The sequence below is a fragment of the Paenibacillus sp. ALE3 genome, assembly GCF_054113405.1.
Genome location: NZ_CM134214.1, coordinates 4,350,001 through 4,530,000 on the forward strand (window position 1 = coordinate 4,350,001; position 180,000 = coordinate 4,530,000).

The window sequence follows — 180,000 nt, forward strand, 5'->3', positions numbered from 1 at the left end:
AGGCACAACCAGAGCCAGCGGCGCAATAAAGAGGGCCAACAAGAACAGAACGCCTGTCGTTACAGCAGTGAGACCTGTACGTCCACCTTCTTCTACCCCTGCAGAGCTTTCTACAAATGCTGTAATTGTACTTGTACCCAATACTGCACCAGTACTTACGCCAACAGCATCTACCAGCATCGCTTTACCGATAATTTTCTCGCCTTTTTTCTTATCTTTCATTATGCCTGCGCGTGTAGCTGTACCTACCAGCGTACCGAAGGTATCAAACAACTCTACAAATGTGAAGATGAAAATAATATCAAACAGACCAATATGCAAAGCTGCTTTCAGGTCTAACTGACCTACTGCCAAATTGCTGAAATTTGGAATCCAGTGCCCTGTTGTCAAGCTACTCAGATCCGTTACACCCATCGGAATACCGATTAATGTAGTAGCTACGATTCCAATCAGCAATGCGCCTTTGACCCGAACGACCATCAACGCTGCGATAATGAGCAACCCGATTAGCGCCAACAACGCATCCTTTTGATGTACCAGACTACCCAGAACCAAATTAAAAGCATGACCCGGAACCGGTTGACCAACATCTGTCCCTGGAACAATACTCACCATAACCAGATTACAAAGCTTGAAACCAACAATTGTGATAAACAAGCCAATACCAACTGTAATAGCAGTTTTTAAATTTTCCGGAACTGCAACAAGCAGCATCTGTCTTACCCGGGTAACGGTTAAAATCAGAAAGACGATACCGGATATAAATACAGCGCCAAGTGCCGCTTGCCAAGTAATCATCCCATTAGAACTCAAGACTACAGTCATAAAGTAAGCATTCAAGCCCATCCCTGGCGCCATACCGATTGGCACATTTACAAACAAGCCCATCAGAATGGTAACTAAACCTGCACCTACTGCTGTTGCAAAGAAAACAGCTTCACTAGGCATCCCCGCTCCAGTTGGTCCCAAAAAGGTATTGTTGACCACCAGGATATAAGCCATGGTCATAAAAGTAGTAATCCCCGCAATAATCTCGGTGCGGACGTTTGTGCCATGTTCCTTTAATTTAAAGAAACGCTCCATGAGTCGTAATTCCTCCTACGCAAAGCATACTCGTATTGTTGTCGTTCACTTGCTGTAATATTCGCCTTTATATACGCTATATTACATCCGTTATTTTAGGCTCTCGCCTACGGCTTGTCAACAGAAAAAACGAATGTTACAAATTAAACACATATGTATTGTTCGGAAAACAGATAACCCGCGAGCTATTATACAGCTGGCGGGTTATCATTTAGAATAATCAGATATTTTTGTACTTATCAAAAGCATCAGCTGTATCCGGTATATTTTCCAGATAAACGATCTTCCCTTCTGCATTCAGTCGGGCTTTGTCCACTCCAGTAAGTGTATAAACTTCGCCTGTTGCCTTTTTACCGCACACTGCCCATCTGGTTTGATAGGTATCAGCTTCTTCAGCTGATTAATCGTTCTCTACTTACTTGATATTATCTTTTGCTAAATCGTAGCAATAAAAATATTCTTCTAAAATCTTCATCGAGTGGCCTCCAAAATCATTTGTCCTCGCACATTTCACATATTCTTCACATTGCTAGACATACGCTGTAGTGCATCTGTTAAAGCCACAATTTCCTCATCTGCAAACTTATAGAGGAGCTTTTCCTGAAAGGCTTGTCTTTGCTCTGTCAAAACTTTCAGCTCTTGAATTCCTAATTCGGTTAAACGTATATAGGTTACACGCTTATCCTGCTCTTTTTTACTTCGTAAAATCAGACCTTCCTCCTCCAGCCTTTTCAGATGCCGGGTCACTGCTGCACCATCCAGAACGAGCAGATGTTGAAGCTCCAGCTGACTTAGTTCCTGACGATGATTAATATGATACAAAATTTCGACCTTGGTGAAGCTGGTTTTTAGCTGTGCTTCAAAAGCGTTATTCATTTCTTTACACAAAAGATGCATTCGATAAAATAGCTGGCTTTTTTCAGAGCAATGTTTGATGACAAATCCTCCTCCTAATACTTGACCCATCAATTGATTCATCAAGCATTATACACCCTCACTAAAAATAAACAAGTCCTGAGACAAGTCTATATACAAATCCTACATTCACAAAAAAATGCTCAAGCTAAACGAATAGATTGAGCATTCCAGAATTTGTAGTTAAGGTCATTCGATGTCTTTCCTACTCTATTAGATCGTATTATTGATTTCGATAAATTTATGTTCAATTGCTGTCATTTCGTGATTGGGACGGGATATTAAATATGTATCCATGTAGCCAAAAATTGAAGGAACCGGTAAATAAGACGTTACTTTAAATTGTCGCGCCAGCTTTTTGGACATAAGGGTAATCCCCATTCCCATCAGAGCGAATTCTACCATCGTATCAAATATTCCAACCTCGACAACCTCCCCATGGGTCAATTGCATGCCCTGATACATCTTCTCTAAATGCGTGAGGTACAGGCAGCTATCCGACAATATGATAATAGAAGCTCCTTGCAATACCTGTTGGAGATCCGAGCCCTCGTGTATACCTTTCCCCACCAGCACAAGCTCTTCACGGCATATTTTTTGATAATGAATATATGGGTTGGTAGGATATCCTGTAACAAAAGCAATATCAAGCTCGCCGTCGAGGATGAATTGCTCCATTTCCGTGGTAGTTCCGGTTTTTAATGTCACCGAAGCCTGCGGGTACATCTCATATACCTTCGTTAGCGCCCTTGTTGTTTCGCCTGCTACAATGGACTGCATTGTGCCGACACGCAATTTTTCCTCCTGGGGTCTCATTTTCATCTCCGTGTCTTGCCATAGCAGTAAAATTTGCTTGTACTGAGCATATAGAATTTCGCCTGCGGGTGTCAGTTCCATACCACGAGGCTTTCGGTAAAATAACGCTGTGCCGTAATAGGCCTCCAGCTTCTTTATTTTAGCTGTCATATTCGATTGCAGATGATTCAGCTTCTGGGCAGCTTCTGTTAGACTTCTAAGTTCCGCCACTGAAACGAATGCCTGCATATTTTGAATATCCACCTCTTTCCCTCCCATCAAATAAAATGATATCTATATCATTAACAAACATTATTCTTTATGAGTTAAGTGTATTATATTGGGCTTGAGCGGTATTTACTACCCACATTTTAAAAACAGGAGGGATGTCATATGGTTCAACAGAAGATTCGTGCAGGTATCATAGGTGGTTCAATGAATAACAAATGGGCCAGCCAAACTCATATTCCGGCTTTGCTCAAGCACCCGAGCTTGGATATTACAGCCATCGGCACTTCCCGTATGGAGAGTGCACGAAAAAGTGCAAAAGGCGTGGGGGCGTCATTAGCTTTTGACGATGCGAAAAAGCTCGCAGCTTCAAAGGAAGTGGACATGGTCGTGGTGAGCGTAAAAGTTCTCCATCATAACGAGGCCGTAATGGCGGCTATTCAAGAGGGGAAGCATATTTTTTGTGAGTGGCCTCTGGGAGCCAACACTGTTGAAGCTGCTGAAATGGCTAAGGCGGCGGAACTGGCGGGCATTCATCATACCGTCGGCTTGCAGGCACGGCAGGATTTTGAGGTTCAAACGATGAAAAAGCTGGTGGAAGACGGGACAATTGGTGAAATTGTATCCTGTCATATGCAAGTAGCTACTTCTGGCAAAGGAGGACGAACAGATCAGGATACGGCATACTTGCTGAATAGAGCCAGTGGTGCCAACCTACTAACCATTAACGGGGGACATTCTTTGGATGCACTGCAATACATCGTTGGTGAATTCCGCGAGCTGTCGGCTGTCACAGCATCCCGTTATAACGAAGCCATTATTCAGGAAACGGGTGAAATCATTGCCAAGGATACAGCCGATCAAATTCTGATTCACGGGCTGTTGGAAAAAGGAACTCCGGTATCGGTTCACATTCAGGGCGGGGTGAATTCTAAGTTTGAGCTAGAGATTCAGGGGAAAAAGGGCAGTTTGCGTTTGAGTCAGAATCCTTCGCTTGGACATGTTCAATTTGGGAATCTGACGCTTGAAAAACTTGTATATGATCAGGGAAGTCATCAAAGTTATATTCCTAATGGCTTTTTTGAACCCATACGCATAGCTGCTGAACCTGATGGCTGCTTAGACTTTCCCAAAGAAGGAGTAACCCTGAATGTAGCCAAGGTTCATCATGTATTTGCCGAGGATATTTTGACGGGCACCCGTCTCGCCCCCGATTTCAACCATGCACTAAAGCTGCATCAGCTACTGGACCGCATTGAGGAATCGGCTGCAACCGGCAAAAAGATTATATGGTAAGGTAGATTTATAAAAAAAGAACCTTCAATATCAAGATAGATGTGGAATTGAAGGTTCTTTATAATATTAATCAGTTGAAATTCTCCTTTATTTAATAAAGTCATGCATTCTCGACTTTTATACTATTACCTTCAACCAAAATAAATTCCGCGTTGCTGATTGGATATAAATTTAATTGGCTGCCATATTCCTCAATGATGTTCTCCACCGCTTTTTTAAACGGGATGTTCGTATGGTGGGGGACTGGATAGAATTCAATTATTCCGAGCGCGGCAAAAGAATCCAAAGCAGGCGCCTCCTGCACATTGTCCATAAGTCGGACATACTCGATATTCGATGATAAAATCATCGAACCTGCCGATTCGCCTATATACAACTTCCCTGCATTAACTTCTTCAGCAATGATTTTGTCAGCCCCGCTTCTTCTTAACTCTTGAAGTAAATAAAATGTGTTGCCTCCGGTAATATAAATATAGTCATTTTCTCTAATTTTACTTTCTATTTCATTCAATGTTGCTGTGCTGATTTCGATTTCATCCACGACTAATCCTAAATTCTCTAATGCTTTTTTCCCTGTATTCACATAAAACTTAACTTTCTCTGGAATACTTGCGGTTGGGATGAAAGTGACTTTTTTTCCTTCCAAGTTTTCATCGGCGAAATGGACTAAGCATGGTGCGACATCCTTAAATGAGGACGACAAAAATAATTTTCTCATGTCTTTATTCTCCTTAGAATAGCGTTTAATGAAATGGGATATGTAACACTCTAATCTAGATAAATTATAAAATATATTAGTATCAAAACATGACACCATTAAAGGATGACATGAAAAAATAAACGTTTAATTCCATACTTGCTTTAAGCTATCTATAGCTTAAGGCAAATAAAATCATATAAAAAAAGGAGACATTACCATTGAATAATATCTCTTTTTTTCAGTCTTCATATTCCGTTTTGTAACAACAAATGAATTTATATCTTCGTAGCATGAGGCAATACTATTCGCCTTTAGCTAAAACCCAATTGAGGTTGCCGTGTAGTAAACTTTCCCGAGCAAAGGTTCGACCTTGCCCCCGTAAAAAAGACTCCAACCGCATAGCGATAGTTCGCCGATGCGGAGGAGCCTGATGTTGTATTGGTGAATCTCAAAGGGTTCGTGGTTAAGATGCGGGAGTCTCCACGCTTATTCCCACTCGATTGTTGCTGGTGGTTTGGACGTTACGTCGTACACGATACGATTGACGTTGTCCACTTCGTTGACGATACGAACAGAGATTTTCTCCAATACGTCCCAAGGGATACGTGCCCAGTCAGCGGTCATGCCGTCGATCGAGGTTACTGCGCGAATACCTACAGTGTAGGAATACGTACGGGCATCGCCCATAACGCCAACGCTCTTCATATTCGGCAGAGCGGTGAAGTATTGCCAAATTTCCCGATCCAGACCCGCTTTGGCAATCTCCTCGCGCAAAATAAAGTCAGAATCACGTACAATCTTGAGCTTGTCCTCTGTTACTTCGCCCAATACACGGATGGCAAGACCCGGACCTGGGAATGGCTGACGCCATACAATTTCGGCCGGAAGTCCGCATTCTTCGCCGACTTTACGCACTTCATCCTTGAACAAAGCATTCAGTGGCTCGATCAATTTGAATTTCATGTCTTCCGGTAAACCGCCTACGTTATGGTGCGACTTGATGGTTTGCGCCGTTGCTGTTCCGCTCTCTACAATATCTGTGTACAACGTGCCTTGTGCCAGGAAGTCAAAATCATCGAATTTAGCTGATTCTTCTTCAAAGACGTAAATAAACTCGTTACCGATGATTTTACGTTTTTGTTCCGGATCATCCACTCCTGCCAGTTTGGACAGGAAACGTTCACGTGCATCAATTTTGATAACTTTCATATCAAATTTACCAACGAACGTCTCCATTACACTTTCGGCTTCACCCTTGCGCAGCAGTCCATGATCAATGAACATACATGTCAGTTGGTCTCCGATCGCTCTGTGAATAAGCATGGCTACAACGGAAGAATCTACGCCGCCACTTAAAGCGCACAGTACTTTCTTGTCGCCTACTTGCTGACGGATTTCACGAATTTGCTCTTCAATGAACGATTCCATGGTCCAGTTGCCTTCACAGCCGCACACTTCATACAGGAAGTTGCTAATCATCTCATTACCTTGAACAGAATGACGTACCTCTGGATGGAATTGTACTGCATACAGATTCCGTTCCAGATTACTCATCGCAGCAATCGGCGCACTCTCTGTTCCCGCATCCAGTGTAAAGCCGGTTGGCAGATCTGTAACGTGATCGCCATGGCTCATCCACACGGTTTGACGGGAATCCAGTCCTTTAGTCAACCGAGCGCCCTCATTAAATTGCACGTCTGCTTTGCCATATTCACGCTTGCCCGCACGTTCTACCTTACCGTCCAGTTGATGAGCCATCAGTTGCATGCCATAACAAATACCAAAGATAGGGATGCCAAGATCATAAATTGCCCGATCCACCTGAGGAGCATTGTCTGTATATACGCTGGAAGGTCCGCCTGAGAAAACAATCCCTTTCGGCGCCAGCTCTCTCAGCTTCTCCGCAGGCGTATTGTATGGAAGGAGCTCGCTATATACGCCGAGATCCCGAATTCTTCTTGCAATTAACTGGTTGTATTGTCCTCCAAAATCGAGAACTACAACGATTTCATTAGGCTTATTCATTACCGTGCCTCCCTCAATTGTTCGTTTCATTATACGCAACGATAAAACAACACGTCAAGAAATCAACCATAGTTGAGTGGTCATGAAAAGATTGATAAAATAAATTGATTCTAAATTACTTAATCTGTCCGTAGGAGTGTACACAATGGATGTGCTGAAGTGGATCGCGCAATTGTTCGAAGAATATGGATACGGCGTCCTTTTTTTCGGCTTGCTGCTGGAATTTATTGCCTTGCCTTTTCCCGGGGAAACCACGATGGCTTATGCGGGATATCTCTCCTATGCCGGTACCCTGGATTTCAGCAAGTTGGTGCTGCTAGCATTTTTGGGCACAACCATCGGTATGACCATTACCTACTTTATCGGAAAATGGGCTGGACTCCCCTTTATTCAGAAGTACGGCAAATGGGTTTTGTTATCGCCGGACAAGCTTCAGAAAACACAAAAGTGGTTTCAACGTTATGGATACTGGCTTATTTTCCTTGGATATTTCATTCCAGGTGTCCGGCATTTTACAGGCTATTTTGCTGGAATTATAGCTCTTTCTTTTCGTAAATTTGTCTTGTATGCTTACAGCGGTGCTTTATTCTGGGTCGTCCTCTTTCTAAGCATTGGCAAGCTGTTTGGTCCGCAATGGGATGCCATGTTCCATTTGGTTGAGCTATACGCACTACGAATCGCAGCTGTCGTTGGGTTCATCATCCTGCTGTATTTTATATATCGGTGGAGAAGCTTCCTGTTTGGATCGCTATACAAATCCAAAAAATCGGTAAAAACCAGCAACAAGGATGACACGGAATAGTCACACTCCTGCCGCCTTATGACTACAGGCCCTTGCATAATATATCGAAATCACGAAAGGTATTACTACATCCCCCGCTCTTCCAGCCGAGCCCACCATTCGCGGCTCCATCATTTCGGGCGCTCCCCTTACTCCAAACATAGACAATCCGATGATACCTTGGCTCTACGTCGTCAGCATACCCAACAATCGACCCTGTAAATACAATGGGGTCAAGCATAAATTCATATTTTCAGAGCATACTAAGCCAACAAACTCCAATATCGGAGGATTTTACGTATGCCGAATCCGAATAAAAGTTGTCCACTTACTCATGTATCCTCTAACTTGAAAGATAATGTAAATCATATCGAGAGCTCCTTTGGAAACAGCGGAGATGTAATCATTAAAGAGCTACTATGGATGCAGAAATGGCCAGCAGCTCTGTTTTATATCGATGGTCTGGTCAACACTCAATTACTTCATGATTCCGTCCTGCGTTCATTAATGCGCGTAAACGAACATCATGTACCGGAGGGCACAGAACCATTCGACTATTTGAAGGATCAAATTTTGATCGCAGGTAACTCGGGTAGTGTGGATGAAATGGATGCCTTATTCAACCAGATGCTATCCGGCGGTATTATCATTTTGCTGGATGGATACGCAAAGGGCATATGGATTGATGCGGTCGGTTGGGAGGATCGCAATGTCAGCGAACCCCAATCCCAAACCGTTGTACGGGGTTCCATGGAGGGTTTTACTGAAAATTTACGTACCAATACAGCTCTAATTCGTAGGCGAATCCGCGATCCGCGGCTGTGGATGGAAACAAGACAGATCGGTCAAGTGACTCATACCAATGTAGCCGTGATGTATGTCAAAGGAATTGCTGACGAAGGGGTTATTCAGGAACTGAGAGAACGTTTGGACCGAATTGATATTGACGGAATTTTGGAAGGGGGTTACATCGAGGAGGAAATTCAGGATGAAACCTATACCCTGTTTCCCACCATTTATAACAGCGAGCGTCCGGATTCGGTCGCTGCCAGCCTGCTGGAAGGGCGAATTGCTATTTTGGTGGACGGAACACCATTTGTTCTGCTGATACCTGCATTGTTCGTTCAATTTTTCCAGTCGGCAGAGGATTATTACCAGCGTGCTGACATCAGTACGTTGCTGCGTATGCTGCGTTTCTTTTCCTTTTTTATCGCTATGCTTGCGCCAGCAGTATATATTGCGGTAACTACCTTTCATCAAGAGATGATTCCTACAAACTTATTGGTCAGTCTCGCTGCACAAAGAGAAGGCGTACCGTTTCCGGCTTTTGTCGAGGCGATGCTCATGGAAATAACTTATGAAATTTTGCGTGAAGCAGGAGTTCGAATTCCGAAGACCGTCGGGCAAGCCGTATCCATTGTAGGTACACTGGTCATTGGACAAGCAGCCGTGGATGCAGGAGTGGTCTCGGCGGCTATGGTTATTGTTGTATCAATCACAGCGATCTCCAGCTATGTTATTCCGGAAAACGGTCTTTCCATTGCGGTTCGTATTGTTCGCTTCGCCTTAATGATGCTAGCGGCAGCCTTTGGACTTCTGGGAATATTGATGGGGTTAATCGTACTTTTGTTGCACTTAACCAGTCTGCGATCGTTCGGAGTATCTTATATGAGCCCGTTCGGTCCCTATGTGGAAAGCGATATAAAAGATACGCTGTTTCGCCTACCTTGGCCTCGCATGAAGACACGGCCTCAATCCATCTCTATCCAAAATACAATTCGTCAAAAAACGAAAAAAAGACGGATTGGCAATAAATCGAAAACCAGAAGGGATCAGCCATGAAACAGACCATACATTTGTTCTTCGTCTGGGGACTGATTGCATTACTATTAGGTGGTTGCTGGGATCGTAAAGAATTAAACGAGCTGGGCATCGCTATTGGGATCGGAGTGGATATGGAAGGTGACCAGTATCAGGTGACGGCTCAGGTGGTCATTCCTTCGGCAGTAGCTTCCAAATCTTCACCAAGTGCAGGCTCGCCCGTCGTTACTTATGAGGCTACTGCGCCCACAATTCAAGAGGCTATTCAAAAAATGACGGATACAAGCCCGCGAATCATCTATTTATCTCATATTCGTATGCTGATTTTAGGTGAAGAGTATGCGAGAAGAGGAATTTCTGATGCGATTGAAGCCTTGATGCGGGAGCCTTTTACCAGAAGTGACTTTTATATTGCGATAGCCAAAAATAACAAGGCTTCCACGATGTTAAAGATCCCCACTCCACTGGAAAAGTTACCGGCCAATAAAATGTTTGCTTCATTGGATACGTTAACTAAAACATGGGCTCCTGCCACCAAAGTAACCATGGATCAACTGCTGAGCGACTTGGCTAATCCTGACATCCAGCCCACTCTGCCCGCATTGGAAGCTTTGGGAGATACAGAATCGTCCAATGAAAAAGGTGTGGATGACATTAAAAGCATATCTCCTGGAACCACACTGAGGTTCTCCGGTATCGGTGTATTAAAAAAAGACCGCTTGCTGGGCTGGATCAATGAACAAGACAGCAAAGGGTTCAATTACATTCGAAATACAGTGGAATCAACTACAGGACACGTCGACTGTCAGGGAGGAGGTAATATCGCCTTATTAACCTTGAACAGCGAAACCCAAAGAAAAGTGATCATTCGCGATGGAGAACCTGTTATCTCCATATCCGTTACCAACGACAGCACAATACGAGAGGTCAACTGCCAGCATATGAAGTTAAGCAGTATGGCTGACATCAAAGAAATTGAAGCTGCAAGCAATGAAAAAATCGTTGAAATTTTGAGGCATTCTGTAGAGACTGTCCGACGTGAGTTTAAGTCAGACATTTTCGGCTTTGGTCAGCTGATCCACCAGTCCAAACCTGAACTTTGGAAACGACTAAAAGAAGAAAAAGAAAATCCATTTATGGACTTACAAATTGAATATAAAGCAAAGACCACGATCAAAAAAATTGGTTCCTTGTTTGAATCGTTCCAAAAAGAAATGAAGGAGTGAGCTTGGTGGAGGAGAAAGGGCGTATCAGCATTACAAATATAGCCGTACTCGTATTTTTGAGTATTATCGGAGACTGTGTATTGGTATATCCCTCCCTCATTACTAGCATATCCAAACAGGATGCCTGGATCAGCTCATTCCTAAGCATCCCTGCAGGACTGGCTGTATTACTGCTATTCCTGCGGGTACATCAGCTATACCCTGATCTCACCTTTGTTCAGCTATGCGAGCGAATTTTGGGTCCGTGGCTAGGCGCCCTCATTTCAATATGGTATTTGTTCCATTTAATGATGAATTCAGCGATTTATTTAAGAGAAGTCGGAGATTTTATGAACAGCCAAACCTATGTGATGACGCCTCTTCCCGTGATCAATTTACTTTTAATCCTTGTGCTAATGTGGGGCATGTATATGGGATTGGAACCAATTGCGCGTACGGCTCAAATCTTATTTCCATTTTGCTTGGCTTTTGCTTTGTTTTTAATCCTATGCTTGCTTCCCCAATGTGACAGTCAGCAGCTTAAGCCCATTATGGAGCAAGGTATTCCTAAAATTATGGAGGGCAGCCTATTTGCGCTCTCTTACCCATTCGGTGAACTAGCTTTTTTACTCATGATTTTTCCCCATGTGAACAAACAACCGGGTCTAAAAAAATCGGTTTTACTTTCCGGACTTGCTGCCAGCATTCTGTTAAGCGTACTACTCCTAGTTTCTCTCCTGGTGCTAGGCCCTTTTGTAACCGAACATAGCGTGTACACCTCTTATATGCTATCTAAAAAGATCAATATAGGAAATTTCTTACAGAGAATTGAATCCATGATGAGTACTGCCTGGATTATCACTACCTTTGTTAAAACCATTTTACACTTCTATGCCTTTACCTTAGGAATGACTCAGCTACTGCGATTAAATAATGTTCGGACCTTTCTTGGTCCTAGCTTCATGATCCTGTTTGGTCTGATTATCGTGTCGGCGCCTAATATTACTTATTATCTGGATACGATCGTCCACGCCTGGATTTATTGGGATTTGACGGATTCCATTGTCCTTCCTTCGCTGCTGCTTATCGTATACAAGTTAAGATCGAAAGGCCGCCACAGCCTGGGACCCAGTTGATCCACACCCTTAACGGAAGGAGCCTTCACTGTGCTGATCACCACTGTTATTATCTGTATCGGTCTAGCCATTGCTGCCAAAGATTTGCCAGGCTTGTATCGAAAACATCGCTTTAAAGATATGTTCGTGTACATCATTATGCTCGGAATAGGCACATGGCTTAGTGTCCTTGCCGCCAAGTCAGAGGTTACGCCAAGCCCGTTGGTACTGATTGAAATCATCTACAACCCTGTTAACGCTTTTGTGTCACATATATTTGGTTTTTAGAAAGGAGACAGCCACATGTCAAAAAAAGCACGTATTAGCGTTCGGCAAGTGACTGTCCTGATGTTTATGAGCTTAATCGGGGATATGCTCTTAATCTATCCGACTATGATTACACATATTGCTCTTCAGGATGCCTGGATCAGCTCCATACTGTCCATCCCGCTGGGCTTAATTATTATTTACGTGCTTATTCGCGTTCATGAACTCCACCCGAATCTTACACTTATTGAAGCGATTCGCAAAATTATGGGACCCGTGTTAGGAACCGTTGTCTCCTGCTGGTATCTGTTTTATTTTTTAATAAACACCGCTCTTATTGCGAGAGAGGTAGGCGATTTTCTGACTACACAGTTATTAGTACACACCCCTCTGCGTGTTCTACTCGCTATGGGAATATTCTTAATGGTGCTTACTGCGCTAATGGGAATTGAAGCTTTCGGTCGGGTTAGCGAGATGCTTTTACCAGCATATATATTAATTTTCTCTGGTCTGATCCTTGCACTCCTACCACAAGTTCAGCTTTCTAATATACGGCCTGTTTTGGAAAATGGGCTGGCTCCTGTTGCTAAAGGAATGGTTCCAGGCGTGGCAATGCCTTTTGCCGGAATGTCCATTATGCTTATGGTTTTTCCTTATGTAAACAAGAAAGCCCATTTTAAAAAGGACATGTTGCTCGCTTCCCTTATAGGCGGAATCGTGATTAGTCTGTTTCTGCTGCTCTCCCTTCTTGTGATTGGACCCTTTGTGACTAATTACAGTCCATACATTTCTTCTGTACTCACGACAAAAATTAATGAACTGAATTATATTACACGCGTTGAATCGCTTGTTGCTTTAACCTGGGCACTGGCTGCCTATTTCAAGGGAGTTCTTTTCTTCTACGCCTTCACTTTTGGAACCCCCCAGTTGTTCCGAATTTCTAATAGTCGTCCATTCGTCATACCCGCAGGAGCGATTGTGTTTGGTATGACCATTTTGATAACCCCAAATGTGTTTTATTATGTAAGAACTCTTGTTTATCCGATGGCTGCCTGGCATTATACGAACGGCTTGTTCATTCCGCTTCTTTTATGGGTTGTTTACCTCTGTCGGCGAAAGTGGAAGCAGCGGCAAAACATATCTACACATTAACAAAAAACCTTTTGAAACCGAGCTTAAAAAGCATAGCCCGATTCCAAAAGGTTTTTTTCATAACTTATGCCATGTCCTGAATGTATGCCAGTGCTGCATCAATATGCCCTTTTACTCTTAAACCGCGCCATTCATGAACTAAAATGCCATTCTCATCAATAAGGAACGTAGAGCGAACAATGCCCATGTACTGCTTGCCGTACATCTGTTTTTGCTGCCATACACCATATGTTTCAGCCACCAGATGCTCTTCATCAGATAACAACTGAAAAGGTAGACCGTACTTGGCAATAAACTTGTCATGCTGCTTAAGTGGATCGGGGCTTATGCCCAGAATCACGGTGTTCAAACCTTCAAACTCCGCATGTTTATCCCGAAAATCACAAGCCTGGGTCGAGCAGCTAGAGGTTAAGTCCTTGGGATAAAAATACAACAATACTCTACTGCCGCGATAATCCGACAGCTTGACACTCTTGCCCTCACTACCAGGCAATTCAAAGTCTGGTGCAGCTTGTCCAATAACGGTCAATGTCGTGGACATCTTATCATCTCCTATCTTGTAGGGGTTCTTCTATCATCCACCCTATGAGCCAGCCCCCCGGTAACGCCGAATCCCCCAGTTCCAAGCCAGTAAGCCCAATGTCAGAAAAACAATTCCCATCACAGGAGTTAAGAGCGCCATATGGCGCATGTCCTCTCGTTGAAGGAACAGAGAAGCCGGATATACGCCAACAAAAGCAAATGGCAGTATCCAAGTCAGCACAACCTGAATAGCACGGTTATAGATCGTCACCGGATAACGTCCGTAGCCCTGAATATTGTACATGAGCGGAATAATTCCTGTGGGCGCATCCGAAAAGAATGAAAGAGAAGTCAATATGGTGTATATACCCGTATAGATCGCCACGGCACTTAGACTCAAAACGATCAGCGCTGGTACGAACCACCACTCCATAGCCAAATCCATCTGTGCGCCGCTGATCCCCATAATAATCAGGCCGATCACTGAGCCGACCAGCGCGGGCGGGTCCACATTTTCAAGGAAAATCTGGAACAGATTATACGCAGGACGGGTCATTACCCGGTCGAGTTCACCTTTTACAATATAACGCTCGCTAAAGTTCCAGAGGTTAACGAAACAACTGAACAGTCCATAAGGAACCATAAAAAATCCGTAAACGAACACAACTTCGCTTTCACTCCAGCCACCCAAGCTGTTCGTATGCATAAAAATAACTAAAATAAAAATAAGATTCGTGGCCTGAAAGAGCAGATCCGAAATGACTTCTACCCAAAAATCGGCACGATAGGTGAGCCGTGATTTCATGTAATTTTTCAAATATTCGCTAATGAGACCCAAATAGTACATCATCGGCTTACCCTCCCTGCACGAACAGACGTCTGCGCGCCAGCCGCCAAATGATGATCATCGGCACGAGCAGAACGACCAGCCAAATGATTTGGATACCCAGCACATTCCATATGCCAACGCCTTTTACACGTCCCGTAAATACAGAGCCCGGCAAATAAGTAATTGCCTGAAACGGCATCCATTGGGAAACTGTCGCCAGCCAGCCCGGAAACAAACTGATTGGCAAGATCAACCCCGAGAACAGGTCTACGACTACGCGCTTCATGCGCATCATGCCCTCATTATTTTCAATAAAAAAGGCCGTCAATCCTGTAATAATATTAATCTGAGTATTAATCAGAAAGCTGAAAAACAGCATGACCAGAAAACCAATCCAGGCTACCGGGTCACTAGGAAGCTGCACGGGAAACAGCAGCATCGCAATCGCCATGCCCGGAATCATAAACAAGAGGAAGCGAAACATCCCCTCGCCGAGCCCCTGCATAAACTTAACAAGTACATAGTTATAAGGTCGGATCATCTGAATAGCAATGCTTCCATCCCGAATATCCGTCGATATTTCGCGATCCAGATTGTTAAAATAAAAGGCTCTCGCCATCCACGATACGGCTACATAGGTTGTCATCTGAGCAGCAGTAAAGCCTCCAATACTACCCGCATCGCCATATATCGCTTTGTATGTGAAATAATACACGCCGATATTCATGGAGTAAATAAGTATGCCTGAATAATAGTTCACACGATAAGCAAGCATGGTGAGAAATCGAATACGAATAAAATCGGTATATACGCTAAGCATGAACTTTGGCCTCCACTATCGGATTGCCCTGGCGTTCTGCCGAGCCAGACTGATAGATACTGCGGACGATATCATCCGTGTTGGTTTCAATGATTTTGATATCTGTAATGTCCGTGCGGCCAACTACGTTAGCCAGCACATCCGATACATTAATATGAAGAGGAATCCACACCTTGGCAGCCAAATCGTTATCCATGGTCCACGTCAGCGGCATATCGGCTGTCCATGCCTGCAATTGCTCCAGCTGTGTCGTCGTACCAAATTGAAACCGTACTTCTCGTCCTGTCCCCCAACGATCCTTGAGATCATCCAATCCACCATCATAAATGATATTCCCATCATCCAACATAATGACGCGCGAGCACAGCGCTTCAATATCCTGCAAATCATGGGTTGTCAGCAAAATAGTGGTCCCGTGTTCACGGTTCATGTCCTTCAAAAACTCGCGAATTTCGGACTTCACCATAATATCAAGTCCAATGGTCGGCTCGTCCAGAAAAACAATGGACGGATTGTGCAGCAAAGCAGCTACCAACTCACAACGCATCCGTTGTCCAAGGCTAAGCTTGCGTACCGGGCGACTTAGCAGATCCTGCAATTGCAGCCTCTCTACCAGCTCATCCAGCCTACGTTTGAAGTCTGTGGCCGGAACCTGATATACTTTGCGCAGCAGTTGAAAAGACTCGATCACACCGATGTCCCACCAAAGCTGGCTGCGCTGACCGAAAACAACGCCAATGTTACCTACAAATTTCTCGCGGTCCTCATAAGGGACATATCCCCCCACCTTGAGATGTCCCGAGGTTGGCACGAGAATACCTGTCAACATCTTAATCGTGGTGGACTTTCCGGCCCCGTTCTCACCAATATAACCGCATATTTCCCCTTGCGGAATACGGAAGGATATATCTTTGACCGCAGCCACCTCGTTGTATTCGCGGGCGAATAAATCAAGGAAGGCACCTTTTAAGCCCTCGCGGTTTTTTTGAACCTTAAATGTTTTGCGCAGATCCTGCACATCAATTGCTAGCATGCTATACCTCTCAATCAGGATTTGTAAAATCCATAGTTAAATTGATTGTGCTCCAAAAAGAAATTATAATGTAATGAACTGAAAAGCGAAAGGGAGAGCATCCATGACAAGCAGAACCAAAAGGACGATATGGTCGGTTCTAGCCGTGGTAATCATCGCGATTGTCGGCTTTGCCGTGTACTATTTTACATCCATTTATAATCAGCTGGATAATCTGCATAAAGAGGGTGCTAACTCCCCCTTCAAAAATGTAAAGCAGGTCGATCAGGTTCGTACACCAGAACCGCCCAAGTGGGAAGGTACCGATATGGTCAACATTTTGCTGATGGGTGTCGATGGCCGTGGCATCCAGAAAGGGGAAGTCCCCCGATCGGATAGCATGATGGTCGTATCACTGGACCCCGTGAAGAAAAAAATCCACTTGTTCTCTATTTTGCGTGATACGTACGTGGATATTCCCGGCTACGGAAAAAATCGAATCAATACTGCCATTACTCATGGCCCCAATACGGCCATGAAGACGGCTGGCGATCTATTGGGCATCCCAGTGCAATATTATGTGTATACGGATTTCCAAGGCTTTATCAAACTGGTAGACGCTGTAGGCGGCATTGATTTTGAAGTGGAAAAGGATATGCATTATACAAGTAATGCGGATAAGCATGAATACGATATTGATTTGAAAAAGGGTATGCAGCATCTGGACGGCAACACGGCGCTTCAATATGTGCGGTTCCGCCATGATGCCATGTCCGACTTCTCCCGTTCCGGACGGCAACGGGCATTTTTGGAGGCCGTAGCCCAGAAAATGCAGACCACAACTTCCATTGCTAATCTGCCAAGCATTTTAGAGCAGGTTAACCCGTACATTGATACGAATCTCAGTGTTAACGATATGTGGAAGCTGGCGAATGTAGGGTACCAAAGCAGCTTTGCAGGCAGCGAACAGGTTCCACCGATGAAGCTGCTTGGAGAAGAAAATGTGGGCGGCGCGGCAGTTCTTACCGTCCGCGATCCCGAAGAACTGAAATCATATGTGCAGGATATATTTAATAATCCTCCCACACAAACACAGGAACTAAATAAAGATCAGAACGAAACGAAACAGCCAGATAGTGCATCGTCTTCCAAGACGGATAAAGCTTCCTTTACAGGGGGCAGTAAAACCAGTAATGAGGATGCTTCCACACAATCAACAACAAAGACAGGACAAAAAGAGCTATAATGATGTATGCAGGGGCAGCCGTGAACGCTGCCCTTTGGCGTGTGTATACCCTATTTTAATGAACGGAAAGGAAGTTTTGATGATGAAACGGGATAACTCCGAAGCATTATATAAAGAAGCCCTGGAGCATATTGTCGGGGGCGTTAACAGCCCTTCACGCTCCTTTAAAGCTGTAGGCGGCGGCGCTCCAGTATTCATGAAACGCGCCCAAGGCGCTCATTTCTGGGACGAGGATGGCAATAAGTATATCGACTATTTGGCGGCCTACGGCCCTATTATTACCGGACATGCTCATCCCCATATTACCAAGGCCATCAGCGAAGCGGCTGCGAATGGCGTATTGTATGGAACCTCGACGGCATTGGAAATCAAACTGGCCAAGATGCTAAAAGAGGCCATTCCTTCTATGGATAAAGTTCGGTTTGTGAATTCCGGCACAGAAGCGGTCATGACGACGATTCGTGTGGCACGGGCCTATACTGGGCGGAACAAGATCATCAAATTTGCCGGCTGCTACCACGGTCACTCGGATCTGGTACTTGTAGCCGCAGGCTCCGGCCCTTCTACACTGGGCATACCTGACAGCGCAGGCATTACAACCAACATTGCCAGCGAGGTCATTACTGTGCCATTCAATGACCTTGACGCGTTGCGCCAAGCTTTGGAGCGCTGGAGCGACGATGTTGCGGCAGTCATGGTAGAGCCGATTGTCGGTAATTTCGGCATGGTGATGCCGCAGCCGGGTTATCTGGAAGGGCTGTGCTCGATGGCGCGGGCGAATGGCTCCCTCGTCATTTATGACGAGGTCATTACCGCCTTCCGTTTCCACTACGGCTCAACCCAAACGTATGCAGGTTTGGACAACCATGATGCGATTCAGCCGGATTTGACCGCACTGGGCAAAATCATGGGCGGCGGTCTGCCGATTGGTGCATACGGCGGCAGCAAGCAGATCATGGAGCAGGTTGCCCCACTCGGCCCAGCCTATCAGGCAGGTACAATGGCGGGCAACCCGGCTTCGATCTCGTCAGGCATCGCCTGCCTTGAAGTTCTTCAAGGGGAAGGCGTGTATGAAGAGATGGAACGTCTCGCTGTAAGACTGACAGACGGTATTCAGTCTTCCGCTGATCGCTACGGCGTGCCATTGACGATCAACCGCATTCGTGGAGCGTTCTCGACGCATTTCTGTGATCATCCGATCACGAATTACGCACAAGCGCAGGATACAGATAGCGAAGCGTTTGCTTCCTTCTTCCGTCACATGCTGGATCGCGGTATTCATCTGGCTCCATCCAAGTTCGAAGCGTGGTTCCTCACAACAGCGCATACGGATGAAGATGTGGATGCTACGCTGGAAGCGGCGGACGATTCGTTCCGGGCGATGTCACAAGGTAAATAAGCAGAGCAGTAAGCGATAGAAGGAATCAATGATAAGCTGGAAGCAGTCTGGAGATATGGGTACCTGACCAACGGGTATCTGACCTTTGGGGCTGCATTCCAGCTTTTTTAACCCTCAACTGTACCGGTACAGTTGTATGTTTTTTGGATTGTATCAAGTTATGCCATCCGGTTATATTGAGATAACAACAGGTTAAGGTCATGATTACGGAGGTTTATTATGCACAGTCGTTCCAGAAATGGAGCCGCCTATCTGGCAGCTCTGAGCTATGCAGCTATACTTGGATTTTCATTTTTATTTGTAAAATTGACGGTGACGGAGGCGAGCCCGCTGGATGTTATCGCCCACCGCTTTGCGCTGTCTTTTATCGCTTTGACCGTTCCAGTGCTGCTCGGTTGGATTAAGCTCAACATCAAGTTGCGTGACATTTTGCGCATTTTACCACTAGCATTGCTCTCCCCTCTGGTGTATTTTCCACTGCAAGCCTTCGGGCTGATGAGTACTTCTTCTTCGGAAGGCGGAATTATTCAAGCTACCGTTCCCATCTTTACACTTCTGTTAGCCTCCTATTTTCTTAAAGAGCGCATAACGGTGGTCCAAAAGATTTCCTTGCTGCTCTCTGTCTTTGGCGTCGTTTTTATATTTGTGATGAAAAGCGGGGCACCGCTAGCATCCAGTAGCTATGGTGGTATTCTTCTGCTCGTGCTCTCTGCTATATGCCTATCTGGCTATAACGTGCTGGCTCGTCCATTAACACAAAAGTACAGTCCAATGGAGCTGACCTACGTTACCTCCATTTTGGGATGTATCGTTTTTAATCTGGCGGCCTTAGGCTATCATGCCATGGACAGTTCCATGAGCGCCTATACTGCTCCACTGGTGAAGCCTGGTTACTGGATGGCACTAGTTTATCTAGGCATTCTGTCTACCCTCGTTACCTCGCTGTTATCGAGCTTTGCCTTGAAGTGGATCGAAGCCTCCAAAATGAGTGTGATCGGTAATTTATCCACCCTCATTTCCATGATTGCGGGTGCTTACATTTTGAAGGAACAGCTTGCCTACTATCACATTATTGGGGCTATAGTGATCATTATTGGCGTGGTGGGCACCAATTTCGGAGGACGAAAAAGCTTCACGCAGATCAAAACAACTTCGGCAAAATCGCAATAATGGATTAAGAGCAGACGCTAGACTGTCTAAAAAAAAGAAATCCCCAAGCTGGGCAATTCCAGCCTGGAGATTTCTTTTTTAACTTCATCGTTTTCGTGGACTAGATTGGATACGCCATGACACTCATTAATGCCAGCTCGGGCTGTGTCGTGTCCAGTCTGCTATATTGTACAATGATAGGCACATCGCTAGTGACCGTAATTGCGTAAGGAATACCTGTCGGAATCCGTTCGCCGGACTTTTCCAGCGAGGCTGTTCGGATATGGCGGGTTCGTCTTCCTTCCACCACCTCGATCAATCGCTCTAACGGCTCGCGGTCTTCAAAATAAATGTCTATGCTCAGCTTTGCCGCACGGTTTCCACAGTTCAGCACACATATACTCTCATGACTGAGCAGCTCTCCCCGGCTTTCCGGTGGAATATATCCATCGGGGATGACCCAGAATAAACTTCCTCGCGGCTGGTTAGCCGCCTTTTCCTGAGACTGTTCAGGTTCTCCCATGCCAATGGCCTCCTTTCAGCTATGAATACCTTCACACCTCTAAACCTTTTTTACCCGTATGGGTTCTCTTTGGTACGCAGCAGTTGAGCCAGAAAAGCAAGCGTCAATCCCTGGCCCCATCCCTGAATGCGTTTGTAGGGTACGTTGCGATAGCCATCTATATCGTTCATTACAGCAGTTCCAGCGGATACGCCAGTCACTGTGCCATCCTCTTTAATGCGGGAAAGGATACCGTCGATCGCCTTTTGCGTATATTTGTTAAACAATCGGCCCTGCATAAGCAAAGCAGTCGCAATCCCTGCCGAGCCGGAGGTTTCCAGATAAGAGGTATCATCATTCAGCACTGTATGCCATAGTCCTTCTGGGGATTGCAGCTGCACTAGTGCATTGAGCTGGTCACGCAGCGAGCCGTCGATGATCATATAAGATGGATGCTGGACCTCCACACATTTCAGCGCCTTGGCCATCGTGAGGGCTGCCCATGAATTGCCGCGCGCCCAGTATATTCCCGACATGCGGCTTTGGTTCGCATGATCCCAGCCGTGATAATACAAATTCGTATCCGGGTCCTGCAAAAATTCTTCATGCCCGTGATATTGCCGGATTCCATCCTCCCAATATGTCTTGTTGCCCAGCAAATGCCCAATCCGCAGCAGATAATAACCGGCCATAAACATCGTATCCACCCATGCTTGCTGCGGAAATACATCATGTAGTGAATTCACGGTATGCTGGAAAATGCCGTTGGCAAACCGCTCAGCCTTTTTGACCAAAAATTCTGCCATCTCGATGGCGATATCCAGGTATTTTTGCTCACCTGTAGCCTGATGTAGTGTCAACAAACAATGTCCAACAGAAACGCCGTTTACCGACAGAGGCGGAAGTCCATCCTCGATATTCTCGTCAACCCATTCTTTCAGCTTGGTCAAATACTTTCCATTGCCTGTTGCTTCATAGGCCTCGCATACTCCATAAAAGGCTACTCCACCCGGCCAATCCCAGCTATAGTGCATTTGAAACGTGCGTTCCACTACCCGGTCAATCACCTGTTTAATCTGTTCCTCATCAAAACTCAATGCGGGCATTGCTACGTCTCCTCCTTTGGTAAGCTTCACGTTAGTTGCCCTCCTTGCCACCTGTTCCAAAAAAGGTCATCCGTCAACGTAAGTACATGCGCAGCGGTTGCAAATCCAGTTCCTTCACAGCCGCCGCCACCATATTTGCAATCCGGATCGCACCATTCTCATGAAAATGCGTATTATCCTCCAGGCCGCCGGAAAAGTTCATGTATTCCCCAGGCAGCAGCCACATAAAAAACTCCTTGCTTTCTTCAGGGCCCAGCTCTTCATATAACTCCTGCGTGCGGGCAGACAAATCAATGAGCGGCACGTTCGCTTCTTCTGCCAACTCGCGAACCGCCGTTATATAGTCGCCATGTGTATCAGACAGCGTACCATCCTCGTTAAAATAGCGACGATGTACAGGCGTAATCAGCACCGGGGTTCCGCCCTTGCTTCTCGCTCCGTCGATATATAGGCGCAAATGCTCCGTGTAGGTCGTAAAAGGCTCCGTGGCCCGTTCGGGATCAGGCTTCTGATCATTATGACCGAACTGGATGAACAGGAAGTCTCCTGTCTTCATTTCTCCCAAAATAGCATCCAGACGTCCCTCGTCCACGAAGCTTTTGGAGCTTCGTCCCGATACAGCGTGATTATCCACGCAGACATCATGCTTGAACAGGGCTGGCAAAGCCTGACCCCAGCCTGTATAAGGATAGCCGGACAGCCCTTGATCCGTAACCGTAGAGTCTCCGGCTAGGAATAGTCGGAGACTCTGCAGTGCGGGTGCAATTTCCAGAGCATTGAGCCGTGGCGCAGTGCCAGATACGGTGAGGCGCAGTCTGCCGCCTCGGACAGGCACCGTAAACATCGCCTCCGTGAACTGGCCTGGCAGCGTGTGGACGGGAGGCAGCATATGTTTGCCCTCGCCAGCCCGTAGCCGCGTGAGCGTTTCTGCCAGTGGATCGCCGAGCAATACGGTGACCAAAACTATTCCGTCCGGTACATCTGCAACAAACGAAGCGTTCAGTGGAATACAAAAGCTGCTGCGCAGCCGTGTATGTGCATCCTTGGCTGGATTCTGCCTTTGTCGCCCGTACACATGCTCTGTAGTCTCGAAGCCATAGCCCTGTTCAGCTGTATATATGCAATCCGGGGACACGGCCTTGTAGCCATCCGCAGGCTCTCCCGGACCAAAGTCAAACTTCCACATTTTACTCACTCCTCGGTCTTAACCCTTCAGGCCACTCGTGCTCATTCCTTCTACAATTTGTTTTTGGAAAGCGAAGAATACAGCGATAACAGGTAGCAGGCTTAAGATGGACATCGCGAACATTCCTCCCCAGTTGGAGGCTGACTCGCTATCGAGGAACATTTTGAGTGCAATCGATACGGTATATTTCTCTGGAGAGTTCAGATACAATACCGGACCTAACAGATCCTCCCACTTCCAGTAGAATGAGAAGATGGCCGCCGTTGCCAGCGAGGATTTGAGCAAGGGTAAAATAATCCGAAAATACAACCGGAACTTGCCACATCCATCAATCGTCGCCGCTTCATCCAACTCTGCTGGAATCGTGCGTATAAACTGCACCATCAGAAAGATGAAGAACGGCATCCCGAAAAAGGATGGTACTACCAACGGTAAGATTGTATTGATCCATCCAAGCTTGGTGAAAATGATATATTGCGGTACCAGCACTACATCTCCTGGCAGCATCAGCGTCACCATCATCAGAGCAAACCACAAGTTACGCCCTTTGAATTTCAAGCGTGCGAAGCCAAATGCGATCAATGAGGAGGAAAGCACAGCGCCAATCGTGGAAATCACTACGATCGTAAGCGAATTTAGAATATATGTGCCGAAGTTATAACCCGTCGTGCCTTTCCAGCCTGTTACATAGTTTTGCCAAATCCATTCTGTAGGGAAAAGTGAGGAGGCTGTGACGAATATCGTCCGACTTTCTTTAAATGAGCTGAACAGCATCCAAAACACGGGATACAGCATTAGGAGCGCTAGTGCAGCAACCAGAATGTGATAAATTGGCCATTTGAACGTTTTCCATGCCATTGGTATCAGCGCCCCTTTTCCGTTTCATAAAATACCCAAAATTTGGATGTTATAAATAAAATCGCAGTCAGTATCGCAATCATAATAAGCATGACCCAAGCCATAGCCGCCGCATATCCCATATTGCTGAACATAAACGCCTGCCGGAACAGATACAGTGAATGCAGCATCGTTCCATCCATTGGACCACCCTCACCCTTGGAGATAACATAGGCCGGGACGAAGGTCATAAACGCACTGATCGTCTGCATAATCAGGTTAAATAAAATAATCGGACTTAGCAGCGGCAGCGTAATACTGAAAAATTTTCGTACTGGCGTAGCTCCATCTACACTGGATGCCTCGTACATCTCATGCGGAATATTCTTCAACCCTGCCAGAAAAATAAGCATGGATGAACCAAATTGCCATACAGACAAGGTGATCAGCATCATTAGCGAAGCATCTGGATCACCAAACCATTTCACCGGGGTTGCCCCCAAGGCCGTAAGCAAGCTGTTAACAATGCCCTCATTACTGAAAATATTGCGCCACATGATGGACACTGCCACGCTCCCCCCGATAATAGAAGGCAGATAGTACATCGTCCGATAGGTGCCAACCATGCGTGACTTGGTATTCAAAATCATAGCCACAAACAAAGCGAAAATCAGCCGCAACGGTACGCCGACCAATACATACGTAAACGTGACCCTGATCGAATTCCAGTATTTCGGGTCGCCTGTGAACATTTTTTCGAAGTTACCCAGACCAATCCATTTGGGCGGGGTGAACAGATTGTAGCTGGTAAAGGACAGATACAGCGAAATAAACATTGGAATTAACGTAAATGCCAGAAAGCCCACAATAAACGGGCTGATAAACGCATATCCGGTCATATTGGCTTTCAAGCTCTGATGATTTCGCAAGATCATCAAGCCTCCCCTCTGTTGCATTTTAAGAATTTGCGTACGTGCAAGTATAAACTATACGTTGTTATATGAATTATCCTGTGATATCTACAAAGGTTGCCTCTACGATGGGTTCGTCGGATCAACCGTGCGCAATCATGCTTGGCCCTACGCACGGTTAACCTAACGAAACGTTCCTTCAACCCTGCATTATTACTGCTTGTTATTCGCAAGGATAGTATTCGCATCAGCCCGGAATTTGACCGCTGCGTCTTCAGGCGTCATCTGTCCAAAATTGACTTGCTCAATATAATCGGTCAGAGTAGCAATCACTTCCGGCGATCCAACCGGCGGCGGCGGGCTCATTGGAGAAGCTTTTGGCTCCATGGAAGCCACAAATTCAAACACCTGCTTCGTTGCCTCGCTCAATTCCGGCGCTACAGCTTCTTTTATTTTGGTAGAAATCGGTACGCCACGTTCGCCTTTAATCAATTTATTCGCTTCTACATCATTCATCCAGAAATCAATAAATTTTGCGGCCTCATCCTTCACCTGTGAACGGGAAGCCACTGCCCAGTACATGGTAGGCTGCATATACACGCCTTTTTCCATATTCGGTCCAAACATCGGAGCAAGCGCCATTGGGCGATTAACGACCTGTTGTAAGCCCACATATTGATTGGACCACTGCCAAATGCCGATGCCTGTTCCTTTAACGATATCCGATTCCTCAAGAATTCCCTTGGTTTGGTTCATGACTTCAGGAGTTGGTGTCGCTCCCTTTTTAATTAGCTCAGCTAAAACGCCGAAGAAATCAACAAACAGCTTATCGTCGTCATACCCCAATCCTGTTCCTTCGGTATTGTAGAGAGATTTTCCATGTGTCCGCAAATAGTAGTGGAAGAAAATATCCGCAGCCATTGAGCTGTCAAAGTAAACTTTATTAGAGGCTGCCTTCAAAGCAAGCTCTTTGTATTGATCCCATGTCCAGTCGTCAGGAATTTTGTCTATGCCCGCTTTTTTGAGCAATGCCGGATCATATTGGAAGCCCAGCACATTGACACCTGTTGGAATACCATATTGCTTTCCGGCAATGATCCCGGTTTTGAGTACATTTTCGTTCACATCAGCGACTTGGATTTTCTGATTCAAGTAAGGCGCCATATCCTCCAGTTGGCCGTTCTTCGCATATTGGCTAATATACGAAATGTCCATCTGTACGATATCCGGCAGTTGGTTTGCTGCCGCCTGCGGGGCGAGCTTCTTCCAGTAGTCATCAAAAGAGGCATATTCCACATCAATCGTCACATTCGGATTTTTTTGCTTATACAAATCGATAACCTTCTGCGTATATTCGTGGCGCGTATCCGATCCCCACCAAGCGATCCGCAACTTTACTTTCCCGTCTGCACTTGTGCCCGAATTGCCTCCACCGTCTGCTCCACTACATGCCGTCGTCAAAACGAGCAGCATCGCTATGATCAGAAACCATCCCTTTTTGCCCACCTATCTCTCCCCTTTTCGCTGTTCTAGAAAGGAGCCCTATTACAAGTAACAATGTACTTACGCAAATTTGATAGCGTTTACATTTGCTCCTGTAGTTATTTTCCCAAATGCAGAGAAACATTGGAATACACAAATCCGATTTCAAAGGTTTAAAAAACAGAGGGACTCAGCAGCTCATCCCCGTTCGTGTGATTTAATGTACTCGGACGGTGTCATACCTGCCCATTTTTTGAACACCTGGCTAAAATATTGCGCATTCCCGCCGAAGCCGAACCATTCTGCCAGCTCAAACACCTTTACGTCTCCCGTCTCCCGAATATGCTCAGCCGCACGTTCGATCCGGTAACGATTGACGTAGTGCGAAAAGTTTTCGCCCGTCACTTTTTTGAAAATTTTCCCTAAGTAATCGGAATTCATATAGAGCATTTGCCCCGCCACTCCGTTCAGTGAAAGATCGGATTTTCTATAGTTTTGCTCAATAATTGTGATCATTTTATCCACCGTGGAAGATTGGCGGTATACATTGCTTTTATAATAAATTGCGGTCATTCGTTCGGCAGCTTCCTGTACAAAAGATTTGAGACATGCCAGTGTTTTTTGCTCTGCCAGCACGACCATTCGGCTCGTGAACGCCGCACGCTCTTCTTCAGGGCATATACGGATCATGGCCGCATAGAGCTGTAGCACATAAGAACGGGTTACGGAGATTTCTAGCTTCATACGGGACAGGATGCCAAACAGCCGATCCACTTCCTGCGCAACCTCCTCCCTATTTCCAGCCTTGATCAGCAGGCCGAACTTCTCCTCGTCCAGCTCCAAATCTGCCATCTCCCGGGTGTCCTCAGCCGCCAAATCCTCCTTCGTAATGAGACTCCCCTCTCCGGTGTAAAAGCGGTGATTCATACAATGCAAAGTCTCCCGGTACATCCCCCGCGAATGCTGCATGCTATCCGAGTCGCTAACTGCGACGGTCACCTCCAGCTTATAAAAGCGGTGAAATGTCGTACGTACCGCTTCAATCTGTTTCATAAATCGTGACGTGTCATCCTCACTTTCCAGCACAATTAGCAGCTGCCCTTGCATAGTCGTACTGAGCAAGACATGATCCATTAAATCCCCTGCTATATTTTGCAAAGCAAACAAATGCTCCGGCTCGTGGGACTCCTCCACCCGCAGCAGCAGCATTCGAACCTGCTTATCTTGCAACTCCAGACCGAACAAACGCTCATAAAAAGCGATATCACGGCTGCCGTAAGTTTTATAGGAAATAAACTCCTTCAAAAAATGCTCCTTTACATGCGGCAACATACGCTGAAAATCAAGCTTCATCCGGTTCACAAACTGCTTGCGTTCTTCCTGTTCCTCTCGCTCCTGTCCCAACTCTGTCAGAGCGTCATGAATTTGCCGCTCGTTGCAGGGCTTCAACAAGTAGTGCTTCACCCCGTATTGCATAGCCCGACAGGCATAGTCAAAATCTTTGTAACCTGACAACAGAATAAACCGAACGTCTGGAAAATGCTCCGTCGTTTTGGCAACGAGTCCGATACCGTCCAGTCCTGGCATAGAAATATCGCTGATCACAAAATCAGGCGGACTCGCCTGGATCTGATCGTATGCCTCAATTCCATTACGCGCCGTACCTACCAGCCTTGTTCCTGCCTTGCCCCAATCGACCACCTGTGATATGCCTTCCAAAATCATACGCTCATCATCAACCAGTAGCACCTTGTACACGACCCTGATCCCCTTTCACATATGGAATACAGACATGAATTGACGTTCCTGCTCCTGACTCGCTATGCAGCTCTATCCCCCAAGGTGTACCAAATGTCAGGTTAATCCGTTCTTGAATATTCGCAAGTCCAATACCCCGCCCACGGGTGGTGATCTGTCCGCTCCGCAGCTTTTCCAAGAAATCCGGGGTCATTCCAGGTCCGTCATCTTCAACCCGCAGGAACAGCGTCCCCTCGTTTTCTCTGACCACAATTGTGATCCGACACGGTTCAATACGCGGCTCCAGCGCATAATGAATCGCATTCTCCACCAAGGGCTGAAGCGTTAGCTTCGGAATTTGCGCGTCCATCAATTCTTCCGGGACATCGAGCTGGAAAACGAGACGTTCATCAAAACGTGTTTTTTGGATCGTTACGTAGCTTCTCACGATATCCAGCTCTTTTTGAAGCGGAATCAGCTGTTCTTCAAAACTGACCGCGCTGCGTAGTAGAAACGCAAGGGCTTCCACCATTTCTGAAATCCGGTCCTGCTTGTTGGCCTTGGCGAGCCAGTTCACAGACTCTAATGTATTGTATAAAAAATGTGGATTTATCTGTGCCTGAAGCGCCTTTAGCTCTGTTTCCCGCAGCAGTAGCTGCTTGGCAACATTCTCATTAATAAGCTCACGGATACGGCGGATCATCTTCTTATACGTCCGATGTAGTAAGCCTACCTCATCCTGTGTGGAAAGGGGGACCGCTCCAAGCGCTTCCTCTTCCAGACGGTCGAGATCACCTTTTTCTATTTTACGCATGTTCTGGATCAACTGAACGATCGGTTGGGTAATGCTGCCCGATAACCTAGCGCCCAGCGCCAGTGCAACAAGCAGCATAATTACAAAAATTGCGCTTACAATTTCTTTGATTATCGTAATACTGCGAAACATATCATCAAAGGGAGTCATATGTAAATACGTCCAGCCCGTATAAGAGGATTTGATTTGAGCAGCAAAAAAGGTCCCGCCTGTATAGGTCGCGATCCCGTAAGGCTGCTTCCTCCCAAGCTCTGCCTGAATATCGCTCTCACTCAAAAGCGGTGTTTCGGGATAAATCATCCGTCTTCCGTCTGTAATCATCAACTGTCCGTCACGGCCGGAGGTCTGCACACGATCCGCTACAATCCGGTCAATTCGCACACGAATCGCAAGCGTTCCAAGCCCGTTCAGCGTAAAATTGGAATCGGTAAAAGATTTGAATTGCCGTGCTGCCAGCAAGGAGGAATGGCCTGCCGCATACCATGCATGGGAGCCGTCATATTTGTCTGCCAACTCCGACAGGGTGGATCGAAGCTCTTGGGGGATACCTTCGCGGTTGCCCGCACTCATCACCTGTCCCTCTTTGTCGATTACCATCATAGAATAGACATAGGTTTCAGAGCCGGCAAAGGCAATAAGCCTATTCGTTATTTTTTTGCGCAGTACCATTTTGACATAAGGTGACGTTTCCTTTTCCAACTGGAGCAAATAACGCTGAAGCTGCTCGTCCGTTATTACCTTAAAAGTAACCTTTTCAACATCCTTCAGTTCATTTTCAATGCCAATTGAAGAAATATTTAGTACCTCGGATGTCTTTTTGTACATTTGATTATCATAAATATGAAATACGTATTTAAGTATGACTGCAACAACCGCAAAATTAACCAGCATGAGCACCGTAATCAACAGTACCATCTTATGATGGATTCCAGCATTTTTGTAAGCGCTCTTAAAATAGGTAATCAGTACATGTCGCCTCCTTCGCTCATCCTGCACGGTCCAGCTCAAAATGGAGAAAACTCAATATATTATACAAAATACCCCATGCCTTGGTCATTCGGCAAGAGGTATTTGGGTTTGCTTAGCGTTGATCGTTTGCTTTCGATTTGTCCGCCTTGCTCATATATTCGTCATATCGGTCATCAAGTTCACGTGCCATACTCCGGTATTTTCGCGTCTCTTCGACAATAGGGTCTATTTGAGTCTGAACCCGCACCTCATATTTGGGGCTGAGTCGTTCCCGTTTTTTGGCCTCATTCTCACGAATTTCGCCTTCCGTCAGCAGTTCACTGAGCTGGCGTTCCAATTCTTCGGATTGGCTCATCGCGATTTCCTCCTTCAGGATGATGGTTACGTAGTATTATAACCCGGTTGCGTCCGCTTCTTTCAGCACTTGAATAAGTTGAGAATGAATAGCTGTATTCGTAGCTACAACATGCCGTACACTCAGGTCATAAGGTTGGCCTAATGTGTTCGTAATGGTGCCTCCTGATTCCTGTACCAACAAAGCACCCGCGGCCACATCCCAAGCATTCAAACCGATTTCGCAATAAGCGGACAAACGTCCCGACGCCACATAAGCCAAATGCAAGGCTGCCGAGCCGAGCGCCCGAATGCCCCGTACTTGAGGTGTAAGAACCTGCGTAATTTTCATATTCAACGGTTGTGCATACGTACGATCCGGCGGGAAGCCGATGCACACCAGACTATCTCCCAGCGTTTCTTCTTTCGATGCTTGCATACGATTTCCGTGGACGTATGCGCCTTTTCCCTTTTCCGCTACAAACATTTCATCGCGGGACGGATCATAAATTACACCGACAATTACCTCTCCACGATGAGCCAAGGCAATAGACACACTGTAGTACGGCAGACTGTGCACGAAATTGGTAGTGCCGTCTACCGGATCAATGATCCATAAATATTCCTCTTCACGGGCAGCCTCTAATGCTCGGGCTGAAGCTTCAGCTCCCGGCTCTACCCCTTCTTCACCCAAAATGGCATGATCGGGAAAATGGGTGAGGATGAGTCTGCGAATCATCTGTTCTGCACCTTTATCTACCTCGGTTACTAGATCGGTCGAAGATTGCTTGGTATTCAATTGTTCAACAGTGCCCAGTCTGCTCTTAATCCATTCCCCGGCTTTGGATGCCGCATTAATAGCCACGGCCGTATAGCTTTTTCCTGATACGATATAGGGAACCTTTTCGTTTTCATGTTCGTTCAACGTGTTCACTCTACTTTCTATATCATTGTTACGTGGTTTACGAATCTGCCCTGCAGACAGTCTCTTAACCATCTCTGTTTCAGTACAAGTTTGCTAGTTTACACATTCTAGTATACACAATAAGCTTCATAAAGTTTCTCCATATGGAAGCTTTATCCGCAAAATACTACTTTTTAAGGCGTAATTTCTATGGAAGCCCCATCCAACACTTTGACCCCGTTATCTTCCTGAAGACGCAGTTCATTCATTAATCCGAACAATGCTTCATCCTTAAGTTTGGCTTCAAGCATGACATCAATCCGATCCGTATATCCAGAAATATTACGCAGAAAGGTCAGCAACGGCTCCACCAGAACACCGTCTGCATGACCACGAGGGTCTTTTTCACTTTTAGGACTGGAGGCATGAATTTTGGGCGGCAATGGATGATCAGTAGAAGATCCGGCTTGAGCCAATTCCCCTTTCCAGGTCTCCAATATATCCGGCCATAGCTCCCACGGCTTTTCCCCCTCGTTATTGACCCATTGATGATGAATATCGAGAACCATCGGCAAGCCCGTTATTTTGCAAGCTTCCAGTGTTTCCACCGCATTGAACGTTTTGTCATCATTTTCCAATGTTAACCGTTGTCTTAATGAAAGATCCAGGGCATTCACTTGCTCTACAAAACGCTGACCTGAGGTCACCTTATCTCCGTAGGCACCACCAATATGAATGTTGTTCTTGGCTTCAGCACCAAGTCCCATGGCCTCCAGCATCGCCACGTGGTACTTCAGATCATTAATGGAGCTCTGTAACACTTCAGGACGGGGAGTGCTGAGCACTGTAAAATGATCGGGGTGAAACGATACTCTCATCTTATTCGCCTTGACATAGTCCCCCACCTCTGCAAAATCAGCGGCAAGCGCCTCAAACGGGTCCCAGTCCCGCAGATCCTGATGGGTCGCAAGCGGAATCAGCTTGGATGAGAAACGATAGACCTGAATATCACTCGCACGATTATGACGCAGCAGCCTCAATGTATTATGGAGATTTTCGGCTGCAATCCGTTCTAGCTTGCGGATCGCCGCTTCTCGGTCTCCGATCTTGTTAAAGCTGGCCATGGTCATGGTTTTAGAAGGGGATGCATTTTGCACGGTGACTGACATGGCAACATATCCGAACCTTACGATCATAGATGTCCTTCCTTTCAGCAGTTCGCAGTAGATGGCAAGGCCGCTTTCATTCTGTGACCTAAACCCCTTTTCTACTGATCATACCCGGAAAAGCACCTGCTGATTCGGTGTATTGCACAAAACTGTAAGAAACAAACAGCTAGGATTGCTGCTGTGCTCCAAAAAACATTTCATCCGCCAATGCGGTCTGAATTCTTGATTCCTCTTCATTCAGCTTACGAATGAGAGTCATTTCTACCTCGGTCACTTCGTCACCTTGGAAATTGATTTCGGCGATACAGCCCACAATCTGAACGATGGCTACTGCCACGTTGTCCACGCTATATGCGATGACCTTCTGTCCTGTCGGAAAAACGCGCAGTCCGGATTTAACCATTTTGCCACGTCCATATTCCAGCAGTTCATAAAGTTCTTGTTCGCTCTTGAATTTGCACACCGAGTTAAATTCAGTTTGAAAGCCCATGTCTAGCCGCCACCTTTCATATTTTAGGGTTTGGTAAAATGCTCAAGTACATCAATATATATGAACAAAAAGGAGAGTGATCAGCTCCCCTTCATTTTTTTCGTTTATGAGTTCTCATAGTGCAGTGCCGACCGGCGCTCATAACGCTCCAGTGCAAGAGCAATCATGCGATCCAGTAGACTTACATAGGATACGCCGGTTTCTCTCCACAACAATGGATACATGCTGAACGGTGTAAAGCCAGGCATCGTATTCACTTCATTAATAAGGATATGTCCATCTGAGCGTCTGACGAAGAAATCTGCACGGGAAATCCCACAACCTTCCAGAGCGCGGAAAGCTTGCAATGCGGCTTCACGGATACGATCTGCCACTTCCTCGTCCAGTGGTGCCGGAATGAGCATTTCCGATTGACCATCGGTATATTTGGCAGCATAGTCGTAGTAATCACTCGACGACACAATTTCACCGGGTACCGAGGCAATCGGCTCATCATTGCCAAGTACGCTGACCTCAATCTCACGGGCATCGACGTACTCTTCCACGATCACCTTCAGATCAAATTGCAAAGCCAGATCTACAGCCTTTTCCAGTTCTTCTCGGTTACTCGCTTTGGAAATACCGACACTTGATCCCAGATTAGCTGGTTTGACAAAGCAAGGATAACCTAACTCAGTTTCTATGTTACGCACCAAGTCATGACCGGTTTGTGCCCACTGTGTACTATTAAAATAGCAGTATTTCACTTGCGGCAATCCTGCATGCTCAAACAGCTTCTTCATGACGCCTTTATCCATACCTGCTGCCGAAGCCAGCACTCCTGCCCCGACATAGGGCATATCCGCCATTTCGAACAGACCCTGAATCGTTCCGTCCTCGCCAAAGGTGCCGTGCAGCAGCGGAAACAGTACATCCAGTGTCTGCTCTCCATACAGCTTGCCGAACAACGTATCTAATGCCGCCTTGGTGCCGCCCTCAGCATGCTCCAGCTTCAATTGCTCTACAGTAGTCAGAGGCGCATTTAACAGCGTCCCTCTACGCCAATCGCCAGCCTTCGTAATATAAAAAGGAATAATCTCGTATTTCTCATAGTTAAAAGCGTTCATTACCGCATACGCCGTTTGCAGCGATACCTCATGTTCGCCCGATTTACCACCGTACACCAGCCCTACGGACAATTTTTGATTTGCCATGCCTATCCTCCGCTTTCTTGCTTTCGTCATTGTGCCTGATTTGCTTCACTGTACCTGTTATCCATCATCTCATTTAAAAATAGTCGGCGATGTGATAAAAGCGATATACCGTATTGTCCGTCCACGCATACGAATTTTTATAGTCCCAATAACGATGTCTGGAGCTTACCGTATGTGCATTGACTAGCGGCATGCCGCCAGCATCAAAGGCCGTTACCACCGTGCTGTGCTGGAAAGTTCCGTCACCATCCCAATCATAAAAAATGACGTCCCCCAGCATGAGCTGCTCCGGTCGACTCACCTGCTCTGCGGTCAAACCCCAGGAACTGGAACCCAAATACCGTTCCAGACTGTTGGAAACCGCCCAGCTATAGCTCCACAGCTCACGTCCGGCGACCCGTCCTTTATACCACCAGCCCGATTCTCTTTTACCAGTATAGTGGATCGGTGCACCACCTGCAAAGAGGCACTGCGAGATATAATTGGTGCAATCCACATCAAAAGCCTCAAACTCCGGGTTAAAACTATCCCACCACTGATCTGCATAGGCCGCTGCTTCTTCACGGCGATATCGACTGGGGCGTGCTGATGAACCGAAGCCCAGCACACCACGATTTAGCAGCGGCAGACTTCCTCCCTGATTAAACGACGCTTGTTCGAAAGGAACCTCTCCTCCCGCTGGCTTTCTTTCTGCCGGGTCACGCTCAATCCTCGTCACCTGCCAGGCTTCACCCTCGCGTGTAAACGTCAGGCGCTCCCGTTCAATCCGATCCTCCCGGTGAGTCATTCCGCCCTTCTCATAAAAGAGCCGCACATGCAGTTGTACATCGACCACTGCCTCATCCGGAGTATCCTGCACTATTCGTATCGGCTTGGCGCGTGTCTCGCTGCGTAGGGGAACAGCGTCCCGTTCGCTGTACCACTGCTCCAACCTGGCCGCACGTGCTGCCCGATCCATTCGCTGGCCCACCTCCAGGTACTCATCCGGCTGTGGTACACCATTTACCTCACTGCGATTGTACTGATTCACGTAAGCAAAAAGGGCCTGTTTCCATTCCCGCTCCCCCATCCCTATCCCTCCATTTTTCGTCTCGCTATCCTTATTCGGGGATAACCACGCCGATATATAACTTCCTTTCTTTCCTCTCTGGTCTGATATGCTCTCTATCTATAAGTATGAATCTCTAAAGCTTGGTATGAACATCGAAAAACGCGGGGGAACGGAACGTTTTATTTTCCAGTCTGACACGCATAATTTAGGTCAAAAAAACTTTACGGAACCGTCTGAAAACGGTATACTTAATCCAAAAGCAATCATTTTGAAATCATGTTTCACCTAATGAAACGAATTACAATCATCTTAACCTCTTAACTTACGATGAACCACTGAAGATGAAATTGAGAACTCAGCCAATTAAAACCAAATGTGCAAGACGTCGAAAAAAGACATCCCTATTTTCCCGCAAGCATCCACTTCAAGGAGGTAATACTTATGTCAGGAAAAGATCAATTCTCCATTGCCCGTAGCTTGGAAGTTAACGGGAAGCCTTATCGCTACTACAGTCTTAAGGCACTGGAGGAACAAGGAAAAAGCGGTGTTGCCAAGCTGCCTTTCTCCATTAAAGTGTTGCTGGAAGCTGCGGTTCGCCAGTTTGACGGACGCGCCATTACTGAGGAACATGTGCAGCAGCTGACAGGCTGGGCTGAGGATCGTGACACCAACAAGGAAATCCCGTTCATTCCTGCACGTATCGTGCTTCAGGATTTTACAGGCGTCCCGGTGGTTGTCGATTTGGCGGCCATGCGTGATACGGTGAAAAAAGCGGGCGGCGATCCGAAACAAATCAACCCGCTCGTTCCCGTCGATCTCGTAATCGACCACTCGGTTATGGTTGATGCTTTCGGTACTAGTGACGCGCTGGACTACAATATTAATGTAGAGTTTGAACGCAACGAAGAACGGTATCGTTTTCTGCGATGGGCGCAAACGGCATTCAATAACTTCCGTGCGGTGCCGCCGTCCACTGGTATCGTTCATCAGGTTAATCTAGAGTATCTCGCCTCCGTAGCCGCGACCAAAACCATCGACGGCGAAACCGTGGTCTTCCCAGATTCCCTCGTGGGAACGGACTCCCATACGACGATGATTAACGGGCTGGGTGTTGTGGGCTGGGGTGTCGGCGGGATTGAGGCAGAGGCCGGTATGCTGGGGCAGCCGTTGTATTTTGTCACTCCCGATGTGATCGGCTTCAAACTGACAGGCAGTCTGTCAGAAGGTGCTACCGCTACGGACCTGGCGCTAACAGTTACGCAAATGCTGCGTAAAAAAGGCGTGGTCGGGAAATTCGTAGAATTTTTCGGTCCAGGTCTGGCCAACATCAGCTTGGCTGACCGTGCGACTGTGGCCAACATGGCACCGGAATACGGCGCAACGATCGGCTTTTTCCCGGTTGATGCCGAAACGCTGGCTTACCTGCGCAGCACCGGACGTTCCGATGAGCAAGTCAGCCTCGTAGAGGAATATTACAAAGCTCAAGGCATGTTCCGCACAGCCGATACCCCAGACCCTGTGTTCAGCGATACGATTGAGCTGGATCTGGCTTCGGTTGTACCGAGTCTCGCCGGACCCAAACGTCCGCAGGACCGTGTTGAGCTCAGCCGCATGAAAGAAACCTTCGAAGGCATTATCCGTACCCCGGTAGACAAAGGCGGCTATGGACTGAGCGATGAAAAGATTGCACAGAAGGTTCCACTGACCCATCCGGACGGCTCCACCAGTGAACTGGGTACTGGCTCAGTCGTGATTGCAGCGATTACAAGCTGCACGAACACCTCCAACCCAAGCGTTATGCTAGGCGCGGGCTTGCTCGCCAAAAAGGCAGTACAACGCGGGCTCAAAAAGCCAGGCTATGTTAAAACAAGCTTGACACCAGGTTCCCTTGTTGTAACGGAATACCTGCAAAAAGCCGGGCTGATCGAACCACTCGAAGCCCTCGGCTTCCATGTGGCAGGCTACGGCTGCGCGACCTGTATCGGTAACTCCGGTCCACTTCCCGACGAAGTGAGCCAGGCCATTACAGACCATGATCTGACCGTCGGCGCAGTCATTTCCGGTAACCGGAACTTTGAAGGACGTGTGCATGCGCAGGTCAAAGCCAACTATCTTGGTTCGCCGCCACTGGTTGTCGCTTACGCGCTGGCAGGTACGGTGAACATTGATTTGACGAATGACCCGCTTGGTTATGATCAGGACAATCAGCCTGTCTACCTGAAAGATATCTGGCCTTCTTCCGAAGAAATCAAAGAAGCGATCAGCCTGTCTCTCAGCCCGGATATGTTCCGCCGCAAATACGAAAATGTATTTACAGCCAACGAGAAATGGAATTCCATTCCGGTTCCTGAAGGCGAATTGTATGAGTGGGATGAAAACTCAACTTATATTCAAAATCCGCCGTTCTTTGAAGGACTTCAAGATGGTGTGCAGGATATCAAGGAAATCCGTAATGCCCGTGTACTTGCCCTGCTGAATGATTCGGTCACGACTGACCACATCTCGCCAGCAGGCAACATCGCCCCTTCCAGCCCGGCAGGACTGTACTTGAAGGAGCATGGTGTAGAGCGTAAGGACTTCAACTCCTACGGCTCTCGTCGCGGTAATCATGAAGTCATGATGCGCGGTACATTTGCCAACATCCGTATCCGCAATAATGTAGCTCCAGGCACCGAAGGCGGTGTGACCAAGTACTTGCCAACAGATGAGGAAATGTCCATCTATGATGCGTCCATGAAATATCAGGCAGCCGATCAGAACCTGATCGTCATTGCCGGCAAGGAATACGGTACAGGTAGCTCCCGTGACTGGGCGGCCAAAGGTACACTGTTGTTAGGTGTTAAAGCCGTCATTGCTGAAAGCTTCGAGCGGATTCACCGCAGCAACCTGGTCGGCATGGGTGTACTGCCGCTGCAATTCCAGGAAGGCTATGGCTGGTCCAGCTTGGGTCTCAATGGTCGCGAAACCTTCGATATTCTCGGCATTGACAATGACGTGAAACCAGGTCAAGAACTTACGGTTGTAGCCAAACGCGAGGATGGCACCAAGTTCGAATTCCCGGTCACTGCCCGTCTGGATAGCACCGTCGACATCGATTACTACCACAACGGTGGTATTTTGCAAACCGTATTGCGTCAAATGATTCAAGCGTAATGATCGATTGAATCATGAAAATCCCCTCCCAAATGCGGTGTAAACTGCAATTGAGAGGGGATTTTTTACATTCTTCAAGCCTCTAAAAGGAAACGTATGCCAAGGATTGAGAACACAAGGGTTATAAGAAGCGTGAAGAGACCAGGCAGGCTTTCCATGATTGCAGAACTTTCTTCGCTCTTGAACTGACGTCTGAGAAAAGGCTGGAGAAAAAGCATAATCACAAAAGCTATGAAGCTAAGTGCACACAACAACCATACCTCAGGGGAGGATTTGTCAACAAAACGATCAGCCACATCATTGAAATTGTAGTGGATTGCCACATTTCTTGGCATTGTCGGGTAGATAAACAAGTAGATGCTGAAGGGCACAATAGAAAGAAGAAAGGAAAATAAATTTAAAATATTTAATCTACTTCGCATGAAAATCCTCCTTCTTGAGCTAAACGATTTATATGATACACAGATCAGCCGTCTATATTTTTACTTCCCCGGCTTAGTAAGAGAGAAATAATAAAACTAATCATCGTGGGCAAAAAAGAGGCGAGTACCATATACACATTAACTTCTTGTCCTAATCCTATGGAAATCCCTATTAAGCCAAAGGCTATCCAAATATAAGCAGAAATGCGATGTGTCTTCTTCCATGCCTTTTCATCCGAAAGCAGCCAAGGAAACTTTAATCCGATTAGACGATTGGGTGTTATTGTAGCAAAAGATATTCCTATTGCTAAATGCAAAATAGCCGATAAAAATAAAGCTAATTTTAATGTGCTGAATAGAAATCCACCCGAATATTTGAACATGAGTGCAAGGAAAATCAAATCAAGTACAATAAACACACTTGCACAAATCTTACGATAAGAAGCGAGCATACGTTCAGATAAGGTGTTTCTATGCTTTGAATACCTTGGATTCAGTACTACGATAGCCAGTGTTAAAACCATAGTAACTAATGGAAAATACAACAATGCTATACGATCCTTAGCGGAATGAAACGAGGAGGAAAACAAAGAAAAATTTATAACATGCAGCACAATAAAGAAAATAGACACATGCATCCACGGCTTCTTGAATTCTTCTTTTACATCATAGTTGCTTTTACTCTCCATCCCGCTTACCCCCTCCATATAACAGAAATTGAGTGACTCCACTTTATTATGCATATTTTCCAATACTAAAAATGAAATAAACATCACAACAGCAAAAAAAGCCGACCCACTCAGGACCGGCTTCCAACTGTATTCTCTTATTCTCTTACCTTCGCATTGCTAAACTACTTCGAAATATCCAAAAAGCCCTCTCCAAATACGTCCCGTACGTCATGAATGGTGATAAATGCTGCTGTATCGATAGCTTTTACAATCTTTTTAAGCGCCGACACCTCTTGTTTGCTAATGACGATATATAGGACCTCTTTTGGATTTTTGGTGTAATATCCGTGGCCTGACAGGACGGTAACTCCACGGTCCATCTGCGTAATGACCATCTCAGCAATTTTGTCTTGATGCTCCGAAATAATCATGACCGCTTTTTTCGGATTCAATCCTTCAATCATGAAATCCATAACTTTCGTACCGACGTACAAAATAACGATAGTTAGCATTAATTTTTCCGGGCCAATAATAAAGTAGGAAGAGAAGGCGACAATCAGATCAAAAAACAACAAGGCATAGCTGATATTCCAATCCAGATACTTGTTGGCAATCCGGGCTAAAATGACCGTTCCTGCCGTTGTACCACCGACCCGTACAATTAAGCCAATGCCGACCCCTACCAAAACTCCGGCAAATACGGCATTAATCGTCGGCTCATGCGAATCAATCCGCCAGTTGACTGTTAAATGTAAAAACAGCGAGTTAAAAGCGACCGCAATTATAGTATACAGAGTCGTTCTCTTGTCCAAAAATTTATATCCGACAATCAGCAGCAAGCCATTAATCACCAGATTGACGATCGAGGGAGACCACTGAAACAGGTAGTACAAGATGATCGTGACCCCTGTAACGCCCCCCTCGCCAAATTCATTCGGGATCACATACAGATTAACAGCCAGCGCGAAAAAAAACGCACCCAGAATAATAAATACGATATCTGCAATACTTTTTTTCATATATGCTCTAATCCTCTCTCTAACATTTCAACGGATGAATTGCCAGATGGATTGGCTGACTCTTCTTGCCAAAATACGCTGACAACCAGTTCATGGTATCTACTACCCAACATAAAGTCAATACAACTTTGACACTTTAATTCGCCACCAGACTGCCTTAGTCCAACCTTAGAATTCCGCAAAATTCCGCTAATACAAGGTTATTCGACAAAAAAACACAATCCCGACTACTAAACTGAGAAAACGGGCCTCTAGCCCTTGTTTAGGCCCTAGGCACATTTTCCCCTAAAATGACCATCCTCCTAATACACATTTTGGACACATACGACCATCTTCCTGTTTTATGTCAAAAGCGTTTTACTTTGGATAAATGCGGGTATAATGATTGAAACATTACCAAGCAACCTACACGGCATTACGACATCAAGTACATATACATAGTCCTATACAGACGTCCTAAGCAACTCAATCTGAATTTGACAAAATGGAATTGGAGGAATGACCACATGAATACAATGAACTTAACTGTCCACACCCTGATGCCTTTTCACCACCAATACCAACGTGCCAACGCGGTGAGTATGCAGAAGAAAGAAGACAGCTCGGAGAAGAAGCTCAGCTTTCAGGACATTTTGAATGAAAAAATGGGTAAAAAATAAAGCTCCGTTAATCCGGTAGCATGATCCCGCTTTACATAAGCTGAAAAGCCGTAGTTTTCTACATCGACTGTAGAGAACCACGGCTTTTTGTTACTCACGCGTTTCTAAACCTAAACTCATACGTTTATGGAAATAAACCTCTGACGAGCTTAACTGTACTTTTCGTTGAGGCTTCCCAGTTGATTGACTTTTGTATCGCTACCGATTTTTACTGCCCAGCTTCCCGATACTGCTCTGCCTTCTCTCGCATCCCGGCGGCAACGGCTTCCTCAGTATTCAGTCCCTTATCGGCCGCATAGGCACGAATGTCCTGCGTGATACGCATACTGCAAAACTTGGGACCGCACATCGAGCAAAAGTGGGCTTCCTTGGCCCCCTCTGCTGGTAGCGTTTCATCATGGTAGGACAATGCCCGCTCAGGGTCAAGCGAGAGATTGAACTGATCGCGCCAGCGGAATTCAAAACGCGCCTTGGACAAAGCATCGTCCCGCTGCTGTGCCCGCGGATGACCCTTCGCCAGATCGGCAGCATGTGCGGCAATTTTGTAGGTAATAACTCCTTCGCGGACATCATCCTTGTTCGGCAGACCCAAGTGCTCCTTCGGCGTAACGTAGCACAGCATGGACGTCCCGAACCAACCGATCATGGCTGCCCCGATAGCTGAGGTAATATGATCATATCCTGGTGCGATATCCGTCGTCAGCGGCCCTAAAGTATAAAAGGGGGCTTCCTTACAAATCTCCATTTGTAAATCCACATTCTCCTTGATTTTGTGCATAGGGACATGTCCTGGCCCTTCAATCATGACCTGGACATCACGCTTCCATGCAATTTGCGTGAGCTCGCCCAACGTCTCTAGCTCTGCAAATTGTGCTTCATCATTCGCATCATAGATACTCCCTGGACGCAGACCATCCCCGAGAGAAAAGGCCACATCGTAGGCTTTCATAATTTCACAGATTTCTTCAAAATGCGTATACAAAAAATTCTCCTGATGGTGTGCAAGGCACCAGGCTGCCATGATCGACCCGCCCCGGGATACAATTCCCGTCATTCTGTTCGCCGTCATCGGGATATATCGCAGCAATACACCCGCATGGATCGTAAAATAGTCCACTCCCTGCTCCGCCTGCTCAATCAGCGTGTCTCGATACAGCTCCCACGTCAGCTTCTCAGCTTCGCCGTTCACCTTTTCCAGTGCCTGATATAGCGGCACCGTTCCAATCGGTACGGGAGAATTCCTGATGATCCATTCGCGCGTTGTATGAATATTCCGGCCTGTAGACAGGTCCATGACGGTGTCTGAGCCCCAGCGCACAGCCCAGGTCATCTTCTCCACTTCTTCCTCGATGGAGGACGTAACTGCGGAATTCCCAATGTTCGCATTGATCTTTACGTGAAAATGGCGTCCAATGACCATGGGCTCGCTTTCCGGGTGATTGATATTTGAAGGTAAAATAGCTCGTCCAGCCGCCAGCTCCTGTCGTACAAACTCGGGCTCTACGCCTTCGCGGATCGCCGCAAATTCCATTTCAGGCGTAATGATCCCTTGCCGCGCATAGTGCATTTGCGTCACAGTACGCCCTTGCGAAGCCCGTAGCGGACGGTTGGTCACGCCGGGAAATTCCACTGTCTCCCGTTTGGAACCAGGCTTCAGCCCGTTATCCTCCGACTTGACGGCGCGGCCCTCATAAGCCTCCACATCTCCCCGTTCCAGTGCCCAAGCTCGCCGTAATGGTGGCAAGCCCTGACGAATATCCACCTGATAGGCTTCATCTGTCATCGGACCGCTGGTATCGTACACACGCAGTGGCTCATGATACTCTATCCCCTGCGGCGTATGTGTGGGGTGCAGCGCGATTTCACGCTCTGGCACGGCAATGTCCGGCCGAGAACCTTGAATATACACCTTGCGGCTCCCCGGGAAAGAATTAACCCTACTGGCTTGCTCAACACTTGCCTTCTCTACTGCTGTTGATTTCATTCCTGTTTCTTTTGTTCCTTCTGTTTCTGTCGGTTTCATGATCCATTCCTCCCGTATCGTTGAAATGACACACCGATCCGGAACCATTCCCAGGGTGGCGCTGATCTATGCAAAAAAGCCGGTTCCCTAGGGAACCGGCTAATCAAACGAGGCAGCTATCCAGACAGCACGCACATGGAATAAAACCCTATGCGTCACCGCAGACAGCAGCTGCGTATACATTTCAATGGCCGATTACTTCCCTACGCTGGTATGATCCAGATCAGGTGCAAAGGGTCCGGAATCTTGCCCGATTCCATCTCAGCCCGCATTACAGGCTCCCCCAGTAACTGTGATACTTTCTATTCACATGAATTGGCGGCTATAACAGACATCCGCCATCTCTATCAGACTACTTTAAATTTATAGCTTTGGCAACCCTTGTATGATTTCCTTTTGTATTGATTACTGTTACGGGAGCATAAGCCCCATTTCCTTAGCTGCTTCGATCAAAACCGGAGCAAAATCATGCAGCGTCTCGGGTGCAAGTCGACTGACCGGGCCGGATACAGATAAAGCCGCCGCGACCTGTCCCTTTCGGTTCACAATAGGCGCGGCCACAGCCGCAGCCCCTGGCTCACGTTCTTCATAGCTAGTCGCATACCCCTTCTCACGAATGTCCTGCAGCTGGGCTTTATATACCTCAGGATCTACCGAGGGAGGCCATTCTTCACTGCTTAGCAGTACCTCCAGCTCCTGTGGCGGCATAAAGGCCGCCAGCACCTTGCTGGAGGCTCCCACAGCCAGCGGCATACGCGCACCCACAGGCGCAACCCTGCGGATCGCCTGATTGCTCTGCACGGCTTGTATGCGAATACGCATGCTTCCATCCCGCAGGTACAAGCTGACCGTTTCCCCTAAGCGATCACGCAGTCCTTCCATTGCAGGCTGTAACAACACCGCCGGCTCATCGCTTTGGGACAGATGCGTGGACAGCTCCCATATGCGAAAACCAAGCCGATATTTTTCCGTTTCGGCATTCCGAACGACAAATCCCCGATCCTCTAGCGTAGTCAAAAGACGATGAACGGTGCTTTTATGTAGACCAATTTGGGAGGCAATCTCCGTTAGACCAAGATCAGATTCTGCGGTAAAACACAGCAGTATATCAAGTGCACGCTCTACAGCGCGGACGGTTAATTTACGGTCTTCCATCGTGAACCGCTCCTCTTGTATCCATATTCGTTTCACACTATGAAACATGGTTACATAAATTATATAGAATAGTCGCAGCTACTGTAAACCGATGTTTTTGTGACAACCATATTACAGAACAAGAACAAACATCGACAATTCTTTGCATCATTTTTACTTTTCCGGTTCAGACGTTGACTTTGGATAATACCCATCATACGATAATAGGTATCTATACGGACATACCCTACTATTTTCAAGTGGAATTATACCTAAATTTTATGATTCGAAGATCAATTCTATATAAGGAGGCTCTTACATGATTTCCACATCCCAGCGCAACGCTCAGCTACAGACCGCTGTTCAGGAGCCGTCCACCCCACTCTTTAATCCCCGTATGCTGCGGTTCAAGCACGTTGTGATTGCTCTGCTGCTGTCGGTCGTATTTTTTCTGTTGTTTTGTTTTATTGCCTTGCATGCTTACATCGCCTGGGTGCTTACGAATCCCACCGTCGCACCATTATACTCTAATCCGATGCAGGCCAAAGGTATGCCTTATGAGGAAGTCAGCTTCCCAGCCAAGGATGGTAGCCGTATGGTACAAGGCTGGTATATCCCGGCAGATCAATCGCGGAAAACCATAATTTTCAGTCATGGCTATGGAGCCAACCGCGAAGAAAGCTGGATTCCCATGTATGATCTGGCGCATTATGCCCATAGCTTGAACTTTAATGTGGTCATGTTCGATTACGGATTTGCGTCACAAAACAGCAAGGCCGTCGCAACCGGAGGCAAGGCAGAATCCCAACAGCTCCTTGGAGCCATCCAGCTGGCAAAACAACGCGGCTCGTCGGAAATTATTGTATGGGGCTTCTCTATGGGAGCAGGAACCGCTCTTCAGGCGGGTTTGCAAACCAAAGATGTGGACGCGATGATTTTGGACAGCACCTTCCTACTGGAACCGGATACGCTATACCATAACATTCACAATCAAATTAATTTGCCGAGACATCCATCTTTGGAAATACTGGAGTTGCTGTTTCCAGTTTTGAACGGCACCAGTTTGCATCAGATTCCATATCAGGAAGTAAAAAAGGAGGACTATCCGTTTCCAATCATGTTTGTGCATGGTACACAGGATGAAAAGGCTCCTTACCCCATTGCGGAAAAGCTCGCTGCCAATCAGACCAACCCACTTTCCAGTGTATGGATTGTAAAAAACGGGATACATGAGCTTATTTTCAGAGAGCATCCTCGTGAATATTTACGACGGGTATCGACATTTTTAAGCAGTGTACAGGAGCTGGAGGACAAGAAAACCACGGCTGCTGCCCATAAACAAACGACTACGAAGTAAAGAATTATTTTCGAATAAGCATTCATCGCCTTGAAGAAGCCTACCTATGGACACTTAACCCGTGCCGTAGACAGGCTTCTTTTTTTATTTTCCACGATTAATTATTGTTCTGTGCAACAGATATAACCTGATGAAGGAAGTTCATAGACATATTCCCGATGGGACGGCGAATATACTGGGTACATATGCATCCAGGACAGATCTGCTAGATCTGCTGGATAGCCATAGTGGGATACGGGAGGTAAAAACGATGCTGAGTACTTATGGGTCTTTCCTGCCCTTACGTGTGCTGGAGGAAATCCGTCATTGGAAGCAGCAGGAAAGTTGGCATGTGGAAGTGATTAAATCCGCTACTGAAGGGCTAGAACCTGCTTATGTGCGGCTGCTGGATGATTGGCGAACCGTATTTGAACAAACGGAACGCACCGCCATAGAGTTGCTTGAAGAGCAACGGAGCGCGCTTGATCCGGTAGAACAGGCATGGCAACATCAGGAGAAAAAAGCGTCGTCTGCCCCCCAAGCTCATACACACCAGCTGGATAAACCATCAGCACATTCAAGGGGATCAGACGCATCAGCAACTGGAGAGAAACCGTTGTCCGAATCAGGCTTGAATTCACAGCCTGCCTCTCAAGAATTAAATCGTCGACTGGACGATTTGCTGCAAACTGCGAACCGTCAATCACAAGAATATGTACGGCAGCTAGGTTTGCTGACCGAGCACAGTCATGCATTGCGTCAACAGCCAAAATCCGCCGGAGTTGTAATACACGCAGCACATGAAAGCCAATATTTCCTGATTTCGACAACTCCCTTTCAAGAGCCCGGCTCCATCGCACGAGCCGCTGGGTTGTATCATGTAGCGGCAGAGGGTGAGGATTACCCGGAGCAAGCGTTTCGAGAGAGACATGCCAGCATGAGAGGAGAAGGTTCTGGGGCTACTAAAGGCGTCCAGTCCGGTCAGACGCAACCTTCAGCAGCGGAAAAATCCTTAGTCGGTCGCCCGGTCCCTATTGGGGGACATCGGCTCCCTCCGCTTCCTTACCCTTATAATGCGCTTGAACCGTACATTGATGAAAAAACGATGCGTATTCACCATAACAAGCATCATTTGAGCTATGTGAATGATCTGAATAAAGCGGAAAAGAAACTGGAAGAAGCCCGAAAAACAGGTGATTTTGACCTCGTAAAGCATTGGGAACGTGAACTGGCATTTAACGGGGCAGGTCATTATCTGCATACTCTTTTTTGGACGATCATGAGCCCTCAAGGCGGTGGAAACCCAAGCGGACCGCTGGCTGAACAGATTAAAAAGGATTTTGGCAGCTACGATGCCTTCAAAAAGCAATTTAGTTCGGCAGCCGAAAAGGTCGAGGGCGGCGGCTGGGCTATCCTGGTATGGAGCCCGCGCTCCGGGCGGCTTGAAATTTTGCAGGCCGAAAAGCACCAGAACCTGACTCAATGGGAGTCTATTCCGCTGCTGGCGATCGATGTGTGGGAACATGCATATTACTTAAAGCATCAGGCTGAACGCAATAAATACATCGAAGATTGGTGGCATGTCGTCAACTGGCCTGAAGTGGAAGCGCGCTACGCTCAAGCCTCCAAGCTGAGATGGCAACCATTCTAAGCTAGAATAAACTACACCTGCAAATCGTACCGCTCTCTGAGCGCTTCTATTTGTCCAGTCAATTCTTCCGGTTGCACCAGCGAGCCATCGGCAGGCAAAATGGCCGCCCGACTCTCGACTACACGGCGTAGCGATGCTGTGTACGCCTCGACAGACGGCACTCCGGCCAGCTCTGCCAGGCTGCCCATCGTTGCCGGATTAACCCGGGGATAATCCGGCTGCTGCACGCCTGCCGGTGTATCCCCGGCTGCCTCCCTATAAAACTGCTGCACCGCCTGTGCGCGCTCTGCTCCGTGGCCCTCAATCATCACAAAGGCCGTGATGATATACGCCTTGGCTTGACGCCGTTGCGCAATGCCGCAAAACTTGCGTCCTCGGACGCTCACATCGTAATCCCCGGGACAGAAGGACCCGATGATTTCTCCAGTCTGCGCCTCGGCAGACCACGGGGCCAGCGCATCGGCAATCAGCCCTGCCATGAGCCGAAAATCCTCATGCAGGCTGATGGCCCGCTGCGGATTCGGCAGGATCAAGGACAGGTTCAGTACCCCCCTGTCCAGCATGACGGCTGCTCCGCCTGAAGGGCGCACGCATACCGACGTTCCTGAGCTGCGCACCCGCTCCATCGCCTGTGGGGCGTTGGGAAGCCTGCGGTCCCGGTGACCAATCACAAGCGCCCCCGGATGCCGCCATAAATGCAAAATGGGCGCAGCTCCTTTCCCTACTTGCCGACAAGCTAGCTCCTCCCAAGCCAGCGGAAACAATACGTCTTCCTGCGTAGTCGTCAGTGGCGCTTCCAACCATTGCAACGCAGGCAATGCTGTTGTTATTTCTGTTGAGCTATGTATATGATCCATACGTTATCCCCTATCTTAAAAATAACTGTTATCCATAGGCTAATCGTAACTTTCAAGCAGCTATGCTGCCATTTTTTTATTTCATTCTTCACAGCAACGATCTATTTTCTCTATTTCTGATGTTAACAAAAAAAGGCGGCTACGCCTATGCGTAGACCACCCTTTTTTTCATCCTATCACGCCGTGTTCAATCATTCCTTAATCAGGGACAAGAACTCTGCGCGTTGTGCTGCATTATCACGGAACGTGCCGCGCACTGCAGACGTTACCGTTTTGCTGCCAGGCTTTTTGACGCCTCTGGCACACATGCATAAGTGCTCGCCTTCCACGACCACCATAACTCCGTGAGCGGAGACCGCTTCATTTAGAATATCAGCGATCTGCGATGTAATACGCTCCTGTACTTGTAATCGGCGAGTCACCGCCTCCACCAAGCGGGCAAGCTTGCTTAGTCCTACAATTTTACCGCTGGGTACATAGCCGATATGCACTTTTCCGAAGAAAGGAGCCATATGGTGTTCACACTGACTGTAATAGACAATATCCTTCACGATTACAAGCTCCTCGTGATTCTCGTCAAATGTCACACCCAGCGCATCCCGTGGATCAACCTCATAACCCGCAAATATTTCCTCATACATGCGCGCAACGCGTGCCGGTGTTTCCAACAAACCTTCACGCTTGGGGTCCTCACCGATCAGTTTTAAAATCTGCTCCACATGGTACTCTATTTTATCCCGGTTATCCGCAGCTTTGCGGTTAATATAATCTTTTACGCCAGCCACAGTAATCCTCCTCTATGCAGCAACCTCATGCGGCATCCGTGCTCACGTTGCTCATTATTTCCGACGGCCCTGATTTTTACGCGCACCAGGCTGATTTTTGGAGAACTGTTGGTTCTTCATCATCTGCTGGGCTTTTTGCATCTGTTTCCCATTCAGGTTGTAGCCCATCTGTTTGGCCATTTTTTGCAGCGTTTCAGGGTCGTTTTGCATCTTTTCAAGCTGTTTGCGAAGATAATAAGCACCGATGAAAAATCCCCCGACCAAGCCAACAATCAGGGTAATAATCGGAATGACAATATTCCACACCACGAAGTCGTCACCTCTGTATATTTATATGAAACATCTTGAATTACACGAACCTATCATAGCAAAACATGGGACAGCTAGCAAATTACTTTTTGCAAACATATGTCCTTATTCCTTCTCCAATTCCAGCAGCTTCATCTTGACTGGCAAGCCTCCGGCATAGCCGACCAAACTTCCATTTGCACCTGATGCCCTGTGACACGGAAACAGGATTGGCAATGGATTTTTGTTATTGGCTCCGCCGACAGCACGTACCGCCTTGGCTCGTCCGATCGATTCTGCAATATCTTGATAGGACACACTTTGTCCGTACGGAATATTTTGCAGTGCGCGCCATACCTGCTCTTGAAAAGGAGTGCCTCTCAAATCATAGGCTATACTGAATTCCCGTCGTTCTCCCGCAAAATATTCACGCAGTTGTTCTGCAGCTTCGCACAGCTTTTCCGGCTCCTGTACATAGACATATTCCCCGACCCATGTCCGGGCCCATTGCTGAAGCAATGCTTCCTTCGCATAAAAAGAGCCATAGTCAATTCGACATAGCCCACGATCCGTAGCACACAGCGTCAGAGTGCCCACAGGTGTCTCCATCTCATCATAATAAATCGTAGTTGGACCCTGTGAATCCTCCGCTTTTAATTCAGCAGAAGTTTGCTGCTCTACCTGCTCTTGTTCCTCTAGCTTGGAATGCGCCTGTGCGATCATTTCGCGTACTTGCTCATGTTGTTCTTTCTCTGATGCTTGCTTGATCGCTGTCATAGCGTTTTCCCCTCCTATTCGACTCAAAGCCCACGCCGCCGTGCCTCTCAGCTCGGGACGCGGATCATCCAATAAAACCTCCGTCAATTTGGGCACCGCGCTAACATCCTTAAAATTGCCAAGACCAATGACTGCATTGCGTTGAATCGGCTTCTTCCCCCGCCAGGCCGCCGCACTTTGACCAAATCGGTCTTTGAATTCACGATTGCTCAAATCCAGTAACGGTAACAGCAACGGCTTCACAATTTCAGGATCGGGTGTAAGCTCGGGATGATGATCCCAGTTAAGGCCTCGATTTTTGGGACATACGATTTGGCACGTATCACATCCATACAGCCGATTCCCTATTTTCAGCATAAACTCCTCGTCCAAAAAGCCCTTGGTTTGGGTCAAAAAGGACACACACCGCTGGGCATTCAGCTGTCCCGGACCTACAAGCGCGCCGGTAGGACATGCATCCAAACATTTGGTGCACTCTCCGCAACCATCCGTAACCGGTTCATCTGGCTGGAAAGGAATGTTCGTCAACAGCTCCCCCAGATAAATCCATGATCCCAGTGTCGGTGAAATCATCATCGTATTTTTGCCGCTAAAGCCAATCCCTGCGCGTTCCGCAACAGCTCGATCCGACAGCTCTCCGGTATCCACCATGTTTTTTAAAATTGCATCAGGTACCCGCTCACTTATAAAAGCCTCAAGCTTTTCCATCGCTTCGCGCAATACCAGATGATAATCTTTGCCCCAGGCTGAGCGCGCCAAAATACCACGGTACTTGCCCTTGTCCGACTTCGGCGGGTCCTTCATTTTGGAAGGATACGCCACCGCAATGGCAATCAGGGATGCAGGCTGCGAGCCATACAGCTCCGGATAGATGCGCTTATCAATATCGGGCTCCTCAAAACCGGATTCATAGCCTTTAGCACGATGCTCTTCCAATATTGCTTTCAGAGACAGAAAGGGATCGGCGGATGCGAACCCGATGGAGTCGATACCCAGCCCTGGAGCTGCCTCAATAATTTCCTGCTTGAGCGAAGCCCAAGTCGAAGCCGTTCCGGTAGCCGTCCGAGTTAATTCGCGTTGCATCCGATACTCACCTCTCTTCTACTTTTATCATTACGGATATGAGAATGTTGCAACATTCTCATATCTCAAATTTCAACAGAAAACAGCAACAGATGCTACCGTAAATTTTTAACAGCACTTGTCGCCAGAAAATCACAGCGATTATTCAGTTCGTTGTCACTGTGACCTTTCACCTTCACATATTCAACCTCATGCTTACCCATCAGTTCCCACAGTTCTTCCCATAGTTCCTTGTTCTCCACCGGCTGATTTTTACTGTTTCGCCAGCCATTACGGATCCAATTTTTAATCCAGCCTTGTTTGAAGCAATTGACGACATAGGCAGAGTCACTGTGTACTTTTACACGGCACGGCTCCTTGAGCAGCTTCAGCGCTTCAATCACCGACTTGATCTCCATACGGTTGTTTGTCGTCATCTTTTCGGCACCCGACAGCTCCTTACGATGCTCTCCATACAGCAAAACGATCCCCCAGCCCCCTGGGCCCGGGTTCCCCGAACAAGCACCGTCGGTATAAACCATCACTTCTTTCATCGTTCTCTTCCTTTCCTGATTGGGAACCGCTGACCGTTATAACTCTGATCGGTTCGCACGTATTCCGCATTGATTTCAGACTATCGTTGCTCATAGCCACTTCCACTCCGAGATCGGCCAAAATATAAACTCTGCACGTCCCAGTAAATCTTCAGACTTAACGCTGCCAAAATACCGGCTATCCTTGCTTGCAGCCGTATGGCGATTATCGCCCATGACAAAAAAGTGTTCCGGCTCCACTGTAAAAGGACCGTAATCACCATCCTCCACGTCCGAGTTGGTGTACGGCTCATTTAGCAGCTCACCGTTTACATACAAATGATTATGCTCAATCCGAATGACATCTCCGGGAATACCTATGACTCTTTTCACTAAAAATCTTGGGCTGGACAGTTTGGAATCGGGATCTTTTAAAATCACAATGTCCCCTCTCCCCGGATCATGAAAATTATAAACCAGCTTATTAACGAACAAATGCTGGCTTTCCGTTAGCGTCGGTTGCATCGAATGTCCTCTGACCGTGGACAAGTTAAATACAAACAGGTTCAGAAGCAACAAGACGACCATTGCAATCAGCAGAGTAACTAACCAATCGCGTATGTAACCAGAGCGACCTGCCTGTTTGGACGTTTCCGGTGAAGGTAGCAGGTCTGACGAAGGAGTCAAAGCATCCATAATTAACCTCCTCAACCCTGTTATAAATAGAAAAGCATATCCCGTACCCGATTGCAACGGTTACTCAGATATGCTCTAAATGTAAATATTATACTTCATTTCTGTATATCGATTGCCGATTAATGAGGTGCCAAAATACTCAGCTTCTGAAACGCCTGTAAAATCTGGCTTGCTCCGTAGCCCATAGCTTCGTACAACGGCATGGCCGCACTGTTATGCTTGTCCCCGGCTACCCAAATACGGCTAACCTTACGTTGCTGAAAACGTTGCTCCATGGACTCCACAAGCGATTTCCCAATTCCCATCCGACGATGATCCGGGTGAATAGCAATACGATAGTAACAACCATGATTCTGATCAATCGTGCCAATCAGGGCACCAACGATCTCTCCCTCTTCTTCGGCAACGACGATCAAACCGGAATCCCACGAAAGCTGACGGGCAAAAGCACCCACCGTCTCTTTGTAGCACTCCTCTGACAAGGCAATTTGCATGAGTTCCGTAACTGAATTCACATCACTTAATTGAAAGGAACGAACGTGCATAAGTAATATCTCCCTTTTCGTAAGCATAATAAAAAAATTGAGACAGCACCGTCATTTTTACATAAATCCATAAAGCGCTTATCATGGTGTTAATCACAAGGCATTATGATAAAAATGCATACGATCTGCTATATATGAAATGAAGAACAGGAAAAGGGTGTATGCCCTCAAGTTCGTCATGTCATAGACATGACAGCTTATAGCAGACGACAAAAAAGCCGAAAATTCTGCTTCCTTGACCATTAAACCATACTTTTTGACGGAATACATCCCTTTTTCTCATGTAAGCGCTATATATAAAGCGTTTACATTTTTGGAGGTCAAATTTACCTCTTTTTACCTATGTATTACGTATTCCAATCGGGTTTTTGGACATGCTATCTACCAGGCCCTATTGCTCAGTTTGGTATTTTACAAACAAAAATGTTGAAAAAATAGGCTGGATGCGGTTTAATATAACTATCGAGGGTATTATTACATAGGAACACTTACCCAACCATATAACCAGGAGGGATTTTATTATGGCATTTCAATTACCAGAACTTCCTTACGCAAAAGACGCACTGGAACCACACTTTGATGCACTGACAATGGAAATTCACCATGATCGTCACCATAACACATATGTTACGAACTTAAATGCAGCTCTGGAGAGCGCTCCTGAACTGCAAAGCAAAAGCTTGGAGGATCTGATCTCGAATCTGGACAGCGTTCCTGAAAGCATCCGCACTGCGGTTCGCAATAACGGTGGTGGACACCACAACCACAGTTTGTTCTGGGAAGTTATCGGTCCTAACGGCGGTGGACAGCCAACAGGTGCAATTGCTGAAGCAATCAACAACGAACTGGGCGGCTATGACAAATTTAAAGAAGACTTCACTAAAGCAGCTACAACTCGTTTTGGTAGCGGCTGGGCTTGGCTGGTTGTCGGCAAAGACGGCAAACTGGCAATCACTAGCACTCCAAACCAAGATAGCCCGCTGTTCGAAGGTCTGACTCCGGTACTTGGACTGGACGTTTGGGAGCATGCTTACTACCTGAAATATCAAAACAAACGCCCAGATTACATTGCAGCTTTCTACAATGTAATTATCTGGGATGAAGTTAACAAACGTTACGCGGCTGCAAAGAAATAAGCCAGTAGCAACATTCTTATCCTAAATCATGAAGGGCTGTCTCAAAAGTAGATTTTCTACGAATGAGACAGCCCTTTTGGCATTCTGTGGTAAACTGGTGGAAATCATTCTTTATTACAGTCCCAGGAGGGTAATGGATGCAGACTTTTTTTCGTTATAACTGGATGGTTCGAGAACAATGGTATCGCTGGTGTGAAGAGGTGCCGCAGGAGGAACTGCTGAAAGAACGTATTGGCGGGGCTGGCGGCATTCTAAAAACGCTCTTTCATATCGTTGATGTAGAATGGAGCTGGGTTCAAATCATTCAAGGCAAACCTGATTTCCAGGAGGACTTCTCTCAGTATAATACGCTGGATAAAGTCCGCGAGCTGGACGCGAAGTTTCGACTCGATGTGGAGCCGTTCGTCCTCGCCTGGCATGAAGGTCTGGAACGAAAAAGGTTTGAAGATCACCTCCCGGACGGCAGAATTGCGATCGATGCCTGGGGCGAGGTGATGCGCCATGTCATTGCCCACCAAATTCATCATATCGGACAGTTGTCCGTATGGTCGCGTGAGCTCGGCAAGGCCCCGGTTTCAGCCAATGTAATTGGCAAAGGACTGATTGAGAGCGATCCATCCATATAGGTCATTTCTTAAAGTATTGCTTTTGATCTCTTGCTCTTGATAACACCATAAGCCAATGTAAATAATGCTCCACATATCAGGGCAATAAGATGAGCGACAAGATAATTGATATGACCGTGGTTATCTGACGCTGCAATTGCAAAGCCAGGAAGAGCCGTGGTTCCGAATCCTATGGCTGTCAGCTTGCTTAAATATACATATGCTCCGGCAACCATTCCTCCGAGACATCCAGCAACCAGAGGGAACTTATACTTCAAAGTGACCCCGAAGATCGCGGGTTCCGAGATTCCAAAAAGTACAGACCCGAATGCAGAGTAACCCAGTTCTTTAACCTTGGTGTCTTTGCGATTCAAAAGAATATACCCCAATACGGCGCCCCCTTGAGCCATCAAAGCTACCGATGCCAATGGATTGATAAAATTTCTGCCTGTGTCAGTTAACAGCTGTGCTTCTACCGCGCCCATAACATGGTGCAAACCTGTAATAACGATGATCTGCTGAATACCTGCAAAAAACATAAAGCCGAATATTCCTAGGTTTTGCGTCATCCAAAGCAACGAAACAGTCACCAGACTGGCTAGCTCCCGCCCAAGAGGGCCGATAATCGTAAACAATAGCAGAGAAGAAACAAAGACCGTCAGCAAAGGAGCCAGAAATAGTTTAATCATGTCTGGAACCTTTTTGTTAAAAAACTGATCCAACTTGGCTACCACATATCCCATCATCAGAGCAATAATAATACCGCCCTGAAAGCCTACCAACTGTACGGGAAGGCCGAAAAGACTGATCGATTCCGGATTTTGGCTCCCTTTAGCTACCTCAAAGGCGTCCGCCAAGGCTGGATGAAGCATAATCGCACCCAGCACAAGCCCCAGAATCGGACGGCCGCCATATCTCTTGGTTGCAGAATAAACAACAAGCAGCGGCAGGATGGTGAAAATACCTGTGGAAACGATTTGAACAAAGCGATTGATCCCTTGGAAAATTGGATACATCTCCACAATCGATTTAGGGCCGAATAGCCCCTTCTGGCCTAATAGACCGGTGATCCCCATTAACAATGCGGCGGCAAGAATTCCAGGCATGATCTCAATGAAGACATCTGACAGCGATTTAATGGCTTTTTGAAAAGGATTTTGCTTTTGTGCGGACTTCGATTTGACATCACTTAATGACATATCTTCTGTTCCGGTCAGTTTGGAGAACACGGCATAGATATTATTGACCAACCCAGCTCCAAAAATGATCTGCAGTTGATCCCCCGCTATGAACACACCTTTAACCAGATCAACTTCTTCAATCTTTTTTAATTCTGCTTTTTCATTGTCCTCAAGTACAATTCTTAATCTTGTGGCACAATGGGCCACACCGATAATGTTCTCTTCACCGCCGATATATTTTAAAATTTCTTGAGAAATGTGCTTATACTGCTTTTCTTTTGCTTCCATCTAGTAAAACCTCCTCTAGCTGAATCAGATGATGTCTTCTTTAACAAATCTCCAGAACAGACCTAAAAAGTCCTGCTTCACCCTGGTCAGCGTTATGCCTACATGCATTAATTCATCACCGCCAAACAGCTCACCAGTTTCTATATTTCTGTAAATGTAGTCTGGATTCAGACCTTTGAATTTTAACGTTTTAATCGCGGCAGCGGGTTGGGATAAAACCTTGAAATAGCTCGCCGCCATTTCCGTTTGATCCTCTGACACAAAGCTCCATGCGGCTTCATTTTCATCAAACGGATTAATGATTCTGTAAAAGTTTCCAAACTGAATGAGCGATCTCATTTCCTTATATAGAGCTATCTGCTTTTTCACAACTTCTTTTTCTTCAACAGTTAATGTCGTCAAATCCAGCTCATAACCTAAATTCCCGGCCATAGCGACATAACCTCTGGTCTCCAATGGTGTTATTCTGCCCACTTGATGGTTGGGTACGGTGGAGACGTGTGCGCCCATCGTAATCGGAGGATAGACAAGACTTGTCCCCCATTGAATTTTCAGTCGGCAAATGGCATCTGTATTGTCACTCGTCCAGGTCTGAGGCATGTAATAGAGCATACCGGCATCAAAACGGCCTCCTCCACTAGAACAGCTTTCGAATAAGACATGAGGAAACTGCGATGTAAGCTCTTCCATAATACTGTAGAGTCCCAGGATATAACGATGCGCCGTCTCCCTTTGTCTCTCAGGTGGCAAGGCGGCCGAACCCACATCTGTCATGTGACGATTCATGTCCCATTTTACATAAGTAATGGGAACATCCGATAAAATGTCGGAAACCGACTTAACGATGTACTCACACACTTCCTTCCTTGATAAATCCAACATAAGCTGATTTCTTCCCAGCGTATACGGACGATCAGGGACATGGATACACCAATCGGGATGCCTTCTGTATAAATCACTGTCTATGGATACCATCTCAGGTTCAAACCACAAACCAAACTCCATACCCAGATTTCGAATGCGATTGGCAAGATCCGGCAATCCATCTGGAAGTTTGCGACGGTCCACCACCCAATCGCCTAATGAAGTATTGTCATCATCTCGTTTCCCAAACCACCCATCATCCAATACAAACAGCTCCACTCCTACACTTTGAGCTTCCTTCGCCAACTGCTCAATCTTGTCGGCATCAAAGTTAAAGTAGGTGGCTTCCCAGTTATTAATCAGGATCGGTCGTTCCTTGTCACGAAATGGTCCACGACATAATCTGTTCCTGTATAGATCATGATAAATTCTCGACATGCCGCCCAAGCCATTTTCGGTGTATACCATAACCACTTCTGGCGTTTGGAACGACTCCTCCGGTCCAAGCAGCCATGTGAAATCAAAAGGATTAATCCCCATCGTGACTCTAGTGTTCCGATAGGAATCTACCTGCGTCTGGGCCGTAAAGTTCCCGCTGTACACCAGATTAAAGGCGTATACTTCGCCCTGATCTTCATCTGTCCCTTCTCTTACAAGTGCCATAAAGGGTGCCTGATGAGGGCTGCTAGCGCCACGGCAGCTGTCTACCATTTGAATTCCGGGTAAAATTTTTCTCCTTGCTATATTTTTTTCATTGTTATGCGCACCGTACAAGGTAATGAGTTCATATTCATCATCTCGAAAATCCACACTGGCACTTAACGCTCTAAGCAGTTTTAGCTGCTGCTGACCTTCATTATCAAAACGGACATAACGGGTAATGACATCCCGCTTTGGATATAGGCTATAGGATAGTACAATCTTTACATCAATTAATGGATCTTCAAGGATGATTTCCAGTGTTTCTACTTCGCCATCATCCTCCGCATACGTAGAAGGAAGCCCTTTCAATTTTGCTTTGCCTTGGTAAACCCGATGTTCTTTATACCGAAAATCTGTCACTGTAGAACCATTCTCCAATTGAAGCTGATACGTAGGAATCCTGAAATCACTATTTCCAAATGACGGATATTCTTGCGGGATGGTATCCAGTGAAAAAGCTCGATCCGCCCCATCCGGATTGGGTGAAAATCCTCTATCCATAAAGATGATTTTATTGCTTCCCCGATAGTTCTGAATTTTCTTTCCCCAATACAGATGGACTAAATAACCATCTTGTATAACCTGCATGACATAACTGGTATTGCTGCCCCGTAAATGGAATAAAAGCTTCTCTTTATCGATGATTATAGCCATAGTGACCCCCTTGTAGCGCCAATAGTAATATTTTCAAAAAGTATAAATTATGTTGTTTCCTTGTTTCTTACACCCTAATCATAATGGAATAGTTTTAATAATTATATGGAATAATGTAGACTCTATATGAAACGGTGTGATAATATGCAGAGATGAATTAAGAGGTGAAAACAAATGAGTTCGCATTTTTCCAATCATTCCTATAACAACTTGGATCTCAATCTATACACATGTGGCAAAGAGAGCTGTACGAGCAAACACTCTTATGGTCCAGCCATTCGAAGCGGGTATATGGTGCATTTTATTTTAAAAGGAAAAGGGATCTTTAAAGTCAACGATAAAATCTATCATTTGAAGAAAAACGATGCTTTCTTTATTGAGCCGAAGGTTCTAATTTACTACGAAGCGGATGAAGTCGACCCATGGGAATATGCCTGGATCGGTTTTAATGGGGTGCAAGCAAAAGAATATCTAAGCCGGACCTGTATCCATAGGGACAATCCCATTTTCCGGTTTGAAGCAGAGGGCAATCTTGCTCGCTGTATGGAAAGTATCGTCGTTTCTTCTACGCTGAAATCCAACAAAGACCTGTTGCTTACATCCAAGCTGTATGAATTCCTGTATCTGATGTTTGAACTTTATCCTAATCAGGAAGTCAACAATGAGGTAAGACAGCAGCGTTATATTAAAGAAGCGCTTCTCTTTATTCAACAAAACTATTCACACTTCATTACCGTAAGTGACATTGCCAAGTACATTTCAATTGACCGTTCGTATTTGCATCGTTTATTTAAACAGCAACTCAATAAGTCACCACAGGAATTTTTATTGCATTTAAGGATTGAAAAATCTTGCTCCCTCTTAAAAAATACTTCCCTGAAAATCGGAGATATCGCTCGATCAGTAGGGTATAAAGATGTATTGCTGTTTTCCAGAATGTTCAAAACAGTCAACAAGATGACTCCATCCGAATACCGAAAAAATCACCAAAAATAACACTTGCATCCCCTAGTCCCGCTTGTAGTGTCATAGCTTCGCTTGTTATTCGAGATCATTGTCTCGACCAGTCTCAAATATGTTTCTACAAGTAGGGGGTGAACAATTTAGCACACGGGGTCAAGCCCCACGGGCAGAGACGTTCTACCCCGGCTACCCGTAATAAACCTCTTATGAACAAAGAGGTCAACCAGTAAAAACTGGCTGACCTCATAATATGAACGGACAGGATAGCTTGGTTGTTCGAGAAAAATAATAACTCCTTTAATTCCGGAGAGCCAGAGCGGCCGCAACAGCAGCTGGATCTCCACCGTACGTCTCAAGCTGGTCGATTACGATTTATCATTAGGCCGCGTCTGCGATGTCTGCCTTTAAAATCATGGAATTTCTATGAAAATAAAAGTATTTTCCTCTTAATTCACTTCATTCTCATTTAATCATCCATGTAAAAAAGTGTTTTATTTATATAAGCTTATACGAAAGCGAAAGCTTTTTTAAGCGGCAAAAAAATAACAAAGGAGGTTTTTTCGTGAACTCAAACACTGCTATTATAAGAAAAGACGGCACAAATGTGTCGTCTTCCAAACGTCTTCCGTGGGTCGGGCTACTGGCCTTAGCCATGGCGGGATTCATCTGCATTCTTACGGAAAGCCTGCCCGCTGGATTACTGCCGCAAATTGCACAGGGTCTTGGGGTCACAGAAGCTCTTGCCGGACAGTTGGTCACTCTCTATGCGGTTGGATCTCTTCTGGCCGCCATTCCTTTGACAACGGCTACCCGCGGGTGGAGACGACGGCCGCTCCTGCTGCTGTGCATCATCGGCTTTCTTGTATTTAACACCATCACCGCGTTATCTTCCGTTTATGTGCTGACGCTTGTCGCGCGTTTCTTAGCAGGTGTCTCGGCAGGTGTTCTGTGGGGGATGACGGCCGGTTATGCGCGGCGCATGGTGCCTGATTCGCTGAAAGGAAGAGCGATGGCCGTAGCCATGGTTGGCACCCCGCTGGCATTGGCGCTGGGCGTTCCGCTTGGCACTTTTTTCGGTGCATATACAGGGTGGCGTCTCATTTTCGGAGCTGTATCATTACTGACTGTAGTCCTTATTGGCTGGGTGCTTTGGAAGGTGCCGGATTATGCCGGTGAGCCTGCCGGTGATCAGCTCCCTTTTCACAAGGTTTTCCTGATTCCCGGTGTACGGCCGATTCTGTTCGTCGTTTTGGCATGGGTGCTGGCTCATAATATTTTGTACACTTATATTGCACCGTATCTTGCGAAAACCGCGTTTGCTCAGCGAGTGGATTTGGTTCTTCTTATTTTCGGAATTACCTCGGTAGTCGGCATTTGGGTGATAGGCATGCTGATTGACCGTTTTCTAAGGATGCTGGTTTTAATCAGCATCGCGGGATTTGCCTTGGCTTCTGCAGCCTTGGGAATCGGAATGGATCAACCTGCAATCATTATTCTTAGTGTTACGGTGTGGGGGCTTACGTTTGGCGGGGCAGCCACTTTACTGCAAACAGCAATAGCACAAGCTGGGGGAAAAAGCGCTGATATAGCCCAATCGATGCTGGTTACCGCGTGGAATGTGGCAATCGGCGGAGGAGGTATTATCGGCGGTGTTATTCTTGAACTGCTTGGAGCTGAATTCCTTCCGAGCTTATTAATCATCCTGCTGCTTCCCTCCTTGCTTGCAGCTTGGCTAGCTAAAAAGCATGGCTTTCCTTCCTAAAGGATCTATGAGTATGTGCAACATAAGCAAAAAATGAATCCGCTGCAAGGCGGATTCATTTTTTTGGATTTTAGAATTACATCTTATGCGAGCAAATTTGTTTCTCCAATGAGACTTTTATAAGCGATTGGTGAAGACATTACGATCAGAGTCGTATAGGTTCCGTATTGATCGCATCGGTTTTCAAACGCCTCCAGTTCCTGGGTTGTTTCCGTGAGGACCTTCAATAAATAATTATACTCCCCGCTTATCCGATAACATTCCGTGACCTCCGGTGATGAACGACAAAAATCAAGGAAAGGATAGCAATTCCGGGTCCGAACAAGCATATAGGCGTGGCATTGCTTACCCACTTTTTGCAAAGAAATGACGGTTCGGTATTCCTCGATAATACCCTTTTCTTCCATGCGTTTCACACGTTCAGTTACGGCTGGCTGAGACAGCCCCACCAGCTTTCCTAAATCTGTCATTGATAATCTCGCCTGGTTCTGCAAATGGAGCAGGATGCTTTTATCGATTTCGTCCAAAAAAATCGCCCCCTTAAATTTAAAAGTTATTTCTTTTAAATACCTTTAGAATCATCGCGAATTTCTTTATAAAACGTGTTTGTTTTATGTTAGTCGCCAGAAATTATTTATATAATAAACACACTTGCTATAAATAATCAAGTAAATTACAGTAGGAGAGGATGAGAAACATGAGAAATATAGATCTGGAATTGGTGCATAAAAGAGTCAATGAGGTAATTGACCACACACTTGAGGAAAAAAGAATCGTGGGTACCGTCGTCCAAATTGCATTAGGCGGAAACCTCGTTTACAACAGACCCGCTGGCTGGGCCGACCGCGAGCAGAAACGGCCGATGCAGGAAAATGCTTTGTTCAGATATGCTTCAGTAACCAAGCCGGTCGTGTCAACGGCAGCCTTAGTATTAATTTCGCAAGGGAGATTGCAGTTAAACGATCTGGTGGAAAAATGGTTGCCCGTCTTTCGTCCCAAACTGCCAAATGGACAGTATGCCTCCATGACTGTTCACCATCTGATGACGCATACCGCCGGTTTAACCTACCGTTTCTTCCAGGAAGAAAAGGGAACTTATGAGCTTGCCGGGGTATCGGACGGAATGGATCTGGCGGGAATTACACTTGAAGAGAATCTGCAAAGACTCGCTTCAGTCCCGCTTTTATATGAGCCCGGGAAAATGTGGAGATATTCCATAGCAACAGACGTTCTCGGGGCAGTCATCGAAAAGGTTACTGGAATGCCTCTAAGTGAAGCTGTACGGGTGCTTGTAACTCATCCGCTTTCCATGAAGGACACGGATTTCAAGGCCGTGGACACGGACAGATTGACCGCGGCTTACGCAGACAGCGCTGGAGAGCCCCGGCGGTTGCGCGATTTTGATACCGTCCCTTTCGTGGAGGGGACGGCAGGATTCCTCCTTTCACCCAACAGGTTTACCGATAAGACAGCTTATCCTTCCGGGGGGGCCGGCATGATTGGCAGCGCGGGAGACTTTCTTAAACTGCTGGAAGCTTTGCGGCAGGGAGGAAATCCGATTCTGCCTGAGGCTCTTGTCACGGAAATGACAACCAATCAAATTGGTGACCTTGTGATGCCCTATTGGCCGGGGAGAGGCTTTGGACTTGGTTTCACGCTGCTTAAAGACCCAGCGCATGCCAATACACCGGAATCGCCGGGAACGTGGCGGATGGGCGGAACCTATGGTCACTCCTGGTTTGTTGATCCGAGAGAGGAGCTTAGTGTTGTAGCGTTCACCAATACGGCGCTTGAAGGAATGTCAGGCAGGTTTACAACGGAGCTGTGCGAATCTGTCTACAAGGGTATTCGAGGAGTTAAGTAGAGAGTGAAGAACGATAGTTCAATGAAGCATTCACAATTTAAGGAAAAAAGTTATATGTGATACAAAACTGTTACAAATATATCTTGTAACAAAATGAACCACTTGTCAGAATTCGTCCTATTGAAAGTCGCATATTATGCGGCTTTTTTTGATTTATGAGGTCAAGTGTCGACAAAGAAATTTATAAAATTATGCTACTCAAGTCTCAAGACCCATTCACCAAATAATTTTAAAATTGAATAGATTGTTTCACAATCAACATTAATATGCGGCGAAGAGGGAATTTAATCGACCAGAAGAGGGCAGTTGTTCTCTCTCCTATTCAGACATCTTACAAAAGAAAAGCACGTTAAATTACTCAGTCGGAGGAATCACTATTTTGAGAAAGCTATCATTCTTTATTGCCATTATCATGTTAGGTACAATGTTGTCCGCTTGTTCTGCCATTACATCCACCTTGGATCAAGCGCCTGCAGGCGTTACGTCCGGCGAGAGCAAAGAAATCGAAAAATACAATGCGTATGTGAGGCTGAATAACTTGATGACAGGCAGAATCAATGAGGTTCTGGTTCATTATTTCGAGAAGTTCGGAGTTGATACACAGCCTGTAATCGAGAAGAACTTCAGCTTCATCATGCTCGGCGTTGCTGAAACTGAGCGGGAAGTTGTTGATAAAGCGAACAGCTATACCGCAAGCCAACCTGCTTTTTCGAACGCAGACCCCGTAGTGATCAAACTGACACCGGTCATCAATGATCTGTTGTCCGTCCTGGACGAAATGAAAGTCTACTATGATACAAAAGGCTACGTGGATGATGATTTCGCAAAAGGAAAACAGCTGCATGCCAAGCTTGTAAGTGCCAATCTCGCTTACGAGACTGTCGCCAAACAATACTTCACGGCTTTGCAAAAATTGGGTAACGAGCAGCGTCTGGCCGAACTGCAAAAACTCAAGGATTCAGACCAGCAGATCAGGTATAATGCCTTGAAGTTCATGATAGATGCCGAGGCTACGGCCATTGAAATGGATGAGCAGGGAATCACCGCCGACAATGTGCTGCAACTTGATATGACGAAGTTTAAAGCCAAATACGACATTATGACCGCAGATCTGAGTACGCTCATGACAATCTCAAAAGACAAGAAACGAGTTCAAAAAGAAGGGATTAACAGCTTCAGTATCGAGAGCTATGTTGATTCAGCCACTGAGGCAAAAGCGGCCGCTTCGAAAATCATTGAACGCATCAATAAGAAGGAACCTGTATCTGATTCTGATCTGAACGGCCAGTTCCTGAACACTACGGATGGCACACCTGAGAATTTCAATTATAAGCTAAGCAAGGCAGTCGAACGATATAATGAAATAAATTAAGCGTATCGTGGATAAGGCTGTAGCAACGATTCTAGGGAAAGAAAAGCAATGGTGGAGAGGTGAAGAGGTTAACAAGATTGCCGTCGGGATCGCGAAACAGAACGGCACGGTTCCCCCACCGCATTGTGGTAGGTTCCTTTACCCACTCATCGACAAACGGCTTCAAGCGCTCGTATTCGGCATCGACATCGTGGACGTGGAACTCGATGATGACAGTGTGATTGTCGGTCGCCACTGCCGAACATATACAAAAACACTACTGACAACAGTATATCAGTAGCGTTTATGAAGAAACCATAGGGAAAGAGTGATATGACTGCACTAATAGGATACGTTAGTTCAATGGAACAGTGACAGTCTAGGACTTTATTTCGTATTATTAGGTCAACCAAAAATTTGGTTGGCCTATTTTAATAGGTGTTTTAAGATGACGATAGCCGGGAAGAACTAGGTGGTTTTAGGGAAATAAATAACCCCGTCAAGAAAACTGTTCTCCCACTATCACCAACGACCATGTTTGAGCTGGTTGGGGCATGCGATCCCGTATAACAAGCGAAGCTATGAGGTTGGAATCATCGTGGGCTCGTTTCATTTCTCATACGAGAAGAAATTGAACATCTCATTGTGAATCCCTTGCAATCTAAGCGAGCACGCGGGACTACGTTACGCAAAGTTAAAACAGATGCAGCAGACGCTTGGCACTTAGATGAAATGTTCTACCGCGGCGATTTAAAGCCGCACCGGGCATGGCATGAAGCTCATACGGAGATTCAAAATGTGACCAGACAGCATGAATTTATAACATCATTATATGTGCAGGCCAAGCTAAATACTCGGGCTTTGTTTGATCAGGTATTTCCCGAATATGAACCTGTATTTTATGACCTTTACTCGGTAACGGCTCTAAAAGTCCTACAAGCTTGGCTTCAGGGTAAGGTCAAAAATGCCTCTCAATCTTTGTTTGAACATGCCCGGCTCTCTCACTCTAGGAAGTGGATTAACGATAGAGCAGAGCTGCTAGACATAGCGCTGAAGCAAAAAGCCAAGGTCAACCGAAGCATCTCTCAACATTCCGTTTTAGAAGGAATGATTACCTTATTACTTGCTTTTCAGTCTCAACTCGAAATATTAGAGACACAAATGGGGAAAATTTCCGTAAATCAGCTTATACATCACATATACACCATACTTAGTAAAAACGAGCCCTATCGTCCGTAAAATTACCATATTACCATATTAATCCAGAAACTTTCTGTAGGAGCAGAGGGTTTCTTAGTCATGCCTCTAAATGGGGTCCAGCCAATATTTTAACGAAAATATACGCTAAGGGAGCATAAAAAACGGGCTTTTCTTACTCTAAGTCGTTGTCCACTATACATTATTAGCGGTCATCAGTATGCCGAAAAACGGTTCGTTACGTCCGCTAAGGTCATCAGGTACGACGAAAATGCATGTCCGATAAAGCTAAGCATAAAAACGGTCAAAATGTTGGCGCTACCCCTTATACCAAAACTGGTCCTCTATAAATTCTAAAGCATCCCGGTTTTGGACAGTAAACCGGGCACTCATAGAATGAATCGTGTTGATACGTTTGCATAGATCATCCGGATTCCAGCGTGAGAGTAAGATCTTTGGGATCACCACGCATGCCTCCAAGAGGATTCGCACGATAAATGCCTGAAAACGCCAGACGGTTGACCAAGAGCAGACTCCATGCAGCCTCGAACATCATCTATGTTCATATTTTCACTACCCCTATTTATTATCATTTTAGGGGTGAATGACCAATTACATTATGAACGTTCCCCATCTAGGTTTCCCCTTATGCAGAAGATCATGGAAATGAGAAGAAGCACCAATGGTACTGCCGCGCATATGATCATTCCAAAATACCCCGTTACTATACCAAAGTTATCTATTTGAATAAAATTTTGAGGATAGATGCTGACGGCAAATATGATAATTAACGGAAGATAAAAAATGTATCCGTTCCACTTTTGGGTGAGCTGGCTGATCCCGGCTACAAGATAGAAATAATAATTTGAGGCGGTCATGAAAATTTTGATTGTCCACAAAATGATAAAAAATATTTCAAACCGTTCCAGGAACGCACCGGGGAATTCAATTTGCTGCGCAAAAGAAACGACCGGCCATTGCAATTGGGAAACTTCTTCTACCGACATACAGCCAACGACCATCGTTACCATCATGACATACAAAGCCATTGCAATCGAGTAGCCGATCCCCCCCGCTTTCCATGCTTTTTGTGGATTGACCATAAAATTAGTTAATATGAGCATGGATTCAAAACCCAGCGTCGAAAAAGGTACAACTTTAAGAGATTTGAGGATCGGCCCCCACCCTTGATGGAAAACAGGGCGCAAATTATCAATGTCAAAATGATTGATATTGAGAATGATCAGCAATAAATAAACAATAAAGGTTAAGGGAAAGAAAAGCTCGACCAAGCGAACCATCGCATGAAGACCGCCCGAGGTCAAATAACCAATAAGCAGAAGAAACGGCAAGAGAATCATGCTTACCGGAGTTCTCTCCAATGCAAGGGCTTTGAGGAATTCTGCCATCATTCTGGATACAAGAGAGCAGATCATCACGCAATATACCATGAACGCAATATTGATGAAAAGGCTGATAAATTTACCTGCAATCACAGAATTGAGCTCATAAAACGTCTTCCCTGGAAATCGCCGACACAATTTCACGTTGATAAAAACGACGCCGACACCAAACAGACTTGCCAGCAAAAGCCCCTGCCACACGTCAGGCGTTTGCGTCTGTTCCGTGATGGTTCGTGGTAAACTGACAATTCCCACAGCGTACACGGTCGAAGTTACTGTTAATAGAGCTTGTATAGTAGAAATTTCATCCTGTTTCATGGAAGGTATGTTGGGCATTACGCTCCCTCTCCTTTTGTATAAGCACCTGTTCGTTTAATCTGTACTTCAACCCGAACGTCGATCGGTATTTCACTGAATGTATCCTGCCAATTGTCTTTTACACGATCCCAGTAGGCGGGATAGTTCACTTTTACCTTTGAGCCGAAGCCGGCTACGTCTGCTTTCATTTCTTTCTGGAGCTTGCTTAATGATTGGAGCACGATCTTTTTGATCTCATCTTGCACCGTTTCTTTAGCGGTTCGGATGAACGGTTCCTTCAAGAACTCCGAAGAAATAACCGAGTTTTCGTTTAGTTTGACAGCTGTTTTGATACGAACCGTGAATGAGAGAGCCTCCCCTTTGACGTGAGGGATAAGTTTGCTATGGGTATCCTCAACTTCATCCTGATAACACTTCTATCACACACGCCTCAAGATCTGTTCCTTCTTTCGCATTGATTGTAAAAGCCGCCTGCTGTACCAATTCTTCCTTCAGTTGTTCCAGATTAACCTGAGAGCGGCCTTCACGGATTCCCGTTTGTCCCACATCCATTTTTTTGAAGACGACATCAGGAAGATGATCCAGGATCTTTTTTAGATGATCTAATTTCGCCTCGAGTAATCTTGCCATGACGATGACGGTCCCCCTTCAAAAAACTTAAATCATGATATACATGTAATATGTGTAAAATAGTGATAAATATTCATGGGGAAGAACAGGGGTCTATCGTGTTCGGCGATGAGTAGATACTAGAACCAGAGGGACTCTCTTTGAGTATCAGTAAGCAAAAAAACGAACACCAGATGGTGTCCGTTGTTGGTCATACATATGGAGGCGAGGGTACTCTCGTCGAGCGATTCCGTGAAGCTAATCCCTTTTAGCTGCTCATTAAATTCCCGAATTGTTCTGTCGTTCCGTTTGGTTCAACAGTAGGATTTCTGTTTAATGCAATTGGCAAACATTTTGATTTTTGGCGAGTAACACCAATCACAAAAGATGCATCCTTTTCAACCTTGCCGTTCAACATAGGAGTATATCCTGTACTAGTTTCACTCATGGTGTACTTGATCAAAAAATGAAAAAAAAGCCCATTTCTTACGGTATTGCATTTGTACTAGTTTACTTATATATAGTGGTTTTGAAATGGGCAGAGAAATAGACGAATCTCCAAGCCAAGCGATAGCACAATAGAAGCAGTGACAGCCTAGTCTTTCGACTTGCGGGTCACTGCTTTCTTGAGTGGGAGTCAAATAAATGGAATTTGATACTCGACCTATTAGACGATCATACCGTTCAGTTTATAGAAAAATATGCCATCCCCTTGGCGTATTTTTTCGTTATTGGTGGAACCCCTTGACAAACATTAGCTGGTTTTCTCGTCCTAGGTTGTCGCTGTTTCAATTTCTAGGCCCAGTATAATACTTTATTTTTTGCTGACAGTTATATTATTAACATCAGTTCTCTTTTTGCTTTGCATAATATTCGTTGATCAGATCCAGGAATACCTTGGGAAACGCCAAGGTGGACATATCTGCCTCGCTGATCCAGCGGTACCCCGCCGGCAGCGCATTATGTGCGTGCTCCACCTGCTCAGCCAGCGCAATCAACGCACCTGGCTTCGCCGCGGCGCTGTAGCTGGCCCGCTGCTCGGCAGCCAGCGGCTGTTCGCCCGCCTGCCCGGCAGGGGCGGCGACCTCTTCACACTGGAACACACGCAGGTTCCAATGAATGTGGCTGAACGTGTGCTCTGCCTCACGTACAAACCTCACCGGGCGCGCTTGTACGCCCTCAGCCAACAAATGAGCTGCCAGGTGATCCATGGCTGGCTCATCTGGCACCGGACCGTTGTAGCCCTCCGGTCCGGCAAGCTCGTGCGGCAGCTCCCACATGCGGGCCAACAGGCCCTTGGTCGGGCGCTGGCGCACAAGCAGGCGGCCTGCGTTGGCACCGCTACCCTCGATAAGGGCGACGGAGCGCGGCTCCAGCCGCGGCGGCTTCGCTTTTGTTTTGACTGGCAGCGTCTCCTCGCGGCCTGCCAGCCTACCCGAGCAATGCTCCATGACCGGGCAGGTCAGACAATGAGGCGACTTTGGCGTGCAGACCAGCGCCCCCAGCTCCATCAACGCCTGATTAAAATCAGAGGCCCTCCCTTCGGGAATCAGCTCCCTGACCAAACTTTCCATATGCGCTCGCGTGCTGCCCTTCATAATATCCTCTTCAATGAGGAAATAACGCGACAGCACACGCATCACATTCCCGTCTACAGCAGGCTCTGGTCGATTAAAGGCAATGCTCATAATCGCCCCCGTCGTGTATGGGCCTACACCTTTTAGTGCCGCCACAGCCTGCGTATCATCCGGCACCTGCCCGCCGTGAAGCTCAACTACCTGCTTCGCCGCCGTTTGCAAATTCCGGGCCCGCGAATAATACCCCAGCCCTTCCCACAGCTTGAGCACATCCTCCTCGGGCGCTTCCGCCAGCGCTTCAATCGTCGGAAAACGTGCAATAAAGCGATTAAAATACGGAATGACCGTATCGACACGTGTCTGCTGAAGCATAATTTCCGAAATCCAGATATAAAAAGGATTGCGATGGCGGCGCCACGGCAAGTCGCGTTTGTTACGTGTATACCAATTCAACAGTTCAAAACTGAAGTAACGCTTTTGTTCCAATGTATTTGTAGTCATCCCATCACGTCTCCTTATATTCCACAATCACAAAAGCAGAGGCAATGTTAGGCTGATGTGTAATACTCAAGTGAATGCTGTAATTCGAGTCACCCGTATTCGGTAATCTCAGTCGATCCCACGCAGACGAAGACAAATAAACTACGGGCTTCCCCCCCGGTTCAGGTAAAATATCCATATCGCTGAATCCAATGATTTGTCCAATTCCACAACCGAAGGCTTTCGTTATCGCTTCCTTGGCAGCAAAGCGCCCTGCTACGAACTCCGCTAGCCTCCCCTTGCGTTCCACTGCAAGCTCGCGTTCTGCCGGGGTTAACACCCGATTCAAAAATGCATCTGCATACTTACCTGCCAAAATATGAGCCATACGGCTTATTTCCAGCACATCATGTCCAATTCCGTAGATCATTTGGGTATTCCCCGCCCTTTTTTTACTTTACTGGATCTATTGTAACAGTGCGTCCACACCCTGGCGAGTCGCAAAGGCGTAAAAGCGTCACCAAAATATGTTAAAATGAGAGAAGCAATCAGTGAATGCTTGAAATTCGCGGATATGCCGGTTTAAAAAACTCCCTTAGAAAGGAAGGATAGGATGTCAGAAACGATTGTGGTTGAAGCAGGTACCGATGCAGGAACAGATGCGGTGATCCGTGCCTCTTGGTTTCCCGCTAAAAATACGGCCAAGAGCCTGCTCATCATCGCTCATGGCTACAAAGGATTTAAGGATTGGGGGATGTTCCCCTTTATAGCAGAAGCATTAAGTATAGATAACCATGTAGTAACCTTCAACTTTTCACATAATGGCATAGGCGAGGATCTGGAGAATTTTACCGAGCTGGAAAAGTTCGCACGTAACACCTATAGCCGCGAACAAGAGGATTTGGAACTATTGCTGTCCAATCTGAGAGCACGCCATGAATTCAGAGAATTGCCGTTGTTTCTGTTAGGACATAGCCGAGGTGCGGGAAGCTGCTTTGTATATGCTCTAGATCATCCCGGCGAGATTGCTGGCGTCATTTCATGGAATGGCGTAACGGATCTTGATCTGTTTACTTTACCGCAAAAAGAAGAAATGCGTGCCAAGGGACGCAGCTATGTGCAGAACGCCAGAACCGGACAACAGCTTCCGCTGGATGCTGTCATTCTGGACGACCTGGAGCATAACCGCCAGCGTTTTGCCATTATAGACAGGCTTGCCAATAGCCAGCTCCCAGCTGTGCTTATCCAGGGAACCGAAGACTCCAAACGTCTACGGGAAGGCTCTGCCCAGCTCACCTCCGTTCGTCCCGACATCGAGTGGGTACAAATTCAAGGTGGCAATCATACCTTTAACACCGTTCATCCCTTCCAGGGAGGCAGTCTTCAACTGGATCAGGCGATTACCGAAACCCGCCGCTTCATTGACTGGATCACCAATTAGACAATAGCCCCTTCAATACAAACGGCGATCCGCCGGGCGGATCGCCGCATTTATTTAGTTTAGCATTTTACAATTCCAAAATGATTCATGCTTACACGCCCGGAATGCTTGTCCGCTTATGTGCTGTACGTGTAAAATAGCTTTCCAGCTTTTCGCGGGCTGCGGAGTCAATTTCCTTGCCTTCCAGATAGTCGCTGTTTGCTTCATAGGAGATCCCCAGTTCCTTTTCATCCGTCTGGCCTTCCCACAATCCTGCTGTAGGCGCTTTGTCCAAAATAGCCTGTGGAACTCCAAGATAGCTGGCTAGCAAACGTACCTGACGTTTGTTGAGCGTGCTGAGTGGCGTAATATCGACCGCACCATCGCCCCATTTGGTATAAAAGCCTGTAATGGCTTCTGAAGCGTGATCTGTACCCACAACGAGCAGGTTCAGTTCATTCGCAAGTGCGTACTGAACCACCATTCGTGTTCTTGCCTTTACATTTCCTCTCACTTGCGGAGTAATGGAACGTTCCAGACCCATATCCTTTAATGCATGCTCCACTTCCACGGCAACCTCGTCCACGGCTTCCTTAATGTTCGTTTCCCCGGCATATTTCAGGTTGAACGCTTTAGCCACCGCGTAGCTATGCTCTATATCTTCCTGTTGACCATAAGGCTGGAAAACACCCAGCGTTTTGTATTCTTGTCCTTGCTCCTGCGTCAACTCATCTGTAGCCTGCTTGCACAAGGCGGCTGCTACGGCACTGTCAATCCCGCCACTGATGGCGATCAACAGCCCTTTGCTTCCTGTTTTTGTTACGTACGACTTGAGGAAATCCACACGCTTGCGGACCTCCGCCTCTACGTTGATCGTAGGCTGTACTCCCAATTCAGCAATAATCTGTTCCTGCAAACTCATCAGATAAGCACCTCTTTTTTAGGAATTTCCTTCACAAGCCAACACGCAAAAGCCCCGGCAAGTTTCGCAGGCGAAAAATGCGGGGCATAGCTTGAACGGTCTTACCGGCAAAAACGGTCAAATGCACTGGTTAAATCAGCAGCAATCTGATCTGCCGAGCGATCTTCAATCTGATGACGCTCGATAAAGTAAACCAGTTCGCCGTCTTTCAGCAGCGCGATCGAAGGGGAAGATGGCGGATACGGTGCGAAAAATTCGCGAGCCTTCGCCGTTGCTTCCTTATCCTGTCCCGCAAAAACCGTATACAGATGATCCGGCGTAATATCATGCTTCAGCGCTTCAGCTATACCCGGGCGGCATTGGCCTGCGGCACAACCGCATACCGAGTTCACAACTACCAGCACTGTACCTTTAGCATCAGGCAGCTTGGCCTCCACATCTTCAGAAGTACGCAGTTCCTGAATCCCAAGATTCGTCAGTTCATCGCGCATAGGCTGAACTGAATCTCTCATATATTGATCGAAAGACATAGACATATTCTTTCACTCCTTTTCACTAAATCATGTATACTACGTTTCCTAGTTTCATCCTGTGCCGTAGTAAAGGCATGGACATCTAAAGCCCATTATACAATCTTTTTCACGTAATTTGCAAAAAATCCGGTTACATCTTTGCACAATTATTTCTGTATCGAATTTATGACAGGAGGCTCAGAATGCTCCCGATAAGTCGGAATGGTTCTGCGCAAACGGACTTTAAACTGTGTGCCCATTCCCTCCACCGATTCTACGGCAATCGTACCGTGATGACGCTCCACTATACTTTGACATAAGGCCAGACCCAAACCTGTACCTTTCGTTTTGGTTGTGTAAAAAGGCTGGAACAGCTTCTCAAGCTGTTTTGGCGGAATTCCCGGACCTGTATCCCTTACTTCCAGTTCGATAAAATCCCCTTCCTCATGAGTAGAAATGGTCAGCACGCCCTTTTCCCCCATAGCTTCCATCGCATTACGCGATAAATTAAGCAGCAATTGCTTGATCTCTTTAGGGTTCAGATGCAGCATCGTTACATGATCCTCCAGCTTTAACTCGATTGTCTGTCCCCTCAGGTTCGCATCTGCCCACAATAGAGGTGTTAGTTCACGAATGATATCATGCAGATGACACTGCTCCTTCTCGACAATCCGATTCTGGGCCAGGGAAAGAAAATCATTAATAATTCCATTCGCCCGATCCAGCTCCTCCATTACGATACGGTAGTAATGGCCTAGGGAATCAGGGCTTTTCTCGCGCATAAGCTGTAAAAAACCGCGCACAACCGCCATCGGATTACGTATTTCATGAGTAATGCCCGCTGCCATCTGTCCGACCAGACTGAGCCTCTCGAAATTGCCCAGCTCACTGCGGAGCGTCTCCAGCTCTGTGATGTCCTGCAAGGCGATAATGACGCCTGTGGTTTGATTCATATGTTTATCCCGAAAAGGGAGGAAACTTGAAAAGAATACTTTAGGGGGTACATTTATAAAATCAGCGCCTGCTTCGCCTTCCAATGCTTTTGCAACTCGTTCGTTGACTACAGGCGAAGCGCTAAAACCGTACAACGAGTTTAAGGGACGGCCTACGACCTCAGGCAGCGTAATAAAGGGATCGAAGTCCCGGTAGAGTTCCAGCATCGTTTTGTTCATATGTATAACTCGTTTTTCGCTGTCCAAAGTAACAAGAGATAACGGCATCAAATCCATGACTTGACGCAGCTTATCCACTTCGATTAAATATTTGCTCGTAAATTCAGTAACATCACGCCGTAGCGTCAGTTTCTCAAAGGAATTATGCATTAGACTTACGACCGCAAAACTTGCCAACACACCTACAGCAATATTCCAAAACGTAGTAAGCAGATCAGGAATGTATACTGAAATGTTCTGTTTGCCCCATAATAACGGTAATAAAGCCTTAAGCAGCATATCAGCCACAACATATGTGAAAATTACGAGCTTTTTGTCCAACAATGTTCCTCTTTGAAAAAACTTGACATGCAGTAGCATAAAAGGAAAAAGGATAAAAGCAGTGCCCACATACATTGGGGACATCTCTATCGACTGCGCTATAATTAGGACACCCGTCAATGCAGAAGCAGCGAGTACAAAGGAAGTGCGACGTGTACCGTACATGACGCCCACAGTAAGGGGAATAATACCGAGATTGGAAGGTAGGCCATATGGAGGCTGGTATTGAAAGAGCGAACATAGCAATATGGCTGGCAAGCAACACAAATAAAGTATTCCTTGATGAGGTCCGGGAAGCAGATGGCCTGCCCAAACCTTTTTCTTGTCTCCATAATCCGTTAATATAGAGAAAAAACCCGCCGATATAACGGCAAGGAGAACTTGGAGCACACTTTCCTTTAACGCAATTAACAAGGACTTCTCCCCCTCATCATCTTTCCTTGACGCCGTTAGTTGAATTAAAGCACAGGCTACAATATATTACAATATATGTGTTAAAATCCCGGTGTAGAACGACAAATTCTGCTAAATACCGGATATATATAAGAGGATCGTTTTTACGTTTTTTTACTTACTCCTATAAAATAGAAGATATGCACAGCTACTGTGCTCAGAGTCTATCTAAAGAGACGGGATTACGATATGATGGAAAATTTGTTACGTGATTCTGAATTTTTTGAAAATTTGTCGACGAAAAGGAAGAGGTTTATGACTTACGACGTTATTGTGATCGGAGGCGGCTCAGCCGGCTTAATGGCCGCGGCGGCTGCTAGTGGCGAGGGCGCCAAGGTGCTTTTAGTGGAAAAGGGAAGTAAACTCGGACGAAAGCTGGGAATCTCCGGCGGAGGTCGCTGCAATGTCACGAACGCAAAAGAGCTGGATGAACTCATTCGCCACATTCCCGGCAATGGCCGTTTTCTGCACAGTGCCCTGGCTGCTTTCGGCAATCGGGATATCATCGCCTTCTTTGAACAACTAGGTATAGCCTTAAAGGAAGAAGACAACGGGCGTATGTTTCCAGTAACGGACAAAGCCAAAACAGTAGTCGACGCTTTGATTAATAAGGTACGCTCTCAAGGAGTCGAAATTCGGACAAGCTGTCCTGTTCAAGAGGTGATTTACAAAGAAGGTCATACGGCTGGCGTACGATTGCGTTCCGGTGAAATGCTGCGTAGCCGTAACGTCATTGTTGCTGTCGGTGGCAAGTCCGTCCCGCATACAGGCTCGGAAGGCGACGGCTATGCATGGGCAGAGCAAGCAGGGCATACCATTACGGAACTATACCCAACAGAGGTCCCGCTAACGTCAGGCGAGACGTTCATCCAGAAAAAAGAGCTTCAGGGGCTCTCCTTACGAAACATCAGCCTGACCGTATGGAATGCGAAACATAAGAAGGTTGTCGTTCATGAAGGAGATATGATTTTCACACATTTTGGTTTGTCTGGTCCAACTGCTTTGCGTTGCAGTCAGTTTGTCGTCAAGGAAATGAAAAAAGATAAGGTAAACACGGTGTTATTAACTCTCGATTTACAGCCTCATAAACATGCTGATGAAGTCTACCATGAGACGCTGGAACTGGCATCGGTCGATGCAAAAAAGGCGATCAAAAACGTACTTAAGTCTTATTTACCGGAACGCATGATTCCGTTACTGCTTCAGCAAGCTGAACTGCGTGAAGATTTGACCTATGATCATATTCCCAAGCAGCAATGGCAAGAACTCGCCCAGCGAATCAAGGCGTTTCCCATTCGTGTGAATGGTACGCTCTCGCTGAAAGAAGCATTTGTTACCGGGGGCGGTGTGAACTTGAAGGAAATTAATCCGAAAACAATGGAATCCAAGCTGATGCCTGGATTGTTTTTCTGCGGTGAGATTCTGGATATTCACGGCTACACTGGAGGCTATAATATTACGGCTGCGTTTACGACAGGGCATACAGCAGGGACGCAAGCGGCTTTAAACGAGATGCTGTAGGAGTGGGAGGCACTAGCGTAGGCATTGATCTTATGATCGCTGGCCCTTCTCCAGATTCAAATCCTCCGCTGCGCTACAAACCGCCATTACAACCGCAATTTTTAAGAAAAATAGGAATTTAAAAGACTTAAATCAGTTGTATTGCTGATTTAAGTCTTTTTTTTGAGTAATCGCGTATTGAACAAACTCCATCTTGTTTTAACGTTTACCGCTATTCCTAAACCTCAATAATGATAGGTAAAATCATAGGTCTTCTCTTGGTTTGGCTGTAAATAAACTGACCCACATTATCCTTTAACATCTGCTTAATCAAGCCCCACTGACTCATTTCGATTTCTGTTAACTCGTTCACTGTGGCCATAATCGTGTCTCGAATCTGATTCATCAGCTCTTCGGAATCCTTAACAAATACAAAGCCTCTTGATATGACTTCTGGCGTTGCAAGCATTTGCTTTTCGTTTTTACTCAAAGTCATCACAATAATCAGCATTCCGTCTGAGGCAAGTTTTTTACGGTCCCGCAGTACAATATTGCCCACATCACCAGTTACCAGCCCGTCTACCAGGCTATTGCCGGATGGTACTTTGGGACCCAGGGATGCCCTTCCCTCTGCGATTTGAATTGTCTCTCCGTTTTGGACAATAAATACGTTTTCCATAGGAATACCGACTGATTCTGCTAGCTGACGATGCTGATGCAGCATTCTGAATTCACCATGTATAGGAATTAAATACTGGGGTTTCATCAGGGTCATCATTAATTTTAACTCTTCTTGGCTGCCATGACCGGATACGTGCATCCCCGTAGCGCTGCCTGATCCATAAATAACGTTAGCGCCCAGTACGTACAAGTTATCGATGACTTGGGAAAGGTTTCGCTCATTTCCCGGTATCGCTCCCGCAGCAATGATGACGGTATCCCCAGGCAATATTTCGATTTTGGGATGCAGGGAATTAGCTAAACGGGACAATGCAGCCATCGGTTCACCCTGACTTCCTGTACATAAAACTGCAATTTTTTCTGCAGGATATCGCTCCGTTTCTCCAGCCTCAATCAACAAATCCTCGGGCATGTGCAAGAAGCCCAACTCTTTAGCCACCGTTACCACATTTACCATGCTGCGTCCGAGTAAGACCAGTTTGCGGCCTGTTTCCACAGCAGCGTCAATGACCTGCTGGACACGATTCACATTGGAAGCGAACGTGGAGATAAATACCTGCTGCTTGGCTCGAGCGAATGCATCCAGAATGTGCCCGCCAACCAAGCGTTCTGAAGGCGTAAATCCTGGTCTTTCCGCATTCGTACTTTCGGAGAGAAGCACCTTAACCCCTTTCTTTCCGATTTCAGCCATGCGATGAAGATCCGGAAAAGGTCCGCTGACAGGAGACATATCAAATTTGAAATCCCCGGTATGGACCACATTTCCTTCCGGTGTCTGAAAAAAGACGCCCAAGCAATCTGGGATACTGTGGACAGTAGTGAAAAAGGATGTCTGAATCTTCCCCACATCAATGGTAGAATCCGCATCTATAAGATGAAGCTCGGCATCACGTAAAAGATTATGTTCCTTTAGCTTAATCTTAATTAATTCGATGGTGAGCTTTGTCCCGAATACCGGAATGTTGATCTGCTTCAGTAAATAAGGAATGCCCCCGATGTGATCCTCATGTCCATGGGTTACAATGAGCGCTCTAACTTTATCCTGATTCTCCAGCAGATAGGTGACATCCGGTACAATGAGGTCAATACCAGGCAAATTTTCATTGGGAAACTTGGAGCCACAATCAATGACGACAATATCCTGATCGTATTGGATGAAATACATATTTTTCCCAATCTCATTAACACCGCCTAGAGCAGCAATGAGTAATCTGTTATCAGCAAGCATCAGTTTATTTCCTCCTTAGGAAAATGCTATCCATATTATTTATTTTCCGCGTAAACTTATGCACCATATTGGGAAAGAAATGAGTAGCCTTCCTAAATAAGAGGACTTGTTTCACAAACACAAAAAGAAACCCTTGTCTCTAACAGACAGGGGCCCTCACTTGATTGATTAGATACCCACCGCAGCCGATATCGCAGCAAAAATAGCAGCTATCAGCCATAGGATCGGGAATAGTTTGAAGATTACCTTCAGCCACTGTCCAAAGCTGATCCGGGCAATGGCCAATCCTGCCAGCAGCACTCCACCTGTCGGTGAAATGAGATTGGTTAACCCGTTACCAAATTGGTACGCTGTGACTACGGCTTCACGATTAATGCCTACAAGATCACCAAGCGGTGCAAGTACAGGCATGGTTAGTGCAGCTTCCCCCGAAGAAGAAGGAACGAGGAAAGTAATGATATTATGCGCAAGCAACATAATAGTCGTGAATAAATAACTTGGCAAACCTTCCAGAACGCTTGCAAGTGCATTCAATACGGTATCAATAATCATCCCCTGTTCTGCGATAATCAGAATTCCGCGGGCGAGGCCTATGATTACCGCAGCGTAGATAAATTCTCCGCATCCTTTAACAAAATTCTCAGCTATCTCCTTCTGACTCATTTTGGTGACAACCCCAACAAAAAGACCAAGGGCAAAGAAAAGGGCGCCGATCTCAGTCATATACCAGCCTTTGACCAAAATTCCCCAGACAATCGCTCCAAGCGTTACAATAAATCCACCTATAATTAATTTATCCCGGAATGTGAAGACGACGTCCTCGCCTGTGCTTTCCTTAATAAATTGCTCGCGGTTTATAATATCACTTTGAAACACGAGGGATTTCTCCGGATTTCGCTTCACCCGGTGCGCATACCACATCGTAAAAACAATAGAAATCATCGTAAATACAAGCCATTCGATAAATCTCAGCCAGAGCTGAGGATTCCCCTCCACTCCTGCGATTCCTTGGGCAATTAACACTGAAAATGGATTCACAGTCGAACCAACATAGCCAATTTGCGTTCCCAGAAATAAAATAAGAATCGCTGTCATAGAGTCGAAACCCAAGGCAAACATCAACGGAATGAAAATCGCATAAAGTGGAATAATTTCTTCACTCATCCCAAAGGTAGAACCTCCGAGACTGAAGATAACCATAGCAATGGGAATAAGCAAAATCCCTTTATTCTTCAACCGCCTGGCAAGAGCTGTCAGCGCACGATCAATGGCACCTGTCTGCAGAATAATACCGAAGGAGCCGCCTACAATAAGAACAAAAGAGACGACATCGGCGGCATTGATAATCCCCTCAATAGGAGCGCTAAGGATCTGAGGGATTCCCTGTCTTAAATCGCCGTTCTCCCCTGTTTTGGGTACAGAGTGATAGGTTCCTGAAACGATTGCCGTTTTGGTCACACCGTTCACTGTCACTTCATGACGCTCAAATTGACCGCTGGGTACAACCCATGTCAACGCGGCGACTGTAATAATAATCAAGAATATTAAGGTATAACTATGGGGCAAGGATAATTTCCATTTCTTATTCGTGATGTTCATGTTTATCCCTCATTCCAAGAATGGTTATACGTAACCTTCCCTCCCATAATGGTCAATATCACTTGGGCATCCCTGATGTCACCAGCGGATGCATTAAGGAGGTCGCGATCAAAAACGGCGATGTCAGCATATTTTCCAGCCTCCAGCGTACCTGTAACCTCTTCCATATAACAATGTCTGGCTCCGTTAATCGTCCATGCCTTTAAAACTTCGGATGCCGGCATTCCTTGGTCAGGATACCAGCCTCCAGCAGGCGAGCCATCCGGGAATAATCGGTGAGAGGCCGCATACAGCGAATCGGGGACACTGGTGATAAATAAAGGCAAATCAGTACCTATAGTGATCGGCACGTTAGCTTCCAGCATGGACTTATAATTATAAAAACGGTTTTCATTCTCTTTGCCTGCCACAGCAGACATATAAGCCTCTTCGTAAGAGGGATTCAGCAGCAAAATCTGAGCATAGACCTCGGCAAAAATTTCGTTTTCTCCCATTCTGGTCAGGTCATCTGGATGAGGATACTCCAGATCACTGATCGAATGTCTGATAAGGTGATTGCCTTGCTGCGCGCGGCATTTTTCAATCATGGATACTGCTTGGCGAATCGCAGCATCGCCTTCTGCAGTTAGGCAGCATTTGATCCCCTGGCTGTCCGCTTCCAGAACTGAGGCTTCAATTTTTTCGTAATCAACCGCCCTCAAATTCGTGACTCCAGGCATATCTGCGTAAGGCTCCAACATATCCCCTGTATGATCGGCTACGACGCCGTCAAGCATCAGCTTGTAGCCTTGAAAACGAATAAGGTCTCCATGATAAAGTGCCTTATACTTGATACCAATACTTATATCAAACGGTTCAACAACCGGTTCCAGCGAGAAATGAAACCGGAGTGGCAGTTCACCTGTTTCTTTCAATTCCTCTAGAATCGGAAGCAGCTCGCTATGCCGGTCAAAGCCAATATCTTTTATAGAAGTAACCCCTCGTGCAGCCAGCAGGCGGCAAAATTCCATAAACTCTTGTTGGACAAGGCTGCGGTCCTGCATCATAGCTTGGAGCAGTAAAGCGCGTGCTTCGGCACTGCATTGATCTGGCGAAAATTGATATCTCTCCTCAGCCAATCGATTCATCCAGCAGTAACTTTTATTTTGGTTGATGGCGATGACCGCCCGATCGGGAAACAATCCATCCAACAAGCTTGGCTCAGGCAGCCCACCCCATTTTTCCTCGCTCCAACCGTAAGCGGTTACATCTTTTCCTGATGGAAGGTGGTTTGCCTCTTGAAGCAGTAGTTGCACTGCTTCTTCACTTGAGGCTGTATGCGTCAGATCTACGCCTCGATGCATTGACATATATCCGGTGAAAAATACATGGTTGTCATGAATTCCTGGCATGATAAAGGCATCGCCCAGATCATAGACAACCGTTTCCACTCCTATCCAGACGTGTGCCTCTTCGAGGCACCCCACTGCTGCAATACGTTCTCCTCGCACTGCAACAAACCCGGGCGAAGCTTCATTTTCCAATCCATTAAAAATAGCATTGGAGAGTAAAACTTTGTCTGCTAATATATCGTTCTTCCCTTGCACAGTTTCACCACCTCACGATTGATTCATCTAACAACATGACGTAATATAACGTTATGTTGGAGCTTCTGCTTCTCCTCATCTCGGATGGAAGCAGAAGCCACACGTACCAACTACCTTGCATAACAGGCAACGGATTATATGGAGAATTGATAACGGTCTCCGATGATGTACTGCTTTCCTACATGAACCGGGCTTCCGTGCTGGTCATAGATCATTGTATGCATGTAAAACAATGCCTGCCCGATCGCCGTTTCCAGCAACTTGGCCTGATTTTCATCCGCCAAAGCAATTTGTAATATCGTCTCTCCCGGCTGATTAGGATCGATGCTGTATTTTTGCCGCAGCAGCTCGTATACAGACCCTTCCAACTGCTCGTTCATTAGAAATGCAAAACGGTCATAAGGATAAAAATTGTTTTCCAGCATGAGGGGGCGATCATCCGCATATCTTTTACGCTGGATAAATAACACCTTTTCTCCTGGCGATAGCTGCAACTGATGTGCAATTTCCTCATCTGCTTCTACGATTTCACGTTTTGTGACCACACTATGTGAAGAAAGACCATTGGACTTGCAAGCAGCCGTAAAGCTGATGACATGTTCAATCTTCCGTCCAATTTTAGGGATATTAACAAAGGTGCCTTTTCCCTGACGTTTGGTCAGATATCCTTCATGAACTAATTCGGCGATTGCTTTTCTTACGGTAATACGACTTACATTATACATCTCGCTCAACTCTGTTTCGGTCGGTATACGGCTTCCCTGCGTAAATGTTCCATTATGAATAGCGGTTTTGACCGCTTTTTGTAATTGAATATATAATGGCTCCGCTTGGTCTGAATTTAACATCATGTACCCTCACTTGTCATATAACGTTATATCACTCTCACTTAGAGTATCAAAGGTTACATATTCTTACAAGTGGAGATATTCGAAACGGATCGTCAATAATGAACGCCGTATCCGAAGGAACCTTCTACCAGGCAGCTCTGGGCGGCAAGCCTTGAGCCTTCTGCCATAGCAGCTTGAATGTTGCCTTTTTCCAAAAAGCTCAGTAAAAAAGCAGTTATATAAGAGTCGCCTGCCCCCATGGTATCCACAGCGTCAACGGAATCAGGCATTTGAAAATAGAACTTCGTACCATCATAGGCGATGGATCGGTCACCGCCACGTGTGGCAACTAGAATCTGTCCCTCTTTTTTTCGATTGGAACGGATATAATTTTGTGTCTCTTCATCCGTCATATGGCTGCAAGAGAAAAATGCAAAATCGGCATACGTAATATTTTGTTCTACCTGTGTATCTGTAAAATCATCTGAAAAATCAAAAGAAATAGGGATTCCTAGCGTCTCTAATTCAGGCAGCAAGTGACCTGTATGACTGTACAAGCCAGTATGAATCAGGTCAAACCCGCCAAGATAGTTCCTGTCATCTTCGCTCAGTTCCAATGGAAAGAGACGTGTCACTCCCCCCTCATTACTGCCCAGAAATACTCTGTCTCCGTCTTTCAGGGTTACACGTGCGCAGCCGTTCTCACCGCTGTGATGTCTGCACCGTGAAATATCGATGTCAAGCTCACGCAGGGTGTGTTCTACATGCCGTGCTTCGTGATCGTCCCCAAACACGCCTATAAAGGCTGCATCCACTCCCGCTTTTTTGGCAAATACACTGAAATTAAGCGCATTGCCGCCAGGGTACATCATGCGCAGATGAACATATTTATCTACCACATTATCGCCAATGCCTAGAACTTTCATGATGGTTTCCTCCTGTTGGTAGGTGCGCTTAGTAAGCTACTTTGCCCATATAACGGCGAGTTTCCAATGGGTGATTGCGTACATTTGCTAGTGCTTCACGATACACACATACAATGCTGTAGAATAACACCGGGTTAAAAAACTCTACTACTTCGTCTGCAATCGTTCCGATGCCAAGCTCCTTTGCATCTATCACTTCCACTTTCTCGGCATACTGATTCAGGAAAGTCTGTGCCCGCTCATCCAGCGCCCGTGTACGTCCTTCGTTGATCATTAGAATAAATGGAGTTTCCTTATCCGTTACTTCAAATGGGCCATGGAAGAATTCACCGGAATGGATAGAAGCTGCATGAAGCCATTGCATTTCCATCAGCGAGCAGATGGCAAATCCGTAAGCATGTCCATAAGACGCTCCGCTGGTCAGGATATAGAAGAGTTCCTCGTTGCGGTATCTGTCTGCGAATACTTGGGCACGTGGTGCAACTTGGACTTTGGCACGGTTAATAATCCCATTGATTGCCCCCAATCCGTTCAGGAAAGCCGGGTAATGCGCATATCCCTCAGCGATTTGAAGCAGTTCAACCGTAAGTTCTAAAATAATGGCCATCGGGTTGTTTTTAACATCGCTCTCCTCACCCCACTCGTAGAGGAAGGAATAATCCGAATAGTTGAGCAGGCTCGCTTCACTATTGTGGGTTAAGCCGATGGTATAAGCACCTTTCTCTTTGGCTGATTTAGCAGCCGCGACCGATTCTGGGGTATTTCCACCGTGGGAACAAACGATGACCACTGAGTGTGCCCCCAATCGTTTGGGCAACGCATGTACAAACTCATTCGCTGTATACATCCCTGCTACCAGTTTCTTTGCTTCACTATCCAGAAAATATTTTGAAGGATACATATCAACTAGTGAGCCCCCGCAGGCTACTAAATAAACCTCAGAAATCTTCCCATTCGCTTGTTCATTAATCGTCTGAATCGTCTGTTGTACATTCATTTTTTATCTCTCCTTCTATATAACGTTATATAACGTATTGTTTACGAGATAAATATAAGCGCTTTCATCGAAAGTGTCAAGTCCCCTCATAAAAAAAAGCTCTAACCCTTTTGTGTAAGGATTAAAGCTGCTTTTCGGATTGGTTTCATTCATTGGGTCAGCACATAACGAGGCTAAGCCTACCCTATACGCACAAAAAAATATGGTCTTACATATGGGTTTGTCCGAATAAACTAAATGAGACAAATACATAACGTCCAATAAATAATCAAGGAGGAAAACACCATTAATACATTTATCGGGTATGTTTTTCTGGGTCTGTCACTTTCAGCTCCCATTGGACCCATCAATGCCGCACAGTTAGATCGAGGTATTAAAAATGGATTTTGGCACGCCTGGTTTATTGGGCTAGGTGCAATCACAGCAGACATTATCTATATGATGCTTGTCTATTTGGGAATGATCCACCTTCTTAATTCCCCATTTGTCAAAGCTTTTTTATGGCTGTTTGGTTTTTTCGTGCTTGTGTATACAGGTCTTGAAAGCATCAAAAATGCTGGTGTGATTTCAGAATCCGAATTAAGGGGAAATGGCAATACCCTAACCAACTCCTTTGTTGCGGGCTTCCTGATGTCGTTATTTAATCCTCTCTCTATCCTTTTCTGGCTTGGTATTTACGGTTCCATACTGGCCAATGTTGCTAATACATATCCAGTACAACAGCTATTGATTTACAGCGGAGCGATTGTACTGGGCGTGTTGGCGTGGGATGTGACGATGGCAGCTGCTTCAAGTGTTTTCCGTAGATTTCTCAAACCCGGATTGCTTAAAACCATCTCTTGGATGTCAGGTCTATCTCTTGTAGGCTTTGGCTTTTATTTTGGTGTACAGGCATTTCAATTACTTTTTTTACGCTAACGCTTGTCTTCTTGATAAAGTTAACGAGATTCCTTGCCGTGCTTTCGACGCACCCATTGAACAATGAGGTCACATATTGCAATTAACAAGACCAGCAGTAAACTGATGTAAACCCCAGGGCGGCTAAGCTTATGAAAAAAGGCCCCGACTACAGCCATAGCTATCAGCAATAATCCAATCCAGCGTTTGATATTGCTTGATGTGCTTGATTCCAGTAACTTACCTGAAGACAGCAAAATAAAGCACCAGTTATATAACAGCATTAACCCCGCAGCTGTTGTGATATATTCATACACTTTTCCCGGTAGCAGCAACGATAATACGATTGCTGAGATTAATCCAACAGAGATCAAACTGAGTGCATAAAGAGGATATTTGCCCTTCCACTTTCGTGAGAACAGTGTGGGCGCATCTCCTTCCTGGGCAAGGGTAATCATCATCGAAGTCTCTGCATATAGCGATGCTGTCATCGTGGAGAACCCTGCAATAATAAGGACTCCGTTAAACAAATGAGGCACAAAGGCCAGTTGATCGCTACTGAGCGCAAGTACAAAAGGACTTTCCTTCGGATTAAAGGCACTTAATGGTACCATAGACACAGCCAGCCCAATCGAAAGCACATACACTGCAACCAGCGTCATCAACATGACCTTTCCTGCTTTCGGTGCTTCCTCCGGGTTTTGAAGTCGGTTAGACATAATTCCGAGCACTTCAATACCTCCGTATGCATAAAAGGCAAAAATAAAAGATGACCATAACCCTATGCCACCGGTTGGAAAAAAGTCTTTGGAGCTGAGAGGGAACTTCGGATTATATTTACCTCCTCCGATCCAGCCTGCCAAAAGCGCTACCGCTAGGACCAAAAACATCAAAAGAGCCGCTATCTTAATGATCGCGAGTACATTTTCTACACGATCAAAACCCTTATTGCCAAAAAAAACAATCACAAGCCCTAAGAGCCCGAAGCCTGCCGCAAAAATCCACATCGGTACCTGAGGAAACCAAAAGCGTGAAAATATAGACAGCGCAGTTAGTTGACTCCCATTAATAAGCAATTCCGAGAACCAATACACCCAGCCACTGCCGAAGCCTGCCCAATTGCCAAATGCTTTTTGAGCATAGGAACGGAAAGAGCCCTGTTCTGGATGATCTGCTGTCATGCGCGAAAGGGCGTCAAACACCACATACGTTCCAACTGCTGCCAAGAAGTAAGCAATCAGCACGGCTGGACCACCAATGGAAATTGCTAAACTAGACCCGAGGAAATACCCTGTACCGATGGTGCCTGCAACTCCTAACAAGCTCAGCTGCCACCATTTTAGTTTTTGCTCTTTTTGTTTGCCCGCTGAAGACTTGCCCATACGAAAATCACCCTATTCTGAATTTCAGACCTATTTTTTGTTTTTTTATGATTGCCTTCTTCTCCATATTTCATGTGAAAGTCAATTCAATTTGTAATAAAGAAGCACCAGCAAACTCGATTAAAGGTTTGCTGATGCTTCTTTTTAATTAAACGTTTTACATTTTGGACAAAGAAAGTGCCTTGTCTGCATTTTGAATATCCATTTGAATTTGCTGATCCGGATCATAGGCGTTGTAGTAACCATTATTCTTCATATAATTAAAAATTTGCTCATGAAGGTTAACAGCTTTGCTCAATTGGTCACAAAGGACATTTCGAACTTCTGAGCTGGTCGACTCTGTTAAGGCCGCGGCGTAGTTTTTGATCCCACTTTTAGCTGCGATTAACAGATCGGAAGCAATCACCTGATCGGTCATGGGGGTTGTACCGGTCATATTCCCAATAAAAGAATTCACGTTATTCCTCCTTAGATTATACAAGCAGATTTCTAAGCTGTTGAATATCTTGTGTACCGCTGCTGATGTCCTGCTGTAAAATATTTTTTAAATTTGAATCTGAGACTAAAGGGAGCATGGTTTGAGTTTTTGTAATACAAGTTGTTTTAAACGTAAGCAGCTCATGCAATTCCAACTTTTCGTGAACTCCAAGTTTTTGCAAGATCAAAACCTCCTTTCTGAACTTCTTTTGGTATTTCCTACGATTGCTGCCCTTATGCACGATCCAAGAATCTTAGTTTTCACAATGTCCTTTTCAGCTGTTTCTCATGATGAAAAAAGGTTCCTTCAAACCATTAGTCATGGTTTTGAAGGAACCTTTTTGTTCCAAAGTGGCAGCCAGGGCGGACACAATTTTCAGGTATGTACGCTTCCTGAAAAACCGTCCACATCGTCCTCCGGTTGTTGGTCAGAGCTGACGTTGTGTTCCTGTGTTGTGTTAGTAAACGTTTGGGAAGAGCCGTTTTTATACGCCTCGCTCCAGTCTTCATTGATAATGTGCGCTGGAATAATCCAATCCTCCGGGCTATAACCTGGATTTTGCATACCAATATTACTTTGTTTACCTGGACGATAAGTGAGAACTCCTGTCTCAATTATACTTCCTTCATAAGCTTGGCAAATCTCTAATGCAGACAGCACATCCTGGTTCTCAACGTGAACACTGAGGCCTGTATCACCGTTCGTGCTGGCAGAGTATCCAATTTCCTTTAATGTTTCACAGGCTTGGGCGGCTTGCTGCGGATCACGAAATTGAAAACGGAAAGAACCCGTATCCATGTGCTTCATCTCCTCTGAATTTATCTTATTTTGTTATTTGGGTTCATTAGGTATGTTATTTGTTAATATAACCAATCGGAACGCTATTTTTACATTCGAAACCTTTATTTTTCAAAAATTTACCTTAAAGCTTTGAAATTAAATAATTAAAAAAGCAGCTACTGTGACAAATCGCATGTTTTCCCTACGTAAATCCCTTTATGCTAGTAGTAAGGGTATGGTTGCCCGGTCATCCGAACCGAGCGGTCAAAGGATGCCCAAATCCATACATAAAGGCGGAATGAAGATGATAGATTACCGAACATTGGTGACACAGCAATCCATGCATTTGTATAGCGTGTTTGCCAAGTCATTCAAAAGTGTAAACGAACATGCGGTTGCTGGCATCAAAACGGTGGGCTTCAACCCAACGGCCTTCGCCGTGATGGAAGTTTTATATCACAAGGGAGCACAGCCAATTCAACAAATTGGAGCCAAGCTGCTGCTACAAAGCGGAAATGTCACTTATGTGATCGACAAGCTGGAGAGCCGCGGTTATTTGCACCGTCACCCGTGCGACCAAGATCGTCGTATTATATATGCAGAGTTGACGGACGAAGGACAACGTGTCATGGATGAAATTTATCCTGATTATACACGCCAGATTGAACGTGCCTTTAGCGGAATCAGCGAAACCGAAAGAGATCAACTCATCGGCTTGCTCAAAAAATTGGGCCGTAGCGCTGATAATCTGTCACCTTATCACAAATAGAACGAATAGTAATTTTAGCAACTGATCGTTTGTGAATAAACGAACAATCTTATAGCTGTGCTAAACGAAAATTTAGATTTACACAGAAAAGTCCACCCTTATATTCATGGGTGGACTTTTTTAATGACTAAAATGTTTGATAATTACATTACTAAAAATAGCCTTACCGCCATCTGAAAAAAGAGTAATTCCCCGATCCTCTAAGCGTGGGAATATTAAGGAGGAATAAGCTACTTCTCCATCATCTACAAAGACTTCGATGCTGGTTTTATCGACGAGAATCTTCAAGTGGACATTTTTCTTGTTGGTATCAAAAGGCGCCTTACTCTCTACATATTTTCCACTCTGATCCGGCTGCCCGGTGTTCGCTCTGTTTACATAAGAGTATTGACCCTCCACCGAAACACCCACATCTACATGACGCTTGCCATCCGCAGACTCTCGAAGCCTCAATCCTGTATTTTTGATCGTTGACCAAGATACATCCGCCTCTAACTGATAGGCATCACCTGCTATCGGAAGCGTGTGAGTCCCCGCTACTTGGATCTTCCCCAATGATTCCGTTGCAACTGGGAATTGCTCCAAAGCTGGTACAGGCTGTGAAACCAAGCGATAGCCGACATTAGATGTACGCTTCAACCGAATTTGGCGAACAACTGAATCCATTCCATTAAAGCCTTCTTTTAGGGTAGGCGTGTTATTGGCATAATCCCAATTGTTCATCCAGGCCAGCGCATAACGGTGACTGTATTGGTCTTTGGCTTTGCCATCCTCGAACGTAACCGCACCATACCAGTCAAAGCCATAATCCAGCCAATCAGGATCATTGCGATCAGGGAGAAATGCTTCTCCATTAAAATCTCCTATCCAATAGGCATACGTGTTGGGCCCGCCGGTTGGTTTACTATTGGCGCTCGCGCCCAGAATCCATTGATAGGTCCCATCATCCGCGCGCATCTGGTAAAGGTCAGGGCATTCCACAAGCCCGATATTTTCCGTTTGAAAGCCACTCGTAAACTGCCAATCCTTTAAATTTTTAGACTTATAAAAGCCAATCTTCGTTCCCTCCGCCATGACCATTACCCATTGATTACGCCCAGTATCCCGGACGATTTTGGGATCTCTAAAATCCTTCGTACCAGGATTGGACATCACAGGCTTGTTGCGGTAAGAAGTAAACGTCTTGCCTTTATCCTTACTGTACCACAGAAATTGTTCCTGCTTTCCTCCATCTGCGGAGGGCTGTGTGACAATGGCTACAAGTGCGCCTTTTCCAAAACCAGCGGTGCCATGATCGTCGATCACGACCGAACCAGACCAAGGATCTCCATTCGGGTTTGTATATTTGGGAATCGCCACCCCTTCATCTTTCCAATGAACCAGATCGGTCGATGTTGCATGGCGCCATTCTGTACCGTTCTTATGAGGGTAATCACGATTATATAAATAGTAATAATGATATTTTCCATCCATATAAATCGGCCGCTGCGGATCATTTTTCCACTTATCCGGAACGGTAAAATGGTAGGCTGCCCGGTAGGTCGGTGTTGAATGCTTACTTTGATTTGCTTGATTTTTTGGAGTTGCAGCAGGTTTAGGGGGTTTGACAGCATCCTGTTGGTACATATTCCATCCCATAGCTATGAATATCGTTAAGCCTGTGATGACTACTACGGATCGTATCCAAATGTTCTTGGGAGCTTTTTTTCTCATTATGACGATCCTCCTTACTTCATTGCATCGTTATGTATCGTCCGACGGACGACAGATCGGGTTGCTACCGACTGCCGCCTTCGGACATACTGCTTAAATACCTACTTATTTCTTTCCGTACTCATTTTGGTGTTCTTTTTTGTCATTCGCTGGATCAATCGTGATTTGCCCTTGTTCCAGAATACCGTTTTTCACAACAGAAGTTTTCGAACCTTTAATATTCAGCAGGAAGCTTGGTGCAAAAGTAGATTTGTGATCCGGGAAAAGCCCACGATTGGTCATATAACTCGAAACGACTACGTTATTGCCTTTGCCTTGCGGGATAGCAAAATGGGCATACGTCCAGGTAATATCATCACGATCCAGATCCTGATGAAGAACGAGACCGGTTCCATTCAACGGTTTATAAGGCCCTGTCAAGGAAGTCGAAACATAACCCAGCATGTAAATATCATCGTCACCGATCGCATCTACAGTCACCTTAGAACCTCTTGTACTCGTAAATAAATACCACAAACCGTTCATTTTGAACACATTCGCCCGTTCAATTTCATCTGTTACCAGATTGGATGCAATCAAAGGAGGCATTACATTTTTCAACGTATAATCATCATTCAATTCAACGATGCCCAGTGCGCCGTTCGCCAGCTCAGCTCCCTTTTTCTTAGGACTTTGCAGCAGGTTTTGTTGCTCTTCCTTGAAGAAATTCTTATTGCCGCCATAATAAGCTGGGTTTTGAATCGAATCTTCGCCCTGATAGCCTGTCTCTGTTCCTGTGTTGGCTTCAAATATAATATATTTGTGGCCTTGATCCTCGACATAGTGAGGGTCTCGAAGAGTATGATTATCCATATCTATTCCGACGCTTTGCTGTACATTTTGATAGGTTTTCCCATCTCCACCGTCATAGATCGATTTCAAATCCTCGACTCCATCTACTTTCAGTGTCTTATCATCAGGCTGAGAGACATTAATTTGAGCCGTGCTCAAGGTTTGCTTGCCGTATAATTTGTTATTCGGGTCATACGGCTGTCTGCTGGTATAGAATAAACGTACTTGTCCATCAGAGGTTAAGGTAGCTGAGCCGGACCATTCTTCTGACTGATTTTTGAGAATCGGATCGTTGGAGAGCAGTTTATCATTGTCTTTAAATACTCTACCAGCATTTTTCCAGCCGCTCAGTGAAGTATCACCCGCTTTTTGATAGAACAGATATATAAATGTATCCTCGCCTCTTTTAGGATCGCCTGCCAATCCAAAAACGATATTATATCCCTTGTAATTAGCCACTGTGCCATCGGCATTTTGTAACGGCCAGCTGTCCCAGACATCCAGATCAATCTGCTTGCCTGAGCTATCGTGACCAATAGCAGAAGGAATATTTTTAATTGTAGAGGCATCGAAGGACGGAACCTCATATTTCTCTTTACCTTGCTGTTTGAAAATATTCAGCATGTCACTACGCGTAATTTGGGTAAATGCACTGTCTGCTTTGGTATCTGCCTCGTCATTTCCCTTTGCAAAAGCCTGAACGCCGCCTCCTAACAGTAAGGTAGTTGCTACTGTTGCAGTGGCTGCTTTACTAAACCATTTGTTAAACTTCAAGTAATCCATCTCCCTTAATCTGATTATGCTTTCTAGATTTGAAACCCAATTTTTTGGTTGGTAGGGCCATTTTATATGGTATGTCAAACGATTGATATAGACTGAAAATCCCTATTATGTGAGGGAAGAAAACAGATTTCTCTATAAATTTTATCCTCATATTTTCCTAGTAATTTTCTGAAAATCCCTTTTTTTTCATTCTTATTACATTCAGAAAAATTTGTTACTTGATTTTTTTTCGTATCCCATTTTGCTTGGTTGGTTGCTTCATTCACATGCAAAATCGTTCTAAAATAAATCATACAAAGCCCGATTTGGAAGCGGGTTCAAAAAAATGGTTCCTTAGTACTGTATGGCTCAATACAGAAACAAATTTTTAGTTACAATTTTTTAAGACTTTTTTACCATTTCGTTACCTATTCGATATGAATATATCGCAATCTCTAGGGGGTTTTATTTTCTTTTTTATATACTGGGGAATTTATCGGTCCTATACGAGGTGGCTATTTTGCTGAATCAGTAGGAGGAGAGACCTTAGCATAAAGAAACAGCCCGGCCCCTTATTGGTGTACCGGACTGTCTCTTATAATGAAAGAAGTATATTATTTTTTATGCGTGTTCTCTTTGTGGTGCCTTTATACGCTGATCTGCCTCTTCTTCCGTACCCGGTGGGCGGTTCCGCAAGCCGAGGACAACAAACCAGCTAATCACTGCAATAACGACCATGATCACGAACAAGGAATGCAGACTGTTTTCCAGTACAGACCGGAGTAATCCGGCAACCTTGTCACTTAGACTCTGTGAAGCATGCGGGGCCAGCAGACCATTGATATCCTCCTGCGTAACCCCTTGCTGAGTGAGCTGTCCGTCCGCTGTCTGGGCAGCAATACGATAATTCAGCCATGAACCGAAGGCTGCAACCCCAATCGTTTGTCCCAATGTGCGCAGGAACGTATTCAAGGCTGTAGACGCGCCACGCAGCTGGAATCCGACCGAGGACTGAGCAATAATCGTGAACACGGTTATCGAGAAGCCAAATCCCAGTCCATACAATAACGTAGACAGGAACAGAAGCCAGATTGGAGTTGTTAGGTTCATCAAGGTCATGACGAAGGCTCCCAATACAATCAGGGTCAGCCCGATCAAAGAGGTTCGACGCGAGCCCAGCGTCAGCAAAATGCGTCCACCGATCATGGAGCCAAACAGCCAGCCTACGGACATTGGTGCCAGTGCAAGACCAGATGAAGCGGCATCTCCACCGTGTACGCCCTGAATCCATAGTGGAAGATAGCTAGTCAGCCCGATTAGCAGGGTACTGACGAGTAGTGCAGCGGCACAGGAAAAAGCGATATCCCGTATCTGAAACAGCTTCAGAGGCACCATCGGTTCCTGAGCGCGCTTTTCGATAACCAAAAACAAAACCAGGAACAAAATAGCCACCGCAGCCAAGGCCAGCAATTCAGGAGAAGCCCAGTCGATATACTGTCCCCCAAGGGCCAATACGAGCAAGAGTGCCGTCATCCCGATGGTAAAGGTAACTGCTCCCGCCACGTCGATACGTGCGGTACGCTTGCTTACCTGTTCCCGCAGGTAACGGGCGATGAAGAACATAGCCAGTAATCCAAAGGGAACGTTAAAGCCAAAAATCCATTCCCAGCCAAAATAGGTGACCACGTAACCGCCCAAGAGAGGCCCGACAAGGGAAGAAATCCCCCATACCGAGCTGATCATGCCTTGGACTTTACCACGTTCCTCCATTTTGTATATATCACCGATAATGGTAAAGGTAACAGGAATGACACCGCCTGCTCCAATCCCTTGAATAGCCCGGTATAAAATAAGCTGCTCCATACTACCAGCCAGCATACAAAGCAAAGAGCCAACCACAAATAACGAGCACCCAATTAGAAAAATGGGTTTTCGGCCAAACAAATCGCTAAGTTTGCCGAAAATAGGCGTGGTTACAGCCATCGTCAGCAAATATGCCGTAAAAATCCAGCTGAGCAAACTCACACTGCCCAGTTCACTCACAATTGTCGGTCCTGCTGGACCGATAACCGTTCCTTCAATCGCGGCCAGAAAGGTGGCCAATAGAACACCTGTCAGCACGAGCCCGCGCTTCATAGGTTTATCGTTTCCCAAGCAAATCACAAATCCTTTCCTTGTAAATACTGTGTTGTATCTGTACGGTTTCCCTTCCAAGCTTGGATGATTACCCGCACTGCATAATCGTAAACAGGCGGCCTATATAGGCCGCCTGTTGTGTACGATGTATATATATTATTGTCTACATATCCTTAATTTTTGTCAACTGTAATCGTATGATAACTCCCGCTATCTTCCGTTTTATAGAGATACCCCTCTTCCATACGAAGAACATGGCTGGCAAAGCGTTCAGCTATCTGTATATCATGGGTAATGATTAGAAAAGCCGCGCCTTCAGCAGCCTGCTCTGTACACATACGGAGCAGGCTATTCGCCCCTTCGTAATCCGTTCCCGCAGTTGGCTCATCCAAAATGTAAAGCTTTTTGGGTAGGATAAACTGCGCCGCAACGCTCAAAAGCCTTTTTTCGCCTCCACTTAACAGGTATGGCGAAACCTCTAGCCTGTGGCCCAGCCTGGCGGCTGCCAGTAAGCGATGCGCTCGTTCCTCATAGGCGGCGGGAATCGGATCTCCGATCCGTAAACCAAACTTGGCGCGCACGCTGTACAAGCACTCTTCCCACACCGTTGCAGCTGCAAACTGATGCTCTGGTTGCTGGAACACATAACCGATCCCGGCTGCCAGTTGATGAATGGGCAGCTTCGACATATCCTGCCCCTCCCACCACATGCATCCCTTCGGTGCGGGGAGTAGACCCATAAGCAGCTTGCCCAGCGTGGTTTTGCCAGAGCCGTTCTCGCCCAGCATTACGGCTCGTTCGCCAGGCGCAAGGGCAAGACTCACACCCTTGAGCGCCGGGCGCTGGCTGCCGGGATAGGTGAAGGGCAATCCCTTCACCTCCAGCAACGGCTGCCCAGCGCAGTTAGCCGCCGAGCCGGAATTCACCCCCGGCTCATGCGGCATGTCTTCCCTCCCTGCGGAAGAGGGGAGCAGCCCCCAGGTTGCCAGCTGCGCCCCATGCTCGCGCAGCAGCTCTTCGGGCGGACCTTGCAGCAGCATAGTCCCGCCCTTCAGCACGATGAGGCGCTGTGCTGCACGCGCGCCATCATCTATACGGCCGGACGCAGTGATCACCGTCCGGCCTGCGGCATGGAGCCGCCGACATAGCAGGACGAAGTCCCGTACAGCCGGCGGGTCCAACTGCGCAGCTGCGTCGTCGAACACGACCAGCGGCGCTTCCAGCGCCAGCACCGCAGCAATGGCGGTGCGTTGGCGCTGGCCTCCCGAGAGGCGCCGCACGAAGGAGCTGCGCTCGGATGCCAGGCCGACGGCCTCCAGTGCAGCGGCAAGGCGCTGCTCTATTTCTGCCGGAGGCACGCGCAGATTCTCCGGTCCAAAAGCAATTTCGTCTTCGACGATTCCCTGCACTAGCTGGGCATCCGGGTCCTGAAGCACGACGCCGACAGTGGTGGCGACCGTAGCCAATTCAGCGGTGTCGGGGTCCATCCCGTACACGGTCAGCTCTCCCGTCCGTTCACCCTCGCCAGAACGGGACAACCCGCCATGAAGCAGCTGGCACAGCGTAGACTTTCCACTTCCGCTAGCTCCAACAATGGCTACATGCTCGCCCACCGCAATGTCCAGCGTCAGACCATGTAACGCTGGCTCCACCTGGTCATCATACCGATAGCCAAAATTCCTCAAGGACACGGCCACTCTATTCTCAAAAGCATGATCACTACGTTCATTCATAACCGAAATACCCTCGATCCCTATTGTTCAAGCTATAGCCATGCATAGCCTTGGTTATGCACGTGAAGCGCGTCCCAGTTCAAAGCGTTTTAACAGCCCCGTTCCATTTAAGGCATCGCCCAGTACTTTCGTCAGCAGACCACACAGGACAATGCCGCTCAGGATACGAACGACCAGTGCAATCGTCAGCACCTTCCATCCCCAATGCATATAGCCAAACATATTGGCTGCCACGATAAACCACAGCGGAACCATGGCTCCGCCCGCCAGCATCAGTGAAACTGTGTTCCAGCGGCGATATCGCAAAAGAGCAAATACCAGTTCCGCCACAACCATATAGCAGACAGCCGCCGCGATGATAGACGCAATTCCATAGGCAGAGCCCATAAAAGACTGCACTACTGCGCCAAAGGCATAAGCAATTACCGCCGTACCTGGCTTACGAATAATATAATAGGCCAGCAAACCATATATCATGTACAGCCCGACGATAGCGGAAGTTGCAATAGGCCCTCCCAGACTATTTAACGTTTTGTTAATCATCGACAAATACACAGTCATGACGCCGTTCAACGTAGCCAGCATAGCCATTAACACGATATCCAGCGTTGTAAACTTGGCAAAAATACGAGATTCTTTCATATATATTTCTTGACTCCTCTCCATAATCTAGTATACAAGGTCATAGACTCTGGCCCTTGTACAAACTGTTACTGTATAAATGTATTCATCCGTTGTCTCATTGTCAACCTAATTTTATTTAACGAGTTGACAATAAGAACAAAAAAAAGGGGCTGCTTCTTTATCATACCCACCATAAAACAGCCGTAGCGAATACAGCAATCACAGCATATACGTAGCCTAAACGCCCATTCTTCAGTGTTCGAAGATACGTCCGTTCTGCATATGCGCCAAAACCTTTGCCCTCCATAGCCAGTGCCGTCTGCTGAACCCGTCTCACAGCATTCACCAACACAACAGCCGCATACCCGCTCCACCATGATAACCGATTGCTCCATCCTCGTGGTGGCTCCTGTCCACGGACACGTCGTGCAGCCATAATTGTACGCCCCTCTTCTTCCAATAGGGGCAGGAACGTCAGCGCTACTGATATACCGAACGCAAATCGATAAGGCACACGCAAGCGAAGATTCAGAGCCTGCACAAAATCCCGGGGATCGGTCGTCGAGAGATAGATATAGGATGCCAAAAACAAGACAAAAATCCGCAGCGTTAACGCCCCCGCGATATCCAGTCCCTCAGCTGTAATCACAATGGGTCCCCATGAAGCCACTTCATGCCCTTCTCGAATCGCTAGGATAGACAGTATAAAATATGGAATCCCTAAACCAATCAGGAACGACATAGCGCGAAGTTGTCGTGCAAGGGTCAACCGTGCACCTAAGCCAGCCACAGCGATCAGTACCGCCAAGAGTGCCGCTTCCCGTAGCGTCGAATCCCATGACATCGACAGGAGGCTAAAGCATCCCACCCATATAAGCTTACTTAACGGTCCAAGCCTGTGCAGCGGCGACGAACCGCCGTTATACTGAAACAGCATTTCGTTGTACCTCCAGTCTGAGCCATTCTTCATGCAGTAATGAGTACATCAGCATATCCTTAAAACCTGTAGATGTATGCTGTACCTGCCGTAATAGCCCTTCCTGGGTCCAGCCCATCGAGGACAGCAGGGCTTGCGAGCCTGTATTGCGCGGGTCCACCAGTGCTTCAATCCGATTTAATCGGATCGTGCCATATCCGAATGAAAGCACCAAGCGAAGCGCCTCCGTCATATAGCCCTGTCGCCAATAAGGCTTGGCCAACTCATAGCCAATCTCGGCTTTATAAGCTCCCTCTGTCTGCCAATAATTAAAGCCGCAGCTTCCAATCAGCTTCCCGTTGTCCTTCAGCTCGATCCCCCAGCGCAGCGCATCCTCCGTCTTCGCCAGCTCATTCAACAGCCCAATCATATCCTCAGCATCCTCACGTCCTGACATACCGGGAAGATTCATATAACGGTGAACCTCCGGGTCAGACCAGCAAGCGAACATCGTAGCCGCATCCCGACTTTCCATCCTTCGCAGCCGAAGACGCGGGCTTTCCAGCAGTGGTATATGCCCCTTACATGCATATGCACACATGTTCCATCATCCTTCCAGCATCAAAATACAACAAATATACGCTACATTTAAGCATACACCTCCAACAAACACAACCTTATTAAAGTGGACAGACCCTATAAAATCAAATTAGCCCTCCGCTTCCTGGAATCAGGAATGAAAAGGGCTACCTTTTATTTTTATATGATTTTTTTGTGTCCCTATTCTTTTATGAAGAGGCACGGGCAGCGACTTGCGCTGGATTTTTCACAACATCTTCGTACAATACGCCTAGCATTGACTGAATCTCCTGCAATTCTTCGATCCCTGCGCCGGTAAGACTGAACATATCATCATGCGGTGTCAGAAAGTTTTCCTGTGTCAGGTTTTCCAGTTCCTGCTTGACCTCTCGTTCACCTACACGGTACCCGCGTTCTTCGAGCAACGGTTGTACATCACTCACCGTCAAATCGTTCTGCTGTGCGTAAGAAAGCATCTGTATACGGATAAACAAGTTCTGAACATCTGCATGCATAATTGTAACTCCTCTCTGGCCTAAGCCAACATGTTACATTGTTTTTACCCATAGGGGAGAAGCTGGAAACAGATGAGGGCAACCCTCGCTGAATTACTTCCTATAACTATATGTCCCGCTAAAACGTAAAGCTTTGCCGTCAGCGCTGCTTGTACAGATAGGGAATTGTGCTGCTGTTAGAGTAAGGTGATTATTCCAAGACGGTAGTGCTATTTTCTACTTGACTGAATATGTACAATCGTTATATCTTAAATTAATTAACCAATGGTAAAAGCGATTTGCACAATTACCTATTTTTGGTGATATATACAACAGTTAATATGAAAATTTAATGTTAGGAGCGTGGACTCTACATGTTTCAAACTATCCCTTACGAAGGAACACGTCAGGAACAATTCGAATCCGTTCTCGGACAACTCCGGGCACTTGTTCACGATGAATCCAATAGGATTGCCAATTTAGCGAACGCTTCAGCGTTACTGGGTCACTTTCTTCCAGATGTGAACTGGAGTGGCTTCTATCTTTATGATGGGACTGAGCTTGTACTAGGTCCCTTCCAGGGTTTACCCGCATGTATACGGATTCCACTGGGGCGCGGCGTTTGCGGTACCGCAGCAGCTGAACGGCGAACACTTGTCATTGACGATGTACATGCATTTCCAGGACATATCGCCTGTGACGCTGCTTCCAATAGCGAAATCGTTATCCCTCTAATCAAGAACGATGAGCTGATTGGGGTGCTGGACATTGACAGCCCGCTAAAAAGCCGATTTGATCACGAAGATCGTGTATTCCTAGAGGAATTTACGGCTATTCTGGTATCCAGCCTGTAACCAAAAATTGTGCATATATATGCTCTTCCTTCGCCACAATATATGAGGGTCCTAAAACCTAAACTATCCGGCGAAGGAGATTGATGATCAATGTTCAATAACATGGCTCCGCAACAACAAATTCATCAATGTGAACAAATTATTCAGCAATTGGTACAACAAACACAGCAAGGAACCGCTATGTATCAACAGTTGCTGCAACAAGAGCAACAAAATGCATCCAGCCTTGAAAGCCTGATGCAACGTGAACGTAATGCGGCTCAAATGATCCAAACCGCAATCCAGGACCACCAAAAAGCTATGCAGCAATACCAACAAGTTATTCAACTGTGTAGTCAGCTGGAAAACACCATCCGCTCGAGCAACCAAATGACTCAACCTGGATTTGGCGATAACTATGCTTCCCGTAGTATGCAACCATCCGCCTTTAGTACAGGAAGCCACATGAATCACAACTTTCCGCAACATATGGGGACGACCGGACAGCATTTTGCAGGCAGTAGTAACATGCAGCAGTTCGGAAACAGCAGTCAACAAGGCATGAGAATAGCACCAAGCGGCATGTAAGCTGCTTTACACAAAAAAGGGTGAACAGCAGGCCGTCGATTGGTTTGTTGTTCACCCTTTTTTCATATTACTTATAGCCATTTCATCAGCTATTGCTAGGTTAATTCCCGCTTGGCCAGCTCCTTCATTCCGTCTCGCAAATACTCAGCCAGCCCAGGGTGATAGCCTTCATACATTTTACTGAAATCCTCATGTTCTACATATAAGTCTCCCAGCCCGCTATAAATTTCTGCTGTAGGGGTATAAAATCGGCTTACCCATTGAAGATGACGGCGGATCAGCGCCTGTACTTCTACACTGTTATGCTTCAATCCCTTATTCATGGCTTCAGCCAACTCCCGATGAATCTGATCTGCCTCTGCCTGCGAATCCAAATAATCCTCTTTGCTCCAGTTCGTCGTCGCAGTCTTACTCTCCTGAACCTTCTCTTCGACCTGTGAACCATAACGTTCCGTCAGATCACGTTCATACATTTCTTGTTTTTCCGTGTTAAACCCTTGGTACATTTGCTCTGGTTCCATCGTTTGTTCTCCTTTCAAATGAGCCACCGTTTCGTCGATGGTCTGAAGGAGAGTATGCAAGCGGAAGACCTTGGCCTCAATCTTGGCTCGATGCACCTGCAAAACCTCAGCCTTTTGTTCCTTGGTTTGCTCCAGCACATTGCCAATTTCGGATAAAGGCAAATCCAGTTCCCTATACACCATGATTTGCTGAAGCCTCAACAGTTGTTCCTGTTCGTAATAGCGATATCCATTATTTCCGATATGATGTGGTTTCAGCAATCCAATTTCATCATAATAATGCAAAGTTCGAACGCTGATTCCCGACAGATTAGATACTTCCTTAACCGTATAAGCCATTCCGCTTCACCTCCCTTGCTTTCCCAGTCTACAGCCTCACGTGGCGTGAGAGTCAATGCCCCCACTTCCCCACCTTGGTACTACACTTTTACCCTGTAAGCACATTGTGAACCGCCTAATTGCCAACGATTTTTCATACTTGCGACCTACAGCAGGTATCTTTAGATATCTATGCAAAAAAAGCCCTACAGCGTATTTCAAATAGGCTGGGGGCTTCATATATTCAATTCGATCTGGCGACTAAGAGAAGCTTTTTCCCATGACCACATGATCGTAGTAAGCTATCTTTTGAATAATTTTCTCCAAATTGTGTTGCGTTTGTGCCATATGTTCTTCCACTTTCTTTTTGTGAGCAACCAGGAAATCTCTTCGCTCTTGGATCGTGGCTTCTCCTTTTACATTTAGCTCAAGGTATGCCTTAATTTCTTCAATGGTCATTCCTGTGTCTTTCATAGCCATAAGGAACCTGATCCAATCCATTTGTTTCTCGGTATATACCCTTCTCCCACCTTCATCCCGACCGACATCAGGTAGAATGCCCTCTTTTTCATAATAACGAAGGGTAGATGCTGGCAATCCGCTCCTGATTTCAACTTCTTTAATGGAGTACATGGTTGATCCCCTCCTCGTTCTTGTATTTTCGCTTCAAGTCAGCTGTAACGATAAGTATAAGTTTTCATAGAAAAGAGTGCAAAATTAAGATTTCCTATTCACCAATTGAACAGCTAGTTCTCTCCCTGTCCTTCCCCTCGCAATTTCCCAATATAACTCCTTACATTCTCCTCCGGATGGCTCACTTCCCATTGATCCAACAGCCGATTGACCTCTTCATCGTGAGAATTCAACTGGTAATAAAATATGGCCGCTCGTAATTGGTGGTGCTCTTCGACAGGTTCATCATCAGGCCAGTGGTACTCTTGCTTGCCGTTCTCATCGGTAGTCCCTATCGCTCCGTCCAGTAACGGAGAGCGGCCTTCTAGGCCTTCACCACGGGCAATGGCTTTGAGAAAATCGGCATGTCTCATGGCAACATCAGGCGAACAACGGTGCAAATTCTCGAAAATATCAAAGGCATCAATCGGATCGTATTCCAGATTCTCAAGGAAATGCCTTTGCAGCAGCGCGGCAATCTTCTTATTGCCCGTCAGTCCGGACAGAAAATAGAATGTAGGCATTTGTGCCTCATAACGAAAATCGTCGACATGGCTGATAATATCGTCCACAATCTGGTCGGTCTGAAGGCCTTCACGGGCTAACCGAGTTAGTATCCGCACCGCCTTATACTGCGTCCAATCGTACACCCCGAACGCTACCTCATACAACATAGGAATCGCCTTTTCCCTGTAATTGTAGATAATCTCAAAAATAGCATCCTGTTGAATATGCAGCCAGTCACCCAAACCTTCGTACTTTCCCGCCAAACTCTCTGGCTTCTGCAACTCAGTCCCGAAAAAATAACGCGGGAATAGAGGCAATGCCTCTTCTCCCAGCATAGCAGCCGAATTTTTCGCCTCGGCGGTGAATTGCTCTGGCCGATCTACTAATCCGCCAACCTTTATAATGGCTGCAGGAATAGCCGTGTCCAAATTGATTGCCACCACAGTTTTTTTATTTTTCTTCCAAAACTGAAATATTCTCATATGTAATTCACAGCCCCTTAACGTATATTACTAAAAATTTCTTTGCCAACTAGAATATTGATTCTGAATATATATCGGCAACCCCCTATAATTCCTCAACACGTTTTGCACCATTAAACAAACATATTATGGGAATTACTTGTATACTTTTCAACAGTTTACTTAATATATGCGATTGCTTCTCTAAGCCTATTCTTTTTTATCATAATTATTTAGTATTATAAGGATATAAAAAAGGAGGTTATCATTTGAAAAGTACAGGTATGACACGTCCCCTAGATGCGTTAGGCCGTATCGTCATTCCCAAAGAAATGCGAATTTCTATGGATTTTAGTGTGGGTGATCCCGTTGAGATTTTCGCAGATGAGGAAACTGGTATTCTCGCCTTTCGAAAATATACCGGGGTGACGTGTAAAATGTGTGGTTCAGCAGAACAATTGACTTATTTTAGGGACAGTTTTATTTGTAAAGAATGTATTGAAAGTTTAAAGAAGGGGTTAAATTTCAGTCCTGTCCTGAGACCAGCCAAATCAGCTTTAGCCAACGGACAACGGTCGAATAAAGAGCCCAAACGTCTACGGCGATCAACACAGCAGATGATTGAAAGTCTCAAAGAATTAATGCAAAAGCAGCCCAATGCAGCACAGCACGAATATGCCAAAATGCTTGAGGTTTCCCAAGCCCGTATATCCCAGCTCAAAAAATTGCTATAACTACAGCTTGCTATCCTACATAGGTATACACCAGAGATTTCATCATGTACAGCTAATTTTGAACCGTGATACGCAGCATCATAGCTAACCGACAAAACGCATATGCGAAAATTCCATACTAGGTATAAAGAACTACTGGATGAATTGCAAGCGATTATGCCTTATTTAAGAAGACAATGCCAATTAATAGTAACGCCTAAATTAAACGAAATGACCTTCTCTATATAAAGAAGGTCATTTCGTTTATTTATTCATTTTAATGTTATTTCCAATCATCCAAATGCTTTACCCGTAAAGGTATGCTTTTTGGGGACAGTGAGTTTTAAAAAAAATATCTTAAAGGAACATTGCCCATTCCAACAAATACGTTTGCACATATGATGTCACAAAATTCAATCTAAAGGAGAGATACACACCTTGTCAAAACATTCTTCTAATCGTTCGATGGGATCGTTACAACCACATTTTACAACCACTACTGAAGTGAGTAATTTTGTTAATTTATGGGGGATATTTACTGTGAATGGTCAACAGATTGTTGCTTTCGTAAAAAGCGTAGATCCCGTAAATAAATCAATGTTAGTGCTATATCCTAACGGTACACAGTCTTATATTGACGTTACTCAAATCAGTCAGGCACAAGGTCCCTATCCAAGTATGCCTTCTGTTGCAGGACAAAGCGGTGGCCAAGGCGGCGGTCAAGGTGGTGGATCGCATTGGCATCCTCATGGGCAGGGCGGCAGTCAAGGTGGTGGGTCGCATTGGCATCCTCATGGGCAAGGCGGCAGCCAGGGCGGTGGGGCGCAATGGTGGCCTCCTCATGGGCAAGGCGGCGGCCAGGGCGGTGGGTCGCAGTGGTGGCCTCCCCATGGGCAAGGTGGCGGTCAGAGCGGTGGGGCGCAGTGGTGGCCTCCTCATGGGCAAGGTGGCGGTCAGGGAAGCGGGTCACAATGGCCCTCCAGAGGATCTCATAGTGCTAATCGGAAAAATCGAAAAAACTAATACCCATACCTTAGTGTAGCAAATTGATGCTTGCCATGAGCGAGTGTTGATTGGAACACATTCAATATTGCACCGAGCAAAAAGGCAACGCCTGCAGATGCACGCGTTGCCTTCTTTCCTGAGAACACATTTTCATTAAGCCTTGCTGGCCATGTCTGCAATCTGGTAAAGCCACTCTTTACGTGTATCTTCATCGGATTGGGGTACCGACTCGAAAAATAGATGATACATAACGTCAAGTCCGCAATATTCAAATATACCTTTATCGGACGTCAAGCGAAGTGCTTGATCCATGCCATTGCTGGCATATTCCGCATGTGATTTCCCTTGTGTGTTGAGGATGATGACCTTCTTCCCCTTGAGCAGTCCCATCTGCACCCCGTTTACATATTTGTAAGCAAATCCGTAAGAGAATACGCGGTCAATATACCCTTTCATTATGGCTGGCATCCCCGTCCACCAAATCGGATAAATAAAGGTAATCACCTCTGCCCATTGCAAAAACTGCTGTTCCCGCACAATATCTTCTCCGATTCCTCCAATAATCTCGCTACTGCTGACTACAGGTTGAAAGCCGATATCATACAGATCACGAACCACCACATCATGTCCTTTTTGCTTTAGCCCCTCCACTGCAGTGGTCAAAATTGCATGATTAAAGCTTCCCTCAGATGGATGCGCGTAAATAATAAGATGTTTCATCTTTTTCTCCTCCATTTACAAATAAAATGAGTGATTGATCAATTACTTAACTTCATACTTCTTCATCTAACTGAATCTTTATCAATCCATAGTTCCAATAAAGATACGTTTAGTAAACTTGAAGCAGTATCTTGCTCATGAATGTTACCTCGTTGCTTGTTAATCAATTAGTAATTGATCAATCACTAACTAACTGGCCTCAGTATAGTTTATTCTTTTTTATTTTGCAAGTGCTTTTGGTTCAACTTTATATAAAAGATTGTAAAAAGATCTGATCCAAGGCAGTGTTATTATCGCTGTCCAAAGAAAATAAAAGTCCCCCTGTTGATGCCCATTAGGGTGTGATGTAGAACAATCACTTAATATGACTTTATAATGTCATGTTATAAGGTGTATGCTACCGAGTGAGGTGAAGCTTATGCCGTTAAGCAGACATTTTGAAATCGTTTATATGTTACTCCATAAGAAAAAAGTGACTGCTGATGAATTGGCAGAGCATTTTGAGGTTTCCACACGAACAATTTATCGGGACATAGATGCCTTATGTGCAGCTGGGATTCCCATCTACAGCAGTAGAGGCAAGGGTGGCGGAATATCATTGATGGAGGGTTATGTCTTTAACACCTCTTTACTGTCCGAGCAGGAACAAGATGATATCTTAATGGCCCTTCAGAGTGTGGCTACAGCTACCATCCCACAGGTAGAAGAAGTGCTAAACAAGTTGAGTAGGCTTTTTAAAAAAGAAATGGGAAACTGGATCGAAGTAGATTTTTCGCCATGGGGAAGCCAAAACAGCCAGAGACAGCTATTCACTCTTATACGCAACGCAATAATCACAAACCGTGTTATAAAGTTCCGCTATTATAACGTCGCCGGGGAACAGAGTTATCGTAGCATCGAACCTACCAAGCTCTTGTTTAAAGATAAATCCTGGTATGTGGAAGGTTACTGTTTAAATACCGAAAGTTATCGTGTATTTAAGATTAGCCGAATGAAAGAGATTGTAGTTACCGAAATTAGTTATGAGCCAAGAACAGTCGTAGCAGCTACAGATACAAAGATGAACGACTTGCTTCATACCATTGAAGTAACTCTTCACATTTCTGCTCAAGGAGCTTACCGCGTATATGATGAATTTTCCGAGAAAACAATTACTCAGAGGGAAGACGGATCTTATACCGTCACGGCACAATTTCCTGTAGGCAATTGGTTGGACAGTTATCTGCTGTCCTTTGGTCCCCTCCTTATAGAGGTTAGCCCCGAACAAGTACGTAGAAGAATATTGTCTCATTTAGAAACGATGAAAAGAAATTTAAATGATCCTCTATAATATGACATCATGTAGTCATATTATTACTGCTATGATGAGTTTGAAGTTATCGCTCACCACATACTCACCATAGGAGGTTGAAGAATCAATGAATTCACATAGATCCATGCCATCAGCAGTAGAAACTTACTTTACATCAGCGAACAAATCCCAATGTCACCTTCGAGATCGTGGATATGGATGACATTAATAATACCATCGTCGTAATTGCGAAAGTAGACGGAGACTTTGATAAATCGAATCTTCCCGACCCACTCCTACTTAAACATCAATTTCTAGTAAACAACCATAAAATTAAAGAACTGATTATTACACTTCCATAAAGAAATTAAAAAATAAGAAAGGGAAAACGTATATGCCTGCTTATGTTGTTTTTATACGTGAACAGAGTACCGATCAAACTGAACTCCAACTCTATTCTCAGTTGGCACCGGCAGGTTTGGCGGGACATTCCGTCAACCCCCTAGCAATGTATGGCGCATACCAGGTCCTCGAAGGACCCGATATTGAAGGGCTGGCCATCTTGGAATTCCCCACTTTTGAGGAAGCACAAGCTTGGTACTTTAGTCCAGCCTATCAAAAAGCCCTAAAACATCGACTGCGCGGAGGGCGGTACCGGGGTATCATTGTCGATAGTGTGTGAGGTTCGCAAAACAAGTGAATCCGGAGTAGAGATACCTAGAGGTATTTCTCAACCACATTGTCAAAATTAGGAGGAATTATTCACATGAGTTTTCAATTAGAAAGCATTTTAAGTGAGTTTAAAAGCAAAAGGGCCTTGGTCACAGGCGGTACCAAAGGAATGGGAGAGGCTATTGCTAAAAGACTTACGGTTGCAGGTGCTACTGTAATTACTACGGCTCGAACTACTCCAGTAAATTTAGAAAATCCGGATCTATTTATTCCAGCCGATATTAGTATGCCTGAAGGTGTAGATAAAGTGGTAACCAGCGTTCTTGAGCGCCTAGGCGGTGTAGATATTCTTGTCAACAATGTTGGAGGCTCGTCAGCCCCATCCGGGGGAGCTCTTGTCTTGACGGACGAGCATTGGCAGCAAACTTTTAACGCCAATCTGTTTGCTGCCGTTCGTTTAGACCGTGGACTGCTGCCGGCTATGGTGAAAAAGGGTTCAGGTGTTATTATTCATATTTCATCTATTCAACGTCGCTTGCCTCTATATGATGCAACATTGGCTTATGCTGCGGCCAAAGCAGCTTTAACTACTTACAGCAAAGGATTATCCAAGCAGTTTTCGCCTCAAGGCATTCGTATTAATACAGTTGCGCCAGGCTTTATCGAAACGAAGGCAGCACAAAGTTTGATTGATCGGATTGCTGAGACGACAGGCGACCGAGAAAGTGCATTAAAGCAACTAATGGACTCGTTGGGAGGAATTCCAATTGGTCGTCCAGGACTACCAGAAGAAGTTGCTGAGCTTGTTGCTTTTCTGGTATCCGACCGGGCCGCTTCTATTACAGGAAGTGAATATAATATTGACGGTGGAACAGTTCCAACGGTCTAAAACTCAAGCTAAATACGCTTTATCCAAATATTCTTCAGTCTAACACTTTATTTTCATCTGACATTCGCGCAAATAATGAGAAAAAAAAGCCTATCTAATGAGCAGACATACGTAAAACGTATTATCTATGTTCTTCAGATAGGCTTCTATATAGCTATTTACCGTTTAATAACGATCAGCTTGGTTTCCAGCATTTCTTCCATAGCGTACTTTACACCTTCGCGTCCGGTGCCACTTTGCTTCACACCGCCATACGGCATATGGTCAACACGGAAGCTTGGTATGTCATTGATCATCACGCCTCCCACCTCAAGCTTGTCCGCTGCATCCAGCGCGGTCGTGATATTACGTGTGTAAATTCCCGCCTGTAAGCCATAAATTGAATCATTCACATGATTCACAGCCTCATCTACAGAGCTAACGGAATGAATCAGCACAAGTGGGGCAAACACTTCGCGGCAAGATACCTTGGAAGTCGGGTTCACATCGAGCAATACGGTTGGCTCCAGAATCTCTCCTTCAGCATGGCCACCCAGAGCGATCCTCGCACCTGCCTGGACTGCTTCCTCCAGCCACTCACGAACACGCTCGACATCCTTGGCTGAGATGAGCGCCGATACGTCCGTGTCCGGGTCTAGCGGATCTCCAATTTTTAAACGTTGAGTCGCCTCTACAAATCGGGATACAAATGTATCATACAGCTCATCGACAACGTAAATACGTTGAACCGAGATACATACCTGCCCCTGATTGGCAAAGGCTCCACTTACACAACGGTCGATGACCGCGTCTACATCCGTATCACGGTCAATAATAACAGCCGCGTTGGAACCCAGCTCCAGCGTGACCCGCTTCAAGCCAGCCTTGGAGCGAATTTCTGTACCGACCGTCGGGCTACCGGTAAAAGTGATATAGCTAACGCGCGGATCAGTGACCAGTACGTCGCCAATGGTTTTACCATCGCCGCTGATCACGTTAAGAGCACCCGCAGGCAACCCGGCCTGCTCCAGCAGTTCCGCGATCAAGTAAGCCGACAGCGGTGTCTGCTCCGCAGGCTTCAATACGACCGTATTGCCTGCTGCCAGCGCAGGGCCCACTTTATGAGCGACCAGGTTCATCGGGAAATTAAATGGTGTAATAGCTCCTACTACCCCGACAGGTTCTTTAAGCGTGTAGGCCATTCGGCCCTCGCCGCCCGGTGCTGCATCCAGCGGAATGGTTTCCCCGTGAATGCGCTTGGCTTCTTCGGCTGCGAACTTGTAGGTTTGCACGGTCCGATCAACTTCCGCGAGCGCAGCCTTCCATGGCTTGGACGCTTCGCGTGCAATGATACGTGCTGCATCCTCACGCCGCTCTTCCAGCAGGTCAGCCAGCTTCTCCAAGATAGCTGACCGCTGGTGCGCTGGCATGGCCCGCATCTCTGCACGTGCATTAGATGCGGCCTGAATAGCGGTCTTGGCATCCTCAGCAGTGGCCTCTGCTACCTCAGCAATGACTTCCCCAGAATACGGTGATTTCAGTGTCGTATATGATGAAGCTACTTGCCATTCACCACCAATAAATAAATGCTGCTGCATGCTTTTTTCCTCCTTTTCTCTATATCAATGTTCCTTTTAACATCTATTTTACCGTCAGTACCGGACAAGGTGCATGCTGAATCACATGATGACTCACACTACCCAGGATCAGCTCCGAAACAAGTCCCTGTCCCCGTGTTCCCATAATGATCATATCCGCCTTTTCCTGCTTTGCACTCTCGCAAATAACACTCGCCGGATCACCATGACCCGCCAGCATACGGTACGAAATGCCCTCGTCCTTCAAATAGTCGGCTGCAGGCTCCAGAATATGACGACCTTCCTCTTCGATCCGCTCATCCACATCAATCCCAACCGGGGGCTCATTCATGGATAAAGTCGGATTTACATGCAATACGGTCAGATGCAGGTTCCCCTGAAGCTGCTTGGATAACGTTTTGGCTGTCTCCAATGCCTTCATAGCGTGTTCCGAACCATCAATCGCGACCAGAATCTGTTTGAATTCGCTCATATTCTTTTCCTCCCCAGAAGTTCAATGTTAGTGTGCATCTACCTGAATATCCTGCATATGTCGGCGACGTACGATCAGCACAGCTACACCAATCAGTACCATCAACGCTCCAAAATAAAACGGAGTTTCTGCTGCATACCACTCTGACAGCTTCCCTGCAAGCCACGGTGAAATGGCCCCGCCCAAAAAGCGCATGAAGCTGTAAGCCGCAGATGCTGTGGAGCGCTCCACTGGAGCAGCCTGCATAACAGCGGTTGTAATCAATGTATTGTTAATTCCCAGAAAAATACCAGCTACAATGACGGCGACAATGACAGTCGTTGGCGAACCAGCTACCGTCCCAATCGCCATAACACCTAAATCAATGGCAAATAGCGTCAGCATGATACTAATGGAAGATACCACGCTCAAGCGTGCTTGAATCTTTGGTGCTACAAACACCGAGGTAAAAGCCAGCATAATTCCCCAGCCAAAAAATACATAACCTAAACCATGCTCGTCCAGATGCATTACATATGGAGAATACGCCATCAACGTAAAGAATCCAAAGTTATATAACAACGCCACAATGCCGAGCGTGAGTAAAGCTGGATAACTAAGCGCTTTGAACGGATCGGCAATGGAGCCACGTTTTTTGGGCTTTGGAATCGAAGGCAGCATAAACGTAATGAACAAAAATCCTACTACCATCAGTCCGGCTACACCGAAAAACGGACCACGCCAGGAGATGGAGCCTAACTCACCGCCCAGCAGCGGGCCGACTGAAATCCCGAGGCCCAAGGCCGCTTCATACAAAATAATCGCTTTAGCTGTTCCAGAAGTGGACAGACCAACAATCGCAGATAACGCTGTTGCGATAAACAAAGCGTTCCCCAAACCCCAGCCTGCTCGGTAGCCTACAATTCCGCCAACCGTATTGGCCGTACCGCCCAATCCAGCAAACACAATAATAAATAAAATCCCGGTTAGTAGCGTCCATTTGACACCCAATCGACTTGATACGACGCCCGTAATCAGCATCGCAACGCCTGTCACCAGATTATAGCTGGTAAACAGCAATGACACTTGGCTTTTCGTAGCATGAAGCTGATCGGCAATGGCCGGAAGAATCGGATCGACTAATCCCAGACCCATAAATGAAATAACACAAGCAAAGGCGACCGCCCATACGGCTTTAGGTTGAGACAGCAAGCCTGAGCGTTCTTTTAACTCTTCAGGTAATGCATGTTGTGAACTCATATTATGATGTTACCTCCACATCTGAATATAAATGTTCTTGTTATGATGGGTCGTGTTCAAGTTCCTCATCCAAAAGGATTTTGCGTTCACGAACCCTGATCCGCAGCTCTTCCAATTCAGTCTGGAGCATACGGATACTGTTGATTTTCCCCTCCATTAATTCCAACTGTTCGTTCAGCGTACGTTCCATATCCTCCAACATGGCCCGTCGCTCAATTGGTTGCAAATGCTCCGTCCGCTCGCGATATTCCTCCCGCTGCCCCTTGAGCATTTCCGCTGCGGACATGTAACGCTGAAGCTCTTGCAAAGAAAAACCAAGCACTTCCTTGGCACTCACTATTTTTTTTAGTAGATCCACATCCTCCTGCGTATACAGCCGCATATTTCCTTCACTGCGCTGCGGGGAGGGCAATAAGCCGATTTCCTCATAATAACGAATAGTTCGCTTGGTCAAACCGCTTTGTTTCGCGACCTCATCAATTTTATACGTAACCATGACACCCACCTTATGAAAAAGATTATATATAAATACTACGCCTATATAACGTTAACGTCAACGTAAACTTTAAAACAAAAAGAAACCGCCTCTGTTAGAGGCGATTCCTATTTGGGATTGCATGGTCATAGACCCGAAACATCGGCGCTCAAGCCCATGAATATCGCTTTAGATGAAAATAGTACGTGTGATGATAACCAGCAAAATGAAGAGTACCAGAATAACACCAGTGGAAGTAAACATGCCATAACCGCCACCGCCACAACCACAACCTCTTTCTACTTCACCCATCTTAGAATTCCTCCTCCCTCTGTCGATTACAACAAATCGCCCGAAATCAAATTCTTGAGCTGAGAATTAGATAACGAATGCTTTGGAAATAATAACGAGCAGAATGAAAAGTACCAGAATCGCTCCTGTAGATGTAAAAGCTCCATAACCAGCGCCTACTCCAGACATGGTGATTCCTCCCTTCATGGTTTACAAGAGCATCTTATGCTTATGTTACCGTCCATGATAGGGACAAATGCCGCGCCTGATGCCCAAATGTGGGTTAAGATTCTACGGTTCCGTATCCTTCGGATGCCAGCATACCACGATACAGTAGGTTTCGTGCCTGCATGGCAAGAACAGACGGACTTTCGCGCCCAGGCAGCAATTTCGTTAACGTCAGCCGTTCTATCAAACCGATCACGCATTCTGCTGTCAGTTCAGGGTCCAGTTCCTCACGGCAGGAACCCCATCGTTGTGCTGCCATCAGATGTTTTTTGATGTGCTCTGCCATTTCCGCCTTAATGCGCACCGAGTCTGCTGCCTGGTAAAATCCGACACGAGTGATCGCCGGATTATTAGACAACACGCGAAAAATAGCCTCCAGAAACACTTGTCCCCGTCTCAAAATTTCAGTCTCGCTCTGATCCGGGTCTACCTTCATGCTCTGTACTGTCTCATTCACCAAAGTACGAAAGCTCTCCACAAGCTCCTCATACATCTGTTCCTTGCTTTCAAAATGAATATAAAAATCCGGCTGCGTCAATCCTGCACGCGCCGCGATCGAACTTACCTTTGTCTGATAAAACCCCGTCTGAGCGAACTCTTCAGCCCCCGCTTCCAGTAACAACCGTCGACTTTCCCGACTTCTGACTCCCGCTCTCATCACGGTCTTGCCCCCTTACGCCACAAATCTATCGTATTATAAAATTCCTTTGCAGTAAGAACAACGGGCTTGAGGATGATATATACCTGTCCTTCAAAAGTCCTAATACAGAAGAACTGAAGATTTTGGAAAATCAAGGGCATCCCCCTTCAAGGTATAATTAACCAATTGGACGGATGAACGAGCAGGAGTGAGTATATCGAAATCAAATTTATATATGATGTTATACAAATCTCAATGATGAGGACAATATTTACGCATCATTTCAATTGTTATCAGATCATCATCCAGCCCCCGTTGTTGCAAGGCGTCGATAATTTGCTGGCGCTCCTGATCTTTAACATTTTGGCCAAATTTAAACTTGGCGGTCCATTCCTCGGGTACAATTTTGATCAGAGCGACCCCTTTCAAACGTGAGGCATACCGAGAATCGTTGGCATCAATCGTGTCATACCCGCCTTCCGGTTGCAGCTTACTCATAAAAATGGAAAATGCTGATGCTTTTTCTTCCAAATCCACTACATGCTCCGCATGACCACGCACGGTAATACTTTTAAAAAATGAAGTCGCAGGACATGCCATATGTTCATCTGTAAAATAAGATGGAATGAGCGCATACTCTTTGGCAGCTGAAAAAGTAACCCGGTTATCCTCTTTCATTCGTTCCATCTTTTCTCCAGCACGGCTACCATGAATATAAAAAACGCCATTTCCATAAGCGAAATTCAAGGGAACCACACGCGGAAAACCATCCTCGCTGTTCATGCCTAAAAATCCGGAACTGACCTCGCTTAGAAACTGCTCTATTTCCTCTAGTTCTTCTACCGTAAATTCCTTTCTTCTCATAGGGAACTCTCCTTCCATCTATTGACCAACGATATATTTCAGATTATGTTGAAAATGGATTATTAAAAAGACCCAATATAAACGAAAATGACTGGTCCAATATAAGGAGAAAAGTATGGACATTACGATTGCTTATCAGCGTGCGATTCAAACATATCATTTGAAATACTTGGCATTGTATCACGCTCTTCGAGAGGGAATTCTCACTGGCTGCCTTGCCAGCGGTACGCGCCTGCCTTCCAGTCGCGATCTGGCTGTGATGTATGGAATTTCGCGCGGGAGTGTTAAAGAAGCATACGATATGCTGTTGGCAGAAGGATATGTGAATTCGGTAGTAGGCAGAGGAACGTTTGTTATGGAACAGACCGCAATGCTGCCAGACGAATCTCTAATCGACCAGCAAAACCAAAACTCGCCTAATACAAAACAAAAAGCCCCTGCTCTATCAGCATGGGGACAACGAATAATGCAGATCGAAAGGGAACGAGCCTTATACTCGACTCCTGTGTATGCTACAGATAGAGATGGTGCACACCAGCCTTTGATTTCTTTTCAAGCAGAAGAAGTTATATTGGAGGGCAGCTCACAGATCGCATGGAAAAGTGCATTGGCTGCCGCCGGCAAAGATCTGCAGAAGCCCTCGGATGACTCGATGCCTGCACCAGTGAACGGTGATAACTGGCTGCGTGAAGCAATTTGTCATCATGTTGGCAGAACACGCGGAATTACGGCCACCCCCGAACAAGTCGTATTATGCAGCGGTTCCATGGAAGTGATCACGTTACTAAGTCAGCTGCTTATTCATGAACAAGATAACATTGTACTGGAAAATCCCTGTTATTCCGGCATCTATCGTGCAGTAACTGCCTCAGGCGGACAGATACACGCTGCTGAACTGGATCAGCATGGAATTATTCCACAGGATTGGGATGCCAAGCTCCTGTTTGTTACGCCTGGACGGCAGTTTCCAACCGGTGCTGTATTGCCATTAACACGCCGTCAACATATTTTGCAATGGGCAGCGTCCAAGGGGGCGTGGATTATTGAGGATGATTATGACAGTGAATTCCGCTGGGCGGGACGCCCTATTGAACCGTTAAAAGTATTAGACCACGCGGATTGTGTCATCTATGTCGGTTCCTTTTCCAAAAGTATGTTCAGCAGCCTTCGACTCGGGTTTGCCATCCTGCCTGTGGAGTTGGCCCAAGCACTGACTGCTGCCAAACGACTATACGATCCCCTGCCGCCTGCCCGCTTGGAACAGCGTGCACTGGCACGTTTTATGATACGCGGAGACTACATTCGTCATTTGCGGCGGATGACTCGAATATACAGATCACGCTACGACGTGTTCCAGCATGAAATACAGCCGTTGAGTGAACTGTTTCACTGGCATCAGAACGATTGTGGTTTACACGCCTATGCCATCTGGAAGCATGGACCTGCCCCGTATCATCATTTGATGCAGATGGCACGATTTTATGGAGTCACATGGCGTGATGCCGCAGATTACCAACTGACACCGGGACCTCCTTCAGCCTGCTTTAACTTTGCCTACTTAACGGAGCAGCAAATTATCGAAGGTGTTAAGCGTCTGTGCCAGGCCTGGGATCGTATCAAACATGAGTATCACGGAGCAAAGCTGAAGCTTTAAAAGGGTGCTCCATTCGCACTTTATATATAGCAAATTAGACTAACGATAAAGAAGACTTGCCCTTTCCATTCCCTTACTTTTTCATATGATGCTAGTAACTTAAAAGAATTGGAGTGAGAGAAATGGCAGTTAGTCCACTTTGTAAACGGTTTGCCGATATATTAAAAGCAACACCTCAGATCATTAACGGAGTTTGTACTGCATCTGCAGTCAGAAATAACATTAAGCCGATCATTTTGGGGAAAAGGGCCAGATCCTTTCTTGCAATCCCCCAAGCTTTTTCTTTCGAAAGCATTGGCCGCAACGGAAAAGGTTTATGTCTTGGCGAAACTGTGATTCTGACCGCAGAAATTAATCCGTTTATTTCTCGACTTCGTAACCATGATATCAAAGTGACGGCACTGCACAATCACTGGCTATTCGATAACCCTAACCTTTGGTACATCCACTTTGAAAAAGTAGAAAAGCCGCTTGTTTTCGCCACAGAAGTACGTGACGCGCTTAATGTCTTGACAACGAAGCCTGTACGTCCGGTGATTAAAAAGAAATAAGCTATCAATAAATGCAAGAGATCCGCTTAGGCGGATCTTTCTTTGTTATGGCTACCTTTGCCCTGAACCCCTTATTTAATCACTAGCCCCAAAAGGCCCACAAATGATGAAGCCTGATGCGGTGAGATGATGCAGCCATTCAAGTCTTCTATCTCCACTTGTATTCCATCAAATTCGCAATCACTGAGATCTACCCCCTTGAGCTTGGACCCCGACAGGATGGCTTGATCCAGATTGCAACGGGCAAAAGAGGTTTTTTGTAGTGTTAAATGATAAAAATCTGCACTTATCAAAGAACAATCCTCAAAACCAACTTGCTTGAAATTCGCAAAACGGAACATCGAATAATCCCCTAAGCAATCCAGAAAACGAACGTTTTGGAATCTGCTTCTCGAAAAATCCGTTCCAAGCAATTTACAATTTCTGAACTCTGCGCGATGGATAAAGGAACCGGAAAAATTAACATTAGACAGATCACATTTATCAAAAATGACGTCTGTCCATTCACTTTCTGGCAATGACGATTCTGTGATAGTTACATTTTTAAAAGTCATCTTCTCTAATGAAACTTTAACTGCTTCGATATTGTCCAACATGATTTCCTTTACTGCCCCCACACTAAGTTCGTCTTTGGATCGTATGGAGCGTACTTCTTCATTTAATACGGGTAAATCCGTAGGAATCTTCGGTGACTCCATTTTATTTTTCATGATACCTCTACCTCCACTATGAATAGACTTCTAGGACATCTATATGAATCTATTTTCTATTAATTCTCACGCATAAGGTAGCAAAAGTATTTTTGACACATATATTAACATGTGAGTACACTCACGAACCTTTGTTAGGAGGTTGATAGCATGGCAGTACAGCTATCTAATCAAATATTCTCCATCTCGATCGGGGATTACGGAGATATCTCTTCCTTACGTCTGACAGGAGACACCTTCAATACGAATTATGTCTTAAACGGCTCTAACGCACCTAAGCAAAATACGTCAGATCATCAGTGGCTGGGTGAACTTATGTTCACCTATCGTCTCGGTAACGGGGCCTGGACTCGGGCGTGGACAAGCAATTCTGCAGATGCGCGCCAGATCACCCCTTCTGGTAACAGTGTCCAGGTGTCCTATCAAAATTCCTCAAACCATCAGGGAATACGCAATTTCACTTTACATGAAACCTATTCGTTGGTTAACGACTATTTACATTGGCAAATGAAAGTAACGAATACCTCTAATCAAACACTGGAAATCGGAGATTGGGGGCTGCCGCTTCCTTTTAACGAATACTGGTCCGGCGGTAATAACGAACAAATCTATGAAACCAGGGTACTCTCTCACTCCTTTGTAGGTCACCACAGCTCCTTTATTACCGCTGGACGGCCTAGCGGCATCGGACCGTATATCCTGCTGATGCCCGATGCCTCAACGGGTGCTGGTCTCGAATATCAGGATCACTGGAGAGTCGAGGAGCATCCAGGCAGTACATGGGCTATGGAGCAAGGTGGCTGGTCTGAGGGACTGAATGTGTTCTATATCCACTCCAATGTCATCAAAAGCACCAACCGTGGTTATCTCGGGAGCACCAGTCTGTCGCTGGCCCCTGGTGAAAGCAAAACGTATGCCTTTAAATTCTACAAGGTAGCAGACGAGCAGGCTGTAAAGGACAGGCTATACAGCGAGGGACATGTGGATGTGACTGTGGTTCCTGGGATGATTGTCCCGACCAATCTCAAGGCTAAATTCGATCTGCATACCCGTAAATCCATTACCTCTGTCACAGCGCAGTATCCCTCCGAAACGACCATCAACTATTTGGAAAATGCCCCTACAAACCACAAAATATATGAACTTACACTAGGACGATTGGGTCACAACAATATTACGGTGAACTACGGTAACGGCGAAAAAACCGTTCTCCAGTTCTATGCCATTGAACCGGTTGACACTGCACTTCAGCGTCATTCCACTTTCATGGTCAACAGCACGCAATGGAATGTGCCTGGCGATCTGAGGGACAAGGTGTTTGACGATTGGATGATGCAATATAAGGCCAAACGCAACAGCTTTGCCGGCTACTGGGGCTGGGGCGATGATTGGGGATTAACTCACGGCCAGTTTCTGGCGGAGAAAAATGTCCAGAAGCCCGTGGCCTCTGAGATCAAGGCAGTCGATGATTATCTGGAGGTGGCTATCTGGACGAATCTGATGGAAGGCCATCATACCGATTATCTGGTCCCCGATTTCCTGATGCCGCAGCCTAATACGACACCAACGTACCGGGGCTATGCCTATCCGCACATCTATAATACGTTTTTCAGCATGTATAAACTTGCCAAGCTGTATCCCAACCTGATCAGCTATCGCAATAGCAAAAACACATATTTGCTACGTGCTTACCGTATTTTTAAAGCATTGTATGAAGGCCCTGTTGCTTATAACTGGAACACAGGACTTATGGGTGAGCTGACCACACCGGATATAATTAAGGCGCTTCAGGAAGAAGGATTGACTACTGAGGCTAACGACTTGATTGCCAAAATGGCTACCAAGTACAACAATTTCAAAAACACCACCTATCCTTATGGCTCTGAGTACAACTATGACAATACAGGCGAAGAGGCCGTATATACACTTGCCAAAATGAACGGCAATACGACGATGATGAGCAAAATCAATGCCAAAACACGCGCTGCACGCGGTCATATGCCTGTCTGGTACTATTACGCCGATCCGGTCACAATCACCGGAGAGAATTGGTGGAACTTCCAGTATACCACCTCGCTCGCAGGCTATGCGATGGACGACTGGACACGTCGTTATTCGTCCAATCCCGAAGTGGACCAACGTCTATCCTATGCCGCCAAGCTGGCGAACATCGGGGCGATTAATTCGGGACAGATCAGCTCTGATCCTGCCAATATCGGGGCAGTATCGTGGACATATCAGGCAGGCAAGGGCAATTACGGAGCCCTTGGTCTGGACGGCGGCCCTCTGTTTAACGGATGGCGCGGCATGTCCGGGGAAGCTGATCTGGGGCTGTTTGGAGCCATTAAAATCCTAAGCTCGGATGTTGCTGTCGATCCAATATTCGGCTTATTCGGCTATGGCTGTGACGTTACTGAAAGCAATAACAGCTATACGATTACTCCAAAAGACGGCGTATTCCAACGTCTGCATCTGATCACCCAGAAGCTGAGTCTGGAGCTGAACCGGGATCAATATAGCTTGGCCATCGTATCCAAGTCCAAGAACAACATCCGCCTGATGTTGAAAAATACGACACCAGGCACAGCTCATACGACTGCTGTTACGATAACTGGACTCGCGGCAGGTACGTATGACGTATTGGTAGACGGCACAAAAACCGGCTCAGTCACAGCTGTTAACAATGCTGCGACTACTGCCAGACTGAATATCGGTACGGCAGCCAACTACGATATCCGTATTCAGTCCAGTACAGGCAATCCGGCTCCCGCTGGGGACATTATAGCCCATTATGAATTTAACGAAACGGCCGGATCAACCGCAGCCGATTCGTCAGGTTATGGGCAGCAGGCCAGTGTAAATGGCGGCTCGTGGGGCGCGGGACGGAATGGCAATGCTCTGCGCCTTAACGGTACAGACGCCTATGCCAGCCTGCCCAGCGGAATAGTTAGCAGCCTCAATGACTTTACCATTGCCGCGTGGTTACGAGTGAACACGCATAACGGCTGGGCTCGTCTGTTTGATTTTGGAGCAGGAACAGATCGGTATATGTTTTTGACCCCGAAGGCCGAAGGGACAGGTATACGTTTTGCCATCACTGTCTTGGGGAACGGAGAGGAACAGCAGCTGAACGCCCCGGAACTGGCGACAGGGGTCTGGAAGCATGTTGCCGTGACTCTGTCAGGCACTACAGGAATTATGTATGTGGACGGTATAGAGGCGACCCGTAACACTGATATGACGCTGAAGCCTTCCAGCCTTGGACTGACAGATTGGAACTACATTGGGAAATCCCAGTTTGATGATCCTTATCTGAATGGTGCGGTAGATGAGCTGATCATTTACAACAGGGCTCTGACCGCTCAGGAAATCAGGGGCTTGGCCTCGGCAAGCAGCACCATTACAGCCCATGATGTGGGAGTCCAAGCATATGCTGAGGGGGCAGATTAAAATACACCTATGCATTCATTTCATGCCATTAACGTTTTAGATTGTGAATAATTGGTATTATGAATGATTTATACCGTGAAACATTTGCGTCGTAAATGATTGGTATCGTGAATTACTTTTGCTGATGCTTCCCATCGCCTCCGCCCCGGATTTCTTATATTAATTCTGTAATCAGGGGAGAAATCCGGGGAGATGATGCTTCCGAAGCGAGCCTTCCTATGGAAACCTCTTAAAGCGACCATTTTACCGAAACAATCAGCGGCAGCTTTTCCATCAGCAGAGGAATTAGCTCCGTCTAATGCGTGTCGTTCTTGGTCTTAAGCGAACAAGCTCCTCACTGGTGAGTTGTCTAGTATAGGAGCGAGGGGAAGATCCTGTATCTACTCTGAGCACCCTGCCTGCCCCGCTGGGGCGGGCTACTCGTATGTTGAACACCTGCATGAACCACTGTACCGGAAAGGCTATGGATAAGCGACCATCTGCCGTGCCTGCATAGTTGACCGCGGCTGCATAATTATCGGACTGTCTGAGCCATACAGAGCCGGAATCCCCGGGTAGTGATACAGGAGTCGTACCTCTAATAACCGTCTGATCTTCGAAGGTCAGTAAGCCCAACTCTCCCCCATAATTGATTTGCAGGTCCGTATAGACGGACTCTACCGTGCCATTAACCCGCCCGGTTGTACGCCCTACCTTCTTCAATTTTTCTCCTACGCGATAAGCGGTAACATGACCCGGAATGGCTCCCACTGTAGCATAACGCGGATTGAGCAGGTTGTTGCGGGTCGGAAGCGAAAGCGCTGCATCAATCAGGTTCGTTCCGGTGGGATTTAAGCGCACGTAACGATACAGTCGTCCTATACGATTCTGGGCAACCGTCCCCCCATCGGCTCCGCCTGGTTGAATTGTAGCTTCCCGATTGTCTGTATTGGAGGGATTGAGGACATGGTTATTGCTAAAAAGATAACGTGTAGCCGGCTCTCCAGTTGGGGAAACGATGAGTCCGGTTGTACCGGAACCTTCAATCGTCCCGACACTGTAGCCGGCGATGACCGGGCGGATGCGCACTCTGTAGTCCGTGGCATTAGCTCTGATCTTTCCAGTCTTTACAATTCGGATAGGAACGTTCGATTTCTTTCCTAAGGCAGTGGCCGACAAAAGTCCAGTAGAGGCCGACGCTAGACGATCCGTGTACACAATGACAGCGGCTCCCCTTTTGGGATGAGCAGGGTCCCTGTATCCTACGCCAATGCCGTGGACACCAGACATTTTCAAGACACGCTTGGCCATCCGCTTTTTTACTTGAAGCGCGGCCGAGAAGGTAGCCAACATAATCATCTCCTTTTACATTCAGATGAAATATTGTATGGCTAAGGCCGCTCCGCGTTCCATTTGATCTTACGATCACTGTTGCTTCACTTGATCCAAATGGACCGCTGCGCTATCGAACTCCGTATTGAAATGTATATGAAGGTATTACAAAATATGGTATAATCACTCCCGAAATTGACATTCGCTCATTCGATTCTGATGTTCAAGGAGGTACTTCATGTTCTTAACGATATTGACCTACAGCATACAAGCAATTGTAATTTTACTGATTATCTTTACATTGGTGAGAAAAAACAGAAAAAAAATAGGCCGTGGATCACTTTCACTGCTTCTATTTCTTCTTGGCCTAGCTGCTTCTTACGAACTCAGCAATTACACGTTTGGGGATCAATTGTTTTCCTTTTTAGGCTTGCCCGCATGGTCTAATCGTGTTGACAATACTGGATTTCACTATAGCCTTCTACTATCCAGCATTTTTTTCATTCCCGGTATAATCATTGGATATAAAAATCCTGAAGATTTTGGAGCTCTTATCGGAAGACGAGTTTCTAGTATTTATCTATTTTTGATCATCATTTCGCTTTTATTTTTTATAATAAGCTGTTTGTCGAAGTGAAAGTTGGATGTGGGTCATTCCAAAACAAGAGCCTTCCTTAATTATAGGAAGGCTTTGATATTTATGTCATGGGGATGATGGGAAGTACCATCCGCCTGCCCACCGTCTCCACCTTATCCCTTAACCGCTCCCTCCGCGATGCCTTCCATAATGAATTTCTGAAAGAAGGCATAGATCAGGATAACCGGGATAGAGGTCAACACGAGCGCGGCCAGAATAAGCGACCAATCCTTGTTGTACTCTCCAAACAGCATATTGGTCGAGAGAATCAGGGTGTAATGGTTCACATCCGTCAACATCAAAAGTGGAAGCAAAAAGTCATTCCAAATCCACAGGAAATCCAAAATAGCAATCGTGACGGTGATCGGCAGCAGCAAAGGAAATATAATGCGAAAGAACGTTTGGAACTCATTGCACCCGTCCATTTGCGCAGATTCTTCCAGCTCACGCGGGATGGATTTGACGAATCCGTGATACAAAAAGATTGCCATGTTTACACCCAAGCCGATATAGATCAAAGCCAAGCCGTACGTACTGCCTTGAACAGACAAATCCTTTGCCATTCGTGTAAGCGGTATCATTATAGAGTGAAACGGCACCAGCATGGAGGCAACAAACAGGAAGAAAATTGCACTGCTCAGTTTTCCACTTGTACGAGACAGCTTGTAGCCTGCCAGTGCCGAACAGAACACGATCCCGCCAATGCCGATAAACGAAATAATCGTGGAATTCAGAGCGCTGTTCAGCAAATGGGTCTGATGAAAAGCCTGACTGTAATTTTCAAAGTGAAGCTTCGTCGGCAACGCCGTAAAGGATGCAAACATCTCACCCTGTGTTTTAAACGAATTAATGACTGCCATGTAGATCGGGAAGAAGGACACGACTGCGCCCACGCACAGCATCAGCGTGATCAGCAAGGAATTGGCTTTTTTCAGCCTCATGCCTCCACCTCCCTCTTCTTCATGACACGCAGTTGGATCAGAGTGAAGATGAGCACAATGGCGAACAAAATAACGGATTTAGCGCTCGCATAACCATAACGGAAGTTGTTGGAGAACGCCTCCTCATAAATGTTCATTGTAATCACCTGTGTACTGCGTCCCGGTCCCCCGCCAGTCAGCCCATACACGACCTCGTACACCTTGAAGGCACCGTTAAGTGTCAGGAAGAAACAGATCGTAATCGCGTGGGTAATCATCGGCAGCGTCACACTTCGCAATGTCTGAAATGCGTTCGCCCCGTCAATAATAGCAGCCTCCTTCAAGCTCTGCGGTACACCCTGAAGCGCAGCCAGATAGATGATCATCATATATCCCACACCATTCCAGAGCGAGACAATAATGATGGAGAAAAAGGATACTTTCGGATCGCCCAGCCATGATTGACCTAAAAAGGCGATGGCCGTCTTTTCAGCAATCTGCGGCAGCACGGAGGAAAAAACGAATGTCCACATAAATGCGCTAATAATAGTGCTGATCATATTGGGCATAAAAAAGATCGTCCGAAAAAATCCTTTGCTGCGTGTGCGTGACTCAATCAACACTGCCAGTACTAGCGCAAGTACATTTTGCAGCACGATCATGACCAACACGTATTTAAGTGTAAACCAAAGAGAATTGAGAAAATCGGGGTCTTCCTTCAAGGATTCCACGAAATTCCCCAAGCCGATATAGTTGTAATTGGGATTCAATCCATTCCAGTCTGTAAAACTGTAGTACATACCGCTGATCGTTGGAATAAGCAGAAAGATGGCGTAAAAGATTAGTGCCGGAGCAGTAAACGCCAGCAGCATGACGTATTTTTTGTAGATTTTAAAAGGCATGGAGTCTCTCCCTCCCGATGTCATTCTGTAGGTTACCGCTACTTGTTCACTTTGTTATACGATTTCCATGCCTTATCCAGCGCCTTAATGACGTCATCCTGCGAGAGCTGGCCAGCATAATAGGATTGTAGCGATTTGCCTGCCTCATCCTTAACCGCCTGCGGGATTGATGGATCTTGGTACGACTTGCCTGCTTTCACATATTCGGTAGCATCATTAACCCAAGGATAGCTCTTAAACGTATGCACTTTGGAGATGGGGTTAAATTTCAATGCTTCATAGAATGCGCTCGAATCCTTGTCGTCCAACACATAGTTAACAAAATCGAGCGCAACCTCCTTATTCTTGCTGGTAGAGGATACAGCCAGCGAAGTCGAAGTGGACAGATTGATCAGGGTCGCATTAGGATCGTCATTAATCGGCAGAGGTGCTACTCCAAAGTCCATCTTCGGATCAGATTTTAAAATCGTTTCCGCAAACCACGGTCCCTGAATCCACATTGCCGCTTTACCCGAAGCAAATGCCGCCGATCCATCATCCCCGCCAATTTCCAGCGCCTTGTCTGTACCATTGCTGTTCACCAGATCAATAATATCGAACATGCTCTTCATTTCGGAAAAAGAACCTTTGTCCTGATTCATCCGTTCGATAAAATCTTTATTCTGTGTGTTCATCATCGCACCTGCTGTGAGCGGCACGAACAACTGTGGAATCCAGGATTCCTTGTAAGACAACAGGAACGGTTTCACATTATTCGCTTTCAGCTTCTCGACGACAGCCTTCATTTCGGTCAACGTTCCTGGCGGCTTCAAATCCAAATCCTTAAATATCTTTTTGTTGTACAAATAGCCCCAGGAGATCGTTTCCAAAGGAACCGCTACGACTTTGCCGTCTTGGGTTGTCACCGAAGGCTTCACACTATCCATCAATTTACTGACAAATGGCTGACCGGACAAATCCTCCAAGTATCCCGCTTTGTAAAACGGTGGAATTTCATTCACCGCATGCAATGCGAATACATCCGGTGCATCGTTGGAAGCGAGTCTTGTCTTCAGAATTTGTGCGGCATTGTCAGCAGGCGGCATCTCTAGTTGAACGGTGACGTCGATATTTTTATCTTTCTTCTCTTTGGCTACAAACGCATTAATGTATTTATCGTAGTGCTCCTTTAAGCGGGGCTGAGCAATAAACATTTTGAGATTTACAGTTTTGCCGTCTCCACTGGAACCGCTACTGTCACTGCCTGAAGAATTCGCTCCACATCCGGCCAACAACGTGCCAACCAGCATTGTACTCAATACACCTTTCCACATTTTCATGCAAAATGACCTCCCCTAAGTTGAAAATCTCATTTTGTATACGCTTTCATTATAGGATGGGAGGTCACTTCTGCCATTGGACACCCTTAACTTATTGGATTGGATTTTTTTAAACTTCCTTTCTCATTTCACCGGGGGCCATGCCAAAATGCTTTTTAAATACCCGATAAAAATAAGACACATCTTCATACCCAGCCATCTCTGCAACGGCTTTAATTGAAATCTGTTTATTGGAGAGCCATTCCCGCGCCTTTTCCATTCTCCGTTCTACAATGTAGTCCGTTACATTCTGACCATACTCCTGCTTGAATACCTTGCTCATATATTCCTTGCTCACAAAAAAGTTTTTCGCCAACTGCTCCAGTGTAATCGGCCCAGCAAAGTGACTGTCGATATACCGCCGTACCTCCTCCAAATTCAGCTTATTTTTGTATTTCCGTTGCCGAATCAGTTGATCCAATTCCTGAACATAGCATGACGATACGAATTCCAGCGCATGTTCTACAGAGGATAGGGCAGCCTGCGAAAGCGGAAATCGTTCCTTTGCCGTAGAAGTATCCAGCCCGTTATCCGCTGACAGCTCTTTCAGCAGGGAAAGCAACTCCTGTACCAGCCTGCCCAGCATAGGTTGACTTGGTGCTCCATAACTCTCCAGCTCCTGCACAACCTGCCTGCATGTTAAGTTCACCCCGTCACGATTCAGTTCATTAAAATAAAGACGCAGCAGTTGCTTATACCGGGTTAACTTGTGGAAAAACTCATAATCCAGTTCTGTTACTTCTGGCTGCTGTTCGGCCTCCTTGACCTCCAGATCGTTTTTGCATTTGAGCAGCACCGCATTCAGCTCGACAGGATTGACAGGCTTGAGCAAATAATCAACAGCCTTGTAACGGATCGCATGTTTGGCATATGCGAAATCATCATAACCGCTCACGACAATGATTTTCACATCAGGACATTGGTTATTTAGCGCTTGCAGCAGCTCTACTCCGTCCGCACCCGGCATGTGCATATCCGTAATCACAATGTGGGGAGCTAACTCCCCGACCAGCCTGAATGCCTCGTCTCCATCCTCAGCCTCACCCACTACTACCATTCCAAGCTTTTCCCATGTGCCAAATGTCTTCAAAATATCGCGGTTCCACGGCTCATCGTCAACGATTAATACCCTGATCATATTTTGCCCTCCTCTGCTGAGACGAATGGAATACGAATAGTGACACATGTACCGACTCCCTGCTCACTATCTATAGTCACTCCATAATGCACTCCAAAATTCATTTGTATGCGTGAAGCCACATTGCTTAATCCGATATGACTGCCCTGCGCCCAAATTGGTTCCTCCGATGCGTTTTCCAGCTTAGCCCGAACTTTCTCCAGCTTGTCCGGGGGCATACCGTTACCATTATCGCTGACCGTAATGCACACTTCTTCCTTCATAATTTCCACGCGGATTGCCATTCGCCACGCCCCTGCCTTGCGATCAAGACCATGCTGAAACGCATTTTCCAACAATGGTTGAAGCGATAGCTTCGGCAAACGAATATCCATCGCCTGCTCTTCTGTCTCCACCTGAAATACCAATCTTTGCGGAAAACGACGCTGCTGGATACGCATATAATGTCCCACATGATCAAGTTCTGCACGCAGAGAGGCCATATCCTGAGGCTCACGTACCACGTAACGGAACATCTCACTCAGCGAACGAATGACTTCATAGGTATCCTCCGGCTTTTGCGAAAACACCATACTTCCGATCATTTGCAGCGTATTTTGCAGAAAATGAGGATGAATCTGCGCCTGGAGCGCTTTCAATTCAGCCGTCTTTTTTTGCAAATTGATACTGTATTCCGTCTGGATATGCTCGCGTATTCGGCCTGCCATCCCATGCAGACTTCTTTCCAGTAACCCAATTTCATCCGGTCGTGTACTTGGCTCTCCAACTGGCCCCTTGATCATATCAAGCTCCTGCACCGAACGCGCCAAATGGACAATCGGGCGTGCAGTCCGCCATGCGATGAAAACGGCAATGCAGATGGAAACCAGGATTGAAATCACGCCTACGACAATACCATACAGCATGGTTGAAAAGGCACTGTGGTTAATGGAGGAAGTCGGTACGATTTTGACCAGTTTCAGTCCAACTACATCCAGATCATTGTAGAACACATAATGTTCGGCAGTTTGAAGCATCCCGTGGCCCGGCTTAACATCACGAAGAGCGGTCAGTACTCCTGGAGGAGGAGGCGACTGACGAGCCTGCGTTGGATACATGACCCTGCCATCCCCATCTGTAATCAATACCTGGTGCTGATCCCCACGTCCCAGCAGACCCAGCGTCTGATCAAATTGTGACCATAGCACCTCCAATGAAATGGCCCCCGTCTGCTTCTGGTCTTCAAAACGCCGAATACTGCGTGTCAGTGTAAAGCGATCAGGATCAGCAGGGCTTGATCGAATCGAATAATCCTTGTTCGCTTGCCACATCTCGGCGTACTGCGAGGGAATACCGCTCACTGTCGTAATTTCATTTTGCATACTATTAAAGGTAAATAGGGTTTGCGATTGCTTCAGATACAGCTGAATACCGATGACATGACTCCCGGCTGAATAATATACATTCGCCAGCGTATTCAACATTTTTCGCTGAGCATTAAATTGGCTTGAAAGATTGTCAGGCTCGCGTTCATTCAAATAATCGCTTAGATCAGGGCTGATCTGAATGCTGTAAATCAGATGATTCAGACGATCTAATTGGTCGCTGATATAAATGCCCGTCCATTTCATATTGGACATGTTCGTCTCGACCACTTCGGTTTCCATAGATGCTCTGCTTTTCTCCGCAGCCAGCACCGTGACAGCAATGACAGGCACAACAGATAGAACAATCATCGTCAAAATCAGCTTGAGCTGAATGCTGCTTCGATACGGGGCCGTCAGCGCCCGGAACCAGCGGACTGCTCGGGTTGGCATAGCGATGCACTCCTCTATTCAGCCATATGCGAAAACGCCCCGCAATTCGCAGGGGCGCTTCAATGTGCCGGATCGTTACGGCGGGATACCTATTCTGTATTATTCGTACGTCGATTTCAACTCATTATTCATCATTTACGCTTCTTCGATAATTATAACACTCCAAGGCTTCAATTGGAGCAATTGTCCATGGGTAACCGCCTGCTCTCCGATCAGCTCCTTGCCGTCCCCGTGCGGATACACCACCGAGCCTGCTTGTTCGGAATAGTTAAAATAGTACCGGATCGTTCGTCCCAAATCATTCGTACCAGACTTAACAATGATCGGATAAGAAGCTTCCTGATCCAGTCCCCATACGCCTGCCTTTTTGGCTACAGAGCTGAACAATTCGCGGATGACCGCCGAACTGATGATACAGCCGATGTAGGTCGCCGTTCCCTGACCATAGCGATTTTGCGTAATCGCAGCATATTTGCCCCAATGCGGGTGATCGTAATAGGCTAATACTTCGGCAGTCGTCGGCATTATCAGCTCCATCCATGTATCTACCTGATTGTCCTCTTCTGCCACTTTAAAAGGATTATCCTTGAGTGTCACATTTTTCGGCTCCACAAACAAGCTGTAATGAATACCACACGCTTCGCTAATCACGCCCGGCTGCTGCGATGTTCTCACCTGCACATGTTCGTCGGTAAATCCGCTGCGGGACGTGTATACCACATGACCACCTTGTTCGACATATCGGTTCAGCTTTTCCAGCAGTGTATCTGGCGCAGAATACAGACTCGGAACGATCAAGAGATCATAGTCATCAAACGATTCTGTACCCGGATGGACGATATCTGTACCAATATTCAGCTTATACAGCTCGTCATACAGACGGCGTACGATGTCATTGTAATTCAGTGGGCTGTTCATATTAAACTTAAACCAGTTAATGGATGTCAACGCTTCGTTGCTAACCAGGATAGCTGTTTTATTTTTCTTTTTCAGATTGACCAGATGCGTGGACAGTCTTGCAAAGTCCTTCCCTATCGTCTGTGCTTCCTCATACACAGGATTCGGTTCAAAATCATGACTAAGCAGACCCTTCCAGTAGGTTTCGAAGGAATTATGAATGGAATGCCAGTGCCAGTAAGCTACCATATTGGCCCCGGAAGCCAGATGACTGAACGCTTGCAGACGCAATTGTCCCGGATAAGGAACCCAGTGTGTAAACGCCTGCGCCTCCGTTTCCAGCACTAAGTAATTATTATGTTTTGTCGAACGTGCCACATCACCACCGAAAGATATTTCAATTCCAGTCAAATCATCTTGTGATGGATGGTAAATATCGACACCCGTCACATCAAACGCTTCAGATGCAGCAAAGTGATCCACGTCCGGCTGAACTCCAAAGGAATGACCTCTCCACTCAAAATCAAAATTTTGCGTAACAAATTGGTCTTCCCGCTTATATTCATTGACAATCGCGACCTGCCAGGCCAGGAAGTCCGTCACCAGCTTGCGCTGGAACTGGGAAAAGGCCGCTCCCAAACTTCCATTAATCGTTCCGACCACCGAAGGGAAGTCCTCCCAGCTATTGATGCGATTGCTCCAGTAATCCAAGCCAAATTTGCGGTTCAGCTCCTCCAGTGATTCAAACCGCTCCCGCAAATACTTCACAAACTGTAATTGCACATTGGGACCACTCGTATTGTAATGCTTTGTCTCGTTATCTGTCTGAAAACCAATAACTGCCGGATGCTGGCTTACCCGTCCAATCAGCTTGCGTATGATTCGCTCAGCATGGAACAGATACACCGGGTTCGTAATGTCCATAATCTGACGAGCCCCGTATTTGCCCGGTCCCTGAGGTGTTGTCGCCAAGACATCGGGATGCTCCTTCACCAGCCATGTGGGTACGGCATAGGTCGGCGTGCCCACAATGACCTCAATACCCGCCTTATGCATGGCGTCCAGCACCCGATCCACAGAGGTGAAATCAAACACTCCGTTCTGCGGTTCATGCGTACTCCAAGTAGATTCGGCTATCCGCACTACATTGATTCCTGCATCCTTCATCATTTGGATATCTTGGTCCAAACGGTCATAAGGCATATATTCATCATAATAAGCAACACCGTACAATAGCTTTTTCATCGAGTCGTCCTCCAATAAGTTTAATGCTCCCTGATTACAATATGGTGTCGCTTTCAAAAATACTATATATAAACGATTTTTTATGTAAAAGCATGTATTACAGCAATTGTAAGCGCTCTTTTATTATAGATGAATGTTAGGTACAATGAGATTGTCTAAGCGGTGTAAAATTTGCCCTAATCGAAGGTGATCTGATGATATTAAATTCGGATGTTGATCCAGCTCTATTCCATGATTGCCAATGGCTACCCATTATTGACTGGAATGTGAAATTTTTTGGCGCTCATATTCATCGGGTCAAAGCGGATTGGTGCATGCCTGAGGAGTCTCATATTGGTTTTGAAATTGCTCTCATTTTAGAAGGTCGTCAGGAAACGATAATGGAGAATAACGTATACTCGGTGGGAAAGGGTGATATTTTAATGATTCCACCAGGATTCAAGCATGTAACTCAGTGTGTATCCCCGGATGGAATGTATTATTTTAGCACCCATTTTAATGTTGATGATCCGCTGTTCCGTCAAGAAATGATTAAGAACAATCAGCTCTTTTTCCCGGCAGGCACTGAAACCAATACCAAGCTGCAAAAGGTGGTCCATAGCTGGATTAGCATGGTGCGGGAGAACGGAGAATATACGACAGCGGATCGCTTTCGCATGCAGATTGACTTGTTCGAGCTATTCGGGATATTCTCGCAAATGATTTCTACGGGATTGGAGCCGAGAATTGCACCTTCATCGGTTCAATATGCCAAGGCCATTATGGAAGCTATTCAATCGAGGTTCAAACCTTATCGAGAGGATGAATCTGGCGAGCAGACGTTCCGGCTTGAAGATGTGGCGGCTTCCCTTGGAATCAGTCCGGGCTATGCCCAGGAAGTGTTCCGCAAGGTTTACGGCTATTCACCACGTCACTATCTATCGGAAACCAAGCTACATGAGGCTAAGGTGCTGATCCAGCAGCCCAATCTACCGCTAAACAAGGTAGCTTCCCTACTGGGATACTCCAGTCTGGCTCATTTCAGCAGACAGTTCAAGCGCTGGACAGGTACCAGCCCGCTAAAATACCGCCAGACGTTAAAACCGATTACGGATGAGCAAAGGAGCTAGACATAAGGAAGGATAACAATGGCTTCACTGCGTTAATCATATGAAAAAGAGCACGACACCGTATATTGCGGCTGTCGCGCTCTTTTTACTTTATTTTCTAATGAGTTTCATTGCCTTAATAATCTATATTGATGGTGAAGTTCCTATCCTGCGAATCATAGCCTGATATCTCCTATGTGCTGATGTACTACATACATCATCCCCATCAGGAATAAGGCCAATCCCAAGTACCCGATTCCGAATTTCCAGCGTGATGCAGCGGGTACTTCGTAATATTTATCATTTTCAAACGGAATGTAGTCAATCCCACACAGCAATCTGAGCTGATACGCATCCGGGGTCGGTATATGTTCTACACCGTTCAGCCATACATGCTGGACAAGACACTGCTGGGGCAGCAGAAGCGTATGCTCCACATCCAGACTTTCCATATATACCGTTACATATTGCTGCCCCTCCAGATCCGAGTAGGTATTAAAGGATAGTCTGCGCGTATGCTCCGGCCCAGGCAGCGGATATCCTTGCTCATACAAATGCTGTACGTCAACCAGCGGCTTCTGTAATAACGATTGAACTTTGACGCCTTCTTTATTGCGTTTGACATATTTTTTGTATAAATCATAGGCAAATAGTGCCCAAATAAAGAAAAATAAAATGGATTTCAAATACACGATGACTACAATCCCACCCAGTAGACCCACCAGCCATAACCAGCGTGTCACTGCTGTAGAAATCCGTCCTCCATCAAGCGGATGAATCGGCAGCAAATTGATCAGGTTCAGGAAAAAACCGATATATGCTAGTGCATACAAAAGTGGACTGTCTGTTGCATACGCTCCTGCGTATACGGCCATAGCCCCAACTGTCCCCAATAACGGGCCGCCCATGGCCACGTAAGCCTCTGTCTGGGCATCCAAAGGCTGTCGTTTCATGGTGATTAACGCACCGAGAAATGGAATAAATAACGGTGTCGACACCGGAAGCCCCTTGCGTTTGGCAGCCAATACATGCCCCAACTCATGCACGAATAACAACAACACGAACCCAACCGCAAATCCCCACGGGTATATAATCGCATACGTGCCAATCGTAAACGCCATAGATATCAGCGCACCGCCAAATTTACTGAATTTTAAAAGGGCAAGTAACGATTTGCCTTTCAGCAGGAGCAATGCTGCTGCACTACCAAGATACCATTTGGATGAGCCGGATTTGGAATCGGTCTTATTGTCTTCTTTTTGCAAACGTATCCGTCTCCTTTCTCTAATACTTCCATTGTATCCTGCAATGTGCAGCTTGTAAAAACTTCTCTAGTCCACAGATAAGCGAACTGGGGAAGCTATGTACATTATCCCGTATATTGTAGACATCCTCGAATGTCGGATGGTATATTAGGGCTGGGTTAGATACCCTATTTTGTAAAAGGAGGTTTGCTCATTCATGTGTACTCACTACATGCGTCTCAGATAAAAGGATAGACTTCTCCATGAAGCTCAACCTGTTTTTCACATGAAGGGTTGAAGCTTGTTTAAGTTGTCTTTTTTTAAGACTAAATCTGAACAATGAGGTGTGTTTCATATGACTGAAAAGCGTCCCTTGACTAACTCAAAAGATGTTAGCGATATATTGGCCCTTGCCCAAAGCAACGGGCTTCACATACGACATGAAGGATTGGAGCTCAATGAGTCCGGGTTGGATTTCCGGGCCCTATTCGCCAAAGACGTTCAGGGTACCCCTTGGGTTTTACGTACACCGCGACGAATAGATGTGGTCCAATCAGCGGCTTACGAGCACAAAGTGCTTCGGTTGATTCGTGATACGCTACCTGTAGCGGTACCGGATTGGCAGGTATATAGTCCAGAGTTCATCGCCTATCCTCAGCTGGAGGGCACACCTGCCGCTACTATTGATATGGAAACAAAAAGCTATGTATGGTTCATCAACCCTGATGCTCTGACAGATAGATTCGTTGCTTCGCTCGCTAAAGCCTTAGCCGCGTTGCACCAGACGGATCACCGACGGGCAGCCGATTTCGGTGTCCGCGTAAAGCAACACGACGAAGTTCGGCACTTAATGGGTCAGCGAATGGAAGAAACACAGCGCGTCTTTGGTGTATCCGGGGAGCTGTGGCAACGATGGCAGGCCTGGCTGGCAGATGATAGCTACTGGCCGGAATATTCCGCACTTGTCCACGGCGATCTGCACCCAGGCCATATTCTAGTCTCATCGAATACAGAGGTTACTGGAATGCTGGACTGGACCGAGGCCGAAGTAGCTGATCCAGCGATTGATTTTACGAGTTACTATACTTTGTTCGGAGAAGTAGAGCTTGCTCGTCTATTGAAGTTTTACAAGGCAGCAGGCGGACGTGTATGGCCGCGTATGAGCGAACACATCATTGAACTGACCGCGGCTTACCCTGTGCTTATCGCCGAATTCGCCCTCAAATCCGGACTAGATGAATATATGGAGATGGCACGTAACGCGCTGGGTGTTCATAAGCAAGAAGAAGGACTGCCCGACATATAATATAGCTGTAGCCACCTGGCAGACTTTGGTTCAATGACAGACCAAGGCCTGCTTTTTTTCTGTCCTCTCTCCTTGTTCGTAAAATTACATTCCGTACTCAAGTGTCTTTCCCCCTGTCTGTTCTGTTATCATGTAGAAAACGGAATAACTCAGGAAAGGATTACGAACCATGAGTTTTGAACTTACCCGGCGAGCGATCAGACAACTATGCAGTCAATCTGCTTACGACGACGGGGATGCCTATTACCGGGCCAAAAAGGTGGCCTTTACACAGATAGATCATAATGAAGGTGTGTATGAAGCTACAGTCAAAGGAAGCGGCTTTTATGCTGTTGCTGCGATGATCCGGCCCAACGGCAGTATCCGCGCGGAATGCACATGTAGCTCATTTCAGACCACCGGACGTTATTGCAAACATATTGCCGCTGTTCTCCTAAATGCCTATGATATGCGACGTGGGAAAAGTGTGTCCGTACGTTCCTATGTCTCCAGACTTCATCCCGGCACTGCCCCAGATCCAGCGGGAAGCATGGGTGCAGACGGGATGTCTACAGATGCCCCAAATGAGCACACTGCCAGAACAGCACGATCCTCAGGCATCACACAAGGGGATCTCCAGCTGACCGACAGTATGTTAAAACTATTCGACCGCAAGAGACCACTTCGCAGCACACCTGCGCTGCTGGATACTCGCACGATCTTGGATTTTCAATTTGTCATCCGGCCTTTTGCCTACGGTTACCAAAAATATATGTTCGGATTGGAAATGAAGGCTGGACCCAAACGATTATACATCGTTCAGAAAATCCGCCCGTTTCTGGATAGTATTGACCGTGGGGATAGCTACATGTTCACGAAAAGCTTCTCTTACGAGCCGGAGCTGTACCGCTTCCGAGCTGAACATGACGCTATCCTCCAGCAATTATCTCAGGTGTGCCACCAGGAGCGCATGATTCGGGAAACCTCTGGTACGTATTCAGCCTCCGGCAGTCATATGAGTGGTGAGCGAATGCTTCTCATCCCGCCCGCGGCCTGGGATAGGCTGCTCCCCTTGCTGACAGCAGCACAGGGCGTCTACTTTGAAATTCACGGAGACATGAGCGAAGGTATCCCCCAATCCGACCTGATGCTTCCGCTGCAATTTGAATTTGATGAGACCGAAGCCACAAGTGAAGGCTACCAGCTAAGCATTCAAGGACTAGATGACTTGACCATCATGGAGGACTACGGTGTCGTCATTGCCGATGGCAAGCTTGTCAAGCAGAAGGCTGATTCCTTACGGCGTTTGTCCGAGCTTAAACGGATGGTCGAAGTACATCACAGACGAGCAGTCCAGATTGCACCAGAACAGATGGAATCATTTATGGATAAGGTCGTGCCCGGGTTAATGAAGCTTGGACGTGTCCATATGACACGTGCTGTCTCAGATCGGGTCGCCCAGCATCCGTTGAAGGCCAAACTGTATCTGGACCGGGTAAGAGACAAGCTGCTGGCAGGACTGGAATTCCAATATGGAGACATCATCATCAACCCGTTGGAAACAGATGCTCGAACGCCAGGTAACGATCGTATTCTGATACGTGATGGGGAACAGGAGCAGCGGATTTTGGAACTGATGGAGCATAGCTCCTTCGCCAGAACAGACAGCGGATATTTTATGGAAGATGAAGATGCAGAGTATGACTTTTTGTACCATACTGTTCCGCAACTGGAAAAGCTACTGGACGTCTATGCCACAGGTGCAGTCAAAGCGAAAATCAATAATACGCTACCTGTCCCAAGAATACGAGCGGAATGGGACGAACGTACAGATTGGCTTGAATTTAAATTTGATATTGAGGGTATACCAGAATCGGAAATTCGCAAGCTGCTCCAATCGCTGGAAGAAAAACAGAGATATCACCGTCTGCCGAATGGCGCCTTGCTACCGCTAGAAACAGAGGAGTACAAGGAGTTAATTCGGTTCATGAACGAAACAGGTATCCGCAAAAGCGATCTGGATGCAGCGCAAATTCGGATCCCAGTCACACAGGGGCTGTACTTGATTGATCCTCACGATCATGTAAAAAATCTGACCTTGGGTAAAACCTTTCGCCAGCTGCTAGAAAATATACGCAATCCTGATCATCTTGACTTTCCCGTACCCGTCACGCTCGCCCCAATCTTAAGAGATTATCAGGTCTACGGTTTTCAATGGCTTAAGACCTTGGCACATTACCGTTTTGGAGGTATTTTGGCAGATGATATGGGGCTGGGCAAAACGCTGCAAAGCATTGCCTTCCTCGTCTCTGTATTGCCGGAGATTCGCATTCAACAGCTTCCAGCCATGATTGTATCCCCTGCATCACTGGTGTACAATTGGCGGAATGAACTGGAGAAATTCGCCCCGCATATCCGCGTCACTATTGCCGATGGCAGCCCGGAGGAACGAGGCCGGATTATACGGGATGGCGCCAGTTATGACGTCATTATTACATCCTATCCGCTGCTACGGCGCGATGCAGAAGTGTACAGCAAGCCATCGTTTCATACGCTTATTCTGGACGAGGCGCAAGCGTTCAAGAATCATGCCACCCAGACGGCACAGGCAGTTAAGGATGTACAAGCCCGTTACCGCTTTGCCCTGACAGGAACGCCTATCGAGAATACGTTGGAAGAACTATGGTCCATCTTCGACGTTGTATTTCCTGAGCTATTTCCCGGCGGAAAAAGAGCATTTCACAACCTGCCTCGCAATGTGATTGCCAAGCGGGTTCGTCCGTTCCTGCTGCGCCGTCTGAAGAGCGATGTTCTTAAGGAACTGCCGGAAAAAATCGAATCCGTGCAGGTATCACGGCTTCTGCCGGATCAGAAAAAGTTGTACACGGCTTATCTGGCCAAGCTACAGCATGAAACGTTGAAGCATCTCAACGAAGAAGGATTTCAGAAAAACCGGATCAAAATTCTAGCAGGTCTGACCCGGCTTCGTCAGCTCTGCTGTCATCCGGGCTTATTCATAGAAGGATATACGGGAAGCTCGGCCAAATTTGAACAACTGCTGGAGATTATTACGGAATGTCTCAGCTCCGGGAAGCGGATGCTCATTTTTTCACAGTTCACTACGATGCTTCAAATGGTCGGACGCGAGCTTTCCCGTGAAGGGGTTCCCTACTTTTACCTGGATGGACAGACTCCTGCCCCTGAACGAGTCGAGCTGTGCAGTCGCTTCAACGAAGGAGAACGCGAGCTGTTCCTGATTTCCCTCAAGGCAGGAGGTACGGGTCTGAACCTCACCGGCGCAGATACCGTTATTCTATATGACCTGTGGTGGAATCCCGCTGTAGAGGAGCAGGCTACCAACCGTGCACACCGAATGGGCCAGAAAAAAGTTGTGCAGGTTATTCGGCTCGTCGCCCAAGGTACGGTAGAGGACAAAATGTATGAGCTACAGCAAAAAAAGAAAAACCTGATCGACCAGGTCATTCAGCCGGGGCAAGAAAGCCTTTCAGCACTGACCGAGCTAGAAATTCGTGAGCTGCTCATGATCTAACCAGCTCTTCCACGCTTATTTTTACGATACTGACACTTCAGAACCCAAAAGGTCCAATGAGGGTGGAAATCTTCCCGCATTGGACCTTTTAATGTTCCATATGTGATTGTCCTGCTCAAACCGATTCATCCTGTTTGAGCACTCTAGGCTCAATGGGAACCAGATTAGATTCAATCTGGGCGCGCTGAGGCTCATACCATTCAGGCAGCATCAGCTTGTGCCCCAATTCATTCAATTCCTCATCCACCGTAAATCCGGGCGGATCGGTTGCGATCTCGAATAATATACCGCCTTGCTCGCGGAAGTATACGGCATTGAAGTATTGGCGATCTACAATGCCACTCGTCCCAAAACCATGCTGACGAACCCATTCATTCCACGCCTGATGTTCTGTATCATCCTGCGCGCGCCACGCAATATGGTGAACCGTACCGGCGCCGCCGTTCCCCCACGGTACATCCTTGACTGGAATATCGATCAGGTTGCCCAAATCCCCAGTCGTCTGATAACGGATATAGCCCGCATCTGCGTCTTCACCGATGGGAGTCATGCCCAGAACATTCTCCAGCACGCCTTGGGTGTGCTTGGAATCCGCACTGTAGAGCACTGCTCCTCCAAAGCCTTTGATCGCTTTATCTGTAGGCACGCCTCCGGCTGTCCACGTGTTCACCGGGCCTTCCTCGCGCTCCACCAGTTCCAGATGCAAGCCCTCATTGTCTCGGAACTGGATGAATGACTCGCCAAAGCGAGTAGCCTTCGTGAAGGATACCTTCAAGCTGTGCAGACGGTTTTCCCAGTAATCCAGCGAGCCCAGCGGCACGACATACGTCGTAATCCCGACTTGCCCGCCTCCAATTTTACCCTTGCGTGTACCCGGAGCCGGAAAAAAGGTAATGATCGTTCCCGGGCTGCCTTCTTCATTCCCAAAATACAAGTGATATACTTCTGGAGCGTCAAAGTTAATTGTCTTTTTGATCAATCTCAAACCAAGCACACCTGCATAAAAGTCAACATTGCCCTGCGGATCGCCTGCAAAGGACGTAATATGGTGAATTCCAGCGGTTTTCAAAGACATCTCAGTCACTCCTTAATGAACATGATGATTTACAAATTTCAAAATCCATTGTAGCTAACAAACTGTCCAACCGGCTTGCGATATCCTCTTGCCCGCTGACCTGATTCGTCCTCTTTTCCCAAGGTGATCATCATCACGGGTACAAATTGCTCTGGGATATTCAGTACTTCCTGCACCTTCGCCGGGTCAAAACCGATCATCGGACAAGTATCCCAGCCTTTGTCCTTGGCAATCAACATAAATTGCATAGCCGACAGGCTGGCATTACGAATTGCTTCTTCTCTCTGGAAGACAGGTCCCCGCTCGCGATAAAACTGAGTTACCGATTCTACTGTGCTATCATATTCCTGCTTGCTCAGAACACCCAAATTCAGGAACCCTTCGTTGAGGTCAGCTACCTTGGTATAAGCCTCTGTATCACCCAGCACTATAATGGTGGCCGAAGCAGTTAATATTTTATACTGCTTACTTGCCTCATCATGCAGCCTTTGTTTGATTTCTGCATCCTGCACTACGATGTAACGCGCATGCTGTAAATTAAAAGCCGATGGAGCGAACTTCACCAGCTGAAATATCTCTTCCAGTTCTTTTGCATCTATAGTAACATCAGGAATAAATTTAGAAGCCGATCTTCTCTCTTGAATAACATTCACCAGTTCGCTCATATTCAGGTCCACTCCTTGATATTATTTTCAAATAAATTATCTTTAAATTAAGAATATATCTTTAGTTGTTTTCTGTCAAGTAAAACTGTAAAAGTGTTATGTACGGGCTTACCACCCTTTACAGATCCGTTGACCGTATCCTCATCGTAATCGCTTCGCGTTGCGCTTTGGTTAAGCCCTTGAAGACCAGCTCATACGAATGATCGATCATGCTGTACAAATCCTCCAAAGGGAAGCTGTTATCAACCTCTATCGTATTCCAATGCTTTTTGTTCAAATGATAGCCTGGTTTAATGGCCTTGTTCTGCTCACGCAGGTTTTCTGCAATGACCGGGTCACATTTCAAGGATACGTGGCTAATGCCATCTTTTTCAGTCAGGAGAGCAAACATCTTGCCCCCTACCTTTAGTACCAGGGGATCAGCACCAAATGGATAATCCTTAACAGCCTCTTTTTGACTCAGACCATACGCTACAATTTGCTCAAACATCAGCCTTCTCTCCTCTGCTCCAAGTTATCGGTCTATAAACCTATTGCGCCCTATTATATCACCTCTATACGCTCCATATACACTAGGTTCGTGCTTTATGGATACCATCACACACACGCTGTTCGGATTGGATTTATATGGGACAGGAACCCTATATTCTGGTATACTTCCCTGAGAGGCTGTATCGATATATTCGAACGGTACTCTGGTAAGATGCAATTTAATAAGTATAAGTGTGAGCCTATGGAGGTGAACTCGTTGGATTTTGCTCTGATCCGAAAGGACCGAGACAAAAGAACGGTCGCAAATTGACTCTTTTTTTGCCTTTCGGACCTTTTCAGCAATGTGCTGGAAGGTTTTTTTGTTTTTCAAAAACTAAGTTAGGAAAGGCAGGACCCTATGATGCGGTTTCTAGTTGTGGGTGCAGGTGCTATTGGAGGCTATTTCGGGGGACGTATGGTTCAAAAGGGAGAAGATGTGACCTTTCTCGTCCGCCCTTCCAAGAAGCTTCATTTGGCAGAAAACGGTCTTACGATTCAAAGTGTGCACGGAGATTTTCAGACACCGATCCAGGCTATTACCTATGGTGAAGCTACTGAGCCATTTGACTGTATTATTCTCGCGGTCAAAGCGTACCATCTGCCTCTGTTGCAGCCCGATCTAGCGCCTTATATCAGTAAAAATACAATGATTCTTCCGTTACTTAACGGTTATGAACATTTTGGATCTTTACGCGAATATTTCGGGGCTGAAAAAGTGCTGGGTGGGCTTTGTTCTATTGAAACGACGTTAAATCACAAAGGCTCTATCGTTCAGACAAGCCCGTTCCACCGCATTGTTTTTGGTGAATGGGATGGAGAAAACTCAGAGCGGGCGCAACTACTATGTAGCCATCTTGATCATGCAGGCTTCACAGTCACACACAGTCATGACATTCAGCGTGAAATTTGGCAGAAGTATATATTTATTGCCAGCATGAGCGGAATCACAACCCTGATGGGTACCTCCGTCGGACCTATACTCGCCACGCCCGAATCGCGTGCAATCTATAAAAGGCTACTGCATGAGATCGTCACAATCGCACGCAATGCAGATATGCCTATTCATTCAGAAATGGAAGCACATACGCTAAAAACGATGGATTCCTTAAAGCCTGAGATGATGTCTTCCATGCAACGTGATATGCAGAAAAATCTACCGGTTGAAGCAAGCCATCTGCATGGTGCACTTCTGGCATTGGCTTCTAGCAGTAATATTTCATATCCGATACTTGAAACGGTGTATGCCCGCTTAAAGGTCTATGAAAGCTTGTTGAATTGAATACGAAGTAGGTGGCCATCCGAAAAAGCAGATCCTTCTATAATGAAGGATCTGCTTTGAATTTCCCTATACCTTTCCTCGGCAAGCTTGCCCAAGCCCTTGAAGTAATGCTTCCAGCTCCTGTCTAGTTTCAGCATTTGTAATGATGCCTTCTTGATTCAGCTTCAATGTGATATGCGGAATAATGACCTTTCCATTTTCTACAATCTCTGCATTGATCATTTGCAATGTGAGCAGTAGCGAAGCATGAGCCAAATTGCCGCCCATAGGGGACGGTGAAGCGCTAATGACCGCTGTAGGCTTGTTTACAAATTCACCTGAAGATACGAGCCAGTCCAAGGCATTTTTCAAAGCACCCGGCACACCATTCCCATATTCCGGCGTACAGATCAGCACTCCATCGGCTTGTTTCAATTGCTCCCGTAGCTCTCTTACGGAAGCTGGCCCCTCCTCTACATCCAAGTCAGGATTAAAATGGGGCAGATCCCCCAATCCATCATAAACTATGAATGATATATTTTCAGAAGCCAATCCAATAGTAGCCTTCATAAGCGCGGTGTTGGAAGACTTTTGACGAAGGCTCCCCGATATAGCCAATACCTTAATCTTTTGTTCCACCCATATCATCTCGTTTCCTTTAACAATATCTTATCTTGGATACTCAGTGTACTACAGTCAACGCCAGGAAAATCAAAAAAATGCCTGCGGCTTCGCAGGCATTCATGATGAAGAATCCATGGTCACTACTATGTTCGTATCTGTCGTAAATATATTAGGTATCCTTCTCTTGCTTGCGTTGTACTCCAATCAAGTCAAGGAAGAAGACAAACAACGGAATACCTACAATCAAGCCCCACACCCCAATTAGATGCTCAGAGAAGATCAATACAACAAAGGTGAAGAAGATCGGTAAATTGGTTTTGGATGACATCAGCTTCGGGTTCAGGAAATAGGCTTCAATCGCATGAATAACTACGATCAGAATAACCAAGTAAATCACATAATTGATTCCTCCGACGCTAAAAGCAATCAGACCGAGCGGGATGAGGGAAATAAATACGCCCGCCACTGGCACCAACCCCAACAAGAATATAATGAGCGCGAGGCCGAGCAGATTGGGAAAACCCATAATCCAAAGAGCTGTCGTCGTCAATATACAGTTGATGAGTGAAATCAATAGTTGAGCTTCCAGCACCTTCCCGAATGTACCCAGAAACATGCGTCCAAAATGGCCCACTTCCTTGAAGAACCAACCCAGCTTACTATCCACAAACGTAGCTGTAAAGCGTGTAATATAGGATTTTTCCATCAGGAAGAACAAGCTCAAAATAATCGATACCAGCAGTTGTGTTCCCAGTTGGCTGATTTTCATTACCGCATTCCAGCCAGGCTCAAATAACCGCTGAACATTAAGCGTGTCCATAAATTCAATAATCGTTTCGTTCCATTGGTTACGATCAGGATACATGTAGGCTTGCTGAATCATGAGATACACCTGCTTGACCTGTACACTGATTAGCGGCACCATTCGGTAAACTCCCCACACGATAATCAGAATCAGCAACCCGTATACCAGTAGCAGCACGATCATAGGCGGCACATTGGCGAACCGCTTGATCAGCTTATTCACACCGTTATATATACTGCCAATCAAGATCGTAAGCAACAGTGTTAACAAAATAATATTCATCATGCTTCTTAACATAAAGAGCAGTAAAACGATTATCGCAAGGACAGCTGCCCGCCTGACGCCTGCATGATTCATCCAGTTTCTTACCATTCGTCTTTATTCCCTCTCTCCTACTTGACTGTCACCCTTGCAATCTTCCTCGGCATTAACTTTCTCTCTTTAATAATTTACTGTTAGCAATCAATAGAGAACCTACCATGACTAGGATAGCAATGGACCACCAGAATGTATTTTGAGCATCATCATGGTCCACAATAATGAGCCTGATGACGGCCGTAATCCCAATATAGATGAAATAACGTAATGGAAAATGAAAATTGGTTTTAAAGTACTTAACTATTAATGCAATGAATTCAAAATACAAGAAGAATACAAGCAGTTCTTCCGTGAATTCATAGTAATTTTTGTCGGCTTCTGTATACAAGAACACATATGAAAATATGGACCATGTTTCTTTTAGAAGTAAGAAGCTTAAAATCAGCCCGACCAGAAACAGCGAGATGTTCAAGATTATTTGCAGAAAACCAGGTAACTTTTCAATATACTTCATTAATGCATTCAATACAGATCCCCTCACTGGTTGTACAGGTTCTTTTATTTATATTATCGGTGCAATACATAAAAAATGCTACATTACTTTTGCGGTCACCTTAATGAAAATTTATATTCGCCCCCGCAATGTAACCAATGGAGATAAAGATCAGTGTCCATACCAGAGAACCGGCGCTGGCCACCAGCATATATTTTCGGACAGGCATCGCGCTAATCCCCGACAAATAGCTTGTTGCATGTCTGACTCCTGGAATAAAATAACCGAACAAAATGGTCCACAACCCAAAGCGTGCAAACCATCCTTTTACCCGTGCAAACCGCTTCGGTGTCAGTCCCACCCACTTGCCGTGCTTATCTACCAATGGCTGACCCAGCTTTTTGCCTAGCGTGTAACTGATCATCATCCCTGTCATCGCCCCAATGAAACTGACTAATATAGATAGGGAATAATTCAGTACCATGATAGAAGATAGATAGCCGACAAACACCATAATAATTTCATCAGGAACGGGTAGCCCTATAATTCCAAGGGCAAGAAGTGCAAAAATAGCGATATATCCGTATTGTGTAATCATGCTGATGGCCCATTCCATAGGGACGCCACCTCCTGACCGATTATTTTTTGAAGGACGGGAAGGGAATACGGCTAACCATTAGGAATGACAGCACTACCATGAGTGCCAGCAACAACCCTGGCTTCAAATGCTCACTCCATAAAAACATAAAGGACAAAATCACACCTGCGGCCGTAATGGGCATGCCCACAAAGCCTTTGCTAAAAGCCATCAGGTTGAATCTTGCCAACCTCACCGCACCGCATATCACAAACAACACAGCTACAAGCGGTCCTATCCAATGAGTATCTCCCAGCTTGTATAACAAGATCAAGAAAGCAGGGGCAACCCCAAATGAGACCACATCCGCCAGCGAATCAAGCTGTTTGCCAAAATCACTGGAGCAATGCAGCAGCCTTGCCAGCAAACCGTCTAATACATCCCATAAAGCAGCCACCACCACAAGAATAAAAGCGGTCATGTATTGCTCATGAATCGTGAAATACAGGGATAAGACCCCTGCCCCCAGGTTTGCAATCGTGCATAATGAGGGCAACCAATTCCATTTCATACTCTTAACTCCTTTGCCGTAGCTTAGCCTCCGAATATAACGACAAAACGGACGCCGTCCTTGGTATTCTCCGCCTTATAGCGGAATTCGTGTAAATCCAGAATTCGTTTAACGATCGATAGCCCGAGTCCTGTCCCACCTGTCTGACGGCTACGGGAGAGCTCGGCCCGGTAAAAACGATTCCATATCAGCTCCAACTGATCGTCTGGGATGGTCTCACCCTTATTTTCAATGGAAAACGTATTGACTTCCCCAGAGCCTTCGATACGAATCGTGATGGAGCTTCCTTCCTCGGCATGCCGTATGGCGTTGACAACAAAGTTGATAATCACCTGTTCCATCCATCCTATATCGGCATGAATCGGCAGCTCATTGGCAGGAATAATAACCACTTCCAGCTTCTTCTCCTTCAACAGATGGAATAGCTTATCCACAACCTCCTCCACCAGCTCACTCAGGATAAAGGTCGCCTTGCGAAGCTTGAGGGTTCCAGACTCCAATTTGGCAAGGTCCAGCATATCCTTGACCAATCGCTCCATTTTGTCCGCTTCCTCTACAATGACCTTCATATAATGATCCTGCTTCCCGGCGCTAACCCCATCTTGTAGTCCTTCTGCGAATCCTTTGATGATACTTAACGGGGTTTTCAGCTCATGAGAAGCATTGGCAAAAAAGTCTTGTTGCACAGCCTCCATCCTCTGCTTCTGTTCCATGTCCTCGACCAATTGCTGATTGGCCTCCTGAAGCTCGCGCAAAGCTGTGTCCAGGTTCTGGGACAGGGTATACATGCTGTAGGACAGGCTGCCCAGCTCATCGTTTTGCCGGATTGGCGTATGGGCTGTAAAATCGAGCTTGGCCATCCGCTTGGCGGTATTATTCAAAGTAATGAGCGGACGAGTTACCATTCGGGAATAGAACAGGGACAAAATCAGAATGAGTGCAAAACCGCCGATCCCCAGGTACAGATAAAACCATCGTAGAGCCTCATTCGTCTCACTGATTTCCTGCAACGATGTCACAGTGAACAAGAGATCGATCTCGCCTGTGCTCTGACGAACAGGATGGACGATAACGGCATTTCGTACCCCTGTCCAAGGTTCTGTCCAATCTTCTTCCAACACTTCAAAATTTTTGAGTCTCTCCAGATGATCCTGGGATAAAGGAAACCATTCCTCCAGCGCACTAAACAGCAGGCCTTGACGCTGGCTCCAGGTTTTCAGATCCGGCAGTACAATCTCTGTCACCGTACCGGACAGCCTTACACTGTCATTTGTGCTTGTCTCTTCCGAGTTTAAACCTATATTTTTGAAACCGAGCTTCTGTATGCCTGTTGGATAAATTAAATTGGCAGAAGAGATTCCGTCAGATCCCAACATCTCACCTTCCACAGTGACCTGATCACCAGGCTGAATCCGGGCAGCTCTCAGCTCATCTCCGTGCTCACTCATAAATAGAGACAGCGATATTTTAACGACTTTACCATCTGCTTTTCTGAGACTGATATGAAACGCATCATCCAGCTTTACTTTGCCGTCCAACGTTACAATCGCCAACTGGTTTTTATTCTGAAGCATGAAGCGGGCTGCCTCACGCGAAACCCTGCCCGATCCCCAAGCCTCCTGGACATAACTTTGACCGAAGCTTTGCAAACGGCTTTCCACACGCCCAATCTTCTGTTTCTGATAAAAATTTTCAAAAAACAGCAGCTGACTTAAAATCACCATACCGTAAAAACACAGGAAAAACACAACTGTCATAATGAACAACTTAAAGGTAACTCCCCGTTTGTTCATTCTTCCTCCTCGAACCTGTAGCCTGTGCCAAAAACCGTGCGAATATGGCGTGATTCACGGCCCAGCTTACTTCTCAGCTTTTTGATATGCGTATCGACAACTCGTGTATCTCCTTCAAAATCGATACCCCACACCCGGTTCAGTATCGCATCCCGTGAAACAACGATGCCTTTATTATGTATAAGCAGCCGCAGCAACTCATACTCCTTGGGCGTCAATTCAACTTCCGCCTGATCCACCTCAAGCCGATGAGCCATCGTGTTGAGCATAGCACTGCCAAAACGCAAAATATGCGACTCCGGCTGCACATGCCCCTCCACCCGTTTCATCAGCGCGTTCGCGCGGGCAATCAGCACCTTGGGACTGAAAGGCTTGGTCACGTAATCATCTGCCCCTAGCTCAAAACCCAATATTTTATCATCATCACCGGATTTGGCCGTCAGCAAAATAATCGGTACCCCTGAACGGCTGCGTACCTGACGGCATACTTCCCAACCATCCAGCTCAGGCATCATAATATCGAGTATAATGAGTTCCGGTTGCACCGAATCGAACCAGAGGAGTGCATCTTTTCCATTGCCTGCTTCATAGACTTCCCAATTATTTTGTTTAAAATAATCCGCAATCACTTCACGAATACGTATTTCATCCTCCACGAGAAGAACTCTTTTATTCAAATCGACTTCCCTCTTTCGGTCATTCTAGGACAACAGCATATCAAAGAGATGTGTACTTTATGTGTTCTCACTACTTTTTATCTACAGGAACTTCCCATCCGCAAATTTCACCTTGGATTAGGGCAAATTTGTCTTCGTTCAGACCATCTCTTCCCCTAAGATCCTACCTTATAATATGTAGAGATACAAAAAGCCTGAACAGGAGGGTAACATATGAGCAATCAAACCATTCAGTGGTTTTCCACTTCCAAAGCTAATGCTTGGCAATCCCAAGCTCATCATTTGACCGAAACCCAAGAGAGTGCCAACCTAACCCTTACGGGAGAAGCATATCAGCTCGTCGAGGGCTTTGGCGGCTGTTTTAATGAATTGAGTTATGTAGCTCTGAATCATTTGGACAGCGAAGAACGAGAGCAGGTGCTTCATGCTCTCTTTCACCCGGAGGGCGAGCACAAATTCACAATCTGCCGACTTCCTATTGGAGCGAGTGATTACGCGCTGGAATGGTACAGCCACAATGAAACGGACGGCGACATGGAGATGAAGCACTTTTCCATTGAGCGCGATCAGCAATATCTCATACCTTTTATTCGGGAAGCGTTACAACTCAATCCAGACTTGAAGCTGTTCGCCTCACCCTGGAGTCCGCCGACATGGATGAAATCACCCAAAGCTTACAATTACGGTACACTGCGCTGGGAAAAGGATATTTTGAAAGCGTATGCATTGTACTTTGTCAAATTTGTTCAGGCATACCGCAAGGCAGGCATTACGATTCACCAGGTTCATGTTCAAAATGAAGTCATTGCCGATCAGAAGTTCCCTTCCTGTGTATGGACCGGAGAACAGCTGCGTGAATTTATTCGCGACTATTTGGGGCCCGCTTTTGAGGAACATGGGCTGGATACAGAGATTTGGCTGGGTACCATTAACGCCCCTGATCCGTGGGAGGAATTAATGAAAAAGACGTCGACCGGATTTGATGAGTATGCCCACACCGTGTTGAGTGACCCCGAGGCCTATAAATATATTAAAGGGGTAGGCTATCAATGGGCAGGCAAAAATGCCATTCAGCGCACCGTAGCCAGCTATCCTGAGCTTCGTTACATGCAGACCGAAAATGAATGCGGAAACGGAGAAAACTCATGGGACTACGCCAAATACGTATATAACCTGTATCAGCACTATTTCACCAATGGTGTGAATGCTTATATTTACTGGAATATGGTTTTGGAGCCGAAAGGCAAGAGCACATGGGGCTGGGAGCAAAATTCGATGATCACCGTGGATCCAGCGAATCGAAAACCTATTCTGAACCCGGAATATTACGTTATGAAGCACTTTTCTCATTTTGTATTACCAGGGGCCAGACGCATTGGAATTCGGGGTTCATGGGCTGGAAATGCGGTTGCTTTTCAAAATACAAACGCACTAAAGGTTCTGGTCATCGCCAACCCGTTTAAGGAATCTCGCGTGCTGAATCTGTCTGTCGGAGAAACAACACACCGTTTGGAGCTGGAGCCGGAGTCCTTTAACACCATCGTTATTCCTGCTTAACCGTTGTAGATTTTTGGAAGCTTCCAGTCTGGCGTACATCATCAGATTGTGATTTCAGTCGATTCGTATCCCATCGTATGCATAGTTTCCAAAATGGATGTATCTCCTTTTGCGTACTGTAGTTATACATAGTATACTTGGAATAACTACGGACAGGAGGTCGATGAACATCACAACTGTAAAAGACCGGATCGATTTGAAACTGATTAATTGTGATAAAGAATTGACTCTCGCGGTCATCGGTGGCAAATGGAAGCTGATTATTTTGTGGCATCTTGGTATGGAAGGCACCAAGCGATTCGGTGAATTGAAGAAGCTGATCCCTCACATCACGCAAAAAATGCTGACCAACCAATTACGCGAGCTGGAAGAAGATAAACTCATTCTGCGTACAGTCTATCCTGTCGTCCCTCCACATGTGGAATATTCACTGACCGAGCATGGTGAAAGCCTGATTCCGGTACTGCGAGCGATGTACGATTGGGGATCTAACTATCGCGAGAACGTGATCTGGAAAGAAGAAAAAGAAGAAGTGATTCAGGATGTAACACCCGTGTGATTCAGCTAAACAAGCATTTTGTAAAATGCAGAAATATATTTTTCATAAAGACGACCCTGGGATGACCTGGGGTTGTTTTTTTGTAATATAAAGACCATCGTCAATTTCCTGATCCAGAACAGTATCAACATCATTGCTGCGGCTTGCTTACTATGTCGTGTAACGGCGCTCAGGGCCTAGCGGAATATAAGCTACGACCATCCTCCACCACTCCATTAAGCAATCCACTCTCCAGTTCACGTAAAAAAGCCTGAGACTGCTTACCACAGGCTCAGGCTGTACAACTTCCATTAACAAACTTCGATTACACTTGCAGCTTCCCTGCGCGTATGTCGTCTGTCATTCCAGCGTAAGGCGCTTGGGAGATTAATTGTTCGTTGTTTACACCTGCATTTTCGATGTAGGTAATATCCGCAAATTCAGGAACCACATACTTCGGATAGGTTTCATACTTTTCGCGCGATTCTTCCATCAGCGGAATAAAATCGTTTTGATAGCGCACCGTGATTTCCGGATGCTCATGAACCCATTTAGGGAAGAAAATAATGCCATGCATCCGTTTTTCCTCAGGCATAAAGTTCAGGGAAACGTCTGTGCCTGTCGGTTCGGTCCACGATACTTTATACACATTCTCTACCAGCTTCACCAGATTGACCTTCTGATCACGTACCCAGCGTCCGCCTACCATCCCACTATGAATACGATAATCAATCGTATCCTCATTTTTAATATATATTTCGTACTCCCAGCCATTCTCATAGGTGTAAATCATGTGACTGCCGATAAACTTGTCCATCTTGCATCCTTCTTTCCTTATTATGAGTTTATGAATTAAACAAGACACCAAAATAATAAACAATCATTCAAACATGTAAATATAAACATGTTTTATGATACATATAAATTGTAGCGCTGTGATATACTATTGTCAAATACCCATTGCGAGGAGAACAACGTTGAAACGCACATTAAAATATGCCATTTTGGGTCTGGTTCACAAAGAGGAAATGAGCGGCTATGATATTACGAGCCAATTCAAACAGGAAATTGGACAATTTTGGAGCGCCAAGCACAGTCAGATTTACCCCGAGCTTAAAAGGCTGACCGAAGAGGGACTCATTGAATATCGCACGTCCATTACGGGAGCCAAGCTGGAAAAGAAGCTGTACTGTATAACCCCCAAAGGGACCCAGGAGCTAACTGAATGGCTGCTAAGCCCCAAAGAGTTACCGGAAACAGAAAAGGATGAGTTTATGCTTATGCTGTATTTCTCAGCAGCCATCCCCAAAGAAGAAAGCAAGCGCTTGTTCGAGGACCAGATTGCCAAACGAGAAGAGAAGCTGGAATACCTGTACGAAAGTAAAAAATCCCTTCAACGGTTGGACGAGAACCTTCAAGTGCCCGGATCTGGTCAATTCGGCCATTATTTAGTGCTGAGCCGTGCTATTAATCGGGAAGAAAGCTATATTACATGGCTGAAAGAAACACTATCCCTATTTAAATAGACTTAAAAAACCTTCAATGCCACCTAGATTCGTGGAATTGAAGGTTTGTCCATAACAGGTGCAAACGAAATTCCTCAGTCTGCCGTCGTAATCGAAGAGCCATAATCTTCAATATGGATATCTGTGCTAAACCTTACGGGAATGGTGCTAAAGGTGGTATCCCAATCCTTTTTGACCTTACGCCAAACTTTAGGATGTTGAATCCTCAAGGCTTCTCCGAAACCTCCAACATCCACCTTCAACTTTTGCATTTTAGCTACGGTTTGTTCAGCTAATGAATTCACTTTCTCCTGAAAGAGACTCTCTTCTTGTCCAAGTACATTGTTGCTGCGCAAATCTTCATGCTTTATATGCACCTCCGAAACCCGTCCCTCTGAGGTCATTTTTACCTGAAAGAAAATATCTTCCCCCTGAACGATGGCCTTGATCTTGCTTTTGACCGCTTTGATTTCATATGCTATATTTTTACCGGTTTTCGGATCGCTGCTTTTTAGCACGCCTCCAATTAATTGTCCTTTGATCCACATGAGACCCTCAACCTCTGACTCATTCAGATAACCACCGTATGTTTGCGTCTTTCCCTTGACGATTCCCGCACCTGCGAGCTTGATTTCATTCTCTGCTGTAATGACATTGGGCAATATAAAACTTCTTCCACCCTTCATGGGTCCAATCACTTTAACCAAAGCCATGGGTTTTAACAACCGTGCGTTCCGTTTCCGGTTTTGGAAAATATCCTTTAAAATATAAGCAGGAATCTGACCAGGGATTTTCTCCTGGAGTGTATTACCCGCCTTTTCTGTACTAATTAGCAATAGTACACTCGGCCGAATGTCATTATCTCCCAGGAAAAAGTCCAGCAGCTCGTACAACGGAATCTTGCTAAGCAAGCTGGAACTGATAATAATCGTTTTCAAATGTTGCCCAATGGGAGGACGATTGGTCCGCAATGAAATTTCTCTAATCATTTCAAAAACGGAATCGCCTGTTTCCTTAATATTAAAAAATTTCTTAGCTTGTGGAGAGGAGCTGTTCGAGCCGCCGCTTTCCTCAGGAATGATAAATTGAAAAGTTCCCGTAATTAACTCTTTTTTTGGATAATCTCCTCCTTTTCGTTTAATTTGTTCTTCTTGCGAAGATTCTTCCGCTAGATCCATAGCAATACCTGTCTCCAGATTTAGATCCTCCACTGGGGAGCTGCTCCAGCAACCTGAAAGTGTACAGCACATCAGGAGAGCCATCAATCCGAGTAATCCTGACTGGACTCTCTTCATGACCCCACCCCTCTCCAGCGAGAAATAAGCAGCAGGGGCAGTGGAAGTAGCGCGAATAAAGCGAACGCTACATTTCCGATAACCGTTCCAAAAGAAAATAGCTCATTCAAGTTTTTCGGAATTTGGGACAAGAGGTAGATAAACGGAAGCAAAATGAACAACATCTTGGAATAAGAGCTATTCAAAATTTGAGATACTCCGAGCGAAGCACAATAAAAAGCAATACTGAATGTGGCAAAAATCTGCATGATCCAAATGGTCAGCAATAAGGACTCGAACCGTTCCAACAACAGATACTCCACTTCAAAGCTGCGGGCCAAATCTAAAAATGGCCAGGTTCTGCTCAAGACCCCTTCCATTGAAAAGGCGCCAATGCACAGGATCAACGTAGCTGTATAAAAAACGACCGCGATCCCAATCGCCAGTCCGATTGCCTTGGTTGCTTTCTCAGGTTTTTCCATCCGGCAAAGAATAATCAGCAAGGACTCTGTCCCCGTTAATGTCAGGATTGTAGTCTTGAGCGTTCTAAGCACTGGCATTACCCCCTCCGACAAGACAGGACGCAAGTTATTCAATTCAAAAATATTTAAACTCAGCAAGCAGATCAGCAAAAAGATAGCCGCCGAAACCGGAAATATCAGTTGACATATCTTTCCTAATGAACCCACTCCCCCCATGCATAGGTACAGAGAGAGCCACATAAAAGGTGCTGAAATCGCCCACGCCGGAGTGCCTTCAAGCAGAAAGAACGACGTTACTTCCTCCACAGATCGGATTTCAAATGCGGCTATACAAACAAAATAAATAACAATCAGCATGCCAATCCCTTTGCCAATGAATTTGCCTGTTATTTGCTGAACATACTGGTAAAAGGTACTTTCTGGAAACCGCGAGCTTAGTTTGACTATAACCCATCCGAACAGAAAAGTGCCCACCCCTGCTAAAATGACAGATATCCACGCATCCGGTGTTTTTGCAGCTTCAGTTGCTACTCTTGGAAGGGTAAGCAACCCGGCAGCCAGCATAAAGCAAACCACAATTGCCGTTGTCTGTAACGTTGTAATCTTATCCGTTTTTTTCCCACGGGCCATCTTGCTCCCTCCTGTGTTGAGCTCATCCTTGTCGCTTAGGGTCTTTATGCTTCAAAAGAATGGGTCTGTTTTTCATAAATTGCAACGGTGCTCGTACGAAGTAATCTTTCCAGTCTTTGAACGAACGGGGGGTCGTTAGACTAAGAAACGGAACACCAAAGCTGTGTAATTTAACCATATGAATACTCAGCATCAGAAAAAACATGATCACGCCATATAAGCCAAAGATTGACGCCGTGAACATGGCTCCAAAGCGCAGAACACGCATGGATATGCCAGCGCTGTATACAGGGGCGGAAAAGGAAGAAATCGCCGTGACTGCCACCACAATAACGAGAATCGGACTTACAATCCCGGCGTCAACAGCAGCCTGTCCAATAATCAAACCGCCGACGATGCCCATCGCTGGACCGATGGGTTTGGGGAGCCTAAGTCCTGCCTCGCGTAAAATTTCAATGGAAATTTCCATAATCAGGGCCTCAATCAGCGTCGAAAACGGAACCCCCTGTCTTGCACTGATAATGGAAATGACCAGCTTGGTTGGAATCAGCCCGGGATGAAACGAGATAAAGGAGATATAGAGCGCTGGAGCAAATAGCGATATGAAAGTTGCCATAAACCGAAGAAATCGAATAAGCGACCCCGGTAGCCATCGTTCATAGTAATCTTCGGGAGACTGGAGCATCATCCCGTACGTTACAGGCATAAGAAGCGCAAAAGGTGTGCCATCCAGCAGAATCGCGACACGACCTTCCAACAATGCTGCCATGACCCGATCTGGTCTCTCCGTATTTTGAATTTGCAGAAATGGGCTGAGAAAATTATCCTCAATAAGTTGCTCTACATAGCCCGACTCCAGTACCTCATCCATATCTATCGTTTGGACCCGCCGCTTCACCTCATCTACAAGCTCCGGGTCGGCAATATCTCTGAAATACACTACCATCAGCTGTTTTTCCACTCTTTTGCCGACTTTGAAGGAAGACATAGCCAGTTCCGTACTTTCTCCATGTCTGCGCAGCATCGCTGTATTGTCGCTGAGTGTCTCTGTAAAGCCGACTCGTGGTCCGCGCAGCACCGATTCCGATATCGGGTCTTCCACCCCTCGTGTACTCCCTTTGGGTGTCCCCAGTACAAAAGCACCGGGTATGCCCTGAATCATGAGTATGACTGAACCGAACAGCACCTTTTGCAAGGAAAACTGTACCTCTAACGTATACTCTGTCTCCGATACCAGCATGACCTGGTGAACAATCATATCCCGAAGCTCTTTTCCTCGCGGAAGCTCTTCCCTTTCTTGCCCGGAGCTGCCCCAATCCATTAGCGGCTTTAAAATGTTCTGATCCATGCCAACCTTGTCCGTTAATCCATCCACAAAAAAAAGTGTGCCTTCAGCGTTCAGATTCTCCAGAAAAATCGATCGTTCGTTTACGTCTGCCATATCCGTGACTGCTTGTCTGATTTTGGCTACATTGGCTTCATAATCTTCGGTAAAGGTTCCCTTTGCCTTCTCTGCCTCACTGACAGACGGATTATGATCAGCCTGCTCCGAACGATCTTCCTCTTCTAGCAGCTTCAATCGCTCCTTGCGTCTGCTTTCCCGGCCATCCAGCGCTTTAAGTTGTCGTACTGTAAGAAAAATAATCAAAGGGATGATAAATAAAAAGAGGGCTTCCACCCACACATTCCATTTGGGCACATGAGTTCCGATGACCTTCCACACGTTCATTCCTCCTTGAATTCCACCCGATTTGTATATAGATTTACCTGGATTAGAAAAAAGATGCATGAAAGATGGACCAGATGGAATAAATTTCTTTGCTCACAAAAGGAATAAAAAGGTGAATTTGATAGATGAACTGTATTGCAAAAGTGGAAATCCATGATAATATCTATTCATTCTATGACTAATGTCACAAATTTGTTGAATTCGTGGTCCATTATTCGAATCTAAAAGGAGTTGTAGGTATGAAGAATCATTTTTGGAAAAAAACCGCTGTATTGAGTCTGCTGGCGGTCATTTTGTTAGGAGGAACGGCAATCAGTCCCAAACAGGCTCAAGCATCGCCCGAGCCTTATATTGGGGAAATTACGATGTACCCGTATACGTACGCTCCTAAGGGCTGGATAAAATGCGAGGGTCAACTCCTGGATATTTCTCAGAATACCGTATTATACAGCCTGCTGGGCACTAATTTTGGCGGTGATGGAGTGCGTACATTTGCATTGCCTGACTTGCGCGGAGCTTCCCCGTTGCCGAATGTAAACTACTACATCGCTACCGAGGGGGATTACCCGTCCCGCCCATAATATGAACACGCTCATGTGGTGTGCTATTTAATAAAGAAGAGGTGATAGCGTGCTCGAAGGCAATAACTTCACACGCAATAAATTAAAACCCTACCGTGTGTTGGTTTCACTCATGCCATTGATCGGTGGTGCGTTCCTGCTCATAGGGACGAATGAAGCCAATGCTGCCGGTTGGGAAAATGTAGTGTTTAACAAACCAACTACATCCAGCGGTTACACCCAGCCCTATGATCCCTCCAGAGCTGTGGATGGGTCAATCGACCCGACAAGCCGCTGGTATCAGGCGGGTAATGGTGAAAAATGGATCCATGTAGATCTGAGAGACTGGTATATCGTAGATCGATATGTTGTTACAGGTATGGGTGTCCATTATGGATGGAACGATCAACGTGATCCATACAGTTTCCGATTGCAGACGAGCAGCAACGGATTTAATTGGGAGACTGTGGATGCCGTGCAGAATAATGTGAGTTCTAATTTTCAAAAGAGCATTACTCCTGTAACAGCCCGATATCTGCGATTATATATTGATCAAGGAAATGCAAGAAACAATCAATGGGCTTCTATCATGGAATTCGCGGCTTATGGGGAGCGATTACCTGTTCCACAGGCCCCGGGTCATTTTACAGGTATTAAAAATGGAAATACGGTGGAGTTAAGCTGGGATGCCGTTCCTTATGCAACTTCCTACAAAGTCGTGCGTGATGGTATAACGCTCTACACAGGCAGCCTAACCCAATTCATAGACACTTCAGCATTGCCGCCAGGTGAAGCAGTTTACACGGTTCAAGCCGTGAATGCTAAAGGGGAGAGCACTCCCTCAGAAGTCAAAGTGAACATACTTACCGATGCAGAGAGAGTTGCACAGGCAAAAGCTGCACTTGCTCTAGCTCTCGCACCTGGAGATACGGTGGAATCGGTATCCCAAAAGCTGACCCTGCCACTCACGGGGTTGAATGATACGACGGTGAGCTGGAGTTCGGATACTCCTGACGTTATTACGAACGAAGGAGCTGTAATACGCCCGCGGTACGATATGGGTGATCAAAAGGTAAAACTGACAGCAACGATTGTAAAAGGAACCGCCTCGGATACCCAAACTTTTGAAGTTACCGTTTCGAAGATGACTGCTCAAGATACATTGAATCAAGCAGCAGATGCCATATTGCTGCTTGATTTGTCTGCGGTACAAGAAAATGTATCTCTCCCTTTATCCGGTTATGGCGGAGTGCAGATCGATTGGTCCTCGTCCAAACCTCTTGTCATTGCAGCAGATGGAACACTCACCAGACCTTCCTATAGTAGTGGAGATACCGACGTTACCCTAACGGCCACCCTGCAACTTGCAGGCTTAACGAAAACAAAGGATTTTACTGCACACGTACTGCGTCTGCCGATGAGCGACACTGAAGCCGTGGACGCAGCATACAGAGCACTTGAACTACCGCTAACGACAGTAACCGGAGACGTATATTTGGCAAAGGATGCTCTGAATGGTGTTCAGGTGTCATGGTCGTCGAGTCAACCCGAGTTTCTGGATCATACTGGACATGTCACCTTCCCAACCTATGTACAGGGCGATCAGACCGTCATGCTGGAAGCGGTTGTATCAAGAGGTGGGGTTGAGCTTCAAAAAACCTTCAGCCTGCTCGTACCCGCATTGCCCGTAAGCGCTGATGAAGCAGTGAATTTGGCGGCAAAAACACTGAATCTGGATTACCCGCAAGGGATTAAGGATTCCATCGCCCTGCCTCGTACAGGGGCATTCGCCACCCAGATCGACTGGTCTTCGGATCGACCGGATATCCTCAGTGACAGTGGTCAGGTGAATCGGCCTAAATATACAGATGGTGATATGAATGTACAGTTAATTGCCATTATTTCTAAAGGTATAGCTTCTGTCCAAAAAACATTCACGATTACCGTGCTGAAAGCATTGCCGAATACACCTTATGTACGATTGAACGGCAGTAATCCAATTGTTCTGGGAACCGGGGATAGCTTCACTGATCCAGGAGCCAGCGTACTGGACAGTGTATACGGCAATATTCTGATTCCCGATCTTTCAGGTATCGGCAATGTCGATACGAATGTACCTGGTGTATACGTATTGAACTATACTTATAGCGACAATGGAAGTTGGACCGCAGAGCCGGCAAAACGCCGTATAAACGTGCTGCCCCGTGCTGTTGCAGCCGCAGCAGGCGATGAGGACATTGCCTCCGTGATCGTCACAGGCGCTTTACCGAGCGCACGGCTTGAGCTATATAATGCTCAGCAGGAGCTTATAGCGGAAGGAATCGCTTCGAGTGAGGGAAAATATACATTTACACCAGTACCCGAAGGAGCTAGCTACTATGTGCTACAAAACGTAAATGGCATGAAGAGCGCGCCCTCTGGGCTAGTGTCTCCACAAGGATTAACCGCGCAGCGTGTCGCGGATTCCATCACAAGCATACCTACCCCTACAACAAGTGATACAATGCTTATTCTGCCTGCTGTACCCGATGGCTTCCGTGTGACCATCAGCAGCAGTAGTCAACCAGACATCGTACGTACAGACGGAACTATTTTTCAGAGAGACACTCCTTCCGTTGTCACTATAATATTGGATGTCATGAAGGCAAGCGATGGTTCTCATGCTTTGACGCAGGCCATAAAAGTCATCGTCCCTGCTAAAGTGACTGTGGGCACAGGCAAGTCTAACAAAGATAAGAATGAGGATCAGGATCTGTCTGCTGGCGTACAACAGATCGTTTTTTCAGAGCAAGGGAAAGCTGTTTCCCTCTTTGTTCCTTCGCCGGCATTTCTGGATGAACAGATTCAACAAGCACTGCGCGAAGGCAAGGCATACGCTGACATTCGTTTGGAGCAGGAAAAGCAAATGAGCCGTGTTCTCCTGACTCATTCTGTACTGAATAAATGGGAGCAGATTGGAGCTTCGGTGATCTCCCGTTATGGAACACTGATGCTATCCAGTGACACACTAACCAGCATGGCCGCCTCAGGTCAGCAGGACGTTACCATTTCATTTCAGCAGGCAGATCAGCAATTCCGAGATTGGGCTGAGCAACAATCAAACCTGAAGCTGATAGGAGCGGCTGTAGAAATTAAAGCTAACGTGACAGGGACTTCGTCCATCGTTCTGCCGCTGGATAGCGAATCTTCAAGTGAATTGCAGAATGTAAAACCCCAATTCTCTATTCTTGTGATGTATGAAAATGGCGAGCGCGAGATTCTAAAGGGCACTGCTGTGATAAATTCACAAGGGATTTTGTCGGGTGTGAGTCTGAATACACCTCGGTTAGGTACCTTCGCTGTTGCCGTCTCTACGGACGCGTCTCAGGTTGATCAGACCGGTGTACAAAATGACCCAATCCATTCGTCAGATTCGCAAGAGCCAGCTCAAGTGTGGCCGGACCTACAAGATCACTGGGCAGCGAAGTCCCTACAATCTCTTGCAGCCAAAGGCTGGATGCAGGGCTATAAAGATGGCAACATGCGCCCTGAGCGTGCGGTAAGCCGTGCAGAATTTGTAGCCATATTGATCAGGGCTTTAGGAACTACTGGAGACGAAAGCCTGTCTACCTCATTTACAGATATGAAGGGGCACTGGGCTGGATCAGCCGTGGATGCCGCTCACCGTCAGGGATGGATTCAAGGACTAACCGCTCAGACGTTCGGACCTGATGAAAGTCTTACGCGTGAACAGGCGATGGTGATCCTGTCACACGCGATGCAGAAACAGACATCCGTTTCTAGCCCTACTGGACTGCAATCTTACAAAGATGATCAGCAGATTGCTTCCTGGGCTTCCACAGCATTCGAAAAAGCCATAGGCTCGGGTTGGATTAGCGGGTATCCTGATAGAACACTCAAACCAAAAGCCGCCATCAGCAGAGGCGAGATGGCTGAACTGCTGGTACGAATTTTCAAATAAATCTGTCGAAGACGTATAATCTAATAGACTACACACTAAAGCGCGGTCCCAGGCTATTTGGGGACCGCGCTTTTTGTTATCAATATTTTATTAAGCTTTGCTTGTGTATTCACCCTTTTCGCTTCAATAAATATATTATGAATATCTGTAAAACGGGGCGATTAACCATCTGTCACCTCTACAGTAGGAAGAATGAGGAGGAGATACTTGAGCATGAAACATAAAAGACCGTTCAGGTTCAGTGGTGCTTCAAAAAAAGACGAGGACTGCAAACCACCAAGAGATAATAGAAGTATCGAAGCGCTTCTCAAGCTTATTAATGAATTGACCTCGATCGTCCCACTTGTATTCGCAAACCCTTCTGCGGCTAATGTATCTTTATTGCAACAGATTTTAAGACAATTGCTATCTCTGGCGAAAAGTTTAAGACTTAGAAGCGGGGCTAAGGCAGATTTACTGGCGGCGTTGGAACTTGCTATTGTAGCATTAGAAGCCACACCTTTCTCTCCGATCAGCGTAGGTACTACATTACAGCAACTGCTGGATGCCCTATTGTCCATCGTTCTACAGGAATCCCTCAATTCAACTCTTAAAGACAGTTTAATCCGTGCAATCAGAACTGCGGGTACGACGGTTAGCAACGCACTAAGTGAACCGTATTTGTCAGGGGAGCCCGGCCCACAAGGGCCTCCGGGACCTGTGGGGCCTGGTGGTGCGCCGGGTCCAGCAGGTGTACCGGGTCCAGCAGGTGTGCCGGGCCCACCAGGACCTCCCGGACCTGTAGGGGCCGCTGGACCTGTCGGAGCTGAAGGGCCTGCCGGGCTTGCTGGACCTGCTGGGCCTCCGGGACCTGCTGGACCTGTAGGGGCCGCTGGGCCTGCTGGGCCTGCCGGGGGTGTAACAGGCGCCACGGGCGCTACGGGCGCTGATGGTTTGGTGGGGCCCGCTGGAGCCACTGGACCGACTGGCGCTGATGGGCTGCCAGGCGCAGTTGGCGCGATCGGACCCGCTGGAGTCACTGGACCGACCGGCGCTGATGGACTGCCAGGCGCGGTTGGTGCGGACGGTCCTGCTGGAGCCACTGGACCGACCGGCGCTGATGGACTGCCAGGTGCGGTTGGCGCGGCTGGGCCTGCTGGAGCCACTGGACCGACCGGCGCGGTTGGTGCGGCCGGTCCTGCTGGAGCCACTGGACCGACTGGCGCTGATGGACTGCCGGGCGCGGTTGGCGCGGCCGGGCCCGCTGGAGCCACAGGACCGACTGGCGCTGATGGACTGCCGGGCGCGGTTGGCGCGATCGGGCCCGCTGGAGCCACGGGCGCTACAGGTGTCGGCGGAGCTACTGGAGCCACTGGGGTTACTGGAGCCACCGGTTCAGGGGCAATTATCCCATTTGCCTCCGGTGGTCCTGCTATACTGACAACCGTTCTTGGCGGATTGGTAGGAACCACAAGTTTGATTGGTTTCGGAAGCTCAGCTACAGGTATTGGCCTTGTAAATGGGGTTATAGACCTCACAGGTACGCTTGTAGGACCACTCATTAACTTTGCTTTTTCCGTTCCACGGGGGGGTGTAATCACATCCATTACCGGATATTTCAGTACAACTGCTGCTCTAACCCTCTTAGGATCATCCGTTAGCATTACTGCCCAGTTGTTTAGTTCCCCGACACCTAATAACACCTTTATAGCCGTTCCCGGAGCTACCGTTACATTGACTCCCCCACTAACTGACATCGTTGCTTTAGGAACGACTTCTAGTGGTATTGCTACTGGATTGGCTATACCTGTAACCGCGCAAACCCGTCTGCTTATGGTTTTCTCTGCCACTGCGACAGGCGTTTCCCTCGTCAACACTGTGGTGGGTTACGCAAGTGCAGGTGTCACTATTACCTGATCCAAAACAAAAAGGGCCCTGCAGGATTGTTCCTGTCGAGCCCTTTTTATGCTTTCCCTCACATGAATTAAACCGTCTCAAGCGATATTTTCACTACTTCTCCCTCTTCACAGACGGCGAACGTTTTAATTTGTCCGTGGTCAGGCTCTTGAACGAGGCCTGTTTGCAAATCAATTTTCCAGTCATACAAAGGATCATAAATATAATGACCAGATACTATTGCCTCTGTAAGAGGACCCCCCTTAGGGTGAGGATTACTATTTTCAACAGCATACAGCTTATTCTCCGAAGTGCGGAAAACAGCAATTTCAGCACCTTTGACGTGGATAGTGCGTCCTATTCTGATCGGAAAATCCTTGCTATGACCGACAACAAGCCATTCGGCATTCTTGATCATTTGCTTGCTCGCTTCCTTCCTCAGGCATTTTTAGATGCAATTTTACACAATAGACGGAGTGACAGCCTCAAATAGATTTTTGCGTGTATCCTCATCATGGATGATTTTTTTCCATGGGTCTTCGACCTGTTGTAATGCAAATTCAACGCGTTCTACTAAAGCTTGTCGATTAGCTGTATCGTTAACGACAGCCTTCTGAATCTCTTCCAGACCGATCCGTTCCACCCACTCGGAAGTACGTTCCAGGTATTGCCCTGTTTCCCGGTAGAATTGCATCACGGCTCCTACAATATCAATCAGTTCAGCGTCGGTTTTTACTTTACAGAGTGAATCAGCCAACCGTGCTTTAATACCACCGTTTCCACCGATAAAGATCTCCCAGCCCCCATCGTTGCCTACGATTCCGATATCTTTCGTACATGATTCCGCACAGTTGCGTGGACAACCATTAACCGCTAATTTGAATTTTGCTGGGAAATCCAATCGTTCGAATTTCCGTTCCAGCACTTCTCCCATGCCCATCGAGTCCTGTGTACCAAAACGGCAAAATTGCGATCCAACACAGGTTTTCACCGTACGAAGCGACTTCGCGTACGCATATCCCGAAGGCATATCGAGTTCTTCCCACACTTTAGGCAGATCTTCTTTACGGACACCAATCAAATCCAGCCGTTGTCCCCCAGTTACTTTTACAACTTTAACGTTGTATTTAAGCGATACATCAGCTATTTTCTTCAAATCTTCTGGAGTCGTTACACCGCCGTACATTCTTGGCACCACTGTAAACGTTCCATCCTTTTGAATGTTCGCGTGCAATCGCTCATTTACAAACCGGGAATCTCCCTCATTTTCATAGGTATCAGGATTAATCATACCCAAGTAATAATTCAGCGCCGGACGGCATTTGGAGCATCCTTCATCATTATGCCAGCCGAGTACATTCATCACTTCACGCGTAGTGGTCAGCCCTTTGGTTTTGATCGCTTCAACAATCTCGTCCCGGCTCAAGGTTGTGCAACCACATATTCCCTGCTTGGCTGATGTTTTGAAGCTGTCTCCAAGAACATATTGCAAAATTTGCTCAACAACGGGCTTACATCCTCCGCAAGAACGCGTAGCTCCGGTACATGCCTTAATTTCATCAACGGTGGTTAGTCCATTTTCATTGATTGCTTCCACAATTGCCTTTTTAGTCACACCGTTACAACCGCAGACAATTTCATCGTCCGCCATGGTTTCAACGGATGACGTTTTCGCCCCGTGATTGCCGCATCCAGTACCCATGATCTGTCCATAGATCTCATCTGTCATTTCCGTTTGCTGACGCACATATTTTTGCAGACTAGCAGATTCACTCACATCGCCAAACAGTACAGTACCAACAATTTTATTATCACGAAGCAGTACCTTTTTGTATGTTCGCTTCCACTCATCCTTCGCTACAATCGCCGTATGTTCAGGTTGGGTTATGAATTCGCCAGCTGAGAAAACATCTACCCCTGAAATTTTAAGCTTGGTGGAAACTACCGATCCTGCATAGCCTTCAGTATCCACGCCTGCCAAATGCTTGGCAATCACACTTCCCTGTTCAAACAGCGGAGCTACCAGACCGTAGCAGATTCCACGGTGCTCAACACATTCCCCTACAGCGTATACATCCGGCATGGAGGTTCTCATGAAATCATCGACCACAATCCCGCGGTTCGTTTCCATACCACTTTCTTTAGCTACCTGGATATTAGGTTTAATCCCGACGGCCATTACAACCAAATCTGCTTCCAGCTCGCTTCCATCCGAGAAGCGCAGTCCTTGTACCCGATCTTGACCGTACACTTCCGCAGTTTGCATTTGCATAGCAAACTTGATTCCCTGACGTTCCAGTTCTGCTTTCAACATCGCAGAGGCTTCCCGGTCTAACTGACGTTCCATCAAATCTTCCATTAGATGAACGACCGTAACATCCATCCCGAGGTTGACCAGGCCTTTAGCTGCCTCCAGCCCCAATAGACCTCCGCCAATGACAGCTGCCTTCTTATAGGTCTTCGCTGCTTCCAGCATGGCCGAGCAATCGGCGATATCTCGGAAACCAATAACTCCCGGTAATTCTTTACCCGGAATAGGCAGAATAAACGATTGTGAACCAGTAGCCACCAAAGCCACATCGTAATCAATTTCCAGTCCGTCTTCGGTGTGAATCTTCTTGTGCTCACCGTCGATGCTTTTAACCATTTTTCCTGTATATAAAGTAATCCCTTGATCCGCATACCATTGCAAATCGTTCAGTATGATATCATCTATTGTTTTACTACCTTCCAACACATAAGAGAGCATGATCCTGTTATAGTTCGGATGCGGCTCACTTCCCAGGACTGTAATTTCATATTTATCTGTTAATTTTAAAATTTGTTCGACCGTATTGATACCAGCCATCCCGTTCCCTATAACCACAAGCTTCTTTTTACTGTTTATCATATACCGGTTCCTCCATTCATTCGACGCTACTTCCTATCCGACGACATCTCTACGTTTCTAATGAATATTGTTTATGCTTCTATTCTAATACAGCAGATAGGTCTATATGTGATTTCGATCACAATGTAGTTAAAATTATGAATATTTAGGGATTTCCCTATTCTATTTCAAGGGATTAAGGTAAGGACCGGAAATCATAGCAGTCATCGAAAGAATCTTTCCAATTCATGCGTAAATACAACCGTTATAAGGAATACTTTATGAACAACTTGTATCTTATGGGAAAACGAATTGAATTGTTTGGAGGTAATCAGCATGTGGTCTAAAATCATTTCTTATCTTCCTAGCTGGAGTACACTCTTTCAAGCTGGCCTCGCGTTGATTATTCCTTTAGGAATTTATTATATAAACACCTCGATTTATTCGTTTGTCGGCAGTAAGGGAGCCAAATCCAAACACTCTTCCAGTCATCCGCTCTCTAATAAACATAACGAAGGGCACATGGATCAGCAGCATGAACCGAGCTCTAAAATTACAGGAAATTATGATTCCGACTTACAGGCAATTCGTGAAGCTATAGGCGAAAATAGTGATGTGCATTTTCGTGAGTTTGTGGTAAAGAAATTTCATGCTCGGTCAGTGTTAGTCTTCATAGAAGGTATGCAGGATGAAAAACTTATGAGCAAGCAAGTATTGGAGGTCTTGATGTTTGAAGGCCAGCAGCAGGGTCAGGATCAGCAGGAACAACCGGAAGGTTTAAGTAACTCTTTTATAAAAGAAAGCCTGATGCCACTTACGCAAATTAGTGAAGTTACCCGTATGGAGGAACTGTACGAGTTCATCCTTTTAGGTCATACCGCCCTATTAATTGAAGGAATGAAGGAAGCGCTACTGGTGGGCCCTCCTAATGGCGCTATTCGCTCCGTCAATGAACCAACCTCTGAAGCATTGCTTCGTGGTCCCAGAATCGGTTTTACGGAAGTATTGAGTGAAAACACTTCGATGCTTCGACGCCAGGGTTTAAATAAAAGTCTGGAAATGAAGAAATTCCAAGTGGGCAGCAGAATCAAAAAAGATCTGGTTATCGCGTATATAAAGGATATTGTGAATCCAGACCTTCTTGAAGAAGTAAGCCGCAGAATATCAAAAATAGACATGGATTTTTTACCTGAATCCGGGTATGTGGAACAACTCATCGAAGACAATTATTTAAGTCCATTCCAACAGGCTCATAATACAGAGCGTCCTGACCGTGTTATTAATGCTTTGTTGGAGGGAAGAATAGCGATCTTACTGGATGGTACTCCTTTTGCACTTATTGTCCCGGTGACCTTCAGTATGCTGCTTCAATCTCCCGAGGACTATTATGAACGATGGATTCCGGGGACACTATTACGTCTGCTACGGTTTAGCGGGGCTTTTATAGCGCTTATGGGGCCTGCTCTGTACATTTCTTTTATATCGTTTCATCCCGGTTTAATTCCGACCAAGCTGGTCATTAGCATTATCGGAACCCGTCAAGGCGTCCCTTTCCCATCCGTTATAGAAGTCATGATTTTGGAAATCTCTATCGAAATTCTACGAGAGGCTGGCATTCGCCTGCCCAAACCCATTGGCCCTGCGATGGGCATTGTGGGAGGCTTGGTCATCGGTGATGCTGCTGTCAATGCGGGCATCGTTAGTCCCTTCCTTGTGATTGTAGTTGCAGTTACTGCCATTTCATCGTTTTCGATACCAACATATAGTGCGGGCATTACCCTGCGCCTTTTGCGTTTTGTCGGAATGTTCTTTGCAGCAATGCTGGGCATGTTTGGAACCATATTGTTCTTTCTGTTAATTTGTATCCATCTGACGAAGTTGAAAAGCTTTGGTGTACCATATGTAACTCCCTTTTCCCCTATGCGCCTAAGCGATTGGAAGGATCTGTACATCCGGGCTCCTATGTCTCTGATGAAACGAAGACCTGTCATGATGAAAACGCAGCAACGCAAACGCAGATCATGATGCCCAAAACGAAGGAGGAGCTACTGTGTTTAGACGCTCTGATGATAAGATCACAACTAAGCAAGGGGCTGTATTCCTGACCAATACCGTATTAGGCGCAGGGATCTTGACACTGCCGAGAGGTGTAACTGAACAAGTACAGACTCCTGATGCATGGCTTTCTGTCCTCATCGGTGGAGCTATTGTTATCTTCGTCGTCTGGATCATGGTGAAATTAAGTCAACAGTTTCCTAGAAACACCATGTATCAATACTCCAAAAGAATTATAGGCACTGTTCCGGGAGGATTCTTAAGCGTGCTATTAATTATATACTTTATAATCATAGCCGGCTTTGAGATCCGTGTGTTAGCCGAAGTAACCATGTTTTTTCTACTTGAAGGTACACCCATCTGGGCGATTGTGATTCCATTCATTTGGGTTGGTAGTTATTTGGTGTTTGGAGGCATTAATTCCATCGCGCGGCTGTACCAAATTGTACTTCCAATCAGTCTCTTCTTTCTGCTTTTCTGTTTTCTCTTTAGCTTAAGAATATTTGAAATTGATCATCTTCGTCCTGTATTGAGTGACGGGATATTACCCGTCATCAAAGGGCTAAAATCGACTATTCTTGTCTTCTCTGGATGTGAAGTCGTCATGACACTGGTCGCTTTTTTGCAGCACCCCGAAAAAGCATTTAAGGCCATGGCAGTGGGCATCAGTATCCCATTAGTTTTGTATTTTTTGACCGTAGTTATGGTGATCGGCGGGCTATCGGTAGATTCTACTGTAACAAGTACTTGGCCTACCATTAATTTGATGCGCAGTTTTGAGATCCCCGGATTTCTTTTTGAACGTCTGGAGTTTCCACTGCTGGTGATCTGGGTGATGCAGATGTTTTGTAATTTCTGTAGTTTTTTCTTCAATGCTTCCTTAGGTGTCTCACAGGTATTTGGTCTTAAATATCGTTATGCGATTTTCGGCTTAATCCCGTTTATCTTTATTTCCACGATGACTCCTGTTCGTATGACTGAAGTGTTTAGCCTTGGCGATGAGATCGGATACATGGGAATCGTATTATTTTTTCTGATCCCGGTACTTCTCTCCATCGTTTTTATGATCAGGAAGAAGGGAATGAAGCAAAATGTGTAGACGATCTTTCCTATCCTTGCTGCTTGCTTTCATTCTGCTGGTGACTCAAGTCGGCTGCTGGAGCAGCAAGGAAGTAGAGGAGCTTAGCATATATACAGGATTGGCTCTCGATAAGGGAGAGCTCAGTCCATTGGAACAGGATCTGGAGAAGAAAGGCAGCCGTTACTTCAAGAAAAATACAATTACGACCAGCGTACAAATCGTCCCCAAAAAATCATCCGGAAGCACAAACCAACAAGGTGGCGACGGTGGACAAGAGCTAAACTATGTAAATATAGCTGGCACCGGTGATTCTTTACTTGAAATCTTCCGACAGCTCTCTCTCCGTTTGGATCGCCCCGTTATTGGTCACCACCTAAAAGTCATCGTGGTTTCCACCGAATTGGCAAAACTTCAAACGATGCAACAATTGATGGATTTTGTGCTACGTGATAATGATATTCGTCCAAGTTGTATGGTTTTCTTAAGTAAGGATCGAGCAGCCAACACCTTAGTTACCAAATATACAGGCGAAATTCCGTCTATTCATATTCTGAATATGCTTCGTAACCATTTTAGAACCAGCAAGGTAATGAGGGGGGTCAATTTGTCTGAATTGGATGGGTTAATGCACTCCAAAAAAAGCTATATACTGCAAAACATTACTGAATCTAAGGGAGAATTAGAATTTTCAGGTGCCGGCATTATTAGAGGGGAAACCGGTCACTGGATTGGTGCTTTGGGACAACAAGATGTGGAGAGTATTGGATGGATTACAGGTGATGTTGAGGGCGGAGCTGTCAAAACGTATGACAAGCGGAATGAAGCCATAACTTATGAAATCAAATCGGTAAAAAGCAAAATAACAACTAAAGTGGGCAAGGACAACGACATCTCCTTTCACGTAAAAATTGAATCCAAAGGGCGTTTAATCGAAAACTGGGATGAGAAGGTAGACCCGACTGAGACGCGGAACATGAAAGAAGCTGAGCAAGAGTTTGAAAAACAAGTGACTAGAAGGATTAAGTCTCTTATGCACAAATTACAATCCGAACATAAAGTCGATGTTGCCGGCTTTGGTGATCACCTGAAAATTGATAAACCACAGGTGTGGAAAAAAGTAAAAGATGATTGGGATTATAAGTTCAGTAAAATCCCCGTAACCTTCGATATTAAGCTAACCATTACGGATTTAGGTTCCTCTGCCGAATAGTCGAAATCCACTCAAAAATTTACCTTGGAGTTAACAAAGAACCCCTCTTCTTAGAAGAGGGGTTTTCCACCACAGGGAACTATTCCGATTTAATCTCTCGATCTTGGATCAACCCTAATGGGTCAGCTTAAAAAATCAGATCTTCTCTCTTCACCGTGGGAACGTCTGGCAAAATCGACGAATTGGAATTTGTCCAGTCGATGCCTTGATTCGGTATACTGGAACAATGTGGTGTCTTCCAGATAAACATAGTTACGTACTACAACCACATGAGTATAGTTCTGGAGGTCCATCAGCTTACGGTCTTCTTCATCTGCATCTTCTACAGAAACGACTTTTTTAGCATAACTGATTGGAAGATGGAGCTCCCCCTCCAGATATTCGTAGATAGATTCACGACTAATTTCCTCGGTAAGCACAGGGACAATGTCTGATCGAAAGTAGTCTTTATCCAGTATGACACATTCACCTTCAATTTCACGCGCACGAATGACTTCCCAGACCAAATACTTGTCTTTGTCAATCTCAAGATGAGTAGCTATGTCATCTGGAACGGGAATCAACTGATTTTTATGAACAATCGTTTGTGATTTACGTCCAATCCGCTCAGACATTTCTTTGAAACTGACCAATCCCCCTATAGGAAAATCCATCCGTCCGATATCCAGAACAAAAGATCCTTTAGCCTTTATTTTATGGATATACCCATTTTGTGCAAGCAAGTGAAGTGCCTTACGCACAGTCTCACGAGAAGTGTTATACTCCCGGGCCAATTCATTTTCAGAGGGCATTTTCGAACCAGGAGCCAATTCGCCTGTCTGGATTCGCCCCGAGTACTCTTGATAAATTTGCAAAAATATATTCTTAGTCAATTTTCATCACCACGTTTATTGTAGCATTCTTTCACTGACCAAGTTACTAAATTAGGCTAGCAGGGATGAATCTGACTTAATTCGTTTTGTCTTAATGAGAATTCAAATGAATTCTCATTAAGACATATTGCAAATCGTTCGCCTCACCTGGTAATTCCTCAATCGATTCAATCATACTCTGCCCATCGGGAACAATGACCGGTGTAATGATAGGATACCCTGATTTCTGGATCAGCTCACGGTCAAATTCCATCAGTAGCTGTCCTTGCTCCACGTTTTGACCTGTTTCCACATGCATGGTGAATCCTTCTCCCTTTAATGACACCGTGTTGATTCCTACATGCACCAGAATCTGCACACCTGTTGGATGCTCCAAAATCAAGGCATGCTTGCTTTTCACCATGATGTGAATGACTTTTCCACTGAAAGGGGCAAGAATCCGACCATCCTTCGGTTCCACTGCAATTCCTTGCCCCATCTGCCGTTCGGCAAAAGCCGGATCAGGAACCTGTTCTAATGGCACAACATGTCCTAGTACCGGAGTCTTTACTTCAAGCACATCCAGTGCAGAATTTTGTTGGTCCGAATTTTTCCGTATGGAGTCATTAGCTGGTGTAGCTGGAGTCTGACGACGCTTATTGAGCAGCTTCCCATACATAAAGGTTAAAGCAAACGGCACAATCAATACGATCGCCATCCCAACGAAGAATACCCCCCAGTTGTTTGGGAAAATAGACAGGAAGCCTGGAATCCCTCCCACACCAATGGAAGAAGCCAACACATGATTTACGGTGAGCAGTATACCTGCGATACCGGAACCGATCATTCCGAATACGAACGGATATTTATACCGAATATTCACCCCGAATATGGCAGGCTCGGTTACACCCAGAAAAGCAGACACGGAAGAGGTAAGAGCCAATCCTTTTCCCTTTTGCTCCTTCAATACCAACATCATTGCCAGTGCCCCGGCCCCCTGAGCGATATTGGACAGGGCCAGCATCGGCCATAGGAACGTTCCACCCTGTGTACCAATTAATTGCACGTCCACCGCCAGGAAAGTATGATGCATTCCCGTGATCACGAGCAAGGCGTAAAAACCTCCATAAATCAGACCACCCAGCGCAGGAGCCAAATCGAAAACGTATACAAGACCAGTCGTAATCGCATTACCAATCATAAAAGTAACCGGACCGATCACTGTAAAGGCAAGAAATCCCGTGATTAATAATGTAATCGGTGCTACGAGCAACAGCCTAAATGAATCCGCTATCTTTTTATTTAGGAATTTCTCAATTTGTGCGAGCACGTAAGCGGATACCAAAACGGGTAAAACCTGTCCTTGATAACCAATCTTATTCACTTCCCAACCAAACAAATCCCAAACTGGAACAGTTCCTTTGGTAACGGCATCCGCATAACTGTATGCACTTAGCAGATCTGGATGAACTAGAATCAAACCGAGTACAATCCCGAGTAAAGGACTACCGCCAAACCTAACAACGGCCGACCATCCAATCAAGGCAGGTAGGAATGTAAAAGCGGTACTGGCAATGGTGTTAATAATAGACGCAAAGTCAGTCCATTGAGGATAGACCTGTACCAGAGCCATTCCTTCGAAAAAGATTCCCTTTCCAGTCAAAATATTATTGATCCCAAGCAATAAGCCTGCAGTCACAATTGCGGGCAAAATAGGAATAAAGATATCTGCCAGCGTCTTGATGGCACGCTGAATCGGGTTTTGTTTTTTACTAGCGGCGTTTTTAACATCGTCCTTAGAAGCCCGACTGCCTCCTGTAATGGAGATCATTTCGTCATATACTTTATCCACCAGACCTGGGCCAATCACGACCTGATACTGTCCTTGTGAAGAAAATTGGCCTTTGACCAGATCATTTTGTTCGAGTGCATCTTTATCGACCAACTTATCATCATACAGGGCAAATCGCAGACGAGTTACGCAATGCGTAGAGGCCTCTATGTTGTCTTTACCACCAACGGCTTTTATAATGTCTTCCACCTGTGCTCTTTCAATCGCCATCTAGTCCACTCCCTCGACGTTTGTTCATTTTTAAAGCAGCACCCCGGCTTAAAAATGAATGTACTACCGGGGTGCTACTGGATATTTCCATACTATTCACTAAGGTTAACGAACAATCCACATATAGGAAGCATACGGAGTCAAAGAGACCACCTGATTTAGCTGCGGAGCATGCTGGGTATTACCGATTAAAAGCTCAGCCGCTGCTACTGCTTGATTATCTAATGATAAATAAAATGAATCGGGAATACGGAATTGTACATCCTGCCCACTAAAATTAGAGATGACAACCAAAGTCTCCTGTTCATTGCTGCGTTGATATGCGTAGACCTGAGGATGAGCTTCGTCCAAACGTTGATAATCCCCATCGGTGATGACCTGTACCGTCTTACGCAGACGAATCAGCTTACGATAATGGCTGTAGATCGAGTTTGGGTCCTCTAACTGAGACTGAACGTTGATCTGTGGATATCTTTCATCTACCTTAATCCAAGGCGTGCCTGTAGTGAAGCCCGCATTGCGAGTGTTATCCCACTGCATCGGTGTTCTCGAATTATCACGTGACCGCTCTCGAATAATATCCAATGCTTCCTCTGCACTTTTTCCTTGCTCCTGCAAGATACGATACATATTCAGCGATTCAACATCCCGAAATTCTTCAATATCTGACCACTGCGGATTGGGCATTCCAATCTCTTCACCTTGAAATATATAAGGTGTTCCCTGAAGTCCATGTAACGTGGTGGCCAGTAGCTTGGCGCTTTCGGCATGGTATTCATCATCATCCAAAAAGCGAGAGATCGCTCTTGGCTGATCATGATTGTTAAAAAACAATGCACTCCAGCCGCCACCCTGTTGCATGCCAATCTGCCAATCTGAGAATAGCTTTTTCAGCATTTCAAAATCATAAGGCATGAGTTCCCACTTTTGCCCATTAGGATAATCCACCTTCAAATGATGAAAATTAAAGGTCATGGATAATTCTTTTCTCTCTGGATTGGAATAACGGATACAATGATCCAGTGAGGTGGAGGACATCTCCCCTACAGTGACGCTGTTATATGTTGAGAATACTTTCTCATGTAATTCATGAAGGTATTCATGCACATGCGGACCATCCGTATAATACTTACGCCCGTCCCCAGGAGCCGTGCTTCCATCATCGTCCGAGAATTGCCGATCCTTGGAGATCAAATTAATGACATCGAGTCGGAAGCCACTAACTCCCTTCTCAGCCCAAAATTCCAACACATTAACAACTTCTTGACGGACTTTGGGATTTTCCCAGTTTAAATCCGCCTGCGTCTTATCAAACAGTGTCAAGAAGTATTGGTTAGTCGCCTCGTCATACTGCCAAGCCGGTCCACCAAACTTGGAAATCCAGTTGTTCGGAGGTCCTCCATCGGGTGCTGGGTCACGCCAGATATAATAGTTCCTGTACTCATTATCCTTAGAAAGCCGCGCCTGCTGAAACCAGACATGCTCTGTGGAAGAATGGTTAACCACGATGTCGATCATCAAGTGCATCCCACGCGCCCGAATTTCCTGACTCAATTCTTCAAAATCCTGCATTGTTCCATAATCAGGATTAATCCGGCAATAATCGGCTACATCATACCCGTTATCACGTTGTGGCGAGACATATACAGGCTGCAACCAGATAATATCAACACCCAGTCCTTGCAGATAATCCAGCTTTTGTGTCACACCTCTTATATCACCGGTTCCTTTGCCCGTCGTATCGTTAAAACTTTTGGGATAAACCTGATAGACGACCGATTTGCGCCACCAGTCCTTATCTTGAGGAATTAAAGCCTTGTTCATTGCTTCCATTCATGCTCATTCCTTTCTTGCGAAATGAAGTAGCGTAAAAGAATTTATTATAACGCTTTCAACTTCTTGTATATACAAGATTAAATCATGTATATACAAGTTGTCAATATACTTTATGTATATAAGGTAATACCCGTTTTACGGCTAAACGATCAGGGAACTCATCCATTCTGTCCGGATTATATTTCATGAATCTTTGAATAAGCTCTGTTCACACGAAAAAGGCTCCTGCTTATAAGTCAGGAACCTCTCTTTAAAATCGTGAATACGGTATTTATTTAAATCCATATGGATAGTGCACTATAAAGGAGCAATAAGGCCATTATGATATTGAAGGAGCGCTCATACTTATTCAAGAAGCGCTGGAACATAGCTCCGAAAATCGCCCAGCACATTACAGCTACAAAACCAATACAGGTCAGGAGTAACGAGATCGTAAACATTGTCATATACGACACATCATACGGCATAACAAACGTTGAAATGACCGTAATACCATACAAAATGATTTTTAAATTGATAAATTGCAGCAGAAGTCCTGATTTGAAGGAATATCCTTCATTGTGGTCATTATCCTCCGAAGTAGATTTGCTCTTTGCTATTTTTACTGCCAGATAAAGCATGTACAGACTACCAAGAACATTCATCCAGATTTTAACCCGAGGCAAGAAATGATATAAAGCAAGATTAAAATAGCAGGCTAACAACATAATGGCGAAACAGCCTGCTGTTACTCCCAGTAAGAATGGAAAAGCTCTCTTCAAACCTAACCGCCTGGCACTGTCCAATGACATAATATTGTTGGGGCCTGGCGTAAAGCTAGTAACAAGCACATAAGATAAAAATGGAATAAACGGCATGCAACAATCAACTCCAGTGTGTTATAATTGAATAAAATGTGCGTTGAAACGCACTTTTGTACTTCATGATTGTACATCATGTTCTTTATATAGCACAATAGGGAGCGGAAAAATGATGGAGAATATTAATTTGATTTTAAGTAAAAATTTAAAGCATCTAAGAAATGAAAGAAAATTGAGTTTAGATAAATTAGCTGACCTGACGGGGATCAGTAAAACAATGCTCGGCCAGATTGAACGTGGAGAATCAAATCCTTCGATTACAACGGTATGGAAAATTGCGAACGGCTTGAAAATATCATTCACTGCCCTGATTAGCGAACCGCCTGCCGATGCCGTAGTCGTTCCTAAAAGCAAAGTACAAGTGCTTGAAGAAAGCAATCACTATCGTTTGTATCCGTTTTTCCCCTATGAAGGAAACAGAAATTTTGAGGTTTACACCGTAGAGATTGAAACAGGCGGGGAACTGAGTTCCGCCCCTCACCGTGAGGGTACTGAAGAATTTATTACCGTATTTGAGGGTGAAATGGTGGTAAAAGTCAGCGAAGAAACGTACACGGTGAAAGCCGGAGATTCGATACGCTTTAAAGCAGACCGTCCGCACATATACTATAATTTAGGAGAAACGCTGGTAAGGATGAATATGATCATTTATTACTCTGTATAATAGTTCAATTCTTGAAGAGCATATATGTAAAAGTCCTTAAATATAAAAGATCCTATTAAAATAAGAGGCTCTTTTAATAGGATCTTTGGTACAAATCATAAATGATTAACCTGTTTGTTGTTTAGGAGATTTCAACTTGCTTGATTATTCGTGCCGGATTCCCAGCTACAATCATATGATCTGGAACATCTTTGGTTACGACCGCTCCTGATGCCACTACGACGTTATTACCTATCGTAACACCGGGATTAATAACCGCCCTGCCGCCAATCCATACATTATTGCCAATCGTTACAGGCTTTCCATACTCTGGACCAGCAATTCGTTCAAATGGATCAATGGGGTGAGTCGCTGTGTAAATATGGACTCCCGGAGCCAGAAAACAATTATCTCCAATACGCACCTCGCATACATCCAAAATGGTACAGTCAAAGTTGGCATAGAAATTTTCCCCAACATGGATGTTGTATCCGTAGTCACAGCGTATGTTGGGTTCCATGCTTATATTTTCACCTGTGGAACCGAAAAGCTCCTTAAGTAACTTTTCACGGTACTCACTATCCGCCTCAGTCGTCTGATTAAAGAGACGTACACATCTTCTCGCATACTCTCTTTCACTCGTTAATTGAGGATCAGCTGCTACATACAGTTCCCCATCCAGCATCTTTTGTTTTTCCGTTTTCATAGACATGCGACAATCCCCTTTATATTTTAATCTTATTTCTTATCTTTCATCCCCACAGGCTGGGCAGCACCCGATATCAAACCAGCAACAATAACGCCAATGAGCACTACAATTAAAGCATGCAGGAGACCCACATGTTAAGGCAATATAACCTATTGTGGCTACGGCTCCTACCCGGACAGCTGCACCACGAGGATCATCTCCGGCAGCAGACAAGCCTACAGGAAAACCAAGTGAAGCTCCAAGCCCCCATAGCAAGATACCCAATCCAGCTAAGAGATAATGCTGTCCCCAGATCACTAGAATAATACCCCCAGCAGCCAGTCATTCGCAGCCCCTTCTGCAAACGCCATCCCGAGCACGATGATCCCAATCAGTAGGATTCGCCTTTCTTTCCAGACAGCAAGCTGAACCTTCATATTAGATCCAACCTTTTGCGTAGAAACTTCCTTTTCTTTGCCTGTATCAAGAGGCAAATAACGATACAAGTAGAAAGTTACTGCGGCAATCATGGCAGCCATAGCTCCAAAATGAATCACAACAGGTATTCGTAACGCCGCTGCTACAGAACCGATGATAGCTCCTACAAGTGTCCCCATACTAAACGAACCGTGAAAGGCGGGCAAAAGCATTTTATTAACTGATTTTCTACCGCAGAACCTTCGACATTAAGAGCTACTTCAACTGTACCATAGCCACCACCAAAGATGACCAAACCAACAAATACCATGCTCGTGAGCGAAAATGCAGTTCCCAACCCTACAATGACAAAACCAATCACAATCAAAAGCGCACTTCCCAGAATGACCGACCGTCCACCTATACGAGAAATAACATTGCCCGCACTAAGTAGTCCCAATAAGGAACCCACAGCTAATCCAAAAATAATAATCCCCATTTCGGCAGTCGAGACATGCAAAATATCGCGTATGACAGGCGTGCGGGACACCCAGGATGCAAAAGCTATACCCGGTAAAGCGAATAAAACAAATAAAACATTGCGAACTATCCTAGGATTCATGGAGGGTTCTACTGTCATCGCTTAGCTCCTTAACGATATTTTTTATAGAACTTTTAATAAGTAGTATTATAATAAATTATTCTATTTGCATCCAGCACTATTTGTCAACCTGGGCGGTATGATAAAGCTAAGGGCAGGCGCCTCTCGTTTTCAATGTTTCATCATTACAATCTTTTTCTCCATCCCCCAAGTCACCCCAATCGCTTCGCATGTGACGTGTTAGGCCGACGAGTGGCTTCATATTCGCATGCGCCAAGTAAAGGCAGCGGTTAGTCTGGTAAAACCAGTTCCTACAATAATGGATCTATACATCTCTCTTCCTCCGTCAATCCTCTTCGTTTTCTCCTCAAAAGCATTATGATGATCGGTTTCGTATATATACCTTACATGAACATTCAATAATGAAAAAAGGAATGCTTCCTTGTCCGTTTACTTAGACTAGAAGCATTCCTTTTATTTTTAATGTTACGCTTGATGAAACGCTCCAATGCTAAGGCCAAACGCAGCTTCGTGAATCACTTCTCCAGTCGTTGGATGAGCAAAAACCGTTTGCGTGATTTGCTGTTCTGTCAGCTCATTGGCAATCGCCAATGTCAGGCTACTGATTAAAGATGATGCATCTGGACCAATAATCGATCCACCCACAATTTGTTGTGTCACATTATCCTTTATCAATTTAATAAAGCCTTCCGATTCATTCATCGTTAATGCTTTCCCATTGCTGGAGAACGAAACTTTGCTTACACTGAAATCCATTCCCTCTCGCTTGCATTGATCCTCTAATATACCAACACTTGCGATTTCGGGTGAAGTAAAGATGACATTTGGAATGGCGGCATAGTGCATACCTTCCGATCCACCCATGATGGCATCAATAGCCGTGATCCCCTGATGGGAGGCGACATGGGCAAGCTGCATAATATCCGTCACATCACCAATGGCATAGATATGTTCGACGTTTGTACGCATATATTCGTTAACGGCAATGCCTTTCCCTCGCTCATTGCGCTGGATACCCGCTTGTTCAATGTCCAGTCCATCCAAATTGGGCTCACGTCCAATCGCAACAAGCACTTTCTCGCTAACTAACAAATGCTCACCTTGTTTGTTTTCATAGGTGACAATAGCCTGTCCATTGTCCGCCTGTTGGATCTTAGATACCTTGGACTGGGTATGGATATGAATCCCAGCATTCTCTGCCGAATGTTTAATTTCTTCTGAAATGTCACTGTCAACCATGGTCAACAAACGATCCATAAATTCTATTACGTGAACCTCTACACCGAAATTGCGATAGATGAAAGCAAACTCCATACCAATCACACCACCGCCAATAATCGTAATACTTTTTGGTAGTTCAGTAGAGGCAAGGGCATCGGTACTATTCATTACAATGGGAAGATTGATGCCGGGAATATTCACTTTGGTAATTTTAGAACCTGTCGCAATAATGATATCGTTTGCTGTAACCTGGTAATTTCGTTGTCCTTTGACGCTTACTTGTGTCGCAGATAAAAAGGCTGCTTGACCGCGAATAATTTCAATATTATTTTTTTCCATTAAATAATCAATACCCGAAATCAATTTTCCTTTGATTTCATCTTTACGACGAATGACTTGTTTCATATCGACTTGAAGATCTGTTCCCGTATGAATACCAAACAAAGACGATTCCTTGATGTGGTGACAAATCTCAGAAGACTTCACCAGGGATTTAGTTGGAATACACCCTACATTAAGACAGGTGCCACCCAACCCCTCCTTTTCCACCAAGGCCACCTTTATTCCTTTTTTAGCGGCATAAATCGCTGCCACATACCCTCCTGGTCCAGCTCCAATAATTAGTAAATCCACGTTCTTATCCAGTGTAGGTTGTTCCATCTTAGTAGCCTGTGATGTTACTGTAGACGTCCCCTCTTCGGCAACAGCGTCAATTGTAAACAAGACCTGATTAGAGGATACTTCGTCGTCTTCTTCAAAGTGGATTTTACTAATGCTTCCCTCGACAGTCGCTGTAATTTCTCGAACACCTTTTCCTGTCTCAACCTCAAGTAGTACATCCCCAAAGGAAACGTTTTGTCCGAGCTGGACGTGATTTCTGCTGGCTTTCCCCTTTTTTCCTCCAGGGATCATTGACATTTTAACTTCCATAATTCTCAAACTCCTTCACGACCAAAAGAGAATTTATTGAGCCCTTTTAGCGAATAATTTAATGTCTGACTACGCCTGCTTGTACCAATTTAACCCCATTAGCCAAACAATCACCCACAGGACAAGTCTTTTCAACAAACGCTGCAAAAGCTTCTGCTTTTTCTTGGCTCTCTGTCGTTTTAAAGTGCATGACAAAACGAATTTCCTGAAATCCACATCGAACATCCGCTAGCCCCATGAACCCATCCGGGTCCAAATCTCCTTCCAGCTCTACATGGAATTCTTCATACGAAAACCCAAAGCCTTCGGCAAAAGCAGCAACAACGATCGACTGACATGCACCAAGCGCACACAAAAGTGCTTCAACCGGATTCATCGCTTTGTCGGTTCCACCAAAATCTTCAGGCTCATCCATCACAATTTTAAACCCTCTAGATTGAGCTTCCACCTGCAACCCTTCAGGTAATTTTTTTGCAGTAGCTTTAAATGTAGTTAACATAAATATAACCTCCCGTTTACTTTGTGAAAAAAATAACTTGATTCAGGGAAATTGTAGCACTCTTGGTTTTAAAAATCAATAGTTAGCTAAGTAATTTATTTTAGATGTTAAGAAAGTATCTGATATGATGAAAAGTACAAAGGTCTGTTATACTTAAGTTGATGTATAAGAAATATAGTTTAGTTGAATGGGTTGGTGTGGCCATGTTTAACTTAGAGAATTGTCTTGCTTTTATTACCAATCGTAGTGGAAAAATCTTTTCGGAAGCCTTGGAGAAAGAATTTCGGCCTTATAACATTACTAGGAGTCAATGGATTACGATGTATTATATCTATACACATAAATCCATGACTCAACGAGAACTTGCAGAAGAATTGTCGATTAAGGAGCCAAGTGTAGTGCGGCTGCTACAAAAACTAGAAGCCGAAGGGTATTTACTTCGAAGTATTGATGACACAGACAAACGAATGAAACAAATTCAATTATCCGATCTTGGTACGCAGGTTTGTCTTAAGCTTCTGCCGATTGCTGAGAAGTTTAAGCAAGACACCATTGCTGGGATCTCTCAAGACGATCTTCATACCTTTGAGAGTGTGCTTCAGAGAATGGTTGATAACACAAGGAAATAGCAAATATAGAAAAACGACCAAGAAAGGTACTTCCCTTGGTCGTTTTTCTTATAAAGCACGCATGTAATTGCTGTTTTTCACTTCTATACTTACTGGAAAAGTAGAAGTAAATGGTTAAGTAAGCACAGGAGTAGTAGCACATGGATATCTTATTATATATTTCATAAAGAAAGTACGTAAATGAAATCACGTTTCTAAGATCGGCTTGATTCCAAAAAAAAGGCACACCCCTTACTGGGATGTGCCTTTTTATCTCGCTTGGCGGCGTCCTACTCTCCCAGGACCCTGCGGTCCAAGTACCATCGGCGCTGGAGGGCTTAACGGTCGTGTTCGGGATGGGTACGTGTGGAACCCCTCCGCTATCGCCACCAAACATGAATTTGCCTCGCAAATTCTAACTTCAAGGTTACACCCTGAAAACTGGATCCGAAACTCATTGCGCCTTATCTTTAGGATAAGCCCTCGACCGATTAGTATTGGTCAGCTCCATGCATTACTGCACTTCCACCCCCAACCTATCTACCTCGTCGTCTTCAAGGGGTCTTACTAATTGGGAAATCTCATCTTGAGGGGGGCTTCACGCTTAGATGCTTTCAGCGCTTATCCCTTCCGTACATAGCTACCCAGCGGTGCTCCTGGCGGAACAACTGGTACACCAGCGGTACGTCCATCCCGGTCCTCTCGTACTAAGGACAGCTCCTCTCAAATTTCCTACGCCCACGACAGATAGGGACCGAACTGTCTCACGACGTTCTGAACCCAGCTCGCGTACCGCTTTAATGGGCGAACAGCCCAACCCTTGGGACCTACTTCAGCCCCAGGATGCGATGAGCCGACATCGAGGTGCCAAACCTCCCCGTCGATGTGGACTCTTGGGGGAGATAAGCCTGTTATCCCCAGGGTAGCTTTTATCCGTTGAGCGATGGCCCTTCCATGCGGTACCACCGGATCACTAAGCCCGACTTTCGTCCCTGCTCGACTTGTAGGTCTCGCAGTCAAGCTCCCTTCTGCCTTTGCACTCTTCGAATGATTTCCAACCATTCTGAGGGAACCTTGGGGCGCCTCCGTTACTCTTTAGGAGGCGACCGCCCCAGTCAAACTGCCCACCTGACACTGTCCTCGCACCGGATCACGGTACCAAGTTAGAACCTAGATACGATCAGGGTGGTATCCCAAGGATGCCTCCCCTCAAGCTGGCGCTCAAGGTTCAACGGCTCCCACCTATCCTGTACAGATCGTACCCAAATTCAATATCAAGCTGCAGTAAAGCTCCATGGGGTCTTTCCGTCTTGTCGCGGGTAACCTGCATCTTCACAGGTATTAAAATTTCACCGGATCTCTCGTTGAGACAGCGCCCAAGTCGTTACGCCATTCGTGCGGGTCAGAATTTACCTGACAAGGAATTTCGCTACCTTAGGACCGTTATAGTTACGGCCGCCGTTTACTGGGGCTTCGGTTCATAGCTTC

General features: G+C 46.0%; 164 protein-coding genes, 2 rRNA genes, 3 pseudogenes and 1 riboswitch (2 of these 170 cut by a window edge). Of the genes and pseudogenes, 51 read left to right on the top strand and 118 right to left on the bottom strand.

The genetic code is table 11. The features are described from left to right. From ACXHJ2_RS19300 to ACXHJ2_RS19315, 4 genes are all read right to left on the bottom strand, one after another. Nucleotides 1-1,083, bottom strand: the 5' portion of a protein-coding gene (locus ACXHJ2_RS19300) for an NCS2 family permease (protein ID WP_013369458.1). 288 nt of this gene lie to the left of the window's left edge; the window shows 1,083 of its 1,371 coding nt (coding positions 1-1,083); the start codon lies at nt 1,081-1,083; its stop codon lies beyond the left edge, outside the window. A gap of 220 nt (nt 1,084-1,303) precedes the next feature. Beyond that, complete coding sequence (locus tag ACXHJ2_RS19305; protein ID WP_238791634.1) at nt 1,304-1,444, bottom strand: hypothetical protein; 141 nt, start codon at nt 1,442-1,444, stop codon at nt 1,304-1,306. A 149-nt stretch (nt 1,445-1,593) separates the two neighbouring features. After that, on the bottom strand, nt 1,594-2,064 hold the full coding sequence (locus ACXHJ2_RS19310) for a MarR family winged helix-turn-helix transcriptional regulator (RefSeq protein ID WP_165082855.1): 471 nt from the start codon (nt 2,062-2,064) through the stop codon (nt 1,594-1,596). A gap of 147 nt (nt 2,065-2,211) precedes the next feature. Beyond that, nucleotides 2,212-3,057, bottom strand: a complete 846-nt coding sequence (locus tag ACXHJ2_RS19315) for a LysR family transcriptional regulator (RefSeq protein ID WP_129548707.1) — start codon at nt 3,055-3,057, stop codon at nt 2,212-2,214. Nucleotides 3,058-3,186: 129 nt separating this feature from the next. On the opposite strand from ACXHJ2_RS19315, the gene ACXHJ2_RS19320 reads away from it, so the two are divergent. Beyond that, complete coding sequence (locus tag ACXHJ2_RS19320; RefSeq protein ID WP_165082857.1) at nt 3,187-4,317, top strand: Gfo/Idh/MocA family protein; 1,131 nt, start codon at nt 3,187-3,189, stop codon at nt 4,315-4,317. Between the two features lie 100 nt (nt 4,318-4,417). On the opposite strand, the gene ACXHJ2_RS19325 is transcribed toward ACXHJ2_RS19320, so the two are convergent. Next, a complete protein-coding gene (locus ACXHJ2_RS19325; protein ID WP_165082859.1) occupies nt 4,418-5,035 on the bottom strand; it encodes a Type 1 glutamine amidotransferase-like domain-containing protein in 618 nt (205 codons plus the stop codon). A gap of 468 nt (nt 5,036-5,503) precedes the next feature. Next, complete coding sequence (gene guaA, locus ACXHJ2_RS19330; protein ID WP_165082861.1) at nt 5,504-7,042, bottom strand: glutamine-hydrolyzing GMP synthase; 1,539 nt, start codon at nt 7,040-7,042, stop codon at nt 5,504-5,506. Between the two features lie 145 nt (nt 7,043-7,187). Here guaA and ACXHJ2_RS19335 point away from each other — a divergent pair, with 145 nt between their 5' ends. The 6 genes from ACXHJ2_RS19335 to ACXHJ2_RS19360 all read left to right on the top strand — a co-directional run bounded on the left by ACXHJ2_RS19335 (nt 7,188) and on the right by ACXHJ2_RS19360 (nt 13,383). Beyond that, a complete protein-coding gene (locus tag ACXHJ2_RS19335) occupies nt 7,188-7,844 on the top strand; it encodes a DedA family protein (RefSeq protein WP_165082863.1) in 657 nt (218 codons plus the stop codon). 279 nt (nt 7,845-8,123) lie between these two features. Beyond that, nucleotides 8,124-9,665 (top strand): spore germination protein, encoded by a 1,542-nt coding sequence (locus tag ACXHJ2_RS19340; RefSeq protein ID WP_013369450.1) that lies wholly within the window; start codon nt 8,124-8,126, stop codon nt 9,663-9,665. Continuing rightward, nucleotides 9,662-10,870 carry a Ger(x)C family spore germination protein gene (locus ACXHJ2_RS19345; RefSeq protein ID WP_013369449.1) on the top strand — a complete coding sequence of 403 codons (1,209 nt, stop codon included), beginning with the start codon at nt 9,662-9,664 and terminating at the stop codon, nt 10,868-10,870. The genes ACXHJ2_RS19340 and ACXHJ2_RS19345 overlap by 4 nt, the downstream gene beginning before the upstream one ends. Nucleotides 10,871-10,875: 5 nt before the next feature. Continuing rightward, nucleotides 10,876-11,985 (top strand): GerAB/ArcD/ProY family transporter, encoded by a 1,110-nt coding sequence (locus ACXHJ2_RS19350; RefSeq protein ID WP_165082865.1) that lies wholly within the window; start codon nt 10,876-10,878, stop codon nt 11,983-11,985. A gap of 30 nt (nt 11,986-12,015) precedes the next feature. Next, nucleotides 12,016-12,252, top strand: a complete 237-nt coding sequence (locus ACXHJ2_RS19355) for a hypothetical protein (RefSeq protein ID WP_013369447.1) — start codon at nt 12,016-12,018, stop codon at nt 12,250-12,252. 15 nt (nt 12,253-12,267) lie between these two features. After that, complete coding sequence (locus ACXHJ2_RS19360; protein ID WP_165082867.1) at nt 12,268-13,383, top strand: GerAB/ArcD/ProY family transporter; 1,116 nt, start codon at nt 12,268-12,270, stop codon at nt 13,381-13,383. 64 nt (nt 13,384-13,447) lie between these two features. Here the strand turns inward: ACXHJ2_RS19360 and bcp are convergent, their stop codons facing one another. Genes bcp through ACXHJ2_RS19380 form a run of 4 tightly spaced genes read right to left on the bottom strand, consistent with a single transcriptional unit; the run spans nt 13,448 to nt 16,587 of the window. Continuing rightward, a complete protein-coding gene (gene bcp / locus ACXHJ2_RS19365; RefSeq protein ID WP_137077857.1) occupies nt 13,448-13,924 on the bottom strand; it encodes a thioredoxin-dependent thiol peroxidase in 477 nt (158 codons plus the stop codon). A 42-nt stretch (nt 13,925-13,966) separates the two neighbouring features. After that, complete coding sequence (locus tag ACXHJ2_RS19370) at nt 13,967-14,755, bottom strand: ABC transporter permease (protein ID WP_013369444.1); 789 nt, start codon at nt 14,753-14,755, stop codon at nt 13,967-13,969. A 4-nt stretch (nt 14,756-14,759) separates the two neighbouring features. Then, a complete protein-coding gene (locus ACXHJ2_RS19375) occupies nt 14,760-15,554 on the bottom strand; it encodes an ABC transporter permease (protein ID WP_165082869.1) in 795 nt (264 codons plus the stop codon). Continuing rightward, nucleotides 15,547-16,587, bottom strand: a complete 1,041-nt coding sequence (locus ACXHJ2_RS19380; RefSeq protein ID WP_013369442.1) for an ABC transporter ATP-binding protein — start codon at nt 16,585-16,587, stop codon at nt 15,547-15,549. The genes ACXHJ2_RS19375 and ACXHJ2_RS19380 overlap by 8 nt, the downstream gene beginning before the upstream one ends. 103 nt (nt 16,588-16,690) lie before the next feature. Between ACXHJ2_RS19380 and ACXHJ2_RS19385 the strand changes: the two genes are divergently transcribed. The 3 genes from ACXHJ2_RS19385 (at nt 16,691) to ACXHJ2_RS19395 (ending at nt 20,381) form a co-directional block, all read left to right on the top strand. Further along, nucleotides 16,691-17,812 (top strand): LCP family protein, encoded by a 1,122-nt coding sequence (locus ACXHJ2_RS19385; RefSeq protein WP_165082871.1) that lies wholly within the window; start codon nt 16,691-16,693, stop codon nt 17,810-17,812. A gap of 82 nt (nt 17,813-17,894) precedes the next feature. Then, on the top strand, nt 17,895-19,211 hold the full coding sequence (locus ACXHJ2_RS19390) for a glutamate-1-semialdehyde 2,1-aminomutase (protein WP_017428424.1): 1,317 nt from the start codon (nt 17,895-17,897) through the stop codon (nt 19,209-19,211). Between the two features lie 219 nt (nt 19,212-19,430). Beyond that, on the top strand, nt 19,431-20,381 hold the full coding sequence (locus tag ACXHJ2_RS19395; protein ID WP_165082873.1) for a DMT family transporter: 951 nt from the start codon (nt 19,431-19,433) through the stop codon (nt 20,379-20,381). Between the two features lie 100 nt (nt 20,382-20,481). Here the strand turns inward: ACXHJ2_RS19395 and ACXHJ2_RS19400 are convergent, their stop codons facing one another. The 14 genes from ACXHJ2_RS19400 to ACXHJ2_RS19465 all read right to left on the bottom strand — a co-directional run bounded on the left by ACXHJ2_RS19400 (nt 20,482) and on the right by ACXHJ2_RS19465 (nt 35,062). Then, nucleotides 20,482-20,883 (bottom strand): sensory rhodopsin transducer, encoded by a 402-nt coding sequence (locus ACXHJ2_RS19400; protein ID WP_165082875.1) that lies wholly within the window; start codon nt 20,881-20,883, stop codon nt 20,482-20,484. A 50-nt stretch (nt 20,884-20,933) separates the two neighbouring features. Continuing rightward, a complete protein-coding gene (locus ACXHJ2_RS19405) occupies nt 20,934-21,968 on the bottom strand; it encodes a glycoside hydrolase family 88/105 protein (RefSeq protein WP_165083024.1) in 1,035 nt (344 codons plus the stop codon). A 73-nt stretch (nt 21,969-22,041) separates the two neighbouring features. Then, nucleotides 22,042-23,154, bottom strand: a complete 1,113-nt coding sequence (locus ACXHJ2_RS19410) for a rhamnogalacturonan acetylesterase (protein WP_165082877.1) — start codon at nt 23,152-23,154, stop codon at nt 22,042-22,044. An 18-nt stretch (nt 23,155-23,172) separates the two neighbouring features. Further along, on the bottom strand, nt 23,173-24,012 hold the full coding sequence (locus tag ACXHJ2_RS19415; protein WP_013369435.1) for a carbohydrate ABC transporter permease: 840 nt from the start codon (nt 24,010-24,012) through the stop codon (nt 23,173-23,175). A gap of 5 nt (nt 24,013-24,017) precedes the next feature. After that, nucleotides 24,018-24,926, bottom strand: coding sequence for a carbohydrate ABC transporter permease (locus ACXHJ2_RS19420; protein WP_165082879.1), 909 nt, complete (start codon nt 24,924-24,926; stop codon nt 24,018-24,020). 189 nt (nt 24,927-25,115) lie between these two features. Further along, nucleotides 25,116-26,408, bottom strand: a complete 1,293-nt coding sequence (locus tag ACXHJ2_RS19425; protein ID WP_165082881.1) for an ABC transporter substrate-binding protein — start codon at nt 26,406-26,408, stop codon at nt 25,116-25,118. Between the two features lie 174 nt (nt 26,409-26,582). After that, nucleotides 26,583-28,142, bottom strand: a complete 1,560-nt coding sequence (locus ACXHJ2_RS19430) for a response regulator transcription factor (protein ID WP_165082883.1) — start codon at nt 28,140-28,142, stop codon at nt 26,583-26,585. After that, on the bottom strand, nt 28,120-29,850 hold the full coding sequence (locus ACXHJ2_RS19435; RefSeq protein ID WP_238791094.1) for a sensor histidine kinase: 1,731 nt from the start codon (nt 29,848-29,850) through the stop codon (nt 28,120-28,122). The genes ACXHJ2_RS19430 and ACXHJ2_RS19435 overlap by 23 nt, the downstream gene beginning before the upstream one ends. Nucleotides 29,851-30,016: 166 nt before the next feature. Next, the gene (locus tag ACXHJ2_RS19440) at nt 30,017-30,259 is read right to left on the bottom strand and encodes a hypothetical protein (RefSeq protein WP_165082885.1); all 243 of its coding nucleotides are present in this window, start codon (nt 30,257-30,259) and stop codon (nt 30,017-30,019) included. 36 nt (nt 30,260-30,295) lie between these two features. Further along, the gene (locus tag ACXHJ2_RS19445; RefSeq protein WP_017428433.1) at nt 30,296-31,162 is read right to left on the bottom strand and encodes an inositol monophosphatase family protein; all 867 of its coding nucleotides are present in this window, start codon (nt 31,160-31,162) and stop codon (nt 30,296-30,298) included. A gap of 173 nt (nt 31,163-31,335) precedes the next feature. Further along, nucleotides 31,336-32,337 carry a UV DNA damage repair endonuclease UvsE gene (uvsE, locus tag ACXHJ2_RS19450; RefSeq protein ID WP_058831220.1) on the bottom strand — a complete coding sequence of 334 codons (1,002 nt, stop codon included), beginning with the start codon at nt 32,335-32,337 and terminating at the stop codon, nt 31,336-31,338. A gap of 139 nt (nt 32,338-32,476) precedes the next feature. Beyond that, entirely contained in the window at nt 32,477-32,800 is a 324-nt protein-coding gene (locus ACXHJ2_RS19455) for a hypothetical protein (RefSeq protein WP_016819326.1), read from the bottom strand. 104 nt (nt 32,801-32,904) lie between these two features. Then, nucleotides 32,905-33,993 (bottom strand): D-alanine--D-alanine ligase, encoded by a 1,089-nt coding sequence (locus tag ACXHJ2_RS19460; protein WP_165082887.1) that lies wholly within the window; start codon nt 33,991-33,993, stop codon nt 32,905-32,907. Nucleotides 33,994-34,066: 73 nt separating this feature from the next. Next, entirely contained in the window at nt 34,067-35,062 is a 996-nt protein-coding gene (locus tag ACXHJ2_RS19465) for an amidase domain-containing protein (RefSeq protein ID WP_165082889.1), read from the bottom strand. Between the two features lie 423 nt (nt 35,063-35,485). Between ACXHJ2_RS19465 and acnA the strand changes: the two genes are divergently transcribed. Next, nucleotides 35,486-38,197 (top strand): aconitate hydratase AcnA, encoded by a 2,712-nt coding sequence (acnA, locus tag ACXHJ2_RS19470; RefSeq protein WP_165082891.1) that lies wholly within the window; start codon nt 35,486-35,488, stop codon nt 38,195-38,197. Nucleotides 38,198-38,271: 74 nt separating this feature from the next. Here acnA and ACXHJ2_RS19475 read toward each other — a convergent pair whose 3' ends face one another. The 3 genes from ACXHJ2_RS19475 to ACXHJ2_RS19485 all read right to left on the bottom strand — a co-directional run bounded on the left by ACXHJ2_RS19475 (nt 38,272) and on the right by ACXHJ2_RS19485 (nt 40,309). Continuing rightward, on the bottom strand, nt 38,272-38,619 hold the full coding sequence (locus ACXHJ2_RS19475; RefSeq protein ID WP_025677470.1) for a DUF1648 domain-containing protein: 348 nt from the start codon (nt 38,617-38,619) through the stop codon (nt 38,272-38,274). 44 nt (nt 38,620-38,663) lie between these two features. Beyond that, entirely contained in the window at nt 38,664-39,308 is a 645-nt protein-coding gene (locus ACXHJ2_RS19480; RefSeq protein WP_165082893.1) for an SdpI family protein, read from the bottom strand. 164 nt (nt 39,309-39,472) lie between these two features. After that, a complete protein-coding gene (locus ACXHJ2_RS19485; RefSeq protein WP_013369422.1) occupies nt 39,473-40,309 on the bottom strand; it encodes a YitT family protein in 837 nt (278 codons plus the stop codon). Between the two features lie 506 nt (nt 40,310-40,815). Between ACXHJ2_RS19485 and ACXHJ2_RS19490 the strand changes: the two genes are divergently transcribed. Then, complete coding sequence (locus ACXHJ2_RS19490; protein WP_010348453.1) at nt 40,816-40,968, top strand: hypothetical protein; 153 nt, start codon at nt 40,816-40,818, stop codon at nt 40,966-40,968. Nucleotides 40,969-41,176: 208 nt separating this feature from the next. Here ACXHJ2_RS19490 and thiC read toward each other — a convergent pair whose 3' ends face one another. Both thiC and ACXHJ2_RS19500 read right to left on the bottom strand, forming a co-directional pair. Next, nucleotides 41,177-42,991, bottom strand: a complete 1,815-nt coding sequence (gene thiC / locus ACXHJ2_RS19495) for a phosphomethylpyrimidine synthase ThiC (protein ID WP_274597493.1) — start codon at nt 42,989-42,991, stop codon at nt 41,177-41,179. Nucleotides 42,992-43,174: 183 nt separating this feature from the next. Then, nucleotides 43,175-43,286, bottom strand: a riboswitch (TPP riboswitch). Between the two features lie 116 nt (nt 43,287-43,402). Further along, entirely contained in the window at nt 43,403-44,146 is a 744-nt protein-coding gene (locus ACXHJ2_RS19500) for an IclR family transcriptional regulator (protein WP_013369419.1), read from the bottom strand. A gap of 298 nt (nt 44,147-44,444) precedes the next feature. Between ACXHJ2_RS19500 and ACXHJ2_RS19505 the strand changes: the two genes are divergently transcribed. Together ACXHJ2_RS19505 and ACXHJ2_RS19510 are read left to right on the top strand one after the other, a co-directional pair. Next, complete coding sequence (locus ACXHJ2_RS19505; protein ID WP_058831224.1) at nt 44,445-45,482, top strand: alpha/beta hydrolase; 1,038 nt, start codon at nt 44,445-44,447, stop codon at nt 45,480-45,482. A 250-nt stretch (nt 45,483-45,732) separates the two neighbouring features. Next, nucleotides 45,733-47,112, top strand: a complete 1,380-nt coding sequence (locus tag ACXHJ2_RS19510; protein ID WP_165082895.1) for a Fe-Mn family superoxide dismutase — start codon at nt 45,733-45,735, stop codon at nt 47,110-47,112. Nucleotides 47,113-47,123: 11 nt separating this feature from the next. Here the strand turns inward: ACXHJ2_RS19510 and ACXHJ2_RS19515 are convergent, their stop codons facing one another. The 7 genes from ACXHJ2_RS19515 to ACXHJ2_RS19545 all read right to left on the bottom strand — a co-directional run bounded on the left by ACXHJ2_RS19515 (nt 47,124) and on the right by ACXHJ2_RS19545 (nt 52,655). After that, nucleotides 47,124-47,969 carry a lipoate--protein ligase family protein gene (locus tag ACXHJ2_RS19515; protein ID WP_165082897.1) on the bottom strand — a complete coding sequence of 282 codons (846 nt, stop codon included), beginning with the start codon at nt 47,967-47,969 and terminating at the stop codon, nt 47,124-47,126. A gap of 191 nt (nt 47,970-48,160) precedes the next feature. Beyond that, nucleotides 48,161-48,754 (bottom strand): GTP cyclohydrolase I FolE, encoded by a 594-nt coding sequence (gene folE / locus ACXHJ2_RS19520; RefSeq protein ID WP_013369415.1) that lies wholly within the window; start codon nt 48,752-48,754, stop codon nt 48,161-48,163. Between the two features lie 54 nt (nt 48,755-48,808). Beyond that, nucleotides 48,809-49,063, bottom strand: a complete 255-nt coding sequence (locus ACXHJ2_RS19525; protein ID WP_013369414.1) for a YneF family protein — start codon at nt 49,061-49,063, stop codon at nt 48,809-48,811. Between the two features lie 105 nt (nt 49,064-49,168). Further along, the gene (gene queG / locus ACXHJ2_RS19530) at nt 49,169-50,902 is read right to left on the bottom strand and encodes a tRNA epoxyqueuosine(34) reductase QueG (RefSeq protein WP_165082899.1); all 1,734 of its coding nucleotides are present in this window, start codon (nt 50,900-50,902) and stop codon (nt 49,169-49,171) included. A gap of 95 nt (nt 50,903-50,997) precedes the next feature. After that, on the bottom strand, nt 50,998-51,435 hold the full coding sequence (rnhA, locus tag ACXHJ2_RS19535) for a ribonuclease HI (RefSeq protein WP_165082901.1): 438 nt from the start codon (nt 51,433-51,435) through the stop codon (nt 50,998-51,000). 90 nt (nt 51,436-51,525) lie between these two features. Continuing rightward, nucleotides 51,526-52,110 carry a signal peptidase I gene (gene lepB / locus ACXHJ2_RS19540; RefSeq protein ID WP_025677452.1) on the bottom strand — a complete coding sequence of 195 codons (585 nt, stop codon included), beginning with the start codon at nt 52,108-52,110 and terminating at the stop codon, nt 51,526-51,528. 119 nt (nt 52,111-52,229) lie between these two features. Further along, nucleotides 52,230-52,655, bottom strand: coding sequence for a GNAT family N-acetyltransferase (locus tag ACXHJ2_RS19545; RefSeq protein WP_013369410.1), 426 nt, complete (start codon nt 52,653-52,655; stop codon nt 52,230-52,232). Between the two features lie 521 nt (nt 52,656-53,176). On the opposite strand from ACXHJ2_RS19545, the gene ACXHJ2_RS19550 reads away from it, so the two are divergent. Both ACXHJ2_RS19550 and ACXHJ2_RS19555 read left to right on the top strand, forming a co-directional pair. Beyond that, complete coding sequence (locus tag ACXHJ2_RS19550) at nt 53,177-53,791, top strand: superoxide dismutase (protein ID WP_165082903.1); 615 nt, start codon at nt 53,177-53,179, stop codon at nt 53,789-53,791. Between the two features lie 137 nt (nt 53,792-53,928). Then, nucleotides 53,929-54,417: a DinB family protein gene (locus ACXHJ2_RS19555; protein WP_014599476.1), complete on the top strand. Its 489-nt coding sequence runs from the start codon at nt 53,929-53,931 to the stop codon at nt 54,415-54,417. Between the two features lie 8 nt (nt 54,418-54,425). Here the strand turns inward: ACXHJ2_RS19555 and ACXHJ2_RS19560 are convergent, their stop codons facing one another. Further along, the gene (locus tag ACXHJ2_RS19560) at nt 54,426-55,865 is read right to left on the bottom strand and encodes a PTS transporter subunit EIIC (RefSeq protein ID WP_025677448.1); all 1,440 of its coding nucleotides are present in this window, start codon (nt 55,863-55,865) and stop codon (nt 54,426-54,428) included. 24 nt (nt 55,866-55,889) lie between these two features. Next, nucleotides 55,890-58,085: an alpha-galactosidase gene (locus ACXHJ2_RS19565; RefSeq protein WP_165082905.1), complete on the bottom strand. Its 2,196-nt coding sequence runs from the start codon at nt 58,083-58,085 to the stop codon at nt 55,890-55,892. A 174-nt stretch (nt 58,086-58,259) separates the two neighbouring features. Here ACXHJ2_RS19565 and ACXHJ2_RS19570 point away from each other — a divergent pair, with 174 nt between their 5' ends. Both ACXHJ2_RS19570 and ACXHJ2_RS19575 read left to right on the top strand, forming a co-directional pair. Next, entirely contained in the window at nt 58,260-59,081 is an 822-nt protein-coding gene (locus ACXHJ2_RS19570; protein ID WP_165082907.1) for an AraC family transcriptional regulator, read from the top strand. A gap of 466 nt (nt 59,082-59,547) precedes the next feature. Then, nucleotides 59,548-60,810 (top strand): MFS transporter, encoded by a 1,263-nt coding sequence (locus ACXHJ2_RS19575; RefSeq protein ID WP_342212799.1) that lies wholly within the window; start codon nt 59,548-59,550, stop codon nt 60,808-60,810. 83 nt (nt 60,811-60,893) lie between these two features. On the opposite strand, the gene ACXHJ2_RS19580 is transcribed toward ACXHJ2_RS19575, so the two are convergent. Then, nucleotides 60,894-61,337, bottom strand: coding sequence for an Lrp/AsnC family transcriptional regulator (locus ACXHJ2_RS19580; RefSeq protein ID WP_058831232.1), 444 nt, complete (start codon nt 61,335-61,337; stop codon nt 60,894-60,896). A gap of 170 nt (nt 61,338-61,507) precedes the next feature. On the opposite strand from ACXHJ2_RS19580, the gene ACXHJ2_RS19585 reads away from it, so the two are divergent. Both ACXHJ2_RS19585 and ACXHJ2_RS19590 read left to right on the top strand, forming a co-directional pair. Continuing rightward, nucleotides 61,508-62,674: a serine hydrolase domain-containing protein gene (locus ACXHJ2_RS19585; RefSeq protein ID WP_165082911.1), complete on the top strand. Its 1,167-nt coding sequence runs from the start codon at nt 61,508-61,510 to the stop codon at nt 62,672-62,674. A 379-nt stretch (nt 62,675-63,053) separates the two neighbouring features. After that, on the top strand, nt 63,054-64,046 hold the full coding sequence (locus ACXHJ2_RS19590) for a YiiG family protein (RefSeq protein WP_165082913.1): 993 nt from the start codon (nt 63,054-63,056) through the stop codon (nt 64,044-64,046). A 31-nt stretch (nt 64,047-64,077) separates the two neighbouring features. Here the strand turns inward: ACXHJ2_RS19590 and ACXHJ2_RS19595 are convergent. Next, nucleotides 64,078-64,287 (bottom strand): annotated as a pseudogene (locus ACXHJ2_RS19595) (VOC family protein); the annotation flags it as partial. A 344-nt stretch (nt 64,288-64,631) separates the two neighbouring features. On the opposite strand from ACXHJ2_RS19595, the pseudogene ACXHJ2_RS19600 reads away from it, so the two are divergent. Beyond that, a pseudogene (locus ACXHJ2_RS19600) lies at nt 64,632-65,264 on the top strand (IS110 family transposase); the annotation flags it as partial. Nucleotides 65,265-65,839: 575 nt separating this feature from the next. On the opposite strand, the gene ACXHJ2_RS19605 reads toward ACXHJ2_RS19600, so the two are convergent. From ACXHJ2_RS19605 to acpS, 6 genes and pseudogenes are all read right to left on the bottom strand, one after another. Continuing rightward, complete coding sequence (locus ACXHJ2_RS19605) at nt 65,840-66,943, bottom strand: GerAB/ArcD/ProY family transporter (RefSeq protein WP_457874294.1); 1,104 nt, start codon at nt 66,941-66,943, stop codon at nt 65,840-65,842. A 17-nt stretch (nt 66,944-66,960) separates the two neighbouring features. After that, a pseudogene (locus ACXHJ2_RS19610) lies at nt 66,961-67,329 on the bottom strand (Ger(x)C family spore germination C-terminal domain-containing protein); the annotation flags it as partial. 13 nt (nt 67,330-67,342) lie between these two features. Further along, nucleotides 67,343-67,573: a hypothetical protein gene (locus ACXHJ2_RS19615; RefSeq protein ID WP_014599466.1), complete on the bottom strand. Its 231-nt coding sequence runs from the start codon at nt 67,571-67,573 to the stop codon at nt 67,343-67,345. 247 nt (nt 67,574-67,820) lie between these two features. Next, nucleotides 67,821-68,000, bottom strand: a complete 180-nt coding sequence (locus ACXHJ2_RS19620) for a hypothetical protein (RefSeq protein ID WP_238791639.1) — start codon at nt 67,998-68,000, stop codon at nt 67,821-67,823. 397 nt (nt 68,001-68,397) lie between these two features. Then, entirely contained in the window at nt 68,398-69,630 is a 1,233-nt protein-coding gene (gene mutY / locus ACXHJ2_RS19625; protein ID WP_165082919.1) for an A/G-specific adenine glycosylase, read from the bottom strand. Nucleotides 69,631-69,634: 4 nt separating this feature from the next. After that, nucleotides 69,635-70,039, bottom strand: coding sequence for a holo-ACP synthase (gene acpS, locus ACXHJ2_RS19630; protein ID WP_045245121.1), 405 nt, complete (start codon nt 70,037-70,039; stop codon nt 69,635-69,637). 183 nt (nt 70,040-70,222) lie between these two features. Between acpS and ACXHJ2_RS19635 the strand changes: the two genes are divergently transcribed. Beyond that, nucleotides 70,223-71,050 carry an alpha/beta hydrolase family protein gene (locus ACXHJ2_RS19635; protein WP_165082920.1) on the top strand — a complete coding sequence of 276 codons (828 nt, stop codon included), beginning with the start codon at nt 70,223-70,225 and terminating at the stop codon, nt 71,048-71,050. Between the two features lie 91 nt (nt 71,051-71,141). Here the strand turns inward: ACXHJ2_RS19635 and nadE are convergent, their stop codons facing one another. The 3 genes from nadE to ACXHJ2_RS19650 form a co-directional block, all read right to left on the bottom strand. Continuing rightward, nucleotides 71,142-71,951, bottom strand: coding sequence for an ammonia-dependent NAD(+) synthetase (gene nadE / locus ACXHJ2_RS19640; protein WP_165082922.1), 810 nt, complete (start codon nt 71,949-71,951; stop codon nt 71,142-71,144). Between the two features lie 101 nt (nt 71,952-72,052). After that, nucleotides 72,053-72,487 carry a BrxA/BrxB family bacilliredoxin gene (locus ACXHJ2_RS19645; protein WP_165082924.1) on the bottom strand — a complete coding sequence of 145 codons (435 nt, stop codon included), beginning with the start codon at nt 72,485-72,487 and terminating at the stop codon, nt 72,053-72,055. Between the two features lie 143 nt (nt 72,488-72,630). After that, nucleotides 72,631-74,370 (bottom strand): two-component system sensor histidine kinase NtrB, encoded by a 1,740-nt coding sequence (locus ACXHJ2_RS19650; protein WP_165082926.1) that lies wholly within the window; start codon nt 74,368-74,370, stop codon nt 72,631-72,633. Nucleotides 74,371-74,664: 294 nt separating this feature from the next. Here ACXHJ2_RS19650 and ACXHJ2_RS19655 point away from each other — a divergent pair, with 294 nt between their 5' ends. Beyond that, nucleotides 74,665-75,930, top strand: a complete 1,266-nt coding sequence (locus ACXHJ2_RS19655) for a BaiN/RdsA family NAD(P)/FAD-dependent oxidoreductase (RefSeq protein WP_165082928.1) — start codon at nt 74,665-74,667, stop codon at nt 75,928-75,930. 217 nt (nt 75,931-76,147) lie between these two features. Here the strand turns inward: ACXHJ2_RS19655 and ACXHJ2_RS19660 are convergent, their stop codons facing one another. The 6 genes from ACXHJ2_RS19660 to ACXHJ2_RS19685 all read right to left on the bottom strand — a co-directional run bounded on the left by ACXHJ2_RS19660 (nt 76,148) and on the right by ACXHJ2_RS19685 (nt 83,756). Continuing rightward, nucleotides 76,148-77,818: a ribonuclease J gene (locus ACXHJ2_RS19660; protein ID WP_013369385.1), complete on the bottom strand. Its 1,671-nt coding sequence runs from the start codon at nt 77,816-77,818 to the stop codon at nt 76,148-76,150. 168 nt (nt 77,819-77,986) lie between these two features. Continuing rightward, nucleotides 77,987-79,417, bottom strand: a complete 1,431-nt coding sequence (locus ACXHJ2_RS19665; RefSeq protein WP_165082930.1) for a YfcC family protein — start codon at nt 79,415-79,417, stop codon at nt 77,987-77,989. Nucleotides 79,418-79,419: 2 nt separating this feature from the next. After that, nucleotides 79,420-81,003 carry an amidohydrolase gene (locus ACXHJ2_RS19670; protein ID WP_165082932.1) on the bottom strand — a complete coding sequence of 528 codons (1,584 nt, stop codon included), beginning with the start codon at nt 81,001-81,003 and terminating at the stop codon, nt 79,420-79,422. A 134-nt stretch (nt 81,004-81,137) separates the two neighbouring features. Then, nucleotides 81,138-81,854: a GntR family transcriptional regulator gene (locus ACXHJ2_RS19675; protein WP_231124987.1), complete on the bottom strand. Its 717-nt coding sequence runs from the start codon at nt 81,852-81,854 to the stop codon at nt 81,138-81,140. A 92-nt stretch (nt 81,855-81,946) separates the two neighbouring features. After that, on the bottom strand, nt 81,947-82,759 hold the full coding sequence (locus tag ACXHJ2_RS19680) for a fructoselysine 6-kinase (RefSeq protein WP_165082934.1): 813 nt from the start codon (nt 82,757-82,759) through the stop codon (nt 81,947-81,949). A gap of 28 nt (nt 82,760-82,787) precedes the next feature. Beyond that, complete coding sequence (locus tag ACXHJ2_RS19685; RefSeq protein WP_165082936.1) at nt 82,788-83,756, bottom strand: SIS domain-containing protein; 969 nt, start codon at nt 83,754-83,756, stop codon at nt 82,788-82,790. Between the two features lie 285 nt (nt 83,757-84,041). Here ACXHJ2_RS19685 and ACXHJ2_RS19690 point away from each other — a divergent pair, with 285 nt between their 5' ends. After that, nucleotides 84,042-84,674, top strand: coding sequence for a LysE family transporter (locus ACXHJ2_RS19690; protein WP_025676060.1), 633 nt, complete (start codon nt 84,042-84,044; stop codon nt 84,672-84,674). Between the two features lie 20 nt (nt 84,675-84,694). Here ACXHJ2_RS19690 and ACXHJ2_RS19695 read toward each other — a convergent pair whose 3' ends face one another. The 4 genes from ACXHJ2_RS19695 to ACXHJ2_RS19710 all read right to left on the bottom strand — a co-directional run bounded on the left by ACXHJ2_RS19695 (nt 84,695) and on the right by ACXHJ2_RS19710 (nt 87,311). After that, nucleotides 84,695-86,035, bottom strand: coding sequence for an amino acid permease (locus tag ACXHJ2_RS19695; protein ID WP_090736934.1), 1,341 nt, complete (start codon nt 86,033-86,035; stop codon nt 84,695-84,697). 157 nt (nt 86,036-86,192) lie between these two features. Beyond that, nucleotides 86,193-86,492 (bottom strand): spore coat protein, encoded by a 300-nt coding sequence (locus tag ACXHJ2_RS19700; protein ID WP_058710681.1) that lies wholly within the window; start codon nt 86,490-86,492, stop codon nt 86,193-86,195. Between the two features lie 16 nt (nt 86,493-86,508). Beyond that, the gene (locus ACXHJ2_RS19705) at nt 86,509-86,694 is read right to left on the bottom strand and encodes a hypothetical protein (RefSeq protein ID WP_058710680.1); all 186 of its coding nucleotides are present in this window, start codon (nt 86,692-86,694) and stop codon (nt 86,509-86,511) included. 194 nt (nt 86,695-86,888) lie between these two features. Further along, nucleotides 86,889-87,311 carry a hypothetical protein gene (locus ACXHJ2_RS19710; RefSeq protein WP_013369374.1) on the bottom strand — a complete coding sequence of 141 codons (423 nt, stop codon included), beginning with the start codon at nt 87,309-87,311 and terminating at the stop codon, nt 86,889-86,891. Between the two features lie 286 nt (nt 87,312-87,597). Between ACXHJ2_RS19710 and ACXHJ2_RS19715 the strand changes: the two genes are divergently transcribed. Continuing rightward, complete coding sequence (locus ACXHJ2_RS19715; RefSeq protein WP_013369372.1) at nt 87,598-88,062, top strand: MarR family winged helix-turn-helix transcriptional regulator; 465 nt, start codon at nt 87,598-87,600, stop codon at nt 88,060-88,062. Between the two features lie 120 nt (nt 88,063-88,182). Here ACXHJ2_RS19715 and ACXHJ2_RS19720 read toward each other — a convergent pair whose 3' ends face one another. The 9 genes from ACXHJ2_RS19720 to ACXHJ2_RS19760 form a co-directional block, all read right to left on the bottom strand. Beyond that, complete coding sequence (locus ACXHJ2_RS19720) at nt 88,183-89,775, bottom strand: glycoside hydrolase family 32 protein (protein ID WP_165082938.1); 1,593 nt, start codon at nt 89,773-89,775, stop codon at nt 88,183-88,185. 105 nt (nt 89,776-89,880) lie between these two features. Then, nucleotides 89,881-91,380 carry a glycoside hydrolase family 68 protein gene (locus ACXHJ2_RS19725; RefSeq protein WP_165082940.1) on the bottom strand — a complete coding sequence of 500 codons (1,500 nt, stop codon included), beginning with the start codon at nt 91,378-91,380 and terminating at the stop codon, nt 89,881-89,883. Between the two features lie 83 nt (nt 91,381-91,463). Continuing rightward, entirely contained in the window at nt 91,464-91,682 is a 219-nt protein-coding gene (locus ACXHJ2_RS19730; protein WP_457874301.1) for a hypothetical protein, read from the bottom strand. A gap of 307 nt (nt 91,683-91,989) precedes the next feature. After that, a complete protein-coding gene (locus tag ACXHJ2_RS19735; RefSeq protein WP_165083032.1) occupies nt 91,990-93,504 on the bottom strand; it encodes an MDR family MFS transporter in 1,515 nt (504 codons plus the stop codon). Nucleotides 93,505-93,677: 173 nt separating this feature from the next. Continuing rightward, nucleotides 93,678-95,237, bottom strand: coding sequence for an ABC transporter ATP-binding protein (locus ACXHJ2_RS19740; protein ID WP_165082942.1), 1,560 nt, complete (start codon nt 95,235-95,237; stop codon nt 93,678-93,680). Nucleotides 95,238-95,291: 54 nt separating this feature from the next. Further along, the gene (locus ACXHJ2_RS19745) at nt 95,292-95,879 is read right to left on the bottom strand and encodes an ECF transporter S component (RefSeq protein WP_013369365.1); all 588 of its coding nucleotides are present in this window, start codon (nt 95,877-95,879) and stop codon (nt 95,292-95,294) included. Between the two features lie 163 nt (nt 95,880-96,042). Beyond that, nucleotides 96,043-96,798, bottom strand: a complete 756-nt coding sequence (locus ACXHJ2_RS19750; RefSeq protein WP_165082944.1) for an energy-coupling factor transporter transmembrane component T family protein — start codon at nt 96,796-96,798, stop codon at nt 96,043-96,045. Next, nucleotides 96,782-97,378, bottom strand: coding sequence for a GNAT family N-acetyltransferase (locus tag ACXHJ2_RS19755; RefSeq protein ID WP_165082946.1), 597 nt, complete (start codon nt 97,376-97,378; stop codon nt 96,782-96,784). The genes ACXHJ2_RS19750 and ACXHJ2_RS19755 overlap by 17 nt, the downstream gene beginning before the upstream one ends. A 187-nt stretch (nt 97,379-97,565) precedes the next feature. Continuing rightward, nucleotides 97,566-97,871 carry a hypothetical protein gene (locus tag ACXHJ2_RS19760; protein WP_025678044.1) on the bottom strand — a complete coding sequence of 102 codons (306 nt, stop codon included), beginning with the start codon at nt 97,869-97,871 and terminating at the stop codon, nt 97,566-97,568. A 353-nt stretch (nt 97,872-98,224) separates the two neighbouring features. Here ACXHJ2_RS19760 and ACXHJ2_RS19765 point away from each other — a divergent pair, with 353 nt between their 5' ends. Next, nucleotides 98,225-98,704, top strand: a complete 480-nt coding sequence (locus ACXHJ2_RS19765; protein ID WP_013369361.1) for a GAF domain-containing protein — start codon at nt 98,225-98,227, stop codon at nt 98,702-98,704. A gap of 90 nt (nt 98,705-98,794) precedes the next feature. Further along, entirely contained in the window at nt 98,795-99,271 is a 477-nt protein-coding gene (locus tag ACXHJ2_RS19770) for a hypothetical protein (protein ID WP_165082948.1), read from the top strand. A 95-nt stretch (nt 99,272-99,366) separates the two neighbouring features. On the opposite strand, the gene ACXHJ2_RS19775 is transcribed toward ACXHJ2_RS19770, so the two are convergent. The 3 genes from ACXHJ2_RS19775 to ACXHJ2_RS19785 form a co-directional block, all read right to left on the bottom strand. Further along, nucleotides 99,367-100,131 (bottom strand): MerR family transcriptional regulator, encoded by a 765-nt coding sequence (locus ACXHJ2_RS19775; RefSeq protein ID WP_165082949.1) that lies wholly within the window; start codon nt 100,129-100,131, stop codon nt 99,367-99,369. A 240-nt stretch (nt 100,132-100,371) separates the two neighbouring features. Next, a complete protein-coding gene (locus ACXHJ2_RS19780) occupies nt 100,372-100,743 on the bottom strand; it encodes a MerR family transcriptional regulator (RefSeq protein WP_013369358.1) in 372 nt (123 codons plus the stop codon). A 113-nt stretch (nt 100,744-100,856) separates the two neighbouring features. Continuing rightward, nucleotides 100,857-101,729 (bottom strand): transcriptional regulator, encoded by an 873-nt coding sequence (locus ACXHJ2_RS19785; RefSeq protein ID WP_185156537.1) that lies wholly within the window; start codon nt 101,727-101,729, stop codon nt 100,857-100,859. Nucleotides 101,730-102,019: 290 nt separating this feature from the next. Here ACXHJ2_RS19785 and ACXHJ2_RS19790 point away from each other — a divergent pair, with 290 nt between their 5' ends. Next, nucleotides 102,020-102,484: an AbrB/MazE/SpoVT family DNA-binding domain-containing protein gene (locus ACXHJ2_RS19790; protein ID WP_165082953.1), complete on the top strand. Its 465-nt coding sequence runs from the start codon at nt 102,020-102,022 to the stop codon at nt 102,482-102,484. Nucleotides 102,485-102,901: 417 nt separating this feature from the next. Continuing rightward, nucleotides 102,902-103,486, top strand: coding sequence for a hypothetical protein (locus ACXHJ2_RS19795; RefSeq protein ID WP_165082853.1), 585 nt, complete (start codon nt 102,902-102,904; stop codon nt 103,484-103,486). A gap of 135 nt (nt 103,487-103,621) precedes the next feature. On the opposite strand, the gene ACXHJ2_RS19800 is transcribed toward ACXHJ2_RS19795, so the two are convergent. Next, nucleotides 103,622-104,188: an NAD(P)H-dependent oxidoreductase gene (locus ACXHJ2_RS19800; protein ID WP_058711675.1), complete on the bottom strand. Its 567-nt coding sequence runs from the start codon at nt 104,186-104,188 to the stop codon at nt 103,622-103,624. A 418-nt stretch (nt 104,189-104,606) separates the two neighbouring features. Between ACXHJ2_RS19800 and ACXHJ2_RS19805 the strand changes: the two genes are divergently transcribed. From ACXHJ2_RS19805 to ACXHJ2_RS19815, 3 genes are all read left to right on the top strand, one after another. Beyond that, nucleotides 104,607-105,518: a helix-turn-helix transcriptional regulator gene (locus ACXHJ2_RS19805; protein WP_165082955.1), complete on the top strand. Its 912-nt coding sequence runs from the start codon at nt 104,607-104,609 to the stop codon at nt 105,516-105,518. Between the two features lie 355 nt (nt 105,519-105,873). Continuing rightward, nucleotides 105,874-106,161: a DUF1330 domain-containing protein gene (locus ACXHJ2_RS19810; protein ID WP_064961767.1), complete on the top strand. Its 288-nt coding sequence runs from the start codon at nt 105,874-105,876 to the stop codon at nt 106,159-106,161. Nucleotides 106,162-106,245: 84 nt separating this feature from the next. After that, nucleotides 106,246-107,040 (top strand): SDR family oxidoreductase, encoded by a 795-nt coding sequence (locus ACXHJ2_RS19815; protein WP_165082957.1) that lies wholly within the window; start codon nt 106,246-106,248, stop codon nt 107,038-107,040. A 158-nt stretch (nt 107,041-107,198) separates the two neighbouring features. On the opposite strand, the gene ACXHJ2_RS19820 is transcribed toward ACXHJ2_RS19815, so the two are convergent. From ACXHJ2_RS19820 to ACXHJ2_RS19855, 8 genes are all read right to left on the bottom strand, one after another. Then, on the bottom strand, nt 107,199-108,617 hold the full coding sequence (locus tag ACXHJ2_RS19820) for an aldehyde dehydrogenase family protein (protein WP_165082959.1): 1,419 nt from the start codon (nt 108,615-108,617) through the stop codon (nt 107,199-107,201). Nucleotides 108,618-108,660: 43 nt separating this feature from the next. Beyond that, nucleotides 108,661-109,089 carry a universal stress protein gene (locus tag ACXHJ2_RS19825; protein WP_013369348.1) on the bottom strand — a complete coding sequence of 143 codons (429 nt, stop codon included), beginning with the start codon at nt 109,087-109,089 and terminating at the stop codon, nt 108,661-108,663. A 27-nt stretch (nt 109,090-109,116) separates the two neighbouring features. Then, nucleotides 109,117-110,328 carry an MFS transporter gene (locus ACXHJ2_RS19830; RefSeq protein WP_165082961.1) on the bottom strand — a complete coding sequence of 404 codons (1,212 nt, stop codon included), beginning with the start codon at nt 110,326-110,328 and terminating at the stop codon, nt 109,117-109,119. Nucleotides 110,329-110,368: 40 nt separating this feature from the next. After that, entirely contained in the window at nt 110,369-110,824 is a 456-nt protein-coding gene (locus ACXHJ2_RS19835; RefSeq protein WP_013369346.1) for a MerR family transcriptional regulator, read from the bottom strand. A 168-nt stretch (nt 110,825-110,992) separates the two neighbouring features. Next, complete coding sequence (locus ACXHJ2_RS19840; RefSeq protein WP_013369345.1) at nt 110,993-111,115, bottom strand: hypothetical protein; 123 nt, start codon at nt 111,113-111,115, stop codon at nt 110,993-110,995. A 66-nt stretch (nt 111,116-111,181) separates the two neighbouring features. Then, nucleotides 111,182-111,283, bottom strand: coding sequence for a hypothetical protein (locus tag ACXHJ2_RS19845; RefSeq protein ID WP_014599460.1), 102 nt, complete (start codon nt 111,281-111,283; stop codon nt 111,182-111,184). Nucleotides 111,284-111,377: 94 nt separating this feature from the next. Next, a complete protein-coding gene (locus ACXHJ2_RS19850; RefSeq protein ID WP_025678023.1) occupies nt 111,378-111,980 on the bottom strand; it encodes a TetR/AcrR family transcriptional regulator in 603 nt (200 codons plus the stop codon). A 234-nt stretch (nt 111,981-112,214) separates the two neighbouring features. Further along, a complete protein-coding gene (locus ACXHJ2_RS19855; RefSeq protein WP_165082963.1) occupies nt 112,215-112,826 on the bottom strand; it encodes a pyridoxamine 5'-phosphate oxidase family protein in 612 nt (203 codons plus the stop codon). 115 nt (nt 112,827-112,941) lie between these two features. Here ACXHJ2_RS19855 and pdxR point away from each other — a divergent pair, with 115 nt between their 5' ends. Beyond that, entirely contained in the window at nt 112,942-114,480 is a 1,539-nt protein-coding gene (gene pdxR, locus ACXHJ2_RS19860) for a MocR-like pyridoxine biosynthesis transcription factor PdxR (protein ID WP_165082965.1), read from the top strand. A 122-nt stretch (nt 114,481-114,602) separates the two neighbouring features. Continuing rightward, on the top strand, nt 114,603-115,031 hold the full coding sequence (locus ACXHJ2_RS19865; RefSeq protein ID WP_165082967.1) for a DUF1259 domain-containing protein: 429 nt from the start codon (nt 114,603-114,605) through the stop codon (nt 115,029-115,031). Nucleotides 115,032-115,102: 71 nt separating this feature from the next. Here ACXHJ2_RS19865 and ACXHJ2_RS19870 read toward each other — a convergent pair whose 3' ends face one another. Continuing rightward, nucleotides 115,103-115,741 (bottom strand): pentapeptide repeat-containing protein, encoded by a 639-nt coding sequence (locus ACXHJ2_RS19870; RefSeq protein WP_126666859.1) that lies wholly within the window; start codon nt 115,739-115,741, stop codon nt 115,103-115,105. 150 nt (nt 115,742-115,891) lie between these two features. On the opposite strand from ACXHJ2_RS19870, the gene ACXHJ2_RS19875 reads away from it, so the two are divergent. Continuing rightward, nucleotides 115,892-119,191, top strand: a complete 3,300-nt coding sequence (locus ACXHJ2_RS19875; RefSeq protein WP_165082969.1) for a DUF5695 domain-containing protein — start codon at nt 115,892-115,894, stop codon at nt 119,189-119,191. A gap of 285 nt (nt 119,192-119,476) precedes the next feature. On the opposite strand, the gene ACXHJ2_RS19880 is transcribed toward ACXHJ2_RS19875, so the two are convergent. Next, nucleotides 119,477-120,523 carry a chymotrypsin family serine protease gene (locus ACXHJ2_RS19880; RefSeq protein WP_165082971.1) on the bottom strand — a complete coding sequence of 349 codons (1,047 nt, stop codon included), beginning with the start codon at nt 120,521-120,523 and terminating at the stop codon, nt 119,477-119,479. 217 nt (nt 120,524-120,740) lie between these two features. Here ACXHJ2_RS19880 and ACXHJ2_RS19885 point away from each other — a divergent pair, with 217 nt between their 5' ends. Beyond that, entirely contained in the window at nt 120,741-121,139 is a 399-nt protein-coding gene (locus ACXHJ2_RS19885; protein WP_165082973.1) for a hypothetical protein, read from the top strand. 113 nt (nt 121,140-121,252) lie between these two features. On the opposite strand, the gene ACXHJ2_RS19890 is transcribed toward ACXHJ2_RS19885, so the two are convergent. The 6 genes from ACXHJ2_RS19890 to ACXHJ2_RS19915 all read right to left on the bottom strand — a co-directional run bounded on the left by ACXHJ2_RS19890 (nt 121,253) and on the right by ACXHJ2_RS19915 (nt 129,395). Further along, a complete protein-coding gene (locus tag ACXHJ2_RS19890) occupies nt 121,253-122,080 on the bottom strand; it encodes a carbohydrate ABC transporter permease (RefSeq protein ID WP_064961755.1) in 828 nt (275 codons plus the stop codon). After that, nucleotides 122,077-122,961, bottom strand: coding sequence for a carbohydrate ABC transporter permease (locus ACXHJ2_RS19895; RefSeq protein WP_165082975.1), 885 nt, complete (start codon nt 122,959-122,961; stop codon nt 122,077-122,079). Before ACXHJ2_RS19895 ends, ACXHJ2_RS19890 begins: the two co-directional genes overlap by 4 nt. Nucleotides 122,962-122,999: 38 nt before the next feature. Beyond that, a complete protein-coding gene (locus ACXHJ2_RS19900; RefSeq protein ID WP_165082977.1) occupies nt 123,000-124,280 on the bottom strand; it encodes an ABC transporter substrate-binding protein in 1,281 nt (426 codons plus the stop codon). Between the two features lie 109 nt (nt 124,281-124,389). Further along, the gene (locus tag ACXHJ2_RS19905; RefSeq protein WP_165082978.1) at nt 124,390-125,457 is read right to left on the bottom strand and encodes a response regulator transcription factor; all 1,068 of its coding nucleotides are present in this window, start codon (nt 125,455-125,457) and stop codon (nt 124,390-124,392) included. Further along, nucleotides 125,454-127,253 carry a sensor histidine kinase gene (locus ACXHJ2_RS19910; RefSeq protein ID WP_165082980.1) on the bottom strand — a complete coding sequence of 600 codons (1,800 nt, stop codon included), beginning with the start codon at nt 127,251-127,253 and terminating at the stop codon, nt 125,454-125,456. Before ACXHJ2_RS19910 ends, ACXHJ2_RS19905 begins: the two co-directional genes overlap by 4 nt. Nucleotides 127,254-127,388: 135 nt before the next feature. Next, nucleotides 127,389-129,395, bottom strand: a complete 2,007-nt coding sequence (locus ACXHJ2_RS19915; RefSeq protein ID WP_165082982.1) for a beta-galactosidase — start codon at nt 129,393-129,395, stop codon at nt 127,389-127,391. A 194-nt stretch (nt 129,396-129,589) separates the two neighbouring features. On the opposite strand from ACXHJ2_RS19915, the gene ACXHJ2_RS19920 reads away from it, so the two are divergent. Next, nucleotides 129,590-130,504 carry an AraC family transcriptional regulator gene (locus ACXHJ2_RS19920; RefSeq protein WP_165082984.1) on the top strand — a complete coding sequence of 305 codons (915 nt, stop codon included), beginning with the start codon at nt 129,590-129,592 and terminating at the stop codon, nt 130,502-130,504. A gap of 155 nt (nt 130,505-130,659) precedes the next feature. On the opposite strand, the gene ACXHJ2_RS19925 is transcribed toward ACXHJ2_RS19920, so the two are convergent. Then, a complete protein-coding gene (locus ACXHJ2_RS19925) occupies nt 130,660-131,748 on the bottom strand; it encodes a site-2 protease family protein (protein WP_165082986.1) in 1,089 nt (362 codons plus the stop codon). A 334-nt stretch (nt 131,749-132,082) separates the two neighbouring features. Here ACXHJ2_RS19925 and ACXHJ2_RS19930 point away from each other — a divergent pair, with 334 nt between their 5' ends. Beyond that, nucleotides 132,083-133,033: a macrolide 2'-phosphotransferase gene (locus ACXHJ2_RS19930; RefSeq protein WP_013369326.1), complete on the top strand. Its 951-nt coding sequence runs from the start codon at nt 132,083-132,085 to the stop codon at nt 133,031-133,033. A 169-nt stretch (nt 133,034-133,202) separates the two neighbouring features. Then, on the top strand, nt 133,203-136,562 hold the full coding sequence (locus tag ACXHJ2_RS19935) for a DEAD/DEAH box helicase (protein WP_165082988.1): 3,360 nt from the start codon (nt 133,203-133,205) through the stop codon (nt 136,560-136,562). 115 nt (nt 136,563-136,677) lie between these two features. Here the strand turns inward: ACXHJ2_RS19935 and ACXHJ2_RS19940 are convergent, their stop codons facing one another. The 3 genes from ACXHJ2_RS19940 to ACXHJ2_RS19950 form a co-directional block, all read right to left on the bottom strand. After that, complete coding sequence (locus ACXHJ2_RS19940) at nt 136,678-137,637, bottom strand: ring-cleaving dioxygenase (RefSeq protein WP_064961745.1); 960 nt, start codon at nt 137,635-137,637, stop codon at nt 136,678-136,680. 38 nt (nt 137,638-137,675) lie between these two features. Then, nucleotides 137,676-138,302 (bottom strand): nitroreductase family protein, encoded by a 627-nt coding sequence (locus tag ACXHJ2_RS19945; protein WP_025677994.1) that lies wholly within the window; start codon nt 138,300-138,302, stop codon nt 137,676-137,678. A gap of 118 nt (nt 138,303-138,420) precedes the next feature. Next, nucleotides 138,421-138,792: an MmcQ/YjbR family DNA-binding protein gene (locus tag ACXHJ2_RS19950; RefSeq protein ID WP_025677993.1), complete on the bottom strand. Its 372-nt coding sequence runs from the start codon at nt 138,790-138,792 to the stop codon at nt 138,421-138,423. Nucleotides 138,793-139,194: 402 nt separating this feature from the next. On the opposite strand from ACXHJ2_RS19950, the gene ACXHJ2_RS19955 reads away from it, so the two are divergent. Then, on the top strand, nt 139,195-140,112 hold the full coding sequence (locus tag ACXHJ2_RS19955; protein ID WP_165083034.1) for a ketopantoate reductase family protein: 918 nt from the start codon (nt 139,195-139,197) through the stop codon (nt 140,110-140,112). A gap of 66 nt (nt 140,113-140,178) precedes the next feature. Here ACXHJ2_RS19955 and ACXHJ2_RS19960 read toward each other — a convergent pair whose 3' ends face one another. The 7 genes from ACXHJ2_RS19960 to ACXHJ2_RS19990 all read right to left on the bottom strand — a co-directional run bounded on the left by ACXHJ2_RS19960 (nt 140,179) and on the right by ACXHJ2_RS19990 (nt 145,949). Next, nucleotides 140,179-140,739, bottom strand: coding sequence for an NADPH-dependent FMN reductase (locus tag ACXHJ2_RS19960; protein WP_013369320.1), 561 nt, complete (start codon nt 140,737-140,739; stop codon nt 140,179-140,181). 145 nt (nt 140,740-140,884) lie between these two features. Then, nucleotides 140,885-141,892: an AI-2E family transporter gene (locus ACXHJ2_RS19965; RefSeq protein ID WP_013369319.1), complete on the bottom strand. Its 1,008-nt coding sequence runs from the start codon at nt 141,890-141,892 to the stop codon at nt 140,885-140,887. A 55-nt stretch (nt 141,893-141,947) separates the two neighbouring features. Next, nucleotides 141,948-142,364, bottom strand: a complete 417-nt coding sequence (gene psiE, locus ACXHJ2_RS19970) for a phosphate-starvation-inducible protein PsiE (RefSeq protein ID WP_013369318.1) — start codon at nt 142,362-142,364, stop codon at nt 141,948-141,950. Between the two features lie 88 nt (nt 142,365-142,452). Continuing rightward, a complete protein-coding gene (locus ACXHJ2_RS19975; RefSeq protein ID WP_013369317.1) occupies nt 142,453-142,947 on the bottom strand; it encodes a DedA family protein in 495 nt (164 codons plus the stop codon). A gap of 22 nt (nt 142,948-142,969) precedes the next feature. Beyond that, a complete protein-coding gene (gene pssA / locus ACXHJ2_RS19980) occupies nt 142,970-143,479 on the bottom strand; it encodes a CDP-diacylglycerol--serine O-phosphatidyltransferase (RefSeq protein ID WP_025677988.1) in 510 nt (169 codons plus the stop codon). A gap of 23 nt (nt 143,480-143,502) precedes the next feature. Continuing rightward, the gene (locus ACXHJ2_RS19985; protein ID WP_090737000.1) at nt 143,503-145,272 is read right to left on the bottom strand and encodes a sensor histidine kinase; all 1,770 of its coding nucleotides are present in this window, start codon (nt 145,270-145,272) and stop codon (nt 143,503-143,505) included. Next, the gene (locus tag ACXHJ2_RS19990) at nt 145,269-145,949 is read right to left on the bottom strand and encodes a response regulator transcription factor (protein WP_040102177.1); all 681 of its coding nucleotides are present in this window, start codon (nt 145,947-145,949) and stop codon (nt 145,269-145,271) included. The genes ACXHJ2_RS19985 and ACXHJ2_RS19990 overlap by 4 nt, the downstream gene beginning before the upstream one ends. Before the next feature lie 213 nt (nt 145,950-146,162). On the opposite strand from ACXHJ2_RS19990, the gene ACXHJ2_RS19995 reads away from it, so the two are divergent. Both ACXHJ2_RS19995 and ACXHJ2_RS20000 read left to right on the top strand, forming a co-directional pair. Beyond that, complete coding sequence (locus ACXHJ2_RS19995; protein WP_165082990.1) at nt 146,163-147,506, top strand: glycoside hydrolase family 30 protein; 1,344 nt, start codon at nt 146,163-146,165, stop codon at nt 147,504-147,506. A 163-nt stretch (nt 147,507-147,669) separates the two neighbouring features. Continuing rightward, nucleotides 147,670-148,065, top strand: coding sequence for a winged helix-turn-helix transcriptional regulator (locus ACXHJ2_RS20000; RefSeq protein ID WP_013369312.1), 396 nt, complete (start codon nt 147,670-147,672; stop codon nt 148,063-148,065). A 150-nt stretch (nt 148,066-148,215) separates the two neighbouring features. Here the strand turns inward: ACXHJ2_RS20000 and ACXHJ2_RS20005 are convergent, their stop codons facing one another. Both ACXHJ2_RS20005 and ACXHJ2_RS20010 read right to left on the bottom strand, forming a co-directional pair. Then, on the bottom strand, nt 148,216-148,356 hold the full coding sequence (locus ACXHJ2_RS20005) for a hypothetical protein (protein ID WP_238791644.1): 141 nt from the start codon (nt 148,354-148,356) through the stop codon (nt 148,216-148,218). A 13-nt stretch (nt 148,357-148,369) separates the two neighbouring features. Then, nucleotides 148,370-148,861: a phenolic acid decarboxylase gene (locus ACXHJ2_RS20010; protein ID WP_165082992.1), complete on the bottom strand. Its 492-nt coding sequence runs from the start codon at nt 148,859-148,861 to the stop codon at nt 148,370-148,372. Nucleotides 148,862-149,021: 160 nt separating this feature from the next. On the opposite strand from ACXHJ2_RS20010, the gene ACXHJ2_RS20015 reads away from it, so the two are divergent. Next, the gene (locus ACXHJ2_RS20015) at nt 149,022-149,570 is read left to right on the top strand and encodes a PadR family transcriptional regulator (RefSeq protein WP_165082994.1); all 549 of its coding nucleotides are present in this window, start codon (nt 149,022-149,024) and stop codon (nt 149,568-149,570) included. 74 nt (nt 149,571-149,644) lie between these two features. Here ACXHJ2_RS20015 and ACXHJ2_RS20020 read toward each other — a convergent pair whose 3' ends face one another. Genes ACXHJ2_RS20020 through ACXHJ2_RS20030 form a run of 3 tightly spaced genes read right to left on the bottom strand, consistent with a single transcriptional unit; the run spans nt 149,645 to nt 153,658 of the window. Next, nucleotides 149,645-150,844 carry a Ger(x)C family spore germination protein gene (locus tag ACXHJ2_RS20020; RefSeq protein ID WP_165082996.1) on the bottom strand — a complete coding sequence of 400 codons (1,200 nt, stop codon included), beginning with the start codon at nt 150,842-150,844 and terminating at the stop codon, nt 149,645-149,647. Then, a complete protein-coding gene (locus tag ACXHJ2_RS20025) occupies nt 150,841-151,935 on the bottom strand; it encodes a GerAB/ArcD/ProY family transporter (RefSeq protein ID WP_165082998.1) in 1,095 nt (364 codons plus the stop codon). The genes ACXHJ2_RS20020 and ACXHJ2_RS20025 overlap by 4 nt, the downstream gene beginning before the upstream one ends. A gap of 22 nt (nt 151,936-151,957) precedes the next feature. Next, the gene (locus tag ACXHJ2_RS20030; protein WP_165083000.1) at nt 151,958-153,658 is read right to left on the bottom strand and encodes a spore germination protein; all 1,701 of its coding nucleotides are present in this window, start codon (nt 153,656-153,658) and stop codon (nt 151,958-151,960) included. A 245-nt stretch (nt 153,659-153,903) separates the two neighbouring features. Here ACXHJ2_RS20030 and ACXHJ2_RS20035 point away from each other — a divergent pair, with 245 nt between their 5' ends. The 3 genes from ACXHJ2_RS20035 (at nt 153,904) to ACXHJ2_RS20045 (ending at nt 160,081) form a co-directional block, all read left to right on the top strand. Next, nucleotides 153,904-154,245: a phage tail protein gene (locus tag ACXHJ2_RS20035; RefSeq protein ID WP_165083002.1), complete on the top strand. Its 342-nt coding sequence runs from the start codon at nt 153,904-153,906 to the stop codon at nt 154,243-154,245. Between the two features lie 49 nt (nt 154,246-154,294). Further along, nucleotides 154,295-158,185, top strand: coding sequence for an immunoglobulin-like domain-containing protein (locus ACXHJ2_RS20040; protein ID WP_165083003.1), 3,891 nt, complete (start codon nt 154,295-154,297; stop codon nt 158,183-158,185). A gap of 213 nt (nt 158,186-158,398) precedes the next feature. Then, entirely contained in the window at nt 158,399-160,081 is a 1,683-nt protein-coding gene (locus tag ACXHJ2_RS20045) for an exosporium glycoprotein BclB-related protein (protein ID WP_165083005.1), read from the top strand. A gap of 67 nt (nt 160,082-160,148) precedes the next feature. On the opposite strand, the gene nirD is transcribed toward ACXHJ2_RS20045, so the two are convergent. Then, the gene (gene nirD / locus ACXHJ2_RS20050) at nt 160,149-160,478 is read right to left on the bottom strand and encodes a nitrite reductase small subunit NirD (protein ID WP_013369303.1); all 330 of its coding nucleotides are present in this window, start codon (nt 160,476-160,478) and stop codon (nt 160,149-160,151) included. A gap of 42 nt (nt 160,479-160,520) precedes the next feature. Continuing rightward, on the bottom strand, nt 160,521-162,950 hold the full coding sequence (nirB, locus tag ACXHJ2_RS20055) for a nitrite reductase large subunit NirB (RefSeq protein ID WP_040102185.1): 2,430 nt from the start codon (nt 162,948-162,950) through the stop codon (nt 160,521-160,523). Between the two features lie 315 nt (nt 162,951-163,265). Here nirB and ACXHJ2_RS20060 point away from each other — a divergent pair, with 315 nt between their 5' ends. From ACXHJ2_RS20060 to ACXHJ2_RS20070, 3 genes are read left to right on the top strand one after another with little or no spacing between them, the layout of a single operon-like run. Beyond that, nucleotides 163,266-164,954 (top strand): spore germination protein, encoded by a 1,689-nt coding sequence (locus ACXHJ2_RS20060; RefSeq protein ID WP_165083007.1) that lies wholly within the window; start codon nt 163,266-163,268, stop codon nt 164,952-164,954. Between the two features lie 25 nt (nt 164,955-164,979). Continuing rightward, nucleotides 164,980-166,083: a GerAB/ArcD/ProY family transporter gene (locus ACXHJ2_RS20065; protein ID WP_165083009.1), complete on the top strand. Its 1,104-nt coding sequence runs from the start codon at nt 164,980-164,982 to the stop codon at nt 166,081-166,083. Next, nucleotides 166,076-167,275: a Ger(x)C family spore germination protein gene (locus ACXHJ2_RS20070; protein ID WP_165083011.1), complete on the top strand. Its 1,200-nt coding sequence runs from the start codon at nt 166,076-166,078 to the stop codon at nt 167,273-167,275. Before ACXHJ2_RS20065 ends, ACXHJ2_RS20070 begins: the two co-directional genes overlap by 8 nt. A 122-nt stretch (nt 167,276-167,397) precedes the next feature. Here the strand turns inward: ACXHJ2_RS20070 and treR are convergent, their stop codons facing one another. The 4 genes from treR to ACXHJ2_RS20090 form a co-directional block, all read right to left on the bottom strand. Then, entirely contained in the window at nt 167,398-168,147 is a 750-nt protein-coding gene (gene treR, locus ACXHJ2_RS20075; RefSeq protein WP_040102187.1) for a trehalose operon repressor, read from the bottom strand. 91 nt (nt 168,148-168,238) lie between these two features. Further along, the gene (gene treP / locus ACXHJ2_RS20080; protein WP_165083013.1) at nt 168,239-170,188 is read right to left on the bottom strand and encodes a PTS system trehalose-specific EIIBC component; all 1,950 of its coding nucleotides are present in this window, start codon (nt 170,186-170,188) and stop codon (nt 168,239-168,241) included. Nucleotides 170,189-170,293: 105 nt separating this feature from the next. Continuing rightward, the gene (gene treC / locus ACXHJ2_RS20085) at nt 170,294-172,021 is read right to left on the bottom strand and encodes an alpha,alpha-phosphotrehalase (RefSeq protein WP_165083015.1); all 1,728 of its coding nucleotides are present in this window, start codon (nt 172,019-172,021) and stop codon (nt 170,294-170,296) included. Nucleotides 172,022-172,299: 278 nt separating this feature from the next. Continuing rightward, complete coding sequence (locus ACXHJ2_RS20090; protein WP_013369294.1) at nt 172,300-172,881, bottom strand: LysE family transporter; 582 nt, start codon at nt 172,879-172,881, stop codon at nt 172,300-172,302. 112 nt (nt 172,882-172,993) lie between these two features. On the opposite strand from ACXHJ2_RS20090, the gene ACXHJ2_RS20095 reads away from it, so the two are divergent. Beyond that, entirely contained in the window at nt 172,994-173,548 is a 555-nt protein-coding gene (locus ACXHJ2_RS20095; protein WP_013369293.1) for a helix-turn-helix domain-containing protein, read from the top strand. A gap of 121 nt (nt 173,549-173,669) precedes the next feature. On the opposite strand, the gene ACXHJ2_RS20100 is transcribed toward ACXHJ2_RS20095, so the two are convergent. The 6 genes from ACXHJ2_RS20100 to ACXHJ2_RS20125 form a co-directional block, all read right to left on the bottom strand. Continuing rightward, complete coding sequence (locus ACXHJ2_RS20100; protein ID WP_165083017.1) at nt 173,670-174,239, bottom strand: sugar O-acetyltransferase; 570 nt, start codon at nt 174,237-174,239, stop codon at nt 173,670-173,672. A 33-nt stretch (nt 174,240-174,272) separates the two neighbouring features. After that, entirely contained in the window at nt 174,273-174,533 is a 261-nt protein-coding gene (locus tag ACXHJ2_RS20105) for a hypothetical protein (RefSeq protein WP_446724842.1), read from the bottom strand. Continuing rightward, on the bottom strand, nt 174,533-174,832 hold the full coding sequence (locus ACXHJ2_RS20110; protein WP_446724843.1) for a hypothetical protein: 300 nt from the start codon (nt 174,830-174,832) through the stop codon (nt 174,533-174,535). Before ACXHJ2_RS20110 ends, ACXHJ2_RS20105 begins: the two co-directional genes overlap by 1 nt. Further along, a complete protein-coding gene (locus ACXHJ2_RS20115; RefSeq protein WP_446724844.1) occupies nt 174,817-175,272 on the bottom strand; it encodes a hypothetical protein in 456 nt (151 codons plus the stop codon). The genes ACXHJ2_RS20110 and ACXHJ2_RS20115 overlap by 16 nt, the downstream gene beginning before the upstream one ends. A 447-nt stretch (nt 175,273-175,719) precedes the next feature. Then, on the bottom strand, nt 175,720-177,405 hold the full coding sequence (gene lpdA, locus ACXHJ2_RS20120) for a dihydrolipoyl dehydrogenase (protein WP_165083018.1): 1,686 nt from the start codon (nt 177,403-177,405) through the stop codon (nt 175,720-175,722). A 58-nt stretch (nt 177,406-177,463) separates the two neighbouring features. Continuing rightward, nucleotides 177,464-177,904 carry an OsmC family protein gene (locus ACXHJ2_RS20125; protein ID WP_025675711.1) on the bottom strand — a complete coding sequence of 147 codons (441 nt, stop codon included), beginning with the start codon at nt 177,902-177,904 and terminating at the stop codon, nt 177,464-177,466. 161 nt (nt 177,905-178,065) lie between these two features. Here ACXHJ2_RS20125 and ACXHJ2_RS20130 point away from each other — a divergent pair, with 161 nt between their 5' ends. Beyond that, nucleotides 178,066-178,533: a MarR family winged helix-turn-helix transcriptional regulator gene (locus ACXHJ2_RS20130; protein WP_238791647.1), complete on the top strand. Its 468-nt coding sequence runs from the start codon at nt 178,066-178,068 to the stop codon at nt 178,531-178,533. 256 nt (nt 178,534-178,789) lie between these two features. Here the strand turns inward: ACXHJ2_RS20130 and rrf are convergent. Then, nucleotides 178,790-178,906: ribosomal RNA gene (gene rrf, locus ACXHJ2_RS20135) — 5S ribosomal RNA — on the bottom strand. Nucleotides 178,907-178,983: 77 nt separating this feature from the next. Beyond that, nucleotides 178,984-180,000 (bottom strand): 23S ribosomal RNA (locus ACXHJ2_RS20140); it runs 1,910 nt beyond the window's last position.

Excerpts from the sequence above, each read along its gene's own strand:
- ACXHJ2_RS19585 (WP_165082911.1), top strand. The coding sequence starts at position 61,508 with ATGAGAAATATAGATCTGGAATTGGTGCATAAAAGAGTCAATGAGGTA.
- ACXHJ2_RS19440 (WP_165082885.1), bottom strand. The coding sequence starts at position 30,259 with ATGAGCCAATCCGAAGAATTGGAACGCCAGCTCAGTGAACTGCTGACG.
- ACXHJ2_RS19375 (WP_165082869.1), bottom strand. The coding sequence starts at position 15,554 with ATGCTTAGCGTATATACCGATTTTATTCGTATTCGATTTCTCACCATG.
- ACXHJ2_RS19995 (WP_165082990.1), top strand. The coding sequence starts at position 146,163 with ATGAGCAATCAAACCATTCAGTGGTTTTCCACTTCCAAAGCTAATGCT.
- ACXHJ2_RS19435 (WP_238791094.1), bottom strand. The coding sequence starts at position 29,850 with ATGGTACTGTTGATTACGGTGCTCATGCTGGTTAATTTTGCGGTTGTT.
- ACXHJ2_RS19965 (WP_013369319.1), bottom strand. The coding sequence starts at position 141,892 with ATGGTAAGAAACTGGATGAATCATGCAGGCGTCAGGCGGGCAGCTGTC.
- ACXHJ2_RS19645 (WP_165082924.1), bottom strand. The coding sequence starts at position 72,487 with ATGTCTATGTCTTTCGATCAATATATGAGAGATTCAGTTCAGCCTATG.
- ACXHJ2_RS19400 (WP_165082875.1), bottom strand. The coding sequence starts at position 20,883 with ATGGGAGAACCTGAACAGTCTCAGGAAAAGGCGGCTAACCAGCCGCGA.
- ACXHJ2_RS19475 (WP_025677470.1), bottom strand. The coding sequence starts at position 38,619 with ATGCGAAGTAGATTAAATATTTTAAATTTATTTTCCTTTCTTCTTTCT.
- ACXHJ2_RS19455 (WP_016819326.1), bottom strand. The coding sequence starts at position 32,800 with ATGGGCTTTCAAACTGAATTTAACTCGGTGTGCAAATTCAAGAGCGAA.
- ACXHJ2_RS20130 (WP_238791647.1), top strand. The coding sequence starts at position 178,066 with ATGTATAAGAAATATAGTTTAGTTGAATGGGTTGGTGTGGCCATGTTT.
- ACXHJ2_RS19755 (WP_165082946.1), bottom strand. The coding sequence starts at position 97,378 with ATGTGTGCATATGCATGTAAGGGGCATATACCACTGCTGGAAAGCCCG.
- ACXHJ2_RS19620 (WP_238791639.1), bottom strand. The coding sequence starts at position 68,000 with ATGAGTGAAACTAGTACAGGATATACTCCTATGTTGAACGGCAAGGTT.
- ACXHJ2_RS20045 (WP_165083005.1), top strand. The coding sequence starts at position 158,399 with ATGAAACATAAAAGACCGTTCAGGTTCAGTGGTGCTTCAAAAAAAGAC.
- lpdA (WP_165083018.1), bottom strand. The coding sequence starts at position 177,405 with ATGGAAGTTAAAATGTCAATGATCCCTGGAGGAAAAAAGGGGAAAGCC.
- ACXHJ2_RS19565 (WP_165082905.1), bottom strand. The coding sequence starts at position 58,085 with ATGGCTATAATCATCGATAAAGAGAAGCTTTTATTCCATTTACGGGGC.
- ACXHJ2_RS19490 (WP_010348453.1), top strand. The coding sequence starts at position 40,816 with ATGAATACAATGAACTTAACTGTCCACACCCTGATGCCTTTTCACCAC.
- ACXHJ2_RS19765 (WP_013369361.1), top strand. The coding sequence starts at position 98,225 with ATGTTTCAAACTATCCCTTACGAAGGAACACGTCAGGAACAATTCGAA.
- ACXHJ2_RS19605 (WP_457874294.1), bottom strand. The coding sequence starts at position 66,943 with ATGAAACAGGATGAAATTTCTACTATACAAGCTCTATTAACAGTAACT.
- ACXHJ2_RS19730 (WP_457874301.1), bottom strand. The coding sequence starts at position 91,682 with ATGATTTATTTTAGAACGATTTTGCATGTGAATGAAGCAACCAACCAA.
- ACXHJ2_RS19685 (WP_165082936.1), bottom strand. The coding sequence starts at position 83,756 with ATGAATGTACAACAGACGATTCAGACGATTAATGAACAAGCGAATGGG.
- ACXHJ2_RS19740 (WP_165082942.1), bottom strand. The coding sequence starts at position 95,237 with ATGAATGAACGTAGTGATCATGCTTTTGAGAATAGAGTGGCCGTGTCC.
- ACXHJ2_RS19505 (WP_058831224.1), top strand. The coding sequence starts at position 44,445 with ATGATTTCCACATCCCAGCGCAACGCTCAGCTACAGACCGCTGTTCAG.
- ACXHJ2_RS20100 (WP_165083017.1), bottom strand. The coding sequence starts at position 174,239 with ATGTCTATGAAAACGGAAAAACAAAAGATGCTGGATGGGGAACTGTAT.
- ACXHJ2_RS19320 (WP_165082857.1), top strand. The coding sequence starts at position 3,187 with ATGGTTCAACAGAAGATTCGTGCAGGTATCATAGGTGGTTCAATGAAT.
- nirD (WP_013369303.1), bottom strand. The coding sequence starts at position 160,478 with ATGATCAAGAATGCCGAATGGCTTGTTGTCGGTCATAGCAAGGATTTT.
- ACXHJ2_RS19800 (WP_058711675.1), bottom strand. The coding sequence starts at position 104,188 with ATGAAACATCTTATTATTTACGCGCATCCATCTGAGGGAAGCTTTAAT.
- ACXHJ2_RS20025 (WP_165082998.1), bottom strand. The coding sequence starts at position 151,935 with ATGGCCCGTGGGAAAAAAACGGATAAGATTACAACGTTACAGACAACG.
- acpS (WP_045245121.1), bottom strand. The coding sequence starts at position 70,039 with ATGATCTACGGAATTGGACATGATGTGCTGGAAATAAGCCGTATGGCT.
- ACXHJ2_RS19680 (WP_165082934.1), bottom strand. The coding sequence starts at position 82,759 with ATGAAAGTTCTAGGCATTGGCGATAATGTGGTAGATAAATATGTTCAT.
- ACXHJ2_RS19360 (WP_165082867.1), top strand. The coding sequence starts at position 12,268 with ATGTCAAAAAAAGCACGTATTAGCGTTCGGCAAGTGACTGTCCTGATG.
- ACXHJ2_RS19820 (WP_165082959.1), bottom strand. The coding sequence starts at position 108,617 with ATGCAGCAGCATTTATTTATTGGTGGTGAATGGCAAGTAGCTTCATCA.
- ACXHJ2_RS19865 (WP_165082967.1), top strand. The coding sequence starts at position 114,603 with ATGGCAGTTAGTCCACTTTGTAAACGGTTTGCCGATATATTAAAAGCA.
- pssA (WP_025677988.1), bottom strand. The coding sequence starts at position 143,479 with ATGAAATGGAATTGGTTGCCCTCATTATGCACGATTGCAAACCTGGGG.
- ACXHJ2_RS19465 (WP_165082889.1), bottom strand. The coding sequence starts at position 35,062 with ATGGGGGAGCGGGAATGGAAACAGGCCCTTTTTGCTTACGTGAATCAG.
- ACXHJ2_RS20095 (WP_013369293.1), top strand. The coding sequence starts at position 172,994 with ATGATGGAGAATATTAATTTGATTTTAAGTAAAAATTTAAAGCATCTA.
- ACXHJ2_RS19770 (WP_165082948.1), top strand. The coding sequence starts at position 98,795 with ATGTTCAATAACATGGCTCCGCAACAACAAATTCATCAATGTGAACAA.
- ACXHJ2_RS19660 (WP_013369385.1), bottom strand. The coding sequence starts at position 77,818 with ATGCTTGCTGATAACAGATTACTCATTGCTGCTCTAGGCGGTGTTAAT.
- ACXHJ2_RS19340 (WP_013369450.1), top strand. The coding sequence starts at position 8,124 with ATGCCGAATCCGAATAAAAGTTGTCCACTTACTCATGTATCCTCTAAC.
- ACXHJ2_RS19760 (WP_025678044.1), bottom strand. The coding sequence starts at position 97,871 with ATGCATGCAGATGTTCAGAACTTGTTTATCCGTATACAGATGCTTTCT.
- ACXHJ2_RS19895 (WP_165082975.1), bottom strand. The coding sequence starts at position 122,961 with ATGCCTTTTAAAATCTACAAAAAATACGTCATGCTGCTGGCGTTTACT.
- ACXHJ2_RS19485 (WP_013369422.1), bottom strand. The coding sequence starts at position 40,309 with ATGAAAAAAAGTATTGCAGATATCGTATTTATTATTCTGGGTGCGTTT.
- treP (WP_165083013.1), bottom strand. The coding sequence starts at position 170,188 with ATGGCGATTGAAAGAGCACAGGTGGAAGACATTATAAAAGCCGTTGGT.
- ACXHJ2_RS19960 (WP_013369320.1), bottom strand. The coding sequence starts at position 140,739 with ATGATATGGGTGGAACAAAAGATTAAGGTATTGGCTATATCGGGGAGC.
- lepB (WP_025677452.1), bottom strand. The coding sequence starts at position 52,110 with ATGGATGCTTTGACTCCTTCGTCAGACCTGCTACCTTCACCGGAAACG.
- ACXHJ2_RS20020 (WP_165082996.1), bottom strand. The coding sequence starts at position 150,844 with ATGAAGAGAGTCCAGTCAGGATTACTCGGATTGATGGCTCTCCTGATG.
- ACXHJ2_RS20000 (WP_013369312.1), top strand. The coding sequence starts at position 147,670 with ATGAACATCACAACTGTAAAAGACCGGATCGATTTGAAACTGATTAAT.
- ACXHJ2_RS20110 (WP_446724843.1), bottom strand. The coding sequence starts at position 174,832 with ATGGGGACACTTGTAGGAGCTATCATCGGTTCTGTAGCAGCGGCGTTA.
- ACXHJ2_RS19510 (WP_165082895.1), top strand. The coding sequence starts at position 45,733 with ATGCTGAGTACTTATGGGTCTTTCCTGCCCTTACGTGTGCTGGAGGAA.
- ACXHJ2_RS19940 (WP_064961745.1), bottom strand. The coding sequence starts at position 137,637 with ATGTCTTTGAAAACCGCTGGAATTCACCATATTACGTCCTTTGCAGGC.
- ACXHJ2_RS19930 (WP_013369326.1), top strand. The coding sequence starts at position 132,083 with ATGACTGAAAAGCGTCCCTTGACTAACTCAAAAGATGTTAGCGATATA.
- ACXHJ2_RS19560 (WP_025677448.1), bottom strand. The coding sequence starts at position 55,865 with ATGGAAGCAAAAGAAAAGCAGTATAAGCACATTTCTCAAGAAATTTTA.
- ACXHJ2_RS19880 (WP_165082971.1), bottom strand. The coding sequence starts at position 120,523 with ATGTTGGCTACCTTCTCGGCCGCGCTTCAAGTAAAAAAGCGGATGGCC.
- ACXHJ2_RS19665 (WP_165082930.1), bottom strand. The coding sequence starts at position 79,417 with ATGAACATCACGAATAAGAAATGGAAATTATCCTTGCCCCATAGTTAT.
- ACXHJ2_RS19385 (WP_165082871.1), top strand. The coding sequence starts at position 16,691 with ATGACAAGCAGAACCAAAAGGACGATATGGTCGGTTCTAGCCGTGGTA.
- mutY (WP_165082919.1), bottom strand. The coding sequence starts at position 69,630 with ATGACTACAAATACATTGGAACAAAAGCGTTACTTCAGTTTTGAACTG.
- ACXHJ2_RS20010 (WP_165082992.1), bottom strand. The coding sequence starts at position 148,861 with ATGGACAAGTTTATCGGCAGTCACATGATTTACACCTATGAGAATGGC.
- ACXHJ2_RS20070 (WP_165083011.1), top strand. The coding sequence starts at position 166,076 with ATGTGTAGACGATCTTTCCTATCCTTGCTGCTTGCTTTCATTCTGCTG.
- ACXHJ2_RS20125 (WP_025675711.1), bottom strand. The coding sequence starts at position 177,904 with ATGTTAACTACATTTAAAGCTACTGCAAAAAAATTACCTGAAGGGTTG.
- ACXHJ2_RS19545 (WP_013369410.1), bottom strand. The coding sequence starts at position 52,655 with ATGCACGTTCGTTCCTTTCAATTAAGTGATGTGAATTCAGTTACGGAA.
- ACXHJ2_RS19850 (WP_025678023.1), bottom strand. The coding sequence starts at position 111,980 with ATGAGAGCGGGAGTCAGAAGTCGGGAAAGTCGACGGTTGTTACTGGAA.
- ACXHJ2_RS19555 (WP_014599476.1), top strand. The coding sequence starts at position 53,929 with ATGCAGACTTTTTTTCGTTATAACTGGATGGTTCGAGAACAATGGTAT.
- thiC (WP_274597493.1), bottom strand. The coding sequence starts at position 42,991 with ATGAAACCGACAGAAACAGAAGGAACAAAAGAAACAGGAATGAAATCA.
- ACXHJ2_RS19845 (WP_014599460.1), bottom strand. The coding sequence starts at position 111,283 with ATGTCTGGAGTAGGCGCTGGTTATGGAGCTTTTACATCTACAGGAGCG.
- ACXHJ2_RS19570 (WP_165082907.1), top strand. The coding sequence starts at position 58,260 with ATGAGTTCGCATTTTTCCAATCATTCCTATAACAACTTGGATCTCAAT.
- ACXHJ2_RS19805 (WP_165082955.1), top strand. The coding sequence starts at position 104,607 with ATGCCGTTAAGCAGACATTTTGAAATCGTTTATATGTTACTCCATAAG.
- ACXHJ2_RS20060 (WP_165083007.1), top strand. The coding sequence starts at position 163,266 with ATGTGGTCTAAAATCATTTCTTATCTTCCTAGCTGGAGTACACTCTTT.
- ACXHJ2_RS19695 (WP_090736934.1), bottom strand. The coding sequence starts at position 86,035 with ATGGGCAAGTCTTCAGCGGGCAAACAAAAAGAGCAAAAACTAAAATGG.
- guaA (WP_165082861.1), bottom strand. The coding sequence starts at position 7,042 with ATGAATAAGCCTAATGAAATCGTTGTAGTTCTCGATTTTGGAGGACAA.
- ACXHJ2_RS19890 (WP_064961755.1), bottom strand. The coding sequence starts at position 122,080 with ATGAGGCTGAAAAAAGCCAATTCCTTGCTGATCACGCTGATGCTGTGC.
- ACXHJ2_RS19885 (WP_165082973.1), top strand. The coding sequence starts at position 120,741 with ATGTTCTTAACGATATTGACCTACAGCATACAAGCAATTGTAATTTTA.
- ACXHJ2_RS19900 (WP_165082977.1), bottom strand. The coding sequence starts at position 124,280 with ATGAAAATGTGGAAAGGTGTATTGAGTACAATGCTGGTTGGCACGTTG.
- queG (WP_165082899.1), bottom strand. The coding sequence starts at position 50,902 with ATGCAACGCGAATTAACTCGGACGGCTACCGGAACGGCTTCGACTTGG.
- ACXHJ2_RS19745 (WP_013369365.1), bottom strand. The coding sequence starts at position 95,879 with ATGAAAGAATCTCGTATTTTTGCCAAGTTTACAACGCTGGATATCGTG.
- ACXHJ2_RS19775 (WP_165082949.1), bottom strand. The coding sequence starts at position 100,131 with ATGGCTTATACGGTTAAGGAAGTATCTAATCTGTCGGGAATCAGCGTT.
- ACXHJ2_RS19750 (WP_165082944.1), bottom strand. The coding sequence starts at position 96,798 with ATGCTGTTTCAGTATAACGGCGGTTCGTCGCCGCTGCACAGGCTTGGA.
- ACXHJ2_RS19830 (WP_165082961.1), bottom strand. The coding sequence starts at position 110,328 with ATGAGTTCACAACATGCATTACCTGAAGAGTTAAAAGAACGCTCAGGC.
- ACXHJ2_RS19735 (WP_165083032.1), bottom strand. The coding sequence starts at position 93,504 with ATGAAGCGCGGGCTCGTGCTGACAGGTGTTCTATTGGCCACCTTTCTG.
- ACXHJ2_RS19460 (WP_165082887.1), bottom strand. The coding sequence starts at position 33,993 with ATGGCAAATCAAAAATTGTCCGTAGGGCTGGTGTACGGTGGTAAATCG.
- ACXHJ2_RS20035 (WP_165083002.1), top strand. The coding sequence starts at position 153,904 with ATGAAGAATCATTTTTGGAAAAAAACCGCTGTATTGAGTCTGCTGGCG.
- ACXHJ2_RS19720 (WP_165082938.1), bottom strand. The coding sequence starts at position 89,775 with ATGAGAAAAAAAGCTCCCAAGAACATTTGGATACGATCCGTAGTAGTC.
- nirB (WP_040102185.1), bottom strand. The coding sequence starts at position 162,950 with ATGATAAACAGTAAAAAGAAGCTTGTGGTTATAGGGAACGGGATGGCT.
- rnhA (WP_165082901.1), bottom strand. The coding sequence starts at position 51,435 with ATGAAAGAAGTGATGGTTTATACCGACGGTGCTTGTTCGGGGAACCCG.
- ACXHJ2_RS19415 (WP_013369435.1), bottom strand. The coding sequence starts at position 24,012 with ATGGCATGGAAAACGTTCAAATGGCCAATTTATCACATTCTGGTTGCT.
- ACXHJ2_RS19835 (WP_013369346.1), bottom strand. The coding sequence starts at position 110,824 with ATGGTTACGTATAAAATTGATGAGGTCGCGAAACAAAGCGGTTTGACC.
- ACXHJ2_RS19655 (WP_165082928.1), top strand. The coding sequence starts at position 74,665 with ATGACTTACGACGTTATTGTGATCGGAGGCGGCTCAGCCGGCTTAATG.
- ACXHJ2_RS19390 (WP_017428424.1), top strand. The coding sequence starts at position 17,895 with ATGAAACGGGATAACTCCGAAGCATTATATAAAGAAGCCCTGGAGCAT.
- ACXHJ2_RS19515 (WP_165082897.1), bottom strand. The coding sequence starts at position 47,969 with ATGGATCATATACATAGCTCAACAGAAATAACAACAGCATTGCCTGCG.
- ACXHJ2_RS19345 (WP_013369449.1), top strand. The coding sequence starts at position 9,662 with ATGAAACAGACCATACATTTGTTCTTCGTCTGGGGACTGATTGCATTA.
- ACXHJ2_RS19715 (WP_013369372.1), top strand. The coding sequence starts at position 87,598 with ATGATAGATTACCGAACATTGGTGACACAGCAATCCATGCATTTGTAT.
- ACXHJ2_RS19410 (WP_165082877.1), bottom strand. The coding sequence starts at position 23,154 with ATGTGGAAGTTTGACTTTGGTCCGGGAGAGCCTGCGGATGGCTACAAG.
- ACXHJ2_RS20090 (WP_013369294.1), bottom strand. The coding sequence starts at position 172,881 with ATGCCGTTTATTCCATTTTTATCTTATGTGCTTGTTACTAGCTTTACG.
- ACXHJ2_RS19945 (WP_025677994.1), bottom strand. The coding sequence starts at position 138,302 with ATGAGCGAACTGGTGAATGTTATTCAAGAGAGAAGATCGGCTTCTAAA.
- ACXHJ2_RS19825 (WP_013369348.1), bottom strand. The coding sequence starts at position 109,089 with ATGAGCGAATTCAAACAGATTCTGGTCGCGATTGATGGTTCGGAACAC.
- ACXHJ2_RS19810 (WP_064961767.1), top strand. The coding sequence starts at position 105,874 with ATGCCTGCTTATGTTGTTTTTATACGTGAACAGAGTACCGATCAAACT.
- ACXHJ2_RS19380 (WP_013369442.1), bottom strand. The coding sequence starts at position 16,587 with ATGCTAGCAATTGATGTGCAGGATCTGCGCAAAACATTTAAGGTTCAA.
- ACXHJ2_RS19955 (WP_165083034.1), top strand. The coding sequence starts at position 139,195 with ATGCGGTTTCTAGTTGTGGGTGCAGGTGCTATTGGAGGCTATTTCGGG.
- ACXHJ2_RS19335 (WP_165082863.1), top strand. The coding sequence starts at position 7,188 with ATGGATGTGCTGAAGTGGATCGCGCAATTGTTCGAAGAATATGGATAC.
- ACXHJ2_RS19395 (WP_165082873.1), top strand. The coding sequence starts at position 19,431 with ATGCACAGTCGTTCCAGAAATGGAGCCGCCTATCTGGCAGCTCTGAGC.
- ACXHJ2_RS19905 (WP_165082978.1), bottom strand. The coding sequence starts at position 125,457 with ATGATCAGGGTATTAATCGTTGACGATGAGCCGTGGAACCGCGATATT.
- ACXHJ2_RS19710 (WP_013369374.1), bottom strand. The coding sequence starts at position 87,311 with ATGGATACGGGTTCTTTCCGTTTTCAATTTCGTGATCCGCAGCAAGCC.
- uvsE (WP_058831220.1), bottom strand. The coding sequence starts at position 32,337 with ATGATCGTAAGGTTCGGATATGTTGCCATGTCAGTCACCGTGCAAAAT.
- ACXHJ2_RS19420 (WP_165082879.1), bottom strand. The coding sequence starts at position 24,926 with ATGATCTTGCGAAATCATCAGAGCTTGAAAGCCAATATGACCGGATAT.
- ACXHJ2_RS19875 (WP_165082969.1), top strand. The coding sequence starts at position 115,892 with ATGGCAGTACAGCTATCTAATCAAATATTCTCCATCTCGATCGGGGAT.
- ACXHJ2_RS19870 (WP_126666859.1), bottom strand. The coding sequence starts at position 115,741 with ATGAAAAATAAAATGGAGTCACCGAAGATTCCTACGGATTTACCCGTA.
- pdxR (WP_165082965.1), top strand. The coding sequence starts at position 112,942 with ATGGACATTACGATTGCTTATCAGCGTGCGATTCAAACATATCATTTG.
- ACXHJ2_RS19950 (WP_025677993.1), bottom strand. The coding sequence starts at position 138,792 with ATGTTTGAGCAAATTGTAGCGTATGGTCTGAGTCAAAAAGAGGCTGTT.
- ACXHJ2_RS19815 (WP_165082957.1), top strand. The coding sequence starts at position 106,246 with ATGAGTTTTCAATTAGAAAGCATTTTAAGTGAGTTTAAAAGCAAAAGG.
- ACXHJ2_RS19325 (WP_165082859.1), bottom strand. The coding sequence starts at position 5,035 with ATGAGAAAATTATTTTTGTCGTCCTCATTTAAGGATGTCGCACCATGC.
- ACXHJ2_RS19370 (WP_013369444.1), bottom strand. The coding sequence starts at position 14,755 with ATGATGTACTATTTGGGTCTCATTAGCGAATATTTGAAAAATTACATG.
- ACXHJ2_RS20115 (WP_446724844.1), bottom strand. The coding sequence starts at position 175,272 with ATGACAGTAGAACCCTCCATGAATCCTAGGATAGTTCGCAATGTTTTA.
- ACXHJ2_RS19550 (WP_165082903.1), top strand. The coding sequence starts at position 53,177 with ATGGCATTTCAATTACCAGAACTTCCTTACGCAAAAGACGCACTGGAA.
- ACXHJ2_RS20005 (WP_238791644.1), bottom strand. The coding sequence starts at position 148,356 with ATGGAAGTTGTACAGCCTGAGCCTGTGGTAAGCAGTCTCAGGCTTTTT.
- ACXHJ2_RS19975 (WP_013369317.1), bottom strand. The coding sequence starts at position 142,947 with ATGGAATGGGCCATCAGCATGATTACACAATACGGATATATCGCTATT.
- acnA (WP_165082891.1), top strand. The coding sequence starts at position 35,486 with ATGTCAGGAAAAGATCAATTCTCCATTGCCCGTAGCTTGGAAGTTAAC.
- ACXHJ2_RS19635 (WP_165082920.1), top strand. The coding sequence starts at position 70,223 with ATGTCAGAAACGATTGTGGTTGAAGCAGGTACCGATGCAGGAACAGAT.
- bcp (WP_137077857.1), bottom strand. The coding sequence starts at position 13,924 with ATGTCCACGACATTGACCGTTATTGGACAAGCTGCACCAGACTTTGAA.
- ACXHJ2_RS19500 (WP_013369419.1), bottom strand. The coding sequence starts at position 44,146 with ATGGAAGACCGTAAATTAACCGTCCGCGCTGTAGAGCGTGCACTTGAT.
- ACXHJ2_RS19780 (WP_013369358.1), bottom strand. The coding sequence starts at position 100,743 with ATGTACTCCATTAAAGAAGTTGAAATCAGGAGCGGATTGCCAGCATCT.
- ACXHJ2_RS19915 (WP_165082982.1), bottom strand. The coding sequence starts at position 129,395 with ATGAAAAAGCTATTGTACGGTGTTGCTTATTATGATGAATATATGCCT.
- ACXHJ2_RS19840 (WP_013369345.1), bottom strand. The coding sequence starts at position 111,115 with ATGGGTGAAGTAGAAAGAGGTTGTGGTTGTGGCGGTGGCGGTTATGGC.
- nadE (WP_165082922.1), bottom strand. The coding sequence starts at position 71,951 with ATGAGTTTGCAGGAACAGATTATTGCTGAATTGGGAGTACAGCCTACG.
- ACXHJ2_RS19615 (WP_014599466.1), bottom strand. The coding sequence starts at position 67,573 with ATGGCAAGATTACTCGAGGCGAAATTAGATCATCTAAAAAAGATCCTG.
- ACXHJ2_RS19855 (WP_165082963.1), bottom strand. The coding sequence starts at position 112,826 with ATGAGAAGAAAGGAATTTACGGTAGAAGAACTAGAGGAAATAGAGCAG.
- treC (WP_165083015.1), bottom strand. The coding sequence starts at position 172,021 with ATGGAAGCAATGAACAAGGCTTTAATTCCTCAAGATAAGGACTGGTGG.
- ACXHJ2_RS19985 (WP_090737000.1), bottom strand. The coding sequence starts at position 145,272 with ATGAACAAACGGGGAGTTACCTTTAAGTTGTTCATTATGACAGTTGTG.
- ACXHJ2_RS19405 (WP_165083024.1), bottom strand. The coding sequence starts at position 21,968 with ATGCCCGCATTGAGTTTTGATGAGGAACAGATTAAACAGGTGATTGAC.
- ACXHJ2_RS19935 (WP_165082988.1), top strand. The coding sequence starts at position 133,203 with ATGAGTTTTGAACTTACCCGGCGAGCGATCAGACAACTATGCAGTCAA.
- ACXHJ2_RS19920 (WP_165082984.1), top strand. The coding sequence starts at position 129,590 with ATGATATTAAATTCGGATGTTGATCCAGCTCTATTCCATGATTGCCAA.
- ACXHJ2_RS19910 (WP_165082980.1), bottom strand. The coding sequence starts at position 127,253 with ATGCCAACCCGAGCAGTCCGCTGGTTCCGGGCGCTGACGGCCCCGTAT.
- ACXHJ2_RS19675 (WP_231124987.1), bottom strand. The coding sequence starts at position 81,854 with ATGATGTTAAATTCAGACCAAGCGGAGCCATTATATATTCAATTACAA.
- ACXHJ2_RS19480 (WP_165082893.1), bottom strand. The coding sequence starts at position 39,308 with ATGGAGAGTAAAAGCAACTATGATGTAAAAGAAGAATTCAAGAAGCCG.